A 224,753-nucleotide genomic window follows, 5' to 3' on the forward strand; every position below is an offset into this window, starting at 1 on the left:
GCGCTTGGGCGGCACCTGCGCGAGCCTCCCCGAAAACGTCGGTATCAATCCATGCCTGCGCTACCTTAACGCCTATGCGGCCTTCCCTGCGCCCTCTTGATTTAGAGGGTGGCGAGATCAAGCAAAGCTCGGGCGAAATGCGCCGCGAGGATGCGAAGGCGTGTCTGCGTGTTGAAGTGCATGTTGGGGAGCTGCAGTGCCGCCCCTTGCTCCGTCATTGCTTCGCTGCGCTCGCAATGACGAGGAAGAGAGTGCATGCGCTATATTCCATTCCGCTCTCGTGTCCCGGCTCTGCGCCGTAACGCTCGCGCGCTGCAGCTTGTCCGGGACACGAGAGAGCTGCATTGTCGCCCGCAATGACGGCCCGCCAGACGACGCCCAGCGTTGGCCAAATATTCGGCAATTCCGCCCGCGGCGCCGATGGACTTGCCCGCCGCAATCCGGTTCAATGGGGCCGGTTGAGTTTCCAGGCGACAATGATGTCGAGATATCTGCTGGTCCTGGTGCTGCTGGCTTCTCCGGTCGCCGCGCAAGTGAGGATGACGCCGAAGACCAATGCGGCGTATCCCGATCCCTGTGCCCCGATCGGGCGGACCGCGGATGGCACGCTGGTCTACTCCATGAAATGCGAGACCCTGCCGGCGCCATCCTCGCCGGCGCAAGCGGAACCACTTGCGTGAAGCTGTCGGGAATGCTCTTTGCTTGAAAGTTCCCCGTGGGGCCACCGGCCCCGATCCAGAGAGATGAGATGAGCAAACTCGTTATCCGCGCCGGCGATTTCACCTTCGATGCCCGCTTCGAGGAGCAAGCGGCGCCCAAGACCGTCGCCGCGTTCCGCAAGGCGCTGCCGTTCGAAAGCCATATCATCCATGTGCGCTGGAGCGGCGAGGCGGTCTGGATGCCGCTCGGCGATCTCGATTTCGGCGTGGGCTACGAGAACCATACCAGCTATCCCGCGCCCGGCCAGATCATCCTGTACCCGGGCGGCATCAGCGAAACCGAGATCCTGTTGGCCTATGGCGGCGTGCACTTTGCGAGCAAGATGGGCCAGCTCGCCGGCAACCATTTCATCACGCTGACGTCGGGCCTGGAGAATCTGGCGACGCTGGGCAAGAGCGTGCTGTGGAAGGGCGCCCTGCCGATCCGCTTCGAGGAAGTCTGAGTGACTGAGCCCCGCTACCCGCGCGATCTCCGCGGTTACGGCCGCAATCCGCCGCATCCGCAGTGGCCCGGCAACGCGCGGGTCGCGGTGCAGTTCGTCGTCAATTTCGAGGAGGGCGGCGAGAACAACATCCTGCACGGCGACCGCGCCTCGGAGGCGTTTCTGTCCGACGTGCTCGGCGCGCAGCCCTGGCCGGGCCAGCGCCATGCCAACATCGAATCCATGTTCGAATATGGCTCGCGCGCCGGCTTCTGGCGGCTGTGGCGGATGTTCAATGAGCGGAAGTGGCCGACCACGGTGTTCGGCGTCGCCACTGCGCTCAAGCGCAATCCCGAGATCGTCGCAGCGATGAAGGAGTCAGGCTGGGACATCGCCAGCCACAGCCTGAAATGGATCGAGCACAAGGACATGACCGAGGCGCAGGAGCGCGCCGAGATCGCGGAGTCCATTCGCGTCCACCTTGAGGCGACCGGCTCGCGGCCGCTGGGCTGGTACACCGGACGCTCCTCGATCAATACCAACCGGCTGTTGATGGAGGAGGGCGGCTTCCTCTATCTCTGCGACTCCTATGCCGATGATCTGCCCTATTGGGTCAGGGGCGCGAACGGCAAGCAGCTCATCATTCCCTATACGTTGGATGCCAACGACATGCGCTTCATCAACCCGCAGGGGTTTGCCGAAGGCGAGCAGTTCTTCACCTATCTGAAGGACGCCTTCGACGTGCTCTACGCCGAAGGCGAGACTGCGCCGAAGATGATGTCGGTGGGCCTGCACTGCCGCCTCGCCGGCCGGCCCGGCCGTGCGGCGGGCCTGATCCGCTTCCTCGACTATGTCGGCAAGCATGAGCGCGTCTGGGTGCCGACGCGGTTGCAGATCGCACAGCATTGGCACGACAAGCACGCCGATCTTGCCGCCGACGCATTCGAGATCGGGTGAGATGATGTCGCAGATCTCGCTCGCCGATCTCAACGCTGCAAGCACGGCTGACTTCGTTGCGGCGCTCGCCAATGTCGTCGAATACTCGCCGTGGATCGCCGAGCAGCTTGCGGCAAGGCGGCCGTTCGCCGGCATCAACCAGTTGCACGCCGCGCTGATGGCGGCGATCCAGGGTGCGGAGCCTGACATGCAGCTGGCGCTGATCCGGGCGCATCCCGATCTCGCCAACAAGACCCAGCTCGCCGCCGGCCTCACGGCGGAATCGACCGACGAGCAGAACAGCGCCGGGCTCGACCGGCTGTCGGAGGCCGAATATGCGGCGTTCGAGCGCGCCAACAATGCGTACCGCGACAAGTTCGGCTTCCCCTATATCGTCTGCGTGCGCCGTCACACCAAGGATTCCGTGCTGCGCGACTTCGAGGCGCGACTGCTCAATATCGCCAAGACCGAGACGCGGCGTGCGATCGAGGAGATCGGCCGCATCTCCGCGCTGCGGCTCGATCAGCTCGTCTCTGCCGACGACAAGCTGAAGGTGCACGGCCGGCTCTCGACGCATGTGCTGGACAACCACATTGGCAAGCCCGCGCCGGGCATCCCGGTGGAGCTCGTCGAGCTCTCCGCGCTCGGCGAAAACCGCATCATCGCGCGGACCGTCACCAATGCGGATGGTCGCACGGACCAGCCGTTGATCGGCGGCCGTCCATTGCCAATCGGCCGCTACGAGCTCCGCTTCAGCGTCGCCAAATATTATGCCGAGCGCAACGTGCCGCTGTCCGAGCCGCCGTTCCTCGACGAGATCCCGTTGCGCTTCGCCATCAGCGAGCCGGAAAATCACTACCACGTGCCGCTGCTGGTCACGCCCTGGAGCTATTCGACCTATCGCGGCAGCTAGCGGCCGAACTTCTCGTGCAGCGCCGGAAACAGCCGGTCCGGCTTGAACGGCGGCGCGGTGAAGCGAATGCCGGTGGCATCCGCAATCGCATTGCCGAGCGCCGCGGCGACCGGATTGTACGGGCTCTCGCTCATCGACTTGGCACCCAGCGGCCCGATCGTGTCGGACGTCTCGGCGAAGAACACCTCCGTGCGCGGAACGTCGGCGAAGGAGGGCAGGTGGTAGTCGCGGAATTTCGGGTTGACGACGCGGCCGTTCGCGTCGATCACCATCTCCTCGTAGAGCGCAGCACCAAGCGCCTGCGCCACGCCGCCTTCGACCTGACCGCGGCACTGCATGGGATTGGCGACGACGCCCGCGTCCGCGGCGTGCACGCTCTTGAGAATCCGGAGCTCGCCGGTGCCCTTGTTCACCGCGACGCGAAAGCCCTGCACGTTGAACCCGACCGAGCGCGGCGTGCCGCCGGAATTGCCGCTGCCTGTGAACGGCTGGCCGCGCTCGCGCGCGAGCTTCGCCAGCTCCTTAAAGGGCATGCGCCGTACGCCGCTGACGACGGCGTCCGCATCGAGCACGCAGATGTCCACGTCGCATAGCCACGCGCCGGCGGCGGCCGCCCTCAGCTCGGTCGCAAGCTGCACGGCTGCCGCATGCGTCGCCTTGCCCGCGACGAAGGTGCCGGCGCTGCCATAGGCGCCGGTGTCGTGGCCGCCATGGGCGGTGTCGGACTGTCGCAGGCGGATTCTCTCGACCGTGGTCGCCAGCGTGGTCGCGGCGATCTGGAGGTGCACGGTGCTGGTGCCGTTGCCGAACTCGGCGGTGCCGACGGTGAGGTCGAAGCCGCCATCGTCGTTGAGCGCGATCGTCGCGTCGGCGATGTGGCCTGCCGGTGGCACCGTGTCGATCATGGTCAGCGCAATGCCGTCACCGATCAGCCATTCCGGCGACAGCTCCGGCTGCGGGCCATCGGCCTGCATCGCGCGCTCGACGAGGCCGAGGCACTGGTCGAGCCCATAGGAGCCGTAGAGCACGTCGTGATAGTCGGACGGCGGCGGCGACAGCATAGGATCGCCGGGCTTGATGATATTGCGCCGGCGCATCTCGTAGGGACTGATGCCGAGCTGCCTGGCCAGCTCGTCGATCGCCGCTTCCACCGCGATCAGCGCCTGCGGCAGGCCATAGCCGCGAAACGCGCCCGCCGGCACCGTGTTGGTGTAGACGGCGGCGCCGTCGACCCGCTTGTTCGGGCAATTATACACGCTGATGGACTCGGCCAGAGCGTGGAACATCACGGGGCCGGCATGATTGCCGTAGGCGCCGGTGTTGGAGAGCACGTCGAGCTGGAGCGCAGTGAGCTTGCCGTCGGCATCGGCGCCCGCCTTGATGTGGACCCGCATCGGATGCCGCGTCGAGGTCGCGATGAACTGCTCCTCGCGGGTGAGCTCCAGCTTGACCGGCCGCCCGGTCCTGAGCGCAGCGAGCGCCAGAAGGTCCTCGACGAACATCTCCTGCTTGCCGCCAAAGCCGCCGCCGACGCGTTCGCAGAACACGCGGACCTTGTCCATCGGAAGCTGGAAGATGTCCGACAGCGCGCGCCGGGTCAGGAACGGCACCTGCGTCGAGGTGCGGACGTTAAGAATGCCCGCATCGTCGAGCCAGGCGAGCCCGCCGTGAGTCTCCAGCGCGGCATGCTGCACGCGGTGACTGTGGAAAGTGGCCTCGTAGGTAGCGGCGGAGGTAGCGAGCGCCGCCGCGACGTCGCCGAATTCGCCATGCGTTTCCGCGACCAGGTTGCGCTGGGCGTCCGCGACGCGGTTCGCGGTGGTGCGGTCAGGATGAATGACGGGCGCGCCCGGCGCCATCGCCTGCTCGGGATCGATCAATGCCGGCAGAATCTCGTAACTGACCTTCAGCCTGCGGCACGCCTCCTCGGCGGCAGTCTCGCTCTCGGCGACGACGGCGGCGACCTTCTGCCCGATGAAACGGACAATGTCATCGAGGATACGGGTGTCCTCAGGATCCATCCAGTCCCTCTCGTGCCGCGCAGTCGAGATCAGGACAGGCGGCGCATCCTCATGCGTCAGCACAGCGTGCACGCCGGGAACGCGAAGAGCGTCCGACCTGTCGATCGCGACGATCCTGGCGTGCGCATGAGGCGAGCGCAGCAGCTTGATATGCAGCAGGCCTTCGATTGCGGTGTCGAAGGTGTAGCGTGCCTTGCCGCGCACGACATCGGGGCCTGCGGGGGCCGCAAGGCTGCGGCCGAAGGCGGCGCCGGCCTCGACGCTCGCCTCGACATTGGTCGTGCCGAGGATCGCATCCTCGATCGAACGATAACCGGTGCAGCGGCAGATATTGCCCTTCAACGCGGTGCCGAGATCGGTGCGCTGCGCCTGGTTCAGCGAGGCGCAGGTCAGGATCATGCCGGCGGTGCAGAAGCCGCATTGAAAGGCCTGCGCATCGATGAAGGCTCGCTGCATCGGATGCGCGCCATGGTCGCTGCCAAGACCTTCGATCGTGGTCACGGTGCGGCCCTCGGCCCGGAACGCCGGGATCAGGCAACTGTGCACCGGCTCGCCATCCAGCAGTACGGTGCAGGCCCCGCAATCACCGGCATCGCAGCCCTTTTTCACGCCGAAATGGCCGAGCTCGCGCAGGAACGTGCGCAGGCACTGACCGGCCCGCGGCTCTTGCGCAAAAATCGTTCCGTTGACCTCGAAGCTCATGGCTGCGTTGCTCCCAGGAGTTCGCCGCGAATTTCCTCGGCGAGCCGCAGCGTCATATGCTTGCGCCAGAGTGGGGCGCCATGGATGTCAGCGTGGTACAGATCATCGGTGATCCCTTGCATGAGCGCGGTGCGCAGCGTGCTCGCGTCCGGAGCCTTGCGAAAGCGTAGCTGGATCGGCCGCACGGTCGACGCGGTGACTGTGAGGGTCAGCGTGTCATCGGCTTCGAGACTGCCGATCAGCAGCGCCGCCGAGCGGCCGACCGGCGCCAGCGAGATCTGGCGAAATGCTGTGCGGCGCTTCAGTGCGGCGGTTGGGATATCGATCTGCCGGAGCAGGTCGCCTGGCGTCAGCCGATTGCGCTGGTTGCCAGTGACGAATTCGGCGACGGGAAGCTTCTGTTCACCGCCGCTGGCCTTCCAGATGGTGCAGACGCCGTCGAGCGCTGATGTGAGCGAGATCATCGGTCCCGCCGGCAGCGACATGCAGAGATTGCCGCCGACGGTCGCGGTCTTCCAGATCTTGAACGAAGCAAGAAAGGCCCGGCAGCACTGGTTGATCAGCGGCGCCGCGAGCCAATCGGACGGACAGGTGAGTCCGTCGAGCTCCGCGATGGTGCAGGTGGCGGCGATCGAGAGGTGGCTCTCGGTGAGCGTCAGCGCCGGCCATTTCAGATCGGTGAGATCGATCAGTCGTGTCAGATGCGCTTGCGGCTCCGAGAATAGCCAAGTGCCGCCTGCGAGCCAAGCATCGCCTGCCGTCCAAACGGGCAGCTGCGCGCGCGTTTGCGGATGGGCGACGGCTGTGATGGTATTCAAGTCCATGGCTGCGCCAACGCTTCCGCCAGGTGAATCGTCCGAGAGAAGTGTTGCAAGACGGGAGCCAAGTGGCAACAACAAGTCGGAGCAGGGACGCAGTCGTCCTCCGCCTTGCAGGCCTGCCGTCAGCTTGTGTGAGGGGAGGCAGGATCATGAGTGACACAAGTTCGACCTGGATCAGGGATCCCCTGGCCATCCTCGCCGACGGTGCCGAGCGCGGCATCGTGGTGAAGGGCGGCCGAATCGTCGAGCTCGTGCCGGCCGGCGGTGTGCCCGCAACCGCTGATGTCGCGGTGTTCGACGCGGGCGAGCACGTCGTGCTGCCGGGTCTGATCAATACGCATCATCATTTCTACCAGACGCTGACGCGGGCGCTGCCGGCCGCGATGGACCGCGAGCTGTTCCCCTGGCTTCAGGCGCTCTATCCGGTGTGGGCGAGGCTGACGCCGGAAGCGCTCGAGCTCGGCGTCACCGCGGCGATGTCCGAGCTGCTGCTCTCCGGCTGCACCACCACGACGGATCACCACTATGTCTTCCCAGCCGGACTCGAAGACGCCGTCGATATCGAGGTGGCGGTGGCGAAGCGCCTCGGGTTAAGGGTGTTGCTCACGCGCGGCTCGATGAACCTGTCGCAGCGCGATGGCGGCCTGCCCCCTGATAGCGTGGTGCAGGACGAGGACACCATCCTGGCCGACAGCGCACGCGTGGTCGCAAAACATCACCAGCGCGGCGCGGACGCGATGGTGCAGATCGCGCTGGCACCCTGCTCACCCTTCTCGGTGACGACGTCGCTGATGCGCGCGACGGCCGATCTCGCCGACAAGCTCGACGTGCGCCTGCACACCCATCTCGCCGAGACCGAGGACGAGAACAGATTCTGCGAGCAGATGTATGGCTGCCGCCCGCTCGATTATCTCGAGCAATGCGGCTGGCTTAACGCGCGGACCTGGCTCGCCCACGGTATTTTTTTCAACGACGACGAGATCAAGCGCCTCGCCAAGGCGAAGACGACCATCAGCCATTGCGCGTGCAGCAACCAGCTGCTCGCGTCCGGCTGTTGCCCGGTGTGCGATATGGAAGAGGCCGGCGTCGGAATCGGCATCGGTGTCGACGGCTCGGCCTCCAACGACGGGTCAAATCTGATGCAGGAGGTGCGGGCCGCGTTCCTGCTGCAACGCGCGCGCTATGGCGTGACGAAGGTCAGCCACAAGGATGCGCTGCGCTGGGCCACCAAGGGCTCGGCGGCGTGCGTCGGCCGCCCGGAACTCGGCGAGATCGCCGTCGGCAAGGCGGCGGACCTCGCGCTGTTCAGGCTCGATGAGCTGCGCTTCTCCGGTCATGGCGATCCGCTGGCTGCGCTGGTGCTGTGCGGGGCGCATCGCGCCGACCGGGTGATGGTGGCCGGAAAATGGGCGGTGATCGACGGTGCGATCCCGGGCCTCGATGTGGCAGACCTCATCCGCCGCCACAGTTCCGCGGCGCGGGCCATGCAGGAGCGATAGTCGGGGCGGAATAGAAAGAGGGGGCAGCCACAAGTGCCGGGTGCTTCTGGCCACCCCCTCCGAACCTCCTCCGGGAGGAGCAGGTGATTTGGGCGATGCAAGAAGCGTGCTACTTGCCCGGCAGCTTGTCGTCGATGCCTTTCACGTAGAAATTCATGCCGAGGATCTGGCCGTCGTCGAGGCGATCGCCGCCCTTGCACTCGACCGGCTTGCCGTCCTGCCCAACGATCGGGCATTTGAACGGATGCAGCTTGCCCGCGGTGATTGCGGCCTGGGCATCCTCGGCCATCTTTTTCGCATCGTCAGGCATGTTGGTGTAGGGCGCCATCGCAAACATGTGGCTGTCGAGGCCGCCCCAGGTGTCCTCCGACTTCCAGGTGCCGGCGAGCTCGGCCTTGACGCGCTCGATGTAGTAGGGCCCCCAGGTGTCGAGGATCGAGGTCAGCTGGGTCTTGGGTCCGAACTTGATCATCTCGGAATCCTGGCCGAAGGCCAGCTTGCCGCGTTCGCTGGCGATCTGCATGGCGGCTGGCGAGTCCGTATGCTGCATGATGACGTCGGCGCCCTGGTCGATCAGCGCCTTGGCGGCGTCGGCCTCCTTGCCCGGGTCGAACCAGGTGTTGGCCCAGATGATCTTGACCTTGATGTTCGGGTTGATGGTCTGCGCCGCCAGCATCGTGGCGTTGATGCCGGAGACGACCTCCGGAATCGGGAACGAGCCGATATATCCGAGCACGCCCGACTTCGACATCTTGGCCGCGATCAGGCCTTGAATGTAGCGGCCCTGATACCATTTCGCCGAATAGGTCGACATGTTCGGGTTGCGCTTGTAACCCGTGGCGTGCTCGAAATGCACGTTCGGATATTTCTTGGCGACCTTCAGGGTTGAATCCATGTAGCCGAAGGACGTGGTGAAGATCAGCTTGTTGCCGGCGCGGACGAGCTGCTCGATCGAGCGCTCGGCGTCGGGACCTTCGGGCACGTTCTCGAGATAAGTGGTCTCGATCTTGTCGCCCAGTTCCTTCACCAGTGCCTGACGACCGAGGTCGTGCTGATAGGTCCAGCCGAGGTCACCGATCGGACCCACATAGATGAAGCCGACCTTCAGCTTGTCGGCGGCGGAGGTTGCACTGACGTTTCCGGCAAGAAAAAGCCCGGCAGCCAGCGCAAGAAGCGATTTCCTCATCATCGATCTCCAACATCAGGGGAAAACCACGATCTACAACGCGCGCGCCCCATCGCGCACGCCGTGGAGTGAGGTTCAGCGGTCGGGCACGAACACCGTGCCGAGCGCGGCCGGTGCGGTCGAGCCGCCCGTGCGCGCGCGGGAGAGCAGGACCAGTACGATGACGGTCGCGAGGTAAGGCAGCGCCGACATGAATTGCGAGGGAATGCCGACGCCCCAGCCCTGCGCATGCAATTGCAGGATCGTCACTGCACCGAAGAGATAGGCGCCGACTACGAGCCGGCCCGGTTGCCAGGACGAGAACACCACAAGCGCCAGCGCGATCCAGCCGCGGCCCGCGGTCATGCCCGGAATGAAAAACGGCGTATAGGCGAGCGGCAGATAGGCCCCCGCAAGACCCGCGCAGGCGCCGCCGAACATCACCGCGAAGGTGCGGATGCGCAGCACGGGATAGCCGAGTGCATGCGCGGAGACGTGATTGTCGCCGCAGGCGCGCAGGATCAATCCCGCCCGCGTGCGGTACAGGAACCACCACACGCCTGCGATCAGCGCGACCGAGAAATAGACGAAGCCGTCCTCGCCGAACAGCACGCGGCCGATCAGCGGAATGTCGGCCAGGACGGGAATATAGAGGTGCACGGCCGGCGTGATGCGCTCGCCGACGAAGCCGGCGCCGATCAGGCCGGAGAGCCCGATGCCGAAGATGGTCAGCGCGAGGCCTGTTGCAACCTGGTTGACCGCAAGCCCGAGAGCCATCAATGCAAAGATCAGTGACATCAGCGTACCCGCGATGATGCCGAACAGCGCGCCGATGAAGATCGATCCGGTCAGCCACGCGCCCGCAAAACCGCAGGCCGCGCCGACGATCATCATGCCCTCGACGCCGAGATTGAGGACGCCGGAACGCTCGGCCACGAGCTCGCCGGTCGCCGCAATCAGCAGCGGCGTCGACGCGGCGAGCACCGCGAGGATGATGGCCTCAACCAGCTCCACGGGTCACCTGTCGGTTCGGGAAGACCAGCTTGAAACGGTACAGGATCAGGGAATCGCAGGCGAGCACGTAGAACAGCAGAATGCCCTGAAACACCTTGGTGACGTCCAACGGAATCTTCATCGCGATCTGAGCCTGCTCGCCGCCGATAAAGGTCAATGCGAGGAAAAGGCCTGCAATGAGTATTCCAAGCGGGTTCAGGCGGCCGAGGAAAGCAACGATGATCGCGGTAAATCCGTAACCAGGCGAGATGCCGGGCTGGAGATGCCCGACCGGGCCTGCAACCTCGATGATTCCGGCGAGGCCCGCCAGTGCGCCTGATACCGCGAAGGTCAGAATGATCAGCTGATCGGCGTTGAAGCCGCCGAACCGCGCCGCACGGGGCGCAGCTCCAACCACGCGGATCTCAAAACCCTTGATGGTGCGCCCGAGCAGGATGACGGCCGCTGCGACGACGAGCAAGGCGATGATCGAGCCGAGATGCAGCCGGCCGCCTTCGATCAGCAGCGGCACCGTCGCCACTGGATCGAACTCGGCCGTGGTCGGGAAGTTGAAGCCGTGCGGATCGCGCCAGGGACCGCGCACGAGATAGTCGAGGAAGAGATCGGCGACATAGACCAGCATCAGGCTGGTCAGGATCTCGCTGGCGCCGAACTTGACCTTGCAGATCGCCGGGATCAGCGCATAGAGCGCGCCCGCTGAGGCGGCGAGGATGAGCATGGCCGGCAGCACCCAGGCGCCGGCGTCGGTGCCTTGCGTCTTCACCGCAATCCAGCTTCCGGCCACGGCGCCAATCAGGAATTGCCCCTCGGCGCCGATGTTCCAGGCATTGGCGAGATAGCAGAGCGACAGCCCGATCGCGATCATCACCAGCGGCGTCGCCTTCACCGCGATCTCCTGCAGCGAATAGCCGTCGGTCAAAGGCGCAATGAAATAGGCATGCAGGGCGAGCAGCGGATTCTTGCCCAGTATTGCGAACAGGATGACCATGGTCACGATCGTGAGGCCAATCGCGATCAGTGGGGACACCAGTGCGATCGTGCCAGAGCGCTCGGCGCGCTTCTCAAGCACCAGCTGCATGCGCGACCTCCTTCGGCTCCAGGCTGCTGCCGCCCATGAGAAGGCCGAGCTTTTCGCGACTTGCTTCGCTCGCTGCGAGCGGAGCCGACAGCTTGCCGTGGAACATCACGGCGATGCGGTCGGCGATCTCGGCGAGTTCGTCGAGGTCCTGGCTGGTGACGAGGACGGCGGCGCCTGCGGTTGCGAGGTCAAGTAACGCCTGACGGATGACGGCGGCGGCGCCGGCATCGACGCCCCAGGTGGGCTGGCTCACCACCAGCACCGCCGGATTGCGCAGGATCTCGCGTCCCACGATGAATTTCTGCAGATTGCCGCCGGAGAGGGAGGCTGCTTCCGGATCGCGTTTGGCCTTGCGGACGTCGAACGTCTCCGTCGCGCGGTCGACGGTCTTCAGCGTGGCCGCAGTATCGATGAAGCCGCGACGGACCATGCCGCTGGCGGCGTGCCCGGTGAGCAGGGCGTTCTCCGACAGCTTCATGCGCGGTGCGGTGCCGTGGCCGAGCCGCTCCTCGGGAACGAAGGCCGCGCCCAGCTTGCGCCGCTGGGTGATCGACAGATGGCCAGCGGCGATGCCTTCGATCACCACCGTTCCGGGGTCCTTCGAGAGGCGCTCGCCCGACAGCGCGGCGAACAATTCGTCCTGGCCGTTGCCGGCGACGCCGGCGATGCCGAGGATCTCGCCGCCCTTCAGCTCGAATGAGATATGCTCGAGCCGCACGCCATGCGCTTCGGCGGGGGCGAGCGAGAGATCGTTGACGACGAGCCGAGGCAGGGTGGTCTTGCGACCTGATGCGGCCTTCACTTCCTTGACCTCTCCGCCGACCATCATCCGCGCGAGCGAGGCGGCGGTTTCGAGCCGAGGGTTGCAGGTCTCGACCTTCCTGCCGCCGCGCAGGATCGTCGCGGTGTCGCAGAGCCGCTTCACCTCCTCCAGCTTGTGGCTGATATAGAGGATGGCACGGCCTTCGGCCTTGAGCCGCTCCAGCACGATGAAGAGCTGGTCGGCTTCCTGCGGGGTCAGCACCGCGGTGGGCTCGTCCAGGATCAGGAATTTCGGATCCTGCATCAAGGCGCGGACGATCTCGATGCGCTGGCGCTCGCCAACGGAGAGTTGCCAGACCTCGCGCTTGGGATCGAGCGGCAGACCGTAAGTCTTCGATACCTGCTCCAGCCGGGCCGACATGTCCTTGAAGGACTCCTTTCCGTCGAGGCCGAGCGCGACGTTCTCGGCAACCGTGAGATTGTCGAACAGCGAGAAATGCTGGAACACCATGCCGATGCCGCGGCTGCGTGCTTCCGAGGGACCGGACAGCACGATTCGTTGGCCCTGCCAGCGGATCTCGCCGGCGCTGGGCTGGATCAGCCCGTAGATGGCCTTGACCAGCGTCGACTTGCCGGCGCCGTTCTCGCCGAGCAGGGCGTGGATTTCCCTTGGCCAGATGTCGATGTCGATGGAATCGTTGGCAAGGAAATCACCATAGCGCTTGGTGAGGCCGATCGTCCTCAGGAGCGGGGACTCGCCGGAATTCTGGCCGTTGGGCGTCGGATCTAACATTCGCTGATGCGCTTGCATGGGGGAAGTGCCTCGATAGTGGGCCAGTTTGAACCGCGGCGTAAGATGAGAAAAAGCATCATCCCTTGCCCAGCGCTTCGGCAAGCGATGGTCCAGCGGGTGGTCATCGATGCTGAGCGACCAGCTCCGCGACCGGCACTCTGGTCAGTGCGAGCAATTGCGCCGGTGAGCGTTGCCTGTTGCAGATTTGTGACGGTTCAAGCCAAATTGGAACCCGCTGTGCAGACCTGAGACCATGTTGAGCAATGACGCTTCGGTCCGTCCATCGCTGAAGCGCAGCGGTCGCGGCAGCTGCTCCAATTCGGCATCGCATAGGGCGCGATTAGACAAACGGCGTCATCTCCTTTGGGATGTGCTGCTACTTCGTCCAAACGCCGTCGTGCAGCGCTTCAGCTTCATTTTCGAGCAGTGGGCCGACGACCTCCGTCGGCCGCTGGCCGCTGGCAAAGACCTCGCGGCATGGCAGGTCGAGGGTCGGGTTCTCCGGATGGTTGCCGGTGATGCCGCGCAGGCGAGGCTCGCTGAGGCCATAGACGACGCGGCCGATGCCGGCCCAGTAGATCGCGCCCGCACACATCGCGCAGGGTTCGGCTGACGAATAGAGCGTGGCTTTCGCCAGCACCTCGCGCGTGAGCGTGCGGCAGGCTTGGGTGGCCGCGAGACGTTCGGCATGCGCGGTGCCGTCATGATCCGGGAGGTAGCCGTTCTCGCTCTCGACGAGGACGTCGCCGTCGGCTGCGACAATGATGCAACCGAAGGGATGATTGCCATGGGTCAGCGAGCGGCGGGCGACCGCGAACGACAGGCGCAGGAAGTGTTCGTCACATTCGGACCCGCCGTCCATCGCTACCCCGCGGTCAATGCCCGCCATGCGCCGGGCCGACGAAGGTGAAGGTCGGCTTCGCTGGTCCGTGCTTCATACACAATTTGCCCTGGAACATCACCAGCGGCCGGTCGGGCGGTCGTCGACGAAGGCATTTTCCAGATAACCTATTGAAAAATATTGATTATGCGGCCCATCCAGATCCTGATAAGGAAAGGTGCCGGATGCAAATACAGGCGTTGGCCCGCCCGCGTGAATGGCCGGCGCGAGGCAGCCTGGCGCGTACGCGCATTCATGCTAATCACGCGCATGTTGGGGCCGGCGCCGGTGCGTGATTTGGCTGGCACCGAACTCGTAACGTTTGTTGCCAGGACAGCAGCTTCCGCGGTCCAGAGAAGAGGAAATTTATCGAGATGGGGGCCGTTAACGCCGTTCAAAACGCATCGCTCGGCGAAACGATCGTGCGTCGGATCAACGATCTGGCCGCGATCTCGGAAGGAGGTGACAACCTCACCCGCATCTATCTCACCAAGGAGCTGCGCGAGGCCGCGGACCTCATCCTGAGCTGGATGGGCGAAGCCGGCATGAGCGCGCGCATCGACGCGATCGGCAACGTCTGTGGTCGCTACGAAGGCGAACGGCCGGGCGCGCCCTGCCTGATGCTCGGCTCGCATTACGACACCGTGCGCGATGCCGGCAAATGGGATGGACCGCTGGGTGTGATCACGGCGATCTCTTGCGTCGCCGATCTCAACCGCCGCGGCAAGCGCCTGCCGTTTGCGATCGAGGTGATCGGCTTTGCCGACGAGGAGGGGGTGCGGTTCGCTTCGACCCTGCTCGGCAGCCGTGCGGTGGCCGGCACTTTTGACGAGAGCGTCCTGAATACGCGCGACAGCAATGGTGTGTCGATGCGCGAGGCGCTCGTGCAGTTCGGCCTCGATCCCGACCATATCGGCGCGGCCGCGCGGGCGCGCCGCGAGCTGCTTGCCTATCTCGAATTGCACATCGAGCAGGGGCCGGTGCTGGAAGCGCAGAACCTGCCCGTGGGCGTCGTCACCGCGATTGCCGGTGCGACGCGCCTTGCCGCGCGGCTGACCGGCATGGCCGGTCATGCCGGCACCGTGCCGATGGGGTTGCGTCGTGATGCGCTCGCCGGCGCGGCCGAATGCATCAATGCGATCGAGCAGTTTTGCCGCACCGACGAGGGCGGCCTGGTCGGCACCGTCGGCTACATCCAGGCGAGGCCCGGCGCGACCAACGTCATTCCGGGCGAAGTATCCTTCACAATCGACATGCGTGCGCCCACCGACATGCACCGCAAGCGCGCTGTGGCCGATATCGTCCGCCAGATCGAGGCGATCGCCAAGCGCCGGCAGCTGGCCCTTCAGCTCGACGTCACCCATGAGAACCGCACCGCGCCCTGCGCGCCGTGGCTCAAGGAGCAGATCGCGCAGGCGATCGAAACCGAAGGCTTTTCCGTGTTCGAGCTGCCGAGCGGGGCAGGACACGACGGCATGGCGATGATCGACATTGCCGATGTCGGCATGATCTTCGTCCGTTGCCGCGGCGGCATCAGCCATCACCCGGACGAGCATGTCGAGCTCGCCGATGCCGACGCCGGCGCGCGGGTGTTGCTCAGGGTCATCGAGAATTTTCAGACACGGGAGAGCCGCGCCGCAGCGAGCTGAACAGCCGGACGGCCGTTCGTCATCGGGGCGAGACACGAATCGATCACGCTTGGAATGGTGACCGGCCATCGCCGGGATCGCGAGACGCTAGGTGCACATGAACAGCGACATTCCCCGGCCGCCACATCGCGGAAACCGATTTTACCAGGGCATGGCTGCGGCCTTCGTCGCCAACGCGCTTCAGGCGGTCAATTTTCTCGGTGATCGGTTCCTGAGACAATCGCCCCATTCGTTGTCGGCCATCGAGGATCTCTATCGGCACTCGATGGACAGCGCGTTCTCGGCGACCGAGGCCTTCCTCGTCACGGGCGCGCCGCACGCCTCCGCCTATTATCCCCGTGACTTCGCCTGGTTCTATCCTGACGTGCTCGATCCTGAAACGATCATGGACTCGCAGGACGCGGTGCGGCGGGTGCGCCTGCTCGAGAAGAGCGTGCGGCTGCTGCTGGAGGCGGTCCGCGCCGACGTCGTCACCACGACCATCGTGCCGGCGGGACGCGGCCGGTATCTCGGCGTGAACTATTTCTCGCGGCCCTCGGATACGCTGCTCGGCATTCTCGCCGGTCTCCAGCAGATGATCTCTGCCGAGGAGAGGACGTCGTCCTATCTGGCGATGTCACAATGCGCGCACGCTGGCCGCTTGTTGCTGGCCGAATATGGCGGTGACCTGAAGCGGGCGATCCTCCAGCTCGCAAGCGAGCTCGAGTCGTTTGAAGCTGACGGCACCAGATATTTGCTGTGCGACGCCAGCGGTCCACGCTCCGCGGCAACGGATACCCGCGCCGAGCGCCGGCGTTTTGTCACCAACGCCTGCGTCTACACGACGTTTGTGTGGGGCGTGCGGCTCGGGATCGTAAGCGAGAACGAGCTGAAGCGGCTGCTCGGGCGCGACCTCGCGCAGTATAAGAGGGATCTGCTCCGCCTGTTCGGGAAGGACGGCTATGTCAGGCATTCCCTGGATGGGCCGGTGGGGCCGCCGGTGTCCCTGGTCGCGCTGGATTTCGTCAGCGTGCATCGCGGCTTTTGGGATATGAGCGATGCGAGCGAGCGCTCGCTGTTCGCGGCCACGACGGATCTGATCATCGCCGAGCCGCGGTTTCGCATCCCCAGCACGTTCCACTTCCTGGTGTCGGCGGATAATCCGCGCAACAAGATCATCCACAAGATCGCGGCGCCTGCCTATCAGGGGCGTTCGTCCTGGCCGACGTTCAATGTCGAATTTGCCGATCGTATGCTGGACTTTGATGAGGCCTCAGGGAGCGATACCTACCGGGCCTGCGCGCAAGGGATATTGAAGGATATTCGCACCGCGACCGAGGTCCACGGCGGCTATCAGGAGCTGATCTCGGAGCAGGGTCTGAAGTATCGCACCTGGGCCTATAAGGGCGCGGTGGCCCACTCCTGGTTTCCACGCTTCCTGTCGGTCTGGAGGAGGGCGTATGCCGCACCGCTCCTCCAGTGGAATGACTGATCCGCGCGCACTACCCCGCGGTCACGTCCACCAGCTCGCCGCCTTCGAGCACCTTGGCCGCCTTGGCGCGGTCGAGATCGCCTTCCCAGGCCGCGACCACAACCGTCGCGACGCAATTGCCGACGAGATTGCCGAGCGCGCGGGCCATGCCGATGAACCAGTCGACCGACAGCACCAGCACGAGGCCGATCGCGGGGATGCTCGGCACCGCGTTCAATGTCGCAGCCAGGATCACGATGGCCGAGCCCGGCACGCCATGTGCACCCTTTGACGTGATGAGCGAAACGCCGAGCACCAGCAGGAGATCACCGAAGGACAACGGCGTGTTGGTGGCCTGAGCGATGAAGACGACGGCAAGTGTGAGGTAGATCGAGAATGCGTCGAGGTTAAAGGAATAGCCGGTCGGAATGACCAGACCGACCACTGAATCCTTCACGCCCATGCGCTCCAGCTTCTTCATGATCTGGGGGAGCACCGCATCGGACGAGGCGGTGGCGAGCACGATGGTCAGCTCCTCGCGCAGGTAAGCGAGGAATTTGAGAATGTTGATCCCAGCGAGCGCCATCACCCCGCCAAGTACGCCGAGCACGAAGATGCCGACCGAGACGTAGAACAGCATCACCAGCGACACGAGTTGCTTCAGCGAGCCGACGCCATATTTCCCGACCGTGTAGGCGACCGCGCCGAGCACGCCAAGTGGCGCAACCCGAACAATGAGCCCCATGACGCGGAACAGCACGGTGGAGGCTGCGTCGATGACCGAGGTGACGAGCGCGCCCTTCTCGCCGCCGACCAGCGCAAGGCCGACGCCGAACAGCACCGCGAAGAACAGCACCTGGAGCACGTCGTTACGCGAGAGCGCATCGAAGGAGGTGGTCGGGATCACGTTCATCAGGAAGGCGCCGATGCCGCCGCCGGACAGCTTATGGGCGTTGTCGGCATAGGTGTTGAGCGCCTTGGCATCCAGCGTCGATGGATCGATGTTCATGCCGTGCCCGGGGCCGAAAATGTAGGCGAGCAGCAGGCCGACGACGAGCGCCACCGTCGTCATGACCTCGAAATAGACCAGCGCCTTGACGCCGACGCGGCCGACCTTCTTGAGGTCGCCGGCGCCGGCAATGCCGTGCACGACGACGCAGAAAACGATGGGCGCCACGATCATCGAGATCAGCTTCAGGAAGGCGTCGCTGAGAATCTTGAGCCCGATGGCAAAGTCCGGAACGGCCATCCCCAGGATGACGCCGAGCACCAGCGCAGCCAGGACCTGGACGAACAGCGAGGTGTAAAGCGGCTTCGGCTCGGCGGCGGGTGCCGCGGCGATGGTCGACATGGTGGGCTCCCCTGATTTGACGCGTCCTGAACGTCAAGAGGAGCAACAACCGTGCCAGATTGTCGCGGTGATCCGGAAAGAATCGCGGGCGTCATGTCCGGGACGCCCCGCGGCACCTCTTCGGCGGTGCGCCGCGAAGCCGGGACTCATCGCATCGCCGCCGAGAAGCCGCAGGACCCTCCGTCAGTCGTCGTGCTTTCGTGTCATGCCACAAGATCCAGCAGCCGGCATGATCCGCGCACGAGCACCTTGCGTCCCGTGGGGGTCATCGCCGGCACGCCGTCATTGACGACGACGAGGCCGAGCTTGACGAGGCTTTCGATCAGGTAGGCCTTCGAGAGGCGACCGCTCGACGTCGGATTGCGAAGTGTGCGCAGAGCTTCCCATTGGTCCGGCGAAAGATCGAAGTCGACGTCGTTGCTCATATTGCCTCAAGCGATAGTCCAGTCGCGCGCCCCTGTTAGCGGCGGCGCATGAAGACCATGCGACGACAATGAGTCGGGAATTCGGTACGCCGTTCAGAATGTCTCTTCACAAATTGCCGCACTTCATTGCGCCACAAGAGTTAAAACCGTTCGCGCACGAAGACCGTTCCGATTTTCGATCACTAATTGATGATCTGTGCTTGATGTTGCGGCGCGAACTGCCGCGGTGCACGGGAAGTATCGCTGTCCCATTCTGCGTCGCGATATTCACAGAAATCATGAGGCGAGAGGTTCAGGACTCTGTTACGTTGACTTACAGGCTTCACGCGGCAGGGGTGGAGTGCATGAACAGGCTGGTTGAAATTCGTAGTCAGGAATTTTTGTGCCGCGAGCGCGCAGCGCTCGATTCGGAGCGCCGGGTATTCTGGCTCGCACAGGCCCAGGAATGGGAGCAGCGCGCGCTCGACGAAATCGCCTATCACTTTCGGGAGTGCAATCTCGCGCAGGCCGAGCTGAACGCCGCTTGACGCCGGTGGCTATTGTTGCTCACTGATAAGTCGCCACGATATCGGACACAGCGCGCTCGAGCTGTTGCGCCGTGGCGCATTGGCGCACGACGCTGCAAAAGGTCGCGTAGCGCGGCATCTCGGAATCGCCAAAGCCCCAGGCGAGCCGCCCCTCGGGATTGAGCCAGACCAGTCGCTTCGAGCGGTCGGAGATCCGGCGCAAGATGTCGGCGCGCGGGTCGAGATTGTTGCTGCGGGCATCGCCGAGCACGATCACCGTGGTCTGCGGGGTCAGCGTGCTCATGAACTCCTTCTCGAAATCGACCAGCGAGGAGCCGTAGTCCGACGAGCCGAAGCCGACCTTGGACATGATCTCGGACATCGCCTCCTCCGGCGATTTCGATTCCAGGATCTCGCTGACCTCGATCAGGTGCGAGGAGAAGGCGAAGGAGCGGACATCGTCGACCACCTCGTGCAGCGAGTGGATCAGCAGCAGAAAGAAATCGGATACTTGCGCAACGGAGCCCGAGACGTCGCACAGCGCCACGATCTTCGGCCGGTCGCGATGCTTGCGCTTCCATGTCGTGAGGAAGGGCACGCCGCCCCAGGCCGCATTGCGGCGAAGCGTGCGGCGAACGTCGAGATGGCCGCGGCGCTGGCGCTTGCGCGGCTTCGAGTAGCGCTCGCGCAGCCGGCGCGCGATCTGGCGGATGAGAGCGCGCATCTCGGCGACTTGGCGCCGCTCGATGCGGGCAAGCGGCGCATTGCGCAGGATCTCGTTGCGGAGGTTTTCGGCCTCCTCGCGGGCATAGAGCGCAAGCCCCTGAGAGACCGTATCGCGCACGGCTTCGCGTAAGGCGTCGAGCGCGGCGCGTAGACGCTCGGCCAGTGCCGGGTTGGTCGCGGTCAGCTCGTCGAGATCGTCGCGCAGGCGCTGGAGGCCCATGGCATCGAGTATGCGGCTGGAGAAAATACCGCGCTGAGTGGAGTAGCGGATGTCGGACAGGGAGGCCGCCCCGGAGGCGCTGGCGATGGCGGCTGCGATAGCATTGCGGTCCTGCGACAGCAGCATCTGCGCGAGCGGCCCGAGTTCCTGCTGCTGCGAACTGCCGTCGGCATCGCTGGCTGCGCCGGAAGAGGGCGCTTGATCCGCTTCCTGCGACCTGTCCTGATCGACGCTCTCGGGCTGCTCCTGCCGCGGTTCCGGCTGGCTGAAGAACAGGTCAAAGCAGTCGCCGAGCGCGAGCTTCTCGTCCTGCGACTTGGCGAGCGTCAGCAGCAGCGCGTCGCGCAGGACGGCGCGGTCGGAGATGCCGACCTGTGCGACTGCTCGCATCGCATCGATGCTTTCGGCAGGCGAGACGTGAACGCCGACGCCGCGCGCCGCTCGAAAGAAACGATGGAGATTCTCGCGCATCGGCGTCAACCGAAGACGTTGGACCGTGCCGCCTTGGCAATGAAGGTCGTCACCTGTGGCGCTGCTGCCTCGATGTCGGCTTCGTATTTCAGAAGTACGTTGAGCGTGTCCTTGACGATCTCGGTGTCGAGCTCCGTGGCCTGGAGCAGCACAAGCACGCGTGCCCAGTCGATGGTCTCGCTGACCGACGGCAGCTTCTTCAGGTCCAGCGAGCGGATCTCGTGGATGAAGCCGACCATCTGCCGGCGCAGCGTCTGCGAGATGCCGGGCACGCGGCTCTCGACGATACGTTCTTCGAGCCGCTGCTCGGGGAAGCCGATATGCAGATGCAGGCAGCGCCGCTTCAGCGCGTCGCCGAGGTCGCGCTCGCTGTTGGAGGTGAGGATCACGGTCGGCGGCGTGATGGCTGAGACGGTTCCGAGCTCGGGGATCGTGACCTGGAAGTCGGACAGGATCTCCAACAGCAGCGATTCGAACTCCGCATCCGACTTGTCGATCTCGTCGATCAAGAGCACGCAGCCGCCCGGCTGCTCGAGCGCCTGGAGCAGCGGCCGCGGCTCGACGAACTCCTTGGAGAAGAATACGTCGCCGAAATCATGGAGCTGGCCGAGCGCGGTGTGCAGCGTCTGTGCGCCGCCGAGGACTTCGCCGAGCTTGTCCTTGAGGATCTGCGTGTAGAGAAGCTGCTTGGCGTACTTCCACTCATAGAGCGCCTTGGCCTCGTCGAGACCCTCATAGCATTGCAGCCGGATCATCTTCATGCCGCGCCAGGCCGCGATCGCCTTGGCGAGCTCGGTCTTGCCGACGCCCGCGGGGCCCTCGACCAGGATCGGCTTCTCGATCTGCTGCGACAAATAGACGGCGGTCGCGATCTGCCGGCTCGCGATATAGCCCTGCGCGGCGAGGCCGCTCCCCACTGCCTCGATCGACGTCGAGGCCTTCTGATCAGCCACGAAATGGCGCTCCCAAAGGTCTTGCTTTAAGGCTTGTTCTGCCTGCGTTCCCGGCAAAGAACAAGCCTCGTTTGGAAGCCATCAGATCCGCGTGAGCGGTGTTTTTTCCGTTCAGCGCAAATAGTTGAGCGGGTCGCTGGTCGCGATCAGTGCCGCAGCAGCTCCGGCTTGCGGATCGTCTGCCTGAGCTCGGCGCCGCAATCGGCGCATTCATAGACGAAGTCGATTTTGGCAAGGCTCCAATGCGGCTCGACCTCGCGCACATACATCGGCAGGAACCCCATACAGGTGGGGCAATTCACTGGCGCGATTTCGATGTCCTGATGATGCTGAACGTAAGCTGGCATCTCGGCTCTCCTTCGCAGGCGACCATCAAACCCCGCGTAAAGGCTACTGCCGGTTGCCCCGGAGCCCTCATCAACTCTTTCGAACAGAGGCGGAACGGCGGGTATTTGCCGTTTGCTGTGACATTCTTGTTACGGTTTCTATACTGTAACGGGCGGACCAAATGCCTATTTCACAGTCCGACCCAGTGTTCGGACTTTCACCTCAACGATAAGGGAGCAACGCCCATGACGCATGCCATTCGCTTTCACAAGACCGGCGGTCCGGAAGTCCTGGTCTGGGAGGAGGTCAGCGTCGGCAAGCCTGGACCCGGCGAAGCGCGCGTCCGCCACACCGCTGTCGGCCTCAATTTCGTCGACATCTACAACCGTTCCGGCCTTTATCCGGCGCAACTGCCGAGCGGGCTCGGCAGCGAGGCGGCCGGCGTCGTCGAAGAGGTCGGTCCTGGTGTGACCGATGTGAAGCCTGGCGATCGCGTCGCCTATGGCGCTTCGCCGCTCGGTGCCTATTCGGAGGCGCGGCTGATCCCCGCCGATCGTCTGCTGAAATTGCCCGATAGCGTCGACGACAAGACCGCGGCGGCGATGATGCTCAAGGGGCTCACCACGCAATATCTGATCCGGCAGACCTATCGGGTAAAGGCGGGCGATACCATCCTGCTTCATGCCGCAGCTGGCGGTGTCGGCCTGATCCTGAGCCAGTGGGCCAAGCATCTCGGCGCGACCGTGATCGGTACAGTCAGCAACGACGAGAAGGCGAAGCTCGCCAAGGCGCATGGCTGCGACCATGTGATCATCTATACCCGGGAGGATTTCGTGAAGCGGGTCGACGAGATCACCGGCGGCAAGAAGGTGCCGGTGGTTTACGATTCCGTCGGCAAGGACACGTTCCTGAAATCGCTGGATTGCCTCGCGCCGCTCGGCGTCGCCGCGCTGTTCGGCCAGTCCTCCGGCGCGGTGGAGCCGCTCAATCTCGGCCTGTTGGCCCAGAAGGGCTCGCTCTACGTCACGCGTCCGACGCTGTTCACCTACGCCGCCAAGCGCGAAAATCTGGTCGCGATGGCGAACGAACTGTTCGACGTCGTCAAATCCGGCGCGGTCAAGATCGAGGTGCACCAGACCTATCCGCTGAAGGACGCCGCTAAGGCGCATGCCGATCTCGCCGCGCGCAAGACCACGGGATCAACCGTTCTCCTGGTCTAATGCGCGGCCGGGCCGTGACGCAAACCGCCTGGTCTGCGTCACGGCCGTTCGTGCTTGCGCAGATCGCGGGCGTGATCAATGCGGATTGCCTGGAGGTCGACATCTTCGGGCGGGATTTGGGGCAGGGCGGCCTCGGTCAGGATGGCCTCGGTCACGTCCTCGACCGCATTCTCCACGATTTCGTGGATGAACGAGATGTTCTGGTATTCGCCCGAGGCGATGCGGGAGATGACCTCGCGCCTTGTGATTTCGGGATCGACGACCGCCTCGCGGCCCCGCCGCCCATAATCGATCATCACGACGAAATACTGCATAAAACGATCCTGCCGCGCCCCGTGGTCGGGAACGCGGCAGAGTATTTCCGAAAATCGTAACTCTGTCAATCGCGATTTCTATAAATCGGAAATCGCTGTGTGGTCCCCTACTTGCCCTTCTTGCGAGGGCGCGCCGATTTCGCACGCAGCCGCTCGAGCTGCCCCTTGGGCATGGACAGGCAGATCTCCCCCACCCAGTCGAGCTTGACGCCGACGATCGGCTTGGCATTGAAGCTCGTGAGATTGACGACGGAGGGGGATTTTCCCCGCTCGATGGTCTTCAGATAGCGCTCGCCGGTCTTGAGCCGGACCACCGCCTCTTCGCCATAGAAGCTCGACAGCGGATGGCGCTGGTCCTTGTAGACCACGATCACGTCGCCGCTTTCGTATTTGGGCAGCATCGAATCGCCCACGATCTCGAATGCGATCGTCTCTTCCATGATCGGGAAGGGCAATGCGATGTCGCCGAGACCTTCCGGGGGAACCTGTTCATAGTCCGGCTCGATCACCGCGCCGGCTCCGACGCGGCCCATGATCGGCGCGAGATTGAGCTCGAGATATTCCATGATCGGAATGATCTCCGAGGCCTTCACCAGGCGCTCGCCGCCGAGAATCTCCGAGACCGCGCCGGGTCGCACGCCCATGGCCGCCGCCAGGCCGCCCTTGCTCTTGCCCGTCTTCTCCAGGCCCCGCTCGATCATTGCAACGTCCAACATGGTGATTCCCTCGATTGCGCACCGTCTCGCCTCTTGTAATCCGAAATTCGGAATTGATGCAATTATGAATATCAGAATTGTTGCTTGACTTGTGGTTCGGAATAACGGAATCTGTGTTTCATCTCCCCGATCGTTCGTTGGTGGGAGGCGCATCACAGGACAGCAGCATGGAACCGGGCCATTGGCCGTCGGAGCACTCCGACGCGCTTCGCGACTATTTTCTCAAAGGCATGTCTTATGCGGAGATCGGAAGACAGATTAACGCAAGGTTTGGAACGGCTTACACGCGCAGCGCAGTGGTCGGCCGCGCCAAGCGGCTCGGGCTCGTCGTGCCGGAATGGATGACGAGTCCGTCGATCGTGCCGCCTTTGCCGGGTGAACCCGGCCTGCTTTCGCCGCGTCGGGCGGCGTTGCCGAACCTGAATCTGCCGCCGAAGTCCGCGATGAAGCCTGCGGCGCGGGTCAAGTTGCGTTGCGTCGGCGTCCAGCCGCGCCTGATCCAATTGGTCGAGCTCGAGCCGGCCGACTGCCGCTATCCCTATGGCGGCGACAAGGACGGAGAGGAGATCACCTTCTGCGGCCACCCGAGCCAGCCGGGCTCCAGTTATTGCACGCCGCATTCCCGCCTGACGCGCCGTTCCGAGGCTGCATCCGCCCGTGTCGCGGGCCCCGTCGTGCTGAAGTTGGTCTCGGCCGCCTGAAAGTGCAGCCGTCCGTTCAATCGTCAGACTTGCAAGGAGTACCCGAGTGGCTCGTGCCCGACGTAACAGGTCCTACAAATTGGCGCAGATCTACGACCGGCGGTCGCGGGAGGTGCCGTTCAACGCCGAGGTGGCGGAGGTCGAGGTGGACAATCCGCTCGCGCTCGATTCAGGCGAGAAGATCCTGGCCATCCGGTCGGTCCGCAGTGATCCGCTCGGCCGGCTGCACGCGCACCACCAGATCGACGAAGCGCAATACCGCGGTGGGCGCGCCTTCCAGAACGATTGGGAGCGGGCGGAGCGAGGCCCTCAGGCGGTGGATACGACCCGCGAATATGTCGATGGGACCGGCATGCGCGAGCCCGTTACCGAGAGCCAGCGTCAGGCGGTGCTGCGGCTGGACCGGGTCGAGCGCGAACTCGGCACCGACGGCGCAGCGCTGGTGCACGACGTGCTGGTGCTGGGTCTGACCATGGATCAGATCGGACAGCGTCGTGCCGTCCGTACGCAGCGATGGAAGGATTATTTTGCGCGGCGTTTCCGCGAATGCCTGGACCGGCTGGCGCTGATCTACGGCTTTGCGACGGAGACAGGGACACGGCGTGCGGACCGGGCCAGATGAATGCGGCACGCCTGCGGTTTCGGCCGCAGGCGCGTCTGTTTATCGCTTACGGATGAGGCACAATCTGATAGGGCGTGGTGTAGGGTTCGACACGGAGCGAGGCGTTGGCCAACAGCCCGATTTTGGCGGTCGGCGCCTGCTGCAATTCGCCGTTCGGGCCACGATGCACGTTGTATTGCCAGACGGTGAGATCGCCCTTCTGTGCCAGCGCGTGTGCAACGGCGCTCGCATCATTGCCGCCGAGCGCCTGAAGCTCCTCCGCCGACAATCCGACGACGATTTCGTCCTTGATGGTGACGATCTTGAACAGGTTCATCTTGGTCTCCTGGGCCCATGCGCCTTGTATCGAAAGGGTGAGAAGCGCGACCGCGGCGCCCTTGATGAGATCGCAGCGAGAAAGCATGCCGTCGTCCTTTTGGTGCTGACGCGCGCCCAAATCGAAGAGTCCTCAGCCATGGCGCCCGTATCTGCGTGGCTGTGCCGCATCGGCTTGGTCGCTCGCTCGCGGACGGCGGTTCACGGGAATCCTATCCAGACCGATGGATCCTGCCGCCAACAACTGCGCCAGGACCGGCTGCAGGATCGACTTTCATGCTGGCGATGCAGCCGCCGGAATTGGACTCAACAATTACGTGTATATACTGAAAAGATCGCCAATTCGTGCGCGCCAATGCGCATTCATATCGGAACAAGGCGAAACGCTCGCCGGTTGACGGCGATCAGGGGCTGTGTGCGTGATTGATGCCGCTTGTTGACGCAGGTGGGTGACGGCGGTCGATATTCCTGTTATCCGGAATCGCCGTGGCGCGATGCAGGCGAAGCATCGCTACACCCACGGTTGGGCTTGCCGGAAGGGTTGTTCCTTGGCATAGTTACAACCAGTTGGTTGAGGCCGCCGTTTGGAAGTAGTTCAGCGTGCCAACCCGGCGGGGCCTCCCGGCCGAGAGTTCGTCGCGATCGGTTCTGTTGCGGCGTTCGGTTCTCGAGTGGATCACGAAGGCCGATGCTTGTCATAGGTGCGAGATGAAAAACCTCAATTTCGCGGCTGAGCTGCATCTCAAGCTCGGTGTGCCTGCAAGCAGCACTGTCGAAAGCCTGCGCCTGCTCCGCGCATTCCTGAAGCTCGCGCCTCGACAGCGGTTCGAGGTTATCAAGCTGGTCGAAGATCTCGCCACCGAAGAAGCTCTTCCCGAGCACCCATTGTCCTGAGTCCGGCCGCGCGCCGACCTATGCCGTCTCTCTCCTTTTCCTGCCAGAGCCGGGTCTGCCGGCGTCGTTCCCCAGAGGCTGGCCGCTGGAAGGCGGTCCGGCAAGTGTGGTATTCAGTTGGGAAAAAGGGAGGATACGACCATGATTGAACCGAAGCTCGAAGTTCCAGCCGAACTGCGCGACTTGGCCGAGAAGACGATCGACCAGGCGGAAAAGGCATTCGGCATGTTTTTTGATGCCGCCACCAAATCGATGTCGTCCGTTCCGGGCGCCGGGACGGAGGTGTCGAAGCAGGCGCTGGCTTTCACCGAGCAGAACATGAAGTCGGCCTTCGAGCATGCGCGCAAGTTGGTGCATGCCACCGACCTCCAGGAAGCAATGCGAATCCAGTCCGATTTCCTGCGCAGTCAGTTCACCAGCGCGGGAGATCACATGCGGCAGATGACCGGCAGTCTCATGCAATCAGGCAAAGGCAAGTCCTGATTCTCGGTGTGTGTACAGCGTGCCCACAAATTGATCTTGTGTGGCGTCGATATCCGCGCTTCGATGCTGGCGCAGGTCCATGATGGGCCACCGAATGATCTCATTCGCCGTCCGTCGTCCTTTCTGCTGATCCCTGCCGGTCCTCCGGCAGGGATTTGCAGTTGTGGCAGGTCGTGATCGTCCGCCGGCTGTTAGAGCGCGATGGATCGGGGCCAATCGTCGTCGCGCTTCAGGCTATTGTCCGGAGCATAATCTTTTCGGAAAACCGCTGCACACCTTGCGCTAACGCGGCCCCTCGGGTCCTGATCATGCTCTAACGCAGCGAAGCGATGTAGGCCGCGATGTCGCCGGCTTCGGTCCGGCTCAACGGAAAATTCGGCATCTTCGGGTGCGGATCGAGCAGGAAGAAGGCGAGCCTTTCCGGACTGAAGTCCGGCCTGCGCGCAACGGATGCAAACGAGGGGACGTCGGCGCTCGCCTGGGTCTGCCCGTTCGCAACGACGTGGCAGCTGGCGCACCAGCGCCTGGCAAGGTCGGCACCGTGATCGGCATCAGCGGCGAGAGCGGACGACATGCCGACGCCAGAGACTAAGCCAAGCAGCAGGCAAATCCGTCTCACATGCCGGGGCATAGGGCATTCTTCCTGCATTCGCTTGCGGCTGCCGCGCTCATCCGCAGCACGATCCTGGAAACTGCGAGAGATCAATGCGGGCGACGATCGACCGCAACAGCCTGCGGGTCGAACGATAGAGATGCCGGACGAAAGCCGGCACTCTTGCGGCGGGCAGGCCAAGACCCTTCGGAACAAGGCCTTTCGGAACAAGACCTTTCGTATCAAGACTTTCGGTATAGTGCGACACGTGTCTCTCCGACGCCATGTAGCTTTTCTATCGTGCCGCTTTGGAGCCGCCTTGATCTGCCGCAAAGCGGTCCCGGCTAATAGTCGCCTGGGTTCATGATCATTGGGCTCTTCGTGTCCGCGGGCGCGAGCGCGCTGCTGGCGCTGTCACGCAGGAAGCGGTCGAGCGTCTCCTGGATCTTCTCCTTGACCGCGGCGGGACCGCGATCGCTCATCTCCGTGTGCTGTGCGCCGGTGTGGATGATATCGATACCGCGCGCCTTGGCCTCTTCCGGCGTCGGCAGCACGCCAGGATCTGTCACGAAGTGCGGGTCCTTCGAGCGGAACGACAGGATCTTCATGTGATCGCTGAGCACGAAAGGCACCCGCAGATTGTCGAGCGTGACTACCTTCGACACCAACTCCGGGTGCTGATGGGCGACGTACATGGAGACATCGCCGCCGTTGGAGTGGCCGACCAGGGTGATGTGGTCGTATTCGACGTTCTCCTGCCGTCTCTTCAGTTCGCCCAGCACAAACAGAATGTTAGCTTCGCAGCGGATGTAGACTTCACGCCGGCCGACATATCGCTGACCGGCATGGGTCATCAGCGGCGGATCGCTCGGCAAGTCTTGCTGGATGCTGGCAACCAGATAGCCTCGCGCGGCGAGCACGTTGGCGAGGAAGGAATATTCAGTCGCCTTGACGGTGTTGCCGTTGCTGATGATGGCGAGCGGGAGCTTCCAGAGGCCGAGATTGGCCTTGGTCTCATAGTCGCGCCGCACGGCGATCTCGACGGCGATCGGCCGCTGGCGCGAGGCGTCGAAGAGGGGCAAAGCCTCATGGCGGATCGCGAATTGGCTGACGACGAAATACTGCCCGACGCCGAGGACGCAGAGAAACGCCAGGATGGCAAACACCTTCTTCATGGTCTGTCTCAAATCACCTTTGACTGAACATGGTCATTGGGAACTCCCGGTCGAGCGATCGTGAACAGGTTACGGGATTAAATTTAGGCAAGTCTGTGAGCAAGGCCGCGAAAGGGCCGCGTCCCGGGTCGATCGCCCGAAGGGTAGGGCGGCTAGAGACAGCCGGCCTTGCCGCGTTCGGGGCAGACCCGGAACGCGCTCGACAGTGTGAAAAGGAGGCGTGGGCTGCGGCGCTCGTTGTCCGGCGCCCGGTAGCTCAAGGGGACCGCCACGCCGAGATCGGCCTGGAGATCGTATGGCAGGAAGAACCGCACACCGGCTCCGGCCGATGTCAGCGACAGTCCGTCGCTCAGGCGGTAACCGTCGTTCCAGACTGCGCCGGCGTCGCCGAAGACGTAGAGCTGATAGCCGGTCCAATAGCGGAAATTGAGCTTCTGATCGAAGCGCAGCTCGAGCGTGCCGGCAAGGCCGTTGTCGCCGCTGATCTCGGCTGCGCCATAGCCTCGGCCGAAGGCCGCGCCGCCAAGATAGAACTGCTGCGAGGTGAACAATGGCCGAGATGCGGCCTGGCCTGCAGCCGAGAGCCTGAGCGACCAGGCGTCGTTGAGCGTCTGGTAGCGCGTGAACCAGAAGTTCAGCACCGAGAAGTTCGACGAGGCGCCGTCGCGCGATAACAGATCATCGTCGAAATGCGATGCGCCAAAGATGTCGAGGCCCTGACGGTAGGTCAGCGTCGCAAGATTGGTGCCGCCGAAGCGATCCTGGAGCCGGTAGTCGGCGGTCAGGATGGCGGTCCTGATGTGGTCGTTGTACCAGGGGCCGTAGATGTCGTGCTCGGACACGTTGCTGAAGGTCCCCGCGACGGTAAGCGTCAGCCCCGAAGATTGCGACATGAAGGGCACAGTGCTTGCCCGCACCTCGAAAGCTTCGGTCGTGGTGATGTCGCTGTCGAGGCGGCGTGCGTCACCCGGCCGGACCGCGCTGTACAGGACGGAAGCGCCGAGGCGCACACCGTCGACGCCGACGGGCGCGTCATAGGACAGGCGTGCGAAGCCGAGCTCGCGGGGGTCGTTGGCAATGGTCGACAGGTTGACGGCCAGCGCGTCGCCGGGCGTGAGATATGAGTTGAACGCGCCGGTGGCGTAGGTTTGCCAGGGACCGACCGACGACGATCCGAGATTGTCCAGGCCGAACGAGGAGAAGACGTGCCAGGTCTTCAAATAGATGGTCAGGCGGAAGCGGCCGGTCGTACCGCCGATCTCCTCCAGCGCGGTGTCGGTGATCTGGACGCCCGGCCTGCCGTTGATCAGGAAGAGCAGGCGTTCGAGCGTTGCCAGCCGCGACGGTTGTTCGGCCAGAACCGGTCCGAGCATCGGCCTTACGCCGAACTGCTCGGCGCCGTCGCCTTTCAGCTCGGCCTGCACGATTGCGCCTTCGATAATCTGGATCCGGACGCGGCCGTCGGCAATGTCCTGCGGCGGCACGATGGCCCGGCTCAAGTGGAATCCGGCTTCGCGGTATAGGTCGCTGATCGCGCCGGCGATCGCGGCGAGATCCGCCTGCGAGACCTTCTTGGCGAGATAAGGCTGATAGACCGCGGCGATGCGATCGCGTGAGATGGCGTGAACTCCGATGAGGCTGATCTCGCGCAGCACGAACTGCGGCTTGGTATCGCCGCCTGTGTCGGGCCGTTCGACACTCGGCAGCTTGACCGGAGGCCGGTTCAGCGATTCCCGTTCGGTTTGGTTTTCGAAATATTTCTCGGGCTGGCGCGGATCGAAGCCCGGCTGGTTCGCCTGCTGCGCGAATGCCTGTGGAACTCCCGTGAAAATGGGGCCCAACAACACCAGCGCGGTAAGAAGATGCCGTTTCTCACCACGCGCAGCGAACCCGTCTCCGTAGTTTGACGGAGACTGTCCCACAGGGTGGTAAGGGTTCGTTAGCCGCATGATTTTTCATAGGTTTTTATGGTCAACGATTGGTTAATCCGGTCGATCGCCTCGCCGCTTCCCGCTAATCCTCTCTTGAGTGATTTCGGATAACCCCTCAGGCCCGGCTGTAAACGCGGACTGAGGATCATCATGTTCGGCAAAGTTGGAATGCGGCGCGCCTTGCTGGCAGTGCTGATCCTGGGAATGACCTCCACTGCATTCGCTGCAGATGACGGTGTCTGGTCTGTCAGCAAGTCCTCTGGTGAGGTCTGGCTTGCGACGAACGGCACCCAGCAGGTGTCGTTGAGCCAGGAAGGGACACTGAAACCGGGAGATACCATCCGCACCGGCCGCAACGGACGCGTCCTGCTTGTCCGCGGCGAGGAAACGATTCTGATCTCTCCCAATTCGGTCGTGGGCTTGCCGGCCGAGAAGAAGGACGGGCTCTCGACCACCATCATCCAGCAGGCGGGTTCGATCCTGCTCGAGGTCGAGAAGCGCAACGTCAAGCATTTCGAAGTCGAGACGCCCTATCTCGCCGCCGTGGTCAAAGGAACGCAATTCAGCGTTACGGTTGGGGCGGGCAGCACCAAGGTCGGTGTGCTCCGCGGCCAGGTCGAAGTCTCCGACTTCAGGACGGGTCAGATTGCCCAGCTTATGCCGGGACAAGCGGCCACCGTCTTTGAGCGCGGCAAGTCCGGTCTCAGCCTAAGCGGTGGCGGGACGTTCAATCCGATCGAGCACGGCAAGCCGCGCGCCCCGACGATCGAGCGTGTTCCCGTGCCGAAATCAGGCCTGTCGGCGCCGCGCAATGCGGCGAACGGCGCTGCAATCCATGCGCTCGGTCCGATCGACAGGGGGGCCAAGACGGCCGGCGCGCCGAAGCCATCGCATCAGGCGGCTGGAGGACAGCCCCACAAGGGCGGTGTCGTGCGAATCTCGAGCTCGCTTGGCGAGGTCAAGCTGAACGTCCACAAAGTCACGCGCGGGCTCGCCCATGACGCCGGCGCGCCTGGGCGCGTGCGTAATGCGAATGCCAGCGCCGGCACGGTCTGGGGCGATGCCAAGGGGAGTGCGACGACCCTGGTCGCCAACAGCTCCGATATGACCGCAGCTAACGCAGCCAGCAGTGCACCTGCGGCGAGCGCCACGTCGACGTCGTCAAGTGCGACAACCACCGTTGCGATCGCCGGCTCGGCGAGTGATGTGTCCGGCGGGAATTCGGGAAGCGGAAGCCACGGGACCGGAGCGACCGGCAATGGCAGCGGCGGCGCCGGCAATAACGGCAACAACGGAAACGGCAACAATGGTCACCACTATGGTTGGCATTGGGGCAGGGGCCATCGCTAGGACCGCCGATATAGGGGAGCACTTTGCGGCATGCGCCGCCAGTGCAGGGGAGCAAAGTGAAACGCTATCGGCCGCATATTCTGGTTGTGATCGCGCTTGCGATCGTCGTGTCCACGGGATGGCATAGCTCGCTTCGCAACGCGCTCACGGACCTGCGGTTCGCCTGGCAGTCGCATGAAGCCAGCGGCAATGTCGTCGTCGTGGCCATCGACGCGCCGTCGATCGACCAGATCGGGGTCTGGCCCTGGCCGCGCCGGCTGCACGCGGCGCTGCTGCGCAGGCTCGAGGCTGCGGGAGCGCAGGACGTAGCCTTCGATGTCGATTTCAGCACGCCGTCGGATCCGGCGTCTGACGAGGCTTTCGTCAATGCGCTCCGTGATGTCGGCGGCTCGACCATCCTTCCGTCCTTCAAGCAGCCGACGCCGAATGGTGGCCCGGCTCACGTCAACCGCCCCCTCAAGTCGTTCAGCAACCAGTCGTGGCCTGCTGTCGTCAACGTCGCAGTCGAATCCGACGGGCTCGTTCGCCGCTATCCGTTCGGCGAGAAGCTCGGCGACGCCTTCATGCCTTCGATGGCGGTGGTGCTGGCGGGACAGGACGCCAATCGCCGTCGGCCATTTCTGATCGATTTCAGCATTCGTGCCGCCTCCATTCCCGCCGTCTCCTACGTTGACGTGCTGCGCGGCGACGCCGCCACTCTCGGCAAGCTGAAAGACAAGAAGGTCATCATCGGTGCTACGGCGCTCGAGCTTGGCGACCGATTCAGTGTTCCCAACGGCGGGATCATCTCAGGACCGGTCCTCCAGGCGCTGGCCGCTGAATCGATCCTCCAGAACCGGATGCTGCGCTGGACGTCCGATATCGGCATGATCCTTGGCCTGGGCGCGGTCTGCGTGCTGATGATGTATTCGTGGCGCCGCTTCGCGCCGGGAATTCGCGTCGCGATCCTCATCGCGGCCGGGTTGGGCCTCGAATTGGTTGCGACCCTGGTGCAGGCGAGATGGCCCCTCGTCATCGACACATCGCTGTTTCACATCGCCATCATTGCCTATCTGACGGCAATTGCGCTGGATGAAATCGATTTTCGTAGTCTGCTCGGACGCATTGCCGAGAGCCGCTTTCATCGCATCGCGATGTCGCTCGGCGACGGGCTCGTCTGCACCGACGAGGATCACCGGATCACGGTCTGGAATCCCGGCGCGAGCGCGATCTTCGGCTATGTGCCGGCCGAGATCATCGGTCGCCCGTTCGAAACGCTATGCGCTTTGCCGGTGGACGGCGGTGCAAGGCCGTCCATGCACGACGCCGCGCGCCAGGCGCTACTGGTCCCGGGCGGGGCTGTCGTCGTCGAGTTCGAGGGCCGGCGCAAGAACGGGGAAACCTTCCCGGTCGAGGCGAGCTTCTCGGGCTGGCAGGGAACGGACGGCTTTCAATACGGAGCGATCCTGCGCGATATCTCGGTCCGCAAACGTGAAGCTGAACGTATTCAATATCTGGCCGAACACGACGCGCTGACTGGTCTTGCCAACCGGACCATGCTGCATGTGGGGCTCACCGATCTGATCAGTGCGGCGGAGCGGCGGTCTTCCGGTGTCGCACTGCTCGTGCTCGGGCTCGACGGCTTCCAAGAGATCAACGACATGCTCGGACACTCGGCCGGAGACCTCGTGCTGCGCGCGGTCACTGAGCGTCTGCGCAGCGAAGTCGATGGTGAGGCGATCGTCGCCCGGCTCAGCGGCGACGAGTTTGCCATCGCGATCGATTGCGCGGACGTCGGCGAGCCGATCGCAGCGTTTGCCGAGCGGATTGCGCAAGCGTTCGAAGCGCCGCTCGCAACGGACACGCGGCAGCACCGCGTCCGGATCAGCGTTGGCGTCGCCGTCTTTCCGGAAGGTGGGCAGAACGCTGACGATCTCCTGAGCAACGGCCATCTGGCGCTGAGCCGTGCGAAGGCGACCCGGCGCGGCAGCCACGTGATCTTCGAAAGCGCGATCAGACAGGAGCTCGAGAACCGGCTGACGCTGGAAAGCGAGCTGGCGCTTGCCGCGGACCGCGGCGAGTTCGAACTATTTTACCAGCCGCAGGTTCGTCTGATCGACGGCAGTCTGGTCGGAGCCGAAGCGCTCATCCGTTGGCGACATCCGGTGCGCGGCTATGTCTCGCCCGGAGAGTTCATGCCGGTGGTCAACACTTCGGCCCTGTCCGAGCGGATCGCGAACTGGGTGATGGAAACCGCCTGCCGTCAGGCGCGAGCCTGGGAATTGTCCGGCAACAACGTGCGCGTCGCGGTCAACCTCTCACCCTCGCAGCTTCAATCAGGCGATCTCGCGCATTCGGTTGCAGCACTGCTCGAAGCGACGGGGCTGACGCCATCGCTTCTCGAAATCGAAGTCACCGAAGACATCCTGCTCCATGACGAACGCCGCGTGCTCGCCATGTTCAAGCGGATTCAGGAGCTCGGCGTCCGAGTCGTGTTCGATGATTTCGGTACCGGTTATGCGAGCCTGAGCTACCTCAAGAAATTTCCGCTCGACGGGCTCAAGATCGACCGGTCGTTCGTATTTGGGCTGCTCGCGAATTCCGACGATGCTGCAATCGTCGGCTCGACAATCGGCCTCAGCAGGCAGCTCGGTCTCACGGTCGTGGCTGAAGGCATCGAGAACCGTGCAACTGCCGACCTCCTGGTCAGCATGGGATGCGAGGAAGGGCAGGGATATTTCTTCGGCCGCCCGATGCCTGCCGAGGCATTCGAAAAGCAGTTCCTGGCGGCCGAGCTCGACGCTGTCAGCGCTGCCTGAGCGAGGCGGCCTCGCTTCTACCGTCGCCGCGCGACCGCCACGCCAAAGAGGAAAGCGACGAACAGGCTGGCCAGCGGCGCTTCGCGCGTGATCGCCGCGACTGTCGCGAGAGCCCCGCCAGGCTTTCGCGATTCCTCGATTGTTGAGGTCAGGCGATCGACAGCTGCGTGCAGTCCTCCGGCGACTTCACCGATCGTGCGGGAGACGTCCGCCGCCGTATCGATGGCACGCTCGGCCATGCCGGGTTGGGAAGTGGATTGCGGTATCTCCGTGCTCAAGGCGCGACCTCCGGGCCTGACGATGGAGGCCGACACCTTTGGCTATCCGCGCGAGCGCTCGTTTGAACAGCGGGTCTGATGACCTTTGGCTATCCGCGACAGGCGCCGTGATTGACGGCGGGTGCCGGCCTTGGATGGGCAATTCAGCGCGCGGGATTTTGTTCCGGATGATATGTCGACCGGGACGGACCTTCTCCGGGAAACGACGGGTGCGAATCTCTGGTAGGCTGGGTCAACCTTGCTGATGTCAGGAGACAGCCGTGACCGATCGGACCATGACGGATCGAGCCCGGTGCATCGCCTTGCTCGGCGCTCCCATCGACATGGGGGCCTCGCAGCGCGGCACCTTGATGGGCCCTGCGGCGCTGCGTACCGCCGGCCTTGCGACACTGCTCGAGAGCTTGGATTTCGAGGTCGTCGACTATGGCGATCTTTCCGCCGCCGAAGTCCCGGACCTCACCGACAGCCCGCCCGAAAAAGCCAATCACTACCGCGAAATCCAGCGCTGGACGCGCGTTCTGAGCCGCAGAGGCTATGAGATCGCGACAACCGGTGCGCTGCCGATCTTCCTCGGCGGCGATCACACACTGTCGATGGGGTCGGTCAATGCGATGTCGCGTCATTGGCAGGAACGTGGACGCGAACTCTTCGTGCTCTGGCTCGATGCCCACGCCGACTACAACACGCCCGAGACGACGATCACCGCAAACATGCACGGCATGTCAGCCGCGTTCTTGTGCGGCGAGCCCGGGCTCGACGGTCTGCTCGGCGACGATCCGCGCGCTTCGATCGACCCGGACAGGCTGGATCTGTTCGGCGCGCGCTCGATCGACAAGCTCGAAAAGGAGTTGATGCGCTTGCGTCGGATCAGGATCGTTGACATGCGCCAGATCGACGAGTTCGGCGTCGCCGTCCTGATCCGGCGCGTCATCGAGCGGGTCAAGGCGAGCAATGGCGTGCTGCATGTCAGCTTCGACGTCGATTTCCTCGACCCCTGCGTGGCGCCGGGCGTCGGCACCACGGTGCCGGGTGGTGCCACCTATCGCGAGGCGCACCTGATCATGGAGTTATTGCACGATTCCGGCGTCGTAGGATCGGTCGACATCGTCGAGCTGAATCCTTTTCTGGACGAACGTGGCCGGACCGCGCGTACTGCAGTCGAGCTGATCGGCAGCCTATTCGGCCAGCAGATCGCCGACCGGCCGACGCCGAGCAACGCAATCGCTCCGGGCGAGTGAAGCGGCGGATGGCGTTTGTACGCTGAAGGCGCAGCGGAGACGTGTTCTTGACGTGGAACTCGGTTGCAGCAGCAGGAAAGTCCCTGTTGGCTTGGAACTTGCTTGATGGAAGCGGGGAACTTGATGGGGCGCGATCGAATTAACCTGCGATAGATAGCGGATCCTTCGATGACAAGTGGTCGTTTCGCGAGCTCCATCTCCACTGCCCTCCGTCACCCCGGCGTGATCGCGCTGATCGTCGCGGGTGTGACGATTGCGGCAATGCTGATCGTCGACCACGGACCCTGGAGCCGCGCCAAGACGCAGCCGGCCCATGTTGCGATGTATGCGACCACGGGAGAAGCGGCACGGGCCGCTGGCGCCACGGTGCTCCCGACCAAAGCGAAGTCGCCGATCGAGCCAGTGCGGCCGGGGCCCAAGACGTCCCCGACCGTCAATCCCGTGACGCCGTAGCGCTCTCAGCTGCTGCGGCCGTAGTTGAGGGACCCGCCGCTCGTCTTCGGCGGATCCGCTCGCGGAGATGGTGCGCGGCTCGCGTCAGCCCATCACCGACGCGCCGAGCAAAGCGAGGACGGCCAGCGCCATCAGCGCGGTGCCGAGCCAGCCCAGCGCGATCAGCCAGGAGCGGGCCCTGAAGCGGCCCATGATCGCGCGACTAGAGACGATCAACATCATCATCGCCATGATGGGAACGGCGACGATGCCGTTGAGCACCGCGCTCCACACCAGCATGTGGATCGAGTCGATCCCGGTGAAGCCGAGGCCGAAGCCGATGAGGGTTGCCGCGGCGATGATGGTGTAGAAGCCGGCCGCTTCGTCCGGCTTGGCCTCCAGCGTGGCACGCCAGCGGAAGATCTCTGCAACGCAATAAGCGGCCGAGCCCGCCAGCACCGGGATGGCAAGCAGGCCGGTGCCGATGATGCCGATCGCAAACAGGGCGAAGGTGAAATCCCCGGCGAGCGGCCGCAACGCTTCAGCCGCTTCCGTCGCCGAACTGATGTTGGTGACGCCGTTGGCGTGCAGGACCGACGCCGTGGTGAGAATGATGAAGAAGGCGATGCCGTTGGAGAGCAGCATGCCGGAGATGGTGTCGGCCCTGATGCGCGCGAGCTCCGGGCTGCCGCCGTGCTCGAGTTGGCGGAGCGGCTTGTCACGCCCGCCCTGGTTCATCTCCTCGACCTCCTGCGAAGCCTGCCAGAAGAACAGATAGGGGCTGATCGTGGTGCCGAGCACGGCGACCACCATCAGAAGATAATCGCCGCTGACATTTGCTTTCGGCCACACCGCGGCAAGCAGCGCCGTGCTCCAGGGAATCTTGACGGTGAAGGCGGTTGCGACATAGGCGAAGAGCGCAAGGGTGAGGAATTTCAGCACGGGCGAATAGCGGCGATAAGGCAGGAACACCTGGAGCAGGGTCGAGCCGGCCGCGAAGATCAGCGCGTGTTCGTGGTTCAGGCCGCCGATGACGAGCGAGAGCGCCTCGGCCATCGCGGCGATGTCGGCGGCGATGTTGAACGTGTTCGCGGTCACGAGCATGGCGACCAGTGCCAGAACCGCCCACCGCGGCGCGACCTGCATGACGTTGGCGGCGAGCCCTTTGCCGGTGACGCGACCGATCCGCGCGCTGACGAGCTGGATCGCGATCATGAACGGCGTGGTCAGAAACACGGTCCACAGCAGACCGTAGCCGAATTGCGCGCCGGCCTGCGAATAGGTGGCGATGCCCGACGGATCGTCGTCGGCAGCTCCGGTGACGAGGCCGGGTCCCAATCGTTGCAGCAGCGTCGGCGCGGCTTTCGTCGGGGTGGCGGCGCTGTCGCTCATGGAAGGGGGCCTCGAACGGGTGCAGGTGTCGTCTTACAAATGCGGATCAGAGAACCTAAGTTCCCGTTGCCAGGCAGGCCCCAATTTCTGATAATACTAAATCAGCTTGCTCCGTCGGGCAAAACAGGTGTAGATTGCCATCATCGAGCAATTCACGACGTTACGGCCGTTCACTGGGCTTCGCGCCCGGTGGCGGATGTGGATGCCGGATGGAGGTGTTGCGCCCGCGTCCTACTTGACGCTGACGAACATGCCCCAGGCGGCGGCCAGCGCCGCGCCGGTGAAGAGGACCACCGGATTGTCGCAGAACGTGCCGCCATAGCTGCACACGTTTGCTCCGAATTGGCCGAGCTCATGACGGCTCGCGGAATAGAACAGTCCCGACAGCACCAGCAATGCAGCGGCGACGTAGTACATTGAAGATCTCTCCAGCTTGCGCCCAGACGACATGTCCCAACATGACGCGAAGAGATTTCGTTTCGCCGAATCCGCTTTGCTGCATTTAAGATAAAGTTTGATCCGTCGGGCAAAACACTGGCAAAATGACATCATAGGCGAGCCGGCGTCATGATGACCGGCGCTCGACATCAAAAAGACCCCGCATCGCGGGGCCTTTTTCGTGTCGGAGCTTGTCGGGGTTGAGCACACGCCTCGGCAGGCGCCGTGCAGATCGCCCTGATGAAACACGCCTGAAACAGTGCTGAAACCAGATCGTCCTGAACTCCCCCGGGCCGAGCCTCGACCAACGGAGCGAACAGGAGAAACAATCATGATCCAGATCGGTTCGAAGGAAGAAGTCGCGCTGTTGCTGGCGCTGTTCGGCACCCATACCCAGCCGGTGAAGCGGCCGAAGCCGAAATCGCAGCAGAGCTGAGAGAACTCATGCCTGGCTTGGCCGAATGCCAGAGCCTGTTGCGGCTCCTGATCGCCAGGGGCGACCCCAAGGCGATCCCGCTCGCCAAGGGCGCCATCGATCAGTTTCTGAACACGGCGCCGGTGAGCGCCCGTGGGCGCGGCCTGCGCGTGCTCCAGCGCGACGCACTCGACCAGCACGATGTCGCGGTTGGCGTGCAGCGCTCGTTCGCCGAGACGGTGGACGCCTATATCGAGCGCAAGCTTGCGGAGGAGTAAGGGGCGTCGCGATCGCAGGTTACACGATCATTGACGCGTCAGTGTCGGGCGGGATGGCTCGGGCGGCCGAGACTGCTCGGACTCCAGCACGGCGATCTTGCGGTCGAGCTGCCAGACCTCGACCTTGCCCAGCCGCGTGAACTGCTTCGCAAAAGCCAGCGCGGAAGAATCGGACGGAGCCTCGAACGCTTCGGCGGAGCGGAAGATGCCATTCTCGCCGACGAGATAAGCGCGATATTGCTGCGTCATGTCGGCGCCCTCAGGCCGCGCGAGCGTAGCCACGCCTCGATCTGCATGGCCGTCTCGTCCTGACGCGCCTGGCGCAGCAGCATCTCGCGGCGGTGCCCCGGCGCCAGCGTGCGCGCTTCCGCGCGGCAGCGAGCGGCCTCGTCCGCAAGTCTTTCGTGCAAGGTTCTGGTCTGTTTGAAACGACGCCGTGTCAGCATGGCGCTGCTCCGTCGTTGGAGGTCGGGCGGGAGCGCAATTGGCGTTCTCATCACCGATGAATGCCAAGGGCCTTGCGGTGATGAATTAACCTTACGCGGCTTGCGGCGGAGAGTCTGTATCATTTGGTATGCCCGCAGATTAAATTTTCTGGTGTGATTTCAGCGCTTTGAGCCACTTACTCAACTTGAGTGCATCGTGAGACCTAAGTTCACTATTGAACCAAAGCGACCTCAGGTAGTTTGCATGACATCACCGGCCAAGGCTTTAAGTCCGTAGGCGTCGGTGGCTGAGAGACCGATCGTGCTCCCGCCTGCAAAGCAAAGGGAGCACCGGGATGCGAGTCTATCGGCCGTTGCCTGCCGATCATGAGCAGGCCGAATACATGCTGCGGATCGCGCGCGAATGCCGCGAGCTGTTGAAGCAACCGCCACCCGATACGTTTCTTGGGCGCAAGACGCAGGACGTGCCTCCGAAGGAGGAGGGCAGCGACGTCGGATGACGGGTGGCGATGCGCACGTGCTTCGAATGGCGTACGCCAGACAATGTGTCATATGTGACTGAACTTTGAAGGATGCGTGGAGGTCGGCGGGCCTCAGGGCATGTTGTTCGAAGACGCGTCGGATCTCCCTCTGATCGTGCGCCGAAGATCTTAAAGGGCGCTCTCTGCCGATCACCGCTGGTCCCGCTGCGGGGGTGGCGAGACGAGCGCAGAATGTTTTATTGACATTGTTCCCGATTTGTTCTAACCTCTCAAAGGTTCAACCTCTGAGCGAGACGTGCGTCTCGCCTGAAGCGTTCGGCGGGGCAGTTCATGAGTAACTCGTTTATTACTTTTGTCTTGTTGGACAGGCCGGTCACTCCCGACATGGCCGCCGTCGCCAAGATCCTTCGCGCGCGACATCCGGATTTGATGACGGAGCCGAACGATCCTGGCGAGCGACAGATCAAAGCAAGCTCGCCGCTCCTTCGCTGCGGCAACCAGCTTGTCGCCGTCATGCCGATGCCGTCCCCGATACCGGACGATGCCAGTCTGTGGAAGCGCGCTGCCACAATATGGCCGGAGGGCAAGGCGGTGGCCGCCCGGCATCGCGGTCACCTGGTCGTCTCGGCGCTGGCAACGAACGAGAGTCCTCTCGTCGCCGCGCGCGTCACCACCGCGGTGGTCGGTGCGTTGATCGCCGCCATGCCGGAATGTTGCGGCGTGGTTTGGGATGGCCGGGTGGCGCGACCGTCCGGCCTTTGGTTGGAAGAGTCGAGCCGCTCCTTTGCACCGTTTCCCAGCTATCCCTTTACACTGTGGGTCGACATTCTTCCCTTCCAGTCGGATAGGAAGATCGGTGCGATCACTGTCGGGTTGTCGACCTTCGTGGGACGCGAGATCGAGTTCGAGACCGCCAAGCTGACGCTGTCCGAACTGATCGACAAGGTGGCCGGGCTTTCGGTCTATCTGGTCGAGCACGGCAACGTGGTGAAGGATGGCGACACGATCGGTGCAAGCAGAACCGAGCGGATCGTGGTTCAGTATCGGAATTCCGAGGTGTTCAGTGGGTTGCCCGTGTTTTCATGCACGGATGACGTCGCAGACTCCTTTCAATGACTGCTCAGAACTTGCATGCCGCGTGGTGCGCCTCGCGAGCCCATCATTGACACGTCGGGCAAAACACTGGCAGGATGGCATCATCGAAAGATTTTAAGATCGAGCCCGCGGGATTCCGCGGGCTTTATTGTGGGCCGAGCGATAGGCAAGAGCGACAAACGATGCCCGTGTCAGGTATTGGAGGGCGAAAGAAAAAGGCGTCGAAGCTCTATAAGGTCGGACGGGATTTTAGGATTAGCACGTCGGCCGGTTGGAACATGGAAAATTTCGACGCCTTGGGCGTCGGCCCCGTGCTTGATTCACCACGAGGCAAGCGGAGCTTTCCTCCGCTCTTAGAAACGCCGCGGCTGCTGATCGCCAGATCTCTCGGGCGGCCGCCGGCCGACTGGGAGCCATTTCACGACTTTTGGCTCGTGTCCGATCGGATGAAGAACGTTCTCGAAACGGTGGACAGAGAGGGGGTTGCTTTTCTGAGATGCGAAACGCGGTCGCTGAGAGGGGAAGCACCGGTATATTGGCTTTGCGATATCGTCCGTGAGCTCGATGTCATCGACGAGGAGAAGTCGAATTTTAAAGTCCTGGACGATGGGACTGATTTCAGGCGGTACAGTCTCATGGCTTCGGATTCAAGCTACGTTTTTCGCGAAGAGGTTATCGGTGCGGCTCATGTCTTCCGAGCCCGCTTTTTGAACGAAGTTATTTGTGATCAAGCAATGAAGGACGCCTGTAAAGCTGCCGGCCTGAAAGGCCTGAGATTTGGAGATGCCTATAGCAACTGGGCTTAATCCTGACCGCTTTCTTGCACTGAGCTACGTCGAAACTCTCACGAGGCTCGATGATCTATCGACGCACGCGAAATCGTCCGCGTTCGAAGGTGCTTGCGCATTGTCGGCGCGGGGGATTCTCACGATCTTCGTGATGTAGCCCAAACCACTGCTGTCCCGAACTCTTCAGCCGACGCGGACGGCGGCGGCAGCTTCCTGCCACACGATTCCGGGCCCGCCTCCACCGATACGACCGCAAATACAGAGGCCGGCGTTCCTCGCTGGCCCTCCAACCAACATTCAAACCAGAAACGCCGGCTGCAATTCAGGAGCAGCTCGGATGCTTGCGCACGGCAGGAGCCGTAATTTCATGTTTCATAATCACCATATTCTACTTCAGCATCTCGCTGACCACCGGGTTATCCGCCTCTTACGTGGGCGGTTCGAAGTTGACGCAATTAGAAATCGTATGAATTTGCCCTCCAGGCAGGGGGTGGCAACCGATCTGAGTGCGAGCCCCCATACTGGTGGCCATCTGGGGGAGTATCTTCGGGGGTTCGGCGGCTATCTAAGGGAGGTAGAAAAATCTCCGAGGTACGCGGCGGCTCTCGCGGGTGACGCGCGTGAGCTTGATGAACTGGTTTCGGACGTGAACGCACTTGTGGCGGCTGCCAAGTACGCGCTGGCGAACGGTCATCTTTTTGCCAACACCCCTAAGGGGATGATGCCCGAAAACGCAAATGCGGTGAACAAGCAATGGTTCGAAAACTGGAGAAAATATGCCGCCGATAATCAGACGCAGATCCAGCAGATGCAGGAGACAGTGGATCAATATCTCGCCGCTGGTCACCCGGATGCGGCCTTGGCTTTTCCACTTCTCTCACCGACCAGCGGTCTCAGCATGGCAGAGAGGATCGAGATCCTGAAGCGTTTCCCGAAAGGCTCTCCGATCTCGCTGCAATTCACCAACGTTGGACCTGTCCCTAACCTGCCCGGTCTCGTTCCGCCGTTCGTCAATACTCGTTTGCCAGGCTTTATTCCTCCTTCGCTTGAGGGATTGAACGAACCGGAAGGATTTACGCCTGGCAATCCGCTTCTCACGTATGGATTGCCGGGATTCCCGGCGACCAATCCTCAAGGCTTTGGACAACTACCTCCTACTACTGGGGTGGCCGAGAATCCTTTAGTGCTCAAGTTTGACCCAGCAACCGGTTGGCCCCTTCCATTCTCCGAACGCTCACCGATATTGGACCCCGGCGCTCCGTCTCATGCAACGCCGCCCGCTGGCCTCTACATGGGAGCAGGACTTGCCGCAGCTGCGGTGTTGGCGCCACAATTCTTGCCGCTCTGGGCTCGGATAGGGGTTGCTGGGCTAGCTGCTAGCGCACCGACGCTAGCAACTGCTGGGACTGGCGACGGAGGAGTGTTCTCCACCGGAGCACCCAGATATGATCCATTCAATCGCGATCAGACGAGCAGCTATGTTGGCGGCTTAGATGCGGGCCCTTGGTCGAACGAAGATGCCAAAACGATCGCAACGCCCTTAGTGATGGACCACCGCGGAGATCAGGACGAGACCTCTGAGGGACCGGCTCGGCAGCCGCAAGCGCTTCAATCAGGAGTCTCGCGCTTAAGCGGATCAGTCGCGCCCGAAGATGTCCGGCGTCTCGCCCGTGTGAATGAGGCGAACGCGGGCAGCGTGTTCACGACGGGCAGTGCGCCAGTCCCGTATCTGCCGTCTACCGAATTCGACGAGCGGTTTGGCAGTTGGACGGCCGCTGGCGGCCAACAGCCGCAACCGAGCAAGCCGATCAGCGTGTTTGCGGACGAGCCGAGTTACCTCATTCCTCCACCCATCTTCGGAGTGGACGGCCCCGGCAATCCGCACAATGACGGTGAGGAATGGTTCTCGCGCTGGATACGGCCTTTGCTTCGGCCGGAATAAAGTTCGTGGCGGAGCGAGAACAGTCATTTGACACGTCGGGCAAAACACTGGCAGAATGGCATCATCGAAAGAGTTTGGTTCGGCCCGCGCGGCGTAATCCGCGGCGGGCTTTTTCATGTCACGCTTCGCGTGACGACAATCGCATTCAACACAGGGTTTGACACGTCGGGCAAAACACCGGCAGAATGACATCATCGAGACGAGTTTGGTTCGCCCGCGCGGAGACATCCGCCGCGGGTTTTTTCGTCTCGGTTACGAGATCGGACGGCGGCGGCGCATTACGGCCACGCACTCGCTTGATACGCGTTCATGGAGCGCCGATCGGCGCGCCGTCGTCCGAACCATTGCTGGCCGTGCACGCGCGAACGTGTCGGCCCGCGGCGCCGGGCTTGTTGCCCGCGCCGCTGCGGTCTCCGGGACCGGAGATAGGGTTCGCGCCCGAAACGATCGCGCCTCGTTGTGCGATCTGCCGCGCATTTTCTTCACAAGGAGAGAAGATGACCGCTTACCTGATATCGCTCGCCGTCGCGGGCCTCGTTGCCATCGTGCTGTGGGAGACGTTCTCGTGAGCGAGGACATCATCGAATGTGAGCCCGAGCGTGCACCAGTCCGCTTGCCCACGCGAGGGAAGACGTCGCGGGCGCGCACCCTGACCGAGATCCGCTCGCTTGCGCGCAGCCACAGCAGGACGGCCATCAGGGTGCTCGTCGGCATCATGCGCAGCGAGGACGCGACGCCGGCGGCGCGCGTCTCGGCCGCCAATGCGATCCTCGATCGCGGTTGGGGCAAGGCCGCCCAACCGGTGGAGAACGGCGAGGACGTGGCGCTGGAATTGATTGACCGGATCGAGCGCATCATCGTGCATCCGCGGAGCTCAAACAGCGGTGACGCCGTTCACGACGCTTGAGACAGCGGAGATCCCGATGTGCAATTGCGCCTCGATTGATCGTTGACCCGTCGGGCAAAACACTGGCAGAATGGCATCATCGAGAGAGGTTGGTGTTGCCCCGCGCGGACGCAATCCGGCGCGGGTTTTCGTCTTGATGCCTTCGGCAAATTGCTGGTCCGCTGCGGCGGCGAGGTACGGAGTGTCAGCCGAAGCGATCGCTGGCGGTTCGACCCAAGAGCTATGATACGGCCAGATCAGCTCTTCTTCTTGGAGTCGCTATACATCCGTTGCATCTCGTCCGGACAATAGGCCATGGGACCTCCGGGACGCCGAAATTTGCCGTCCTGGGTCTCGCGCACAAAGATCGTCTTCTCGTCGATCTTCTTCAGGAGAAAGACCTCCTTGTAGGAACGTTCTCCTCGGCGCGGGTTTTTCGTTTGTGACTTCGGCTCATTCCTGGTCTGCTTGCCGGCTCGGCTTGGGCACAGCACGTGGTCGCTGCAAGAACGGCGTCATTCATGAAATTCTGCACATTTGCGACCTTGAATTGTCGAAATCGTTTCTGATTCAATGAGGCCGTCCGACTTTTGAGGGGGCGCCCAATGTGGACGAAGGAGAACCGCGGTCACTGCGACCGCGGCCGACTGCACTATCCCAGCGATTTGACAATTGAGGAATGGACCTTGGTTGAGCCGCTGATTGCGCCGGCCACGGGCGGCGGCGGCAAGCGCACGGTCGATGCACGCAAGGTGGCTAACGGCCTGATGGGTGTGCGGATCACCGGTTGGCGCGTTGACAAAGCCACGATAGTTCCCTGTTCGGACAGCGCCGTCGCTTCTTACGATCAGTCAGCGGAGATGAGTCATGGACGTTGATCAATTCTTAGAAGCGATTCCTGCGACTAACAACGTCTCGACGGTCGCTTCTATCCTATGCGTACTTCCAACATACTTTCTTCGTCTTGAGCCTGCGACTTATAGGCTCGTCCTATCCGTAGGCATTGTTTTCGGACTCTCGATATTGGCATTCGCAATGACAACGGTCATCTGGCCGTTTGCGCCTCATTTTGACCGGTTCATTACAGTCTTCAGGTTCGTTGTTTTTTCGCCGTTCGTCATTGTGCTCATCGCGATACTTGCCTGCATCAAGCGCATAACCCGCGTTGGCTTATGGAGCACGGTTGTTCTGGCTTGCGTCATCCTCGATTGGGCCGGAATCGCCTTGTTTATGTTGGCTCTTTCGTAGTGCCGCCTCGGGTGACCTTAAATCTCATACCTAACGAAAGGATCAAGAGACCGCCATGCCCAGCAAGCTTCCGTCCTACACTCGAGACAAATTGGCTCTGGTCGGAAAGATGACGTCTCAGATCGCTGCTGCGGCGGCGAGGTACGGAGTACCCCCGAAGCGATCGCTGGCGCTTTGGCTCAAGAGCTATCTGACCAGACAACCTCCCTGACGAATTACGGAAAGAGGGTCGGCTCTGCGGCTGACGCGAATTCATTTCTTGCCTTGATGTTCCTCGCGGGGATGGCCAGGAATCCATTTCACCCCACGCAAGGTGCCTCGGATAGTATTCTGGATTGGTACGATCCGAATGCGATGACGGTCGGACAGGATCTTGAAAAAAAGCTCAGAAATCCTCTGCTCGTCGACTACGGCCCTGCTGGAATGAAATTCCAGAACGCCATTCGGGCAATTCTCAATAATCCGGATGATCCCGCCTTCGTGCCATATGTGAAGGATCTATACTCGGCCGGTGTCGCTTTGCAGAAGGGCAGCGACCAAGCTCTCATGGCGTCAACCATCGGCGCATATTTGCGTGAGGGCGTCCGAAATTATCAATCCAACATGAGCGTTAATGGCGATCTGACGACCGGGAGCGACGCCTGGAAACGTTTGGATCCATCGACCCGAAATGCATTGCTTGTTCAATTCTACAAGCAAGGACCGACACCGAAGCTCGCGCTGAAAAACGCAATGATCGCAGCGCAGAACGGCGTCCCCTATGTTCCCCGAGTAGGTGTGGACGGCGCCGGTGCAACATATCTGGCAAACGAAGCTGCGATCGTTCGAGCGTTGGCTGATGGGCCAGCCAGCTTTCCCGACCGCTGGAATGCGATCAACGACAGCGCGGGACTTGACTACCAGCGGTCTGTCAGGAATTCCGCAGATAGGATCACGAATCCCGCGCCTCGTGCTGGTGTGCAGCCATCAGTCGATCTCAACCCGGGTCCGCCCGCGTACATTCCGGAGTATCTGCGGTATCTGCAAGACGCGGATCGCGTGCCTCGAACCCGTCCCGAAGACGTGCGGATTCTGAGAAGGATGCCCGCCGGGGAATCGGATCGATCCGTCTTCAATTCGAGCGACGGCGCGCCGGTGCCTTTTGTCTCCCCCGACGAGTCGTTTCCGCTCTCGCCACAGAGCGACTTCGAGAGACGATTCGGATCGTGGCCGTCACCTGCCGGCGGCGTCCTTGCCGGTGTTTATCAAGCCCCTCAAAGCCCATCCGCTTCACCAGACACCGAAGACTGGTCCGCGATGTGGCGCAGGCGCACCGGCCAGCCCTAGGGCAAGCGAGCGCATCCATTGTCCATCCTGAAAATTCCGACGGCCAAGATCTTCGAGCCGCTGCTGAAACCCGCGCGCTACAAGGGCGTTTACGGCGGACGCGGCTCGGGGAAATCGCATTTCTTCGGCGAGCTGCTGGTCGAGACCTGCCAGGCCGAGCGTGGCACGCTCGCGGTCTGCATCCGCGAGGCGCAGCGGACGCTGGCGCAATCGTCGAAGCGTTTGATCGAAGGCAAGATCGCAAGTCTCGGGCTCGGCCACGGCTTCAAGCTGTTCAGCGACAAGATCGAGGCGCCCGGGGATGGGCTGATCATCTTCCGCGGGCTTCAGGATCACACGGCCGACTCGATCAAATCCCTGGAAGGGTTTCGCATCGCCTGGATCGACGAGGCGCAATCCTTGAGCGCGCGCAGCCTTGCCCTGCTGCGGCCGACGATCCGCGCAAAGGACTCCGAATTGTGGGCGAGCTGGAATCCGCGTCGCAAGAGCGATGCGATCGATGATTTTTTGCGTGGCCGCCGGCCGGACGGGGCCGTCGTCGTGAAGGCGAACTGGCGCGACAATCCCTGGTTTCCGGATGTGCTCGAGGAGGAGCGGTTGCTCGACCAGATACTCTATCCGGAGCGCTACGATCACATCTGGGAAGGCGAGTATGCACGTGCCTTCGAGGGCGCCTATTTTGCCTCGCTGCTCTCGGAAGCGCGCGCGCAGGGGCGGATCGGGAGAGTTGCCGCGGATCCGCTGCTGCCGCTGCGTGCCTTCATCGACATCGGTGGCGCGGGCGCCGCGGCGGATGCCTTCACGATCTGGATGGTGCAATGGGTCGGCAGCGAAATTCGCGTTCTCGACTACTACGAGAGCGTCGGCCAGGTGCTGGCATTTCACGTCAACTGGCTGCGCGCACGGGGCTATGACAATGCGATCCTCTATTTGCCGCATGACGGCATTGCCGCCAACAACATCACCGGCAAGCGCTATGAGGATCATCTGCGCGAGGCCGGTTTCGCGGTGGAGCCGCCGGTGAAGAACCAGGGGCCGGGCGCGGCAATGATGCGGATCGAAGCGCTGCGGCGGCTCGGCCCCCAGCTCTGGTTCAATGCGGAGACGACGGAGCCCGGCCGCGAAGCGCTCGGCTTCTATCACGAGCGCAAGGACGAGACGCGCAACATCGGCCTCGGCCCCGAGCACGACTGGTCGAGCCACGCCGCGGATGCGTTGGGCTTGATGGCGATCTGCTACGAGCAGCCGGGCAGGGTGGCCGCTTTCAACCGGCCGATCCGTTATGCCGAGCAGGGCTGGGTTTGAACGAGATGTGCGTTCAGCCTGAAGCCGCGGAGTTGACGATGTTCCTGTTATGTTCTAAGATGGAAGAACTCAACCGTTGCGTGAGTTCTGCGGTGTAGGCGTTTGGAGTTGGGAATGCTGGTTGCTGATCGGGTATGCGGTGGCGGCGAGCTGCTTTGCCGTTCCTTTCATTCAGCTGGATTCATGTCGAGCCATTCGCTTCGCCACCGTCACCCCGCGGCCGTGTTGCCGTCGCGACGCGGATGGTCGCACCGAATCGAGACGGGGCGCTGCGGGCTGGATCGGATCGCGATGTGCTTCCTGGCGCTGCTCGGGATTGCGGCCGTTCTTCACGGCATGTCGTTCTGACGACGGAAAGTTCGGCAAATGGAATACCTGCTGTACTGGCTCTTCTTTGAATTCATCGGGTGTTCGATCGCGCGAGTTGTCATTCCCGCGCTCTCATTTGGTCGGGTCTATGTGCATTCACCGAGTGTCGCTCCAGAGCGCTTCAACTGGCTCGGCTATCGCCGTGACGGCGCCGGTCGAGTGGTGATCGCGCGAGACGTTGCCGGTTTCATCGGTTTCATGATCATGGTCGTTGTATTTCTCGCCATCATCTTTGGCGCCCAACCATTCTGACACCGATCCCGCATTCGAAGGTGCTCGCAAAGGACCTTGACTACCGACAGGAGGCTGTATCGCGCCTCCGGCTTAACTTTGGAGATGACCATGTGGAATTATTTGGCGAGGGCAGGGATGACCGCTGCGGGACTTCGCTTCATCAGGGAGACGACCCGCAAGAGGTTTACGTCGAGCGCATCAAGAAGGATTTTCGAATCCCCGACTATTACGATGCCTGGCAGCTCTAAAATTCAAACCCCGCCTATTGGGCACGTTACTACAGTCCGCCGTCGAACTCGGTCGACGCAAAGGATGAACTGGTTCGCGACTCTGCGGCACAGGCTGGCGTTCCGAGCCGCAGGAATGTCTTTGAGTACGGTTATCCGGAGCCTGATTCCAGCTTCAGGCCTGCAGGCGGCCCCCCACCTGATCGAGCGTCTGGTGGTGATCCATCATTTGCCGGCCGCTTTGGCAATTGGACCACGTCTCGGGCCGGCACCGCGCCCGCTGCTGGCGAAGCTGATGACCCAGCGGCGAGAGCTGCAGGCTCCGTTCGCCTCGCCGATATCCGTCGTTTGACCCGGCTGCCTCCGACATAGCGCTGACGCAAGGCGGGGACAGTGTCGGGCCGGAAGACGTCGCCGCCGCGCAACAGGAGACGGATTACGTCAATCACGCCTTCATGCAGCAGAACGGCGGTTTCATGGCGCTCTATTCCTTCATCAAGGACGCGCTGCTGTCGAAGGCCGGCATCGTCAAGGTCTGGTGGGAGGAGCGGGAGGAGGAAAGTCGCGAGACCTATTACGATCTCACCGAGGACCAGTTCGCGCTGCTTGCTCAGGATGTCGCAGAATCGAACGGCGCGATGAAGATCGTCGCGCACAGCCTCGGTCGAAACCAACGCCTTTGAAGCAGAATTCACCTGGAGGATATGACGGTCATGAATGTACGAGGCATCTTGAGGCCGGCGGTGGGCATCTTCGTCGCCTTGTTTTGCTTCTCCACGAAGCCCTGCGTGGCTCAGGAGGAGATCAAGCTGACGAAGTCGATCACCATGCTGCCTGATCGACCGTCGGGCATCGCGATGGTCACCAAGTTCTGGAATCCGGAGGTCTTTCATAATTACTACTTCGTGCTGACCTTCCTCACTCCTGGTTCGCAACGCGGGTATTTCGACCGCGTGTTGGCATTTGAAGCTGCGGAGCCGGTCGAATTCAGGATCTGGGAAGGCGGAGATTGCAGCTTTGTCCAGACAATCGTGTTCCGTGTTCGATCAAAAAACGAGCCCAAGCTCGTTGTGGGCAGAGCCGCACGGACAGGGGAGTCGATCGTCAACGGGCAGGTGGTGAAGTCTTTGTCCGATCCAAGCGAGCAACGCATCCAGATCTTCGTTCCGAAGGAGGATGAGCTCGTCACGAATGTGCTCCTCTCAGCCGTGGCTGAGACCGTCACCAAGCAGAAGCTGTGCGAGGCCGAAGAGGTCCGGCAAGCGATCCGAGCCTTCGTGCGCGAGCAGATGGCGATGCTCACGTCGCAGCAATGAACTCTCTAGAGGTTTCGAATGACGAAGGCGGTATCAGCATCTCAAAACGGACTTACTCGGGTCTATACAAACGACGACGGTTCGGTCACGATTTTGCATGGTGGGGGCAGGAATTGGCGCAATAACAATCCCGGCAATATTAAGTACGGCAACAACGCCAAGGCGGCCGGAGCGATAGGACAGGACAATGAGGGCTTTGCGATCTTTCCCGACTATCAATCCGGCCTTCAGGGAATGCTGAATGTTCTCAAGAAGAAATACGGCAATTTCACCATCGGTCAGGCGATGCAACGCTATGCACCGCCGAGTGAAAACGACACCGACCGGTATACGGTATTTCTGAAAGAGAGAGTTGGCGTTCCTGACGGGACCTTGATCAAGGACCTGACACCCGACGAACTCAGCCGTCTTGTGAGCGGCATCCCCATCTACGAAGGATGGCGTGCTGGCACGATCACTGGCGCGGGCGCCAATATGAGAGGGCCAGCATCGCCGGCCATTGCGCAACGCGCCGCGAGGCACGCCAATTCATTTGAAAACGGGGTAAGGCCGTCCCTTACTTGGCGCAGACGCAGACCGTCGAGCCGGCATTTGACGCGACGAGTTGGCTGCGGCGTCTCGCTTCGCCCAACGTGCTGTCGCCGGACGCGGCCGTCGCATTGCCGGAGTGCCAAGCGCCGCGCCGCTTCCCTTTGTTGACGGAACGATGCGGGCTCAACAGGTGCTCGACAATGCGCTTCCCGCGCCAGGAGCCGCGCCCTGGGACCTTGCCGATCGCTTCGGACATTGGAGCGGGCTCGGTGGGGTATTGGGGCCGGCGAGCGCAAGCTATGCCTCCCTCCAGGGGGGATACGACACGCCGTCGCCTCCCGCCGCAAGCGCGCCGGCTCCGAACGCGCCCGAAGAGACCATCGTCGATGCGCCCGCCGTCCGTCGCAGCGATATTCGCCGGTTGACCCGGCGCGATGTTTCGAACGAGGCGGACGTGTTTGAGTCAGGCGCCCCGGCGGTGCCGTATCTGTCATACAGGTGAAGTCTAGCCAGCGGGCTATTGCGGTGAACGAGTTCTGACCAAAGGGTGTTTCATGGCAAAGATGTCGATTTCCGAAGTGAAGGCGATGCTCGCCTCCGAGAAAGCCAATGCGCTCGCCGCCATGTCGGCCGCGCGGCTCGCCGAGGAGCGGGCGGATGCGATGGACTATTACCTCGGCGACATGCGCAAGGACATGCCGGCGCAGGACGGCCGCTCACGCGCCGTGTCGACCGACGTCGCCGACACCATCGAGGGCCTGATGCCATCGCTGATGGACATCTTCGCCGGATCCGACGAGGTCGTGCGTTTCGAGCCGGTCGGCCCGGAGGACGTGGCTGCCGCGCAGCAGGAGACGGACTATGTCAACCACGTCTTCATGCAGCAGAACGGCGGCTTCATGGTGCTCTATTCCTTCATCAAGGACGCGCTGCTGTCGAAAGCCGGCATCGTCAAGGTCTGGTGGGAGGAGCGGGAGGAGGAAAGCCGCGAGACGTATTACGATCTCACCGACGACCAGTTCGCACTGCTCGCCCAGGATGCCGCGGAATCGAACGGCGCGATGAAGATCGTCGCGCACACGGTGCATGGCGGGACTGATCAGCGAGATACATCGCAGGCGGCGTCTTAGGGTTCACAGAGCCTGCTAATCCAGGGAGCGCCTGGCGTTTGCCTCTGAACCTGCGATCCGAACGTTGTCAACAATCGATGGAATCAAGGATGCCCGAAGACAAATATGCCGGCTATGGAAACGAAGCGGAGGACTGGGTCGCGCGCTGGATCCAACCGCTCCTGCGGCAGGAGTGAGTGGGGCGCAAATGGCGATCTTTGTGTTGCACCGCAGGCGGTTGCCGCGCTTCGTGCACTAGCCGCCCAGATGAGGTCGTGGTTGGAAGTGTATCGCGACCTATGATAGTGAGTTTACATGCGGTGGGCACTCAAGAGAGTAAGCATGCGACGGCAGTTTCGTTGGACCGCGATGGCGGCAGCGCTGGTGACGATGTGCATTGCCTGTTCGCCTGCGATGGCGATCGGCTATCTGTCTGGAGTTCTGAACAAGCCAGCTTATGTGGAGGCGCTGACGAAGTTGCTCGACGCCGCACCGAGCTGGACGCGGGAAATTCTCAAGAGGAACGGCGCTTATGTGAGTAGCGTGCGCACCACCGAGGACATTGCCGGAACCGGCTATGAGATGTTTAACATGTGTGTGCCTAGACCAACGTGCGACGACACCACAATTGTCGTCATGTTTGCGCCGAACGGCATGCAGGCGTGGGCCGGTCTGCGCGAAAAAGGGGGTGTGTCCTACCTCGGAGCTCCGAACGATGCGCAGCAGGCGGTGCTGAAACGAGCGCTCTATGTTCCCAAGCCTGCGCCGAAGGTCACCAGTCCTTATCTATTCGACGTGCTCAAGAAGCCGGCCTATGCACGATCATCGAAAAGTCTGCTCGATCACGCCGGCAAGCTGCCGAACTGGACCCGGGACGTTCTCGCCGGGAATGAAGTGTCTTACAATAGCAGCCCCGCCGAGCCGGCAGCCATCCATGGGACCACCTACGAGGTGTTCACCGTCTGCGTTAAGGAATATAGTTGCACCAACACCAAGCTGGTCGTCATGTTCGCGCCGAACGGCGCCCAGGTATGGGGTGTGGTCGTCCATGAAAGCGTCATGTCTTATCTCGGCGAACCGAGCGACGCGCAGCTGGCTGTGATGATGGGCGCACTTGAGGCACATGATGCCAAGTGGGGGGACCCCCGGTGGCAAGTGAAGTAAACCGGCCGCGGCGAATGATGACCGTCGGGAAGCGGCGCGTCTCGTTCTGGATTGATCGCTCCGTCGTCACCTGATGGTTGCCCAATGCTGACATGATTGCGACGTCGTGGGCGCGGGATGCCTGGGCGTTCGCGCCGATTGCGTACCAAACACGTGCAAACTTTGGAGTGAACAGCGGTCCTCGCGGGCCGCTGTTCTCATTTGTGGAGGCGAGATGGATATTCTCGACAAGATCATTTCAGCCGAGAGCAGCGGCAATCTGGATAAGGCGAACAAGCCGAACAAGACCTCGAGCGCGCTCGGGACGGCGTCACAGGTCAGCGGCGGCACGCTGCCGCTTCCTTCTTCGCGCCTCGCGCGATGGGACCGATCGATGAAGCATCACCGATCGTCCGAACTCTGCAGTCCCGCATGGGGAGGATTGGCCCGGTCAGCGGCCCGGCGGCAGCGCCAATTCGGCGGCGCGGCTGGTGCGCATCACCGAGCACTCTGTGCGGATGGGACTATGACGGCACAGGCCGGCCGAGTCTCTACCAGGTCGTCACCGATAGCGAGCAAAGCGAGATTTTACGCAAGGGTGGCAAGGAGTGCAGAGTAGGAGAACTAGGTCTCTCTTGATGATATTCTTTGTTTGTTCTATTGCTATCGTAGATCGTAACGCGATGCCCGCGCTCTTACGCCGCGTAGGGTGTTGAATGCTGTCAGCGGCGGCGTTCGCAGAGCGACGAGCGCATTGTCCCGAATTCTGTAGTTGATTTGATCGACCGCACTATCGAACAGGTTCAGCATGCGGCACACGCCGGCAAGTTCGCAGTGACCAACGGCCGCCCAGTACAGCAGGTATGAAATGGACTCGAGTCGCATATTGAAAGCTTCGACCCTGGCTTTGATCGTTTCGATCATCACGTTCTGCAGCTCTCGCGTTGGCGCCTTCGAGATGCCGACACCGGAGGATATGAAGCTCTGCGCGGCGGAATTGCAGTCGGAGAAGGGGGCGGCTCCAGTTGCCTGGTCGAGAAGGCCACTTCCGTCCGCCTATCGCCGCGCTTTCGGCCAATGGCTGTCGCGAAGCGAGACCGTTGAACTCTGGGTGGTTCACCGCAATTCGAATGGGTCGTCGACGATTGCCGCGCGTACCCTGTCCCATCAGCCAGACGAGAGAGGCTTTCTCGTCATGGTCGCGGACGGCAAGCGCGTCGCCAAGATCGACGGCGTCGCAGCGTATGATTTTGCGTTCTCGCCGCGGGAAACCAATGGTGTGACCGGTCTCTTCTTCTGCGACAAGAACGGCCCTTCGTTCGAATGGCGATGGGCAGGTGATGATTGGCGGGTGGACCGTGGTGATCTGCCGTCACCGGACGACAAGGAGAAAACCAAATGACCCAACTCCGCGGGAAGAATTTTCGTAACTACGCTGCCGCTCTGCGAGGCCGCGAATCGAGCGGGGACTATTCGATCATCAACAAGCATGGCTATGCGGGAGCATATCAGTTCGGAAGGTCGGCGTTGATCGATGCCGGCTTCATAGACCGGAAGGGGCAATGGACGCCCTACGCCGCCTCGCTGGGCGTCAACTCGCTCGAAACGTTCAGGAGCAATCCGGCCGCTCAGGATACGGCATTTCAGAATCTCGTCGAAAAGAACTGGGACTATCTACGCAGCCACATGCACTATGTTGGGCAGACCGTGGGTGGAATTCCCATCACAGTCTCCGGTCTGTTGGCGGGTGCCCATCTGGTCGGTGCGAGCCAAGTCAAACAATTCCTCGATTCGGGCGGTGTCACCGTCAAAAAAGACGGAAACGGGACTCCCGTTACGGAGTATTTGAAGAAATTCGCCGGGTACGACTTTGCGTTCGACACGGATCCCACAAGATTTGGAGGACTCGTCGGTGGGCAAGCCTTGGGGGCGGGCGATGGCGGATCCCCCAAGAGCTCCGACGTACGAGTTCTGCGGCGCGTCTACCAGGCTCCTGTGCGCGAGAGTCCGAGCGTTCCAAGTCCATCTTTTGAGGATCGCTGGGGCACCTTCGGTGACGATAGTTGGCGCAGGGACCGGCCGGCCCTGACCTATGGCCTCGGCCAGCGCTCCGATGAGGACCGCATGGTGTTGCCTCGTCCGGCCGAAGCTCCCGGAGCCGGCCCGGCGGCGCCGGCATTTCCGATCGATTTATTGGCGCGGTATGGATTAGTCGGCTCGAACGTGCCGCCCGATATAGCAAATGGTGGGTCGTTTCGATCGGCAAGGCCGAGCGTTGCGCGCGGCGACGCTCGACCAGAGGCCGGGTCTGGCACACAGTACCAGATAGGATCAATCGGAGCGCCTATCGTGCCCGCGATCAGGTTTGCAGATCCTCAGGGGCCGCTAGGTGCCGGTACCGGAGATCGGCAGTCAGTCGTTCGAGCTTCCCGACAGGGCGGAGACGGACAGCAAGCCGGGGGTCTGCTTGGCTTGATCCAGGACTACATGCGCAACAACGCGTACTAGCTCGAGTTGCTGCCCGGCATTGGGCGGCTGCATATCGAACTGAAGGTTCAATCAAACATGCCCGTTCCCTTGCTGGCCCCGGCGCCATCGGCGCCGATGGGGTCTCTCGTCACGCACGACGTCACCATCGTCACCACGCGCAAGCTCGCGCAGGCGCGGGTGATGGGGGTTCCGCCCGAAGAATTCGGCATCGAGCGCGGTGCGCGCAGCATCCGCGACTGCAATGCTTCCATGAGGCGGTGACCAGGACCGAAGCGCAGCTGATCGCGGCAGGTGCCGACCAGGTTGGGGCGTTGCGGCCGCATATGATGCGGCCGTAGAAATTCAAGCGCTTGAGGGACGAGCACCGCTTTCGTTCAGCAATCCCGGATCAAATCGCGGATATCCTTTCTCAGAGGTTCGTGTTGGTGCCTCCGCTTTCTCGCCGACGGAGTCCGACGGAGTGGTGGGCCTCTTCTTGTGAGACAAGAATGGCTCTGCGCGCGAGTGGGGCTGGACTGGAAGTGATTGGACAGTCGATCGCTGATCGTCCGAACCATGAGCAACCTTGACAGTGTTTGCGTTTTGTTCCATTCCTTATTCTAGGTCGTATCTATGAAGGCATGCGATTTAGACGTGATCAGTTCCGTCGTTATTGCCATTGCCGCGCGTCGCTTACGCGGTGAGGAGTTTGTCACACAATGCGCGTGATTGATCTCGGATGTCCCAGGTGATGAAGCGGTGCGCTCGCGTTTGCCTCGCCGTGTTGGCGATGGGGGTATCCAACCCTGTCTTCGGCGCCCAAAAATCCATCCAATGGGTGGACGGCGCCTTCTGCGAGTTCGAGACCAGGTTCGATCCGGCCAAGGATGACCAAGAGAGTCTGCAGAACACCATCAACGTGATCTTCGGCGACGACCAGTTCTATTCCTACATATCCTCCTTCACACCACCTGACGCGCCAGGTGGCGTGCGTCGGATGACTACGGCCGAACTCGAGCGGACGTGCAAGCTCGCGAAGGATAGGGCCGCCAGTCTTCCGGTCATCGCGCTTCCCGGGATCGAAGAGTTCAGAAGATTGAAGATCGAGGAATTGGAGGATCGTTGCTGGTTCTCCACTATCCTGAATCGCGCGGAAGCCGGTGAAACGGCCGCACTTCGCGAGTACACGCCGTCGGCAGACGCCTGTTCGGCATATATCGATGCGCTCGAGGGAAAAGCGGATCTTCGAGCCTTTTGGCGTAAAATGACCGACACTAAATGCCGCGCTTTCGTGGATCCTGAGAGATGCAGGATTGATGCTCAAAAAGGGCACAGCGATGCGGATGCTGACGAACAGAGAAAATCCGACGTGCTTGGATTCGGATGGAACAATTGCTCGACCCGTTATCTGAAGAAGAACGTGTGGGCCAAGAACTCCGAATTGATGCGAAAGGCGCTTGAGGTAAATTTCCGTCGGCGATTCAAGGTCAAGACGTTTCCCTGCGCCGACTAGCTGATCCCGGTCGCGGGTGACCGGGCTTCTCAAAGCTCAATACAATTCTGATTGCCGATCGGGTGCGGGCGTCGTCTGCCGCCTACATCGGCGCATGTCGTGATGGAGAATGCTGCGTGCCCAGTGATCCCGTAATTCAGAGCCTCATGGACATGATCGAGCCACCGGAAGACGGCCATCGGGCCGGCGGAACGAGCGATTTCGGTGCTGACAGGGACGTCGGCACGACGCCGCATGTGGGCGTCGACATGAACCGTGGGCGTGGCGTGCTGCCACACGGCAGTGTCGCGTCTCCTGTTTATGGCAAGGTCACGGAAGTTCACCCAGCTCTTGGCCGTATCGTCATCGAGGAGTGGGACCCGATCCGCAAGGAGCCCACGGGCTACTATGTCGAAATACTCCACACGCAGACGCAGAACGTAAAACCAAAGGATGAAGTCATACCGAGGCAGCAGATCGGCACGCAAGGCGACGTCGGAGCCCGAGGCGCCTTCCATGCGCATATCCAGGTTCTTCACGGGGCGGACAGAACACCGATCAACCCGCTGAGGCACCTGTTCGAGTACCACAATCCCGGCGAACCCGTGCCGCCGCTGCGTCAATTCCAGCCGGAGCGGTTGCCTCCGCGACTTCGAAATGCTCCGACCTCGCCGCCGGCCAACCAGGGGAGGCCAACGTCCGATCGCGCATCGGGCGTTTTGCCCGAACGTGCGACACCGTCACAGTTTTCGCCGAGCACAGCAATTCCGGGTGCAGAGGGGCCGACGTCGATTGGTGGTCCCGCGGGCCCGAGGCCGTTGTCGCCCGCCGCGCGCCCGCAATCTGCGGCGCCGCGTAGCGTTGCGCCGCCTGCCGATCCGGGATTGCCGCCGCTGCATTTCAAACCTGAGGCGCCGCGGAATTCTGGTCCGTTCACAGTGCCCGGACCATTCCGATCCGATGCCTCGGACCGACAAGATATCTCGCCGGCCACTTCGGGCCCCAGAACGCGGATCTCGGCGGCCTATCCAGGTTCGTCATCACTCCAGCAGCCGGCATTTCCGCTCAAAGCGCTATTTGCCTCCGACCGCGGTCGAGCGTTGGATCAATGGGCCTCGTCCTCATTTTCAAAGAGCGTGATTCCGCCACCGTCAGATATTTCAGTTGGACCGATCACCCCAGCAGGCCGATCTAATCCCGATCAGGCCTCTGCGGGTGGAATACTCGGCATGATCCAAGAATATCTGCGCAACAACGCTTACTAATTGGCGGTTCGATGCAGTTCAGCGCCGCACGCAACTGAGAGTCCAATCACACATGCCCATTCCCTTGCTAGCCCCGGCGCCATCGGCGCCGATGGGCTCTCTCGTCACGCACGACGTGACCATCGTCACCACGCGCAAGCTTGCGCAGGCGCGGGTGATGGGGGTGCCGCCCGAAGAATTCGGCATCGAGCGCGGTGCCCGCAGCATCCGCGACTGCAACTACTGCTTCCACGAGGTCGTGACCAAGACCGAGGCGCAGCTGATCGCGGAAGGCTTTGATGCCAGCCAGATCAGGGCCCTGCGGCCGCACACCGGCACGACTGAGATCGAGACGCTGGCGCGCGACACGGTGGAAGAGCATCTGTCCGCGACTGCCGGCGGCGGCAGCGCCAATTCGGCGGCGCGGCTGGTGCGCATCACCGAGCACTATGTGCGGATGGACTATGAGGGATCGGGTCGTCCCTGCCTCTACCAGGTCATCACCGGCGGTGACCAGGCCGAGATCCTGCGCAAGGACGGCAAGGATTGCATCACGCCGTTCGACGAGATGCCGTTTGCAGCGACCACGCCGGTGCCGGTGACCCATCGCTTCTTCGGGCGCTCGATCGCCGATCTGGTGATGCCTTTGCAGCGCGAGAAGACCGCGCTGAAGCGCGGCGCGCTCGACAACCTCTATCTGCACAACAATCCGCGCGTCGAAGTCGCCGAGCAGAATGCCGGACCCAACACGCTGGACGATCTGCTGGTGTCGCGGCCGGGCGGGGTGGTCCGCACCAAGACGGCGGGCGGGCTGAACTGGCAGGTGGTGCCCGACATCACCACGTCGATCTATCCGATGCTGCAATATCTCGATGCCGAACTCGAGATCCGCACCGGCCTCGGCAAGCAGACGCAGGGTATCGACGCTAACGCCCTGCAGAACCAGTCGGCGACCGCGGTCGCGCAGGTGTTTTCGGCCTCGCAGATGCGGATCAAGCTGATCGCGCGCATCATGGCCGAAGGCGTGCGCGACATCTTCGCGTTGCTGCACGGCACGATCCGCAAGCACGGCCAGCGTCAGGAGACGGTGCGGCTGCGTAACGCCTGGGTCGAGGTCAATCCGCGCAATTGGAAGACGCGGGACGACATGACCATCAATGTCGGCCTCGGCGCCGGCGGCAAGGCGCAGCAGTTCGCCCAGACCATGGCGATCGCCAACGTCCAGAAGGAGCTGCTTGCCGGCGGCAAGATCAACCTGGTCGGCGACCGCCAGCTCTACAATACAGCGGCCGAGCTGACGCGGATCATGGGGCACCGAAATCCCGACCAGTTCTTCAACGATCCCATGGCGGTCAATCCGCAGACCGGGCAGCTGCTGCATCCGCCGCCGGCACCGCCGCAGCCGCCGCCCGACTCGAAACTGCTGGCGCTGCAAGCGCGGCTCCAGGCCGACCAGCTTTCTGCCGCCCACAAGGCGCAGATGGAGCGCGAGAAGGCGCAGGCTGATGCGATCCACCAACAGGTGAAGATGCAGGCCGAGATCGAGATCGCGAAGATCAGGGCGGGTCTCGACGCCAAGATCGCGGTGCTCGATGCGCATCTGAAGGCGTTCGGCCACGAGCAGAAGCTCCAGCATGCGCAGGAGCAGCATCGGATGGACGTCGCGGAGGCCGCGCTTGATCTCGCCGCATCGGCGGCCCATCACGAGATGAAGAAGCGGCCGAAGGATGGGGAGGGAAGCAATGTCTGACGAGAGTGCCCTGGAGCGGGCGACGGCAAGGGCAGTCAGGGCTAAAGCATTGCTCGATGATAAAATCCTGAATGAGGCGTTCAATGCGCTCGAAAAGAGTTACATCGCGGCCTGGCGCGCTACCACCGTCGACGATGCCGCGGGGCGTGAGAAGCTCTTCCTCGCCATCAACATCGTCGGCAAGGTCCGGGATCACCTCGCGGGCGTCGTTGCCAACGGCCAGCTGGCGCGAGCGGAGCTGAAGGAGCTCGCGGAGACGGCGGAGCGTCGTAAGCGGTTCGGGATCATTTAGTTCTTGCAACCAAGGCGAGAGCGGTCAATAATGTTCTTTGTTTGTTCTTTAGCTGGGGTCGTTGTACAGATGGCCTCACCCAAGGCTTGAGTGATTGCATGCAGTTCTGCCCGACTGATCTTGATCTGCGTTCTTCGTTCTTTTTGGTTGTGCTGGGATTGCTTGTTACGGCCACTGTGTGCCGTGCCGAAGGGGCTTCGCCTGCACCGCCAGCCAAGCCTCCAGCCCTTCCGACCTTCGAGAAATTGCCGCATATGCCACTGCCGCAGGGCGAGTTCATCGCGTGGTGTGGGGAACGGGAGCGCTATCTGCTCGCGACGGATGGTCAGTATGTCGACGCATACGATGGAAGCACCAAGATCTCCGCCCCATCCCCTACGGGGTCCAGGTGGGTCCAATGCGGAGCGGATGGCCAGTACATCGTTTTTCCTGAGGAAGATGCCGGGCGTGTGAGGAAGTTCGAGCTCGAGACCGGCAAGAGCGCGATCCTGGCGACGTTCGACAGCCGGTCACGTCGCATCGGCATAGCATTCTCCCCGGACATGAAGACCGTGGCTTCGGACCAGCCGTTGCAATTGATGGCCGAAGCCGGACACTTGCGCACGATCAGCGTCCCCCCCGCGAAGTCTGGGCAACCGGTCTACAAAATCGTTTGGTCTCCCGACGCTTCGAAGTTCTTCGTGGCTTACTCCGATACAATCGATGTCCTGGACGCGCAGGGCAATGTGCTCAAAGGCGCCCTGGTCGCGTGGGACTACGAGAGCGGCGATCCCGCGTTCCCGTCATGCGCTAAATTTGCGATGGAAAAGACGCGAGATAGAGATTTCCGCCTGCAGCGCGGCTCCTGCCAGCCTTTGTCCGCCAACGAGGCTCAATGGCGGGAGTTCTTGATGGCCCAGACCGGGTTTTACAAGGAGCGCATGGTCGACCCGCACTTTGAGCCGCCGCCGGACAATCGCTATCTGCGAAAGGTCGTTAAGTCCCTCTATCCCGATACTCATGCCTATCACCATGTCGGGTGGACGTTGCACCCGAGGTACTTTGCGAACTTGTTCAAGACCAAGATTGCCTACGAAGCCTATCCCGAGGGCCAAGCCGAGGTCGACGAGATGGTCGCAAGGCTGCGCCTGGACATGAAGGTGATCTACGATCCGTAGCCAGACCGACAGAAATTAAGCAATTCTTCTATTGAAGAGGGCGCGCTCGCGCGATCAAAGATGAACCAGGCATCAGGCGACAACAATCTGCCAAATCCGATTTCGCCCCTGGTGATAGCTGGGCGGCCGTGGACCACGGGGCAGATTCCGTACCTGTCCGAAGCCTGGTACGGGTTCAGACACGCTGAGGTTCGAGCCGTGCTTTGCGTACGCTCGAAATCCCGCGCAGGGCGGTCAGGTGCGAACGAGTTCTGACCGAATGAGGCTCTTCGAAAATCATGAAAAGAACAGCACGAGAGATCTCAATTGAGCACTGATCAAGTGCATCCCACGGCCGATCCCTCTCAGGAAATCCGGCGCTCACCATGGTTCGCCTATGTCTTGGCCGGCGTTACCCTGCTGGGCTGGTTCGGCGGGCGTTTCCTGATGTTTCTGTTGCCCGACGCGTCCTACTGGCTGCTCTTGATCGGTGCAATTGGCGCGATCGTCGCGATGATCTGGCTGATCGCCTGCGCCTTTCTGCCAATGCCTCGGGCCGCACCTGTTCTCCTCGCTGCTCTGGTGATCATGATCCCACGGGGAATCTTCTCAAGCCGGAGTCTGAAGTCGCAAGAATGGAACAGGGCGTTCGACAAGGTTCGAGAGACTGAAGCGGCGATCTTGAGGTTTCATGGCGCCACACGGCTATCCGGCGATTTCTATCTCGCTAGTCTCTCATACTAGAGCGGCTTCCAAGGACATCCGGCCGGCGTTCCGTGAAGGCCGGTGACCATTACATCCTAGACTGCAAAACCGGCTCGGCCGGTTCTTGTCGAGTATCTCGCTGCACCGGAAGTTTAGATGCACGGACCTCTTACGTTTGGACGACTGAGTGAAGCTGTTTAGGCCCAGGTGACGAGCCACATGTCTATTCTTAACTTGAGAGGACTCGGCGTGATCGGCATTTTGCTCGCTCTGGCGAGCCTGCCAGCCTCGTCGCAAGAGGCCGAAACGAGAATCCTCGGCATCCATCTTGCCATGTCTCCCGAATTGTCGCTGTACGATCAGCATATCAATCAAGAAATATTGGATGCGCTTTTGCTCAATGCCCGCCGGCTTCCCGACGTCGCGCCGTGCGAATTGTCCCGGCCCTATCAAATCGACTACGTTTTTGGCGATTTCGCCGTGACTTTGCGGCACTTCAGTCCGGACATGCTTGTGAAATGTCTTCGTGGTGTGATCCGCTATGTCTTGCACGAAGACATAGCCGAGGTCGACTTTCTCGCGGCTCGCGCTTTACAGGCCCGGTTGGCACGAGAATATCTCACGCTTGACGCGAAAAACCCGCAACGAGCAGACCGAGTTGCGGAACGAATGGCGCTTCTCTCGATCTATCGAAAACATTCGCCGCTCCACCAGTTGCTTTCGGTTGATGCGAACGCAATAGCGATGCTCTCTTTCGATGAATTCTCTCTCTGGCTCGAGCGCAATCGCAAGGCGGGAAGATTTACCTTCCGCGGTCCAAAGAGGCTGCTGGAAGCACTCGATCTTCCCGTGCCCGACCCAATGGTCTTGCAGCCGATTACCTCGCTGGCATCACCTCGGATGCCTGCTGGTGTCTTGGCCGTTAATAGCGAGCCTGTCGGGATTGCTGCGCTGATCGCGTTGTTTTTGGGGCATGACGAGACGCTTTCTATCGATGAGAAGGCGAAGCGGCGATTTGCCTGTAACCAAAATGAACCATCGAAGCTGGGGGACAGCTACGATGCTATCGCGAGCGCATCTTGTCGTACTTACGACCATTTTGGCGATATCTGGTTCACGATGCCGCTCAGGAGGGCCGAGAGTGCGTCTTACTCGGAGTTTTGCCGGCAGGTGCTTGAGCTGAGCCGCGACGAAGACATTGCGACCGTTGCACGCTTTAGTCCGGACGGCTCGAAGGGCCTATATGTCCTAGTGCCGCCGGCTTGCAAGGCGACCGACTAATCTTCCAACGAAAGTGGATTTAAGTTCCGGCGGAGAACGCCGGATGAAAGGAATCATCTTGCCTATCGAGAGCTTCGACGTCACGGACGAAAATGGTGCGCGGGTAACTGGAACGGCGGAAGCGTATCGCGATCCCAAGGGAGAATTTTACAATCCGAACAGCTCGTACTATCAGCATCCGCGCTTTTCCAACCATAGCATCCAGTTTCTAAACGATAAGGATCTATGTCGCATCAATCGATCAGCGCTCAGCGAGGCGGTGCAGGAGGCTCTCCGAAACGCGTTGACCAATTTTGGGATTGATCGCCCGGACGCGGGGGCAGTCCAGTCGCGTGTCAATGATTCCATCACCGAGGCATTGCGGCAATGCGTTCCCATGAGCCAAACCGTACCTCCGGCCCCAACGCAGGAGCCTCCCTCGTCGATAGCCGATCTCCTCATCGACCGTATCCGGCGTCAGCAACAGCCGAACGCCAATAGACCCCAATCGTCCGTTTTCGATCCCCGAGCCGCGTCCCTGCCGTCCGTTCCCGCGGTCGCGCTTGCGCCGTCGGCATACGAGCTGTTAGAAACGATACCTCTCAAGACAAGTCGCTTATCCGGCGTTTGACGCGTGTACGGCCAAGCTGATACGGCGAAGGCCGCTGTCTCCCTCTCCTGGATTTTCCTGACACCGGCTGCCTGGCTCTCACATTGGGATGTGCCGGCAACGCTGTCTGAGCTCGTACCGCCAGCAGATAGTGATCGTCGGCTTCACATAGATTTCTCGACGTTTTCAATACGTCGATGCCGCCCTTGCGTGGATAGCGCAGGTTCCCGGCAGCTAAGGCTCGCCATATCGAACCGGAAATCCCTTCCGCGCCATCGGATCAGCGAGACTGCAACGTTGCACCTAGAAACACCTGTGCCTTTGCTGACCGCCGCGCATGGAACTCCTGCGCGTCACGCGACGCAACCGGCCTTCATCGGGAAACCCAGATGACTCTACCAACCTCAACCTTCGTTACCTACTCCGCGGTGGGCAACCGCGAAGACCTCAGCGACATGATCTATCGCATCGATCCCGTCGACACGCCGTTCATGAGCGGCGTCGACAAGGAGAAGGCGACCGCCGTTAATCACGAATGGCAGACGCAGGCTCTTGCCGCAGCCGACGGCGCCAACGCCCAGCTCGAAGGCGATGATCCCAACACCAACACCACCACGCCGACCGTGCGGCTCGGCAATCTCTGCCAGATCTCCTACAAGGTCGCGCGGGTCTCGGGCACGCAGCAGACGGTCGACCATGCTGGCCGCGATAACGAGCTTGCCTACCAGGAGATGCTGAAGGGTCTCGAGCTCAAGCGCGACCTCGAAACCATCCTGTGCGGCACCAACCAGGCCAAGGTGGTCGGCAACACCACCACGCCGCGCAAGACGGCGTCCGTCCTGTCCTGGATCGTGTCAGCCACCTCGAAGGGCACTGCCGGCGGCGCTGCGGACCCGGCGGTCGCCGACGGCACCGCCACGCGAACCGACGGCACCCAGCTCGCCTTCACCGAGGTGCGATTGAAGACCGTGCTCTCGTCGATCTGGACCAATGGCGGCAAGCCCGGCACCATCATGACCGGCGCCTTCAACAAGCAGGTGTTCTCGACCTTCACCGGCCGGTCCACCGCGATCGAGGAATCCAAGTCGAAGAAGATCGTCGCGTCCGTCGACGCGTACGAATCCGATTTCGGCAAGCTCAAGGTGGTCGCCAACCGCTTCCAGCGCCCGCGCGACGTGTTGGTGCTCGAGCTCGACAAATGGGCGGTCGCTTATCTCAACGGCCGCAACATGATCTCGATCCCGCTCGCCAAGACCGGTGATTCCGATCGCCGGCAGATCCTGGCCGAATACGCGCTGGTGTCCCGCAACGAGAAGGCCTCAGGCGGCGTGTTCGACAATACCACCTCCTGAGCGGCCACGATCATCATCCACCTCAACCTTGGGGCAGCCTTCGGGCTGCCCCTTCTTTTTGGAGAGCCAAGATGCCGCTTCCCGGCAATCGCACCCTCAATACCGCCGATCTCACCGCCTACACGCCGTCCTGCGGCGCGAGCCCCGTTGCCGCCTATGTCCGCGTTCCCTTTCGTTGCCGCGTGCTGAAAGTCGCCGGCATCCTGGGCGGCGCGATCACGACAGCCGACGGCACCATCACCGTCTCGGCCAATGCGGCAACGTTGGCGACGTTCACCGTGACACAGGCAGGATCCGCCGCGGGCCAGCTGTTCTCGGCTGTGCCGCCGTCGCCGGTCTACCTCAACGAGGATGACGTGATCGTGCTGACGCCCTCGGGCGCCTCCGGCGCGTCGATCCCCATGCATTACTCGATCTCCGTGAGGACCGCCTGACATGCCGCTCTTTCCCAAGCAAAACTCTTCGCGCGTCGGTCCTACCCAAACGGTCGCCTATGACAGCAGCGTCGGTGCAACCAATGCGTTCGGGCCACACACCTATCAAATCCGCCTCGTCGCCAATTCGGGCTGCTGCTACCGGATTGGCGATGGCGCACAGACTGCAACCATTTCGGACCCTTATCTGCCGGCGAACGTGGTCGAATACGTTACCGTGAGTCCCGGCCAGCGCATTGCAGCGTTGAAGGCCGCGACCAACGGCCTGGTCACGGCAACCGCCGGCACTCTGTGGGTGACGGAGCTGTCGTGATGGACGGTGTTCTCATCAAGCCCCATCTCGACAGAAACGGCCGTGAGCTGACGATCGAGCATGTCCAGGATGTGGCGCCGATCCTGGAATGGAACAGGCAGGCGCGTCAGGACGAGCAACGCGGTGACTGGGGGCGGCATGTCGCTCGCATCCCCAACGTCATCTACGTCCAATGGCTCAACGAGGAGCATGCGAGGGGCAACACCTCGCTGCGGCTGTTCACGCCCGAATTCGACGCGATCGTGCAGAAAAAGCTCGACGATCCCGAATGGGCCTATTTGCGAACCGACAGGCCGAGATTGCAGGCCGGCTGGTCAGCGGAGCTCACGTGACCCAGACTACTGATTACACATCGCTGCAAGGCGCAGTGATCGAATATCTCGCGCGCGATCAGGATACGACATTGATCGCGCGGATCCCAACCTTCATTCAACTCGCGGAAGCCAAGTTCAATCGCCAGCTCTTCGTGCGGCAGATGGAGCAGAGGGCCACGGCCCTAGTCGACCTCGGCTCGAACGAGCCGGAGTTCATTTCGTTGCCATCGGATTTTCAATCCATGCGTCGGGTCCGGCTGTCCAGCGTGACAGGAAAGCCCTGCCTCGAGTTCAAATCGGGGACGCAGATGGACGAATATCGCTTTGCGACCTCCGATGTCGCTGCGCGGCCGCGCTATTTCACGGTGTTCGGCGGCGAGCTCGAGCTGGCCCCGACGCCGGATGCGGCCTACACGATCGAAATGGTCTATCGGCGGAACGTTCCGTCACTCGCGGCGAACGGGAATAACTGGCTGCTGACCATGGCGCCCGATCTCTATCTCTATGCCGCCCTGCTGGAGTCCGCTCCGTACATCAAGGAGGACGCGCGAATCCAGACTTGGGGGCTCGGGTTCACGTCGGCGCTCGCCGACCTCAACAACCTCGGGCTGACATCGACCTTCAACGCCGGGCCGATGACGGTGCGCGTTTCCGGACAGATCATTTAGGAGGGCGACATGGCAAGTTTCAACAAGTTCTATTGCTTCGTGCAGGACGTCGCCGACGCGTTGCACGACATGAAGACGGGCACGGCGCAGGTCTACAAGGTCTATCTGACCAATACGCCACCGGTGGCGACGAATACGGTCTATAATACACCGGCAGATCTCACGACCGGCAACGGCTATACCGCGGGCGGCAACAGTATCGGTACGATTACCGGCGCGCAGACGACCGGCACATTCAAATTTGTGGGCGGCACCGATCCGGCCTGGACGGCCTCGGGTGGTTCGATCGGGCCGTTTCAATATGCGGTGCTCTACAATTCGACCTCGTCGACCAAGCCGCTGATCGGCTGGTGGGATTATGGCGTCGCCCTCACGCTCACCAACGGCAACACCTTCACGGTCGATCTCGACCAGACCAACGGCATTTTGACGATCACCTGACATGGCAGCTTTTCTTGATGTTTGCCGCTTCAATCCGTCCGCCGGCGGAACGGGCGATTGGACTTATACGTCGGCCGTCACCGGTTACCAGAGCCCGGCGGCGGCCGGCGTCGTCAACGGACGCCTCTACAAGTATCGGGCGGAAAGTGCTGACCTCAGCCAATGGGAGGTCGGTGAGGGCGCGTACAACACGTCAACCGGTGTCCTGGCGCGCACGACGGTGCTGTTCAATTCGTCGGGTACGACCGCCAAGATCAACTTCACGACGATACCCCTGGTCGCGGTTGTGGCCCTCAAGGAGGACCTCATCTCCATCGAGGAGAGCAACAGCTTCACGACGGCCCAACAGGCGCAGGCGCGAAGCAACATCGGCGTGACCGCGATCGGGGCCGCAAATGTCGGTCAGATTCCCGGAACGACGGGTACGACGCAGCCCGCCGCTGGCAACATCGGTGAGGTCATCACCATCGGCGCCGGAATTAGCCTTCCCGGATCCGGTGTCAGTGCCAACGTCGGAACCGCGAGTGTGTCGCCTGGCATCTACGACGTGACGATCGTTGGAACTTTCAGTGGTCCCGGTGCGACGACGTCGTCGGACTGGATTCTCGCGTTTGGCATCAGCAGCGCATCCGTCAGCGCGTCCCAGGCCATACAACTTCACGAGCGCATCGGCTCGGCATCACCCATGGGCGACATGTCGATTGTCATGACGTCGCCGTCGGTTCGGATCGCTGTGGCAAGCAGCACCACTTACTACCTCTGTGCTCAGGCCACATACTCCGGAGCCAGCGGCTACTCGGTCCAGGCGCAGGCCTACATTCGGCGCGCAAGCTAGGACAACGGACATGGTATATCATCCCAAGGATTTCGTGCTCGCGTTGACCAGCTTGCGTCCGGGTCTGGTGGCGAATATCGACTTCGAAGTGTCGGATCACGGTGAGGGGCCGTTCATCTCCCGCTGGGAACGCGCGGAAGTGGCTCAACCAACCGTGACGGAGATTGAGGCAGTTGATACGGACGCTCTGCTGCAGTCGCAGCTGACGTTCGTTGCGCGTGACATGCTGGCGCAGCTGACGCCGGACGACTATGCGAGGATACAGGCGGCGGTCACATCGAGCGCTGCGCTCGGCTTGTTGTGGGCGGCATTGCTTGGCCAAGGCGAAGCGCCGATCTGGGTCGGCTCCGATCGGTTCAAGCTGGGGTGGGCGGGCATGGCGACCGCACTGGGCAAGGAGCGTGCTTGCGCCGTGGCCTCGGCACTCGGCATTCCGGTGTAACCATGTCGCTTCTCGGATTTGATGCTGTCGGGCGCCATACGCTCGGGCAACTGCCGGCGTTTGGGTTGACCAATACGGTCCTGCAGACGGTCACGACCAATTACGTGGTTGTGGGGAAAAGCGCTGCGTTCCAGGCCAGGGAGACCGGCAGTGCGGCCGCGTTTGCGGTTTCGGGCAAAACGGCGATGTTCGGCAACGTGTTGTCTGCTGTAGCAGGCAGCTTCGGCACAACGGGAAATGCATCCGCCTTCGGGCGCGCGCTCGTGACAAGCTCTTCCGGCTATGCGGTGAGCGGGCTGCCTGCTTCGACCTCCACGAGAATGCCTTCCACCACCGGCACCTATCTGCTCTCGAGCAACGCCATGTCGGCGATCACGTCGATCGCCGCGGGCCCAGGCAGTTATGCCGTCAGTGGCTATCCCTCCGGTTTTTCCAGAGACTTCGAAGCGTGGTTTCCGCGACCGTTCGATTCTGACGCCTGGGCCGGTGTCGCAGCCAAAGCCGAAGGTTGGACTCCGAAGGATCCCGCCATCGCGTCCTGGACGTCGCAAGCGGAGCCGATTGCCCCGTGGACCCCAGCAACAATTCAACCCGAGTCATGGACGACTGAATAATCGGACGAGCAAACAATGCCACTCCTTGCCTACGGCGAATACCGCCCGGATGTCAGCGACTATGAAGGCCAGGCCTCGCGCAACATCCTCAATGTCATTCCGCGCGGCGACGGCTACGGGCCGTTTCCGTCCTTCTCCGCATACACGTCTGGGCTGCCGGCACCGTGCCGCGGCGCATTCTATGCGTTGAAGTCCGACGGCACAGTCGTCACCTTTGCCGGAACGGCCACCAAGCTCTACCGGCTCAACAACATCGACTTCACCTGGGTCGACGTCTCCAAGGGTGCCTCGTCCTATTCGGCGCTCTCCGCTGCGGCGCAATGGCAGTTTGCCCAGACCGGCAACTTCGTCTTTGCAACGCAGGCCAACGCAGTCCTGCAAGTCTTCGATCTCTCGTCGTCCACGGCCTTCGCCGACGCACTCGGTTCGCCGCCGCAGGCAGGCTATATCAGCGTGGTCGGCCGCTTCCTGGTGCTGTCAGGGCTGCTGTCGACGCCGTACCGGATCCAGTGGTCCGGGCTGAACAACTTCAACGCGGCGGACAGCTGGACCAGCGGGATCAAGTCGTCTGACTTCCAGGACTTTCCGGATGGCGGCATCGTTCGTGGCGTCGCCGGCGGCGAATCCGGCATCGTCTTCCAGGACCAGGCGATCCGACGAATGTCCTATGTACCGGGCTCGCCGATCATCTTCCAGATCGATCGCATCACGCAGGACAAGGGCCTCTACGCGCCGTACTCGATCATTCGCGCCGGCGAGCGCATCTTCTTCTATGCCGGCCAAGGTTTTCACAAGATCGAGCCCGGCGGCGTGCCGCAGCAGATCGGGCGCGAGAAGGTCGACCGCAGCTTCCTCGCCGATCTCGACAAGGGCAATCTCCAGCTCTTCATGGGCGCCGCCGACCCGCGCTCGACGCGCGTCTACTGGGCCTACAAATCGGTGTCGGGCACGGTCGGCACTTACGACAAGCTGCTCGGCTACGACTTCCTGCTTGACCGCTTCTTCCCGGTCGCGGTGACGGGCGAGTATCTGCTGGGCATCTCGCAAACCGGATTGACGCTGGAAAACCTCGACAGCATCTCGTCGTCGCTCGATGCGCTGACGCTGAGTCTCGATGCCTACGCTACGGCGGTACAGCCGGAAATCGCGCAGTTCTCGAACGCGCATGTGCTCGGCTTCTTCCGCGGCCCCAGTCTCGAGGCGACGCTGGAAAGTCCGGAGCAGGGCACAGATGAAAACCGCATCACCATCCGCGGCTTCCGCCCGGTGACCGATGCGGCAACGCTGTTCGGCTCGGTGTCCTGGCGCGATACGCCGGCTGCGGTGGCAACACCAGGTGCGGAAGTGCTGGTCAATGCCCGGACCGGTCGCTGCGATGTCCGGCGCGACACCCGCTATTCCCGCTTCAAGGTTCGCATCCCGGCCGCGACCAACTGGTCCTTCTGCGCCGGCGTCGTTCCCGATCTCACACCCAACGGCACGCTATGACGGCTTACGTACCCGGCATTACCGAGACCGACCTGAAGAAGATCGTGCTCGCGATCCAGCAGCTCGCGGCCGGCAGGTCGAATGCCGTCGGCAGCGTGACGCTGGCAACGGGCGCATCGAGCACGACGGTGACGACGGCGAACTGTGCCGTCAGCTCAGTGCCGATCCTGGTGCCGGCGTCAGCGAATGCGGCGGCGGAGGTCGGCAATGGGGCGATGTATGTGAGCGCGGTTACGAACGGCGCGTTCACGATCGCGCATCCGAATTCGGCAACGGAGGGGCGGGTGTTCTTGTGGGCGGTGGTGGGGTGAGGCGATCATCTCAAGAAAGGGAAACTTAGCGAAATGTCCGAAATGAGTTCACGTGATAACTACGGATCTGCTGTTCTTGATCGAGGAAAGACCTTAGAATTTCTCGAACGTTTGGCGCAATCGCCGCAACAGAATGCAGCGAGCCTTGACGATATTTTGGGGCAGGGGGCGGTAGCGTCGAACTACACGCCAGGCCGACCGATAAACAATCAACCCGGTTTTGATCCGAATTTCAGGCAGCTATCGCGGGCTCCGTCAGCCCAGGAGCAGAATATTGCGGGTTCACAACCAATCGGCAGTCGATCGGAGGCTCGCCTAGCAGATGCAGCAAACGACAACTACGCGAGGGATGCGCAGTGCACAACAGCATCTTACGATTGTCTAAGCCACAGTTGGGATGCAGATTATCCCGCCGCGTGCAGAAAAGCATACTTTCTATGTTTGGAGGCTGGTGGCACCGCGCAGCAGTTAGGAACGACCATCATGTTCAACTTTCCCGACTATGGACGAGTGATTTTGTACAGGGATGGGACCTCTCGGTACATTCCGTCGCCAAGCCCGCCCCGGCAATAGATGTATTTTGGAGCAGGCCGACTAATGACGGTAGCCCGCTCGTAGTAAGCACGGTCGCACTTTTTCTCGGTTTCGTGTATTGTGCTTCGCGGTCACGCGGGATCTCCAATGAGCTCTCAACATTCTGATATCGACGCGCCTCCGTTGGAGCCGATCGATGAGGTTATAGAGCACGAGCATTCAGATTTTCGCGCACGATGCCTGGCGCTCGTCGCTCCCTTCCTTTCGAAGGGCGATTGGGAAGCCAAGCGGGAGCTCGTCACGCGTAACCCAAAATGGGGACTGATATGGCGCGGCGATTACGCCATTGCGGATCTGGCGCCGCGGCTTGTCAACCGCTTCATGTGCTGGGAAGGCGAGGACGGACAGCTTCTCATTGAGATTGCGGTCGGCCAGCGGATTGCGCCGTTGCCGGCGACATCACCAGCCGATCCCAGCGATCGGACTACATGAAGCGGCTCATGGCCCGATCACCGCATCACGTCCCGTCGTCGCAGTCCCGGATGATGGTCTTCTTCGCAGTCCCCAACGTCTTCCGGACGTCGAGTAGCGAAAACGTCTCCTGGGTCTGGTACTTGGGGAATTCGACGACAAAGGATTTCTGTTTGCTCGTGGCCAGTGCCTTGACGAGCTCCCTGAAATCCCACTGGTTCTGTCGCCCGACAGCCTTGAACTGGCTTTCTTCGAGCAGGAACGGGTGGTTCTTGCCGTCGACGATGATCTGCGCGGTCACCATTTCTTTGGCCTGAGGCTTGATCCGCTCAACCGTGATGAACATGCCTGGCGTTTTGTCGTCGTCGCCGGCCGGACAATAGATGCTGAAGGTGGATCCGGCACTGTTCTCGATGTTCGCCTCCAGCGTGCCCTGGCCATAGCCAAGGGTCCAGCGGAAGTCGACGGCCAGAGCGGCCGTGCCGCTCAGCATCAAGGCGAACGCAACGGGTAGCAGCTTCATCTGTCACATCCTGCAGTGGTGGTCTGTTCAGCTATAGATGGATCGTCCGACATTGCAACTTCGCTTGCTCGCCTTGAGGGCGACGGGCTCCTTTTTCAGATCCCGTCATGGAGGTGAATATGGGTTTCCGCGATGATGATATGTTTGCTCCGCAGACATACGCCGGCTCTGGCGGCCTTCTCGGCAGACTGTCGGCGATCGCTGGACAGATGGGACCGAGAGCCATTCCGACCGCGACACGGCTGGACGTGCATGGTCCCGAGGCCTTCGGCAGCGCGGCAGGAGATCTGATCAGCCGAATCCGCCAGCTCCAACAGCTGCAGGCTGCCTATCGGCCAAGTGCAACGACGGCCTCGGGCCCGCTGACCAACCAGATCGTGCGCGCTGAAAGCGGGGGCAGGGCGAATGCTGCGAACGGTCTCTCGAGCGCCTTGGGTGCCGGACAATTTCTGCGCAAGACCTGGCTCGACATGCTGGCCAAGTACCGGCCGGACTTGACCGGGACGCCGCACGAGCTTGCGGAGCTGCGCAAGGACCCAAAGCTTTCGGCTGAGATGGTCGAGGCTTATGCCGCCGAGAATGCCAAAAGGCTTGTTCGGGCCGGACACGAGGCCTCTCCGGGCAACATCTATCTGGCGCATTTCGCAGGCCCATCGGGCGCGCTCAAGGTGCTCGGTGCTGACCCGGCAGCATCGGCAAGGTCCGTTCTTGGCGATGATGCAGTCACGGCCAATCCGTTCCTCGAGAAGATGACGATTGGAGACCTGAGATCATGGGCTGATCGGAAAATGCGGACGCAAACGTCCCCGCGTCCGCAGGTGCCTGTCTTTCCCAATCATGCTGCTCCGGTCTTCGGCGCGCCTGCATTTCCGGAGGGCCTCGTTGCTTCGTCGCAAGGTCCATTGCCGAACGTCTCGCCGGTATCCTCCCAGCTGCAGCCGGATGTCCCACAGCGGCCGAACGATCGCGGCCTCGTAACCAACGAGCCCACACAGCCTTGGTCGGTTCAGCCACCGATCTTCTTTCCGTTCTAAAATGTCGGGCACACACGTTCCCTGGCGCGATCCCTGCGCCGGCGGCACACAGCTCGTCTGCATCGATCCGGAGCATGTGCGTTCGATCTGGCCGCTGACGGCTCCTCTGCTCAAGCAGGCGATCGTCAAGACAGGCTTGTCGGCGTTCGCAACAATTGAGCGGGATATCCTTGACGGCACCGCGCTGCTTTGGGTCGCCTGGAATGGTTCGGTGATCGAGGCGGCTGCATCCACCAGCCTTCAGCAGACAGATGCCGGCAAGGTCTGCATCATCACGGCATGTGCGGGGACAGGTGTGAGGCGCTGGCTGCCGCTGATCGGCGGCATCGAGGCGTATGCGCAAGCGGAGGGATGTCGCTGCGTGCGCATTGTCGGGCGGAAGGGCTGGGCGCGCGTGCTGGAAGGATACGAACAGAGTTATGCGATCATCGACAAGTGCCTGCCCTAGCCGACGGCAGGTGGGTTGCTTGGCAGGTGCTCACCATCGCGTTCGGTCCTGGAATGCCCAAGGACAGATAACTCTATAGAGCTGCGCGACTTGGGGTTGTGATTGTTCGCGTTTTGTTCTATTGTGATCTTTGTGCGCTAGCTCAAGGTCGCAGATGCCATGCGTCGAACCTCATCCGGACGAACTTGACCTCCCTGGCAGGAAGGAGGAGTGGCGTTGCGTCCCAATGCTGCGCGAACACGTCGCGCGGCCTTGCTGGATTTCGCGCGGCGGGCTTGCGCTGTTCTGCATGTTGATCGCCGGCGGTGGCGCAAGCCACTCAGCGGCACAAGAGATTGACTTTACGCCTTACGCTCGAGCGGCTGACTATTGTCGCAGCGACGTCGCGCGGCCGATCGCGCTGTCGGAAGACAAGCGCGTGCTCTGTCTTGATGGAGCGGTCACATCCGACCTGAACGTTGCAGTCGCGGCAAATTTGGCGGATCGAGGCATTGCCGTCGTTCGCAGCCGTGGAGGCGACACTGCGAGCGCAGTTCGATTGGCGAACGCGCTCCGAGACCGCAATGCGGCCGTCGTAGTGCGGGATTTCTGCCTGTATGCCTGTGCCAGTTTCATCCTGCTGTCGTCGTCGGAAGCTTACGTCTTGGACGGCGCGTTGGTGGCGTGGGGGCTGTTTCAACGATATCCCGATGACGACTGCATAGGGTTTATCGAGGGCAAGGACCAGGCGGGTCCCTTCCTGACTTGGCTGAGCTGCTCGCCGGACTACCCTGACGAGAGGCCGAGGTCGTGGCTGTGGAACGAATTTTATCGCGATAGAATTGTCGACACCGTCTACACCGATCCGCCGGAGAGCAGGTTCATCCGACGCGAATTGATGAATTTGTATCGGTCGACGGGGCAGTATCCCCTCGTGCTGTGGACCTGGAACCCTCGCCATCATGCGAGTGCGATCAAGACCAAGCTGGTCTATCAGCACTATCCGGAGAGTCAGGAAGAGGTCGACGCAATCGCGAAGCGATTGGGCCTGAACCGCCGGGTGATCTACGACCCTTGATAGACGAGCAATCGACGAATTCTTGGTTTGGCGACGGACCCTCGACCGGGTGTCCGCGCCGCACGCCGACCAATAGACCGTTCACATGATTTTCATTCCGTGAGTGCAGAGATGGCGCCATCATTCAGAGATCCTTACGCACGTGTACCCAATTTCGGTGTCGAAGGCGCGATACCGAAGCCGCCCTGGTGGGCAGATGTCGACCGTTGGAGAATTGTCCCGCCAGCCTCTCCTCCGTGGTCGCCGCCGCCATCGGTCCCTCGCGACGATTCAGATCCCTTTGGTGCCCGGCCACAGATGCCGGCTCCGCTGCGGCCAAGGTCGGATAATGTGCAGCACCGCACCGACTCGGATTTGATCGATTGGCTGTTCAAAACGTACCGCACCCATCGAGAGGGACGGATAAAGCAACTTCCATGGCCGGACCAAGGCGGGGGTGCGCCGGACCCGTTTCTGGACTCGCGTCCGTGGCGCGCTATCGAGTCGCCCCCGGGCCATCTGCCCATGCCGTTTTATGCAGACCAGCTGGAAACGTTGCTGAAAATCCCGCTGAAAAACCTCAAAACTTCGACGAGAAGCGGGCCTCCAGAAGAGAAGGCCGTCCAACCGCCAATCTTCTTTCCGTTCGACTGACACATCGACGACCTGTCGATTTCATCGCCGCTCGCGTTCACGCGCAACGAACTCATACTCAAGGAAAACATCCTCCATGGGTGGACAATCCACTTCCACACAGACCGTGCAATCGCAGTCGGCGCCCTGGGCTGCAGCGCAGCCCGCGCTGCAAACGATGTTGGGCCAGATCAGCACTGGGCTCAACAACACCGGCCTGACGTCAGCGGAGACCTCTGCGCTCGACACGCTGAAGAACAACGCTGCGGCGGGCAATCCCTATGCGGGCCAGATCGCAGGCTATGCGCAGTCGTTGCTGAACGGCGGCGGCGCCACCGCACAGGCAGGCAATGTGCAGGATAATCTCGCATCCTATCGTGATCGGCTGACGCCATACGCAAACGGCAGCATGGTCGGCAACAATCCGGCGCTGATGGCCCAGCTTGCCCAGATCCAATCCGACGTCGGCGACTCCGTGAACTCGCAGTTTGCCGCCGCTGGCCGTGATTTCAGCGGCGCGAACTTGATGGCTTACGGGAGGGGCATCGCGGCGGCAGAGGCGCCGGTAATCGCCGCGCAATACAACCAGGACGTCGCGAACCAGCTTGCCGCCGCAGGGGCGCTCTACAACGCCGGCAACACGACAGCGAACACCCTGACGCAGCTGCAGCAGAGCGACCTCGTCAATCGCGGTCAGGGTGTCACAGCCGCGCAATCGGCACTCGATGCCCAGAACTACGGAGCCAACGCGATCTTGGCAGAGGAGGCGCAGCGTCGCGGCATTCCCGTGCAGGCGTTGAGCCTGCTCGCGCAGATCGGCGTGCCCATCGCGCAGCTTGGACAGCAGGGGAATAGCACGACGACGGGGACGCAGCAGAAATCTGGCGTGGACCAGTTCGCAACGATTGCGAGCGGTATCAGCGGCCTCGTCAAGGCCTTCAAGCCCCAAGGATTCTGAATATGACGATTCAAACCGACGCGGAGCTGACCGGTGGTGCCTTCGATCTTGCCAACGCAGGCTATACGCAAATGCCGGATCCGGAGCGGGAGGCGGAAAGCCAGTCGATCGATGGCGATCATGCGTCGCTGCGCGATGCGGCGGACCGGCTGTCCGATCAGCAGCCCAAGACCGCCGTCAGACGATATACTGACGGGGAGGGCAAGCCCGCTGCAGCAAACGAGGCCGTAACCCTCGCGCGCGCCGCGCGGGATTATGCGAGCGCCACCGCCGGCGACAGGCACGCCGCCGAGGAGGAGTCTTCGGAGGCGCTTGCGGAAAGGATCGATGCACTGCGTGCGGAAGTGACCGCCAATGATCCCGATGCGCCCGAATTCTACGGCTTCGAGCAACCTGAAGCCGGCGATAGGCGGGACGAGGACGTCGAAATAGCGTCGGACGCGGCCCAGGACCAAGGCAGTCGTTCGGCCGAGGCCAATCCCGACATCGAGCAGCTCATGCAGCACCCACAGGTGCGTTTGGCCCTCGAGGAAAAGGTCGGTGAGGTCGAGCGCGCCCGGCGAAGCTACGTCGAGGGCCTCGATGCGGCGATGCAGATCGCGCAGGTGAGCTTCGTCAGCCAGTTTCCAGAACTGGCTGCCCTTGCGCCGGAGCGGCTGCCGGAGGCCCTTGCGCAAATTGCGCAGCAGGATCCCGCAAAGCTGGCGCGCATCCAGGCGATCGTCGCGGGAAGCGAGCAACTGCGAGCCCGGCAGAGTGAAGAGATGCAGCGGACGGCAGCTGCCGCCCGGCGCAATTTTCAGAACTATGCAAAAGCCGAAGACACGCGGCTCGAAGCGATGCTGAAGGGAGAAACGAAGGACACCAGGCAGGCCGTCGCTCAGGAGATCATGTCCTCAGCCGTGGCAAGCGGAATCGAGCCGGAGGAAATGCAGCGCCTGTTCGACAGCGAGCCCTTGATGCGCAATGCGACGTTCCAGCGCATGATGTATGATGCCGGAAAATACCGGTTGATGATGAAGGCGAAGGATGCGGTTGCGGCTAAACCGATGCCGCCGGTGCAAAGGCCGGGCATGGCGTCGAGCCGAGGCGAACGTGATCAGCACGATCTCCGAGCGCTGAACGCGCGGCTTTCGAGCACGGGCGGTCTCAAGGACGCTGTTGCGCTTTATCGCGCGAAGACGGCCGTTCGACGATGAGGCGTGTATCACGCGCTTTCGCGTATCATAATAACGAATCGACCTTAGTCGGCTCGAAATAGAGACCTTTGCATACTGGATAGGTGCCAATGCTATCGAGACCTGTTTTGTCCCTCGTGATTGTCGCGACGAGCCTTCTTCTCTCGCTCGAGGCCTTTGCCGGTGACTACATCGTTTCGTATGCCTTCGACGGTACGACGAGGGCTGACGTTGCCGCCGGCGCGACGAGCGCGCTCAACGAATTCGGGAGCACGAAAGAATGTCAGTACGACAGGCATTGCACGATCAAGCTGACAAAATCGGATCTGACTATATCGCTCTACGTTGAGCGTCTAGGGGCCCATGAGGTGATGGTCTTCGCCGATGGGGGCCGCAGCCTCAGCGACGGTTGTTGCTATTTTTCGGGTGGCGATCGCCTGGTTAACAGGAAGCTTGCCGAGCCATTGCTTCGCCTTTGGATCTACGAAGGACAATCTCGCAAGGGAAACGAATACGTCCAAAATCTTCCCTTAGGTCTTCTGTATCTGCAGTTCTTGGATTTCAAATAGCTTCGGTACCCGGGCGCGCCGCCAGCCCGTTTTTTCCCCTTATTCGTCAGCCGAATCATTCTGCGATCGTTTGTTGATCGCGGGACGGTTTCGGCATGAGTCGACAGGAGTTCGTCATGGCCACCATCGAGCAACAGTATCTCCCGCCCCCGGATTACGAGACGACGATCGCGGAGGCAGACCGTCCGCGTATTTACGATGCCGTTCGTAAGCAACTGGGCGATCTCTTGGAAGGCGATCAGTCCTACTATCCGGATGGCGTCCAGAAAGATTGGCAGGCCCGGGCGGATGATCTGGACCGCTACATCAAGTCGTTCATGAGCTCGCAGGGGCGCGTCAATGATCCGGCGAATATCCTCGGAGATGTGGTCAGATATCTCCGCGCACACGCCGAACACTTCCGCGACAGAATGAAGGAAGTAGGGCCTTCCGATCCGATCGAGCTCCCGCCAGAGTTGTCGCCGACAACCCGAGACAGGAATGAACTGTACGTGGATCCAAATCCGTTTGCTCCTCCGATGAAGAACCCCCCGTTCCGCGCGAGGAATGGTCAATCTCGACCTCCTCCGATCGGCCCATAGGCGGGGCGAACAGGCCCGAGCGGCGCTTCGCGCCACCAATATTCTTCCCCTTCTAGAAGCCCCAGTCGTCTCACCGTACCCGATCAATCGAAGTCGCGGCAGGAAAGCACACCATGAGCGAAGAGAATCGAAACTTCATCGAGCGCGCGGAATCCATCACCGGCAATCTCTACGGCGAGCCGATGTCAGTGGAGCGGATCGCGGAGAATTTCGCGCTCTATGGACTGAAGAAGCGTGTGGCGGCGCTCGAGCGGTTCGATGCCGAACTGGGCGGCGACATCGATTCCAGCCCTCACAGCTTGCGAAAGCGTGTTCAGCTCGTCGATCTGCGCCGGCGCATGGGCAGCCTCCATGAGGCATTGCGCAAAGCGAAGCGATGATCCATCCACTGTTGACGGCGCTTGCGCAGGCGCGCCTCCGCGACGCCCCGATCTTCGTCAAATGGTGCGAATTGAACGGTGTGTCGTCCTGTCCGGCGGCGCCAGCATCGGTAGCGCGCTTTGTGACCGATTGTGCGTCGCTGGGTATGAGCCGACTGTGGCCCGCGGTGCAGGACATATCGCGGATGCACGTCGCGCTCGGCTTGGCGGATCCTACGCGCGGAGGCCCCGCGGCGAGCGCGATGAGTACGATTGCGGCCATTCCGCCGCCTCGGTCCTGGCCTGGACCGTTCAAGCAACGGTTCGCCGCACTACCTTACGACATCCAGGTTCATCTCGCCTCACACGAGGCACAGCGCGAACGCGCGCTCCGGCGCGCACAGAATGAAGCTGCCTCCGCCCGCCAGAAACTGGCGGCATTCGAGGCTGAAACGAAGGACGGAAAGACCAATGGCAACGAAGCACCAACGCGTGACCAGGATTGAAGATCGCATTGAGGAATTGCGAGCCGAGATCGACGGTATCATCGACGCGCGCGTGGCCCGGATCGCAGGCGAAAGCCCCGGCGTCCCCGCAGGCGTGATCCGCAACCTCCTGACGGCCCGGGCACCGTCCTGTCGCTGCGCGCAGTACATCGAGCTGTGCGGCCGAGAGACGAAAACGCCGGACTGACGGCAGCAACCACTCGAACCGGGCGATCGCGAGCCAGGCATCGCTCTTCACATCAGGGATACAGGATGACTCTCTACAAATGGTCTCAAACGGCGTCCGCCGACGCCACGGCAGATTCGACGATCAACTGGGCGGAGGGGCAATCCCCGGCCAGTGTCAACGACTCGGCCCGCGCGATGATGGCGGCGATTGCCAAGTACCGTGATGACGTCGCTGGGGCGATCGTGACGACAGGGTCCAGCACGGCCTATGCGGTCAATACTTATCAGGTGTTTCAGTCGCTCTCGCAGTTGAACGGTCAAGTGATCGCGTTCACGCCACATGCCACGAATGGTGCGACGGTGACGATCAATGTCGACGGTCTCGGTGCAAGGCCGCTTCGCTCGGCGCCCTCGGTCGAATTGCCGGCCGGCGTTCTGGTGCAGGGCACGCCTTATGCTGCGCTTTACAATTCGAGCGACGCAGCCTTTTACCTCCATGGCTTCTTCTCCAACCCATACACTGTCCCCATCGGGGCATGTATAGACTTCTTCGGAACGACGGCGCCGAACAGTTCGTTTGTGCTTGCCTATGGTCAGGCGATCTCGCGAACGACTTATTCAGCCCTGTTCGCGATATTCAGCACCACCTATGGCAGCGGAGACGGATCGACCACGTTCAACGTGCCAGACCTCCGTGGTCGAGTTGTGGCGGGCGCTGATGCTATGGGCGGGAGCGCTGCGGGACGCCTTACGGACGCTGTTGCTGGGATAGATTCCTTGGGCGATGCGGGTGGGGCTCAATCGCGCACGCTGGTGACAGCCAATCTGCCTCCTTATACACCCTCCGGCTCAATTGGCGGAACGGGTTTCAGCAACCAAACAAACGTTTTATTCTATAGCTCATCCATCACGCCGCCTGGCGGCGGCTCTACCACAGTGGCGCAACTACAAACGGGGCAAGTCTCGATTAACGGAAACCAGTATTCCTTTGTGGGTAACGCGCAGGGCGGTATGAGCACGCCGGTTGTGACCGTTCAGCCGACGATCGTAGCCAACAAGCTTCTCCGAATTATATAGGCGCGCAAAAACACTTTACGAGCGAGGTGAAGCGCCAGCGACGCCAAGAGCAAGGTAAGCCAATCTTTTCATCTCGCGACGACCACGAGTAACGGTGTCCAAGATCAAGCCAGACGAAGCAGACAGCATCGCCATAATCATGAGGCCCATGGAGAGAACCGCTGTCGGTAGCCTTGGAACCAGCCCGGTCTCTAAGAACGTCACAACGATTGGAATTGCCAAAACAACCGATACGGTCGCAAGCCCGGCCGCAACCCAGGCAAAGAAGTGGAGCGGTCTTTCCGACCGATAGAGCTTCAACATAGTGAGCAATATTCGCAGGCCATCCTGCCACGTATTGAGCTTGGAATAAGAACCCGTGGGCCTTTCGAAGTAGGGCGTTTCCATCTCCCCAATGGGAAGGGACAATTCGAGAGCATGAACTGACAATTCGGTTTCGATCTCGAAGCCGCTCGACAACGCCGGGAAAGACTTGACGAATCTGCGAGAAAACACCCGATAGCCGGACAGGACATCCCTGAAAGCCCTGCCGAAGATCAGCGCCAACAGCCCTGTCAGCATTCGATTCCCGGCTCGGTGGCCTCGCCGATATGCTTCCTCGGATTGATCGACGCGAACACCAACGACCATGTCTAGATGTTCTGCGATAAGCTTCCCAATGAGCCTAGGCGCACTAGACGCATCATAAGTCGCGTCACCATCGACCAGAATATAGATGTCAGCATCAATGTCGGCGAACATTCGACGGACCACATGCCCCTTACCCTGGCTTCTCTCGGTCCGTACGATGGCTCCGCAACTGCTGGCTATCTCAGCGGTGCGATCTACGCAGTTGTTTTCATAGACGTAGATATCTGCTCCAGGCAAAGCGTCTCTGAAATCTGTGATTACCTTGCCGATAGTTGATTCCTCATTGTGACAAGGAACTAAGACCGCAATCTTCATCTGCGCCAGGGTCATCGAGTTTCCTGTGAGCGGAAAGTCTCTCGTAACGGGCGCCTATATCGAGCTGTGAAGAGCTCTCGGGCGCTCGATACATTCCCCGCCATCAAGCCGGCGGCGATTACGATTCCTGCTGCAGCTGCGGCGCTCCTTGAGACAAATGTGGCGTGGATTTGACTGTGGTTGCTCAGTGCTTCGAACCAGACGATCGGAATCAACGCCGGCCAAACTTGGCCTAGCTCTGGCCGCTTGAGCGGTATGCGGAACAGTATCAGCAGGGGTACAAAGATTAGCATGCCCCAACTCAAGATGGCATTCGTGAATACCTTGGCTGTCGCTGCGAGTGGGAAATGTCGTACGCTTGCGTAGTCCCCGTTGATCCTGAACATCGCGGCATTAAGGACGTCGTTCCTGATGTCAAAAGTCGGCTCTACGAGGTAAGCGGCAACCCATTTTGATGTCCATGTTACGCCGTAAGCTGAAAACCACACCGCGACGCAAGCGATGGCGAGCTGATTGCCCCGTCCGAACGCTACAAGGAAAAACGCCAAGAGCATTGGCAACCACGGTGGGTTGACCAAGAAGTCAACGAAATTGAAAACAGAACCAAGGCCAGCCGTCGCAATGATCAAAGTTCGATCAGCGGATTTCTTTCGGAGCATCCAGGCGAATATCCCAGCGCCCCCGAGAATGATCGCAGTGCTAACCGTGTGAGGTGTGACGTGCCAGATGCGAACGAAGTCGGACAAGAATAGAACAGGGGCGCAGAGCCCTATGGTCGGCCACGTTCCGATGAGCCGATCTGCTTGAAGAACAAAGAAAATAGCTGCGCTAGCGAGGACAGCAAGATTTACGAACTTTAGAAGAAGTATCGGTAGGAGCGACGCCAGTGGCGCGCTGTAGATACGATATCCGTGCCAATATCTTGCGTAGCTTTGCCAATTAACGCTGCTAGGATTTTCGGCGGCCTGCTTGAGGTCGTCGCACGCGTGACGGTCGGATGCTGGCCTCGGTGCCATGATGCCATTCTCTATTGCGCTCGTGCTCGATTTCATGCCTTCGCCGAGCGCGTAGCAGTCCGTAAACCTATCGCCGCTGGCAATGAGTTGATTCCGGTGCGAGGCGTCGACCAAGACGCCAGAATCAAAGGCGCTCTTGATGTGCTGCCACGTCGTCTCCTTTGAGATGAAGTAGTCAAGGCTCGACATCGCAAAGAAATAGATCGGTTGCAGCAGCAATACAAATGCTGCCGCGATCGCTAGTGATCTTAGGTTCCGCAAATTCATTCTCCCTGCCGGGAGCCAACCTACATCAACCCACGGTAGCCGAAAAGGACCTACCAATGACGGACTTCGACGCCCTCACTCGGGCGAACCTACGGCGCTGGCAGGAAGCTAGGCCAACCCGGAAGCCCCTGAGCGACAGGGTCGCCAAGTCGCTGGTGGCTTCCAAGAAGCGCTATCAGACGGTAGAGGCCGGAACGGGCGTTCCGTGGGCGGTCATTGCTGTCATTCACGAGCGGGAATCGTCCCAGAATTGGGGGCGGTCACTGGCCCAGGGCGATCCCTGGGACAGGATCTCTATCCATGTTCCGGCAGGCCGGGGTCCGTTCGGATCCTGGGAAGAAGCGGCGATCGATGCGCTGCTCAACTGCCATCCGTTCTTGGGCAAGCGCAAGGATTGGTCTCTCGCCGGCGTTCTGATCGCGCTGGAGATGTACAACGGTCTTGGTTACGCCGGCAAGGGTGTTCCGAGCCCGTACCTGTGGGCGGGCACCAGTCAATACAAGTCCGGCAAGTACGTTCGTGACGGGGTCTATGATCCGGACCATGTCGACCAGCAGCTCGGATGCGTTGCGATGCTGCTCTCGATGATGGCGATCGATCCGACCATTACATTCACCGGCGCTAAGATCACTTCCTCGACGCCGCAGGAACCGCGCAGGACGCCTTCCATCGCCAACCCCTCCAAAGGCTCCATCGGCGCGTTCATTGCCCGCATTTTCAATGTCGTCACCAAGAGGAAGTCATGATCACCGCGTTCGACAAGGTTAAGGCCTGGTTCAAGGATTCCGTGACCATCCTCTGGGCCCGCATTCAGTACGTCCTGGGGGTGCTCGGCGCCGGTCTGATCGCGGCGTTCTCCGGCTACGATTTCACGCAGCTCACGAGCATGGACGCAAATTCTGCGTTCAAGATGCTTCTCGCGGTCGCGACTGCTGGCGTATTGACCGAGATTGCCCGGCGCCGGACGCTCTAAGATGTGGATGACCATCCTCAGCTTCTTGGGCGGTCCCGTCGTCAAGGGCCTGATCGACGCTTACCAGGCCAAGCTCAAGGCCGGCAATGTCGAGGCGAAGATCGCGGCAGATCTCGCTGCAAGCGAGATTGCCTCGCAAACGGCCGAGGCCAACGCGATCATGCGCTACCGCATCGCCGAGATCGGGCACTGGTACGAGCCTGACAAGCTGATGGGTTACTGCGTCGCTCTCTATTTCGCAAAGCTCCTGGTCTGGGACAAGGTTCTCGGATTGGGCTCGACGGATGCTCTGGCCGGATTTGCGGCGATCACGGCCAATCTCGTGGTCTCATTCTACTTCGCCAAGCGCGGCTTTGAGAATGTCGCGAGGATCATCAAGCGATGAAGATACCCGATGACGAGATCAAGGCCATCGTCGCCGAAACGCTGGCCGAGCAGCGCAGGCTCCAGCAGGAGAGCATCGATGCGATCGTATTGAAGGCGGTGGCGTCGGTGCTGGCCTCTTTTGGAATCGAGGATGACGACCGGAAGGAGCTGAGGGCTGATTTCCAGCACTTGCGGAGGTGGCGAAAGAGCGTGGAGCAGGCGCAGAGCTACACCTTTAAGGCGGTGATCACGGTGATTGCCACCGGTCTGATGGGGGCCGTCTGGCTCGGTGTCAAGGTCGTACTGGGCAAGTGAGCCTTAACGGCGGCGGTGACGTCGCCGCGCGCCCGATCAAGTTCTGCTGCCGCAATGAGCCAGCCCATGTACAGAATTCGTATCGTCGATGCGTCCGAGGATGACGTTGCCGACACCTTAGCCGATCTGCATCAACTCACGTTCTTCGATGCCGCGGCTATGCCCGAGTTCGACCTTGGCGTGTGGTGGCTGGCTTATCACGGCGAGGACGCAGTCGCCTTCGCCGGGGTTGTGCCGTCGACGCACGTCCGAAATGGCGGCTATTTCTCCAGGGTTGGCGTGTTGCAACGGCATTGGGGGCACGGCCTTCAGCGCAGATTGATGCGTGTGGTCGAGGCGAGGGGACGGCGCATCGGATGGGATAGCATCGTCTCTGATACGACGGACAACGCAGTATCTGCGAATAACTTCATCCAGGCGGGCTATCGGCTCTTCGAGCCCGAGACGCCTTGGGCCTGGGCTCATACGCTCTATTGGCGGAAGTGGCTTCATTGAGCAGGGTTTCCCACCGCACGGAACGCGCCCTTGATAGGGTAGAATGGCCAACACGAGACGTCACGTGACCTCGTATGCCTGAAATGTCCGAGGACCCGGCAGCCTGACGGCTGCCGGGTCCTTTTTGCGTATTGAAGCGATGCGGGCGAGGCACTTGCGAAGTCGGCGGCGCCGGGCTTTAAGTTTGCTCCTGCAAGGAATTCGGCGGCCATAAGCCGATGTAAGGGAGAGCGCTATCGATGCACGCCAAGCCTCAATTGCCGGTACGTTCGTCGCGAGGAACGGGAGGGCCGAGTGCGCTCGATGGTCTGCTGGTCGTCGATTTCACGCGCGTGGTCGCCGGTCCGGCCTGCACCCAGACGCTCGCCGATTATGGCGCGCACGTCATCAAGATTGAGAATCCCGATGGTGGCGACGACACGCGTGCCTATGAGCACGCCGAGATCGGCGGCGAAAGCGCCGCCTATCTCAGCCTGAACCGCAACAAGCGCGGCATTGCGCTCGACCTTGCCGTGCCGGAGGCCCGAGAGATCGCGCTGGATCTGATCCGCAAGGCAGATGTGGTCGTGGAGAATTTTTCGAGCGGGGTCATGAAGAAGTTCAGGCTCGACTATGAGTCGGTCGTGCCGCTCAACCCGCGGCTGGTCTATTGCTCGATCTCCGCCTACGGACGTACCGGACCGTTTGCCTCGCGGCCAGGCTTCGATCCCATCACGCAAGCGGAAAGCGGCTTCATGTCCCTCAACGGATTTGCCGACGGCCCGGCGGTTCGTACCGGCCCGCCCATCGTGGACATGGCGACGGGGATGTCTGCCTGCAATGCCATCCTGCTGGCGTTGCTTGCGCGCGACCGGCTCGGCCGTGGCCAACGGGTCGAAGTCGCCCTGTTCGACATCGCGATGGGGATGACCGGCTTCTACGGCATGGCCTACCTCATCAACGGCGAAAACCCCGGCCGGTTCGGCAATTCGCCCAGCGGGTCTCCCACTGTCGGCGTCTACGAAGCCTCTGACGGGCCGCTCTACATGGCATGCGCCAACGACCGGCTCTACCGCCGGCTCGTGGTCGAGGTGCTGAATCGGCCCGATCTCATCACCGATCCGCGGTTTGCCACGCGCAAAGCCCGTTCGGAGAACAAGGAGCTCTTGCGGGCAGCCATTGCAGAGGTCTTTGCAAGCGATACTCTGGAGAACTGGATGGCGAAGATGAAGCTGGCCAATATCCCGGTCGGCTATCTCCGGACGGTCGAGGAGGGCTTCAATGCGCCCGAAGCTCGCGAGCGCCATCGCCTGAACCGGATTCCGCACCCTACAGCGGAATGGGTGCCCAACATCGAGCCGCCGATCACTATGAGCCTAACAGGCGCGATCGACCCCGTTGCGGCACCCCTGTTGGGTGAGCATACCGAGGACGTCTTGCGCAATATCCTTGGTTACGACGAACGTCGGATCACAGAGTTTACCCAGAAAGGTGCTTTTGGCTCCGGCAAACCCTCGACGCCGATGTGAGCCTAAGGACGTGCCATGGCGCCGGGCATTGCGCAGCGTGCGGGGCGATGCTTCGCAATGCCGGCTGCATTGGCTTGATTTGGCGAAGGGGCGGTCGCATAAATATGTGAAATTGAGGGTCACGAATGGCGCCGGATCGAAAGCCGAGCATAGGGCGGTCCACCGGGCCGGAAGCCGGCGAAGGCGCCTTTGCGGCAATGATCGCGAAGGCCCGGGGCCTCCTGCCGCGACTACGTGAGCGGGCGGCGCGGACGGAGGAGCTGCGGCATCTCCCGTCGGAAACCGAGATGGATCTTCATGACGCCGGCCTGTTCCGGATGCTCCAGCCGGCCCGGATCGGCGGCGCCGAGCTCGACTATGTCGCTCTCGTCGATTGCGCCGAACTGCTCGGGCAGGCGGATGCGTCGGTAGCCTGGAATTTCGCCAATCTGGCGAGCCATCACTGGATGCTCGGCATGTTCGAGCAGAAGGCGCAGGATCTTGTCTGGGGTCGTAATCCGGACGCGCTGATCGCATCCTCGTTCATTTTCCCCGCCGGGCGCGCCACGCGGGTCGAGGGCGGATACCAGTTGCATGGCAGCTGGCCATTCTCCTCGGGCGTTGCCTCCTGCGAATGGAATATGCTTGCAAGTGTGGTCTACTCCGACGACGAGGCGGATGGCATCGAGTATCGAATCTTTCTGCTGCCGAAAGGCGATTACAAGGTGCTGGACACCTGGAATGTCGCCGGATTGCGCGGAACGGGGTCTTGCGACGTGGAGGTCAGGGACGCCTTCGTGGCTGACCATATGACTGTCGCTGTTGGGGACCTTGCCGGTGGCCCGACACCCGGAAGCAAGATCAATCCGAATCCGCTGTATGCGCTCCCCGTGTTCTCGCTATTCCCTTACGTCCTCTCCGGTGTCGCGCTGGGGAATGCGCGGGCATGTCTCGACGATTACACGGAGGTCGCGCGTCATCGCATTTCGACCTACAACCGCGCCAAGCTGAGCGATTTTCAAAGCACGCAGATCAAGATCGCGGAGGCCTCGGCCAAGATCGACGCCGCACGCCTGATCATGCGGTCCGCCTGCCTCGATGCCATGGAGGACGCACGGTGCGGCCATATCCCTGACATGGCGACCAAGACCAGATATCGGCGCGACGGATCTTTTTCGGTGAACTTGTGCACGGACGCGGTCTCGATGCTGTTTGCCGCGAGCGGCGCGCGCGGTCTGTTCACGAGCGGCGTGTTGCAGCGACAGTTCCGCGATGCGCACGCGATCAATTCGCATCTCGCATTCAACTTCGATGCGGCCGGGACCAACTATGGACGGGTGGCGCTGGGCCTGCCCTCCGAAAATCTCACGCTGTGAGGTCGGCCGATGAATGATCTGCCGAAGCAGCCCCGCGCGCCCGATCCCGCCAACGAGTTCGCGAGCGACAGCTCGCAGATCGATCCTCGCGACTTTCGCAACGCGCTCGGAACCTATGCAACGGGCGTGACGATCATCACGGCGGCAGCGCCTGACGGCAAGCCCTACGGACTGACGTGCAATTCGTTCGCCTCGGTCTCGCTGAATCCTCCGCTGGTTCTGTGGAGCCTCGTCGTCTATTCCTCGAGCCTGACCATCTTCCAGAACGCCAGCCATTTCAGCGTCAACGTTCTTGGCGCTTCGCAACAAGCACTTGCGAACAAATTCGCAAAATCCTCGGACGACAAGTTCACCGGCGTCGGCTGGACACCTGGCCTCGGCAACGCGCCAGTGCTCGCCGAGAGCGTCGCCAACTTTCAATGCCGCTCCGTGAATCGCTACTATGGTGGCGACCACGTGATCTTTCTCGGCGCGGTCGAGGCCTACACCTACAATGCGAAGGAGCCGCTGCTCTTCGCGAGAGGCGCGTTCGGTCGCTTCATGGCCGACGATGAGCGCAAGAAGGCGCCGTAACGCTCCTCAGGTCGCGCTAGACAGCGCGGCGCTCGGTCGCTGAAAGCTTGTAGATCTCCAACGCGTCCGCTTCCGCACCTCGCGCGGCCTTCGCCAGCCTGAAGAGCTGTCCGGCAAGCGAAGCCATCGGCACCGGTGTCGACGTCGCCTGCGCGACATCGGCAACCGTATCGAGGTCCTTGAGCATCGTGGCGATGTGACCAAGCGGCGGGGTGTGAATGCCCTTGACCATCCGTGGCACGAACAGCTGGAGCGGGATGGAATCCGCGAAGCCGCCGGCGAGCGCTTCGGGCAATCGGTTTGCATCAATTCCGGCGTTCACGGCAAGGCGCGTTGCTTCCGCGAGCACGGCCATCGCGCATCCGACGATCACCTGGTTACACAGTTTTGTGGTCTGGCCGGCGCCGATCGGGCCCATGTGAGTGAACCTGCGCGCCATGGTCAACACATAGGGCCGAACCCTCTCGATGTCGCCAGCTTCTCCGCCCGCCATGATGGCGAGCGTGCCTTCCTCGGCGCCCTTCGTGCCCCCGGACACCGGCGCATCGATCCAGGCTGCACCGTTCGCGTCTTTCAGTCGCGTCGCAAGATCGCGCGCCGCGTCGGGATGTATCGACGAGAAGTCGACGACAAGCTTGCCTGCGCCAGGCGCTGCTGCGAGACCTTCGGGCCCGAAGATCACCTCCTCGACCGCCGCCGCATCCGTCACGCACATGAAGACGATATCCGAGTTCACCAGGAGATCACGAGGCGTGACCGCGCGCTTGGCGCCGGCCTCGGCGAGCGGCGCCACCTTGCCCTCCGAGCGGTTCCAGACAGCGACTTGATAGCCGGCCTTGAGCAGGCGTCGGGTCATTGGCGTTCCCATGAGGCCCAGGCCGAGATAGCCGAGCTTCTCGGTGCCTTGCGGGTTTGCCTTGCTCTCATCAGCCATAGGTTGCCTCCTTCTGTCGCAATGTGACGCCGCTTTACCATACATTGCGCATGGCACGGCAAAACCGCCCAGCTCGCATGGCTTGCCTGATTGTTTGAACCATGAAACATTTGAGGCGGTCGGGTTGGGGGCGCCGGTCGGCGCCGGAGCAGCGGAGTGGCACGATGCGAACCGTTTCGAAGTGGGTCCTGGCTTTGGGGGCGGCAGCAGCCGCGAGCGCGGTGGCGAGCCCATCTTGGGGGCAGCAGACGATCCGCGTCGGTTGGACGATCCCAGCCGAGGAATCCAAGTACTGGATGATGCGTAGGCCGACCGAATTTCCCAATATCGGCAAGGCCTACAACATCGAATGGACCCAATTCCAGGGTACCGCGCCGATGACGCAGGCATTGGCGGCCGGTGCCCTCGATTGCGCCACGCAGGCGCCGTTGTCCCTTTCGAATGGCGTGGTCGGCGGCAATCTCAAGGCCTACATCGTGGCGCAGCATGTGTTCGAGAAGCCCGGCGGTTTCTCGGTCTACTGGGCCGTCAAGGATGACTCGCCCATCAAGACGATCGCGGATCTCAAGGGCAAGACGGTCGGCATTTCCGTGATCGGTGGCGGCACGCAGGGGCCGTTCAACCTGCTCTTGAAGCAGAATGGCGTCGATCCGGCCAAGGACATCAAGCTGGTCGAGGTCGGCTTTGCCGTTTCCGAGGACGCGCTGCGCCAAGGCCGCGTCGATGCGGTCAACATGAACCAGCCGTTTGCCGCGCGTGCGGAGGCGAAGGGCGGCACAAGGAAGCTGTTCTCGCTGTCCCAGGCCATGCCGAACATCGTGCACATCTTGGAAGCCTGCCGTGCCGATTTCGTCGACAAGAATCCAGAGCTGGTCAAAGCCTATGTCCGCGACATCACGTCCGGCATGAAGAAGGCGTTGGCCAACCGCGAGGAAACCTTGAAGGTGGTGTCCGAAGTGCTGAAGGCGCCTGTTCCGGTGCTCGAGACCTATCTGCTCAAGGACAACGATTTCGGCCGAGATCCAGGGGCCGCGCCGAACTTCCCGGCGATCCAGAAGATGTTGGACATCTATGCAGAGACAGGAATGCTGCCAAAGTTGGATGTAGCACAGTTCAAGCATCAGACGATCGTCGCTCCGCTGCAATAGGCGCGGGACGAATTCTCGAACGTAACATAGTGGCGTTCCGGATCGTCCGGGACGCTGCATGAAGAAGATGCACATATGAAGAAGCTGCGATCACGGGTCACCACGGACGGGCTCGACCGAGCCCCGCATCGTGCATTCATGCGCGCCATGGGGCTCGACGACGCTGCGATTGCCAAGCCGATGGTTGGCATCGTCAGCATGAAGGGCGAGCAGACACCCTGCAACATGACGCACGACTTCCAAGTGGCTGCGGCTAAGACCGGAGTCGAGGAGGCCGGCGGCACACCGCGTGAGTTCTCGACCGTCTCGGTATCCGACGGCATCAGCATGAACCACGAGGGAATGAAGTTCTCTCTGTTTTCGCGGGAGCTGATTGCCGATTCGATCGAAGCGGTCGTCCATGGGCTGGCCTATGATGCGCTGATCGGATACGGCGGATGCGATAAGACGCTTCCTGGCGTGATGATGGGCATGGTTCGCTGCAATGTGCCATCCATTTTCATCTATGGCGGCAGCTCGCTGCCGGGCCGCGTGGACGGGCGTACGCTGACGGTGCTCGACTCCTATGAGGCTGTCGGCAGCTTCATGACCGGCGAGATCGACGGCACAATGCTCGAGCGGATTGAGCGTGCCTGCCTGCCGACGATCGGCGCGTGCGCCGGCCAATTCACCGCGAACACCATGGGAATGGTCTCGGAGGCAATGGGGCTGACCATTCCCAACGTCTCGATGGTGCCCGGTGTCTATGCGGAGCGTGCGCAGATCTCGCGGCGTGCCGGCAGGCTGATCATGGAAATGCTGGAGCGCGATGGGCCACTGCCGCGCGACATCGTGACACGGAAATCGCTGGAGAACGGCGCAGCAATTGTTGCGGCGACGGGCGGCTCGACCAACGCCGCGCTGCACCTGCCTGCCCTCGCGAACGAAGCCGGCATCGCGTTCACTATCGACGACGTCGGCGAGGTCTTTGCCAGGACACCCCTGATCGGGAATCTGCGTCCCGGCGGCAAATACACGGCAAAGGATGTCTATGACATCGGCGGCGCGGCGGTTGTGATCCGTGAGCTGATCCAGAGCGGGCATATCGATGGCAGCTGCTTGTCCGTTACCGGCCGCACGCTTGCCGAAGAATATGGTGCGGCCAACGCGCCCGATGGAGAGGTTGTGCACGCGGCCCGCGCACCAATGATGCCTGACGGTGGCGTGGCAGTTCTGAAGGGCAACCTCTGCCCCGATGGTGCGGTGATCAAGGTCGCCGGTTTGAAGAGCCAGTTCTTCGAAGGCGTTGCTCGCGTTTTCGAGGATGAAGAAGCTTGCGTCACAGCGGTTCGTGACCGCAGCTACAAAGCGGGCGAGGTTCTCGTGATCCGCAACGAAGGGCCGGTCGGCGGTCCTGGCATGCGCGAAATGCTCGGCGTCACCGCACTGATCTACGGGCAGGGCATGGGCGAAAAAGTGGCTCTGATCACCGATGGCCGGTTCTCCGGCGCGACCCGCGGGATGTGCATCGGCTACGTGGCCCCCGAGGCATTTGTTGGCGGTCCGCTGGCGCTTGTTCGCGACGGTGACAGGATCCGGATTGATGCCGCAAACCGGCGGATGGATGTCCTGCTCGACGAGCAGGAGCTCTCCGCGCGGCGACGCGATTGGAAGCCGCGCCTGCCGCGCCACCGTGCTGGTGCGCTCGCAAAATATGCGCGACTGGTTGGGCAGGCGCCGGGCGGAGCCGTTACGCATGAAGGCCCGGCAGAATGGCCGTGGTTCGAATGACGCACCGCACCGGTGCCAAAAGGACGGCCTGTCTGGCAGGCTTCTTGCTAAGCTCGTGCCGCCGAATGTTCGTGCGAGCGAGACGGAAGACGGGATGACGGTGGTGCCTGCGAGACCGAGCGAATGGATGAGTCCGGTGACGTCACAAGAGCCGGCTTCTGTAATCATCGAGATCGACCGCGTCTCGCAGGTCTTTCAGACCTCGGCGCGCAAGGATCATTTGGCGCTTTCGGACATCTCGCTGACGATCGAGGAGGGCGCCTTCGTCTCTATCCTGGGTCCGTCCGGCTGCGGCAAGTCGACACTGCTCTATATCGTCGGCGGTTTTGTCAGCCCGACCGGCGGCATGGCGAAGATCAGGGGACATGCGATCACCGCGCCGGGGCCGGATCGCGGACCGGTGTTCCAGGAGTTTGCCCTGTTTCCCTGGAAGACCGTGCTGGGCAATGTGATGTATGGGCCACGCCAGCAAGGTATGCGCACCGCCGAGGCCGAAGCGCAGGGCCGGGCCCTGATCGAGATGGTCGGCCTCAAGGGCTTTGAGAATTTCTACCCCAAGGAATTGTCGGGTGGCATGAAGCAACGCGTGGCGCTTGCGCGCACGCTCGCCTACCATCCCGAAGTGCTGCTGATGGACGAGCCTTTCGGTGCGCTCGACGCGCACACCCGGACCCGCCTGCAGAACGATCTTCTGAACATCTGGGAGCGCGACCGCAAGACGGTGCTATTTGTCACTCATTCGGTTGACGAGGCCGTCTTCCTCTCGGACAAGGTCGTCATGATGTCGAAATCACCCGGGCGAATCCGGCAGGTCATCGACATCGATCTGCCGCGGCCGCGCCGCCGCAACGAGCTGCTGCTCGATCCGCGGTACCAGAAGTACGTCGTCGATATCGAGCGCATGTTCGATGAGAGCGACGAAGCCGGGGCGCCCACATGATGTCGCCGGCCGTCTTGACTAGGCGGGCTGCTCCGGTGCTGGCCTGCATCGGATTGCTGGCCGTGTGGCAGGTTGCCTCGCTCGCGCTGAAGAACGACAGCTTCCCCACGGCGGTCGAGGCGGTCCGGGCAATTCCGGACATTCTCGGCGACAAGGAATCCCTGACCAACATCCTCGCTTCGCTTCGTCGCATGGCGATCGGGTTCGGCGTGGCGGTGCTGGTTTCGATTCCGCTGGGCCTGTTGATGGGACGCAGCCGGGCCGTCGCGGCCTTCTTCAATCCACTGCTGATGGTGATTTATCCGGTGCCGAAAGCCGCCTTGATGCCGATTATCATGCTTTGGCTGGGCGTCGGCGACGTCACCAAGACACTGGTGATCTTCCTGGGCGTTAGCCTCCCCGTGATCTACCACAGCTTCGAGGGTGCCAAGGCCGTCGAAGAGAAGATGCTGTGGTCAGGTGCCGCGATGGGACTTTCCCCCGCACAACGCCTGGTGCGGATCGTGCTGCCCGCGGCGCTGCCGGAGATCCTGACGGGATGCCGCACCGGATTGGTGCTGGCGCTGATCACGATGATCACCAGTGAGATGATCGCCCGTCAGTCGGGCGCCGGCAACATCCTGTTCAATGCGCTCGACATGGGCCAGTACGATACCGTCTTTGCGATGATCATCATCGTGGGGGCGATGGGAATTTGCCTCGACGCGATTTTCGAAAGGGTTCGTGCCAGGCTCGTGCGCTGGTCCGAGCCGCAGTTCGACATGCCGCTGAGCTTCTCATGATGTCGCGCCTGCTCCCCTCTAACCTTGTTCTTGGGATCGCGCCGATCGCGCTGGTCATCGCCTTGTGGCAAGGCCTGGTGTCATTCGGCTTTGCGCCCGCGGTCTTGCTGCCGCCGCCGGGCTTCGTCTTCAGCCGGCTGCTTCAGCAGCTCGTGACATTGACGTTTCAGCAGGAAATCGCGGCAACGCTGATCCGCCTGTTTGCCGGGTTCGCGATTGCGGTCGTGCTTGGTGTGAGCATCGGTATCGCGGCTGCCGCCAGTCCTGTGATCAACGCCGTGGTTCGGCCGATCGTCCGTGTATTGGCCCCACTGCCCAAGGTTGCGCTCTATCCGGCGCTCCTGCTTTTGCTCGGGTTCGGTCACGGATCGAAGGTCACATTGGTAGCTGCGGACGCGCTCTTTCCCATTCTGCTCTCCACCTATTACGGTGCATCGACCGTCGAGCAGAAGCTGATCTGGTCGGCCATGGCAGCGGGAACGCCGCGCTACGAAATCCTCCTCAAGGTCGTGCTGCCGGCGGCGATGCCGTCGATCCTCACCGGGTGCCGGATCGGCCTTGTCATTTCCTGCATCGTGGTGTTTCTGGCCGAGATGATCACGTCGACGGACGGACTGGGGCACGCACTCGTGACGGCGGCCCGAACCTTCCAGGCCGTGGATATGTTCGTGCCGCTGATCACGATCTCGCTGCTGGGCTTGATCCTGAACGGCCTGCTGGGAGCCGTGCGATCGTACTTGCTCCGGGGCTTCCCCGAAGCGTAACTAACAAGAATCCTGAAGACCGGGAGAGAACCATGCTGGCTGATCGCATCGAGGCAAAATGGATCGACGCATTCTGCGAGATCTTTGACCGATGCGCGGTCAAGGCCGGCGATACCGCGGCGATCCTCTCGGAAACCCAGTCGCGCGCGTTGAACGTGCATCTCGCGGAGCTGGCCTTGCTGCGGATGGGGGCGCGGCCGTTTCATGTGGTGATGCCGACACCGCGTAACCGGCATGTCGTTCCGGTCCGCTCGACCGGGGCGAGCGAGGCGATCCAAAAGCTTGGTCCAGTCATCACGGCGCTTCAGCAGGCCGGCTTCGTGGTGGATTGCACCATCGAAGGACTGATGCACGCGGTGGAGACGCCGGAGATCCTCAAAGCCGGCGCGCGGATCCTGGTGATTTCCAACGAACATCCCGAGGCGCTGGAGCGGATGGTGCCGGATTCCGCGCTCGAGAAACGCGTTCGTGCCGCGGCCAAGATGTTGCGCGCGACCAAGCGGATGCGGGTGACCTCGAAGGCCGGCACGGCGCTCGATGTCGATATGGCCGGCGCGTCGACGGTCGGTGTGTGGGGCTGGACTGACAAGCCCGGCACGCTGGCGCATTGGCCCGGTGGAATCGTCGTCAGTTTCCCCAAGAGCGGGACCATCAACGGCACGCTGGTGATGGCGCCGGGCGACATTAATCTCACCTTCAAGCGCTACCTGACGTCGCCGGTGAAGATGACGTTGAAGGACGATTATGTCGTCGAGCTGGAAGGCGAGGGCACGGATGCTGCGATGATGCGTGCCTATCTCGCTGCCTGGGGAGACCGCGAAGCCTATGCCGTCTCGCATGTCGGCTTCGGCATGAATCCCGGCGCACGCTACGAGGCGTTGTCTATGTACGACCAGCGCGACACCAACGGCACCGAGATTCGGGCCGTCTCCGGAAATTTCCTGTTCTCGACCGGCGCGAACGAGTTCGCGGGGCGTTACACGGCGGGACATTTCGACTTGCCGATGATGGGAACGACGATCGAGCTCGACGGCGTTGCGGTGGTCCGGGAGGGTGTGCTCCAGGACGTCTTCGGCTAATTACGGTCGAGCACCGGGGGGCGCGCCAGTCCGAAGTGCCGGAGCAGGTCGACCATCGCCCGGAGGCGCTTGGCGCGATAGGCGTCGACGTCGAGCCCGGAATAGTCGAGAAAGCCTGCGCCCGTGCGCAGGCCGATCCGGCCTTCATGCATGTTGCGTGAAATGACGTCGGGCGCCCGATAGCGCTCGCTGCCGAGCGCGCCTTCCAGATACCTGCTTGCATAGTAGAGGATGTCGCCGCCGCCCCAGTCGATGAATTCGAGCAGTCCGAGCACGGCGTAGCGGAAGCCGAAGCCGTAGCGGATCGCCTTGTCGATCTCCTCAGCGCTCGCGACGCCTTCTTCGACCATGCGAGCGGCCTCATTCATCGCCAGCGCCTGGATGCGTGGAACGATGAACCCTGGAGTGGCGGCACAGACCACCGGCACCTTGCCGATACCTTCGAGCAGCGTCTTGACCTCTGCGACGATGGCAGGATCGGTTGATTTGCCGGGCGAGACTTCGACCAGAGGGATCAGATAGGCCGGATTGAGCCAATGCACGTTGAGGAAGCGGCGCGGGTTCACGATCGCGCCGGAGAGATCATCGACGAGAATGGTCGACGTCGTCGATGCGATGACTGTATCCGGACCGACCTGCTTTGAAGCCGCCCCGAGCACCTCCCGCTTGAGTTCGACGACCTCGGGAACGCCCTCGAAGACCATGCCGGCGCCGGATAGCGCTTCTTCGCTCTGGCTGGCTGGGACCACCGAGATCCGCGCGATGAGCGGATCGACATCCGCCTCGGTCAGCAGCCCCAGCTCCGACAAGCTGGCAAAGGTCTTCCTGACCTCGCCGAGTCCATCCGTCTCCAGCTTGGTGAACTCCGCCGCGGAACGCGTCTTGACGTCGATCATCGTGACGCTATGGCCTGCATAGGCAAACGCGACGGCGATGCCGCGGCCCATGCGGCCAGCCCCGAGACAGGCGATGTTGACGCGACTATTCATTGATCAGAATCCATTGCGGAGCAGCGTCTGCAATTCAGCCTTGCTGAGGTCGCCGAGCCCCAACGTCTGGAGCGTTCGGCCTCCGCGCGCAAAATCTTCGCCGCAGACTGCGCCACCGATCGACAGGAACGCTTTGGCGAGCGGCGTGGCCACGCCAGCCAAGCCGGCGACGGAAACCAGCAGCGACAGCCCGAGCCGCAGATCCTCACGCATGTAGCGGTGCTCGGTCAGCACGATCCGCTCTCGCCAGTCGCCGGAGTCGGTCAGACGGTCATGCGAACCGCGGCCATACATCCAGATCTCGCCCTCTCTCGCATAATGGTGAGCGAGCGGGAAATGCGGCGCGCCGTAGCCGAGCGCCTCGCGCACCGCGATCCGTTCGGCATCGAGCGCGTCGGTGACCCGCCGGATCGCGGCTTGCGTGCCTTCCTTGTGAATGTCCCAGCGTTCGAAATGTTCGATCGGGCCGGCATTCATCACGATCAACGGCGGATGGATGATCGGGCCTGCGTTCATCAGTGCGCCCGACAGCGCGTCTCCGCACGCCTCGATCGCGTCCGGGAAAGCGCGTCCGATCACTTCGAGGGCATGCGGCGCCTGATCAAGCGGAAACACGCCGACCGGGAGCCGCCTGGCGCGGATGGTGATCGCGACCTCGAACGGTCCGTGCTTGCGGGTCAGCCACGGAAGCGTGCCCGTTTCGGCAAAGCTGGCCTTTGCGTGGTTACCGGCGTCTCGCGCCGCCTGGGCGAAGATCATCGAGCCGAATGTCGCCGGCGGCAGAAACACGACCTGACCGTCCCCCAGGTGCGGCGCGAGCACACGGGCAATATCCGGCTGCGCGAAGGCGGGCGCGGGGCACAGGATCAGCTCCGTGCCGTTGACGGCCTCGGCGATGTCGGTCGTGACCAGCGCGAGCTTCACGTCGTGACGGCCGTTGTGATCCTTGACCAGGATGCGCGTTCCCGCGGCGCGCTGCGCCGCGACCTGATCGGCATCGCGGCGCCAAAGCCGCACCTCATGCCCCGACAGCGCAAAATCGCCCGCGGCCGCGAAAGAGCCGTTTCCCCCACCCAGAACTGCGATCTTCAAGATGCTTCTCCTTGCGCGCGGGACTGCGCATCAAGCTGCTTCAGCAGGAAATGCTGGACCTTGCCCAGCGCCGTTCGCGGCAGATCGGTGACGAAGACGATCTCGCGCGGAACCTTGTAGCGCGCGAGTTGCGCCTGAAGATGCGCCCTCAATTCGTCCGCTTCGAGCCGGCAGCCGGATCTCGCAATGACATAGGCGATCGGCACCTCGTCCCAGCGGGGGTCCGGCCGGCCGATCACCGCGCATTCGCTGACATCTGGATGTTCGAGCAGAACGCGCTCGACCTCGGCCGGGTAGACGTTTTCCCCGCCGGATATGATCATGTTCTTCTTGCGGTCGCGGACCCAGAAATAGCCGTCTGCATCGCACAGGCCGATATCGCCGGTGCGATACCAGCCGTCGTGCAACGCATCGCGCGTTGCAGCCTCGTTGCCCCAATATTCGAAGAACACGTTGGGACCGCGCACCACGATCTCGCCCGGCGTGCCCGCGGGCAATTCGTCGCCGGCCTGGTCGATCACCTTTGCCTCGCAGCACAGGCCGGCAAGGCCGGTCGATCCCGCGCGCGAAAGATCGCCGCCAAGCCGCGTGTAGACGGCGATCGGGCAGGTTTCCGTCGAGCCGTAGACCTGAAGCACGGGCACATCGCGCGCGACGCAACGCTCGATCAGGTGCGGAGGCACGATGGTCGAGCCGGTGGCGACGGCCCTGAGTGACGAAAGATCAGCGGTCGTCCAGGCGGGATGCTCGCTCACGGCCTGGAGGATCGCAGGCACCATCACCGTGAGTGTCGGTCGTTCCCGTTCGATGGCCGCAAGCGCGGCATCCGGCGTGAAGCGCGCATGGACCGTGACGGTCGCGCCCAGCTGCAGCGCCGGCGTGGTCTGGATGTTGAGGCCGCCGACGTGGAAGAATGGCAGCACGGTCAGCACGTGGTCGTCGGACGTCATGTTGTGCATGTGCTGGCTCATGACGCCGTTCCAGAACAGCGCCTCCTGGCGCAGCACCGCACCCTTTGGCCGTCCCGTCGTTCCTGACGTGTAGACGATGAGCAGCGGGCAGGAGAGGTCGGTGTGCGGGTTGCGGCCGCTGCCCTGGCTGCGGCTCAGCAGATCGTCGAATGTCGTGCCGCGAGGTGGCGTGAAGTCGAGGCCGACGACGGATGTCCCCGGCGCGGACTGCCCAAGCTCGTCGAGCACTCCGGAAAATGCCTGCTCGAGCACCAGGACCTTGGCGCCGGCATCACCGAGAATGAACAGCTGCTCGGCGACTGCCAGCCGCCAGTTCAGCGGCACCAGCATCGCGCCGAGCCGCGCGCACGCGTAGAGCAGAACCAGATAGTCCGGTCGGTTCAAGCTCAGAATCGCGACACGGTCGCCGCGGCCGACGCCGAGCGCCCGCTTCAAGGCCGTGGCCGTTTGCTCGATGCGCGCGGCGAATGCCGCGTAGCTCAGCCGCTTCCCTTCGAAGCCAATGGCTGTCTTGTCCGGCGCGAACGCCGCGTTGCGGTCGATCAGGCTACAGAGGTCCACGGTCAGTCGTCCGTTTCGCCGGCCTCGTACAGCGCTTCGCGCCCGATCCGGTCGAGGCAGAGCTCGGCGGTCCAGGGCAGCATCAGCGAGCCGCAGCGGCTGTCGCGATAGATCCGTTCCAGCGGCAGTGACTTGAGCATGGCCTGGCCGCCGCAGGTGCGGATCGCGAGCGCGGCGAGCTCATTGGCGCCCTCCATTACCGAGTATTGTGCTGCATAGGCGCGCAGAACCTGCTCCTTGCTCGGATTGGCGCGCGCTTCGGTCACAGCCTGAAACCAAATTGCCTTGATCTGCTCCAGCTTGATCTGCATCTGCGCGACCGCGATCTGCTTGGTCGGGTACATTCGCCGCTTGACCGGCGGCATGCCCGGAACCTCGCCGCGCAAGTAACGTACGGTGAAGTCGTAGGCGGCCTGCGCGAGGCCCATATAGGTCGGCGACAGCGTCAGGAACATGTGCGGCCAGCGCATCGCGGCCTGGAAATAGACGCCGCGCGGCATCAGCGCTGAATCTTCCGGCACGAACACGTCCTTGAACAGCAGCGTCCGCGAGACCGTGCCGCGCATGCCGAGCGGATCCCAGTCGCCGACGACCGAGACGCCTTCTGATTTGGCTGATATTGCAAGATAAAGCGTGTTGCGGCGCGAGGCCTTCTCGCCTTCCTCGATCTCGGTGCAGAGCACACCGTAATAATCGGCATGACCGGAGAGCGACGCAAAGATTTTCTTGCCGTTGACGATCCAGCCGCCTTCGACGGGCTTTGCCTCCGTCCCGAACGCAACGCCGCCCGCGGCTGCCGCACCGCCCTCGGAGAAAGGCTGCGAGTAAATTGCGCCATCCTCGACGATGCGCTTGTAGTGGATTGCACGCCGCTGCTCGTGCTCGGCGCGTGTCTCCGCATCCATGTCCAGGTCGTCGGCGAGCGGGCCTGACCACAAGGTCGAGCAAACGTGCATGTTCCAGGTCAGCGCGGTCGCGCCGCAATAGCGGCCGATCTCGGCGGCCGCCAAGGCATAGGTCTGGTAGTTCGCACCGAGGCCGCCGTGCTTCTTGGGGACGGCAATGCCGAGCAGGCCGACGCGATGCAGGTCGCGATAATTCTCAGTCGGGAAGGTCGCCTCGCGATCGTAGGCCGCGGCGCGTGCGGCGAACACGCTCTGGCCGATCTCGCGGGCGCGCGTGACGATGCCGGCCTGCTCGTCGCTCAAGCGGAATGCGGCAGGATCGAAGATCGGCGCATCCAGCGCGACCTTGTTGGTCGTGCCAATCGTCTTGGTGACTTGCATGGTCATCGCGCAGAAACCTTTACGCTTTGGTCGCGAGAGAGTTCAGAAACCAGCCGAGAGCTTCGTCAAAGGCACCGGGGCGTTCGAGATTGGCGAGATGGCCCACGCCGGCGAGCTCGACATATTCAGCTCCCGGAATAAAGGTCGCCGTCTTTGCCATCATCGGCGCAGGCGCGTTGTTGTCCTTTGAGCCGGACAGCAGCAGTGTGGGGACGGAAATATTCCCAAGCGTGCTGCGCTGATCGAAGCCGATCAGAGCCAGCATCATGGCGCGATAGCTGGCCTCGGGCACGCTCCCCATGCATTCGCGGGCAACCTCCATTCCGTTCGGATCGGGATCGTCGCCGACGAGTTCCTTCACCAGGGAGGGCGCGAGCGACTTCATCGTCTCCCCGCGATCGAGCGGCCCGAGCCGCGCCGAGATGAAAGACTTCTGCCAGTCGCCATCGGCCTTGCCAAAGGCGGGACTGGTCTGCGCCAGCACGACCGCGCGTGCGAGCTTGGGGAACTGCACCAGCCACTTCTGGACGATCATGCCGCCGATGGAATGGCCGATCAGAATAGGCCTGCTGGCACCGAGCTGCTCGATGAATTGTTGGAGCGCCTCCGCCAGGGCGGCGATGCTGACGCCGGCGAGCGGCGCCGATCCGCCATAGCCCGGCATATCCCATGCGATGGCGCGGAAGCGGTCGCTGAATGTGGCAAGCTGTCGCCGCCAGGCCCGCGCGGCGCCGCCGATGCCATGCAGGAAGATCAGAGGTGTCGCGCCCGGATCGCCCGCGGCTTCATAGGCGAAGCGTCCGTCCTTTGTTATCATTGGCACAGGCTGCGACACGCGACATCCTTTTGCTGGGCCCTTCGATGCTAACAGGCCTGTGGGGGATGGGAAGCGATAATTTTATACTTAAAGCAATTTTCGGGCCGCCTCTCGTGCGGCGTCATTCGCGGGGGCAAGCGCCGCTTTCGTTGCAAAAATTTGAAGGTTAAAATATATCGGAAGAACGACCACGAGATCCCTGGGAGCCAGCGCATGTCCGGATTACCGCACTCGCCGCACGCGCTGGTGACCGGTGGCGGCCGCGGCATCGGCCGTGCGATAGCTGCTTCTCTCGTCGGCGCTGGCGCGACCGTAACCGTGCTTGGCCGGAACGCGGCGGTACTCGAAGAGGCGGTCAATGCAGGTGCCGCGCACTTTGCGGCTGCCGCTGATGTCTCGAACGAAGCCTCGCTGAAGGCCGCCATTGCCGGGGCGAGTGCGCGCAGGCCGATCGATATCCTGATTGCCAACGCGGGCAGCGCTGAGTCGGCGCCATTCGCGAAATCGGACAGCGCTCTTTTCAGTCGCATGATCGATGTCAACTTGATGGGCGTTGTGCATGCCGTCCAGGCTGTCCTGCCGGGCATGAAGGATCGTCCCTATGGCCGTATCGTCGCGGTCGCGTCGACGGCCGGGCTCAAGGGCTATGCCTATGTCAGCGCGTACAGCGCAGCCAAGCACGCGGTCGTCGGCCTGGTACGTTCGCTTGCCCTCGAGATGGCTGGAAGCAACGTCACCGTGAATGCGGTGTGTCCCGGCTTCACCGACACCGATCTGGTCGCCGGCAGCATCGAAAACATCATGAAGAAGACGGGTCGAACCCGCGAGCAGGCGATTGCAGAGCTCGCGAAACATAATCCGCAAGGACGCCTGATCACGCCTCAGGAGGTCGCAGACGCGGTTCTCTGGCTGTGCGGCGAGGGCGCGAGCGCGATCACCGGGCAGGCGATCGCGGTTGCCGGCGGTGAAATCTAAGATGCGCAAGGCCCGGACCAAGAAAGCCAAGGAGATCGCATGAGCAGACCCGCCAATCCCGTCACCGTCCCGCTTGCGGATTACTCGCCGCAGCACTTCCTGCTGGCCGTGGTCGACGGCGTTGCCACCGTCACGCTCAACCGCCCCGAACGAAAGAATCCGCTGACGTTCGAGAGCTACCGTGAGCTGACCGATTTCTTCCGCGCCTGCGCCTTCGACGACGCGGTCAAATCCATCGTCGTCACCGGTGCCGGCGGCAATTTCTCGTCTGGCGGCGACGTGTTCGAGATCATCGGTCCGCTCGTGAAGATGGATACCAAGGGGCTGACCGCCTTCACGCGCATGACCGGAGAGCTCGTCAAGGCGATGCGGGCGTGCCCGCAGCCGATCGTGGCCGCGGTCGAGGGCATCTGCGCCGGGGCCGGGGCGATCATCGCCATGGCATCGGACATGCGCCTTGCGGCAAGCGGGGCCAAGGTGGCGTTCCTGTTCAACAAGGTGGGGCTGGCCGGCTGCGACATGGGCGCTTGCGCGATCCTGCCGCGCATCATCGGGCAGTCCCGCGCCTCCGAGCTGCTCTACACCGGCCGGTTCATGACTGCGGAAGAGGGCGAGCGCTGGGGCTTCTTCAGCCGCATCGTCACGCCGGAGCAGGTGCTGCCCCAGGCGCAAGTTCTGGCGAAGCAGATCGCGGAAGGACCGACCTTCGCCAACACCATGACCAAGCGGATGCTGGCCATGGAATGGGCGATGTCGGTGGAGGAGGCGATCGAGGCGGAGGCCGTTGCCCAAGCGCTGTGCATGACCACGGCGGATTTCGAGCGCGCCTTCGAGGCTTTCGCCAACAAGGTCAAGCCGGTCTTCAGGGGCGACTGAGCCGGCTGATATTATCCGCAGCCAAGCCAGCAACGGGGACTTGCGTGAAATTATTTTAGGCTTAAAATAGTTTCGTGGCCGTAGAAGTGGCGAGGCTCCCATGAAAGTCGCGATCATCGGTGGCGGACCTGCGGGTCTTTATGCGGCGATCCTGCTGAAGAAGCAGCGGCCAAACGCCGATATCGCCGTGTATGAGCGCAACCGCGCCGACGACACCTTCGGCTTCGGCGTGGTGTTCTCGGATGCGACGCTCGATAATTTCGAGAAGCACGATCTTCCGAGCTACCGCCGCATCACCCAGGAGTTCGCCTACTGGGACGACATCGCCGTGCATTTCCGCGGCACGGTGCATCGGGTCGGCGGCAACGGCTTTTGCGGCTGCTCGCGACGCAAGCTGCTTCTGATCCTTCAGGAGCGGGCCCGCGAGCTGGGCGTCATCTTGCATTTCGAGGTGGACATCGACGATGAATCCCGCTTCGCCGATGCCGATCTCATCCTCATCGCCGACGGCATCAACAGTCGTTTCCGCGAGAAATACGTCGATCATTTCCAGCCGGAGGTCGACGTCCGCTCCAACAAGTTCGCCTGGATGGGATCGACCAGGCCGCTCGATGCCTTCACCTTCATCTTCCAGGAAACCGAGTGGGGGCCGTTCATCGCCCATGCCTATCAGTACGAGGCCGGGCACTCGACCTGGATCTTCGAGACGGACCCTGAAACGTTCGAGCGGGCGGGACTGACGGGGCTGGACGAGGCTCAGTCCGCAGCGCGAATGGCGGACATCTTCGGCTGGTTCCTTGATGGGCACAAGCTGCTGACCAACCGCTCGATGTGGCGCAACTTCCCCATGATCCGCAGCAAGCGCTGGGTCAAGGACAACATGGTCCTGCTCGGCGACGCCAAGGCCAGCGCGCATTTCTCCATCGGCTCCGGCACGAAGCTCGCGATGGAGGACGCGATCGCGCTGGCCGAAGCCATGGAGCAGGCGCCCGGCATCGAGGCGGCGCTGGAGGTTTATGAGCACGGCCGTCGCGAGGAGGTCGAGAAGACGCAGCATGCCGCCGACGTCTCGCTGGTGTGGTTCGAGCACGTCGACCGCTTCTGGGATTTCGACCCGGTGCAGTTCGCCTTCGGCGTCATGACGCGCTCGAAGGCGATCACCTATGACAATCTGAAACTCCGCGCGCCGGATTTCGTGACGGAGGTCGACAAGTCGTTTGCCAGGCAGGTGCGCAGCAGCGGCTTCGATGTCGACACCGACCGGCCGTTGGTTCCGCTGTTCCAGCCGTTCCGGTTGCGTGAGATGAAGCTCGCCAATCGCGCGGTGGTGTCGCCGATGTGCATGTACTCGGCGCAGGAGGGAGTGCCGACGGACTTCCACCTCGTGCATTACGGCTCGCGCGCGATCGGCGGCGCCGGGCTGATCTTCACCGAGATGACCTGTGTCAGCCGCGACGCCCGGATCACGCCCGGCTGCGCCGGCCTGTGGAACGACGAGCAGGAGGCCGCATGGCGGCGCATCGTGGATTTCGTCCACGGCAATTCGGCCGCGAAGATCTGCCTCCAACTGGGCCACGCCGGCCGCAAGGGCGCAACCAAGTTGATGTGGGACGGCATGGACCGTCCCTTGGAGCAGGGCGGCTGGGACGTTTTCTCGGCATCGCCGCTGCCCTATTTCCCCGACAGCCAGGTGCCGCGCGAGCTCGATCGCGCCGGCATGAATGCGGTGAGAGACGCTTTCGTCGCGGCGGCCGAGCGTGGCGAGCGCTGCGGCTTCGACATGCTCGAATTGCACTGCGCCCACGGCTATCTGCTCGCAAGCTTCATCTCGCCGCTCACCAATACCCGTACGGACGAGTATGGCGGCTCGCTCGAGAACCGGCTGCGCTTCCCGCTCGAGGTCTTCGAGGCGCTGCGCGCGGTGTGGCCCTCGCACAAGCCGATGTCGGTGCGCATCTCCGCAACCGATTGGGCTGACGGCGGCATCATCGGCGACGACGCCGTCGCCGTCGCGCGCGCCTTCGCCGAGGCGGGTGTCGATCTCGTCGACGTCTCGACCGGCCAGACCGTGCGCGATGCGCAGCCGGTCTACGGGCGCATGTTCCAGACGCCCTTCTCCGACCAGGTCCGCAACGAGGCGCGCGTGGCCACCATGTGCGTCGGCAACATCACCACGGCGGACCAGGCCAACACCATCTTGGCTGCCGGCCGGGCGGATCTCGTCGCACTCGGCCGTCCCCATCTTGTCGACCCGTTCTTCACCATGAAGGCGGCGGCCTGGTACGGGGCAAACGATGCCTTCTGCCCTCCGCAATATCTGCCCGGCAAGGATCAAATTTTCCGGAACAGCGTGCGCGATCGGCAGGACCTCGAGGAGCTGAGAATTAAGGCTAAGCCCAAGACCCGGGCCGAGCTCAAGGCGGAGGCGACAAAGCCGCTTGCGGCGGAGTGACCGCCCGTGCGACGTTAACCCATTGCCTGTGTTTCGAGTGGAGTTAGGGCGATGAAGGCGATTATCGTCGGTGGCGGTATCGGTGGTCTCACCACGGCATTGATGTTCCGCTTGCGCGGCCTGGATTGCGAGATCTACGAGCAGGCCGACACCATTCGCGAGCTCGGCGTCGGCATCAACACGCTGCCGCATGCCATGCGCGAGTTGGCCGGGCTCGGCCTGTTGCAGAAGCTCGACGACGTCGCGATCCGCACCGATCAACTCTACTATCTCAACCGCCACGGCCAGGAGGTCTGGCGCGAAGCCCGCGGCATCGACGCTGGCCACGACGTGCCGCAGTTCTCGATCCACCGTGGCCGCCTTCAGGGCGTCATTCATCGCGCGGTCGAGGAACGGCTCGGGGCGGACGCAATTCACACCGGTTGCCGCCTCGGTGCCTTCACACAGGATGAGGGCGGCGTCACCGCCTACTTCTTCGATCGCGCCGGCGCGCACGTCCACACCGCGCGTGGCGATATCCTGATCGGTGCCGACGGCATCCATTCGCGCGTCCGCGAGACGCTGTTCCCGAACGAGGGGCCGCCGTGCTGGAATGGGCTGATGCTGTGGCGCGGCGCCCGCGACTGGCCGCTGTTCCTGACCGGCAAGTCCATGATCGTGGCTGGCGGTCTCAATGCCAAGGTGGTGATCTACCCGATCGCGGAAGGATCGAGCCCGGCAAGCCGGCTGACCAATTGGGCGGTGCTGGTGAAGGTCGGCGAGGGCAATGCCCCGCCGCCGCGGAAAGAAGACTGGTCACGGCCGGGCCGCCGTGAGGAGCTGATGCCGCATGTCGCGCGCTTCTCGGTTCCCTATATCGACGTGAAGAGCCTGATCTCGGCAACGCCCGAATTCTACGAATATCCGACCTGCGATCGCGATCCCTTGCCCTATTGGTCGTCGGGCAGAGTCACGCTGCTCGGCGACGCCGCGCATCCCATGTATCCGGTCGGATCGAACGGCGCCTCGCAGGCGATCCTCGACGCGCGCTGCCTGGCGGACGTGCTGGTGCGCGCCGAACACCCACGTCAGGCGTTGCTCGAGTACGAGAAGAAGCGTCTGCCGATGACGGCCGAGATCGTCCGCTCCAATCGGCGCGGCGGCCCCGAGGGCGTCATCGACGCCGTCGAGCAGCTCGCGCCCGACGGCTTCGACAATGTCGACAACGTCCTGAGCTATTCCCAGCGCGAAGCCATCGTGCGCGGCTATGCGACAAAGGCAGGCTTTGCCGCGGTGCCGGGTCTTGCCGCGGTGCGCGCTTAAGACAGGCTGCTAGCCGCCGGGCGGCGGCAGGAAGTGGATGTTGAACTCGGCGGCCATCGCCACCACGTCCTCGGGCTTCTGCTCCTTCATGTTATGGAGGCCCCAGAACAGGTCGAACAGCTTGCGGCTCGGCGAGACCCAGAACAGCACCTTCGCAGTCTGCTCCGACTTGTTGAAGATGCCGTGCGGCACGCCCATGCCGAGCCGGATCAGGTCGCCTGCGGTCGCCTGCGCCTCCGAATTGCCGAGCACGAAATCCAGCTTGCCCTCCAGCATGTAGAGGTATTCATCCTGGTCGGGATGGATGTGCGGGGGCACGAAGGTGCCCGGCGGCAGCGTCGCATGCCAGGAGAAGCTGTTCTCGGCGTAGCTCTTCGGTACATAGGTCTGGCCGAGGATGTTCCAGGAGATGCCCTGGATGCCCTCATTGGCCCGGGTGATGCCGGTGATTTCGCTCTTCATTGCAGTCCTCCCGTAACGCGGTACAGCTATTGTTTGAGCATGATCTTTTCGGAAAACCGCTGCGCACTTTTCCGGATCATGCCTCAGTTCGCCGCCTTGCAATCCTTGGCATGGCGGTCGCCGTAGTTCTCAAAGACCTTCTGCACGATCTCGGTCTGGAACTTGCCGTCCGGACGCTTGGCCACCTTGGTCAGGTAGAAATCCTGGATCGGATAGCCGTTGGTGTTGAACTTGAAGGTACCGCGCAGCGAGGTGAAGTCGGCCTTCTTCAAAGCGGCGGCGACCGCGTTCTTGTTGGAGAGGTCGCCCTTCACGGTCTTGATGGCGCTATCGATCAGCATCGCGGCATCGTAAGCCTGGAAGGCGTAGGTGCCGGGCACGACGTTATAGGAGGCCTCATAGGCGGCAACGAACTTCTTGTTTTGGGGATTGTCGAGATTGGGCGCCCAGTTCGCACCGCCGAACATGCCGACCGCCGCATCCTGCTGCGCCGGCAGGGTCGATTCATCCACCGTGAACGCCGAGAGCACCGGAATGGTGTCGGCGAGCCCGGCCTGCCGGTATTGCTTGACGAGATTGACGCCGAGGCCCCCCGGCATGAACGTGAACAGTGCATCGGGCTTCTGCGACGAGATCTTGGACAGCTCCGGCTGGAAATCCAGCGTGTTCAGCGGCATGTAGGATTCTTCTACGATCTCGCCCTTGTAGTCGAGCTTGAAGCCCACCACCGAATCCTTGCCGGCCTGATAGTTCGGGACCATCAGGTACATGCGCTTGTAGCCGCGATCCTGCGCGACCTTGCCGAGGATCTCGTGCACCTGATCGTTCTGATACGACGTCACAAAGAAGAACGGGTTGCAGTCCTTGCCGGCGAAGGTCGAGGGGCCGGCGTTGGGGCTGATCAGGAAGGTCTTCGATTCCGTGATGGGCCGGTGGATCGCTTGGAGGATGTTGGAGAAGATCGGGCCGACCACGAAGTCGACCTTCTCACGCTCAAGAAGGCCCTTGACCTTGGTCACTGCTGCATCCGGCTTGAGCTCGTCGTCGACGACGACGACCTCGACGTCGCGGCCGCCCATCTTGCTGCCGAGATCCTTCACTGCGAGCGTGAAGCCGTCGCGAACCTGCTGGCCAAGCGCGGCGGCAGGGCCCGACAGGGTCACGATCACACCCAGCTTGATTTTCTCCTGGGCGAGGGCAGGGGTCACCGCGGTGCCGAGCAGCATTGCCGCCGCGGCCAAGGTCATTTGCGTCTTCATCATCTATCCCTCGTGACGATTGGCTTGTGCTGCAAGCCACGTACTCCGATCCAAGCTTATGCCGATGGCGGCCGCCGCGGCAAGACGAGCTCGAGGTATCGCATCCTTGCGGGCAGCTGCGCATGCAAGCGGCGCGCCAATTATTTGAAGCCTAAAGAAATTGACGTGCGGTCGATTGTTGCAGCTTTGGACTTGCAGCCGGCTCGGATTTATTTGAAGCTCAAAACGTTGGGGAATCCGTGCCGGCGCCAATGCCGGCCGTGAGTGACTGCATCAACATGCTCGATTCCGAGACCAAGGCCGTCGAAACGCCGGAGGACCACGCCGAGGAGCTTCGGCTGTGGCTGCGCTTGTTGACCTGCACGACCCTGATCGAGGGCGAGGTGCGCGGCCGGCTGCGGCAGCGCTTCGATGTCACGCTGCCGCGTTTCGATCTGATGGCGCAGCTCGACAAGGCGCCTGACGGCATGACGCTGTCCGATGTCTCCAAGCGCATGATGGTGTCGAACGGCAATGTGACCGGCCTCGTGGAGCGGCTGGTGGACTCCGGTCATCTCGACCGGCGGACCTCGGAGACGGACCGCCGCGTCCAGGTGATCCGCCTCACGAAGCTCGGCCGGGCCGAGTTTCGCAGGATGGCTGCGGAGCACGAAACCTGGATCGCCGATCTCTTCGCTGACCTCTCGCCGAAGGACGTGCGCGAATTGATGCGCCTCCTGGCCAAGACCAAGGCCTCGGCGCAGAAATCGGCCGCGCGGCGCCGTCCATAAACCGGCTGGCCGAGCAGGCCGCAAATCCCCTTTGCCACAGGAAAAAGCACGGCATGCCCAAAATCCGCTATTGCGCCGAATTGTTTTAAGCCTAAAATGTTTTCCAGATCGTGCTGCCGGGTGCAATCCATGCTGAAAGGAGCGTGCGATGGCCAACGCCGCCAAGGTTCAAGTGTCGGGTTCGTGTGACGGCAATGCCGCGACGGCTCATGTCGATACGTTCGCGCGGCAGCATCTGCCGCCGCGCGAGCTCTGGCCCGAATTCATTTTCACGCGGCCGGAGCTGCGCTATCCCCCGCGACTGAACTGCGTCAGCTATTTCCTCGATCGCTGGGTCGAGCAGGGCCAGGGCGATGCACCTTGTGTCATCAGCCCCGGCGTCAGCTACACCTATCGCGAGCTGCAGGCGCTGGTGAACCGCATCGCCAACGTGCTGGTCGGGAAGCTTGGTCTGGTCCCCGGCGGCCGCGTGCTGTTGCGCTCTGCCAACAACCCCATGATGGTTGCGACCTATCTTGCGGTGATCAAGGCCGGCGGCATCGTGGTGGCGACGATGCCGCTGCTCCGCGCCAAGGAGCTGTCTTATCCGATCCAGAAAGCGGCGATCGCGCTGGCACTGTGCGACGGAAAGCTCGCCGACGAGATGGAGAAGGCGAAGGCAGCAGCGCCCGGTCTCGAGCGCGTCGCTTATTGGGGCAACGGCGCTTCCGATTCGCTCGAAGCGCTGATCGCGGATGCGAGCCCGGAGTTCGGGGCTCTCGATACCGCCGCCGATGACATCTGCCTGATCGCTTTCACGTCGGGCACGACTGGCGATCCCAAGGGCACCATGCATTTCCATCGCGACATGCTCGCGGTCTGCGACGGCTATGCGCGCAACATCTTGCGGGCCGAGCAGAAGGATCGCTTCATCGGCTCGGCGCCGCTCGCATTCACCTTCGGCTTCGGCGGCGTGTTGTTCCCGATGCATATCGGCGCCTCCTTCGTCGTGCTGGAGAAGACGACGCCGGACGACATTCTGAATGCGATCGAGCAGCACAAGACCACGGTCTGCTTCACGGCGCCGACCGCATACCGGGCCATGCTCGGCAAGCTCGCGGGCCGCAACATTGCTTCGCTCCGCAAATGCGTCTCCGCCGGCGAGACGCTGCCCAAGCCGACATTCGAAGCCTGGCTGAAGGCCACCGGCATCAAGCTGATGGACGGCATCGGTTCGACCGAACTGCTGCACATCTTCATCAGTGCGACCGAGGACGAGATCCGCCCCGGCGCCACCGGAAAGCCCGTGCCGGGCTATGAGGCCAAGATCGTCGATGACGAGGGCCGCGACGTGCCGCCCGGGACGATGGGGCGGCTCGCCGTGCGCGGGCCGACCGGCTGCCGCTATCTGGCCGACGAGCGGCAGCGGAAATACGTCCAGAACGGTTGGAACATCACCGGCGATACCTATCTGATGGATAGCGACGGCTATTTCTGGTACCAGTCGCGCTCCGACGACATGATCGTGTCGGCCGGCTACAACATCGCAGGGACCGATGTCGAAGCAGCGCTGCTCACGCATCCGGCGGTCGCCGAGTGCGGTGTGGTCGGCGCCCCGGACGAGGCGCGCGGCATGATCGTGAAGGCCTATGTCATAGCCGCGCCCGGCGTGACGCCTGACGCTCAGCTCGTGGCTGAGTTGCAGGAGCATGTCAAACGCGAGATCGCGCCGTACAAATATCCGCGCGCCATCGAGTTCGTGGTGCAATTGCCGAAGACCGAGACCGGCAAGCTGAAGCGCTTTGCCCTGCGGCAACTGGCGCAGGCCGCGACGACGTCCTCGGGCGTCGCTGCGGAATGAGAGAAGGATAGAGAATTGTCTGTGACGACGCCGAAATCCCCGCAACTGGCGGTGCTGCCGACAGCAGCCGAGGACGGAACGCGCATCAACGCGCAGATCCTCCAGCCGTCAGGCTGGCCGGTGCCGAAGGGCTATGCCAACGGCATGGCTGCCGAGGGGCGCATCGTCGTCACCGGTGGGGTGATCGGCTGGGACGCCGAAGAGCGTCTCGCCGACGGCTTCGTCGCGCAGGTGCGTCAGACCTTGAGCAACATCGCCGCGATCCTGGCCGAGGCCGGTGCCCGGCCCGAGCACCTCGTGCGCCTGACCTGGTACGTCGTCGACATGGACGAGTACCTGGCCAATCTGAAGGAGCTGGGCAGGGTCTACCGCGACGTCTTCGGGGCGCACTATCCTGCGATGGCGCTGGTTCAGGTCGTCCGCCTCGTGGAGAAGGCGGCGCGCGTCGAGATCGAAGCCACCGCCGTCATTCCTCGCTGAGCTCCGCCGCGCTCAGCTCGCCTCGATCAGCTCGCTTTGGCGAGCTCGTCGTCCTCGGGCGAGTTCAGATAGACGCCGGACACGGTGTCGACCCAGCACAGATGGTCGTGCACCTTCTTCACGCCCTCGACGTTCTCCGCTGCGACGATCGCGGCCTGCCGTGCGCGCTCCTCGGTGATGACGCCGCTGAGATGAACGATACCGTCGCGCACGATCACGTTCAGCCCGAACGGACACCAGTCGTTCTTCTCCATGGTGTCGATGATGCGGCTGCGAATGTGATCGTCATCCGCGGTCGGATCCGGCACCTCGCGGGCGAGCCCCGCCACCGCCTGCAACAGATTGGCGCGGGATACGATCCCGACGACCTTGTCGCCGCGCACGACCGGCAGCCGCTTCACGTTGTTCCGCTCCATGAGATCGACGATCTCCGCGAGCGCGGTATCCTCTGTGATGGTCACGGGCGAGTCGGTCATCACTTCCGAGACCTTGCGGCCGTGCTCGTGAACGAAGTCGCTCGCGGATGTGCCCGGACCAAGGATGAACCGCAGCCAGCGCCCGCGCTTGCGCCCGGTTCCGATTTCGCTGCGGCGGATGAAATCGCCTTCCGACACGACACCGACCAGCTTGCCGGTATTGTCGACCACCGTGAGACCGCTGACATGTCGCTTCAGCATGATATTTGCCGCTTCGACGATGCTGGTGTCGGGGGTGACCGAGATGACCGACCGGGTCATGATCTGGTGGGCGCGCATGGAAAACTCCGCTGGTTCTTTGAGATTTCGATGCACGGAACCTAGCTCGGGTACCAAGGTGCGGTTTGACTCAGGTCAATCGGGCGAACATGGTCGGTCCTGATTGAGCAATTGTGACCCGGCTCCGGATTTGATGCAGCTCAAGACGGATTTGGAGCCTCGCCATATCCTGTTGCCGACGTAGAATTGAGCCCGCAGGAATATGAGCTATGAGCGTCGTGCAGAAATTTCCACGGGCTGAAGAGCCGGCGGTGCAGGTTCTCTCCGCTGATCCCGTCGCGCGTCCCGAAGCCCCGCCGGCGAGCCCCGAAAGGCTCGAGCACACGCCGGTCGTTGCCGGTCCTCAGCCTGGATCGGAGCCCTATCCTTTTGACCGCGCCCTTCACGCGATGCTGGCGCGGTTCACCGGCGGGATCTCGCCGCTTGCCTTGTCGCTCGCCTGGCTCGATTGGGGTTCGCATCTCGCCGCGGCGCCGCAGCGCCAGGCGGAGATTTCCCGCATCGTTCTTCGCGATATCGGCCGGCTGGCGGAAGCCGCCGCGCACGCAGCGTCACCGGGGCAAAAGCCGTGGTCCGTGATCCAGCCGCAGGGGCGGGATCGCCGTTTCAGTGGACCGCAATGGGAGACCCCGCCGTTCAATCTGCTGGCGCAGGCATTCTTGCTCACAGAGAGCTGGTGGCGCGATGCCGCGACGGGCGTGCGCGGCGTGTCGCACGCAAATGAAGCCATCGTCGAGTTCTCGATGCGCCAGATGCTCGACATGCTGGCGCCGTCGAACTTCGCGGCAACCAATCCGAAGGTGCTGGAGAAGGCGTTCCAGAGCGGCGGGGAGAATTTCGTCTTCGGCTGGCAGAACTGGTGCAGCGACCTGATGCGCCTGCTCTCCAACGCGAAGCTGGCGGACGACGCGCAGTTCGTGGTCGGCAAGACGGTGGCGGTTTCACCCGGCAAGGTCGTCTACCGCAACGAGCTGATCGAGCTGATTCAGTACCATCCGACCACCGCGCAGGTGCGGCCCGAACCGATCCTGATCGTGCCGGCCTGGATCATGAAATATTACATCCTCGATCTCTCGCCGCAGAACTCGCTGGTCAAATATCTGACTGGCCAGGGTTTCACCGTGTTCGCGATTTCCTGGCGCAACCCGGATACGAGGGATCGGGATATCGCCTTCGATGATTATCGCAGGCTGGGCGTCATAGCGGCGCTGGACATGATCGGCCTGATCATGCCAGGTCGGAAGACCCACGCGCTCGGTTATTGTTTGGGCGGCACATTGCTGTCGATCGCTGCCGCCGCGATGGAGCGCGACGGCGACAACCGCCTCGGCACCGTCAATCTCCTTGCCGCCCAGACCGACTTCACCGAGGCGGGAGAGCTGACGCTCTTCGTCAACGAGAGCCAGGTGGCCTTTCTCGAAGACATGATGTGGCAGCGCGGCTATCTCGACACGACGCAGATGGCCGGTGCCTTCCAGCTGCTGCGCTCCAACGAACTGATCTGGTCGCGGCTGTCACACGACTATCTGATGGGCGAGAGTGCACCGCCGAGCGACCTGATGGCCTGGAACGCCGACGCCACGCGGCTGCCTTATCGCATGCACTCGGAGTATCTGCGCAAGCTGTTCCTCGACAACGATCTGGCGGGAGGGCGTTATCTCGTCGGAGGCAGGAGCATTTCGCTCTCGGATATTCACGCGCCGATGTTCGTGGTCGGCACGCTCGCCGATCACGTGGCGCCATGGCGATCCGTCTACAAGATCCACTATCAGGTCGATGCCGACGTGACGTTCCTGTTGACCAGCGGCGGTCACAATGCCGGTGTCGTAGCGCCTCCGGAGGAGCCCGGCCACAGCTATCAGGTGCTGACCAAGGCTGCTGATGCGCCCTATGTTGGTGCGGATGAATGGCTGAAGCGGGCTCCGCGGGTTGAAGGATCGTGGTGGCCGGAATGGACCAAATGGCTGGCGGCACGCTCCGGCGCCCCCTGCGATCCGCCGCAGATCGGACTTGGAGACGCCCTCGGCCTTCCGGATGCGCCGGGAGACTACGTCCACACCTAAGGCAGTGTGAAGCGGTTTTCCGAAAGGATTATGCTCAAACAATAAGCCGAGGCGCGATGACGATCATCCCAATCTCATCGCGCCTTAGACCTCCGGCTCGGAGCTCGGCGCGAGGTCCGAGGAGCGGAAGGGCTTGGCCTTGTCCAATTTCCGGTAGGCCACCGACGCCGTTCGCAGCAGCTTCTTTTGTCGCTTGCGATTGAGGAAGCGATTGCCGGCATCGAGGCCGCCGCCATTCAACGACGCTGCCAGCGCTTGTCCTCGTGCATCGTCGTTCAATTCCCCGAGCGACCGTTGCGCCTTGCGCAATTGCTTGAGGATGGACTTCTGCTTCGTCGCCGCCCCATCGGCGAACAGATCCGAAAGCGACTCGATCGAATAGGTCAGCCGCTTGTTGAGGAGCCGCAGCCTGTGACGTTTCCCGACATCGAGCCTCTTCAGCTTCCGGGCCTTCTTGAGCAGCGTCGTCTCCCACTCGGTCAGCCGCTCCATCGCGTGGTCGGCGAGCGTGCGCCGGCGCAATCGGATGGCTTCCTTGCTGCGCCGCGTCGACCAGGGACCGCTATCGATCCACGTCGAGGTCTGCTCGACCAGGCGGCGGTAGCGCGCCGATTGCAGCGCGCGCGCCAGCAGCCGGTGGCTCTCGGCCCGTTTCTCGTCCCAGTGCTGAAGCTCGGCGACCACGGCAAGCTCGTCGCCGCTCTCGGCGACGACCCGCTCGATTGCCACGTCGAGGTCCCGCACCATGCCGAGCTGGCCGTTCAGCCATTTCAGTTCGGTCCAGACCTTCGGCCGCAGGGCGTCGTCGACCATCGGCGAGAAGAAGCGGATGGCAGTTCGCAGATGCGTCAGTGCGATGCGGATCTGGTGCAGCGCGTCGGGATCGCCGCGGCAGGTGCCGTCGTGCTGAGCGAGCACGGCGTCGAGGTGACGGCGGGCGATGATCCGGAACGCCGTATCGCAGGCCATGCCGGGGCTGAGGCGGGCGGGCAGGGTGTTGCGCCGCGTCGCCGGCTTGGCATGCGTGGTCGCCGTCGAGCTCGTGGTGCGTCGCGACATTCTTGCCCGCATCAATCAGATTGCCCTGTTTGCCCCACAGCGATCGCGTCCCGGCAGTTCTGGAGCGTCTGCTCCGGTGTCCCGGATGCATCGATGGTCGCCCAGCCGACATGGCCGATACTATAGTGCTCTTGCAGCGCGGCAACCTCTTGCGTGGCATCCGATGCGTCTCCCCGGCGGCTTCCGATCCGCATCTGCCGGGTCGCGAGGTCTGCGACCAGGAACAGACCGTGCAGCGCCACATTGCACTCGCGCGCGAGCGCTGCGATCGCGTCGCGCTCGTCCTCGCGGGCGAATACGCCGTCGATGATCGCCGAATGGCCCTGCGCCAGCACCCGCCGGGCGTGCTGGGCCAGCGTGTCGTAGACGCGCGCCGTGACCTCCGGCGTATAGGCGGATGGCGGCAGGCGGTGCGTGTCCCCGACCCCGAACATTTGCTTGCGGGCGAGATCGCTGCGCAGCACGACGGCTCCGGGCTGCGGCGCGACGAGCGGGGCGAGCGCGTGCGCCAAGACAGTCTTTCCGGTGCCAGACAGTCCGCCGACCGCAATCAGACGCGGAGCAGGAGGGCGGATCAGCATCTGGGCGAGTTCGAAATAGCGCCGTGCCTGGTCAACAATACCGGGAGCATCGGAATGCGGCCGCTTTAGCCGTGCCAGGGCAACCTGGGCGCGGATCGCCGCCCGGATCGACATGAACAGCGGCAGGGCCGAGAGCGCGTCGAGATTGTCGGCCGGCGTCGTGGCGAGATAGCGGTTCAGGACCATGTTCGCCGCGCTTGGCTGATGGTGCTGCAACAGGTCCATCAACGTGAATGCGAGATCGTAGAGCACGTCGACCGTTGCCATCTGCGCATCGAACTCAATCGCATCGAACAGCACGGGCCGATCATCGATCAGAACGATGTTTGCGAGATGCAGATCGCCATGACAGCGGCGCACGAAGCCATGGCGGCCGCGCTCTGCGAGCAGGGGACGAATTCGTAGAAATGCCGCGTGCGAGGCCTTGCCGAGCTCTTCGATGTCTTCCGCGTTGAAATGTCCGCCGGCCCGCAGACCGTCAATGTTGCCGTCGATCAGGGCCGGGATGGAGGAGACCCATGCTTTTGCGTCGGCGCGTGTCGCCGCCGCGTGCGAAGCCGCGATCGCGTCGGCGGCGGCCGAGGCGAGCTTCGTGTCCAGCGGGCCGGCCTTGGCCAGATGATCCAGCGTCCTGCTTTCGTCGAAGCGCGACATATCGACCGCATACTCGATCGGCCGGCCGGCGCCGTCGACCTTCACCGATCCATCCGGCTCTTCCGTGATCGCCACGACGCGGTGATAGATCTGCGGTGCCAGCGGCCGGTTGATCCTGATCTCCTCCTCGCAGGCCGCCTTGCGCTTCTCGAGTGTCGAATAGTCGAGGAACGGAAACCGGACGGCGCGCTTGATCTTCAGCGCGCGCTTTGCGTCCAGGAACACCGAGGCTCCATGCGTGTCGATCCGCGTCACGCCGGGACGGTCGGTCAGCATCTGGAAGATGCGCTCCTGGGTCGTCGTTTCATCTTTCACCGAAGCGGGCATCCGAAGCACCATCAGGGCGTCAGCACGGCCGCGCCGAGAATCCGGCCGTTCCGCAGCATGGTCAGAACCTCGTTGGCCTGATCGAGCGGAAACGCTGTCGTCTCGGTGCGCACGCCGGCTTGCGGAGCGATCTTCAGAAAATCGAGGCCATCCTGCCGGGTCAGATTGGCGACCGAGACCAGCTGCCGTTCTTGCCAGAGCAACTCATACGGAAAACTTGGAATGTCGCTCATGTGGATGCCGGCGCATACGACGCGGCCGCCTTTGCGGACGGCGCGCAACGCGGCCGGGACGAGCTTGCCGGCCGGTGCGTAGATGATCGCGGCGTCGAGCGGCTCGTCGGGCATTTGGTCCGATGACCCGGCCCAGACCGCGCCGAGACGACGGGCAAGGTCTTGTGCCGCCGCGTCGCCGCGTCGCGTGAATGCATGGACGGATCGTCCCTGCCAAACCGCGACTTGCGCAATGATGTGGCCGGCCGCGCCAAAGCCATAGAGGCCGAGCCTGTCGGCGGGGCCGGCCAGGACCAGCGAGCGCCAGCCGATCAGCCCTGCGCACAGCAGAGGCGCAGTCTCCACGTCGCTGCCGGCTTCACCGAGCGGAAAGGCGTAGCGTGCGTCGGCGATGGTGTGGGTTGCGTAGCCGCCGTCGCGCGTGTAGCCGGTGAACAGCGGTGCGTCACAGAGATTTTCCATGCCCTCCCTGCAGAAGCGACACTTTCCGCAGGTGAAGCCGAGCCAGGGAATGCCGACCCGGTCACCGGGCGCATGTGTTGTCACATTCGGGCCTACGAGGTCGACGCGGCCGACGATCTCATGGCCAGGCACGATCGGATAGCGAATATCGGGCAGCTCGGCATCGACGAGATGAAGATCGGTCCGGCATACGCCGCAGGCGCTGATCTTCACCCGGATCTGACCCTCGCCCGGCATCGGGTCAGGCCGCTCCTCCGTCTGGAGCCGTGCTCGTGGGGCCGGCAACACCATCGCACGCATGAGTCTCTCCGGGGCGAACCGCTCCGATTGAGTTATTCATAGAATGACCGAGCGGCCAGTCCTTGACGTCGGTCAACGCCTGTTCCCGGGCGACCGGACGGAGCTTCCCCTGTCTTGACGAGGATCAAGCGTCTCGACGCGAGCCGGCCTATTGTGGTGGCTCAGGAGAATTCCGATGCCCATCAAGGACGTCTTTCTGCCCCTTGTCGGCCAGCCGCGCGGGCCGGCCTTGGCTGCGATCGAGAAATGCGTGGCTGTTGCCGCCGATCTCGGCGCCAGAATCACCGCGCTCGCGCTCGAGGAAGAAGATGCTTTCGAGCGGCCGAAGGTGATGCTGCCTTACGATCGCGATTCCGTGCAGGCCAGTCCTGGGGCCGGCGACATGCAACAGCTCCTGAATGCCTTCACCAATGCAGCATCCCAGGCCAACATTCGCGCCCAGAGCCGATCGGGTAAGGTGCCTGCGGATCAGATCCGGGCCGTCTTGGCCGAGCATGCCCGCTTCAGCGACCTCACGCTGGTTCCGGTGAAACCGCACGACAGTCGAACAGAGGGCATCGTCGAGGCCTTCTTGTTCGAATCCGGCCGGCCTCTTCTGCTCTGTCCCGAACATCTCGCGGACGAACTTCGGCCCGAATTCGAAAACGTCATGATTGCCTGGGATCACTCTGCGCGCGCCGCGCGTGCGGTCGGCGACGCGTTGCCCATTCTTCGGGCTGCCAGCTCGGTTCGCGTGGTGACCGTGACGGAGGCCAAGGCTGACGCGGTCATGCAATCCGGAACAGCTCTCGTCGATCATTTGAGGGAACACGGGGTCTATGCCTCGTTCGAAACGACGAAAGGCGGCGGCAGCTCGATCGGCAAGGTATTGGGAAGCTGGGCGAATTCCCATGGCATCGATGCGATCGTGATGGGCGCCTATCATCATTCGCGCCTGAACGAGATCGTATGGGGCGGTGTGACAAAGACCGTCATTGGCCAGCCACCCTGCTGGGTTATGATCTCACACTAGGCTCATTCTTCCGGCCTGATCGTCAACCATCGGAACCGCCGCTGACCCGGCGCATTTGCTTCCATGTCAGTCTATCGTCTGAACAACCTGCTGTCGCCGCGCTCGGTCGCGCTGGTCGGGGCGAGCGCCCGTCCGGCGTCGGTAGGACGTGCCGTCCTGGAGAACATTCGCAAGGCCGAATTCAAGGGGCAGTTTGGCCTCGTCAATCCGCGCCATGCCGAGATCGGCGGCATCCCGGCGGTCAAGAGCCTGGACAGGTTGGGCTTCGTGCCCGAGCTCGTGGTCATCACCGCCCCCGCGAGCGAGATTCCAGACATTGTCGACCAAGCCGGGCGTCGCGGGTCTGCGGGCGCGCTGATCGTCTCGGCTGGGCTCGGCCAGGGACCGGGATCGCTGCATGAGGCTACTAGCGCTGCTGCCCGCAAACACGGCATGCGGCTAATCGGGCCGAACTGCCTCGGCATCATGATGCCCGGCGTCAGCCTGAACGCCAGTTTCGCCGCGCACATGCCGGGAGCGGGCAACCTCGCACTGATCTCGCAATCGGGCGCAATTGCAGCCGGCATGGTCGATTGGGCCGCGCAGCGTGGCGTCGGCTTCTCCGGGATCGTCTCGATCGGCGATCAGATCGACGTCGATATTGCCGATCTGCTCGACCATTTCGCGATGGATCACAAGACCCGCGCGATCCTGCTCTATATCGAGGCCATCAAGGACGCGCGCAAGTTCATGTCGGCGGGGCGCGCCGCTGCGCGCGTGAAGCCCGTCGTCGTGGTGAAGTCCGGCCGCATGGCGCAGGGCGCAAAGGCGGCTGCCACGCACACCGGTGCGCTCGCCGGCGCCGACGCTGTCTACGACGCGGCGTTCCGCCGCGCGGGTGTCCTGCGGGTCTCCGATCTCCGTGAGCTGTTCGACTGTGCCGAGACACTCGGCCGCGTCGAATCGCCGACGGGAAAGCGTCTCGCCATCCTGACCAACGGTGGCGGCATCGGCGTCCTCGCTATCGATCGATTGGTCGAACTCGGAGGAATTCCGGCAACCATCTCGGCCGAGGCGCGCAAGAAGCTCGATGCGGCGCTGCCGCCGACCTGGTCCGGTGCAAATCCCGTCGATATCGTGGGCGACGCCGACGCCGCGCGCTACGCGGCAGCGCTGGAGGAATTGCTGGCCGATCGCGACAACGACGCAGTCCTCGTCCTCAACGTGCAAACGGCGATCGCCTCGGCCGCCGAGATCGCGACGACCGTGACGGAGCTCGTCGGCAAATATCGCGAGAAGCACCGCCGATGGGCGAAGCCCGTATTGGCGGCCTGGGTTGGAGCCGATCAGCACATCATTCAGGCGCTCTCCGGCGCCGGTGTACCGAACTATCCGACCGAGGACGATGCCGTGCGCGGCTTCATGCATCTGGTCCGGCACCGCGAAGTGGTGGAGGAGCTGAGCCAGGTGCCTCCCGCGATGCCCGACACCTTCGTTCCGGACGCCCAGGGGGCGAGAGAGATCGTCACCGCCGCGATCGCGGACGACCGACAGTGGCTCGAACCTGTCGAGATCAAGCACCTGCTCGAAGCCTACGACATCGCAATGGTGCCGACCTATGCGGCAACCGATGTCGAGCAGGCGGTGGCCCATGCGAACGATATCTTCGCACAGGGCGGCACCGTCGTGCTGAAGATCATGTCGCGCGACATCATCCACAAATCCGACGTCGGCGGCGTCGTGCTCAATCTGACGACCCCGGAGGCCGTGCGCGCGGCGGCCACAGACATTCTCGCACGAGCGAGAAAGCTGCGGCCCGAGGCCCGCATCGGCGGCGTCATCGTCCAGGCCATGGTCGTCAAGGCAAAGGCCCGCGAGCTGATCCTGGGCCTCGCCGACGATCCGACCTTCGGCACGGTGGTCGTTTTCGGCCGCGGCGGGACGGCGGTGGAGATCATCAACGACAAGGCGCTTGCGCTGCCGCCGCTCGATCTGCAACTGGCCCGCGATCTGATCGACCGCACGCGTGTGTCACGGCTGCTAAAAGCCTACCGTGATGTGCCGGCGGTCAAGCAGGACGCCGTCGCCATGGTGCTGGTCAAGCTGGCGCAGATGGCGGCCGACATTCCCGAGATCCGCGAATTCGACATCAATCCGCTGCTGGCGGACGAAACCGGCGTGACCGCGGTGGATGCCCGCGTCGCGGTCGGGCCGCCGCAGCGGAAGTTCGCCGGCTCCGGCCCGGCCAATTTCGCCGTTCGCGCCTATCCGTCGCAATGGGAGCGGCGCCTCAAGCTCAAGGACGACTGGCGCATCTTCGTGCGGCCCATGCGCCCCGAAGACGAGCCGACCATCCACGAATTCCTGCGTCACGTCACGCCGCACGACCTTCGCCTGCGCTTCTTCGCACCGATGAAGGAGTTCACCCACGAGTTCATCGCACGCCTGACCCAGCTCGACTATGCACGCGCGATGGCGTTCATCGCATTCGACGAGGCCACCGGCGAAATGGTCGGCGTCGTCCGGCTCCATTCGGACTCGATCTACGAGAGAGGCGAATACGCGATCCTGCTGCGCTCCGATCTCAAGGGCAGGGGGCTCGGCTGGACCCTCATGCAGCTGATCATCGACTACGCGCGGTCGGAAGGGTTGAAGACCATATCGGGCGACGTGCTGCAGGAGAACACCGTGATGCTCGACATGTGCCGGCAGCTCGGCTTCGAGGTCAAGCCGGACCCGGCCGAGCCTGACATTTGCGACGTCAGGCTAACGCTCTGAACTTGCATCGGCGGACGTCTTGGCCGTCGTCCGCAAATTCTTGATGATGATCGCGATCAGCGGCACCAGCACCGGCACGATCGTGCTGAGCGGATGATGCACTGCGCCTGACACCTGGGCCTGGAGCGCACGTGCCTCCAGTTGGAGGGCTTCGATGGAGGCGTCGTGAATTTCGTTGGCGAGCTCGATGTCACGACCCGACGGAGCGCGGCCGGCGATCAGGAAGAGAGCGGCCGCGATGACAAAATTGACGGCGCCGAGAATGGCCGCCGCGGCAATTGCGCTCCAGATCTGCACCAGCGCGAAATAGGCGGACAGTTCCAGCATCAGGAGCCCGAACGCTGCGATCAGCGCCGCGAACGCGCGCAGGCCGAGGCCGATCAGCAAATGGCGCAGCCTGATATCCGCGATGATCCTGTCGGTGCGCCACAGCACGCGCAGATGTTTGACGATGTTCTCGGTACTCACCTAGTGTCTCCTCAGCATGAAGCCGACGACGACGCCCAGCGCGAAGGCGGAGGCGAGCGATGTGATCGGACGCTCCGCGACGAGGCCCTGGAGCTGCTCCTGCTCTTGTTCGACGGTCTCGCCGAGCTCGGTGAGCGCGGCCCTGATCTGATCGGCGAGCGCCTCGGCGCGATCTTTCGAGCTCTCGAAAATCTCCTCGCCGGCGGTGCTCAACAAGCGTGTGACGTCAACCTTCAGCGCCCGCAATTCTTCGCTCATCCTGTCGCTGTCGAACATGGATTTGGTGTCCTCATTGAATCGGGTTGAGCCTAAGACCCGCCCGCGCGACCGCGCTTGATTTGCGTCAAGAGGCCGGGGCGTGTTCGGGGTCTTGAGACAGGTCAAACCGGCCGCCACATGCTGGCCTAGAAATACCGGCTGAATGGGGACCGATTGTCCCGATGAGGTGGAAGTGTGAACCACGAACCGCTGCTGCGCGCGACGCCGTCCGGCGACGAGCTGAAATTGCGCCCTGAAGGGCCCTGGACCGCCGCGAACGTGGTGACGCTCGAGACGTTGTCCCGGTCGGTCGGGGCCGACGTCGATCGCTCGCGCGTCGTGACCCTGGACATGTCGGGCATCAGCGCGCTCGACACGCTCGGCGCCTGGGTCCTGGAGAAGCTGTCGCGCAGGGCCGCATCGTCAGGCAGATCGGCCGAATTCGTCGGCGTCGCCGACCATTTCAGCGGGCTGATGGACGAGGTGCGCCAGGTCAACCGCCACACACCGGCCCCGGCGGCTGCGCTCAATCCGGTTCTGGCGAGGCTGGGCGATCTCGGCAAGTCCACGGTCGGGGCGCGGGAAGACATCACGATCTTCCTCCAGATGCTCGGCGCATTGTTCATGGCCGTGATCGGGGTGCTGCGCCGGCCGCCTTCGCTGCGGCTGACGTCGCTGGTGTATCAGCTCTACCGCATCGGGTGGCAGGCCATCCCCATCGTCACGCTGATCACCTTCCTGATCGGCGCCATCATCGCGCAGCAGGGGTTTTTCCACTTCCGCAGATTCGGTGCGGAATCGTATACAGTCGACATGGTCGGCATCCTGGTGCTGCGTGAGCTTGGCGTGCTGATCGTCGCCATCATGGTCGCGGGACGGTCGGGAAGCGCCTACACCGCCGAGCTCGGCTCGATGAAGATGCGCGAGGAGATCGACGCGCTCTCGACCATGGGGCTCGATCCCGTCGACGTCCTGATCCTGCCGCGCGTTGCGGCCCTGGTCATTGCGCTGCCGATCCTCACCTTCATCGGGTCGATTGCCGCACTCTATGGCGGCGGCCTCGTGGCCCAGTTCTATGGCGACATGGGGCCGGCGATCTACATCGCGCGGCTGCACGAGGCCATTACCGTCACCCATTTCGAGGTGGGCATCCTGAAGGCGCCGTTCATGGCGCTGGTGATCGGGATCGTGGCTTGCAGCGAGGGATTGCGCGTCAAGGGCAGCGCGGAGTCGCTTGGGCGGCAGACCACGACGTCGGTCGTGAAGTCGATTTTCCTGGTGATCGTGCTCGACGGCCTGTTCGCTGTCTTCTTTGCCTCGATCGGAATGTGACGATGGAGGAACCGCTGGACGAGTTCGCGATTCGCGTCCGTGACCTCGTGGTCGGCTTCGGTCGTCAGACCGTGCTCGACCATCTGTCGCTGGACGTCCGCCGGGGCGAGATCCTCGGGCTGGTGGGGGCGTCCGGCGGCGGCAAGTCGGTCTTGATGCGGACCATCATCGGCCTCATCCCGCGCCGGAGCGGGACCATCGAAGTCATGGGGCAAGCTTCCAATGGCCACGGCGGAGGCGCAGCCACGGCATGGGGCATCCTGTTCCAGCAGGGCGCGCTGTTCTCCTCGCTGACGGTCCGTCAGAACGTCCAGTTTCCGCTGCGTGAAAATCTCGTCCTGTCGCAGGAGCTGATGGACGAGATGGCGATCGCCAAGCTCGAAATGGTCGGCCTGCGCGCCGAGGACGCCGACAAATATCCGGCGGAGCTGTCCGGCGGGATGACCAAGCGCGTGGCGCTGGCGCGCGCGCTCGCGCTCGATCCGCCGATCCTGTTCCTGGACGAGCCGACCTCGGGTCTCGATCCGATCGCCGCCGGCGATTTCGATGCGCTGATCAAGACGCTGCAAAAGACCCTGGAGCTCACCGTGTTCATGGTGACCCATGACCTTGCGAGCCTCACCACGGTCTGCGACCGCGTCGCCGCGCTCGCCGACGGCAAGATCGTGGCCATCGGCCCGATGCGCGAATTGCTGCAATCCGAGCATCCCTGGGTGCGCGCCTATTTCCACGGCAAGCGCTCGCAGATGCTGCAACACGAGATGAGATGAGAGATGGAAACCCGCGCTCCCTACGTGCTGATCGGCAGTTTCGTGCTGGCCGCGATCGTCGCGGTGTTCGGCTTCGTCTATTGGCTGAACAACACCGGCGGCATCGGGCCGCGTACGAACTACCACGTGCAATTCCAGGGGCCGGTGCCCGGCCTCCTGGTCGGCGCCGGCGTGCTGTTCAACGGCATTCGCGTCGGAGAGGTGACCCAGCTCGGACTCGTGCCGGACAACCCGCGCTTCGTCAATGCGACGATCTCGGTTGCCACGGCGACGCCGGTCCGTGCCGACACCAAGGTCGGCCTCGAATTCCAGGGCCTGACCGGCGTGCCTGTGGTGACGTTGGAGGGCGGCGTGATCGTCGCCAAGTCCGGCGAGCTCCCGACCTTGATCGCGGAGGCCGGCGCCGGCCAGAGCATGACGCAGGCGGCGCGCGATGCGCTGCGGCGGGTCGACACGGTGCTTCAGGACAATTCCGGCCCGCTGAAAGACACCATTGCGAATTTCAAGACCTTCTCCGACGGGCTCGCGCGCAACACCGGCAAGCTCGACGGCATTCTGGCGGGCCTCGAGAAGATGACCGGCGGCGGCGCGCCCGCGCAGAAGGTCACCTACGACCTGCGCACACCGCAGAATCTCGGGCCGGCCGGCAAGATGCTGTCCGCATCGCTGGCGATTCCCGAGCCGACCGCGGTCGCAATGCTGCAGACCCAGCGCATGCTGTTCGCGCCCAGCGGAGACAGGCCGGGCTTTGCCGATTTCCTCTGGGCTGACAGCATTCCGAAATTGGTGCAGGCACGCCTGATCGACAGCTTCGAGAACTACGACATCGCCCACGCGCCGCTGCGCACGAGCGATCTCGGGCAGGCGGATTACCAGCTCCTGATCGACATCAGGCGCTTTCGGGTCGCGACGGAAGGCGAGACTCGGGCCGAGATCGGACTGTCGGCGCGGATCGTCGACAAGAACGGCAAGGTGATCGCCTCGCGCCTCGTCGAGACCAGCGAGAAGCTCGACAAGGTCGAACCGGCCGCTTCAGTCGCCGCCTTCGATGCGGCCTTCGCGCGCATCGTGAAGGAGCTGATCGGGTGGACCGTGCAGGCGGTGTGAGGCCAATTATTCCAGCGTTTTCAGGTAGGACAGCAGGTCGTGGATCTGGTCCGGGCTGAGCTCGAAGACCGGCATGTCGTCATGGCCGGTGTAGATGCCCTCGGCCAGCGCCTCGCCAAGGCTGTCGATCGGATAGCGCCGATGCAGAGTGCGCAGCGGAGGCGCGGTCTCGAGCGGACTCTTGGAGGCGCGGTCGATCGCGTGACAGCGTGCGCAATTGGCCCGGGCAAAAGCCTTGCCGCGTTGTTCCGCCGTCGGAGCCGCCAGCGCAGGCGTGATCAGAAGCAGCCCAATCAGGCCGCGACGCAGTGCGCTTTGCAGCATGGAAAAGTGATCCCGTCGAAACTGTGGAGGCAGAATAAGACGCGGATGCCACCCAAATTTGATCTGAGTCAATCGGCTGTGGCGCAGTGCAGTAAAATGCAGCCGCGCGGTGGACTCGGCTTGGTGTCGGGGGGCAGCCGGCGCGAGGAGCGGTGGATGAAGGCTTCCGTGGTCATGATTGAGCCGAACGGGCATTTTTGCGACGATTGTGCCGTACGCGGGGCTGCGGTCTGTTCGTCGCTGGATACGGCCGAGCTCAGGGAATTCGAGCATCTCGGACGCCGCGTCCATTTTGGCTCGGGCGAGACCGTGTTCTCCGAGGAGGATATCACGACCTCGTTCTACAACGTCCTCGAAGGCGTCATGCGGCTGTACAAGCTGCTGCCCGACGGCCGGCGGCAGATCGTCGGCTTTGCCTTGCCCGGTGACTTCCTGGGGATGAATCTGTCCGGCCGTCACAACTTTTCGGCCGATGCAATCGGCGCGGTGACCGTGTGCCAATTCGCAAAAGCGCCCTTCAGCCGTTTCATCGAAGACCGGCCGCAGCTGCTCAGGCGGATCAATGAGCTGGCCATTCGCGAGTTGAGCCAGGCTCGCGACCATATGGTCCTGCTCGGCCGACGCTCGGCCGACGAGAAGGTTGCGACCTTTCTGCTCGGCTGGCGTGAGCGGCTGGTCACGCTCAAGGCCCTGTCCGACACGGTACCGCTTCCGATGAGCCGCCAGGACATCGCCGACTATCTCGGCCTGACCATCGAAACCGTGAGCCGCACCTTCACCAAGCTGGAGCGTCAGGGGGTGATCGAGATCATTCACGGCGGCATCAGCCTGCTCGATCCAGCCCGCGTCGAGGCCATGGCCGCAGCCTGACATCCTGTCCACAACGCCCTCGGCAATTTGATCCCGATCAATGACGCCAGCCGTGCGTCGCAAAATAATGCCGCAAACAATCCGGGAGGAACATGATGCCTGCTGATGCGTTGCTGGTGACCATTGTCGTCGTCGCGATTTTCGTCGCATTCGCCGCAGTTTTGGCTTGGGCGGATCGGCAAACGAGCACGGGCCGGCTCGATCCTGACTCCAAGCGCTGAAGCCCTCAGATCTTAGTGCGCGTCCGGCGCGCCGAAACCGACGCTTGGGCACTGGTCCTCGGCAGCGCCTCAACGCAATCGCGGTTTGCGCTACCCGCAACTCTGCATCAACGGAGACGCATCGGCGCATCCTTCGGATGCGAACTTCCGACATTACCGGCCTTTTCGTGGCATTTGCCTCAAATCGCGCGCGTGCTTTACGGTTGAAAAGCCTGATAACGTTGACTACGCAGGAACCCAGTGCCTCGTAGTCTTAGGAGCCCCGCGGCGTGCCTCAGGACAAGACCGGCGACCCCCGACAGTCGGCGGGCAACAAACTATCGGTCCTGCGCAAGCACCCGATCTTCGCGGATCTGGAGCCGGAGGCGCTCGATCAGCTCTGCCGCTACGCCAAGCACACCACGGTCAAGCGCGGCGCAACGATCGCCGCCAAGGGCGATCCCGGCAACAATCTGTTCGCGGTGATCGCGGGGACAGTGAAGATTTCCTCTTCGTCGCCCGATGGACGGAACGCCATCCTCAATCTGATCGGTCCGGGAGAAATTTTCGGCGAGATCGCGGTGCTCGACGGCGCTCCCAGGTCGGCGGATGCGACCGCCAACACCAATTGCGAGCTCTACGTCATCGATCGCCGGGACTTCCTGCCCTTCGTGAAGAGCCAGCCGGCGCTGGCGATGAAATTCATCGAGCTGCTGTGCGCGCGTCTGCGCTGGACCAGTCAGCAGGTCGAGCAGGTGATCCTGCAGAATCTGCCGGGCCGGCTTGCCAGTGCGCTGCTCGGTCTCACCGAAGAGCGCAAGCTCGATTCCGGCAGCGGCACGCTCGCCATCACGCAGCAGGAGATCAGCGAGATGGTCGGAATGACGCGCGAGAGCATCAACAAGCAATTGCGTGCCTGGGCCGGCCGTAACTGGGTCCGTCTCGAGCACGGCGCCATCGTCGTGCTGGATATCGACGCGCTGCGCGAGCTCGCCGAGAGCGGCCTCGACGGCGAGTGACGCTCCTGACCTACTTGTCGATGATGGCGACCGCGCGGGTCCAGCCCGCGGAGGCGCGCTCGATCTTCACCGGGAAGCACGAGATCGTGAATCCGGTCGAAGGCAGCTGGTCGAGATTGTGCAGCTTCTCGAGATGGCAATAGCCGATGTGCCGTCCTGCTTTATGGCCCTCCCAGATCAGGCCGGCATTTTTCGTTTCGGCATATTTCTTCGCGGTGTAGACGAACGGCGCATCCCAGCTCCAGCCATCGGTGCCGGTCAGCCGCACGCCGCGTTCGAGCAGGTACATGGTGGCTTCATAGCCCATGCCGCAGCCGGAATTGACGTAGTCGGCCTTGCCGAATCTTGCGCCGGCGCTGGTGTTGACGACGACGATCTCCAGCGGCGACAGCGTGTGTCCGATGCGCTTCAGCTCGTTCTCGACATCCTCGGCACTCGCCACGTAGCCGTCGGGCAGATGCCGGAAGTCGAGCTTCACGCCGGGCTGGAAGCACCATTCCAGCGGTACCTCGTCGATGGTCCATGACCGCTCGCCGCGGTTCATGGTCGGATGGAAGTGCCAGGGCGCATCGAGATGGGTGCCATTGTGGGTGGATAGTGAGACCTGCTCGACCGCCCAGCCCTGGCCGTCCGGAAGGTCTTCCGCCCTGAGGCCGTCGAAGAACTGCAGCATGCGCGGCAGGCCCTGCTGGTGATCGATATGCTGGATCGTCGGGTGATTGCCCGGCGGATCGGCGGTCACGTCGTTTCTGAGCGGGACCGAGATATCGACCAGCTTCCGCGGCATGGGCATTCCCTCGAGATGATCCGGAGTTTCTAGCCATCTTGAGGGGCCGCCATCGGAAGCGTCAAGTCACGTGCCGGCGACGTCAACCCGGTCCGCCCTCCCCATGAATTGCGCCAGTTCGATCGATGCAACTCTTGCATCGATCGATGCCGGATTTGGCTTGGACAGAGAATGCCGCCCGCCCTAGGGACGACATTGGCGCTTGACTTCACACCTGGAGTGGAGCGACCCAAGGCGGCCTGCAGCCGGCCCGACAACGATATAATCAATCCAATCGACCAGGAGGAAAGCCCAGATGAAGATGCTCACCGGTATCATCGCAGCCGTTGCACTGGCGGTCTCAGCGCCCCTGGCGACCGCACGCGATTTCCGCTCAGCCGACGTTCACCCCGCCGATTATCCGACCGTCGAGGCGGTCAAGTTCATGGGCAAGCAACTCGCTGCGGCGAGCGGCGGCAAGCTCGGCGTGAAGGTGTTTCCGAATGGCGCCCTGGGCTCGGAGAAGGACACGATCGAGCAGCTCAAGATCGGCGCGCTCGACATGATGCGGATCAACGCATCGCCGCTGAACAATTTCGTGCCGGAGACCATCGCGTTGTGCCTGCCCTTCGTCTTCCGGGATACGCAGCACATGCGCACCGTCCTCGACGGGCCGATCGGCGATGAGATCCTGGCAGCCATGGAACCCGCAGGCCTGGTCGGCCTTGCCTATTACGACAGCGGCGCACGATCGATCTACACCGTCAAGGCACCGGTCAAGTCGCTCGCCGACCTCAAAGGCCTGAAGATCCGCGTCCAGCAGTCCGACCTGTGGGTCGGCATGATCCAGAGCCTCGGGGCCAACCCGACGCCGATGCCCTATGGCGAGGTCTATACTGCGCTCAAGACCGGCCTCGTGGACGCTGCCGAGAACAACTGGCCGTCGTACGAATCCTCGCGTCACTTCGAGGCCGCCAAGTTCTACAACATCACCGAGCACTCCCTCGCGCCCGAAGTTCTCGTGATCTCGAAGAAGGTCTGGGACACGCTGAGCAAGGAGGACCAGGCGATGGTCCGCAAGGCGGCCAAGGAATCGGTGCCCGTCATGCGCAAGCTCTGGGACGAGCGTGAGCAGGCCGCCCGCAAGACCGTCGAGGCCGCCGGCGTTCAGGTCGTCACGATCGCCAACAAGGCGGAATTCGTCGATGCGATGAAGCCGGTGTACCAGAAGTTCGCCGGCGACGAGAAGCTGCAGAGCCTCGTCAAGCGCATCCAGGACACGAAGTAAGACACGGCGGGGACTGGGTCCGGCGTCGCTGCGAGGTGACACCGGCCCTGGCAAGGAGGCGCGGGATGACAGACCCACACGTCGCAAGCCACGAGCAGGGGCCCGTAGCGACACGCCCGTCCACCGGCCTGCTGTCGCGGATCAATGCTCCCGTCGCTCGCCTTGGCATGTACCTGTCGGTGACCGGCCTGCTCGTCATCGTCGCCATCGTTTTCTACCAGGTGTTCGGACGCTACGTGCTCAACTCCAGCCCGACCTGGACGGAGAACCTGGCGCTGGTCCTCATCCTCTATGTCACGCTGATCGGTGCCGCCGTCGGCGTGCGCGATGCCGGGCACATCGGCATGGACAGTCTGCTGGTCATGCTTCCCGATCATTTGCGGGAGAAGATCGAGATCGCGATCCACATTCTGGTGGCCGTGTTCGGCATCGCCATGGCCTATAACGGCTGGATCCTCGGGGCATCGGTCGGCACCGTGAAGATCCCCAACCTCGGCCTTCCCGAGGTCATCCGCTATGTGCCGCTGATCGCCTCCGGCATCCTGATCGTCTCGTTTTCCGTCGAGCACATCATTGCTCTCGTGCGCGGCGAAGAGGTCGTCCCCTCATGGAACTGATCATCCTCGGCGCCACCTTCTTCGGCTTTCTGATCCTCGGCGTGCCGGTCGCCTTCGCGATCGGCCTGTCGGCGATCTGCACCATCCTCTACGAAGGACTGCCGGTCGCAGTCATCTTCCAGCAGATGATGTCGGGGATGAACATCTTCTCCTTCCTCGCCATTCCGTTCTTCGTCTTCAGCGGTGAGCTGATGCTGCATGGCGGCGTCGCCGACAAGATCGTGCAGCTCGCCAAGAACCTCGTCGGACACATCCGCGGCGGTCTCGGCATGTCGAACGTGGTCGCCTGCACGCTGTTCGGCGGCGTCTCGGGCTCGCCCGTGGCCGACGTGTCGGCGATGGGCGCGGTGATGATCCCGATGATGAAGAAGGAAGGTTTCGACACCGACTATGCCGTCAACGTCACCACCCATGCCTCGCTGGTCGGAGCCTTGATGCCGACCAGCCACAACATGATCATCTATGCGCTGGCTGCCGGCGGCAAGGTCTCGATCGGCGCGCTGATCGCCGCCGGTCTCCTGCCGGCGCTGGTGCTGATGGTGTGCATGCTGGTCGCCGCCTATGCGGTCGCGGTGAAACGCGGCTATCCGGCCGGCAAGTTTCCGGGCTGGGCCGAGGTGTTCCGCTCGCTCGCGGCCGCGTTGCCGGGTCTTCTGATCGTCGGCATCATCCTGGCGGGCATCCTCTCCGGCGTCTTCACGGCGACTGAATCGGCGGCCGTCGCCGTCACCTACACGATCCTGCTGACTTTCTTCATCTACCGCACCATGACCTTGCAGAACTTCCTGCGGGCCGCGGCCAAGGCGGTGAAGACGACGGGCGTGGTGCTGCTGCTGATCGGCGTCTCCACCATGTTCCAGTACCTGATGGGGCTTTACGAAGTCGCCGACTTCGCTGGCGACCTCATGAACAAGGTCTCGACGCAACCCTGGATGATCTTCCTGCTCATCAACATCATCCTGTTCGTGCTCGGCACGTTCATGGACATGGCGGCGACCATCCTGATCTGCACCCCGATCTTCCTGCCGATCGCGATGACGGCGGGCATGGATCCGGTGCAGTTCGGCATGCTGATGCTGATCAACTGCGCCCTCGGGCTGAACACGCCGCCGGTCGGAACGACGCAGTTCGTGGGCTGCGCCATCGGCGGCATCTCGGTCGGTGCGGTGATGCGCACCATCCTGCCGTTTTATGCTGCGCTGATCGCAGCACTGATGTTCGTGACCTACGTCCCTGCATTCTCGCTGTGGCTGCCGCGCCTCTTGATGGGCTACAAGGGATAGCAGCACCAGGGAGACACTATCAGTGACGGACTATCGCAAGCTCTTCGATCTCACCGGCAAGACCGCAGTCGTTCTCGGCGCCGCATCCGGCATCGGCAAGTCGTCGGCCGAGGCGCTTGCGGATCTCGGCGCCCGCGTCGTCTGCGCCGATCGCGCGTTAGATGCGGCGGAAGCGACCGCCGCCGGCATTCGCGACAAGGGCGGCTGGGCGGAAGCAGCGAGCTGCGACGCCGCAAGCGCTGCGGACGTCAATGCGCTCGCCAAAACCGTCATGCAGAAATTTCCGCGGCTCGACATCGCGGTGACCACGCCCGGGCTCAACATCCGCAAGACCATCCTCGACTACACCGAGGAGGATCTCGACCGCGTCCTCAACCTCAATGTCAAGGGCACGGTCTGGTTCTTCCAGGCCTTCGGCCGCATCATGGTCGCGCAGAAGGGCGGCAGCATCATCGCCTGCTCCTCGGTGCGCGCGGTGACCATCGAGCCGGGCCTCGGCATCTACGGATCGACCAAGGCGGCGATTGGCCTCTTGGTGAAGGGCTTTGCCTCCGAGGTCGGCCATGCCGGCGTGCGCGTCAACGCGATCGCGCCCAGCATCGCCGAGACCGCGCTGACCGGCCCGTTCAAGCAGCGCCCCGACATCTACAATCTCTATGCCGGCCACACCGTGTTCAATCGCTGGAGCAGCGCCGACGAGGTCGCCACCGCCGTGGCCTATCTCGCCTCGGATGCGGCAAGCTATGTCAGCGGCAGCACGCTTTTCGTCGATGGGGGCTGGACGGCCGTCGACGGCCCGCCGACCGGTCTCACCCAGTTGCACAAATAGCGCAGGCGTAGCTCGGATTGCACCTGCACGTAACGGCCAGCTGCCGGGCCTCCTTCGCGGTCGCAGCAGGAACCTGCGGCGCGTGCGCTTTTAGCAAATCGCATGGGCCCTTGCCGGATAAATGCCCTCGGCTGACAGGTATTTTGGTGTTACGAACGAGGACATGAACCAGCACGCCAAGATCGAAATCCGCCATTCGACCTGTCCGCATGATTGCCCCTCGGCCTGTGCCCTTGACGTCGAGGTGGTCGAGGGCCGCAGCATCGGCCGCGTCCGCGGCTCGAAGAAGCAGACCTACACGGCCGGCGTCGTCTGCGCCAAGGTCGCCCGCTACGCCGAGCGCATCCATCATCCCGAACGGCTGATGTATCCGATGCGCCGAACGGGTGCGAAGGGCTCCGGGCAGTTCGCGCGTATCTCGTGGGACGAGGCGCTGGACGAGATCGCGGTGCGCTTCAATCAGGCCGAGCGCGAGTTCGGCGCGGAATCGGTCTGGCCCTATTACTACGCGGGCACCATGGGGCTCGTGATGCGCGACGGCCTCAACCGTCTCACCCATGTGAAGAAATATTCGCGGTTCTATCAAACCATCTGCGCCAACGTCGCGCGCATCGGTTTCGCGATCGGCACCGGCAAGATCGCCGGCGTCGATCCGCGCGAGATGGCGCTGTCCGATCTCGTCGTGATCTGGGGCACCAACCCCGTCAACACCCAGGTCAACGTGATGACGCACGCCTCTCGTGCCCGCAAGGAGCGCGGCGCGAAGATCGCCGCGGTCGATATCTACGACAATGAGACCATGAAGCAGGCTGACATCAAGATCATCCTGCGCCCCGGCACCGACGGCGCCTTCGCCTGCGGCGTCATGCATGTCCTGTTCCGCGACGGCTATGCCGACCGCGCCTACATGGACGAGTACACGGACTGCCCGGCCGAACTGGAAGCGCATCTGAAGACACGCACCCCGGAATGGGCGTCCGCGATCTCAGGCGTGCCGGTGGCGGAAATAGAAGCCTTTGCGAAAGCGGTTGGTGAGACCAAGCGCTCCTTCTTCCGCTTTGGCTACGGCTTTACGCGCAGTCGTAATGGCGCCACGCAGATGCACGCGGCAAATTGCATTCCTGCGGTGACCGGCGCCTGGCAGCATGAAGGCGGCGGCGCCTTCTTCAACAATTACGCGCTGTGGCACTTCAATGAATCCATCATCGAGGGCCAGGACGCCATCGACAAGTCGACGCGCGCGCTCGACCAGTCGCAGATCGGACGCATCCTCACCGGCGATGCCGAAGCTCTGCAGGGCAAGGGCCCGGTCAAGGCGATGCTGATCCAGAACACCAACCCGATGACGGTCGCGCCGGAGCAGGCGCTGGTGCGCCAGGGCTTTGCGCGCGAGGATCTGTTCGTCGCCGTGCATGAGCAGTTCATGACCGAGACGGCGCAAATGGCCGACATCGTGCTGCCGGCGACCATGTTCATGGAGCATGACGACCTCTATTACGGCGGCGGCCATCAGCACATCTCGGTCGGGCCCAAGCTGATCGACCCGCCCGGCGAATGCCGCTCCAACCACGAGGTGTTGCAAGCGCTGGCGCCGCGGCTCGGCGCCAGGCATCCGGGCTTCGAGATGACGCCGCGCGAATTGATCGATGCGACGCTGAAGCTCAGCAACCACGGCGACATCGCCGGCCTCGAAGCCGACATCTGGCGCGATCTGCAGCCGGATTTCCGCACCTCGCATTATCTCGACGGCTTTGCCCATGCCGACAAGAAGTTCCACTTCCGGGCCGATTGGGCGCACCCGCCGTTCGGCGTGACGATGGGCGATTTCGACAAGATGCCTGATCTGCCGGACCATTGGGCGGTGATCGAGCACGCCGACCTGGCCCATCCGTTCCGGCTCGCCACCAGCCCGTCGCGCAGCTTCCTCAACACCACCTTTAACGAGACGCCGTCCTCGCAGGCGCGCGAGGGCAGGGCCAGCGTGATGATCCATCCCCTGGACGCGGCCGCGCTCGGCATCGCCGATGGCGACGCCGTGACGCTCGGCAACGGCCGCGGCGAGACCACACTGGTCGCAACGCTGTTCGAGGGCGTGCGGCGCGGCGTGCTGATCGCCGAATCCGTTCACCCGAACAAGGGCCATATCGGCGGCCGCGGCATCAACACGCTGACGGGTGCGGACACCATCGCCCCGATCGGCGGCGCCGCGTTCCACGACAACAAGGTCTGGATCAGGAAAGCGATCGCAGGTTGAAGCGCACGCTGATCGTCCTGCATGTTGTGTCGAGACGCTAAAGCCGCGCCGCGCCGCAGTTTGCGCTTGCACCTCTCGCCCGAGCTGCCGCAAATGGCGGCAAACGGGAGCTAAGGAAGCGAGCGTGCCATGACCGATATCACAGCTGTCATCACCGAGAAGCGCGGACAGGCGTTCTGGATCACCATCAACCGGCCGGAGAAGCGCAACGCGCTGAACGGCGACGTGATCGCCGGCATCACACGCGGCTATCGCGACGCGCATGACGACAAGGACGTCCGCGTCATCGTGCTGACGGGCGCGGGCGACAAGGCGTTCTGCGCGGGCGCGGACCTGCAGAACTCCGGCGCGGCGTTCGCGATGGATCATTCCAAGCCGAATGTCGACTATGCCGATCTGCTGCGCCTGTCGCAGAACGCGACCAAGCCGGCGATTGCGCGCCTCAATGGCGTCTGCATGGCCGGCGGCATGGGCCTTTTGTGCATGACCGACATGGCGGTTGCCGCCGACCACGTCGTCTTCGGCCTGCCGGAGGTGAAGGTGGGCGTGTTCCCTATGCAGGTGCTGAGCCTGCTGCAGAGAATTGCGCCGCCCCGTCTCGTCAACGAATGGGCGCTCACCGGTGAGCCGTTCGACGCCAGGGCCGCTCAGGCCGCGGGCCTCCTGAATTACGTCGTGCCCACCGCTGAGCTCGACACCAAGGTCGACTGGCTGATCGGCCGCATCGTCGACAAATCCCCGACCGCGATCCGCCGCGGCAAATACGCCATGCGCGCGATCGCGTCGATGTCGTTCGACGAGAGCATCGCCTACACCGAAAGCCAGATCGCGCTGCTCGCGATGACCGAGGACGCCAAGGAAGGGCTGAAGGCGTTCAGCGAGAAGCGGAAGCCGGTCTGGACGGGACGGTGAGGGGGGCGGCGACTGCTCTTAGTTCGTAGGGTGGGTTAGCCCCGGGCTGCGCGAAGCGCAGTCCCTTGGCGTAACCCACCACGTCTGTTTCCACGGAAGTAGAAGAGGTGGGTTACGCCCTGCGGGCCGCGCTTCGCGCGTCCGCAGTGCTAACCCACCCTACGGCACCTTACCCCGCATTCGCCTTCAGCCCCGCCGCCTGGATGCCCGCGACCGCGCAGGCCTCGTCATTGTCGGATGTGTCGCCGGAGACGCCAACGGCGCCGAGCAGGGTGCTGCCGTCCATGATCAGCACGCCGCCGGGGACCGGGACCAGCGCGCCCTTGGCGATCGTGTTCACGGCGTCGATGAAATAGGCCTGCTCCTGCGCGCGTTGGAACAGGGCGCGTGAGCCCATGCCCATGGCGAGCGCGCCATAGGCCTTGCCGTGCGCGATCTCGGCGCGCATCAGGCTGGTGCCGTCTTGCGCGGCCGCGAGCTTGAGCACTCCGCGGGCATCGAGAATGGTCACGACCAGCGGCTTCAGCTTCAGCTCGGTGGATTTTGCGAAGGCGGCGTCGAGGATCTTGCGGGCGATGTCGAGGGTCAATTCAGCCATGGCTTGGTTCCTTGGTGGCGGGAGTGGCGTTTGAATGGGTGGCGCGATCGAGGCTCATCGCCAGCACGCGCGCGACGTGAAGCGCCTCGCGTTGTGCGCCGTCATGAATCTGGTGCCGGCATGAGGTGCCGTCGGCGACGACAAGTGTATTTGGATCCGCGCGCCGCACAGCCGGCAGCAGCGACAGCTCGGCCATCTCGATCGAGGCATCATATGTGTCCGCGCCATAGCCGAAGGCGCCGGCCATGCCGCAGCAGCTGGACTCGATGGTCTCGACCTTCAGGCCGGGGACGAGGCGCAGCACCTGCTCGACCGGCTTGAAGGCGCCGAAGGATTTTTGATGGCAATGGCCGTGCACCACGACCTTCTCAGTGACGTTGCCGAGCGGCAGTTGCAGCCGGCCCGCCTCGGCTTCACGCACCAGAAACTCCTCGAAGGTCAGCGCATGTGCGCCGACGGCCTTGGCGTCCTTGTCCTTGCGCAGCGAAGCCAGCTCGTCGCGCAGTGTCAGGAGGCAGCTCGGCTCGAGGCCGACGATCGGCACACCGCGCGCGGCGAAGGGCGCGAAGGCGGCCACGAGCCGGTCCAGCTCGGATTTCGCTTCGTCGACGAGACCTGCGGACAGGAACGTGCGGCCACAGCACAGCGGACGGCCGCCGCTCACGGGCTTCGGCAGATGGACGCGATAGCCTCCGGCCGCGAGCACGCGGAGCGCAGCGTCGAGGTTCTCGCGCTCATAGATGCGATTAAAAGTATCAGTGAACAGCACGACCTCGCGACCGTCCGCAGGTCCCATGCTGTCGGCTGGCGGCACGAACACATCGCTGCGGAAGGCGGGGAGCGCCCGGCGCGCGCTGATGCCGGCAACGCGCTCGAACAGTTTTCGCAACAGCGGACTGCGGTTGCGCAAATTCGCGATTGGCGCGAAGCGCGAGGCGAGGCCGGCATAGCGCGGCAGGTACCCGACCAGGCGGTCGCGCAGCGTCAGGCCGTGGCTGGCAGCGCGCGCGGCGAGCACCTCGATCTTCATCTTGGCCATGTCGACCCCAACAGGGCATTCGTGGCGGCAGGCCTTGCAGGAGACGCAGAGCTTGAGGGTCTCCATCATCTCGTCGGAGGCGAGTGCATTGGCGCCGAGCTGGCCGGAGATCGCGAGCCGCAAGGTGTTCGCACGCCCTCGCGTGACGTCCTTCTCATTGCGCGTCGCGCGATAGGACGGGCACATCACGCCGCCCTCGAGCTTGCGGCAGGCGCCGTTGTTGTTGCACATCTCGACCGCGCCCTGGAAACCGCCGCCGGCGCCGGGATAAGCCGACCAGTCGAATTTTGTCTTGAGCTCCGCGACGCGATATTCCGGCTTGAAGCGGAACAGCGAGCGGTCGTCCATCTTCGGCGCATCGACGATCTTGCCGGGATTGAGGACGCCGTCGGGGTCGAAGCGCTGCTTCACCTCCCTGAAGTCGGCGACGAGGCGCTCGCCGAACATAGTTTCGTGGAATTCGGAGCGCACCAGGCCGTCGCCGTGCTCGCCGGAATGCGAGCCCTTGTACTCGCGCACCAGCGCGAACGCCTCTTCGGCGATGGCCCGCATCGCCTTGACGTCCTTCTCCAGCTTCAGGTTCAGCACTGGGCGCACATGCAGGCAGCCCTCCGAGGCATGCGCGTACATCGTGCCGCTGGTGCCGTGCTTGGCGAACACTTCGTTCAGCCGCGCGGTGTAGTCGGCCAGATGCGGCAGCGGCACGGCGCAGTCCTCGACGAAGGAGACCGGCTTGCCCTCCTGCTTCATCGACATCATGACGTTGAGGCCGGCGGCGCGGAAATCGGCGATGCCGCTCTGCAGCGCCGGCTCGGTGATCTCCACCACGCCGCCCCATTTGCGCGTGTCGTTATTCCAGCCGAAGCCGAGATCGCCCATCAGCTCGGTGAGCTGCTTGAGACGGACGAGATTGTCGGCCTGATCTTCTTCGGCGAACTCGACCACCAGCACGGCATCCGGATCGCCCTTGATCGCGGCGGAGATGATGGGGCGGAACATCGCGATGTCGCGGCCGAGCGCGATCATGGTGCGGTCGACCAGCTCGACCGCGATCGGCTTGAGCTTGACCAGGTGCTGGGCCGCATCCATCGCCTCGTAGAAGCTGCCGAAATGGCAGACGCCGAGCGCCTTGTTGCGGATCACGGGCCACAGCTTCAGCTCGACCTTGGTGGTGAAGGCGAGGGTGCCTTCCGAGCCGACCAAGAGATGCGCCATGTTGTTCGGCGCGTTGCGCGGCACCAGCGCATCGAGATTGTAGCCGCCGACGCGGCGCTGCACCTTGGGGAAGCGCGCCGCAATCTCGTCGGCCTCGCGGGTGCCGAGATCGAGCATGTCGCGGAACAGGGCGCGGGTGCTGTCGCTCACCTCGGCGTCGGAGAGGTCGCGCGACACCTCGCCGAAGCGGCTCAGCGTGCCGTCGGCGAGCGATGCCTCCATCGACAGCGTATTGTCGCGCATGGTGCCGTAGCGCAGGCTGCGGCCGCCGCAGGAATTGTTGCCGGCCATGCCGCCGATGGTGGCGCGGGAGGCCGTGGAGACGTCGACCGGAAACCACAGGCCGTGCTTCTTCAGCTGCCGGTTGAGGTCGTCGAGCACGATGCCGGGCTCGACCACGCAGGTGCGGCCTTCGACATCGAGCGAGAGGATCCGGCTCAGGTGCTTGGAGAGATCGACCACGAGGCCGTCATTGACGGTCTGGCCGCATTGCGAGGTGCCGCCGCCGCGCGGGGTGACCTTCACCCCCTCGTCGCGGGCAATCGCCAGCGCCCTCAAGGCCTCGTCCATGGTCTTCGGGACCACCACGCCGGCCGGCATGATCTGGTAGAACGAGGCGTCGGTGGCGTAGCGGCCACGGCTGAAGGGGTCGAACAGGACGTCGCCGGTCAATTCCGACCGCAGGCGCCGTTCGAGCGAGGAGGCGTTTGTCATCCCTGATCCCGGACTGACACAGTAAGGTTCAGCCTTGCTGAGTTATTCATTATGGTTCCTGACCGATTATATTGTGAATGCAAAATGAGCAAGCCGGACGCCCTCAGGGCGAGGCCGGCGCATCCTCTCGGGGCTCGGTCAGGTGCTCGATCGCCGCCGTCCGCTTGTTGCGCAGGTGCTGGAACAGGATGTCGCTGAGCTCGCTTGCGGCGCGGCGGCGCAGTGCATCGAGGATGGCCTCATGCTCGCGCATGGCTTCCGCCCAGCGCTGCCGTTTGCGGGCGAAATTGGCGGAGTAGCGGACGCGGCGAATGCGGCCGGCAAAGTTGGCGTAGGCGGTCTTCAGCGTCTCGTTGCGCGCGGCCGCGACGATGCTCTCGTGGATGCGCTGATTGGTCTGGAAATAGCCGTGCATGTCGCGATGCAGATAATGGCCGTACATCTCGTAATGCAGCTGCTCGATCGCGGTGATCTCCGCGTCCGTAATGGCCTCGCAGGCGAGGCGGCCGGCCAGGCTTTCCAGTCCGGCCATGACGTCGAACAGCTCTTCCAGGTCGCGTTGGCCGAGCTGACGCACCCGCGCGCCGCGGTTGGGCAAGAGCTCGATCAGCCCCTCGGCGGCGAGCACCTTCAACGCCTCGCGTAAGGGCGTGCGGGAGATGCCGAGCATCTCGCAGAGCTGCCGCTCGGGAACGCGCCCGCCCTCGGGAATGTTGCCCTCAACCACGTAGTCGCGCAGCCGCAGCAGGATCTCGCCATGTAGCGAGGCCTCGTGACGGTTTTCCTGGCGGTCGCCGCCATTGCCGGTTGGCGGGGTGATCGGAGCCCCGGTGTCGGGAATCGTGGCTTTCATTTGGAGTACAGTAGTTTGGCCCTTTGGTCGCGTCGACATCCACAATCGAATACCAGATTTCGATTGAATGGACAAAAAATGAATGCAAAATAGCCGACGGAGCCGGCCGTAACCCGCCGACAGGGAGGTTTTCATGCATCAGGGACGCCATTTCCTTCAGATTCCGGGCCCGAGCCCGGTCCCCGAGCGCGTCCTGCGCGCGATGGATATGCCTGTCATTGATCACCGCAGCGCCGAATTCGGCGAGCTCGGCCGCGCCGTGCTCGAGGGCAGCCAGAAGATCTTCCAGACCACGGGGCCGGTGGTGATCTTCCCTTCATCGGGGACCGGCGCCTGGGAAGCTGCGATCGTCAACACGCTGTCGCCGGGCGACAAGGTGCTGATGGTCGAGACCGGCCATTTCGCCACCATGTGGCGGCAGATGGCGGGGCGCTTCGGCGTCGAGGTCGATTTCGTCCCGGGCGACTGGCGCCGCGGCGCCGATCCGGCGGTGATCGAGGCGAAGCTCGCTGAGGATACCGCGCGCGCGATCAAGGCGGTGATGGTCGTGCACAACGAGACCTCGACCGGCGCGACCAGCCGCATCGCGGAGATCCGCGCCGCGATCGACCGCACGGGCCACCCCGCGCTTCTGATGGTCGACACCATCTCCTCGCTCGGCTCGGTCGACTACCGCCACGACGAGTGGAAAGTCGACGTCAGCGTCAGCTGCTCGCAGAAGGGTTTCATGCTGCCGCCCGGCCTCGGCTTCAACGCGATCTCGGAGAAGGCGCTGGCGGTCTCCAAGACCAACAAGATGCCGCGCTCCTATTTCGACTGGGAGGAGATGCTCAAGCCCAATGCCAAGGGCTTCTTCCCCTATACGCCCGCGACCAATCTGCTCTACGGCCTGCGCGAGGCGATCGCGATGCTGCTCGAAGAGGGGCTCGACAATGTTTTTGCGCGGCATCAGCGCCTGGCGGCCGCGACGCGGGCCGCCGTCAACCATTGGGGTCTCGAAGTGCTCTGCCAGGAGCCCTCGGAGTTCTCGCCGGTGCTCACCGCGGTGCTGATGCCGCCGGGGCATGATGCCGATCAGTTCCGGAAAGTGGTGCTCGACAATTACAACATGTCGCTCGGCTCGGGCCTGTCGAAGGTCGCCGGAAAAGTCTTCCGCATCGGCCATCTCGGCGAATGCAATGCGCTCACTTTGCTCGGCGCGCTCACCGGCGTCGAGATGGGCCTGTCGGTCGCCGGCGTGCCGCATCGCTCCGGCGGTGTCGACGTCGCGATGAAGCTCCTGGAGCAACGCCCGCAGGGCAATGCCTCGCCGCATCTGAAGATCGTCGGCACGTAAGGGTGGTCGCGACGCGCGGCGGTGGAGGGGGGCAGGCCGGCCGTTTTGCGCGGACGGCCCCTTTTGGAGGAGAGGACAAGCCGGCCAAATGGTGCTATTCGGCGCCCACCAAAACCAAGGCTAGACCGGGAAGGACGCCGATGACCGTGCATACTGGAAGGCATTTCTTACAGATTCCAGGACCGACCAACGTGCCCGATCGGGTGCTGCGGGCGATGGACATGCCGACGCTGGACCATCGCGGTCCGGAGTTCGCCGAGCTCGGTTTTGCCGTCCTCGCTGCGATGCAGCGCGTGTTCCGCACCAAGCAGCCCGTGATCATCTTCCCCTCGTCCGGCACCGGCGCCTGGGAAGCGGCGATGGTCAATGTGTTTGCGCCCGGCGACAAGGTCTTGATGTGCGAAACCGGCCAGTTCGCCGTGCTCTGGCGCGGCATCGCCGACAAGTTCAAGCTCGACGTCGACTTCATCCCGAGCGACTGGCGCCATGGCGCCGATCTCGCCGAGATCGAGAAGCGCCTTGCCGCCGACAAGCAGCACGCCATCAAGGCGGTCTGCGTCGTCCACAACGAGACCTCGACCGGCTGCGTGACGCCGCCGCTCGAAGTGCGCAAGATCCTCGACCGCACGAAGCATCCGGCGCTGCTGATGGTCGACACCATCTCCGGCCTCGGCTCGATGGAATATGAGCACGACGCCTGGGGCATCGACGTCTCGGTCGCAGGCTCACAGAAGGGCCTGATGCTGCCGCCGGGTCTCGGCTTCAACGCCGTCTCGGAGAAGGCGCTCGCGGTCGCCAAGGCCAATCCGGGCATGCGCTCCTACTGGGACTGGCAGGAGGTCATCAGCTTCAACAAGCTCGGCACCTTCCCCTACACGCCCGCGACCAACCTGCTCTACGGCCTGCGCGAAGCGGTCAAGATGCTGGAGGAGGAGGGGCTGGAGAACGTCTGGTCCCGCCACAAGCGCCACAGCGCGGCGACGCGGGCGGCGGTCAAGGTCTGGGGCCTGGAGACGCAGTGTGCCGATCCCGCCGCGCATTCGCCGGCGCTGACCGGCGTGCGCGTGCCCGAGGGCTTTGATGCCGACGCCTTCCGCAAGGTGGTGCTGGAAAACTTCGACATGTCGCTCGGCACCGGCCTGAACAAGGTCAAGGGCAAAGTGTTCCGCATCGGCCATATCGGCCATTTCAACGATCTGATGCTGATGGGCACGCTCGCCGGCGTCGAGATGGGTCTTGATCTTGCAAAGATCCCGCACCGGAGCGGCGGCGTATTGGCGGCCATGGACGTCCTCAAGGGACGCGACGTGGTGCCGATGACCAAGGCTCAGGTGGCTTGAACTAACTTAGAAAGTGAGCGCGCGATGAACGCACCGACGACTACTAGCGAAGACCTGCTCTACTCCGTCACGGACGGCATCGCGCGGATCACCTTCAACCGCCCGCAGGCGCGCAACGCCATGACCTTCGCCATGTATGACCGCATGGCGGAGATCTGCCAGGAGATCAACGCCGACCGCTCGATCAAGGCGCTGATCCTGACCGGCGCCGGCGACAAGGCGTTCGCCTCCGGCACCGACATCTCGCAATTTCGCGCCTTCAAGACCGCGCAGGACGCGCTCGACTACGAGGCACGGATCGACCGCGTGCTCGGCACGCTCGAGCAGTGCCGCGTGCCGGTGATCGCGGCCATCGCCGGGGCCTGCACCGGCGGCGGTGCCGGCATTGCGGCCTGCTGCGATCTCCGCATCGGCACCGAGACGACGCGGATGGGCTTTCCGATCGCGCGCACGCTCGGCAACTGCCTGTCGATGTCGAATATCAGCCGCGTCGTCGCGCTGGTCGGTCCCGCCCGCACCAAGGATATGATCTTCAAGGCGCGCCTCGTCGAGGCGCAGGAGGCGCTCGCCCTCGGCCTGCTCAACGAGATCGTGCCCGACGTCGAGACGCTGCAGCGCCGCGCCGACGAGACCGCGAAGCTCGTCGCCAGCCACGCGCCGCTGACGCTGGAAGCGACCAAGGAGGCGGTGCGCCGCATCCGCCGCACGCTGTCGCGCGAGGAGGGCGAGGACCTGATCCTGAAAGCCTATATGAGCGAAGATTTCCGCGAGGGCATGGATGCCTTCCTCAACAAACGGGCGCCCGTCTGGAAGGGCAAGTAAACTCATGCGCAATCGGCGTCGTCAGTCGAAAGTCATAGGCGCCGATTTGCCGGGCTGCTTGCACTCGTCAGCTTTAGTCCGCACTATGCAGGGATAGAATTCTTCCGCACTACAACTCAAAAAAACATCAGGGGACGAAACTCGTGCGAATTCCAGTGAAAGCCCTCGGCGCTGCGACGGCGCTGTTGTTGAGCACGCCGGCCTTCGCCGGCTGGGAACCGGCAAAACCCGTCGAGATCGTGGTGGCGGCGGGCGCGGGTGGCGCCTCCGATCAGATGGCGCGGATGATGCAGGCCGCGATCCAGAAGAACAATCTGATGAAGCAGCCGATGGTCGTCTCGCTCAAGGGCGGTGCCTCGGGCGCGGAAGCGCTGATGTACATGAAATCCAGCGAGGGCGACCCGAACAAGGTGCTGATCGCCTATTCGCTGATCTACATGCTGCCGCTGTCGGCAAAGATCCCGTTCAACTGGCGTGAGCTGACGCCGGTCTCTGTGGTCGCGCTCGACCAGTTCGTGCTCTGGGACAACAGCGCAGGCCCCAAGACGGTGAAGGAATTCGTCGTGGCCGCGAAGGCCGCGAGCTCGCCGTTCAAGATGGGCGGCACCGGCTCCAAGCGCGAGGACCACGTGCTCACGGTGTTCCTCGAGCAGAAGACCGGCGCGAAATTCTCCTATCTGCCCTACAAGTCCGGCGGCGAGGCCGCGACCCAGCTGGTCGGCAACCACACCGAAGCTAACGTCAACAACCCATCCGAAAATCTCGAAGTCTGGCGCGCCGGCCAGGTGCGTCCGCTCTGCGTCTTCGACAAGGAGCGCATCTCCTACACCGGCAAGGTGACGGACACCCAGTCCTGGGCCGACATCCCGACCTGCAAGGAGGAGGGCGTCGACGTGCAGTATCGGATGTTGCGCGCGATGTTCCTGCCCGGCAAGGTCACGGCTGAGCAGCAGGCGTTCTATGCCGATCTGTTCCACAAGGTGACGCAGACCGCGGAATACAAGGACTACATGGAGAAGCAGGCGCTGAAGCCGATCTTCCTCACCGGCAAGGACATGGTGCAATTCCTCGAGGAGGACGATGCGCTGAACAAGTCGCTGATGACGGAAGCCGGTTTCGTCGCGAAGTAGCTGTCCCTTTTTTCTCCCTCTCCCCGTTCTTACGGGGAGAGGGGGAATTGGCCGCACTCCGTCCCTAGCAGAGCATGTCCCAAACCGATATCGAAATCGTCGTCGAGGATCCCACCGCGCCCGAAGACGACTCGCCCTCCGTCGTCTCTTCCGGCACGATCGAGATCGTCGTTTGCCTCCTGCTGCTCGCGCTCGCCATCACGCTCGGCTACGACAATTGGCGCACCGGCGCGTCCTGGGATGCGACCGGGCCCGAGCCCGGCTATTTCCCGTTTTATCTTTCCGTCATCCTCGGCGGCGGCAGCCTCTACGGCCTGATCGTGGCGCTGCTTGCGCGTCGCTCCTCGCGCGAGACCTTCGTCACGCGCGCGCAAGGCCGCCGCGTGATGGCGGTGTTCGTGCCGACGCTGCTGTTCTGCCTGGTGACGCAGGTCCTCGGCCTCTATGTCGCGAGCTTCCTCCTGATCGCGGGCTTCATGCGCCTCGTCGGCAGGATCGCGCTGTGGAAGTCGCTGCTCACCGCTTTCGTGTTCACGGCGATCATGTTCGTCACCTTCGACATCGCCTTCGACGTCATCATGCCGAAAGGGCCGCTCGAAGCGGCCCTCGGCCGCTAGGCGGGCCCGCGCGATGGAAGCTTTCGGTCTCCTGCTCCACGGCTTTGCCGTCCTGCTGACGTGGAAGACGCTCGTGCTGATGATGGTCGGGCTGGTGCTCGGCATCTTCGTCGGCGTGCTGCCCGGGCTCGGCGGTCCCAATGGCGTTGCGATCCTGTTGCCGCTCACCTTCACGATGGACCCGACCTCGGCGATCGTGATGCTGTCCTGCATCTATTGGGGCGCGCTGTTCGGCGGTGCCATCACCTCGATCCTGTTCAACATCCCGGGCGAGGCCTGGTCGGTCGCGACCACCTTCGACGGCTATCCGATGGCGCAGCAGGGCAGGGCGGCGGAGGCGCTGACTGCGGCGTTCACCTCCTCCTTCATCGGCTCGCTGGTCGCGGTGCTGCTGATCACCTTTCTTGCGCCGATGATCTCGTCCTTCGCGCTGAAGTTCGGCCCGCCCGAGTTCTTCGCGGTCTATCTCTTGACCTTCTGCTCCTTTGTCGGCCTCGGGCGCGAAGCCAAGCACAAGACGGTCATCTCGATGTCGCTGGGCCTGCTGCTCGCCGGCATCGGCATGGACACGGTGTCTGGCAATCTGCGCATGACCTTCGGCTCGCCGGAGCTGCTCCGCGGCATCAACTTCCTGGTCGCCGTCATCGGCCTGTTCGGCATCAGCGAGATCCTGCTGACGATGGAGGAACGGCTGGCGCTGCGCGGACACGCGGCGGGCATCTCGCTGCGCGTCGTGCTCGGCGTCTGGAAGGACCTGCCGAAATACTGGGTGACGCTGCTGCGCTCCTCCTTCATCGGCTGCTGGCTTGGCATCACCCCGGGCGGCGCGATCGCGGCGTCCTTCATGGGCTACAATCTGGCAAAACGCTTCGCCAAGGAGCCCGGAAGTTTCGGCAAGGGCCGCATCGAGGGCGTGTTCGCGCCGGAGACGGCGGCGCACGCCTCCGGCACCTCGGCGCTGCTGCCGATGCTGGCGCTCGGCATTCCCGGCTCGGGCACCGCGGCGATCCTGCTCGGCGGCCTGATGGTGTGGGGGCTCAATCCGGGGCCGCTGCTGTTCGTCGAGCACAAGGACTTCGTCTGGGGCCTGATCGCCTCGATGTATCTCGGCAACGTCGTCGGCCTCGTGCTGGTGCTGACGACGGTGCCGATCTTCGCCTCGATCCTGCGCGTGCCGTTTGCCGCGGTGGCGCCGATGATCGTGGTGTCCTGCGCGATCGGCGCCTACGCGATCCAGAACGCGATGTTCGATATCTGGCTGATGCTCGGCTTCGGCGTCGTCGGCTACGTCTTCAAGAAGATCGGCATTCCGCTGGCGCCGTTCACCCTCGCGCTCGTGCTCGGCAACCGTGCCGAGGATGCCTTTCGCCTGTCGATGATCGGCTCGGGCGGCACCTTGAAGGTGTTCTGGTCGAACGGCTTGGTCGGCTCGATCACGACACTGGCCATCGTGCTGCTGTTCTGGCCCGTGATCGACGGCCTGCTCGGCCGTATCGGCAGGAAGGCGGCGGGGCAAAACGGCGACGCAACGAAAAGTTGAATTCTATCAGTGCCTTGGTTTTAATGTGTCGTCACAGTCCGGTCGCTGACGCCCTGTGATTGTTTCCAGATGTTGCTGTTGCGCGACAGCCTGGGCTGGGCTTGGCGCTTATGCTTCCCGTAGATTTCTTTCCTTTTCACGGGGCATTGCAATGAAACAGGTTGTGATGGGAATTGTGGCGGCATAGCTGGTCGCGAGCAGCGCACTGGCCGCTGATCTGGCATCGAAACCCTACGTGAAGGCCCCGGCCGTCGTCGATCCGGTCTGGAGTTGGACGGGCTTCTATGCCGGATTGAACGCCGGGTACAGCTGGGGGAGGGCGGAGACGACCGTGGCGCGGATCGCACTGCCGTTCCCGGCCATACAATTCAGCTCGTTCGGCCAGAATGTCGACGGTTGGCTGGCCGGCGGACAGCTGGGCTACAATTGGCAGGTCGATCCGAAATGGGTCGTCGGCCTCGAGGGCGACATTCAGGCCACCGGCGAGCGGTCGTCGCGCACGGTGACAACGACCACCGCGCGCTACGGTTCGAATATCGTCGGTCTCCCAATCGGCACCGACTTCAACTCCATTGCGACGCTCACCGCAAATCTTTCCTACGACCTGCAGTGGTTCGCGACCTTCCGCGGGCGCGTCGGTATCCTCTCGGATCCGCAGACTCTTTGGTACGCGACCGGTGGTCTCGCCGTAGGCGAGTTCAAATATTCGTCCGCGACCACCATTGGAATCCAGGTCTTCGGACCGGGCCTCGGCGGCACGACCCCGCTCGGCGGTTTCAGCTTTCCGATCGGGCCGGGCGCAACCAGCACCGATACCCGGGTTGGCTGGACGGTGGGCGCGGGCGTCGAACGCAAGTTCACCCGCAATTGGTCGGCCAAGCTCGAATATCTCTACATGGATTTCGGCAGCAAGACCTACTTCGCGGGAACCGCCAACCAGGCGGACGTGAGCTTCCACGATCACGTGCTGCGCGCCGGCTTCAACTATGCGTTCACTCCGACGCCCGTGGTCGCGAAATACTGAGCTGTCCCAGCACAAACTGCCTTCAATGCCCGGCAATCCTGCCGGGCATTGTCGTTTCCGGCCTGAAGCGCGATGAGATTTGGATGAATCGTCATCGCGCTTTGGGTTGTCGTTTACGCATGATCTTTTCGGAAAACCGGTTCGCACTTTTCCGGATCATGCTGTAGGTCACACCACCTTGGCGTCCCTGAGCCCCGCAATCTCGTCGGCGCCGAAGCCGAACTCCTTCAGCACCTCGTCGGTCTGCTCGCCGAATTCCGGCGGCCGCGCCACCATCTTGCTCGGCGTGCGCGACAGCGTCACGGGCTGGCCGACCAGGCGGATGTGGCGGTCCTCGTCGTTCGGCACGTCCTGCGCGATGCCGAGATGCTTGACCTGCGCGTCCTCGAACATCTGGTCGATCGCATAGATCGGCCCGCAGGGCACGCCGGCCTCGTTCAGCTCGCGGACCCAGGTCTCGGTCGACTTCGTCACGGTGCGCTTCTCGATCTCGGCGTTGAGCGCATCGCGGTTCCTGGAGCGGGCAGGGGCGGTCGCATAGTCGGGATGGGCATAGAGCTCCGGTGCGCCGATCGCCTGGGCGCAGCGCTCCCAGATCCGTCCGCCCGTGGTGGCGATGTTGATGTAGCCGTCGGAGGTCTTGAACACGCCGGTCGGAATGCTGGTCGGATGGTTGTTGCCGGCCTGCTTGGCGACCTCCTTCTCCATCAGCCAGCGCGCGGCCTGGAAGTCGAGCATGAAGATCTGGGCCTGCAGCAGCGAGGTCTGCACCCACTGGCCCTTGCCCGAGACCTCGCGCTCGAGCAGCGCGGTGAGGATGCCCATGGCGCAGAACAGACCCGCCGTGAGGTCGGCGACGGGAATGCCGACCCGCATCGGTCCTTCGCCCGGCGCCCCGGTGATCGACATCAGCCCGCCCATGCCTTGCGCGATCTGATCGAAGCCCGGCCGCTTGTGGTAGGGGCCGTCCTGGCCGAAGCCGGAGATGCTGCCATAGACGATGCGCGGGTTGATCGCGGCGAGGCTGTCATAGTCGATGCCGAGCTTCTTCTTCACGTCGGGCCGGAAATTCTCGACCACGACGTCGGCCTTGGCGGCGAGGCGCTTGAACACGGCGAGCCCGCGCTCGTCCTTCAGGTTCAGCGTCATCGCCCGCTTGTTGCGGTGCAAATTCTGGAAGTCGGAACCGCGCCGCGGCCCACCCGGCTGCTCGCCGCCGGCATCCTCGGTCAGCGCGTCGATCTTGACGACGTTGGCGCCCCAGTCCGCGAGCTGCCGCACGCAGGTCGGCCCGGAGCGGACACGGGTCAGATCGAGCACGGTGAAGCGCGACAGGGCTTCCGAGGCATGCGGAAAGGGCATCGTGAAAGGCTCCGGGACAGATTGCGGGCCTACCATAGTGCCGAAAGATCACGCGACAAGCCCGGCCCGGCGCCGATGCCGCCTGCCGAAATGCCATGCCTGACGCGGTGCCCGAGAGATCAGCGCGACAGGCGCTTCAATTCCGCGCGCGCCTGCTCGGCCAGTGGATCATCGCCGTGGCGCGCAATGAAGAGCTCGAATGCCTGCCGCGTTCCTTGCCGCCGCGCGGCTTCGTATTCCTCTGCCACCGCAACGGCAGGATCGCGAGCCATTGGCATGGAGGACGCGCGTCCCGCCTCGCCGCCGTCCTTGTCGCCGTCGTCCGCTCTGGCTTTCCCGACCATGACTGGCTGTTCTCCGATGGATAGACGATCCGGCCCCGAGACCACCGCGAGGACGCCGATCATAGCGGCCGCAAAGGAACCAGGTTTCATGAGTTCCCCTTTGGAGATCATCTCAAGCAGGTGGAGCCGCGCCCCGTCTCCAGGGCTCGGTATGACTACGGAGTGTGATGGCTAACAGGATATTAGGGAAGAGTGCCAGGCACCGTCGCCAAATTTAAGCCAAACGTTTACCTCTGAAGCTAGAATCACGTGCCTTCGCCCCGAATCGCGCGATGGGCAGCTCCGGAGAGTCCATTGGCCACCGCCGTCATTGTCAGTGCCACCAACAACGCCGAGATCGACGGGCTGCTGTCGGGCTACAAATGGTCCGGTGCGATCACCTACAGTTTTCCCGACGCACCCGGCGATTATTCCAATCCCTATTACGGCGGCAGCAGCGAGCCGACCACTTCGGGCTTTGCCTCGGCGCCCACGCAGATACAGACGGCGATCAACTACGCGATCGGATTGATCGTCGGCTACACCAACGCCGACATCCAATATGCGGGCACGAACGGCGCCGACATCATGGTCGCGCAGTCGCCTGCGGCCAATCCGACCGCCTATGCCTACTATCCCTGGAACTACGCGCCCGGCGGCGACATCTGGTTCGGCACCAAGTACAACTTCTCGCTGGCCAAGCTCGGCAATTATTACTTCACCACCGCGCTGCACGAGCTCGGCCACGCGCTCGGCCTCAAGCACAGCCAGGAGACCGGCGGCCCCGCCAACGTCGCCGTGCCGAGCGCGCATGACGACAGCGAATACACCGTCATGAGCTATCGCAGCTATGTCGGCGCTTCGACCACGGACGGCTACACCAACGAAGCGTACGGATATTCGCAGACCTACATGGCCAACGATATCCTCGCGCTCCAGACGATGTACGGCGCGGACTACACGACCCAGAGCAGTAACACCGTCTACACCTGGAATCCGATCACGGGGCAGGAGTTCATCAACGGCGTCGGGCAGCTCGCACCGGGCGGTGGCGTCGGCGGCTCGGCCAATCGCATCTACGAGACCATCTGGGATGGCGGCGGCGTCGATACCTACGATCTGTCGAACTACACGACGAACCTGAGCATCAACCTCAATCCCGGTGCTTCATCGGTGTTCTCCTCCGTGCAGCTGGCCTATCTCGGTGAGGGCCACTACGCATCGGGCAACGTCTACAACGCCTATCTCTATAATGGCGACGCGCGCTCCTACATCGACAACGCCACCGGCGGGTCCGGCAACGACACGATCATCGGCAACGCCATCGCCAACACGCTGAACGGCGCCGGCGGCAACGATACGATCACCGGCGGTGCGGGCAACGACACCATCGATGGCGGCTCAGGCACGGATACGGCAGTCTATTCGAGCAGCCAAGCCAATTACGCGATTTCATACAATGCGGCGACGCAGACGTTTACGTTGGTCGATCAGCGCAGCGGTTCACCTGACGGCACCGATACCGTCGCCGGCGTCGAGTACTTCCAATTTGGGGATGGCACGGTGGCCAGCTCCAGCCTCGTTTCGAGAACGATCGAGGCGTTGGGATCGACCAGCGTGTTCCAGTCCGGCGGCAACTACTATCTGAACAACATCTCGACCGGCACCGGCCCAACGCTGAAATATGCAGGCAGTGCGGTGAACACGGCCAATTACACCACGTGGTCGGTCATTGCGGCCGAGCAGGTGTCCGGTGGCGGCTACGACGTGGTCTGGAAGGATTCGTCGAACGGACATTACTCGGTCTGGAGCACGGACAGCACCGGCAACTTCGTGACGACGCTGGTCGCGGCTCCCGAAGTCCTGGGGAGCGATCCGACCCTGAAAGCACTGGAGCCGACGCTCCAGCAGGATCTCAATGGCGATGGTGCGATTGGTATACCCGCGGGCAGCCTTGTCACGATCGAAGCGTTCGGATCGACCAGCGTGGTGGTGTCCGGCGGCAACTATTATCTGACCAACATCTCGACCGGCATCGGACCTGCGCTACAATACCAAGGCAGTGTGGTGAACACGGCCAACTACACCACGTGGTCCGTCATTGCGGCCGAGCAGGTGTCCGGTGGCGGCTACGACGTGGTCTGGAAGGATTCGTCGAACGGACATTACTCGGTCTGGAGCACGGACAGCACCGGCAACTTCGTAACGACGCTGGCCGCGGCTCCCGAAGTCCTGGGGAGCGATCCGACCCTGAAAGCACTGGAGCCGACGCTCCAGCAGGATCTCAATGGCGATGGCACGATCGGGGTGCCGATCGCCAGCCCCGTCACGATCGAGGCGTTCGGATCGACCAGTGTGGTGGTGTCCGGCGGCAATTATTATCTGGACAATATCTCGACCGGCACCGGACCTACGCTGAAATACCAAGGCAATGTGGTGAACACGGCCAACTACACCACGTGGTCCGTCATTGCGGCCGAGCAGGTGTCCGGCGGCGGCTACGACGTCGTCTGGAAGAATTCGGCGAACGCACATTACTCGGTCTGGAGCACGGACAGCACCGGCAACTTCGTGACGACACTGGCCGCGGCTCCCGAAGTCCTGGGGAGCGATCCGACCCTGAAAGCACTGGAGCCGACGCTCCAGCAGGATCTCAATGGCGATGGCACCGTCGGTGCTGCGCCGTTCGCGACCGTCCCGCTCGATAGCTTCGACTTCAATTTTGGTAGCGCCGGATTCGGGTCCAGTTCGTCTGAGCCGCCGGACACGATGCCCGCGCCAGCCGATCTGCAGATGGCATCAGGGCAGGGGACGATCGCTCCGGTGCCGGGGAGCCACGACACGGCGGTCGTCGACTTTCTGACCGATTTTCTGCACAACCTGCAGGATCACGGCTTTCTGCTGCGCTGATCGAGAGGCGTCGCCTCGGGTCAACGCAGCCTTGGGGGTTTGTCTGGATCAGGCGATATCGAGCGAGTGCTTGAAATAGGCGATGGTCTCCTTCAGCCCGTCCTCGAGCGCAACCTTCGGCTCCCAGTTCAGCACTGCCTTCGCCTTGGCGAGGTCGGGCTGGCGCTGACGCGGGTCGTCCTGCGGCAGCGGCTTGAACTCGAGCTTGGAGCGCGAGCCCGTGAGCTTGATGACCTTCTCGGCGAGCTCGCGGATCGTGAACTCGGAATTGTTGCCGATGTTGATCGGGCCGGTGATGTCTTCGCTCGTCACCATCAGCCGCATGATGGCCTCGACGAGGTCGTCGACATAGCAGAACGAGCGGGTCTGCCCGCCGTCGCCGAACACGCTGATCGGCTCGCCCTTCAGCGCCTGGACGATGAAGGACGACACCACGCGACCGTCATTTGGCTGCATGCGCGGGCCGTAGGTGTTGAAGATGCGCGCGACCTTGATCGGCAGGCCGTGCTGGCGCCAGTAGTCGAAGAACAGCGTCTCGGCGCAGCGTTTGCCCTCGTCGTAGCAGGAACGGATGCCGATCGGGTTGACGTTGCCCCAGTAGTCCTCGGTCTGCGGATGGATCAGCGGATCGCCATAGACCTCGCTGGTCGAAGCCTGGAAGATGCGCGCCTTGAGCCGCTTGGCGAGCCCCAGCATGTTGATGGCGCCGTGCACCGAGGTCTTGGTGGTCTGCACTGGATCGCGCTGGTAGTGGATCGGCGAGGCCGGGCAGGCCAGGTTGAAGATCGCGTCGACCTCGATGTAGAGCGGGAAGGTGACGTCGTGCCGGACCGCCTCGAACAGCGGATTTGCGATCAGATGGGCGATGTTGCGCCGGCTGCCGGTGAAGTAATTGTCCGCCGACACCACCTCGGCGCCGGCATCGAGCAGGCGCTCGCAGAGGTGCGATCCGATAAAGCCGGCGCCTCCGGTTACGAGGACGCGGCTGTTCTTGTAGCTTTCAAACGGCATGATCGGTTCCAGATTGTCGGCGGCGGGAGCGGGCTGAGTGGTATCGGCAATGGCCGGACTCGCCAATAGCGAAAATGGGTTGGATAGAGGTATTTAACTACCGCTACTGTGCATGGGGTTGTTTTCGCATTTTTTTGCCGGGGCGCCCGGCGATCAGTCTAGAACTCCCGCCGCTTCAACCACGCCCGTGCCCCCCAATGGGCGAAGCACCAGGCCGATCGGGCCAGGGAGAGGTGCTCGACATTGCGGTAGATCTGCCAGACCCATTTGGCCGAGCGCATCGGGCGGCTCGAGACCGAGGAACCCCTGACGCGGTACCGCGCCAGATCCTCATTGAGGCCGTATGCGGTATGGCCGCGCTTCAGGATCGAGAGCCACAGGCAGAAATCGTCATAGCCCTCGTTCTTCATCGCGATGGGGCCGGCGATCTCGCGGTCGACCACCGCGGTCAGCGTCGCGATCGCGGTGTTCTTCAGGAGCTGCCCGTAGCTGAGCGAGGCCGGCACCTCGATCAGCCGTCCGGTGACCGTGTTGGTCTCGTTGATGCGGCGGAAAGCGGTGTAGCTGAGGGCGGCTTGCTTTGCCTTCGCAAAGGCCAGCTGCCGCTCCAGCTTTTCGGGCAGCCACAGATCGTCGCTGTCGAGGAAGGCGAGATAGCGGCCCTGCGCCTGGTCGATCGCGGCCTGACGCGCCAGCGCCGGCCCGCCATTCTTGGCCTGCCGGATCAGCTTGACGCGCGGATCGCGCTCGCCGATGTCAGCGATGATTCCCGGCGTCCCGTCGGTCGAGCAGTCATCTGCGATCAAAAGCTCCCAATCGCCAAATGTCTGGCTCTGTACCGAGCGGATCGTCTCCCCGATCAGGCCTTCGACGTTCCAGGATGGGGTGATGATCGAGACGAGCGGCATATCGGATCCGTTCAATTCACATGGGCCGGCTCGGCGATCGCGGCACGCAAGGAGGCCGCAAACGTATCGAGCAGTTTGGCATCGCTGACATAGAGCTCGCCCGGATAGGACCTGCGCCAGGCCGCTTCGAAATAGGGTGCGCCCTTGGCCGGATCGAACGGTCCGGCGGAGAGCGCCTCGCGCAACCGTGCGGGTACATCGGCCAGACGATCGACCGCATAGACCAGCGGACAGGAGCGGTAGAACGCGTCGCCCATCACCACGACCGGCTTGCCGAGCAGCAACGCTTCGGCGCCCGACTTGCTGTTGACGGAGATGATGGCAGCGGCGCGATCGAGCACGGTGTAATTGTTGGTCTGCGGCGGCAACAGCACGAAATTGTCGAACCGGCGGGCGAGCTCGAACAGGCGGGCGGCCGAGATTGCGCCGATCTGGGCGGGATGCTCCTTCACCACGAGCACATGCGAATCCGGGATCGTACGCAGCAGGAAGTCGACGGTCGCGACCTGGTCGAGATAGTCCGGCGAGCGCAGCGTCAGCGCCATGTCTGCCGGAACGTGGAACGGATAGTAGACGAAGGGCGTTTCGGGGATCGGCTTGTAGAGCTTGCGCAGCCGCGTCGCGTTGAGCGCCATCGCGGCGTGCACCTGGGCATGGCGCAGATTGTGCCCGAACTCCTGGTGCTTGCCGAGCGCGAACTGGTCCCAGAGCTTCTCGACGAGACGGTTGGCGTTGCGCAAATTGACGACCTTCTTGAAGGCTGCCGAATAGTGATGCTGGTCCTTCTTGGGAATGACAATCGCCCGCTGCGTCAGCGTGTCATCGAGATAGGCGCGTACCTCTGATGACACCGTGTCCGCCGGCGTCGGCATCACGTCGGGCGCTCGAAGCGTGTCGGGCGTGAAATACATGCGGCCACGAAAGAACGACGGCTCGATGAACCAGTTGCGGATGCTGCGGCGCCTCGCGGCGTAGAAGCTCGCGATCACCGAGAGAAAGCCGCCGAGCTCTTGCACCAGCTCGGCGCGCTTGCCTTGCTTCTCCAGCCGATCGAGCACCGTCTCCATCGCATTGGCATAGATCATGAAACGCCGGCGCAAGGCGGCAGTATCGCGGATGCCGAAGGTGAAGCGCTCATGGCTGAACAGGAAGTTGGTCCCGTCCAGTCCGTAGGCGGCGACGCGGGCATCGAAGGCCTTGCGATCGTCGGGCGACGGGCCGGCCTTGAGACCCTCGCGGTACATGTTCGTGACCGGAACGCCCTCGGCGGTCGACATCTCTGCGCTGCGATCGTCGAAGGCAAGCAGCTCGACGTCATGGCCTGCCGCGCGCAACCGCTGCGCAACCGGAATCCAGAACCGGGTCTGGTATTCGGCCAGCGTGGTGATGAGAATGGTCTTTGCGGATGTTGTCATGGCTCTATTGGGCGTGTTCGATCGCAATGCTTGCCAGCGGCAAGCCCGTCATCGCGCAATGCGCGCGCCTTGCCGTAAACTGCGACGGGCTCGCCTGATCATGAGCGGCGATGCGCTGAAGCAGGGGCTGGACGATGGACGGTGCGATCCGCTTGTCGCGCCGGGCCGGATTGAACCGGCTGCGAAGCCGCTCGGTGACCGCCGAGCCGAGCGCGGCGCTGGCGGCGCCCTTGACGATCTGGCCGACACTCGGCTTGTCGCGCGTGCCTTTCACCGTCGCAAACAGCGAGATGTAGGGCTGGCGCGAGACCTTTGCGCTGGTCAGGACATCGGCGACGCGTTCGGCGGCCTGCCCGTCGTTCAGATGAAAGAAGGCCTCGATATCGGCGGCATGAACGCTGGCGAAATCGAAGGCCTGGGTCTCGCGCTCGATGTGGTCGATCGCGCCGAGCAGCTCTTCGAACGAAGTGACCGGCCGGCTCACGCGCGCGGGCAGCGCGGCGTGGCCGGCGGTCGTCGGCGTGTTCAGGTACTCGAGCTGGAGCGGGAGCTTCCCGAGCAGGACCGATTCCACAGCCGTTCCGCAATTGAGATGAACGACGGCGGCTGCATTGCGGATGCGGTCGAGCACGCTGCCGGTGCCGTCGATCAGGACGTTGGCGCGGCGCGCGAGCGCATTGCGATAGACGTCCTCGCTCTCGAAGGGATGCGGCCGCACGAGAATGTTGCGGTCGGGCCTTGCGGCGGCGAGCCGGTCGATCTCGGCAAGATAGTTCGCGAAGACCTGCTTCAGGTCCGCGATGAAGCGATCGACATAGGCGCCGTCCCAGCCGGCCCGCACCATTGCTTCGCGCTCGCCGCCCGGCTTGCCGGTGAAGCGTGAATTGACGAGCGGAAAGTTGGCGTTGACGAGCAGATAGCCGCGCGGCTCGCCGTCGAGCAGCGCGCGCCAGCGTGGCGCGGCGAAATCGAAGCGCGGGCAGCCGGTGAGATGAAGTTGCTCCGGCTTCATGGTTCCGGCTGCGAGGAAGGCGTCGTGCAGCCGGCTGCCCCAGAAGAAATAGCCCGTCAGGATGTCGGCGTAGCCGCTGCCCTTGATGTGGGCCGCCATTGCCGGTGGCGAGTTGCCGCCCTTCTCGGCAAGCACGCCGCCCTCGGTATCGAGCACGTATAGCGCGAGGCCAGCTCTGGCAAAGCTGCGCATCAGGTCGAGATTCACGGGACGTGCGTAGTTGACGACCAATGCGTCCAGCCCGAGTCGCGGGACATCGACGGCCTGCTCGTACATCGGCACCAGCATGACGGATACGCCACGCCGCGCGAGCTGATAACCGAGCATGACTGCGCCCGGCAGGTCACGCTTGGGGTGATCGACCACCAGGCCTATACGCACCGTTTACGTCTCCTCGTGTCGACCAAGGCGGTCATCGATCTCCCGAACATGCTGGTGCAGGTTAACAAGCTAGGTCGACGCCCAGCCAAAGCGATGGCCCAGTTCCGCGAAGATCGCCCGCTGGCGGTCCTCCAGAACGAGAAAATACTGTATGGCCCAGCTCGCCACGCAGAACGAGGCGATCGCAAGCCCAAGCCCCCAGAAGCTGTCGATGGCCAAATGGTCTGCAAGTTCGAGTAGCAGCAGGCCCAAGACCACGAGAATGACGGCTTGGGCGAGAAGTGCTCTAAGGAGGCGGTAGGAGTCAAGCTGCAACCCGCGGCTCACGACCCCGATCTGCAACGGTAGAATGACGGCGTTCCCCACCACTTGGCCAAGGATCAGCGCTCGTTCGTCGAACAGGTGCAGCGTCGCAACCGCCACCGCGGCCCACACCGCCAGTTGATAGATCATGAGCCGGTTCAGGCGCGACTGCACGTCCGTGCGGGTCAGAAACATGACGTTGCCGAAGGCGAGGTACTGAGCACAGATCGGCACCACGAAGCTCAGGCCCATCCAGAAGGCATAGGGAGCCATCTGCGGTCCGATCCATGCCTGCATGATCTCGCGCGACAGCATGGCGGCCGCCATCAGTGGCGGCACAGTGAACATGGGCAGGATGATGAGGCCGAATTCACCGAGGCGCTGGAACGCCGCAGCGTTGCCGCGCTCGTCCAGGCGGCTTGCCACCGGCAGCAAGGCGGACGTCAGGAGACCGACGACGATCTTGGACACTCGGGGCAGCCGGACCAGGGTATCGTACACGCCGACACCCTTGGGGCCGAACAAGAGGCCGACCAGGAAGGGCTGAATCGGCAGCGCCAGGCCGCCCGTCAGCTTGCCCTGCGCGAACAGCGCGCAGCGGTGGAACAGCTCGCGCCGGATCGGTGCGTCCCACATCGCGAGCCTGACCTTGCGCACGACCGCGACGAAGGCCGCGGTGAACACCAGGCATGCGCGCATCAAGGTGCTGGCGAGATAGATATAGGCCACCAGCTCGAACGAGGCTGTGGAGTTGGCCGCCCAGATCGTACAGGCAACATAGACGATCGTGGAGGTCACCTCAGCCAGCCGCAGGACATTGTAGCGCTCAAAGCCCTTGACGATGCCTTCCCAGACAAGCGCGGGGATCAGCACCAGGTTGGCAAGCGCGGTGTAGCGCAAGATTTGCGAAAACCTGTCGGCGTGCGCGGTATCGACGCGGAGCGCGATGGTCAGATAGGGCGCGCTGATCCAGATCGTGACCGCGAGCAGCCCTGCGAGGACAGCGGCCATCACGGTGAGAAGCGCGAGTTGCTGGCCTGCAACGCGCCAATTGCGATGCTCGCGCGCGCGCGCGACCGCTTGCGTCGTGACTTCGGAGAGGCCGAGGTCGAGCAGCCCCATCATGCCGCTCGGCAGCAGGATGCGGGCCAGCACGATGAGGCCGAATTCGGTTACGCCCCAGGTGCGGATGATGACCGGAATGACAATCAGGCCGAGCACGGCCGCTATTCCGAACGCCGCGCTGGAAATCACCGTGTTCCGGATCAACTGCTTCAACATGGTATGGCCCGGCTCACCACGCGCTCAGGCCGCCATCGACCGCGATGTTCTGGCCGGTGACGTAGGACGCCGCATCGGAGACCAGGAACAGCATGGTCCCGACCATCTCGTCGGCACGGGCCATGCGGCCAAGCGGAATGCGGGCGGCGTAACGCTGCTTGAAGGTCTCGTTCTGCCCGCTCTCGACCCCGCCCGGGGTGAGCGTATTGACGCGAACGCCCTTCGCCGCCCAGTAGGTCGCGAGGTGCTTGGTCAGGCCGATGACGCCGGCCTTTGAAGCGGTGTAGACCGCAGGCGTGTTGATGGCGCGGCCGAGATATTCCGAGCCTTCGTAGATGCGCTGGTCGGGGGCCATCAGCCCGTAGATCGAGGCGGTCTGCACGATGGCGCCGTAGCCGCGTTCGGCCATCCGGCCGCCGAAGACCTGCGCGACGGTGAACATGCCGTCGAGATTGACCGCCATGATCTCCCGCCAGGTGTCCTGCGAGAATTTCTCGACGGGCGCAAAGAAGGCGTCGACGTCGCGGGTCTTGCTCGCAGCGTTGTTGAGCAGGATCGAGACCGGTCCGAGGTCGGCTTCGATCGCATCGGCCGTGGCGCGCACCGCATCGGGATTGGTGATATCGCAACCGTAGCCTTTGGCGCGGACGGCATGGCGTGAGGCGACGTCGGCGGCCGCCGCATCAGTTGCGGCCTGGTCGAGATCGACGATCGCGACATTGGCGCCGAACTCGGCAAGCCCCTCGGCAAATCGACGTCCAAGGATGCCGCACCCGCCGGTGACGACGGCAGTACGCCCGGTCAGATCGAACAGAGCCTTGAAGCTCGTGGTCATCGCTTGCGCCTCCTCAGGCCGGCAGCCGCTGGCGGAGCAACAGCTCCACCAACGTAAAATCGAGATCGGAATCGATGTCGATCGAACGCTCTTCCGGCATTTCGAACAGACGCGTGTCCGGATAGAACACCGCGGGCTGCTCCAGGAATGGCGCGACGCGCCAGACATAGATCGACGCGTTCATGTCGAAGCAGCGCGGCGCATCCTGCCGTCGCGTGACCGGAGGATTGGCGGATTTGGACAGGCCAACGCTGCCATCGGTGCGCTGCTCGACGAGGTTGAAATAGGGCGAGCGCCGCGCCGGCGCCCCGGTAATGACATTGCGGGCGCCGCTCTCGCGCAGCAGTGTCACCGCGCCGATGATGTCGGAGGCGAGCCGGAGCGGGGAGGTGACGTCGAGATCGACGAAGATCTCCGGCGTCGTGCCGGTTTGCGCCATGGCCTGCTCGAGACAATGACGGATCGCCGGCAGCTTCGGCGCGGTATCGGTCGCCATCTCGTCCGGACGCTTGACCGCGATGTCGGCGCCGGCCTTCAGCGCCGCCTCGAGCAGGGCGTCCGAATCGCTGCTGAAGGCGATCGCATCGAACAGGCCGGTCTCGCGCGCCTGCGCGACGCTCCAGGCGAGCACGGGCTTGCCGAGGAGATCGCGCGCATTCTTGCCGACCACCCCCTTCGAGCCGCCTCGTGCGCAGATGGTGCAGACAAGGCTCATGGCGATACCCAGGTCTTGCTGCGCAGCGCGCGCTCGCTGGCGTCGATCAGGTGCATGACGCCAAGGGCCTCCGGCAGCGAGCAGGCCGGGCTCGCGCCACGCATCGCCGCGACATGCATGTCGCGGTAGCTCTGGTCGCGTTCGCTGGGGATCTCGGTTGCCATGCCGTTGACGGTGAGACGGCCGCCGACGAGATCGGCCTCGATGGTGTCGTCGTCGACATTGATGCGAATGCGGCGGACGCCCTGACGGTCGAGATAGTCCATGTGGACGTGGACCGATGGTGCCCGCTGCATATCGAGCAGCAGGTCGAGGTGGTCGTCGACGTCGATGTCGCGGGCGCCGGAGGCGCCGCCGAGCGCTGCGACGCGATGCCATGGGCCGAACAACCACAAGAGGTAGTCCAGTTCGTGGCTGAGATCCCGCAGCACGCCGCCCCCGGCATCGGCCGTGGCGGATGCGGTTGTGCGGTGATCGCGGTCCGGCCGCCAGTCCCTGATGTCCTGGCCGACATAGGCGTCGACCGTGATCACGTCTCGCCCGCGCAGTCTTTCGGCCAGCGCCGTCATCACGGGGTGAAAGCGCAGATTGTATCCGACGCTGACATGGGCAAACGGATATTTCGGGGGTGATGCAGGTGTTGCGAATAGCGGCTTTTCGACCAGGACTTTGCCCTGGAAGCCGGTCTGCGCGAGCTCTTGCAGATTATCCGCATGGCGCGCCGTCTCGGTGGCGATCACCACGTAGTCCGGATGCGCCGCCGCGAGGGCCTGCGCGATCGATCCGTAATCGCCGCCTTCGCGCCGGCTGACCGTCGCGACCCGAAGGCCGAGCTCGCGCAGGACGCGCGCATGCCTCGTGCCGATCGAGCCGAGGCCAACCACGACGGCGGTTGTCGTGGTCACGTGAAGACCTCGTGAAACTCTGCGTGCGCCTGCTCGAAATCCTCCAGGCGGCCGATGTCGAGCCAGTATTCGCGAATCGGATAGACCGCGACGCGTCCCTTGTCGGCGATCACGCGCTCGAGCACGGTTGGCATATCGATGCTGACGCCGGGCGTGACATGGCGGAAGACGGAGCTTCCAATCACATAGATGCCGGCACTGACGAACCAGCTCTCGGTCGGCTTCTCGCGAATGGTCTGGAGAAAGCCCTCCGACGTGGAGACCACGCCGTAGGGGACGTGCACCTTGTGCTCACGAACGGCCATCGTCGCTTCCGCCGGCGTTCCGTTGTGGAAGTCGAGAAGCGCCCCGTAGTTGATCGTGGTCAGGATGTCGCCATTGGTGACGATCGTCGGCAGATCCGGCGGCGTCGAAAACAGCCCGAGCGCGCCGGCGGTACCCAGGCGTTCGGTCTCGTGCACGTACTGGATGTTGGCACCGAAGGCGGCACCATCGGCGAAGTGGTCTTTGATCGTCTGGGCCTTGTAGTTGACCGAAATGAAGATGTTGCCAAAACCCTGCTGCACGACGTTACGGACGATCGTCTCGAGCAGTGGCCGGCCGCCGACATTGAGCATCGGCTTCGGCACCTCGCGCGTCAGCGCGCCCAGGCGCTCGCCGAGGCCGCCGGCCATGATCAGCACAGGGTTCGGATAATGAGGCGGTTCGAGCAACTCATCGAGCGTCTCGACCACGATGAGATGGCCGCCCTCGTCGACAAGGGGGAGCTGCTTGATCGACCTCTGCCGCATCAGTTGCAGGCGATCCTCGCGCGGCAACGTCGCAGGGGCCGACACCGGCGTCCGGTTCATGACGTCGGTCGCAAGTCCGGTGAGGGGGATGCCGCGCAGCAGTCCGCGCCTGACGTCGCCGTCGGTGACCACGCCGAGCAGGCGGTTCTGGTCGTCGAGCACCAGCGCAATCTGGATGCTTCCGCTCTCGATCGCGGCAATGGCCTCGCCCACGGTCGCCTGGGTACCGACGACGGCTTTGCGCCAGGATTTCATGGCAATCTGCCTCGTATACGCCAGATATTTGGGAGCGGCCCACGGCTGAGCCTGCTATATCGCGGCTGCGAGAGGCGGCGTCAACCCCGCCGGGGGCCCCGGCGTTGACCTTGTTAATACACGTGTTTTCCGGTCAGGCTTGGCGGTTTGAAGTACCGCGGCCCGGTCGCTAAGATTGGCCTGTGCAGGGGAATCGCGATGGACGATCTGATCATCATCGGCGGAGGCGAACACGCCTTCATGGTCTACGAGGCGGCGCTCCTGTCGGGCCAGTTTAACGTCGTCGGTTTCCTCGATCGCCAGCCGGGAACGCTGGGCGATGCGCGCTATCTCGGAACCGATGATGTTGCGCCGAACTATCCGGATGCCGCCTTCGTGGTCGGGGTCGGAACGATGCAGGCGGGGCCCGCGCGCCGGCAGATGATCGGCCGGCTGCAGTTCAAGCGCTGGGCGTCGGTCATTCATCCGCGCGCGTTCGTCTCGCCGTCGGCGACGATCGGTGCGGGCAGCGTCATCATGCCGGGTGCGATCGTCAATGCACGCAGCATGATCGGCCATCACTGCATCGTCAATTCCGGCGCGGTCGTCGAGCACGATGTGCGGGTCGGGCACTGCACGCATCTGTCTCCCGGAACCGTGGTCGGCGGCGGTGCAGAAATCGGCGACAGCTGCTTTGTGGGGCTCGGCAGCCGCGTCCGCGATCACATTTCCATTGGCAACGATACGCTGGTGGCGATGGGCTCCGTCGTCACGGGTTCATGGCCGCCCGGGTCCGTGCTGCGCGGGGTTCCTGCAAAGCCTCGTCGCTAAACCGGATCGTCCGGCTCGAGCGCCCGCGGCGCCGCCGTTCCGATCAGGGACCAATACTCGATCGGCGGCCGCCCGGCGCCCGGCCGCTTGGCCGTGATATCGGCCGGGCCGATGATCTCGCCGGCCCTCAGCGCGCGCGCCGCCACGATGCTCTTGCGCGCCACCGGGACGTTCCTGATCTCGGATTCCTTCGGCGTCTTCACCCCATCGCCGAGCGCGCCCTCGACATTGCGGATGGCGCTGACCATGCGCTTGAAATCGTCCGGCTCGAGTGAGGCCGCGTGGTCGGGACCGGGGGCATTGCGATCGAGCGTCAGGTGCTTTTCGACGATGGCCGCGCCGAGCGCGACTGCGGCGACCGAGATCTCGAATCCGTCGGTGTGATCGGAATAGCCGACCGGAAGCTGGAAGGCCGATCGCATCGTCGTCATTGCGGCGAGGTTCACATCGGCGACGGGGCAGGGATATTCGGTCGTGCAATGCAGCAGGCTGACGTGCCGCGCAAGCGCGGCGCGCGCCGCCGGATCGCGCCATGCCGCGCGGAACGAGGCGATGCCGGCAGGATCGTTGCGCTGCGCGTAGCCATGGGCCAACACGCCCAGCGCTTCCTCGACCTCGCTGAGCGTCGCCATGCCCGTCGACAGGATCAGCGTCGCACCGGCTCGCGCTGCCGCGTGCAGCAGCGGTGCATTGGTGAGATCGCCCGATCCGATCTTGATGCGCGGCAGCTTGAGTGACAGCAGAAAGCCGAGCGAAGCGTCATCGAACGGCGTCGACAGGAATTCGATGCCGCGTTCGGCGGCGCGCGCGATCAGCGTGTGATGAGCGGCCTGCGGCAGCTCGAGCCGCTCCAGCATGGCCAGCTGGCCCTCGGCGGCATCGGTGGTGCGCTGCTGATAATCGGCCTTCTTCGCCGCTCCGCCCGCCAGCGCCTTCGCATTGAAGGTCTGGAACTTGACGATGTCGGCACCGGCATCGGCTGCCGCATCGACGAGGGCCAGTGCCTTGTCCAGGCTGCCATCGTGATTGACGCCGGCTTCCGCGATGATCAGCGTGTGCGTCGTCATGGCCGCGCTCCGCTTGCGGGAAGTTCGTAGAAGCCCTTTTTCAGGAGCTGCCCGAAGTCCGGGATGCCGGCAATGACGTCAGCAAATCGCCGGCTGGACTCGCCGTCGCCATAGGGATTGACGGTGTCCTTGCGGCCGCGCTGAAGTGCTTGCGAGATCGCCGCACCGATCGCACCGCGTTCGGGCGTGGCATGAAACACCGAGTCTGCGCGCTCGCGCCCTTTCTGACGGTCGCCGATATCCACCGTGGGAACGCCGAATGACGGCGCCTCGAGGATGCCGCTCGACGAGTTGCCGATCACGACGTCCACCTGGTTCATCAGGCTGAGATAGCGGAGCTGTCCGAGCGAGGCGACCGCGATCGTGTTCGGCCGGCTTGCCGCGAAGGCCTTGGTCCGGTCATTCAGCGCGCGCCCCTCGGCATCGGCGTTGGCGAGCGTGAAGATGAGATGGAAGGCAGGATCGAGCATCGACAGCGCTGCGAACAATTCGTCCAGCTCGGCCACCGACCGCCCGGCCTCGACCGTGACGGGGTGGAACGTGATGAGCGCGTTGCGCTCGCCGAGCGGCATCCCGAGGGCGCGGCCGATGCTGTCGCGGTCCATCAGATCGAGATGCTTGATGGCGTCGATGCCGACCGACCCGATGGTGTGAATGCGGGAGGGATGCTCGCCAAGCTGGATCAACCGTCGCGTCGAGCCCTGATTGCTGGTGAAATGCAGATGCGACATCTTGCTGATGGCGTGGCGCGTGGATTCGTCGACCGCGCCTTCGGTGACGTCGCCGCCGAACAGATGCGCCATCGGCAGTCGCACGAACATCGCGGCCTGCGCGGCCGCGAACATCTCGAAGCGGTCGCCGAGCACGACGACGAGATCTGGTTGCAACCGCGTGAAGGCGTCGGCAAAGCCGATCACGCCGAGTCCGACCGATTTGGCGACGCCGGCGCCGGTGTCGCTGCTCAGCAGCGTCTCGATGCGCTCGTCGACCTCAAACCCCTCCTCGCGGATGGCGTTGAAGGTGTAGCCGAACTCCGGCGCGAGATGCATGCCGGTGGCGATGAGCTGAAGCGTCAGGCCGGGTGTCTGCCGGATTGCGCGCATCGGCCAGACCAGCAGGCCGAAATCGGCCCGGCTGCCGGTGACGAAGCAGACCTTGCGCGCGCCACTACTCATCGCGGGGCCTGATGCTGGCGCTGCTGGGCAGGTTGATCAGCCGGCGTTCGATGGATTCCGCGGTGGAAAGATCGCCGCGGGGATTTTCCGCAAACATCGGCAGCCTGTGCATCAAGGTCCAGGCCGGGCGCGCGCCGAAGCCGGCGTCGTTGAGAGCGGCGAGGAGCTCGTCGCGACGGTTGGCATTTGCCTCGTCGAGCAGGATCGCATTCAGCCAGTAATTGCTCGTGGTGTCTTTCGGCTCGTGCGAGAAGTGGACGCCGGGAACATCGGCAAAGGCGCGCTGGTAGGCTGCAGCTAACTTCCGCTTGCTTGCCAGGAAGCCGTCGAGCTGCTCGAGCTGGGCACAACCGAGCGCTGCGTTCAAGTTCGGCAGGCGATAGTTGAAGCCGATCTCGTCGTGCACGAAGGCCCATTTGTGCGGCAGTTTTGCCGTCGTCGTCAGGTGCTTGGCGCGGCGTCCCAGCTCCTCGTCATTGGTGAGGATGGCGCCGCCGCCGCCGGTGGTGACGATCTTGTTGCCGTTGAAGCTCAGCGCCGCGAGCCGCGCCTGCGATCCGACGGCGTGGCCCTTGTAGGTCGAGCCGAGCGATTCCGCGGCATCCTCCACCAGCGCAATGCCCCAGTCGCTTGCGATTGCGGCGATCTCGTCGAGCTCGACGGGATGCCCGAACGTGTGCATCGGCGAGATCGCGGCGATGCGGCGCCCGGTCTCGCGATTGATCGTGCCCTTTGGCGTTCGCTCCGCAATTGCCTCGAGCCGCGCGGCGAGAGCGCGCGGGTCCATGCCGAGCGTCGTGAGCGAACTGTCGATGAAATGCGGCACCGCCCCGCAATAGGCGATCGCGTTGGTGGTCGCGATGAAGGTCAGCGCCGGCGACATCACCTCGTCGCCGGGCTCGACACCGGCGAGCCTGAAGCAGGCGTGCAACGCTGCCGTGCCGTTGACGACGGCGACCGCGCGTCTTGCGCCCGTCACCTCTTCCAGCATCCGCTCGAAGCGGTCGACGAACGGGCCGACCGAGGAGACGAAGGTGCTCTTGATGCATTCTTCCAGATAGGCGATCTCGTTTCCGGCAAACACCGGCTCGTGCAGGCCGAGGATGCCGTTGGGCGTGCCCGCGGCGCGCCGGACGGCATCGACCACGGCCTTCGGATCGAACGTGCGCGTGGAGATGTCGGATCTGGTCGCGGTCGTTCCCACCGTTGCCTCAGACATTGTAGACGTCCGCCTTGTAGCGGCTGAGATTGACGGGATTGGTGAACCAGTTCACCGTCTTCACGATGCCGCGGCGCATGCCTTCAAGGCCGCCGAATTCCGGCGCCCAGCCGAGCTGCTGGCGTGCCTTGGAATTGTCGGCCCAGAGCCGCTCGACCTCGCTGTTGGCCGGACGCAGGCGCGCCTCGTCGGTCTCGATCTCGATCTTCACGCCCATCACGTCGGCGATCATCTCGACGGTCGCCCCGACCGAGATCTCGAAGCCGCTGCCGAGATTGATGGTCTGGCCGACGCATTGCTCGGCCGGCGCGATGAGGCCCGCGATCAGGCCACGCGCTGTATCGGTGACGAACGAGAAGTCGCGGGTCGGGCTGACGGCGCCGAGACGGATCTTGCGCTTGCCGGTCGCGATCTGGCTGATGATGGTAGGGATCACCGCGCGCGCCGACTGCCGCGGGCCGAAGGTGTTGAACGGGCGGATCACGACGACCGGCATGTCGAAAGAGGCCTGGAACGACAGCGCCATCTGGTCGGATGCGATCTTCGAGGCCGAGTAGGGCGATTGGCCAACCAGCGGATGGCTCTCCTTGATCGGCACGGTCTGCGCCGTGCCGTAGACCTCGCTGGTCGAGGTCTGCACGAAGCGCCGCACGCCGGCCATGCGCGCCGCCTGGAGAACGTTCACGGTGCCGCGCACATTGGTCTCGACGTAGGAATCGGGTGCGACATAGGAGAAGGGGATCGCGATCAGCGCCGCCAAATGCAGCACGTCGGTGCAGCCGCTGGCGGCCGCGATCATGAAATGCGGATCGCGGATGTCACCGGCGACGACCTCCACGGACTTCATGATGTCGGCGGGAACCGTGTCCAGCCAGCCCCAGGAGTTGAAGGAATTGTAGTAGACGATCGCCTTGACGCGGGCCCCGGCCTTCACCAGCTCCTCGACGACATGCGAACCGATGAAGCCGTCGCTGCCGGTAACGAGGACGCGGGCGTCCCTCAGATCTGTCATGCCGGACCCCAGAAGGCGATTAAGCCAGTGTTCGCAACAAGATGGCGCTATAGCACACTGGCGGTTGCGTGCAACAGAGCAGCGCGCCCTAGCTGCCAAATCCCGGGGGATGCAGCAGTTTTTGTGACGCGCGCCTAGGTTTGGCCGACCGGGATGAGGTGTTGTCTCACGAACCTCTCCAGATTGCCGCCCTCGAACAAATGGCCAGGGAGACCAGCGGCCCGGGCTGCCTCGAGGTCGCTCGGCTTGTCTCCGATCACCATGCTGCGCGTCATGTCGACCGGAAAACGCTGCGTAAGGTCGGTGATCATGCCCGGCGCCGGCTTGCGCCGGTCGCTGATGCGGCAATAGCGTGCGACGGTTCCATCGGGGTGATCGGGGCAATATTCAAATGCATCCACATGCGCACCGATCCGCGCCATCTGATCCGCCATCCAGCGATGCAGCGCGACCACGTGATGCTCCTCGTAGTAGCCGCGTGCGACGCCGGACTGGTTGGTGATGACGAAAGCGAAATAACCGGCGTCATTGACCGCCTTCACGGCCTCGCGCGCGCCTTCGATCCATTCGAGCTTGTGGGTCTCGAAGGTGTATCCTGAATCATGGTTGAGCACGCCGTCCCGATCGAAAAACACCGCCGGTCGCCGCAGCTTGTCTCGCAATTCGCGGTCGGCGCGCGCGAAATCATCGGGGATGCCGATGTCGATGAAGTAGCCGCGATAGGCCGTTCCGCGCAGCGCGCCGGACTTGGCAAGGCCGGGGAATACATCCTGCTCGAGCGAGGCGGGGAGGGTCTTGATGTCGTGGAGAACGGACTTGTCGACCACGTAGATGCCGGCATTGACCGGTCCGGTGGCGCCCGCACCCGGCGCGATGAAGTCACGAACAATGTCACCGTCGAGGACAACGCGCCCATAGCGATCCCCGACGACGCCGTCGCGCAATGCCACGTGGACGCGCCCGCCGCGCGCGCGGGCGATGAGATCGAGCAGGTTGAAATCGAACAGCGAATCTCCGTTGAGGAGGAGGAAGCGGTCGTGCAGCAGGTCACGCGCATGCACGAGCGCACCGCCGGTACCGAGCGGCTCCGTCTCGCGCGACACCAGGATCTTTGCCCGGCCCCTGGCTGCGGCGGCATAATGGCTCTCGACGATGTCGGCCTTGTGACCGGCGAGCAACAGGATCTCATCGAAGACGTGATAGCGGGCGAGTTCATCGATCAGCGTGTCGAGAAACGGCCGGCCGCCGATCTCGAGCATCGGCTTCGGCACGGATTTGGTGCGTTCGCCAAGGCGGGTGCCGAGCCCACCGACGAGGATGACGGCCTGCCTCAGCATGACAATCTGTCTCTAGGCGCATCAGTGGAACTAGGCGCATCAGTGGAAGGTGAACAGCACAAATTCTGTCTCAATGCTCTCGGCTGCTCGACCAACGGAACTTTCTCCCGGCCGCGATCGGCGCCGGATCAAGCCTTGGAGGAAGCAACGCCACTGACCGGCGTCCTATACCACAGCATGCAAAATCGCGCTGCTCGCCTCGACGGGGCCGTATGCAGTGGTTGTGCTTAGCAGCGACCGGAAGCAACGAGCAAGGGAAAACTCCACCACCACTTCGTAGATCGCCCGGGGTCTGAAGCCGCCCGCCAAACTCCACCATTGCCGATCGGAGAGTGCTTGGCTATGGGGCAATTGATGAACCATAGATCGCCCAGTATGATGTCTGCGGGTGCGCCCTATCCGCATTCTGGACTTCCCATTCATATCCTGTCGGGGACGAGAGTACATGCCGATGGTTGAGCGTACGCTGCAGGCTGCGGTTCTTTCCCGGCTTGCGAGGTGGACAGACGTCGCTATCCGGACGGTACGGAGGCATTGGGTTCTTTCGATCGTGATCGGCGCGATGCTGTTAGCTGCTCTGGGGTCTCTGGGCGTCGGCCGAAAGGTGGAGTCCTGGACTGCGACCGCGACGGTTGCAATCGGTACGTTGCCGAGCGTCGAAGGCATCCTCGGGCAGCCTGGGCCGCCCGTCGAGCGGGTCGAGAGTGCCCGTGATCTGGTGGTCAGGATCGGGGAGAGCCAGTTTCAAGACAATGTTCTGGCCGATGCTCGGAAAGCGCTCCACGATCCACACGGAGCGTTCGCCGGCGCCTCCTTGCGGGGGATCGTCATAGACGATACCGCCATCCGCCTGGAGGCGAGTTCCGCCTCCAAGGAGGAGGCGTTGACCCTCCTTCAACAAACCGTCCTTGCGATCCAGGCTGCCCATCAGAAACGGTTCGAGCCGAGAATGGAATTGTTGCGTTCGGTTCTCGCTAGTCTACAGGATGCAAGGGGCCGCCTGGGCGATTCGCTCAAAAAGGGCGATATGTACGTGACGGCGTCCCGGCCGGATGGAACGCCTGCCGGCCTTACATTGATGGCGAGCCCTGGCGGTTCAGTCGATGGTATTCTCAATGTCGATACACGCATTGCGTTGCTGGCCTATATCGAGCGCACCACGAGGATGACGGGTCCGCAGAATGGATACTCTCCTGCGACGCAGGGGCCGAGGGAGGTCAATCTCGTGCAAAGGGCCATCCTCGCGGGGCTAGGCATAGTTCTCTTCATTGGCCTTCTGACTTTCCTCCTGAAGCGATCCGCCCGGGTCGGATAGAACTGCGATGGCCCTTCTTGCCGGAGTGTCCATACTTCTCTTCATTGCTTGGCTGGGGCTCTTCAGGCCGACGATCTTCGTTTGTCTCGCCTTTCTGCTATTTACCTTCGCATGGCGGACGGTCTCGTCGTTGTATATCGACCTTGCGGGGCCGGTCTTTTCATCCCAGCTTCAGATGTTCGTTGGTCCCGGCGTCATGACGGTGTTCCAATCGACCGCATACTTCCTGACGCTTCTTCCTTTTCTGTGGGTCTTCAATGCGCAAGCGCTGCATGATTGGGCGCGGACCGCTCCCACTCCCGAACTGACGGCGAGCCGAGCTCAACTGACGCTCTCGGACGCCACGTTCTACGCATCCGTGCTCTTCTTGATCCTGCTTTTCGGCGCCCTGATCCACGGCGGCGTCATTCCACTGTTCGCCAAGATCGAACGTTGGACCTTCAACGAGCAGGCCAACATCCTCCATCGCTTCGTGATCGAGCGCGGCGACATGATCTGCTTCTGGTGGGGAACCATGTTCGCCGCGGAACGGCTGCGACGCCAGAGATATGATTACCGTTTCCTCTGCTTGCTCGCCGCCCTCATCTTTTACATGTTTCTCGCAGGCGGGCGATTTTCGCCCTTCTACCGGTATTGTGCATTCTTCGTCATACCTTTCTCGGCCGTTTTGCTGGTGCAGGCCCGAGATCTCGGAGCCGGAAGTTTGTTCAGCTTGATGCCCCGCATCGCGGATCGGCGCATGGTACTCGCCGGCACCGGCGTCATGGCGGCGACGGTCGCGATGATCGTATTCGCACTCTATTGGAACTTGACGAAGGTCAGAGGGTTCGAGGGCGAGGCCGCACGGGGAGCGTTTGTAGAGCGCGCCCTCGTGCAGCCGTCGGAGATCGGATGGGCATCCTACCAGCGCGTTCTGGTCAACGGAGTTTGGGATGCACGCCATGCCTTCGATGCCCTGTTCGAGCGCCCCATCGTTGCGGGGCGCAACACCACGCCGCAGTTCCTGATGTCCGCGACGATAGGCGAGCCTCGCACGACGGAGCACATTACGGGTGGCTTTCAATTCGCTGGCGGATTTCCTGAGATCTTCTTCGAACTGCTCGGTCCGTATTTGAGCTGGTTTTTTCTGCTGGGGGCGGCCTGGATCGCCGCCCTCATTTCCGCAATCATGGTTCGCTCAATCGTTGCCGAGCGATACCTGACTGCGGTTTTGTCGTTCTACGTGCTGTATGGCTTCTACGTGATGTACATCGGCGGCATGCTGAACTTCGGGGCGACGCCGACATATTGGATCAAGATTGCCGCTCTCTTGGCCGCGATCGTTCTGGAGGAGCGCTGGCAGAAGTTGGGCCGCCCCATCCTTCCCTGGGTGCTGGCCGAGAGAACTCGTTTGTTTCGCCGTTCCGCAGTGTCCAACTGAGTCTCGGGAAAACCCAGCAGGCAAGCATTCCGGCGAACGCGAAGCTCGAATCTGCCCAGTAGGTCGCCGGAGTGCTTTTTCCGCCAGCTCGCAGACACCAGATGGGGCCCCTCCAGAGCCATCGTGCTAGTGGCGGCGTCGTCCGATTAGGTGCCCTGCCATTCCCGGTTGATTCCACGGTCGGCGGAGCGTAAACAGACCTCGAATTACGTCGACGTTTTAGCATGCGGGCCGGAACATCGCGTATGATCTGTCGAATGCTCCCGGTCGGTTTGGTCTGTGCCGGTCCATCGCTTTCCCGCCGAGTCCTGTCGAATGTCCAGTGACCTGCAGATCGCAGAAGCTGTCGCGAGGGGCTATCCTCCCGCCGTTCTCTACCTGCGCAATGACGAAATCGTCACAACGGAAGTCTGCGCGTTCAACTACTTCGCGGTCTTCATGAAGGATCATCCCGATGTGGATGCCCATGTCTGGTTCTTCGATGGAGTGGGCAAGCCGGCGGGGTATTTCCACCGTGAACTCGGCGTCAACGGACAGCTGCAATTGCAGACTTCGGAGCTTTGCCCGAGCGTGTCGGGAACGGTCGCGATGGCGCTGATACCGAAACACGAGACCAAGCTTCGCCCTGGCCGGAAGGTGACCACTGGGTATTACGCACAATATTTCTCGCAGCATGGTGCAGTGACATTGTCGCACGAGCGCGAGCCGGTCGCGGCCGCACCGTTCCCAACCTCCGCCTGGATGCAGTCCTATCTCACGCGCTTCGTCAAGGAATCCGGTGTGGTGTTGGTGAATTCCTGCATGGCACCCGAAGGCGTCTCGGTCGGGACGGCTCGCCTCATGGCCCTGGACGGCACCGCGTTGGGCGAGCGTACGATTCCGGAAATCGCGCCGATGGGCGCCTTGCGCATCAGCACGCTGGACCTTTTTCCGGAGGCTGAAAGATTGATCGGCGCGAGCGAGGGATTCGCCTTGGAGTTCAAAGGCACTAACATCGCCAGCCCGTTCAGCTACTATCAATTTGCCAACGGCAAGTTCAGCTTGCATCATTTTTAGGGGCTGTGTCCGTGACCCGTTTCCCGTCGAGGCCCTGGAAGCCGCACGAGCCGCGCTTCATGTTCCCGACCTTTGCCGGCGTCGAGTCGCGCATGGGTTTCTCGATTCCCGCCTGGTATCGCCCGGTCGACATCAGGTATCTCCGCAGCCTCGTCGCCGGGAGCTTGCGCAAGAACTTTCGCGAGACGGTCAAGGACCTCGTTCCGGAGCTTGCCAGCCTGGTCGCCTCGGGCTTCAGCAAGAAGCTGCGATTCAAACTCCACATTCTGTCGCGGGACGGCGACTATCGAGCGACCTACGAGTTTCCGGATAACTATTCGCCCGGCTCCTCCGTGGAGATCGAGCTGTCGCGTCTTTTCGCCTCGCTCAAGCTGCCGCAGGACGACTATCTCGTCATTGCCGTGATGTCGCGCGGTCGCATGGACGGCTTTCGCTCTTCGCCTGCCAGCTATTCGATGACCTACATCGATCAGGACAACGTCGCGATCTACCGTACCGGCGCATTTGCCCGGCCCTTGAACGAGGGCAGGCTCAAGGCGCATGTCGGTTTCACCGGAATCAATCCGAAGATCATTGCGACCGGCGACATCGTCAGCTCTCTGATGCTGATCAATCACTCCTCAGATCCCGACTATGCTCATGCTGCCCGGCCGACGTCCAAGCTGATCCGCGAGGACGGCGAGCAGATCGAAGGTGATTTCGGTGAAATCCCGCCGCTCGGCGCGCGCGAGATGTCGGTCGTCGACATGTTCGGCAGCCGCGTGTTCGACTTTCTCAAGCCGTTCGGCGGACGAGGGACGACGGTCACCACCTGCACGGGGGTCACACTCGCGAGCCTGCATCTGCAACGTACCAACGACAACCGGCGGACGCTGCTCGGCATCGAGCACTCGCGCCCCGCGCACATGAACCTCGCCGGTATCTTGCAGCACTAACTAACTAAAGCATGATCCGGCAAAGTGCGAAGCGGTTTTCCGGAAGGGTCATGCCAAGCAATTGGCTGAGGGATACCATTCACCCCTGATCTCTTTTCGATTTGGGACAATTGCACGATCATCGACACGTCGTGCACGGCAGGTCTGGTCGATCACGAGCGGTCGCGCCGCGGCTACCAGACGCTCCGTCCGCCGTCCACCACCAGGTTCTGTCCTGTCATGTAGCTCGAGGCATCCGAGCACAGGAATTGCACGGCGGCGCGGTACTCGTCGACATCGGCCATGCGGCCCATCGGGATCAGGCGCGTCAGTCGTTCGACGAAGGCGGGATCCTGGTTGTTGAACACGCCGCCGGGCGAGATCGCATTGACGCGGACGCCGTGATCGGCCCAGTACGTGGCCAGATATTTCGTCAGCCCGATCAACCCGTGCTTGATCACGGAGTAAGTCACCGGCTTCACCGGCTGTTCCTCCTCGCGCGTCACCTGCGGCTGGCGGTAGAGCCGCTGGTCCGGTGCGATCACGCCGAGATCGGAGGCGATGTTGAGGATCACGCCGCGGCCACGCGAGGCCATCGCGCCGCCGAACACCTGCGCGCACAGCATCGCGCCGGTCAGGCCTACGGCGATCTCGGTCTGCCATTGCGGCACCGGAAACGCCTCGAAGCGGGAGGAATGCATCACGCCGGGTGCGGAGGTCACCTTGGGGTCGATCGCCGCGTTGTTGACGAGGATGTCGACGGAGAGGCCGCGGCCGGAAAGTTGCTCATTTGCAGCGCGCACCGAATCAAGTGTGGTGACGTCGATCGCAAGCGCGATCAGGTCGGCGGACGGCGCGTTCTGCTTGAGCGCGGCAACGGCTGCTTCGGCCTGCGCAAGCCCGACGTCTGTGACGACGACGCGCGCACCGGCCTCGGAAAGCGCGGCCACATGCTGTCGCCCGAGCAGGCCGCCAGCGCCGGTCACGAGAGCAGTGCGGCCGGTCAGGTCATAGCGTGAGGACGGGCTTGCCATCGGGAGCTCCTGTTCAGCTGCGCAATTGGCCGCCGTCGGCGACGATGACGCTGCCGGTGATGAATGCCGCGCGCGGCGAGGCGAGGAATGCGACGAGGTCGGCGACCTCTTCCGGCTTGCCCAGCCGGCGCAGCGCCACCTCCCGCGCAAGCATGTCTTCGACCGCGGCCTTGTTCTCGGCGAGCTTGCGCGCCCAGGTGCCGTCGGCGGCGAGGATGTTGCCAGGCGCGACCGCATTGATGCGGATGCCCTCGAGCGCCAGCGGCCGTGCCAGCCCGCGCACGGTCGCGTTCAGCGCCGCCTTCGCGGCATAGTAGGTCACGGGAGCCCCAAGCGCCGCCATGCCCGCAATCGAGGAGATGCAGACGATGGACCGGTCGCCGCTGCCGCGCGCCATCAGCGGCCGGCTCGCCTCGATCATGTTGGTCGTGGCGAAGAGGTTGAGGTCCATCACCCGCGACCATTCCGCCGCGGTTTCCTGCCCGGGCGGTACGGAGGCGCCGCTGCCGACGTTGCAGATGAGAATGTCGAGGTGCCCCCACTGCTGCTCGATGTCGTGGATCAGTGCCGCGGCGGCGGCCGGATCGGTGACGTCGGCGATATGGATCGAGTTCTGTCCGCCGACGGTCGCGCGCGCCGCGTTCAGCCCATCCGAGCCGCGTGCAGCCAGCGCGACCTTCGCTCCCTCCGCGGCAAGTGCAGCGGCAATGGCAAGGCCGATGCCGCGGCTGGCGCCGGTGACGAGAGCGACGCGGCCTTCCAGCTCGAGCCTCATCGCGCCGCGTCCTCGATCCAGCCGGCCGTCATGTCACGATACCGGGCGAGCGCGCCGGCATGGTCGCCATCGGCGGCGCGTGCGGTTTGCAGGATGTACTGTCCCCTGTAGCCGGAGCGCTCGATCAGCCGGATCGTCTTGGCGAGATCAGCGTTGCCGGTGCCGAGCGGCACGGTGGTGCCGCCGCGGACGCGGTCTTTCACATGCACATTGAGAATGCGGGGCGCATAGGCCTCAATCTCTTCGGCGCTGTCATAGCCGAGCGAGGCGCTGTTGCCGCTGTCGTAGTTGATGCCGAAGACGTCTGCCGGAAACGCCTCCATGAAGCGGGCGAGATCGCGCGGCGGCAGATCGGATTCGAAGACTATCTTGACGTTGTGTCTGACAAGCTGTTCGCGGCGGGCGATCAGCACCCGCTTGAGCGTGTCGCTCTCGCTCTCGCGCTCGATCTTGCCGTTGTCGACCAGGGGGATCACGATGAACCCGATGCCGATCCGGCTGCAGGCGGCAATCAGGAGATCGAGATCGTTGACGAGAGCATCGCGCACGACGGCATCGACCTTCCAGAACGGAGCCTGCATGAAGCAGTCGCCGGTCAGGCTCGGGATGCGCACGCCGTTCTCGCGCGCCAGCGTCAGAATCTCCTGTTGTCCCGGCTCGGTCGTCAGCGGGTTCTCGCGCAGCCGTTCCTGATCGATGGTCCATTCCATCCGCGTCAGGCCGAGCGCCTTGGCGCGGGGAAATTCCTCGCGCCATTCATCCCACGGGAACGCCTGGATCTTGCCGTCGACCAGTGCCGACAGGCGTCCCTGCATGAAACCGATGCGTTCTAGCGTTGCGGTCACGATGTGCTATCCGAGCTGATGGCGAGGCCCTTGGCGGTCCAGCCGCCATCGACGAAGATTTCCTGGCCGGTCACATAGGCGGAGGCTTCCGACACCAGAAAAACGGCGGCGCCCACCATGTCGGCGGGCTGTCCCCAGCGGCCGAGCAGGGTGTGGCGACGTCTCGCCTCGTGCATGACGGGATCGGCATAACTCTTCGCGGTCATCTCGGTCGCGACGTAACCCGGCGCAAGCGCGTTGACGCGGATGCCGTCGGGTGCGTAGTCGGCGGCGAGTGCGCGCGTCAGCCCGGCAAGACCCGCCTTCGCCGCCACGTAGCCGGGATTGCCGGGAAAGCCGCGGACAGAATTGATGCTGGTGACGTTGACGATCGCCGCCGAGCCCGCATTCTTCAGGAGTGGATAGGCGGCGAGGATAGTGGCGTAGACGCCGGTGAGGTCGGTTGCGACCGTGGCGCGGAAGCGTGCGAGCTCGCTTTCGCTGCTTTGAGCGGGAAGACTGATGCCGGCGGCATTCACGAGTGCGTCGATACGATCGCCTCTTGCCGCGATGGTGCGGAACGCGCTTTCGATCGCGCCGTCGTCGGAGAGATCGCAGGCAATCGCCATGACGCCCTGCGGAGCGGTCCCAGACCGGCTCAGGCCGAACACCGTGGCTCCCGCTTCCTGTAGGCCGCTCGCAATCGCGGCGCCAATACCGCGCGAGGCGCCGGTGACGACCGCGATCTTGCCTGCGAGAGAGAAGGCGCTGAGATCAGGCATAGCCGTAACTGCGCATGATGGCGGCGCAGAGCTTGACGTCCTCGGGACGGTCGATCTGGAACATCTTGTGACGTTCCATCACGTGGAAGCCGATCTTGCCGCCGAGACGATTGTTCTGCTCGCGCAGGAGGGATGGGATCAGGACGTAGAACGAGCCGTTCTCGAGGTAGCGCTTCTCGATCTGCTGCCGCATGCGGCGGTTGCGATAGTCGTAGTTGATCGGCTCCGGGCCGCTCGCGCCGATCCGCCAGTTGAAGTAATCCTCGACCTCGCAGACCGAGAGCAGGCTGTCGAGATGGTCGCGATCGAAGGTCGCAAGCGCGTTCTCGATGTCGCCGGGCTCGCGGATCGGCGATGTTGCCTGAAGCGCGACGATGCGCTCGAATCGTCCCATGCGCGCCTCGGTCGCATCAAGGGCATGCAGCCAGGCGGATTCGGAGGAGGCAAGGTCGCCCGAAATGTCGTCCGGACGCCGCACGCCGACGGCTCCGGCGGCCTCGGCCGCGGCGAGGATATTGTCGCTGTCCGACGAGACCGCCACCACGTCGACGCCGCGTGCGGCGCGTGCCTGCTCGACCGTCCAGGCGATCAGGGGCTTGCCGCAGAGATCGAGCAGGTTCTTGTGCGGGATGCCCTTGGAGCCGCCGCGCGCGGCGATCACGGCCAGCGTCTTGCGCGCCATCAGATGTGCCCCTCGAGGCGCTCGAGTGCGGTCCAGAAGCCTTCGCCCATGTTCTTGTGGCCCTGCCATATTTCGGGAATGAACGACGCCGTCGGCGCATGCTTGCGCAGCACCTGTCCGATCTCGTCGAAATCGATCTCGCCTTCGCCGATCTGGAGACCTTCGCCGTCGAGGCCCTTGGCGTCGCCGAAATGCAGATGGGCGGTGTGCGGCCCGAGCTGGGCGAGGCCTTGCGCGAAGTCGAAGCCGAAATGATTGGCCGCGAGCTTGGTGTGGGAGATATCGACGCACATCCGCAAGCCATGCTTGGCGCAGAACGCGGCCGACTCTTCCGGGAAGATGAAGATGTTCTGGTGACGCTGGCCGCCGAAATGCCACGGGAACGGCGCCATGGTCTGCGGCGTCAGCTCGACGCCGTCCATGTCGAGCTCGGTCAAGCTCTGCGCAAAGATGCGATAGCGCTCGGCTTTCTCCTCCGGCGGCAGCGGTGCGTCCATGGTGAAGCCGCCGATATTGGCGACGATGGGCGGGCGCTTGGTCTTCGGGAAGAACTTCTTCAGGCCGCGGGTGATGTCGATCACCGCCTGCGTCTGCTCCAGCGAATAGCGCCTCAAGGCCTCGTCGGGGGTTGCGAGGTCCATCAGCTTGGAGCCGGCAAACAGTTCCGGGGCATGTACGACGAAGCCGAGATCATAGGTGCCGGACAGATAGGCCGCCGGATCGCGCTCCATGTCGCTGTAGCTGAGATGGAATTCGATGATGTCGGGCTCGCAGATCTCCAGGAAGCGCGCGGTATCGTGATAACGCACCGGCACACCCCAGGGCCGGTCGAAACGGTAGCGCCGTGCCTTCGCGGCGCCTTCGTCGAGGTCGCTCTGGAAGAAATAGTCGTCGGCCGCCATCGTCCGCGTCAGCTTGCGGCCGAGCAGCGCCGGCATCTTCAGCGGGGACAGGCCTTGTCCGGGGCTCTTCACGGCGATGTCGGTCTCGGAGATCAATGTACCGGCCGGCAGGTCGCGCGCGGCCACCAGGCTCTTGGCGAGGTTTTCGCGGTTGATCAGCTCACCCTGGCTCAGCGCGCGTTCCGCGAGCTTCTCGCCGCGCGCCGCCTCGACCTCACGAATGCCGGAGACGAGTGCCTTGAATTCCTCGGGCTCGAGGCTGGCGGCATGGTCCGGACCTTCCATCTCGCGGTCGAGGGTGATGTGGCGTTCGATGATCACCGCGCCGAGCGCGACAGCGGCCGTCGAGACGGCGATGCCGCGCTCATGCCCGGAATAGCCGACGACCGGATGGATCTCGCGCAGCGTCTCCATGAAACGCAAATGGATGTTGTGGAGCGCTGCCGGATAGGTGCTCTGGCAGTGCAGGAGCACGTAGCTGGCATTGCGGTCGTCGAGGAATTTCGCCGCGGCCTTGATCTCGTCCGTCGTGCTCATGCCGGTCGAGACGATCAGCGTCTTGCCGGTGGCGGCGAGGCGAGCGAGCAGCGGCAGGTTGGTGAGGTCGGCCGAGGCGACCTTGTAGGCCTGCACGCCGAAGCCTTCGAGCACGGCGACGCTCTTCGCGTCCCAGGGCGTGCAGAGGTACTCGATACCCTTGGCTGTGCAGTACTCTGCGATCTTCTTCTGCTGCGCCGTCGGCAGCTCGAAGCGGCGCAGAAGATCGAGCGTATATTCGACAGCGAGGTCGTCGTCCTTCCCGGACAGGCTCGAGGCGCGATAGACCTCGTCGAGCTTGCGCATCTGGAATTTGGCGCAATCTGCTCCGGCCGCGACCGCGGCATCGACCAGCGCAATGGCGCGGTCGAAGTCGCCATTATGGTTGTTGCCGATTTCGGCGATGACGTAGCAGGGTTCGCCGTCGCCCAGGAGGCGGTTGCCGATGCGGACCGGAGCAGGCTGTTTGGGCGATGTCATCAACATTCTCGTCTCATATGCGTCAGGCGAGTCGGGCGGGAACGCGCGACTTCCACGTTCGCAGCCCGTTCTCTTCGAACATGATGCGCGAGCAGCGATGCCCCTGCTGTTCCAGCGCCGCGATGAGCTGGTAGCGCTCGAAAGGACGTACGAAGAACAGGAAGTAACCGCCGCCGCCGGCGCCCAGGAGCTTGCCGCCGACCGCACCGTGCTGCTTGGCGAAATCATAGATCGCGTCGATCGCCTCCGACGAGATCTTCGAGCTCAGCTTCCGTTTGGCGTGCCAGGCCTCGTCGATCAGCCGGCCGCATTCCAGGAGCTGGCCGCGCAGCAGATGCCGCCTTATGTCGCGCGTCACTTCCTTCTGCTTGGCAGCCGCGGCGACGGCGTCGCTGGTCTCGTGCTGAGCCTTCTGGTCGCGGTGAATGGCACCGGAATCGCGGCCGGAGCCGGCGTAGCAGAGCACGAGGCTCTCCTCGAGCTCGGCGATGATGTTGGGATCGAGGCGAAGCGGCACGATGGTGTTCTGGTCGGAGAAGAACTCCATGTGATTGAAGCCGCCGAACACGGTGGCGTACTGATCCTGCCAGCCCCCGGGAATGTTGAGCATCAGCCGCTCGGCCTGGAAGGCCATTTCCGCGATCTCGTGGCGGTCCCACTGATCCCCGCGGAATTCGTTGAAGCAACCGATGATCGCGGACGAGACCACCGCGGAGCCGCCGAGGCCGGAACCGACCGGGAAGTCGGCGGACACCTCGAGCTCGAAGCCGTAAGTCGGCTTGATCAGGCGCACGACCGACTTGATCAGCGCGAGATCTCCGCCTGTTCCGAGCTCTGCGAGATTGTCGGCCTCGACCGTGCGGCGGAAGTCGTGCGAGTAGATCCGGATGCTGGGATCGCTCCGGCGCCGCAGCGTCGCGTGAGCGTACATCTTGATCGTGGCGCTGATGACCGCGCCTCCGTCATTCGCCACGAAGTAGTGGGTCAGATCGGTGCCTCCGCCGGAGAAGCTGATCCGCACCGGCGAGCGGGCTCGCGCGAACACCTCGCTCTCTTCGGACAGGTTGAACAGCTCGCGGCTGAACACGTCGACCAGCCGTCCCTCGCCGTCGAGGATCGGCACCACGTGCACGCGCTGGTCGAGCAGCTTCAGGATCTGCTCGCGCGGTCCGCCGGTCGGCGCCCAGACGAAGTTGCGATTGATGCAGGACGCAACCCGGTCCTGGATCGTGATGCCGGTCAGCATGCGCCTGCGGATGTCACCGTCCGTCACGGCGCCGACGATTCGTCCGCTCGCGTCCTGCGCGAACAGGATGCCGAGCATGTTCGCATTCAGGCGCCGGAAGGCTTCCTCAATGGTCTCGGTCTCGGCGATGGTGACGAGGGTTCGTTCAAGCACGTTTTTGGGGTCCAGAAGGGGCCAATTCCAGGCCATATTGTAGCAGCGGTTGGTAATACGGGAGCCGCGGGGACGATGCAAGGTTCCTGCGCCCCCGGGGCATTGCGCGAAAACGGCACTTGTCAAGCGCTTCGATCGCACGGTGGCCGCTTTACATTGGCCGCGGCCTTTATAGAAGCTTCCGCAACGGGTCCACACGAAATGGTCGATTGGAATCAGCTCGGGGATCAAATACGGGCATCACGACGTGCGCGGTGCTGCTGCGCGACGGCGAGGTGATCGCAGCCGGAGGAATGCGCTTCACGCATCAAGGCGTCCATGCGGACAGCAACCCGCTGTACAGTCGCCTGATCTATGCATTCGCGAAAGCGACCTCGCTGCCGAAGTCGGTTGAAGTTACCGCTCGTCCGCGATCACCTTGCCGTCGTTCGGCAGCGCGCCGGGGCCGACCAGCTCGACCGTGCCGCCGAGTTTCGTCACGGCGCGCAGAGTGCCGGCGATCTCTTCGCGTAGCGCTTCGCTCGCGGCTGTCGTTTCCGCCTTCAACGTCATTGCGTCGGTTTCGCCTTGGCGCGTCACGACGAGGCGTAGTCTTCCGAGCGCAGAATGGCGCTTGCCGATCTCGGCGACCTGCTCGGGCCGGACGAACATGCCCTTGATCTTGGTGGTCTGGTCGGCGCGGCCCATCCAACCCTTGATGCGCATATTGGTGCGCCCGCATGGACTCGTGCCGGGCAAGGCTGCGGTGAGGTCGCCGAGCGCGAGCCGGATCCAGGGATGGTGCGGGTCGAGCGAAGTCACGACGATCTCGCCGACGTCGCCCGGCGCTACCGGATCCCCGGTGCCGGGCTTGACGATCTCCAGGATCAGGTCCTCGTTCACGACCATGCCTTCGCGCGCCTCGGTCTCGAACGCGATGAGGCCGAGATCGGCGGTGCCGAAGGCCTGGTAGGCGTCGATGCCGCGGGCCTTGATCTCGGCCTGGAGCGAGGGCGGGAACGCGGCGCCCGAAACCAGCCCGCGCTTGATCGAGGAGATGTCACGGCCGGCGCTTGCCGCGGCATCGAGCAGGATCTTCAGGAAGTCCGGCGTGCCGCTATAGCCGACTGGCCGGTAGGCCTCGATCAGCTCGAATTGCTGTTCTGTATTGCCGGGGCCGGCCGGGATCACCGCGCAGCCGAGCGCGCGCGCCGACGCATCGAAGATGAAACCTCCGGGGGTGAGATGGTAGCTGAAGGTATTGAGGACGATGTCGTCGGGACGGAACCCGGCTGCGAAAAGCGCCCTTGCGCCGCGCCAGGGATCAGCCTGCCGCCCTTCCGGCTCGAAGATCGGGCCGGGGGAGGTGAAGAGGCGGGCGAACGAGCCAGGCGCCCCCGCCACGAACCCTCCGAAGGGCGCCGAGGCCTTGTGCAGGGCGGGCAGTTCCGATTTGCGCAACACCGGCAGGCCCGCCAGAGCCGCCCTGGAGGTCACGGCGGCGGGATCAACCCCTTTGAGCCGCTCGGCATAGGCAGGGGCGGCCATGGCGGCTCGCAGCACCTCCGGGAGGCGGGCGAACAGGTCGGCCTCGCGCGCGGCCTGCTCACGCGTCTCGCGGGCGTCGAAATGGGCGGTCATGGCTGTACTTTCCGTGTTGGCATCCGTTGCGCGCCGCCACCGTCATGGCTATCAGACCGCCATTGGCTAGGCTTGAAGGGGACCCGATGGCGGACGAAGGAATCATTGCGGCGGACGAGGCGTCGAGCGTCGTCGCGCGCCTGAAGCGCCGCATGATCGACGAGGCGCTGCCGCTGTGGTCGACGGTCGGCTGGGATCACGCCGCAGGCGGCTTCATCGACAGGCTGCACCGCGATGGCGCGGCGGATGCGGCCGCGCCCCGGCGCGTGTTTGTGCAGGCCCGCCAGATCTGGTGCTATGCCAAGGCCGCACAGATGGGTTGGTATCCCGAGGGGCGTGCCATCGCGCTGAAGGGGCTGGAGCATCTGCTGGCCAGAGCGAAGGCGCCCGACGGCCGGCCCGGCTACGTGCACCGGCTGACGCCGGACGGATCGGTGCTGGATGCCCGGCGCGATGCCTATGATCATGCCTTCATCCTGTTTGCTCTCGCCAGCGTCTATGCGCTCGACCAGGATGCGCAGGTCCGCGCCGAGATCGACGCGCTGCTCGCCTTCCTCGACGGCCATCTGCGCTCGCCGCATGGCGGCGTTCACGAAGGCCTTCCGGTTTCGCTGCCGCGCCGGCAGAATCCGCACATGCATCTGTTCGAGGCGATGATCGCGTGCTTCGAGGCGACCCACGATCTGTCGTTCCAGAACCGTGCCGGAGAATTCTTCGCACTGTTCCTGGCCAATCTCTACGACAAGCAGAAGGGCATCCTGACCGAGTATTTCGAGGAGGACTGGTCGAAGATCGAGCCGGTCAGTGTCGAGCCGGGCCACCAGGCGGAATGGGTCTGGCTGCTGAAGGGATTTGAGCGCATCACGGGTTGTCCGACAGGGCAGCGGCGCGCCGAGCTGCTGGCGACCGCGCTGCGCTACCGCGACGAGGCGACGGGCTGCCTGATCGACGAAGGGGACGACGTCGGCAACATCCGCCGCAGCACGCGCCGGCTGTGGCCGCAGACCGAGATCGCGAAGGCGTGGATCGCGCAAGCCGAGTCCGGCGAGGCGGGTGCGGCGGATGAGGCGCGCGCGGCACTGGTGCGGCTCGAACGGCATTATCTCAGCCATCCCGTGAAGGGCGGCTGGTACGACCAGTTCGATCGCGACGGCAAATCGCTGATCGACACCATTCCTGCCTCGTCGTTCTATCATGTTCTCTGCGCGGTCACGGAAGCGGAGCAGGTGCTGGGCTAGGTTCTTTGTGGATCACAGCCAGCGCTTGCGCCGCTTGAAGCTCTTGAGATTTTTGAAGCTCTTGCGCTGGTCGCCGGCGCCGCCGAGGTAGAATTCCTTGACGTCCTCGTTGTCGCGCAATTCGTCCGCGGTGCCGTCGAGCACGACCTTGCCCTGTTCCATGATATAGCCGTGGCTCGCCACCGACAGCGCGGCGCGCGCATTCTGCTCGACCAGCAAGATAGTGACGCCGAGATCACGGTTGATCTTCTGGATGATGGAGAACACCTCCTTCACCAGCAGTGGCGACAGGCCCATCGACGGCTCGTCCATCAGGATCATCTTCGGGCGCGCCATCAGCGCGCGGCCGATCGCGAGCATCTGCTGCTCGCCGCCGGAGAGATAGCCGGCAAGGCCGGTGCGCTCCTTCAGGCGCGGGAAATAGTTGAAGACCATGTCGAGATCGGCATCGACCTCGCGGTCCCTACGGGTGAAGGCGCCGAGCTTGAGGTTCTCCAGCGACGTCATGTCGGCGACGATGCGCCGGCCCTCCATCACCTGGAAGATGCCGCGGCGGACGATCTTGTCGGGATCGATGCCGTTGATGCGCTCGCCCTCGAACAGGATCTCGCCGCGCGTCACCTCGCCGTCCTCGGTCTTGAGCAACCCGGAGATCGCCTTCAGCGTCGTCGACTTGCCGGCGCCGTTGGCCCCCAGCAGTGCCACGATCGCGCCCTTGGGCACGTCGAGGCTGAGGCCGCGCAGCACCAGGATGACGTCGTCATAGACGACCTCGATGTTGCGCACGCCGAGGAGGGGCGGTGCGGGGACGATGCTGGGAGAGGGACGAACGGATTCAGCGGTCTCTATCATGCTTTGTTACTCCGCTGTCGTCGCCCGGCTTGACCGGGCGACCCAGTATTCCAGAGACGCCTGAGATTCACGGAGAAGCCGCGGCGTACTGGATCCCCCGCTCCAGTGCGCAATGCGCACGAGGCGGGGGATGACAGTTGTGTTGGGGGAAACGGCGTGGCTCACCACCCCAGCCATTCCGGCTTGCGCGGCAGCTCGACCGTCTTGACCTTCTCGAGCTTGATCGTGCCCTTGGCCATGAGGTCGTTGAGGTCGCCGTCGGTCGCGCCCGACACCTTGGTGCGATAGAGATCGACCTTGAGCGTGCCGCGATGGTCCTTGCCGGTCCAGGTTGAGGGATTGCAGACGCCGTCCATGCCGGCCGGCACCCAGTCCTTCTTCTGGTAGAAGCCCTTGGCGACGTTCTCGCCGGTGGCGCCGCCGTTCTTGGCGGCCCAGTCGAGCGCTTCCCTGGTGTAGAGCGCGCTACAGACGCCGGCGATGTAGTGCACCGGGCGATAGGCCTTGCCGCTCGCATCCGACATCTTCGAGATTTCCATCACCGTCTTCATGCCCGGCGCGTTGCCGCCCCAGGTCACCGCCGTGCGCAGGGGGAACACGACTCCGTCGGCCGCGTCGGCCGCTGTCTTGGCGGCATTCTCGTCCATGCCCCAGACATTGCCGAGGAACTGCACGTCCACGCCGGCGGCCTTGCAGGCCTTCAGCACTGAGATGTTGGAGGCAGCGGTGTTGCCGAGATAGGCGTAGTTGGCGCCGGAGCTCTTCAGGCTGAGGCACTGCGCGGAGTAGTCGCCGGGCGTCAGCGCGAACACGATCGGCGGCAGCACTTCGAAGCCGAGCTCGTTGGCGATCGCCTCGCCGGCCGCCTTCGGCGCATTCGGATAGGGATGATTGCCGCCCATATGGACGAATTTGGGCTTGCCGCTCTTGCCCTTGGCCTTCCAATCCTCGGCGGCCCAGGTCACCAATGCGCGCATCGCATCCGAGTAGCTGGGGCCGTAGAAGAAGTTGTAGGGGGCGGGCTTGGCCTTTCCGCTCACGCCTTCCGGATCGGTCAGCGCCGCCGCGTAGGAGGCGGAGACGTAGGGAATCTTGTCCTGTGCGACGAAGCCGGTCAGCGCTTCGGTGTCCGCGGTGCCCCAGCCCATGATCGCGGCAACCTTCTCGCCACCAGACCATTTCTTGTAGAGCGCGATCGCGCGCGGCACCTGGTAGCCGTAGTCGTTGCTGTCGAGATTGACCTGCTTGCCGCCGATACCGCCGTTCTTGTTGATCCAGGCAAACGTGTCGGCCACGGCTTGGCCATAAGGCGTGCCGACGTCCGAGGTCGCACCGGAATAGTCGGCGAGATGGCCAACCGCGATCTGCGCCTGCGCGCTGGCCGCAAAGCCTGCGATCGCAAACGCGAGGGAAGCGGTGCTCAAAAGGGATTTTGTCTTCATGGGTTGGTTCCTCCTGTTATCGTTAAAGTGAAGTCGCCCGCGCTCAATGCGAGAACGGGTAGAGTTTCCAGTAGGCCTTGATCTGTCGCCAGCGATGCGCGAGCCCGTCCGGCTCGAACATCAGAAACGCGATGATGATGAGCCCGATCGAGATCTCGCGCAGGAAGGTGATGTTGGTGTTGAGCGACAGCGCCTTGTCGATCGCGCCGCCCTTCAAATGCAGGCTGATCCATTCCATCGACTCCGGCAGCAGCACGACGAAGGCGGTGCCCATCAGCGTGCCCATGATCGAGCCGGTGCCGCCGATGATGATCATGGCGAGGAACAGGATCGAGCGCTCGATGCCGAAGCCTTCCTGCGACACGACGAGTTGGTAGTGCGCATAGAGCGCGCCTGCAATGCCGGCGAAGAAGGCGGCAAGGCCGAACGACAATGTGCGGTACTTGGTGAGGTTGATGCCCATGATCTCGGCGGAGAGATAATGGTCGCGGATCGCCACCAGCGCGCGGCCGTCGCGCGTGCGCATCAGGTTGGTGACGAGGATGTAGCTCAAGAGCACATAAGCCAGCACGACGTAGAAATACTGCTTGTCGCCGCGTAGCGTGTAGCCGAAGATCGAGAACGGCTCGGCGCTCGCCGGCACCGAGCCGCCGGAGAACCATTCGGCGCGCGAGAAGAAGTCGAGCAGGATGTATTGCGCGGCCAGCGTCGCGATGACGAGGTAGAGGCCCTTCAGCCGCGCTGCCGGGATACCGAAGATCAGCCCGACCAGCGCGGTGACGACGCCCGCGAGCGGGATCGCGAAGAACACCGGGATCGGCGCGTTATTCGAGATATAGGCCGAGGTGAAGGCGCCGAGCAGGAAGAAGGCGGCGTGTCCGATCGAGATCTGGCCGGTGAAGCCGACCAGGATGTTGAGGCCGAGTGCCGCGATCGAGAAGATGCCGATCTGGATCAGGATGCTGAGCCAGTAGCCGCTGAAGAATTGCGGCGCCAGGCAGAGGAGCAGCACGCCCGCAATCGCGAAGTTGCGGCTGGTGGTGGTCGGGAAGATCGTGGTGTCGGCCGCGTAGGAGGTGCGGAAATCACCAGCGGGGATGAGGGCAGGGCCGGCCATGGGTCAGATCCGCTCGATGTCGTGGGTGCCGAACAGGCCGTAGGGCTTGATCATCAGCACGATGATGAGGACGTAGAACGGCGCGATCTCGTAGAGATTGCCCCAGTGCAGATACTCGCTGTCGACATATTGGGCGACGTTCTCGAGCAGCCCGATGATGATGCCGCCGAGCACGGCGCCGCCGACGGAATCAAGCCCGCCGAGGATCGCCGCTGGAAACACCTTGATGCCGTAGGCGGCAAGGCCCGAGGAGACGCCGTTGACGACCGCGACGACGACGCCGGCGACGGCCGACACCGTCGCCGAGATCGCCCAGGCCATCGCGAACACGCTCTTGACGGAAATGCCGAGCGACTGCGCGACCTGCTGGTTGAACGCGGTGGCACGCATCGCAAGACCGTACTTCGAAGCGCGGAAGAACCAGGCCATGCCGATCATCATCGCGACCGAGACGACGAGGCTCATCACATAGACGGTCTGGATCTGGAGGCCGAACAGGCTGACCGACTGGCTCTCGAACACGCGCGGGAACGGCTGCGGGTTGACGCCGAACATCCATTTCAGGGTGGCCTGGAGCACGGTCGAGAGGCCGATCGTCACCATGATCACCGAGATGATCGGCTCGCCGATCATCGGCCGCAGGATCAGGACCTGGACCGCGATGCCGAACACGAACATGAACACCAGGGTGATCGGCATGCCGATCCAGAACGGGACCTGGTATTTCGCCAGCAGCGCCCAGCACACCCAGGCGCCGACCAGCAGCAATTCCCCTTGAGCGAAATTGACGACCTGCGTCGCCTTGTAGATCAGCACGAACGACATCGCGACCACGCCATAGAGCGTACCGACCACGAGGCCGTTGACCAGGAGCTGGATGAGGAAGGCGGTGTTCATGCAGTGATGCTCGCTGATAAATCCGGCGCGCTCTTCCCCTCTCCCCTTGTGGGAGAGGGTGGCTTCGCGAAGCGAAGCCGGGTGAGGGGTTGTCTCGGCAGGGAAGGTGCAGAGAGAGGACCCCTCACCCGGGTGAGGGTGGGGCGAGCTGCGGAGATGTCCTCTCCCACAAGGGGAGAGGGCGCATCGACGGGCAGCGCGCGCTTGGCTGGACGCAGGTTCACTCCGCAGCCTCCGCCATGTGCCCTTGTCCGCCCAGATCCACCACGCGCAGCGTCGTGCGTACCCTCTGCGTGGTGCCGTCCTGGAAGCGGATCACGGTGTCGACGGGGATGTCGGCATCGCCGCGGTAGATCGCGTCGATGATGCCTTCGTACTTCTCGTTGATGACGCCGCGGCGCACCTTTCTCGTGCGGGTGAGCTCGCCGTCGTCCGCATCGAGCTCCTTGTAGAGCAACAGGAAGCGCGCGATGCGCTGGGCCGGCGGCAGCGTGGCGTTGACGGTCTCGACCTCCTTCTGCAGCAGTGCGTAGACTTCAGGCCGTGAGGCGAGATCGCTGTAGGTCGTGAAGGAGAGGCGGTTCTTCTCCGCCCATTTCGAGATGATGGAATAGCGGATGCAGATCATTGCGGCGAGCGCGTCGCGGCCGGCGCCAAGCACCACGGCTTCCGCGATATAGGGCGAGAATTTCAGCTTGTTCTCGATGAATTGCGGCGAGAAGCGTTCGCCGCGCGATGTCTCGGCGAGATCCTTGATGCGATCGATGACGACGAGCTGCTGGTTCGCGTTGAAATAGCCGGCGTCGCCCGACAGCATCCAGCCGTCCCGGATGTCGGCGACGCTGGCCTCGGGGTTCTTGTAGTACCCCAGGAACATGTTCGGGTGCCGCACCACGATCTCGCCGACGCCGTGGACGTCGGCATTGTCGATGCGGATCTCGACGCTGTCGGCCATCGGCACGCCGGTGGTGTCAGGATCGACCTTGCCCTCGGGATGCAGCGTGTAGGCGCCCAAAAGCTCGGTCTGGCCGTAAAGCGTGCGCAGCGGCACGCCCATGGCCTGGAAGAACTTGAAGGTATCAGGCCCCAGCGCCGCGCCGCCGGTGGCGGCCGAGCGCAGGCGGGTGAAGCCGAGGCGGTCGCGCAGCGCGCGGAACAGGATCGCATCGGCAAAGCCGGAGCGCTTGCCCTGCTCGAGCGCGGCAAGGCCGCTCTTCATGCCGACATCGAACAGGCGCTGCTTGAAGGGCGTCGCATCCATCACCTTGGCGCGGACGTCGGCGGCGATCGATTCCCAGACGCGGGGCGCGAACAGCACGAAGGTCGGTGCGATCTCGCGCAGATCGTTCATCATCGTGTCGGGCTCTTCGACGAAGTTGATCTTCATCCGGCACAAGAGGCCTTTGCCGAGCACGTAGACCTGCTCCATGATCCACGGCAGCGGCAGCACCGAGACGTATTCGTCGTCGGGCCCCTTCGGATCGAAGGCGAGATAGGTGGCGCAATGGCCGAGCACGCGGCCGGCGGCGAGCATCGCGAGCTTCGGATGCGAGGTGGTGCCCGACGTCGTGCAGAGGATCGCAACGTCCTCGCCCTTGGTCGCATCGACGAGCCTGTCATAAAGCTCCGGCTCGCGCGCTGCGCGGGCGCGGCCGAGCTCGGCGAACTTCTCCGCCGACATCAGCCTGGGATCGTCATATTTCCGCATGCCGCGCGGATCGGAATAGATGATGTGCTTCAGCTTCGGCACGCGCTCGGCAAGGGTGAGCAGCTTGTCGACCTGCTCCTCGTCCTCGGCGAAGACCAGCTGGGCCTCGCCATAGTTGAGGAGATAGGAGGCCTCCTCGTCCAGCACGTCGCGATAGAGCCCGAGGCTCAGTCCGCCGATCGCGTGGGTTGCGACCTCCGCCGCGACCCAGTCCGGCCGGTTGTCGCCGATGATGCCGATGACATCACCGCGACCAAGACCGAGTTCGACCAGGCCGAGCGCGAAATCGCGCACCCGTGTCTGGTAGTCGTTCCAGGTGAAGATGCGCCAGAGCCCGAGATCCTTCTCGCGCAGCGCGATCTCGTTGCCGTGCTCCCTGGCATTGAGCCGGAGCATCTTCGGATAGGTGTCGGCCTGCGCGACGCGGCCTGCATAATCCATCATGCCGCGCTCTCCTGCGCCGGAGAAGCATCGTCGGGATCGACCAGCACCTCGTCTTCTTCGCCGAGATAGGCACGCTTGACGTGGGGATCGGCGAGCACCGTTGCCGGATCGCCCTCGGCGATCTTCTTGCCGAAATCCAGCACCATGACGCGATGGGAGATGTCCATCACCACACCCATGTCGTGCTCGATCATCACCACCGTCATCCCGAACTCCTCGTTGAGGTCGACGATGTAGCGGGCCATGTCCTCCTTCTCCTCGAAGTTCATGCCGGCCATCGGCTCGTCGAGGAGAATGAGGCGCGGCTCCAGTGCCATGGCGCGGGCGAGCTCCACGCGCTTGCGCAGGCCGTAAGAGAGAGTGCCGGCGGTCGCCTTGCGCACCGACTGCAGGTCGAGGAAGTCGATGATCTCCTCGACCTTGCGACGGTGCTCGAGCTCCTCCTTGCGCGCGCCGGTGAGCCAGTACAGGGAGCCCGTGAGGAAATTGTTCTTCAAGAGGTGATGGCGGCCGACCATGATGTTGTCGAGCACGCTCATGTGGTGGAACAGTGCCAGGTTCTGGAAGGTGCGGCCGATGCCCAGCGAGGCGCGGGCGTTCGGTGTCAGGGCGGTGATGTCGCGGTCCTGATAGAACAGCTGGCCTTCGGTCGGCTTGTAGCGACCGGAAATACAGTTCACGATCGAGGTCTTGCCGGCGCCGTTGGGGCCAATGATCGAGAACAGCTCGCCCTCCCTGATGGCGAAGCTGACATCGGTCAGCGCACGGACGCCGCCGAATCGCAAGGACACGCCGCGCACTTCGAGACTGGTAGCCACCAAACGAATCCCTCCCGGTCATGGCGCTCTTTAGCGGCGCTCTTCGTCCGTTCCTGTCGGGCGATCCTAGTACGGCGGCGGCGGTGAGGCCATGCAGCAGATGGTCTCGACCGGAGCCGCACCGCTCTCGCTCCCGTTTGGGATCAAAAGCCGCATCGCCCGAGGTGGTCCTCAATAGGGGAAAGCGCTATTTTGAAATGTCTTCCGGCTGACAATTCTGCGACAAAGTTTTCGGGCGGCGGTGGCTTTCATCTTTGGTCGAATGGCGGTCGAAACCATCATGTTGCAATGCAGCAGAAGGCGGAGTGACGAAACGGTGCGGCTGGCCGCGAGATCATGATTTCAGAAGATCATCTGAAGCGCGTCGCCGCCTGGTCGCGCGAGCTCACACAAGTGGAGATCGAGGTGGCGCGTGCCGGAATCACGGAGCGGTCCTACGGCACCGGCGAGACCGTGTTCATGCGCGGCGATATTTTTGCCTATTGGGCCGGCATGGTGAGCGGCCTTGCCCGTATGGGCGGGGTTTCGCGCGACGGCAAGGAGACCAGCCTTGCCGGACTGACGGCAGGGGCCTGGTTCGGTGAGGGCAGCGTGCTCAAGAACGAGCCGCGCCGTTATGACGTGGTCGCGCTGCGCGACAGCCGCGTCGCGCTGATGGAACGCAGCGCCTTCATGTGGCTGTTCGAGAACAGCGTCGGCTTCAACCGCTTTCTGGTGCGCCAGCTCAATGAACGGCTCGGCCAGTTCATCGGCATGCTCGAGGTCAACCGGACGCTCGATGCCACCGCGCGCCTCGCCCGCAGCATCGCCTCGCTGTTCAACCCGATCCTCTATCCGGAATCGACCGCGCATCTGGAGATCACCCAGGAGGAGATCGGTGCGCTGTCCGGCATGTCCCGCCAGAACGCCAACCGGGCGCTGAACCGGCTGGAGAAAGAGGGGCTGCTGCGGCTGGAATATGGCGGCGTCACCATCCTCAATGTCGAGCGGCTGCGCGGCTACGGGGATTAGACTAGAGCGTTTTCGAGCGAAGTGGACACCGGTTCGCGTCAAGAAAACGCGTCAAAACGAGAATCTAGAGCTCCGTTCCGATTCTTCGGAACGGAGTTCTAGCGCGCGTTGGCGGGCGCGTGCACCGGCCAGAGGTCGGCGCGCCAGCGCACTGCGATCGCCATCATCGCGAGGAACCCGGCGACGGCATAGAGCGAACCCGTCGCCGAATAGCCGATGATGTCGATCAGGCTGCCGGCCGCGAGAAGTCCGATAGGCAAGCCATAGATCACCATCATGCGCACCCCCATGACGCGGCCTCGCAGATGCGCGCTCGCGGTGCGCATCAGGATGACGGCAGCCGAGATCATCGACATGCTCTGGGCGATGCCGGCGAGAACGAGGCAGGCCATCGCCACCGGCAAGGTCCTGACCTCGACGAACACCAGCAGCATGGCGTACCAGGCCAGCGTCGCGCCGATCAGGAGCCGGGCAATGCGTATGCCAGCGACGAGGCTGAGCGTAATGGAGCCGATAAGCGAGCCGACGGCGAAGCTCGCCGAGAGATAACCGAGGCCGGTCTGGTCGGTATGAAAGATCTCCCGCGCGATGTAGGGCAACAATCCGCCCGTGAAGGGAAATGCGGTGAGATTGGCCAGGAAGGCGACGCACAGCGCCGCGCGCATTCCCGGGCCATTCCAGGCATAGACGATGCCTTCCTTCAGATCGCCCAGCAATCTCGAAACGGCGTGGCTGTTCGCCGGGAGATCGCTCGTGGTGATGGACCTTTTCGGCCGTGTCAGACAAAGCATCAGAAGCGCAGCCACGAGGTAGAGACCGGCGATCGCCACATACACGAGGCCAATTCCAAGCACGGCGAACAGCCCGGCGCCCGTCAATGCTCCGGCGATGCGGGCGCTGTCCTGGGTCGTGCGCGCAACGCTGATGGCCCCCACCAATTGCTTGGGCGGCATGATCTCGGCAAGCAGCGCACCCCGGACGCCGAGATCGGATGGACGAATCAGGCCCATGATCGCGACGATGACCATGACGCTCGGCGGCGACAGGTGGCCCGTCAGCGCCAGGACCATGATGGTCGACGAGAGCACCGTATAGGCAAGGCGCATCGCAACCAGGAGATCGCGATGACCCATGCGGTCGCCGATCATGCCGAACACGGGCGCGACCAGTGTTCCGACGAACTGGAGTGAAGCGAGCACGGTGAGCAGCAGCACCGAGCCGGTCTCGACAATGATGTACCAGCCGAGCACCAGCGTCTCGACCTCGAAGGCCCAGGAGGTGAGCAGGTCGGACGGCCATTGGAAGCGATAGTTGCGGATGCGGAATGGCGCGAGCGCCGAAGGTCGTATGGTGGCGCTCACGACGCGATGACGCGTGTCACGGCGATTCCCTTGCCCTTGTCGTTTCTTCTTGCGGTCGCGCAACCTAGCGCTGGCGATGCTTGTGTCAATCGCAGCCGCCGCAGGTCGCCCCCGCGCTCGGCTCTTACCTCGCCGCGGCTCTCGGCTTCCGCTCCGCCAGCGCCTCGGCCATCGCCGAGATCAGCGGACGCATGAAATACGCGTCCTCCGCCGGCGAGACGTCCGTGCGCAGACCGTGCGCGGCGAGCTCACCGGAGACCGCCGGCCCCACCGAGGCGATCAACGTCCGTTCGAGGCCTGCACGCAGTTTCGCTTCGCTGCCATGTGCTTTCGCGGCCTCGATCAGGCGGCGGACCTGGCCGAGATTGGTGAGCGCGACGGAATCGATCCGCCCCGAGGCCATGTCGTCGATGGCAGCGATGATGTTCGCATCCGCTGCCTTGGAATCGTAGACATAGGGCAGCACGGTATCGACGGCGGCGCCTTGCGCGGCCAGCGCGCCGGTCAGCGCGCCGTGATCCTTGTCTGGATAGAGCTGGAGACCGAGGCGTCGTCCCTTCAGGTCGAGCTTGGCCAGCATCTCGATCACGCCTTCGGTGGTCGGCTTCTCCGTGGTCTGCTGCGCCTCGAGACCGATCTCGCGCAGCGCCTTGCCCGGCTTCGGGCCGCGGGTGAATTTGCGCGCTTTGGCGAGCGCCGCGACAAGGGCGGCGTCGAGCCCGCGGGTGCGGGCGAGCTTCATGATGCGACGCAGGCCTTCGCCCGTCATCAGCACGAGATCGTCGAAGGGCTTGTCGATGGCACGGCGAATCCAGGCCTCGACTGGAGCCGGGTCCGGCGCATCATGAATGGTGAACATCGGGCATTGCACGACCTCGGCGCCTTGCTCGGCCAGAAGCTTGGAGAACTGCGCCTCCTCACGCGTTTCCAGGATCAGGATGCGGTAGCCGTTCAAGCGGTCGGCCATGGGGATGCTCCGGTGAGAATTCGCAATTGTCTGTTCATCCTGACTCCGCGGTTGGGATTGGCGCAAGGGCGGGGTCGGTGCTAGAGCAGGGCGCAAATCGCTGGATCGTTCCGCTGCACAAACCTTCATCAAGAGCCAAGCCTTGCCCGACCATCAATATGTTCTGACCCTGTCCTGCCCGGATCGCCCCGGCATCGTCTCGGCGGTGTCGACGTTTCTTGCTCATAACGGACAGAACATCCTCGACGCCCAGCAGTTCGACGACGTCGAGACCGAGAAGTTCTTCATGCGGGTGGTGTTCACAGCGGCCGATCTTGCCGTGGAACTGTCGGCGCTCCAGACCGGCTTTGCGGCGATCGCCGAGCGTTTCGGCATGGAGTGGCAGATGCGCGACCGGGCTGCGCATCGCAAGGTGATGCTGCTGGTGTCGAAATCCGACCACTGCCTGGTCGACATCCTCTATCGCTGGCGCATCGGCGAATTGCCGATGATTCCGACTGCGATCGTCTCCAACCACCCGCGCGAGGTCTATGCCGGGCTCGATTTCGGCGGCATCCCGTTCCACCACCTGCCTGTCACCAAGGAGACCAAGCGCGAGCAGGAGGCGCAGATCATGGACCTCGTCGGCGAGACGAAGACCGATCTGGTCGTGCTCGCCCGCTACATGCAGATCCTGTCCGACGATCTCTCGGCGAAGCTGTCGGGGCGCTGCATCAACATCCACCACTCGTTCCTGCCGGGCTTCAAGGGCGCAAAACCCTATCACCAGGCCCATGAGCGCGGGGTCAAGCTGATCGGCGCCACCGCGCATTACGTCACGCGCGACCTCGACGAGGGCCCGATCATCGACCAGGACGTCGAGCGCATCAGCCATCGCGACACGCCGGAAGATCTGGTCCGCAAGGGCCGCGACATCGAGCGCCGCGTGCTGGCACGAGCCATCCGCTACCATCTCGACGACCGTGTCATCCTCAATGGCCGCAAGACCGTGGTGTTTGTGGACTAGCGAATAGTGAGTGGCGAATGGCGAGTGGCCCGGGAGGGCGCCTATTCGCTATTCCCTATTCGCCATTCGCTTCCTCAACGCACCGCGCCAGCCGACGTCGTCCCCGTCGCGCCCTTCTGGGCCTGCTCTTCCTTCTCGCGATCGGCCGCCGGCAGCAGTCGCTTGCGTTCGCGTTCTTTCATGTAGGCATCGTATTGCGGTGTGCCGGGTCGCGGCGGAGCATCGGCGGGCAGGCCGCCGGCCCATTGCGGGACATAGTCGCCCATGCCGGCGGAGAGTTTTTCGTTGACCGTCCCGCAGCCTGCAAGGTTGGGAGCGAGCAGGGCGACTGCGGCAGCGATCGAAAGAGAACGGGAGCGCATGGACATCTTCTAAGTCGTGCCCGATCGGGGCCCGGATGGAGTGGCGCCGGATAGGCGTCGGCGGCGAACCATAGCTCTCAATATCTAAAATTGGCCTATTCGAGGGTGGGCAATGCTGTATACATGGAAGGTATTATAATAAGCCAATTTGGCCCTTGAAGGGCTGGCTCTAGTTGGTACGGTATACATCGCGTATTTCTCGTTCGATATGAATCACCGAGTGGCCTCGCGCGAAGCGTTTGAGATGTCGAGATTCTGCAAATGAGAGGCGGAATCCTCCATCCACGGCGGTCGTGCGGCCTTCTTAAGTGGCGCATCGACAAGCCATCGCCGACCGGCCGGGCGCCACGGGGGCTTTTTCGTTGACAAGACCATATTCTTTGTACAATCGTACAAATCTCTCCCTGCCGTCGTTGAGGCAGATCACGCGGCTTGCGCCGAATGGTCGCCCAACGTCCGATTGACAACGGGGTTGCAGAGGACGCCATGTGGCCGCACGGCATGGCTTGTCCGAGAGTGAAGCGCGGCAAGGACCGGGCACTCGGTCCGGCTCACAAGAGGTCAGGAATGAAGGGGAGGGACATCTGATGTTCGAACGCAGGATTTTTTCACGCACCGCTGCCGTTGCCGCCATCGCAGGCCTTGCCGGCCTCGCGCCCGCCAAGGCCGCAGACAGCGTCAAGGTCGGTCTGATCCTGCCGATGACCGGCGGGCAGGCCTCGACCGGCAAGCAGATCGAGAACGCGATCAAGCTCTACATGCAGCAGAAGGGCGACACCGTCGCCGGCAAGAAGGTCGAGATCATCCTCAAGGATGATGCCGCGATCCCGGATAAGACCAAGACCGCCGCGCAGGAGCTGATCGTCAACGACAAGGTCAACTTCATCGCCGGCTTCGGCGTGACGCCGGCAGCTCTCGCCGCCGCGCCGCTCGCAACGCAAGCCAAGATCCCGGAAGTCGTGATGGCGGCGGGTACCTCCATCATCACCGAGCGCTCGCCCTATATCGTGCGCACCAGCTTCACGCTGGCGCAGTCCTCGACCATCATCGGCGACTGGGCGGTGAAGAACGGCATCAAGAAGGTGGCGACGCTGACCTCGGACTACGCGCCGGGCAATGACGCGCTGAACTTCTTCAAGCAGCATTTCACCGCGGGCGGCGGCGAGGTGGTCGAAGAGGTCAAGACGCCCTTGCAGAACCCCGACTTCGCGCCGTTTCTCCAGCGCATGAAGGACGCCAAGCCCGACGCCATCTTCGTGTTCGTGCCGGCGGGGCAAGGCGGCAACTTCGTGAAGCAATATGCCGAGCGCGGTCTCGACAAGGCCGGCATCAAGGTGATCGGGCCGGGCGACGTCACCGACGACGACCTGCTCAACAACATGGGTGACGCCGTGCTCGGCACGGTCACCGCGCACCTCTATTCCGCGGCGCATCCGTCCGCGATGAACAAGGATTTCGTCGCCGCCTACAAGAAGGCGTTCGGCAACCGTCCGGGCTTCATGGCCGTGGGCGGCTATGACGGCATCCACCTGATCTACGAGGCGCTGAAGAAGACCGGTGGCGACACCAACGGCGACAAGCTGATCGAAGCCATGAAGGGCCAGAAGTGGGAAAGCCCGCGCGGCCCGATCTCGATCGACCCCGAGACCCGCGACATCGTGCAGAACATCTACATCCGCAAGGTCGAGAAGGTCGACGGCGAGCTCTACAATGTCGAGTTCGCGACCTTCGAGGCCGTCAAGGATCTCGGCAAGACCAAGAAGTGACGCGCGCAAGCGCGTCATCCCGGGGCTCTCCTCACCTCTCCCGCTTGCGGGAGAGGTTGGCGCAGAGCGCCGGGTGAGGGTTCTCTCCTCATCGGGAGTCTCCCAGTGGAAAGACCCTCTCCCCAACCCTCTCCCGCAAGCGGGAGAGGGAGTGCAGCACGGCCCTTGGCCACACTTGAGATGATCTTCGACCTTCGATGACCGCAATCCTCACCAACCTGTTCGATGGCGTCGCCTACGGCATGCTGCTGTTCGTGCTCGCCTGCGGGCTCGCGGTCACGCTCGGCCTGATGAACTTCGTCAATCTCGCCCACGGCGCCTTCGCCATGGCCGGCGGCTATGTCTGCATGGTGCTGGTCAACCGGATGGGCTGGCCGTTTTTCGCTGCGCTGCCGCTTGCCTTCGTTTCGTCGGCCGCAATTGGCATTGCGCTCGAGCGCACGCTTTACCGTCATCTCTACACGCGCAGCCATCTCGACCAGGTGCTGTTCACGATCGGCCTGAGCTTCATGTCGGTCGCGGCCGTCGACTACATCCAGGGCTCCTCGCGCGTCTTCATCAATTTGCCCGCCGCGCTCCAGGGCCAGTTCGACCTGTTCGGCGTCGGCATCGGCCGCTACCGCCTGATGATCATCGTGATCTGCGGCCTGCTCACCATCGGCCTGCAGATGGTGCTGGCGAAGACGCGCTTCGGCAGCCGACTGCGCGCTGCGGTCGACGACCCCCGCGCCGCCAGTGGCCTCGGCATCAACGTGCCGCAGGTGTTCGCCTTCACCTTTGCCTTCGGCTGCGGGCTCGCCGGCCTCGGCGGCGCGCTGAGCGCCGAGATCCTTGGGCTCGATCCGTATTTCCCGCTGAAGTTCATGATCTACTTCCTGATCGTGGTCACCGTCGGCGGCTCCTCCTCGATAACAGGTCCGTTCCTGGCCTCGCTCCTGCTCGGCATCGGCGACGTCGCCGGCAAATATTACGTGCCGAAGATGGGCCCCTTCGTGATCTACACCATGATGATCGTGATCCTGATCTGGCGCCCGAACGGCCTGTTCGGCCGTACGGCCGCGCGTTGAGTTCGCCGATGAGCGCTGCTTCCGATGTCGGTTATCACGCCCAGCGCCAGGCGCGCTGGCACTATGGCGAAATCGCCTTCTGGCTGATCGTGCTGGCCTGCGGTTTCGTATTTCCGTCGCGCTATCTGATCATGACCGATATCCTGCGGCTGGCGCTGTTCACGATGTCGCTCGATCTCATCCTCGGCTATGCCGGCATCGTCTCGCTCGGCCACGCCGCCTTCTTCGGGGTCGGTGCCTATGCCGCGGGGCTGCTTGCCTTGCACGGCATCGTCACCGAGCCCGTGCTGGCACTGGTCGTCGCAGGGCTCGCCGCGATGGTGCTCGGTTTCGCCACCAGCTTCCTGGTGATCCGCGGTGTCGACCTGACCCGGCTGATGGTGACGCTCGGCATTGCGCTGCTGCTGGAAGCGCTCGCCGAACGCTTCTCCAACATCACCGGCGGCACCGACGGTCTGCAAGGCATCGAGATGCAGCCGATCTTCGGCGAGATCCCGTTCGACATGTTCGGCAAGGCCGGGTTCTTCTATTCGCTGGCCGTGCTGTTCGTGCTGTTCCTGTTCGCCCGCCGCGTCGTGCACTCGCCATTCGGCCTGTCGCTGCGCGCCATCAAGAACAACCCGCTGCGCGCAGCCGCCATCGGCATTCCCGTCAACCGCCGCCTGATCGCGATCTACACGCTGGCTGCGTTCTATGCCGGCATCGCGGGCGCGCTGTTCACCCAGACCACCGCGATCGCCTCGCTCGACGTGTTCGCCTTCGAGCGTTCGGCCGATCTGATGCTGGTGCTCGTGATCGGCGGCACCGGCTATCTCTATGGCGGGCTGATCGGCGCGGTGGTGTTCCGCATGCTGCAGGAATTGTTCTCCACCATCACGCCGCAATACTGGCAGTTCTGGATCGGTCTCGTGCTGGTCGTGATCGTGCTGGTCGGCCGCCAGCGTCTGCATCGCTGGGTGCTCTATGTGCCGAACCTGATCATCAGGCAGGTTGCGGGACGTAAAGCCGTCGTCGCCGTGCCGGAGAGCGACGCATGACCATCGCGCTCGAAACCCGGAATCTCGAAAAGCAGTTCGGCGGCCTGCGCGTCACCCGCGATCTCTCCCTCAGAATCGAGCAGGGCGCCCGCCATGCGCTGATCGGGCCCAACGGCGCCGGCAAGACCACCGTCATCAACCAGCTCACCGGTGTGCTGAAGCCGAACTCGGGCCGCATCCTGCTCGAAGGCCAGGACATCACCGACCTGCCCGTGCACAAGCGCGTGCTGCGCGGCCTGTCGCGCACCTTCCAGATCAACCAGCTCTATCCCGACCTGACCCCGCTCGAGACCATCGGCCTTGCGGTCTCAGAGCGCCTCGGCCATGGCGGCGACTGGTGGCGGCGGATGGGGACGCGCAGCGACGTCAACGGCGAGATCGCCGAGCTGCTGACGCGCTTCCATCTGCTCGACGTCATGAACGAAGAGACCGTGACGCTTCCTTACGGCAAGCAGCGCCTGCTCGAGATCGCGGTCGCGATCGCCGCCAAGCCGCGCGTGCTGCTGCTGGACGAGCCCGCCGCCGGCGTGCCCGAGAGCGAGCGCCATGACATTCTCGCCGTGGTCGGCGCGCTGCCGCGCGACGTCACGGTGCTGCTGATCGAGCACGACATGGACCTCGTCTTCTCCTTCGCCGACCGCATCTCGGTGCTGGTCTCCGGCGCGCTGCTGACCGAGGGCCCGCCCGAACAGGTCGCGCGCGATCCGCAGGTGAAGGCGGTCTATCTCGGCGAGGAGGCGGTCAATGTCTGACCTCCTCGCAATCGATGCACTTCGCGCCGGCTATGGCGAGGCCGTGGTGCTGCCAAAGATGTCGCTTCGTCTCGCCGAAGGGCAGGTGCTGGCGCTGCTCGGCCGCAACGGCACTGGCAAGACCACGCTGATCAACTCCATCGTCGGCGTCACCCGCCGCTTTTCCGGCACGGTCGTGCTCGCCGGCACCGACGTCACCGCCTTGCGGCCCGACCAGCGGGCGCGCGCCGGCATCGGCTGGGTGCCGCAGGAGCGCAACATCTTCCGCTCGCTTACGGTGGAAGAGAACATGACCGCGGTGGCGCAACCCGGCCCCTGGACGGTCGAGAAGGTCTACGAGATGTTCCCGCGGCTGAAGGAGCGGCGGAGCAATTTCGGCAACCAGCTCTCCGGCGGCGAGCAGCAGATGCTGGCGATCGGCCGCGCACTGACCCTCAACCCGAAGGTCCTGCTGCTGGACGAGCCGACCGAGGGCCTTGCCCCCATCATCGTCGAGGAGCTGCTCAAGGCGATCGGGACCATCACCCGGGCAGGGGGCATCTGCTCCATCATCGTCGAGCAGAATGCGCAAAAGATTCTGGGGCTCGCCGACCGCGTTGTGATATTGGAGCGCGGAACGATCGTCCACGACGCCCCGAGCGCCGCGCTGAAGGCCGACCCGTCCGTCCTGGAGCGCCACCTCGGCGTCGCAGGTGCGGCCGCACACTGATCCTTGCTACTCCCCGCTTGCGGGGAGTGGGAGTACAACGAGCGCCGACTGAAATTTCGGGAGAAACAAGAATGCAGCGAACCAAAGCCCCCTTCCGCGCCGACGAGGTCGGCAGCCTCCTGCGTCCCGCCAAGATCAAGGAAGCCCGTACCCGGCTCGAGAAGGGCGAGATCTCGGCCGACGACCTGCGCAAGATCGAGGACATGGAGATCGAGAAGGTCGTGCACAAGCAGGCCTCGATCGGGCTGAAGCTTGCGACCGACGGCGAATTCCGCCGCTCCTGGTGGCATTTCGACTTCCTGGCCAAGCTCACCGGCTGCGAGCTGTTCCACCCCGACACGGGCATCCAGTTCACGGGCGTGCAGACCCGTCACGATGCGGTCCGCGTGATCGGCAAGCTCGACTTTCCCGATAACCATCCGATGCTGGATCACTTCCGCTTCCTGAAGAAGGTCGCCGACCAGGCCCACGTCACCGCCAAGATGACGATCCCGTCGCCGGCGGTGCTCCACTTCCGCGGCGGCCGCAAGTCGATCTCCAAGGACGTCTATCCCGATCTCGATGCCTTCTACGAAGATCTCGGCAGGACCTATCGCAAGGCCGTGAAGGCGTTCTACGACGCCGGCTGCCGCTATCTCCAGTTCGACGATACCGTCTGGGCCTATCTCTGCTCGCAGGACGAATTGCAGAAGGCGCGCGAGCGCGGCGACAATCCGGACGGGCTGCAGCAGATCTATGCCCGCATCATCAACTACGCGCTGGCCGAGAAGCCCGCCGACATGGTGGTGACGACGCATGTCTGCCGCGGCAATTTCCGCTCGACCTGGATCTCCTCGGGCGGCTACGAGCCGGTGGCCGAGACACTGCTCGCCGGCACCAATTACGACGGTTACTTCCTGGAGTACGACAGCGACCGCGCCGGCGGCTTCGAGCCGCTGCGGTTCCTGCCCAAGGGCAACAAGGTCGTCGTGGTCGGCGTCATCACCTCGAAGTTCGGCGAGCTCGAGAAGAAGGACGACATCAAGCGCCGCCTGCAAGAAGCCGCCAAGTTCGCTGCCTTGGAGCAGCTCGCACTGTCCCCGCAATGCGGCTTCGCCTCGACCGAAGAGGGCAACATCCTCTCCGAGGAGGAGCAGTGGGCCAAGCTGAGCCTTGCGGTGGAGATCGCGAAGGAAGTGTGGGGCCAGTAAGGCTCCGCAGCTAAGTCCCAGGCGTGTGCCGGACGCGCTGCATCGCTCTTGCGTTGCTGCGCAGAGCCGGGACCCATGCTGCTCGACTTGCTCTCGGAGATATGGGCCCCGGCTCTGCAGCGCACCGCTGAACCGGACGATGCTTCGCATCGCCGGGGAAGCGCTGCGCTGCGTCCGGGGCGCGAGAGCATCTCACCTCTCCGCCAGATAGACCTCGCCCAGCAGCGGCGAGTTCGACCACGGCACCTGATTGTCTTCGTGGCCGACACCAACCTCAGCCCGCACCCGCCTCAACATCTCCTGCGCCTCCACGCCCGGCGTGCCGGCGCTGGACATATGCGCTATTCCCCGAGTGGGCAGAATTTGCTAAGACACGGAACCCAACCTGCCTGCCCACTGTGTCCCACCCTATGAAGAACGACGAAATCCTGAGCCAGATCACCGAGTTCTGCCGCAAGGCGGACATGGCGGAATCGACCTTCGGCCGGCGCGCGGTGAATGATGGGAAGCTGGTGCATCGCCTGCGCGAGGGGAAGCGCATCACCATCGACACGCTGGAGCGGATCCAGGCCTATATGGCCGCATCGATGGCCGGCGGCGTGCCGCCGCCGCGGGGACTTCAGGTGCCGCCGGAAAAGCGCGATCCGCGCGGCAATTTCCGCTTCTTCGAGAACCGCCAGAAATACCTGCTGTTCGTCCACACCTGCAGCGAAAAGCGGGTGATCGCGGACAGGGTTGCCTTGGAGCTGAGCTCCATCCATCCGCGCCCGCCGGCCCTGCGCATGTTCGACGCCGGCGTCGGCGACGGCACAGTGCTGGCGCGGGTGCTGCGGGCGACGCATCAGCGCTTTCCACACATACCCTTCTATGTCGCGGGCAAGGAGCTCAGCCTCGAGGACCTGCGCCTGACCTTGGAGAAGGTGCCGGACCGCATTTTCGAGCATCCGGCGTCGGTGTTCGTCTTCACTAACATGTTCTACGCGGAGGCGCCCTGGCTCACGCCGGCATCCCCTGCGGCGGCGGCTGCCACGGTCTGGCACGAGGTGCCGCTCCGCGGCGCTTCATCGGGCGAATTCGAGCAGCAGATCGTGGAGCTGAGGCCGTTTTTGGAGCAGAACTGGCGCGCTGCGATCAGCCCACGCACGGCCATGCCGCTCTACGAGCGGCCCGTCGTCCTCGTGCTCTATCGCGAGGACCACAGGTTCCTGCTCGATTCGACCATTCCGCGGCCGGGCCAGACCGAGGCCAATTTCGACCTCGTCATCGCATCCCAGCCCTACCGGGCCCTGTCCTCGGTCAATTTCCGGGCCAAGCGGATCATTGCACCCCTGGCGCGGGCGCTTCGGCCGGGCGGCAGGCTGATCGGAATCCACTCCCACGGGCAGGATCCGGGCATGGAAATGATCCAGGCGATCTGGCCTGGAGAAAATCCTTTCTCAGTCAGCCGTCATGAGCTACTGCGTGCAGTTAAGTATGAACTTGGATCGGTGGGCCGCGACTTAAATTTTAATGCCTACGCGGATAACCGTTCGATCTTCAGGTATGATATGGAAGCGCTGCCCAACGAGGTCACCGGCACCATCGGAACCTCGACGGCCTTTGCAGCGTGGAATGCGGCGGTGTATGTCGCTCAGATTGAGGACGACCGATTGACAGAAACGACTCAAAACGGCCGCACTCTGGATGCCGCCAGGGACGTGCTGCGAAAGTACAATGGGCTCTGGTTTCTCGACGAATCCTACGTCATCTCGCGTCGGCGTGATTGACATCACCATAACGTAAACATCGCAAACGCCCGCCGGCTAGCGGCGGAACCAAGGGGTTACTGATGCGCGCGTCCTATCTCTTCACCAGCGAGTCCGTGTCCGAGGGCCATCCGGACAAGGTCTGTGACCGGATCTCCGATGAGATCGTCGATCTGTTCTATCGTGAAGGGCCGAAGGCCGGCATCGATCCCTGGCAGATCCGCGCCGCCTGCGAGACGCTCGCGACCACCAACAAGGTGGTGATCGCCGGTGAGACCCGCGGTCCGAAGTCGGTGGACAACGAGCAGATCGAGAGCGTCGTGCGCGGCGCGATCAAGGACATCGGCTACGAGCAGGAAGGCTTCCACTGGAAGACCTGCGACATCGAGATCCTCTTGCATCCGCAGTCGGCCGACATCGCCCAGGGCGTCGATGCGCTGCAGCCGGGCGAGGTCAAGGAAGAGGGCGCGGGCGACCAGGGCATCATGTTCGGCTACGCCACCAACGAGACTCCGGATTTGATGCCGGCGCCGATCTTCTATGCTCACAAGATCCTGCGCCTGATTTCCGAGGCCCGTCACTCCGGCAAGGAGAAGGTGCTCGGTCCGGATTCCAAGAGCCAGGTCACCGTGCAGTACGAGAACGGCAAGCCGGTCGGCGTGCGCGAGATCGTGGTTTCGCACCAGCACCTGATCGAGGACCTCACCTCCAAGCAGGTGCGCGACATCGTCGAGCCGTATGTGCGCGAGGCGCTGCCGAAAGACTGGATCACGCCGAAGACGATCTGGCACATCAACCCGACCGGCAAGTTCTACATCGGCGGCCCCGACGGCGACTCCGGCCTGACCGGCCGCAAGATCATCGTCGACACCTATGGCGGAGCGGCCCCGCATGGCGGCGGCGCTTTCTCCGGCAAGGACCCGACCAAGGTCGACCGCTCCGCGGCCTATGCTGCGCGCTACGTCGCCAAGAACATCGTTGCGGCCGGTCTTGCCGACCGCTGCACGCTGCAGCTCGCTTACGCCATCGGCGTGGCACGCCCGCTGTCGATCTACATCGACACCCACGGCACCGGTAAAGTGCCGGAGGAGCAGCTCGAGAAGGCGGCGGCACAGGCGATGGATCTCACGCCCCGCGGCATCCGCACCCATCTCGATCTCAATCGCCCGATCTACGCGCGCACTGCGGCCTACGGCCATTTCGGCCGCACGCCTGACAATGAGGGCGGCTTCTCCTGGGAGAAGACCGACCTCGTCGAGCAGCTCAAGCGCGCGCTCTAGTTCTCTTGCGTCGTTCCGGGGCGCCGCGACAGCGGCGTACCCGGAATCTCGAACCTTACGGATTCCGGGATCGCTCGTTTCACGAGTGCCCCGGAATGACGAACCAAACAGACAGGAACCCCCAATGAACGCGAAGCCCGGCTTCACCGATTACATCGTCAAGGACATTTCGCTCGCCGATTTCGGCCGCAAGGAGCTCTCGCTGGCCGAGACCGAGATGCCCGGCCTGATGGCCACCCGCGAGGAGTTCGGCCCGAAGCAGCCGCTGAAGGGCGCGCGCATCGCCGGCTCGCTGCACATGACGATCCAGACCGGCGTGCTGATCGAGACGCTGGCAGCACTCGGCGCCGACATTCGCTGGGTCTCCTGCAACATCTATTCGACGCAGGATCACGCTGCCGCCGCGATCGCGGCCGCCGGCATTCCCGTCTTCGCCGTCAAGGGCGAGACGCTGACCGAGTACTGGGACTACACCGCAAAGCTGTTCGACTGGCACGGCGGCGGTCACCCGAACATGATTCTCGACGACGGCGGCGACGCCACCATGTATGTCCATCTCGGTCTGCGCGCCGAGAACGGCGACGCCGCCTTCCTCGACAAGCCCGGCTCCGAGGAAGAGGAAGTCTTCTTTGCGCTTCTGAAGAAGCAGCTCAAGGAAAAGCCGAAGGGCTACTTCGCCGGGATCGCCAAGAGCATCAAGGGCGTTTCCGAAGAGACCACCACCGGCGTGCATCGTCTCTATGACATGCAGAAGGCGGGCACGCTGCTGTGGCCGGCCATCAACGTCAACGACAGCGTCACCAAGTCGAAGTTCGACAACCTCTATGGCTGCCGTGAATCGCTGGTCGACGGCATCCGCCGCGGCACCGACGTGATGCTGTCGGGCAAGGTCGCGATGGTCGCGGGCTTCGGCGACGTCGGCAAGGGCTCGGCCGCCTCGCTGCGCCAGGCCGGCTGCCGCGTCATGGTCTCCGAAGTCGATCCGATCTGCGCGCTGCAGGCCGCGATGGAAGGCTACGAGGTCGTGACCATGGAAGACGCCGCGCCCCGCGCCGACATCTTCGTCACCGCGACCGGCAACAAGGACATCATCACGATCGAGCACATGCGCGCGATGAAGGATCGCGCCATCGTCTGCAACATCGGTCACTTCGACAACGAGATCCAGATCGCGTCTCTGCGCAACCTGAAATGGACCAACATCAAGCCGCAGGTCGACGAGATCGAATTCCCCGACAAGCACCGCATCATCATGCTGTCGGAGGGGCGCCTCGTGAACCTCGGCAATGCGATGGGCCACCCGTCCTTCGTGATGTCGGCGTCCTTCACCAACCAGACGCTGGCGCAGATCGAGTTGTTCGCCAACAACAAGGACGGCAAGTACGAGAAGAAGGTCTACGTGCTGCCGAAGACGCTCGACGAAAAGGTCGCGCGCCTGCACCTCGCCAAGATCGGGGTCAAGCTCACCGAGCTGCGCAAGGACCAGGCCGACTACATCGGCGTGAAGCAGGAAGGCCCGTACAAGAGCGACCACTACCGCTACTGAGCCACCGGTTCGACCGACCATCGATGCGAAACCCCGGAGCGATCCGGGGTTTTGTCATTTCGGCGCATGGAATTCGACTCGCTTTGCAGTTGTGGCACGGCCGATTGCCAATTGACGGCCAGCAGCGGGGGGCGGACAATCCCTCCTGGCGGAGGAAACCATGCAACAAGAACATTTCGACGTGCTGATCGTCGGCGCCGGCCTGTCCGGGATCGGTGCCGGCTATCATTTGCAGACCAGGTGTCCGGCCAAGAGCTACGTCATCCTCGAGGGGCGCGACTGCATCGGCGGCACCTGGGACCTGTTCCGCTATCCCGGCATCCGCTCCGACAGCGACATGTTCACTCTCGGCTATTCGTTCAAGCCGTGGACCGATCCGAAGGCGATCGCCGACGGGCCGCAAATCCTGAACTATGTGCGCGAGACCGCAACCGAGAACGGCATCGACAAGCACATCCGCTATCGTCATCGCGTCAAGCGCGCGGCGTGGTCGGCACCCGACGCGCGCTGGACGGTGGAAGCCGAACGCATCTCGGGTGAGGGCGCAACCGAGCTCGTGCGCTTCACTTGCAATTTCCTATTCATGTGCTCGGGCTATTATAAATACGAGGCGGGCTATACGCCGGAGTTCAAGGGCGTGGCGGATTTCGCCGGCCGCATCGTGCATCCGCAGAGGTGGACCGAGGACATCGAGTACGCGGGCAAACGCGTCGTCGTGATCGGCTCCGGCGCCACCGCGGTGACGCTGGTGCCGGAGCTAGCCAAGAAGGCGGCGCAGGTCACCATGCTGCAGCGCTCGCCGACCTATGTGGTGTCGCGTCCGGCCCAGGATCCCGTGGCCAACAAATTGCGCCGCAATCTGCCGACGCGCCTTGCCTATCATCTGATCCGCTGGCGCAACGTGATGTGGGGGATGTTCTTCTTCCAGCTCAGCCGGCGCCGGCCGGCCAAGGTGAAGGATCTCATTCTCAAAGGCGTGAGAGTCGCGCTCGGGCCCGACTACGATGTCGCCACCCATTTCACGCCGCGCTACAATCCCTGGGACCAGCGGCTATGCCTCGTTCCCGACGGCGATCTGTTCAAGGCGATCCGCGAGCAGCGCGCCTCCGTCGTCACCAGCGAGATCGACACGTTTACCCGCGACGGCATCCGCCTCAAGGACGGCCGCGAGCTTGCCGCGGACGTCATCGTGACGGCGACCGGGCTGGTGCTCCAGGTCGCCGGCGGCCTCGAGGTCAGTGTCGACGGCCGCACTGTCGATTTCGCGAGTACGCTGACCTACAAGGGCATGATGTATGCCGACGTGCCGAACATGGCCTCTGCCTTCGGCTACACCAACGCGTCCTGGACGCTGAAATGCGATCTCACCTGCGAATATGTCTGCCGGCTCATCAACTACATGGACCGGCATAATTTCCGCCAGTGCATGCCGCACAATGACGACCCGGACGTCACCCTTCAGCCCTCGCTCGATTTCACCTCGGGCTACGTGCAGCGCTCGATTGCGAAGATGCCGAAACAGGGCTCAAAGCGGCCCTGGCGGCTGTACCAGAACTATGCGCTCGACATCGTCTCCTTGCGCTTCGGTCGGATCGACGACGGCGTGATGCAGTATTCCTGATCTCCGTATGTTGCCGGAGGAACCCGCCGATCGCTTGAGGCGAACCGCGACTTGAAGTAGTGTTGTTGCGTCGCATGCAATTTACTTCCGACAGCGCTTGAGTTCCGCGTCGCTGGGTATTGATGGGAGCGCGGGACGTGCACGTGCTTGCTCTGGTCACGCAAAAAGGCGGAAGCGGCAAGAGTACGCTGGCCGTTGGGCTTGCGGTGGCCGCGATGGAACGCGAAGAGCGCGTCGCTCTCATTGAGGCGGACGCGCAGGGCACCATCTCGAGATGGAAGGAGCGCCGCGAGAATTGCTTTCCCCGTGTCGAGTGCGTTGCGGATCCGGCGGAGATCGAGCCGGTGCTGTCTCGGCTCCAGGCTGAAGGGATTGGGCTCGCGATCATCGACACGGCCGCCACGAATAACGCCTTGGCGCTCCGCGCCATCAGCAATGCCGACCTCTGTCTCATTCCGGCGCGTCCGAGCCCGGCCGATATCGAAGCTGCCATCCCTACGCTGTTGGCCATTCGCAGGGGTAACCGCCGGTTTGCCTTCATCCTCAATCAGACACCTACACGGGGGTGCCGGCTGAGTGAAGCTGCCACGTCGCTCAACTCGCTTGGCGTGCTTGCGCTCCCCTTCATTGGACAGCGCAACGACCACCAGGATGCGCTGGGGGTAGGCCTGGGCGTCACCGAGTTTGCACCGGAGGGAAAAGCCTCGGACGAGATCGTTGGGCTTTGGCGGTGGATTTCGGAACACATCTTCACGGAGTCGAATCATCATGGGCAAGGCGCAGTCGAGACAGCCTGCTGATGGCGTACGCGCCAGACGTCGGTCGCTGGTGGATCTGACCGCGGTCGTGAGCCGTACCATCGACGAGAGTCTTTTGGAGACGCCGCCGAATCCGGTCGCCATCCCAGGGGGCGATGGACACCGGAGCGAGCGGGCAGCCAAGAGGCCTGCCCGAAAGGCACCGGCTCGAAAGATGCCTGCGGAAACGACCATTCCCGCGGCAATCGACAGCGCCGGGACCTGCCCGTCTACCAAAGTGGAGTTGCCTTCGACGCAAAGTGCCGGCAACACCTCCGCTCTTGCCGTGGAGATCGCCAGAGAGATGCAGGCGCGTGCTCTCGAGGCAATGAAGTTAGGCGTGCATACAGCGTTCGAATATACGAAGGATATCGCCAGGCCGGAAGGTGACGTCCTGGACGGCGCTGCCGCCGAGTGCCACGCTGTCGTGCTCGAATTGATGAAGGTGAATGCAGGCGCGACGCTGCAGTATACGCGCGAGTTGAGCCGCGTGAGAACGCTCTCGCAGTGGATCGAGTTGTCGAGTTCACATGCGCGAAAGCAGTTTGAGTTGGTGCGACAGCAGGCCGAATTGCTGAAATCGTTGACACACAATGCGAGAACGTCCGGCGCCGAATAGCGCGCATCGGAATCAGGTATCGCCGACAGTGGGGCGGGCGGTACGCACTGGTGCCGGTGTTGTCTTGCGTGTTCGGCCAGCGGGCTGAACCGGTCACGCTGCCCGGGCGGTTAATGCCAGATTAACCAGTCGGTCCTAGCCTGTCTCGGCCGGGGTTACTCGCAAGGCCGAGGTGAGCCCAATGGAAGCCCAGAAGATCGCGGTCGACGCCGTCGTCGCGCTGACCGATTGCGACCGCAACGCCGTTATCGCCTTCATCCGCCGGCTCTATCTCGCCGGCGTCACCGATCCGAAACGCCTGACCTTCAAGGGGCTGCAGGCGCTGTCGCGGGCCTGATTCGGGCGGTTTCGGCCCTTTCGGCCCCAAGGTTCCCGAGCGCTCTCCCCAGCGTGACTGCAACCCATCGGTGAATATCTTGTCGGTCGGGCCGGGCGGGAGTAGATGACGTCCCCGGCTGGGTCACTTGGGAACTGGGGAATGCTGAAACAGCTTTTTGCGCCGCAACTTGTCATTCTTTATGTGCTGGCGGCCTCGACGATTTACGTTCACTTCCGCGGCAAGCAGCGGCTGCGCTTCGCGCGCCAGCTCGGCGATCACTCGACCTATCTCGCGCCCTATAACGTGCTGATGTATGCGGGCTCGGCCGTGCCGAACAAGCCGGTGATCTCCGTCGATCAGTTCCCCGAGCTGAAGCCCCTCAGCGAGAATTGGGAGACCATCCGCGATGAGGCGGTGCGCCTGTTCGACGAAGGCTTCATACGTGCGGCCGCGAAGAACAACGATTGGGGCTTCTATTCCTTCTTCAAGAGCGGCTGGAAGCGCTTTTACCTGAAATGGTACGACGACTTCCTGCCCTCGGCGCGCACGCTGTGTCCGAAGACGGTGGAGCTCTTGAACTCGATTCCGAGCGTGCACGGTGCGATGTTCGCGATGCTGCCGCCGGGCGGCAAGCTGGGCGCGCATCGCGATCCCTTCGCTGGCTCGCTGCGCTATCATCTCGGCCTCGTCACGCCGAACTCGAGCAAGTGCCGGATTCTCGTCGACGGCGTCGAATGCGTCTGGCGCGACGGCGAGGCCTTCATGTTCGACGAGACCTTCATCCACAGCGCCGAGAACGCAACCGACGTCAACCGCATCATCCTGTTCTGCGACGTCGAGCGCCCGATGAAGTTCGGCTTCATGACCGCGATCAACCGCTGGGTCAGCCATCACATCGTCAAGGCGTCGGCGACCCAGAACGTCGACGGCGAGAATGTCGGCGTGCTCAACAAGCTGTTCGGCAAACTGTACGAGATCCATCTCGCCAGCCGCAAGGTCAAGGAGTGGAACCGCAACGTCTACTACACGCTGAAGTATTCGCTGACGGCGCTGATCCTCGGCCTCATCGTGCTGTCGGCGTTGCGGTGAATGATCCCGCCAATGGCCTCCTTGCCGATTGCCAACGCGGAGATCACGCAGTTCTTCCGCAACTGGCTCGAGACCTTCGCGGGTTATGTCCGCGAGGTCGACTACGCTTCGGCGCGGCCGCTTTTCCACCCCGGGGTGCTCGCCTTCGGCACCCACAACGACGTCATCCCCGGCCTCGATCAATGGGTCTCGACGCAATGGAATAACGTCTGGCCGAAGACGACGGATTTTCATTTCGTGCTCGATCAGACCTCCGTTCTGGCGTCCGCCGATGGCGCGATGGCGACTGTGATCGCGCCGTGGACGAGCACGGGCTATCACCCCGATGGTAGCGCGTTTCCCCGGCCGGGCCGGGCGACGATGGTGTTTTCAAGAGACGGCGATGGATGGCTGTGCGTGCATTCGCACATGTCGCTCAACCGCGGTGTGCCGCAGGCGAGCCATGCCAATCGGCCGGTGAAGGCCTGGTAGATACGATCGGAATAGAAAAGGCCCCGGACATGTCCGGGGCCTTTCGATTTCGAGATGTTCTGCAGCCTATTCCGGCTGGCCGATGCTCACCTTCAACGTGCCGACGCCGTCGACGCCGCATTCGAGCTTGTCGCCGGGTTGGAGCTGCGACACGCCGGCGGGCGTGCCCGTCATGATGATGTCGCCGGCGGCGAGCTTCACCTGCTGCGAGAGCTGCCAGATGATCTCGGGCACGTTCCAGATCAGTTCGGTGAGGTCGCCCTTCTGCGCCTCCTTGCCGTTGACCGTCAGCCAGATCTTGCCCTTGGCGGGATGGCCGATCTTCGAGGCCGGCTGCACCGCGGAGCAGGGCGCCGAATAATCGAACGACTTGCCGACCTCCCATGGGCGCTCCTTCTTGCGCGAGGCGATCTGGAGATCGCGCCGGGTGAGGTCGATGCCGACGGCGTAGCCGTAAACGTGGTCCAGCGCCTTGTCGGCGGGGATGTTGAGGCCGCCGCTCTTCATCGCGACGATCAGCTCGACCTCGTGATGCAAATCCTTGGTCAGCGGCGGATAGGGGATGGTGGCGCCATCGGGCACCAGCATGTCGGCGTGCTTGGCGAAGAAGAACGGCGGGGCGCGCTCGTCATTGCCCATCTCGCGGATGTGCTCGAGATAGTTGCGGCCGACGCACCAGATGCGGCGCACCGGATAACGGCCGCTCTCGCCGACGACGGGAAGCGAAGCCTGGGGCGGAAGCGGGATGACGTAGGAGGCGGCGTTCATGTAAGGTCTCGCGGCTCTTGAGGTTGATGAGGAACTCTATGCGGTTGCGCTGATCGGCGCCAGAGCGCCGGAATCGTGGTGCTGCAACCGGAAGAACGAGGCGTAGCGGCCGCCGCGGCGGAGCAGCTCGTCATGCCGGCCCTGCTCGACGATCTCGCCGCCTTCGACCACCAGGATGCTGTCTGCGTGCATGATGGTGTGCAGGCGGTGCGCGATCACGATGGTGGTGCGGTTCTGGCACAGATGCTCGATCGCCTCCTGCACCTGCCGCTCGGATTCGGAATCGAGCGCGGCGGTGGCTTCGTCCAAGAGGATGACCGGCGCGTTCTTGAGCAGCGCGCGCGCGACCGCAATGCGCTGGCGCTGGCCGCCGGAGAGCTGCGTGCCGTGCTCGCCAACGGGCGTGTCGTAGCCGAGCGGAAAGCCCATGATGAAATCATGCGCGCAGGCGGCTTTCGCCGCCTCGATGATCTCGGCCTCGCTCGCGCCCGGCTTGCCGAAGGCGATGTTGCTGCGGATGGTGTCGCGGAACAGATAGACGTCCTGGCCGACATAGGCGGTCTGCGCCCGCAGCGATTTGCGCGAGACCGAGGAGATCGACTGGCCGTCGATGACGATGTCGCCTTGCGTCACCTCGTAGAAGCGCAAGAGCAGTCCCAGCACGGTCGACTTGCCGCCGCCGGAGGGGCCGACCAGCGCGGTGACCTTGCCGGGCTCGGCCACGAAGCTCATGCGGTTGAGCACGGTCTCATTGGCGCGATAGGAGAAGCTGACGTCGCGGAGCTCGATGCGAGCGTCGGAGAGCTGCAGCGCCGGCTTGTCGTCGTCGGACTGCTCGCTCGCCGGGCTGTCGACGACTTCGAGCAGCATGCGCGCACCGACCAGCTGGCTGTTGAGGTCGATGTTGAGCCGCGCCAGCCGCTTGGCGGGCTCGGTCGCCATCAGGAATGCGGTCATGAAAGAGAAGAACGCGCCCGGCGTGGCGTTGAGGGCGACCACGGCGTAGCCGCCATACATCAGGCAGCCGGCGACGGCGAAACCGCCGAGCATCTCCATCAGCGGGTTGGAGCGGTTGGCGACGCGGGCCATCTTGTTGGCGTTGCGCTCGACGATCGCGATGTTCTCGTCGATGCGCTTCTGCATGGTCTCTTCGAGCGTGAAGGCCTTGACGGTACGGATGCCCTGCAGCGATTCCTGCATCGTCTCCATGATGTCGGCGGTGCCGGTGAACTGGTTGAAGGCGAGGCCCTTGATGCGCTTGACCAGCTTGCGCAGCACCAGCATCGCCGGCGGCACCGCGACGAGGCCGATGAACGACATCAGCGGATCCTGCCATACCATCACCCCGATCATGGCGAGCAACATCAACAGGTCGCGCCCGATCGCGTTGACCAGCATGTTGAGGACGTCGGTGATGGATTTCGCGCCGGCCGTCAGGCGCGCCAGGAACTCGGACGAATGCCGCTCGGAGAAGAAGCCGACGCTTTCGCGCATCAGTTTTGCGAACAGCTGGCGCTGGTTGGTGGCGAGGATCGCGTTGCTGATCTTGGTCAGGATCACCATGTGGCCGTAGGTCGCCACGCCCTTGATGAACAGCAGCACGACCGTCAGCCCTGAGAACATCGCGATGCCCGGGATGTTCTTGTCGACATAGGCCTGATTGATGACCTGGCCGAGCACATAGGTTGCGCATGCGGTCGCGCCGGCGGCGAGTGCCATCAGCGCGAAGGCAACGAGGTAGCGCCGCCAGTAGACGATCCCCTGTTCCGTGACGAGGCGGCGAATCAGGACCGCTGCCGCATAGGGGTCGTCGGTGATTTTCTTTGGAAACTGGGCCATCCGGTGTCCATTGACGGCGCAGGACAAAGCCTGCCCGCGCGTCAGGGATCGATGGGCCTCTGTGCCCGCTCAAGCCGGGTTTTTCAAGCCCAATTAAGGGCTTGCGCTTGGGATGATTCTAGGCCGAGGCGGCGTGGCGGAGCTCGCCGTGGCGCTCGCGGAACAGCTTGTCCTCCCAGGCCAGCGCATGGGCTGCGATGGTCTCGAGGTCCTCGTATTGCGGCCGCCAGTCGAGCAGGCCGCGGATGCGGCTGGTGTCGGCGACCATGGTCATGATGTCGCCGGGCCGGCGCGGGGCGTATTGCACGGCGAAGCTGCGGCCCGAAACCCGGCGCACCGCGTCGATGGTCTCCAGCACCGAATAGCCGCGGCCATAGCCGCAGTTCAGCGTGGTCGAGGCGCCGCCATTGCGCAAATAGGCCAGCGCCGAGCGATGCGCCTGCGACAGGTCCGTGACGTGGATGAAGTCGCGGATGCAGCTGCCGTCCGGGGTCGGGTAGTCGGTGCCGAACACGTCGATCTTGGCGCGCTGGCCGGTCGCCGCTTCCACCGCGATCTTGAGCAGATGTGTGGCGCCGACGGTGGCTAGCCCGATGCGCGCCTGCGGATCGGCGCCGGCGACGTTGAAATAGCGCAATGTCACGTACTGCATGCCGTAGGCGGCGGCGACGTCGTGCAGCATGATCTCGGTCATCAGCTTCGACGAGCCGTAAGGCGACAGCGGCCGTGTCGGTGCGTGCTCGGGCACCGGCACCTGGTCCGGATTGCCGTAGACCGCGGCGGTCGAGGAAAAGATGAAGCGGCCAATGCCGCGCTTGACCGCCACGTTGAGCAGGTTGCGTGCGGTCGTGAAGTTGTTGCGGTAGTAGCCGAGCGGATCGCGCATCGAGTCCGGCACGACGACCGAGCCTGCGAAATGGATGATGCTCTCGATGTCGTGCTGGGCGATCACGCCCTCGAGCAGGTTTTCATCGCCCGCATCGCCGATGAACAGCGGCACGCCTTCGGGCAGATAGGCGGAGAAGCCGGTCGAGAGATCGTCGATCACGACGACATCCTCGCCGGCTTCCGCCAGCGCCAGGACCGTGTGACTTCCGATATAGCCGGCGCCGCCGGTGACTAGCACAGTCATGATCTCACCCGTCTGCGATCAACGCACCAAGCTAGCGCTTGCGTGGTGAAGAGGGGGTATCGGCGCGGCTGAACTGGTCACTATGCTTAATGTTGCGTATAGGGACTTTGCGAAATGGAGCGTGTCGTGGCGAATTCCCAGGGCGATCTCGAAGTGATCGTGCCAAATCTGCACAGGCGCTATTCCGGGGTCACCGCGACCAACCGGATGGTGGCGCCGCGGCTGGCAAAACTGTATCGCGCCGCCTGGTTCGGCTCGGACGCGCCGGAAGGGATCGCGCGGCTGAGCGTTGCCGATTTTCTGAAGCTGTGGCGCCGCAAGCGGCTCGTGATCTGGCATGCGCGCCGCAACAACGAGATGATCGCGGGCGTCGTGCTGCGCGCGCTTGGCTGGCCGCTGAAACTCGTGTTCACCTCGGCGGCGCAGCGGCATCACAGCTGGATCACGCGCTGGCTGATCCGGCGCATGGACGCGGTCATCGCGACATCGGATCTCTCGGCCTCGTTCCTGAAGGTGAAGGCGACGGTGATCCCGCACGGCGTCGACACCGACGTCTACGCGCCGCCGATCGATCGCGCTGCGGCCTTTGCCGAAAGCGGCCTGCCGGGCCGCTACGCCATCGGCTGCTTCGGCCGCGTGCGCGCGCAGAAGGGCACTGATGTATTCGTCGACGCGATGTGCCGGCTGCTGCCGCGCTATCCCGATTTCACCGCCGTCATCGTCGGGCAGGTCACGCCCGAGCAGACGCCCTTTGCCAATGATCTGAAGAAGCGCATCGAAGCCGCCAACCTGCAATCGCGCATCGTCATAACAGGCGAGCTGCCGATCGAAGCGGTGCAGCGCTGGTATCAGCGGCTGACGATCTACGCCTTCACCTCGCGCAACGAAGGTTTTGGCCTGACGCTGATCGAGGCGATGGCGGCCGGCAGTGCGCTCGTCGCCGCACGCGCCGGTGCGGCCGAGCTCGTGGTGGAGAATGGCGTCACCGGCGTGCTGATCCCGACGGGTGATGCCGACGCGCTCGCTGCGGCGCTGGAGCCGCTGATGCGCGATGGGGCTGCTGCGACAGTGATGGGCGAGCAGGGGCGGGCGCGGGTGCTCGAACGGTTCAGCCTCGATGCCGAAGCGGCGCGGATCGGCGAGGTCTATCGGCCGCTGCTCTGACGCGGTTTTCGCCAGTCGCAAACAAAAATCGCGAAAACAACCCCATGCACAGTAGGCGAGATCAGCAAAATCAATGACTTGGCGGGTGTTGACCCTTTGCGGATTTTTCGAATCGAGTTTTGACTCGTCGGGCAAAACAGCTGTAGACAGGTATCCTCCAAAAACCATCGAGGACGGAATAGACGCGGAGACTGTGTGATGATGGACGTCAGGCCTCTCCATAACGAACAGGATTACGATTGGGCCATCCGCGAAGTGTCCCGTTACTTCGAGGTCGAGCCGACACCCGGTATGCCTGACGGTGATCGCTTCGAAGTCTTGTCTTCACTCATCAAGGAATACGAAGACAATCACTTCGCAACCACCCACGGCGATCCAATCGACGTGCTCCATTTCGCAATCGAGTCCATGGGGCGGTCGCAGGCAGAACTCGCCGCTCTGATTGGACGCAATCGGGCGTCCGAAATCTTGAATCGCGTCCGTCCACTGACGCTGGAGATGATCCGGACCATTAGCAGGGAATGGAACATTCCGATTGGTGCTCTGACAGCGCAATATGAGCTGGGGCGTGCATCAGCATAGTTGTATAGGCGAACCTGACGCCGACCTCTCTCGCACCAGGCGTAGAGCCGTGCTCGCAGCTGGTGGCTAGACGGGCGCCCCCGCCTCCCCCAGCACCCGCTGCGCAATCCCCACCACTTCCGCGGCCGCAATGTCCCGCATGCAGCGGTGGTCGTTCATCTTGCAGATCGTGCTCTGGCAGGGCTGGCAGGACAGCACGCTCTTGTCCTGAACCACGGTGGCTGCGAGGCCGTTGAGGGGGGCCCAGAGGTAGGGGCTGGTGGGGCCGAAGATGCCCATGGTGGGTGTGCCGAGCGCGGCTGCGATGTGCATCAGGCCGGAATCGTTGGAGATCGCAACGCCCGCCGCGGCCATGGCCAGCACGCCGTTGCGCAGATCGTTGCCGGTGAGGTCACGCACCCCGGTGCCGGCGGCGGCGACGATCTCTTGGGCGAGGCCCTTTTCGGCGGGGCCACCGACCACCCAGACCTCGAGGCCGCGCTCGACCAGCAGGCGGGCGGCCTCGGGATAATAGGTCCAGCGCTTTGAGACGCCGACCGAGCCGGGGGCGAGCGCCACCGCGGCGCCGGCGCTGAGGCCATTGGCCTGGCGCCAGCGGGCGATCTCCTCGGCCGGGACGCGCAATTGCGGCACCGGCCATTCCGGAGGCAGGGGGGCGCCGTCGGGCTGGGCCAGGGCGGCGTTCTTGTCGATGAAGCGGGGCAGTTTCTTCTCGCCCCAGCGCCAGCGGTTGAGCAGGCCGAACCGGAACTCGCCGACGAAGCCGACCCGTTCGGGGATACCGGCCAGCGCCGGCGCGATGGCTGCCTTCCAGGTCCGGGGCAGCACCAGGGCGGTGCCGTAGTTCCGTTCCCGAAGGAGTTTCGCCAGGCCGAGCTGCCGGCCCACGGCCAGCCGGCTGCGCGGCAGGTCCCAGACGATCCCCTGCCGGACGCCGGGCATGTAATCCACCAGCGGGGCGCACAGGGATGTGGTGAGCAGGTCGACCGGCCGGTTGGGCCAGCGCTCCTTCAGGACCCGCACGACGGTGTGATTCCGCACGAAATCGCCGATCCACATGTAGGGAATGATCAGGATCGGGCGCGTGTCGCTCCGGTCTGCATCCCCACCAAGTTGCGAATCAATATTCATTAGTTATTGGAACCGAAGACGTGCTGATGTTGGCGGTTCGGTAGCCGCTCCGGACCGGCAGGTAAAGCCGGCAGAAGCGCAATCCCAAAACCGCTTACACTTTGGCGGATCATGCGCTACGGCAGGACCGGGCACTAAGAAAATCGGGCAGGTAGGTGGAATGTTGCTGGTGACCGGCGGGGCCGGTTTTATCGGATCGAATGTCGTGGCTGCGCTGAACGAGGCCGGCCGCAGCGACGTCGTGGTCTGCGACCTGCTCGGCACCGAGGGTAAGTGGCGCAACCTCGCCAAGCGGCAGCTTGTGGATATCGTTCCCCCGGCCGAGCTGGTGGACTGGCTGAAGGGCCGCAAGTTAGAGGCCATGATCCATCTCGGGGCGATTTCCGCGACCACGGCGACCGACGGCGACCTCGTCATCGAGACCAATTTCCGCCTGTCGATGCGCCTGCTGGACTGGTGCACGATGAACGCGGTGCCGTTCATCTATGCATCCTCGGCGGCGACCTATGGCGACGGCGAGGCCGGCTTCGGTGACGACGCTTCGCTACCGGCACTGAAGAAATTGCGGCCGATGAATCTCTACGGCTGGAGCAAGCACATGTTCGATCTCGCGGTCGCCGCGCGCGTGGCGAACGGCGATCCGCTGCCGCCGCAATGGGCCGGGCTGAAATTCTTCAACGTGTTCGGCCCCAACGAATACCACAAGGGCTCGATGATGAGCGTGCTGGCGCGGCGCTTCGACGACGTGAGGGCAGGCCGCGTCGTGCAGCTGTTCAAGTCGCATCGCGAAGGCATCGAAGACGGCGACCAGCGCCGCGATTTCATCTATGTCGACGACGTCGTGCGCGTCATCATGTGGCTGCTGGCGACGCCGTCGGTGTCCGGCCTGTTCAACGTCGGCACCGGCAAGGCGCGCAGCTTCAAGGACCTCATGCTGGCCGCCTATGCCGCGCTCGGCACCAGGCCGAACATCGAATACATCGACATGCCCGAGCAGATCCGCGACAGCTACCAGTATTTCACCCAGAGCGAGGTCGATCGTCTGCTCCGCGCCGGCTATAACGGCGGCTTCACGACGCTCGAGGACGCGGTGAAGGCCTATGTCGGGGATTATCTCGACCGGCCCGATCGCTTTCGCTGAGGCCTTTGGACCATGCCGACGCCCATTCTCGATTTCGATGCCCTCGCGCAAGCCATCTCAGGCCGCACGGTGCTGTGCATCGGCGATATCATGCTGGACGAGTTCGTCTATGGCGAGGTGTCGCGGATCTCGCCGGAAGCGCCGGCGCCTGTCATCGCCGCCCAGCGCAGCGAGCTCCACATCGGTGGCGCCGGCAACGTCGCGCGCAATGTCGCTTCGCTCGGCGCGCGCTGCATCTTCGTCGGTCTCGTCGGCGAGGACGAGGCCGGTGCACGGCTCAAGGCGGCGCTCAATGAGCAAGCTGCAATCGAAAGCATGCTGGTGTGCGACCCATCGCGGCCGACCACGCGAAAAGTCCGGTTCGTCTCCGAGCATTTTTCCACGCACATGCTGCGCGCGGATTGGGAGCAGGCGCTGCCTGCGTCCGACGACGTCGAAACGAAATTGATCGACGCGATCCTGCCGCAGATCGTGCGCGCCGACATCGTGCTGCTGTCCGACTACGCCAAGGGCGTGCTGACGGCGCGCGTGATCCGCCACACCATCGATGCCGCGCGAAGGCTCGGCAAGCCCGTGATCGTCGATCCCAAGAGCCTGAACTGGGCGATCTATCGCGGCGCCACGCTGCTCACGCCCAACCGCAAGGAATTTTCGGAAGCGACTCGCAGCCGCGCCGAGACGGTGCAGAGCATCGTCGAGGCCAGCGAGGACGTGATGCGGTTCGCCGATTGCGAGGCGATCCTGGTCACGCAGGGCGAGCACGGCATGACGCTGGTGCCGCGGGGTGGCGAGGCCGTTCACGTTCCAGCGTTCCCGGTGAAGGTGCGCGACGTCTCCGGCGCCGGTGACACCGTCGCCGCCGCGCTCGCGGTATCGCTTGCGGCCGGCGCGGACTGGGATACGGCGCTGCGCGTGGCCAATGCCGCCGCCGCCGTCGCCGTCGGCAAGCAAGGCACCGCCAGCGTCAGCGCAGCCGAGCTGCGACGTAAGATCCTGCCGCATGCCACTCTCGTAGCCGAGGAGAAGATCGTGCTCGATCCGGCTGCGCTCGATGCCCAACTCGCCGACTGGAGGAGGCAGGGCCACCGCGTCGGCTTCACCAATGGCTGTTTCGACATCCTCCATCCCGGTCACGTCAAGGTGCTGACCGCGGCGCGCGCCGCCTGTGACCGCCTGATCGTGGGGCTCAACAGCGACGCCTCGGTGCGGCGGCTGAAGGGCGCCGATCGTCCGGTGCAGGACGAGCGCGCGCGTGCCGAAGTGCTCGCCGCGCTGGAAGCCGTCGATCTCGTCGTCATCTTCGCGGAAGACACGCCGATCGACCTGATCACCAGGATCAAGCCCGGCGTGCTGGTGAAGGGCGGTGACTACACCCGCGAGCAGGTCGTCGGCCACGAGGTGGTCGAGGCCGCGGGCGGGGTCGTCGTGCTGGTCGACATTCTCCAGGGCTTCAGCACGACGGCCCTGGTGCATCGCGCGCGGGGAGGGAGCAAGTGACTGCTCAAGTGACAGGTCAGGTGACGACGCTGGCCCGGGAGACGACCGGCCAGATGCTGGCGCGCCGCTTGCGAAGCCCGGCAGCCTGGAGCGAGACGGTCGACCTGTTCGCCATCCTGACCGCGGCCTCGCTGCCCTGGTCGACCTCGCTTGCCGGGATCTTCAACGCGCTGATGCTGCTCTGCATGGTGCCGTTCCTCGACGTCCGCGCGTTCCTGCAATCGCTGAAGCGCCCGATCTGCATCGCGCCGATCGCGCTGGTCCTGCTCGCGATGGTGGGGACACTCTGGTCGGATGCGGCCTGGGGGGCGCGCTTCTATGCGGTCAATCCGACCGTCAAGCTGCTCGTGCTGCCGGTCCTGCTCTATCATTTCGAGCGCTCGCCGCGTGGACGCTGGATCTTCGTCGCCTTCCTGGTGTCCTGCGCGCTGCTGTCGGTGATGTCCTGGCTGGTCGCGCTCTACCCGGACCTCGCGCTCAAGAACGATCCGCCCGAGCGCGGCATCTTCGTCAAGAACTACATCGACCAGAGCCAGGAATTCGCGCTGTGCGCGGTCGCGCTCGCCTATCCGGTCGTGATGCTGCTGCGTGAGAAGCGCTACTGGCTCGCCGGGCTGCTCACCGCGCTGGCGCTCAGCTTCTTCGTCAACATGGCTTTCGTGGTGGTGTCGCGCACTGCCCTCGTCACCGTTCCGATCATGTTCGGCGTATTCGCGCTGCTTCACCTCAAATGGCGCAGTATCGCATTCATCTCCGCCGCTTTGCTCGTCGGCGCCGTTCTCGCCTGGCAGGCCTCGCCGCAATTGCGCCATACCGCCGAGAGGTTCTCCGACGACTACACGCGTTACATGGAAAGGGGCGAGCCGACCTCGGCGGGCCTGCGGCTCGAATTCTGGCGAAAGTCGCTCGGCTTCTTCGCGGAGGCGCCGATCGTGGGGCACGGCACCGGCTCGACGCGTGGATTGTTCGAACGCGCCGCGACGCCCGCCGGCCAGTATCAGGCATCCGCCGAGGTGATCGGCAATCCGCACAACCAGACGCTCAACGTTGCCGTGCAATGGGGCGCGATCGGTATCGCCATTCTCTACGCGATCTGGATATTGCACCTGCGGTTGTTTCGTGGCGACGGGCTTGCCGAATGGATCGGGCTCCTGGTCGTGGTGCAGAACGTCTTCACCTCGCTGTTCAATTCCCATCTGTTCGACTTCCATGAGGGCTGGATGTACGTCATCGGCGTCGGCGTCGCCGGCGGAATGGTGATCCGGGCACAACAGGCCGAGGCGAAGATGAGGGAAACCGGTTTCTAAACGGCCGCGCGACTGGCAAGTCTGGTC

Annotated in this window: 225 protein-coding genes; 141 read left to right on the forward strand and 84 right to left on the reverse strand. The window is 63.3% G+C overall.

What is annotated here, in order from left to right; all coding sequences use genetic code 11:
* The first annotated feature begins 479 nt into the window (after positions 1–479).
* The 4 genes from JQ566_RS20895 (at position 480) to uraD (ending at position 2,990) form a co-directional block, all read left to right on the forward strand.
* Positions 480–680, forward strand: coding sequence for a hypothetical protein (locus JQ566_RS20895; protein WP_434057829.1), 201 nt, complete (start codon positions 480–482; stop codon positions 678–680).
* Positions 681–748: 68 nt separating this feature from the next.
* Positions 749–1,162 carry a DUF3830 family protein gene (locus tag JQ566_RS20900; RefSeq protein ID WP_025037689.1) on the forward strand — a complete coding sequence of 138 codons (414 nt, stop codon included), beginning with the start codon at positions 749–751 and terminating at the stop codon, positions 1,160–1,162.
* Positions 1,163–2,098, forward strand: a complete 936-nt coding sequence (puuE, locus tag JQ566_RS20905; protein ID WP_212375078.1) for an allantoinase PuuE — start codon at positions 1,163–1,165, stop codon at positions 2,096–2,098.
* A 4-nt stretch (positions 2,099–2,102) separates the two neighbouring features.
* Positions 2,103–2,990, forward strand: a complete 888-nt coding sequence (gene uraD / locus JQ566_RS20910) for a 2-oxo-4-hydroxy-4-carboxy-5-ureidoimidazoline decarboxylase (protein WP_212375441.1) — start codon at positions 2,103–2,105, stop codon at positions 2,988–2,990.
* Here uraD and JQ566_RS20915 read toward each other — a convergent pair.
* Entirely contained in the window at positions 2,987–5,713 is a 2,727-nt protein-coding gene (locus JQ566_RS20915) for a molybdopterin-dependent oxidoreductase (protein WP_212375080.1), read from the reverse strand. The genes uraD and JQ566_RS20915 overlap by 4 nt on opposite strands.
* Positions 5,710–6,537: an FAD binding domain-containing protein gene (locus JQ566_RS20920; RefSeq protein ID WP_212375082.1), complete on the reverse strand. Its 828-nt coding sequence runs from the start codon at positions 6,535–6,537 to the stop codon at positions 5,710–5,712. Before JQ566_RS20920 ends, JQ566_RS20915 begins: the two co-directional genes overlap by 4 nt.
* A gap of 146 nt (positions 6,538–6,683) precedes the next feature.
* Between JQ566_RS20920 and JQ566_RS20925 the strand changes: the two genes are divergently transcribed.
* Entirely contained in the window at positions 6,684–8,033 is a 1,350-nt protein-coding gene (locus tag JQ566_RS20925) for an 8-oxoguanine deaminase (RefSeq protein WP_212375084.1), read from the forward strand.
* 109 nt (positions 8,034–8,142) lie between these two features.
* Here JQ566_RS20925 and JQ566_RS20930 read toward each other — a convergent pair whose 3' ends face one another.
* The 5 genes from JQ566_RS20930 to JQ566_RS20950 form a co-directional block, all read right to left on the reverse strand.
* A complete protein-coding gene (locus JQ566_RS20930; protein ID WP_212375443.1) occupies positions 8,143–9,219 on the reverse strand; it encodes a BMP family ABC transporter substrate-binding protein in 1,077 nt (358 codons plus the stop codon).
* A gap of 75 nt (positions 9,220–9,294) precedes the next feature.
* Positions 9,295–10,212, reverse strand: a complete 918-nt coding sequence (locus JQ566_RS20935) for an ABC transporter permease (RefSeq protein WP_212375086.1) — start codon at positions 10,210–10,212, stop codon at positions 9,295–9,297.
* Positions 10,199–11,290: an ABC transporter permease gene (locus tag JQ566_RS20940; RefSeq protein WP_212375088.1), complete on the reverse strand. Its 1,092-nt coding sequence runs from the start codon at positions 11,288–11,290 to the stop codon at positions 10,199–10,201. Before JQ566_RS20940 ends, JQ566_RS20935 begins: the two co-directional genes overlap by 14 nt.
* Positions 11,274–12,845 carry an ABC transporter ATP-binding protein gene (locus tag JQ566_RS20945; protein ID WP_212375090.1) on the reverse strand — a complete coding sequence of 524 codons (1,572 nt, stop codon included), beginning with the start codon at positions 12,843–12,845 and terminating at the stop codon, positions 11,274–11,276. Before JQ566_RS20945 ends, JQ566_RS20940 begins: the two co-directional genes overlap by 17 nt.
* Positions 12,846–13,221: 376 nt before the next feature.
* Positions 13,222–13,707 (reverse strand): nucleoside deaminase, encoded by a 486-nt coding sequence (locus tag JQ566_RS20950; RefSeq protein ID WP_212375445.1) that lies wholly within the window; start codon positions 13,705–13,707, stop codon positions 13,222–13,224.
* Positions 13,708–14,099: 392 nt separating this feature from the next.
* Here JQ566_RS20950 and JQ566_RS20955 point away from each other — a divergent pair, with 392 nt between their 5' ends.
* A complete protein-coding gene (locus tag JQ566_RS20955) occupies positions 14,100–15,374 on the forward strand; it encodes an allantoate amidohydrolase (protein WP_212375091.1) in 1,275 nt (424 codons plus the stop codon).
* A gap of 97 nt (positions 15,375–15,471) precedes the next feature.
* The gene (locus JQ566_RS20960) at positions 15,472–16,845 is read left to right on the forward strand and encodes a hypothetical protein (protein ID WP_212375447.1); all 1,374 of its coding nucleotides are present in this window, start codon (positions 15,472–15,474) and stop codon (positions 16,843–16,845) included.
* A 10-nt stretch (positions 16,846–16,855) separates the two neighbouring features.
* Here the strand turns inward: JQ566_RS20960 and JQ566_RS20965 are convergent, their stop codons facing one another.
* Positions 16,856–18,175 carry a dicarboxylate/amino acid:cation symporter gene (locus JQ566_RS20965; protein WP_212375093.1) on the reverse strand — a complete coding sequence of 440 codons (1,320 nt, stop codon included), beginning with the start codon at positions 18,173–18,175 and terminating at the stop codon, positions 16,856–16,858.
* A gap of 203 nt (positions 18,176–18,378) precedes the next feature.
* Complete coding sequence (locus JQ566_RS20970) at positions 18,379–18,600, reverse strand: hypothetical protein (protein ID WP_212375095.1); 222 nt, start codon at positions 18,598–18,600, stop codon at positions 18,379–18,381.
* 344 nt (positions 18,601–18,944) lie between these two features.
* Between JQ566_RS20970 and JQ566_RS20975 the strand changes: the two genes are divergently transcribed.
* Positions 18,945–19,127, forward strand: a complete 183-nt coding sequence (locus JQ566_RS20975) for a hypothetical protein (RefSeq protein ID WP_212375097.1) — start codon at positions 18,945–18,947, stop codon at positions 19,125–19,127.
* 19 nt (positions 19,128–19,146) lie between these two features.
* On the opposite strand, the gene JQ566_RS20980 is transcribed toward JQ566_RS20975, so the two are convergent.
* The 3 genes from JQ566_RS20980 to JQ566_RS20990 all read right to left on the reverse strand — a co-directional run bounded on the left by JQ566_RS20980 (position 19,147) and on the right by JQ566_RS20990 (position 21,823).
* A complete protein-coding gene (locus JQ566_RS20980) occupies positions 19,147–20,523 on the reverse strand; it encodes a vWA domain-containing protein (protein ID WP_212375099.1) in 1,377 nt (458 codons plus the stop codon).
* A 5-nt stretch (positions 20,524–20,528) separates the two neighbouring features.
* The gene (locus JQ566_RS20985; RefSeq protein ID WP_212375100.1) at positions 20,529–21,476 is read right to left on the reverse strand and encodes an AAA family ATPase; all 948 of its coding nucleotides are present in this window, start codon (positions 21,474–21,476) and stop codon (positions 20,529–20,531) included.
* Between the two features lie 146 nt (positions 21,477–21,622).
* A complete protein-coding gene (locus JQ566_RS20990; RefSeq protein WP_212375101.1) occupies positions 21,623–21,823 on the reverse strand; it encodes a hypothetical protein in 201 nt (66 codons plus the stop codon).
* Positions 21,824–22,048: 225 nt separating this feature from the next.
* On the opposite strand from JQ566_RS20990, the gene JQ566_RS20995 reads away from it, so the two are divergent.
* Positions 22,049–23,023: a quinone oxidoreductase family protein gene (locus JQ566_RS20995; protein WP_212375102.1), complete on the forward strand. Its 975-nt coding sequence runs from the start codon at positions 22,049–22,051 to the stop codon at positions 23,021–23,023.
* 38 nt (positions 23,024–23,061) lie between these two features.
* Here the strand turns inward: JQ566_RS20995 and JQ566_RS21000 are convergent, their stop codons facing one another.
* Both JQ566_RS21000 and JQ566_RS21005 read right to left on the reverse strand, forming a co-directional pair.
* Positions 23,062–23,337, reverse strand: coding sequence for a hypothetical protein (locus JQ566_RS21000; protein WP_212375103.1), 276 nt, complete (start codon positions 23,335–23,337; stop codon positions 23,062–23,064).
* Positions 23,338–23,444: 107 nt separating this feature from the next.
* Positions 23,445–24,053, reverse strand: a complete 609-nt coding sequence (locus JQ566_RS21005) for a S24 family peptidase (RefSeq protein WP_027545883.1) — start codon at positions 24,051–24,053, stop codon at positions 23,445–23,447.
* A 167-nt stretch (positions 24,054–24,220) separates the two neighbouring features.
* On the opposite strand from JQ566_RS21005, the gene JQ566_RS21010 reads away from it, so the two are divergent.
* The gene (locus tag JQ566_RS21010) at positions 24,221–24,754 is read left to right on the forward strand and encodes a GcrA family cell cycle regulator (protein ID WP_212375104.1); all 534 of its coding nucleotides are present in this window, start codon (positions 24,221–24,223) and stop codon (positions 24,752–24,754) included.
* Between the two features lie 46 nt (positions 24,755–24,800).
* Positions 24,801–25,376, forward strand: coding sequence for a hypothetical protein (locus tag JQ566_RS21015; protein WP_212375105.1), 576 nt, complete (start codon positions 24,801–24,803; stop codon positions 25,374–25,376).
* 46 nt (positions 25,377–25,422) lie between these two features.
* On the opposite strand, the gene JQ566_RS21020 is transcribed toward JQ566_RS21015, so the two are convergent.
* Complete coding sequence (locus JQ566_RS21020) at positions 25,423–25,779, reverse strand: hypothetical protein (protein ID WP_100232835.1); 357 nt, start codon at positions 25,777–25,779, stop codon at positions 25,423–25,425.
* A gap of 620 nt (positions 25,780–26,399) precedes the next feature.
* On the opposite strand from JQ566_RS21020, the gene JQ566_RS21025 reads away from it, so the two are divergent.
* A complete protein-coding gene (locus tag JQ566_RS21025; RefSeq protein WP_025037658.1) occupies positions 26,400–26,585 on the forward strand; it encodes a hypothetical protein in 186 nt (61 codons plus the stop codon).
* Positions 26,586–26,726: 141 nt separating this feature from the next.
* Positions 26,727–27,068: a phasin gene (locus JQ566_RS21030; RefSeq protein ID WP_212375106.1), complete on the forward strand. Its 342-nt coding sequence runs from the start codon at positions 26,727–26,729 to the stop codon at positions 27,066–27,068.
* 313 nt (positions 27,069–27,381) lie between these two features.
* Here the strand turns inward: JQ566_RS21030 and JQ566_RS21035 are convergent, their stop codons facing one another.
* The 3 genes from JQ566_RS21035 to JQ566_RS21045 form a co-directional block, all read right to left on the reverse strand.
* Positions 27,382–27,699: a c-type cytochrome gene (locus JQ566_RS21035; protein ID WP_212375107.1), complete on the reverse strand. Its 318-nt coding sequence runs from the start codon at positions 27,697–27,699 to the stop codon at positions 27,382–27,384.
* Between the two features lie 305 nt (positions 27,700–28,004).
* A complete protein-coding gene (locus tag JQ566_RS21040; protein WP_212375108.1) occupies positions 28,005–28,835 on the reverse strand; it encodes an alpha/beta fold hydrolase in 831 nt (276 codons plus the stop codon).
* Positions 28,836–28,987: 152 nt separating this feature from the next.
* Positions 28,988–30,784: a ShlB/FhaC/HecB family hemolysin secretion/activation protein gene (locus JQ566_RS21045; protein WP_212375109.1), complete on the reverse strand. Its 1,797-nt coding sequence runs from the start codon at positions 30,782–30,784 to the stop codon at positions 28,988–28,990.
* Between the two features lie 132 nt (positions 30,785–30,916).
* Between JQ566_RS21045 and JQ566_RS21050 the strand changes: the two genes are divergently transcribed.
* Both JQ566_RS21050 and JQ566_RS21055 read left to right on the forward strand, forming a co-directional pair.
* Positions 30,917–32,116 carry a FecR family protein gene (locus JQ566_RS21050; RefSeq protein WP_212375110.1) on the forward strand — a complete coding sequence of 400 codons (1,200 nt, stop codon included), beginning with the start codon at positions 30,917–30,919 and terminating at the stop codon, positions 32,114–32,116.
* 56 nt (positions 32,117–32,172) lie between these two features.
* Positions 32,173–34,914, forward strand: a complete 2,742-nt coding sequence (locus tag JQ566_RS21055; RefSeq protein WP_212375111.1) for an EAL domain-containing protein — start codon at positions 32,173–32,175, stop codon at positions 34,912–34,914.
* 17 nt (positions 34,915–34,931) lie between these two features.
* Here JQ566_RS21055 and JQ566_RS21060 read toward each other — a convergent pair whose 3' ends face one another.
* The gene (locus JQ566_RS21060) at positions 34,932–35,192 is read right to left on the reverse strand and encodes a hypothetical protein (RefSeq protein WP_212375112.1); all 261 of its coding nucleotides are present in this window, start codon (positions 35,190–35,192) and stop codon (positions 34,932–34,934) included.
* A 260-nt stretch (positions 35,193–35,452) separates the two neighbouring features.
* Here JQ566_RS21060 and rocF point away from each other — a divergent pair, with 260 nt between their 5' ends.
* A complete protein-coding gene (gene rocF, locus JQ566_RS21065; RefSeq protein WP_212375113.1) occupies positions 35,453–36,430 on the forward strand; it encodes an arginase in 978 nt (325 codons plus the stop codon).
* Between the two features lie 168 nt (positions 36,431–36,598).
* Complete coding sequence (locus tag JQ566_RS21070; RefSeq protein ID WP_212375114.1) at positions 36,599–36,883, forward strand: hypothetical protein; 285 nt, start codon at positions 36,599–36,601, stop codon at positions 36,881–36,883.
* Between the two features lie 84 nt (positions 36,884–36,967).
* Here JQ566_RS21070 and JQ566_RS21075 read toward each other — a convergent pair whose 3' ends face one another.
* Both JQ566_RS21075 and JQ566_RS21080 read right to left on the reverse strand, forming a co-directional pair.
* Entirely contained in the window at positions 36,968–38,254 is a 1,287-nt protein-coding gene (locus JQ566_RS21075) for an NRAMP family divalent metal transporter (RefSeq protein ID WP_212375115.1), read from the reverse strand.
* Positions 38,255–38,485: 231 nt separating this feature from the next.
* The gene (locus tag JQ566_RS21080; protein ID WP_212375116.1) at positions 38,486–38,671 is read right to left on the reverse strand and encodes a hypothetical protein; all 186 of its coding nucleotides are present in this window, start codon (positions 38,669–38,671) and stop codon (positions 38,486–38,488) included.
* Between the two features lie 465 nt (positions 38,672–39,136).
* Between JQ566_RS21080 and JQ566_RS21085 the strand changes: the two genes are divergently transcribed.
* Positions 39,137–39,385: a hypothetical protein gene (locus tag JQ566_RS21085; RefSeq protein ID WP_212375118.1), complete on the forward strand. Its 249-nt coding sequence runs from the start codon at positions 39,137–39,139 to the stop codon at positions 39,383–39,385.
* A gap of 27 nt (positions 39,386–39,412) precedes the next feature.
* On the opposite strand, the gene JQ566_RS21090 is transcribed toward JQ566_RS21085, so the two are convergent.
* On the reverse strand, positions 39,413–39,634 hold the full coding sequence (locus JQ566_RS21090) for a hypothetical protein (protein ID WP_212375120.1): 222 nt from the start codon (positions 39,632–39,634) through the stop codon (positions 39,413–39,415).
* Positions 39,631–39,831 (reverse strand): hypothetical protein, encoded by a 201-nt coding sequence (locus JQ566_RS21095; RefSeq protein WP_212375122.1) that lies wholly within the window; start codon positions 39,829–39,831, stop codon positions 39,631–39,633. Before JQ566_RS21095 ends, JQ566_RS21090 begins: the two co-directional genes overlap by 4 nt.
* Positions 39,832–40,166: 335 nt before the next feature.
* Between JQ566_RS21095 and JQ566_RS21100 the strand changes: the two genes are divergently transcribed.
* The 17 genes from JQ566_RS21100 to JQ566_RS21180 all read left to right on the forward strand — a co-directional run bounded on the left by JQ566_RS21100 (position 40,167) and on the right by JQ566_RS21180 (position 53,853).
* Positions 40,167–40,331 carry a hypothetical protein gene (locus JQ566_RS21100; RefSeq protein WP_212375123.1) on the forward strand — a complete coding sequence of 55 codons (165 nt, stop codon included), beginning with the start codon at positions 40,167–40,169 and terminating at the stop codon, positions 40,329–40,331.
* A gap of 312 nt (positions 40,332–40,643) precedes the next feature.
* Positions 40,644–41,429: a DUF4261 domain-containing protein gene (locus JQ566_RS21105; RefSeq protein WP_212375125.1), complete on the forward strand. Its 786-nt coding sequence runs from the start codon at positions 40,644–40,646 to the stop codon at positions 41,427–41,429.
* 257 nt (positions 41,430–41,686) lie between these two features.
* On the forward strand, positions 41,687–42,214 hold the full coding sequence (locus tag JQ566_RS21110) for an imm11 family protein (RefSeq protein ID WP_249139665.1): 528 nt from the start codon (positions 41,687–41,689) through the stop codon (positions 42,212–42,214).
* A gap of 319 nt (positions 42,215–42,533) precedes the next feature.
* Positions 42,534–44,138 (forward strand): hypothetical protein, encoded by a 1,605-nt coding sequence (locus JQ566_RS21115; protein WP_212375129.1) that lies wholly within the window; start codon positions 42,534–42,536, stop codon positions 44,136–44,138.
* A 565-nt stretch (positions 44,139–44,703) separates the two neighbouring features.
* Complete coding sequence (locus tag JQ566_RS21120) at positions 44,704–45,045, forward strand: hypothetical protein (protein WP_434057830.1); 342 nt, start codon at positions 44,704–44,706, stop codon at positions 45,043–45,045.
* A 584-nt stretch (positions 45,046–45,629) separates the two neighbouring features.
* Positions 45,630–45,902, forward strand: coding sequence for a hypothetical protein (locus JQ566_RS21125; RefSeq protein ID WP_212375131.1), 273 nt, complete (start codon positions 45,630–45,632; stop codon positions 45,900–45,902).
* Positions 45,892–46,272 carry a hypothetical protein gene (locus JQ566_RS21130; protein WP_212375133.1) on the forward strand — a complete coding sequence of 127 codons (381 nt, stop codon included), beginning with the start codon at positions 45,892–45,894 and terminating at the stop codon, positions 46,270–46,272. Before JQ566_RS21125 ends, JQ566_RS21130 begins: the two co-directional genes overlap by 11 nt.
* A gap of 354 nt (positions 46,273–46,626) precedes the next feature.
* Complete coding sequence (locus JQ566_RS21135; RefSeq protein ID WP_212375135.1) at positions 46,627–47,598, forward strand: hypothetical protein; 972 nt, start codon at positions 46,627–46,629, stop codon at positions 47,596–47,598.
* 18 nt (positions 47,599–47,616) lie between these two features.
* On the forward strand, positions 47,617–48,903 hold the full coding sequence (locus JQ566_RS21140; protein ID WP_212375137.1) for a PBSX family phage terminase large subunit: 1,287 nt from the start codon (positions 47,617–47,619) through the stop codon (positions 48,901–48,903).
* Positions 48,904–49,017: 114 nt separating this feature from the next.
* Positions 49,018–49,251 (forward strand): hypothetical protein, encoded by a 234-nt coding sequence (locus JQ566_RS21145; RefSeq protein ID WP_212375139.1) that lies wholly within the window; start codon positions 49,018–49,020, stop codon positions 49,249–49,251.
* Between the two features lie 18 nt (positions 49,252–49,269).
* Positions 49,270–49,524: a hypothetical protein gene (locus tag JQ566_RS21150; RefSeq protein ID WP_212375141.1), complete on the forward strand. Its 255-nt coding sequence runs from the start codon at positions 49,270–49,272 to the stop codon at positions 49,522–49,524.
* 345 nt (positions 49,525–49,869) lie between these two features.
* Positions 49,870–50,085 (forward strand): hypothetical protein, encoded by a 216-nt coding sequence (locus JQ566_RS21155; protein WP_212375142.1) that lies wholly within the window; start codon positions 49,870–49,872, stop codon positions 50,083–50,085.
* Between the two features lie 22 nt (positions 50,086–50,107).
* Positions 50,108–50,416 carry a portal protein gene (locus tag JQ566_RS21160; protein ID WP_434057832.1) on the forward strand — a complete coding sequence of 103 codons (309 nt, stop codon included), beginning with the start codon at positions 50,108–50,110 and terminating at the stop codon, positions 50,414–50,416.
* Between the two features lie 21 nt (positions 50,417–50,437).
* Positions 50,438–51,049, forward strand: coding sequence for a hypothetical protein (locus tag JQ566_RS21165; RefSeq protein WP_212375144.1), 612 nt, complete (start codon positions 50,438–50,440; stop codon positions 51,047–51,049).
* A gap of 18 nt (positions 51,050–51,067) precedes the next feature.
* A complete protein-coding gene (locus JQ566_RS21170) occupies positions 51,068–51,748 on the forward strand; it encodes a hypothetical protein (protein WP_212375146.1) in 681 nt (226 codons plus the stop codon).
* A 386-nt stretch (positions 51,749–52,134) separates the two neighbouring features.
* A complete protein-coding gene (locus JQ566_RS21175) occupies positions 52,135–52,710 on the forward strand; it encodes a portal protein (RefSeq protein WP_212375147.1) in 576 nt (191 codons plus the stop codon).
* Between the two features lie 321 nt (positions 52,711–53,031).
* Positions 53,032–53,853: an Ivy family c-type lysozyme inhibitor gene (locus JQ566_RS21180; RefSeq protein WP_212375149.1), complete on the forward strand. Its 822-nt coding sequence runs from the start codon at positions 53,032–53,034 to the stop codon at positions 53,851–53,853.
* Between the two features lie 642 nt (positions 53,854–54,495).
* Here JQ566_RS21180 and JQ566_RS21185 read toward each other — a convergent pair.
* Positions 54,496–54,756, reverse strand: coding sequence for a hypothetical protein (locus JQ566_RS21185; protein ID WP_212375151.1), 261 nt, complete (start codon positions 54,754–54,756; stop codon positions 54,496–54,498).
* Between JQ566_RS21185 and JQ566_RS21190 the strand changes: the two genes are divergently transcribed.
* From JQ566_RS21190 to JQ566_RS21300, 23 genes are all read left to right on the forward strand, one after another.
* Complete coding sequence (locus JQ566_RS21190; RefSeq protein ID WP_212375153.1) at positions 54,740–55,234, forward strand: hypothetical protein; 495 nt, start codon at positions 54,740–54,742, stop codon at positions 55,232–55,234. The genes JQ566_RS21185 and JQ566_RS21190 overlap by 17 nt on opposite strands.
* Positions 55,231–56,340 carry a hypothetical protein gene (locus JQ566_RS21195; protein ID WP_212375155.1) on the forward strand — a complete coding sequence of 370 codons (1,110 nt, stop codon included), beginning with the start codon at positions 55,231–55,233 and terminating at the stop codon, positions 56,338–56,340. Before JQ566_RS21190 ends, JQ566_RS21195 begins: the two co-directional genes overlap by 4 nt.
* A 57-nt stretch (positions 56,341–56,397) precedes the next feature.
* The gene (locus JQ566_RS21200; RefSeq protein ID WP_249139673.1) at positions 56,398–56,583 is read left to right on the forward strand and encodes a hypothetical protein; all 186 of its coding nucleotides are present in this window, start codon (positions 56,398–56,400) and stop codon (positions 56,581–56,583) included.
* A gap of 457 nt (positions 56,584–57,040) precedes the next feature.
* On the forward strand, positions 57,041–57,814 hold the full coding sequence (locus JQ566_RS21205) for a hypothetical protein (RefSeq protein ID WP_212375156.1): 774 nt from the start codon (positions 57,041–57,043) through the stop codon (positions 57,812–57,814).
* 116 nt (positions 57,815–57,930) lie between these two features.
* Positions 57,931–59,058, forward strand: coding sequence for a M23 family metallopeptidase (locus JQ566_RS21210; protein WP_212375158.1), 1,128 nt, complete (start codon positions 57,931–57,933; stop codon positions 59,056–59,058).
* Positions 59,036–60,787 (forward strand): portal protein, encoded by a 1,752-nt coding sequence (locus JQ566_RS21215; RefSeq protein WP_479683930.1) that lies wholly within the window; start codon positions 59,036–59,038, stop codon positions 60,785–60,787. Before JQ566_RS21210 ends, JQ566_RS21215 begins: the two co-directional genes overlap by 23 nt.
* Positions 60,780–61,079 (forward strand): hypothetical protein, encoded by a 300-nt coding sequence (locus JQ566_RS21220; protein WP_212375162.1) that lies wholly within the window; start codon positions 60,780–60,782, stop codon positions 61,077–61,079. The genes JQ566_RS21215 and JQ566_RS21220 overlap by 8 nt, the downstream gene beginning before the upstream one ends.
* A gap of 98 nt (positions 61,080–61,177) precedes the next feature.
* Complete coding sequence (locus tag JQ566_RS21225; protein WP_212375164.1) at positions 61,178–62,236, forward strand: WD40 repeat domain-containing protein; 1,059 nt, start codon at positions 61,178–61,180, stop codon at positions 62,234–62,236.
* Positions 62,237–62,542: 306 nt separating this feature from the next.
* A complete protein-coding gene (locus JQ566_RS21230) occupies positions 62,543–62,959 on the forward strand; it encodes a hypothetical protein (RefSeq protein WP_212375166.1) in 417 nt (138 codons plus the stop codon).
* Positions 62,960–63,139: 180 nt separating this feature from the next.
* Positions 63,140–64,201, forward strand: a complete 1,062-nt coding sequence (locus JQ566_RS21235; RefSeq protein WP_212375168.1) for a hypothetical protein — start codon at positions 63,140–63,142, stop codon at positions 64,199–64,201.
* Between the two features lie 43 nt (positions 64,202–64,244).
* Entirely contained in the window at positions 64,245–64,811 is a 567-nt protein-coding gene (locus tag JQ566_RS21240; protein ID WP_212375170.1) for a hypothetical protein, read from the forward strand.
* 368 nt (positions 64,812–65,179) lie between these two features.
* Complete coding sequence (locus JQ566_RS21245; protein WP_212375172.1) at positions 65,180–66,142, forward strand: DUF5309 domain-containing protein; 963 nt, start codon at positions 65,180–65,182, stop codon at positions 66,140–66,142.
* A gap of 71 nt (positions 66,143–66,213) precedes the next feature.
* Positions 66,214–66,576 carry a hypothetical protein gene (locus JQ566_RS21250; RefSeq protein WP_212375174.1) on the forward strand — a complete coding sequence of 121 codons (363 nt, stop codon included), beginning with the start codon at positions 66,214–66,216 and terminating at the stop codon, positions 66,574–66,576.
* A gap of 1 nt (position 66,577) precedes the next feature.
* The gene (locus JQ566_RS21255) at positions 66,578–66,889 is read left to right on the forward strand and encodes a hypothetical protein (RefSeq protein ID WP_212375176.1); all 312 of its coding nucleotides are present in this window, start codon (positions 66,578–66,580) and stop codon (positions 66,887–66,889) included.
* Positions 66,889–67,221 carry a hypothetical protein gene (locus JQ566_RS21260; protein WP_212375178.1) on the forward strand — a complete coding sequence of 111 codons (333 nt, stop codon included), beginning with the start codon at positions 66,889–66,891 and terminating at the stop codon, positions 67,219–67,221. The genes JQ566_RS21255 and JQ566_RS21260 overlap by 1 nt, the downstream gene beginning before the upstream one ends.
* Complete coding sequence (locus JQ566_RS21265; RefSeq protein ID WP_212375179.1) at positions 67,218–67,871, forward strand: phage adaptor protein; 654 nt, start codon at positions 67,218–67,220, stop codon at positions 67,869–67,871. Before JQ566_RS21260 ends, JQ566_RS21265 begins: the two co-directional genes overlap by 4 nt.
* 9 nt (positions 67,872–67,880) lie before the next feature.
* A complete protein-coding gene (locus JQ566_RS21270) occupies positions 67,881–68,312 on the forward strand; it encodes a hypothetical protein (protein ID WP_212375181.1) in 432 nt (143 codons plus the stop codon).
* Between the two features lies 1 nt (position 68,313).
* Positions 68,314–69,147 carry a hypothetical protein gene (locus tag JQ566_RS34645; RefSeq protein ID WP_249139676.1) on the forward strand — a complete coding sequence of 278 codons (834 nt, stop codon included), beginning with the start codon at positions 68,314–68,316 and terminating at the stop codon, positions 69,145–69,147.
* Between the two features lie 10 nt (positions 69,148–69,157).
* Positions 69,158–69,589: an XkdW family protein gene (locus JQ566_RS21280; RefSeq protein WP_212375183.1), complete on the forward strand. Its 432-nt coding sequence runs from the start codon at positions 69,158–69,160 to the stop codon at positions 69,587–69,589.
* Between the two features lie 2 nt (positions 69,590–69,591).
* Positions 69,592–70,203, forward strand: a complete 612-nt coding sequence (locus tag JQ566_RS21285; protein ID WP_212375185.1) for a hypothetical protein — start codon at positions 69,592–69,594, stop codon at positions 70,201–70,203.
* Positions 70,204–70,218: 15 nt separating this feature from the next.
* A complete protein-coding gene (locus JQ566_RS21290) occupies positions 70,219–71,691 on the forward strand; it encodes a hypothetical protein (RefSeq protein WP_212375187.1) in 1,473 nt (490 codons plus the stop codon).
* The gene (locus tag JQ566_RS21295; protein WP_212375189.1) at positions 71,688–72,002 is read left to right on the forward strand and encodes a hypothetical protein; all 315 of its coding nucleotides are present in this window, start codon (positions 71,688–71,690) and stop codon (positions 72,000–72,002) included. The genes JQ566_RS21290 and JQ566_RS21295 overlap by 4 nt, the downstream gene beginning before the upstream one ends.
* A gap of 681 nt (positions 72,003–72,683) precedes the next feature.
* Positions 72,684–73,028: a hypothetical protein gene (locus JQ566_RS21300; RefSeq protein WP_212375191.1), complete on the forward strand. Its 345-nt coding sequence runs from the start codon at positions 72,684–72,686 to the stop codon at positions 73,026–73,028.
* Positions 73,029–73,053: 25 nt separating this feature from the next.
* On the opposite strand, the gene JQ566_RS21305 is transcribed toward JQ566_RS21300, so the two are convergent.
* Positions 73,054–73,530, reverse strand: a complete 477-nt coding sequence (locus JQ566_RS21305; RefSeq protein ID WP_212375193.1) for a hypothetical protein — start codon at positions 73,528–73,530, stop codon at positions 73,054–73,056.
* A 209-nt stretch (positions 73,531–73,739) separates the two neighbouring features.
* Between JQ566_RS21305 and JQ566_RS21310 the strand changes: the two genes are divergently transcribed.
* The 11 genes from JQ566_RS21310 to JQ566_RS21360 all read left to right on the forward strand — a co-directional run bounded on the left by JQ566_RS21310 (position 73,740) and on the right by JQ566_RS21360 (position 82,077).
* Positions 73,740–74,564, forward strand: coding sequence for a lysozyme family protein (locus tag JQ566_RS21310; protein WP_212375195.1), 825 nt, complete (start codon positions 73,740–73,742; stop codon positions 74,562–74,564).
* A gap of 76 nt (positions 74,565–74,640) precedes the next feature.
* Positions 74,641–75,012, forward strand: a complete 372-nt coding sequence (locus tag JQ566_RS21315; protein ID WP_349643342.1) for a hypothetical protein — start codon at positions 74,641–74,643, stop codon at positions 75,010–75,012.
* A gap of 226 nt (positions 75,013–75,238) precedes the next feature.
* The gene (locus JQ566_RS21320) at positions 75,239–76,069 is read left to right on the forward strand and encodes a hypothetical protein (protein ID WP_212375199.1); all 831 of its coding nucleotides are present in this window, start codon (positions 75,239–75,241) and stop codon (positions 76,067–76,069) included.
* A gap of 709 nt (positions 76,070–76,778) precedes the next feature.
* Positions 76,779–77,639 carry a tail fiber domain-containing protein gene (locus JQ566_RS21325; protein WP_212375201.1) on the forward strand — a complete coding sequence of 287 codons (861 nt, stop codon included), beginning with the start codon at positions 76,779–76,781 and terminating at the stop codon, positions 77,637–77,639.
* A 2-nt stretch (positions 77,640–77,641) separates the two neighbouring features.
* Positions 77,642–78,838: a hypothetical protein gene (locus JQ566_RS21330; RefSeq protein WP_212375203.1), complete on the forward strand. Its 1,197-nt coding sequence runs from the start codon at positions 77,642–77,644 to the stop codon at positions 78,836–78,838.
* A 107-nt stretch (positions 78,839–78,945) separates the two neighbouring features.
* The gene (locus tag JQ566_RS21335; protein WP_212375205.1) at positions 78,946–79,386 is read left to right on the forward strand and encodes a hypothetical protein; all 441 of its coding nucleotides are present in this window, start codon (positions 78,946–78,948) and stop codon (positions 79,384–79,386) included.
* Positions 79,387–79,502: 116 nt separating this feature from the next.
* Complete coding sequence (locus JQ566_RS21340) at positions 79,503–79,967, forward strand: hypothetical protein (RefSeq protein ID WP_212375207.1); 465 nt, start codon at positions 79,503–79,505, stop codon at positions 79,965–79,967.
* A gap of 113 nt (positions 79,968–80,080) precedes the next feature.
* The gene (locus JQ566_RS21345) at positions 80,081–80,347 is read left to right on the forward strand and encodes a hypothetical protein (RefSeq protein ID WP_212375209.1); all 267 of its coding nucleotides are present in this window, start codon (positions 80,081–80,083) and stop codon (positions 80,345–80,347) included.
* Entirely contained in the window at positions 80,344–80,832 is a 489-nt protein-coding gene (locus JQ566_RS21350) for a hypothetical protein (RefSeq protein ID WP_212375210.1), read from the forward strand. Before JQ566_RS21345 ends, JQ566_RS21350 begins: the two co-directional genes overlap by 4 nt.
* Complete coding sequence (locus JQ566_RS21355) at positions 80,798–81,019, forward strand: hypothetical protein (protein ID WP_212375212.1); 222 nt, start codon at positions 80,798–80,800, stop codon at positions 81,017–81,019. Before JQ566_RS21350 ends, JQ566_RS21355 begins: the two co-directional genes overlap by 35 nt.
* A gap of 65 nt (positions 81,020–81,084) precedes the next feature.
* A complete protein-coding gene (locus JQ566_RS21360) occupies positions 81,085–82,077 on the forward strand; it encodes a tail fiber protein (protein WP_212375214.1) in 993 nt (330 codons plus the stop codon).
* A 15-nt stretch (positions 82,078–82,092) separates the two neighbouring features.
* Here the strand turns inward: JQ566_RS21360 and JQ566_RS21365 are convergent, their stop codons facing one another.
* Positions 82,093–83,037, reverse strand: coding sequence for a glycosyltransferase family 2 protein (locus tag JQ566_RS21365; protein WP_212375216.1), 945 nt, complete (start codon positions 83,035–83,037; stop codon positions 82,093–82,095).
* Positions 83,034–84,305: a hypothetical protein gene (locus tag JQ566_RS21370; protein ID WP_212375217.1), complete on the reverse strand. Its 1,272-nt coding sequence runs from the start codon at positions 84,303–84,305 to the stop codon at positions 83,034–83,036. The genes JQ566_RS21365 and JQ566_RS21370 overlap by 4 nt, the downstream gene beginning before the upstream one ends.
* A 56-nt stretch (positions 84,306–84,361) precedes the next feature.
* Between JQ566_RS21370 and JQ566_RS21375 the strand changes: the two genes are divergently transcribed.
* From JQ566_RS21375 to JQ566_RS21410, 8 genes are all read left to right on the forward strand, one after another.
* Complete coding sequence (locus JQ566_RS21375; RefSeq protein ID WP_212375219.1) at positions 84,362–85,051, forward strand: hypothetical protein; 690 nt, start codon at positions 84,362–84,364, stop codon at positions 85,049–85,051.
* Entirely contained in the window at positions 85,048–85,278 is a 231-nt protein-coding gene (locus tag JQ566_RS21380; RefSeq protein WP_212375221.1) for a hypothetical protein, read from the forward strand. Before JQ566_RS21375 ends, JQ566_RS21380 begins: the two co-directional genes overlap by 4 nt.
* Position 85,279: 1 nt before the next feature.
* The gene (locus JQ566_RS21385; RefSeq protein WP_212375223.1) at positions 85,280–85,663 is read left to right on the forward strand and encodes a hypothetical protein; all 384 of its coding nucleotides are present in this window, start codon (positions 85,280–85,282) and stop codon (positions 85,661–85,663) included.
* Positions 85,660–85,959 carry a hypothetical protein gene (locus JQ566_RS21390; protein ID WP_212375225.1) on the forward strand — a complete coding sequence of 100 codons (300 nt, stop codon included), beginning with the start codon at positions 85,660–85,662 and terminating at the stop codon, positions 85,957–85,959. The genes JQ566_RS21385 and JQ566_RS21390 overlap by 4 nt, the downstream gene beginning before the upstream one ends.
* Positions 85,960–86,025: 66 nt before the next feature.
* Positions 86,026–86,454, forward strand: coding sequence for a GNAT family N-acetyltransferase (locus JQ566_RS21395; RefSeq protein WP_212375227.1), 429 nt, complete (start codon positions 86,026–86,028; stop codon positions 86,452–86,454).
* A gap of 239 nt (positions 86,455–86,693) precedes the next feature.
* Positions 86,694–87,962 (forward strand): CaiB/BaiF CoA transferase family protein, encoded by a 1,269-nt coding sequence (locus tag JQ566_RS21400; RefSeq protein WP_212375229.1) that lies wholly within the window; start codon positions 86,694–86,696, stop codon positions 87,960–87,962.
* A gap of 125 nt (positions 87,963–88,087) precedes the next feature.
* A complete protein-coding gene (locus JQ566_RS21405; RefSeq protein ID WP_212375231.1) occupies positions 88,088–89,317 on the forward strand; it encodes an acyl-CoA dehydrogenase family protein in 1,230 nt (409 codons plus the stop codon).
* A gap of 9 nt (positions 89,318–89,326) precedes the next feature.
* Entirely contained in the window at positions 89,327–89,890 is a 564-nt protein-coding gene (locus JQ566_RS21410) for a flavin reductase family protein (protein WP_212375233.1), read from the forward strand.
* 16 nt (positions 89,891–89,906) lie between these two features.
* On the opposite strand, the gene JQ566_RS21415 is transcribed toward JQ566_RS21410, so the two are convergent.
* Positions 89,907–90,824: an NAD(P)-dependent oxidoreductase gene (locus JQ566_RS21415; protein ID WP_212375235.1), complete on the reverse strand. Its 918-nt coding sequence runs from the start codon at positions 90,822–90,824 to the stop codon at positions 89,907–89,909.
* 164 nt (positions 90,825–90,988) lie between these two features.
* Between JQ566_RS21415 and JQ566_RS21420 the strand changes: the two genes are divergently transcribed.
* From JQ566_RS21420 to JQ566_RS21445, 6 genes are all read left to right on the forward strand, one after another.
* Positions 90,989–91,972, forward strand: a complete 984-nt coding sequence (locus JQ566_RS21420; protein ID WP_212375237.1) for an ABC transporter substrate-binding protein — start codon at positions 90,989–90,991, stop codon at positions 91,970–91,972.
* Between the two features lie 75 nt (positions 91,973–92,047).
* Entirely contained in the window at positions 92,048–93,742 is a 1,695-nt protein-coding gene (gene ilvD, locus JQ566_RS21425; RefSeq protein ID WP_212375239.1) for a dihydroxy-acid dehydratase, read from the forward strand.
* 94 nt (positions 93,743–93,836) lie between these two features.
* Entirely contained in the window at positions 93,837–94,682 is an 846-nt protein-coding gene (locus JQ566_RS21430) for an ABC transporter ATP-binding protein (protein WP_212375451.1), read from the forward strand.
* A complete protein-coding gene (locus tag JQ566_RS21435) occupies positions 94,679–95,464 on the forward strand; it encodes an ABC transporter permease (protein WP_212375240.1) in 786 nt (261 codons plus the stop codon). The genes JQ566_RS21430 and JQ566_RS21435 overlap by 4 nt, the downstream gene beginning before the upstream one ends.
* Positions 95,461–96,228, forward strand: a complete 768-nt coding sequence (locus JQ566_RS21440) for an ABC transporter permease (RefSeq protein WP_212375242.1) — start codon at positions 95,461–95,463, stop codon at positions 96,226–96,228. Before JQ566_RS21435 ends, JQ566_RS21440 begins: the two co-directional genes overlap by 4 nt.
* Positions 96,229–96,260: 32 nt before the next feature.
* On the forward strand, positions 96,261–97,307 hold the full coding sequence (locus tag JQ566_RS21445; RefSeq protein ID WP_212375244.1) for a 2,5-dihydroxypyridine 5,6-dioxygenase NicX family protein: 1,047 nt from the start codon (positions 96,261–96,263) through the stop codon (positions 97,305–97,307).
* On the opposite strand, the gene JQ566_RS21450 is transcribed toward JQ566_RS21445, so the two are convergent.
* Genes JQ566_RS21450 through JQ566_RS21470 form a run of 5 tightly spaced genes read right to left on the reverse strand, consistent with a single transcriptional unit; the run spans position 97,304 to position 103,023 of the window.
* Complete coding sequence (locus JQ566_RS21450; RefSeq protein WP_212375246.1) at positions 97,304–98,296, reverse strand: 3-hydroxybutyryl-CoA dehydrogenase; 993 nt, start codon at positions 98,294–98,296, stop codon at positions 97,304–97,306. The two genes, JQ566_RS21445 and JQ566_RS21450, sit on opposite strands and share 4 nt — an antisense overlap.
* A gap of 3 nt (positions 98,297–98,299) precedes the next feature.
* On the reverse strand, positions 98,300–99,388 hold the full coding sequence (locus JQ566_RS21455) for an NAD/NADP-dependent octopine/nopaline dehydrogenase family protein (RefSeq protein ID WP_212375248.1): 1,089 nt from the start codon (positions 99,386–99,388) through the stop codon (positions 98,300–98,302).
* Entirely contained in the window at positions 99,385–100,920 is a 1,536-nt protein-coding gene (locus JQ566_RS21460) for a class I adenylate-forming enzyme family protein (protein ID WP_212375250.1), read from the reverse strand. The genes JQ566_RS21455 and JQ566_RS21460 overlap by 4 nt, the downstream gene beginning before the upstream one ends.
* A gap of 2 nt (positions 100,921–100,922) precedes the next feature.
* Entirely contained in the window at positions 100,923–102,212 is a 1,290-nt protein-coding gene (locus JQ566_RS21465) for an acyl-CoA dehydrogenase family protein (protein ID WP_212375252.1), read from the reverse strand.
* Positions 102,213–102,225: 13 nt separating this feature from the next.
* Positions 102,226–103,023: an alpha/beta fold hydrolase gene (locus JQ566_RS21470; protein ID WP_249139678.1), complete on the reverse strand. Its 798-nt coding sequence runs from the start codon at positions 103,021–103,023 to the stop codon at positions 102,226–102,228.
* Between the two features lie 213 nt (positions 103,024–103,236).
* On the opposite strand from JQ566_RS21470, the gene JQ566_RS21475 reads away from it, so the two are divergent.
* From JQ566_RS21475 to JQ566_RS21490, 4 genes are all read left to right on the forward strand, one after another.
* The gene (locus JQ566_RS21475) at positions 103,237–103,998 is read left to right on the forward strand and encodes an SDR family NAD(P)-dependent oxidoreductase (protein WP_212375453.1); all 762 of its coding nucleotides are present in this window, start codon (positions 103,237–103,239) and stop codon (positions 103,996–103,998) included.
* Positions 103,999–104,037: 39 nt separating this feature from the next.
* Positions 104,038–104,874, forward strand: a complete 837-nt coding sequence (locus JQ566_RS21480; RefSeq protein WP_212375255.1) for an enoyl-CoA hydratase family protein — start codon at positions 104,038–104,040, stop codon at positions 104,872–104,874.
* A 100-nt stretch (positions 104,875–104,974) separates the two neighbouring features.
* Positions 104,975–107,326 carry a bifunctional salicylyl-CoA 5-hydroxylase/oxidoreductase gene (locus tag JQ566_RS21485; RefSeq protein WP_212375257.1) on the forward strand — a complete coding sequence of 784 codons (2,352 nt, stop codon included), beginning with the start codon at positions 104,975–104,977 and terminating at the stop codon, positions 107,324–107,326.
* Between the two features lie 51 nt (positions 107,327–107,377).
* On the forward strand, positions 107,378–108,628 hold the full coding sequence (locus JQ566_RS21490; RefSeq protein WP_212375259.1) for a flavin-dependent oxidoreductase: 1,251 nt from the start codon (positions 107,378–107,380) through the stop codon (positions 108,626–108,628).
* Between the two features lie 9 nt (positions 108,629–108,637).
* Here JQ566_RS21490 and JQ566_RS21495 read toward each other — a convergent pair whose 3' ends face one another.
* Together JQ566_RS21495 and JQ566_RS21500 are read right to left on the reverse strand one after the other, a co-directional pair.
* Positions 108,638–109,090: a cupin domain-containing protein gene (locus JQ566_RS21495; protein WP_212375261.1), complete on the reverse strand. Its 453-nt coding sequence runs from the start codon at positions 109,088–109,090 to the stop codon at positions 108,638–108,640.
* A gap of 83 nt (positions 109,091–109,173) precedes the next feature.
* Positions 109,174–110,349, reverse strand: a complete 1,176-nt coding sequence (locus JQ566_RS21500; protein ID WP_212375455.1) for an ABC transporter substrate-binding protein — start codon at positions 110,347–110,349, stop codon at positions 109,174–109,176.
* Positions 110,350–110,600: 251 nt separating this feature from the next.
* On the opposite strand from JQ566_RS21500, the gene JQ566_RS21505 reads away from it, so the two are divergent.
* The 3 genes from JQ566_RS21505 to JQ566_RS21515 all read left to right on the forward strand — a co-directional run bounded on the left by JQ566_RS21505 (position 110,601) and on the right by JQ566_RS21515 (position 113,439).
* The gene (locus JQ566_RS21505) at positions 110,601–111,119 is read left to right on the forward strand and encodes a MarR family winged helix-turn-helix transcriptional regulator (RefSeq protein ID WP_167406849.1); all 519 of its coding nucleotides are present in this window, start codon (positions 110,601–110,603) and stop codon (positions 111,117–111,119) included.
* A 148-nt stretch (positions 111,120–111,267) separates the two neighbouring features.
* A complete protein-coding gene (locus JQ566_RS21510) occupies positions 111,268–112,959 on the forward strand; it encodes a benzoate-CoA ligase family protein (RefSeq protein WP_212375263.1) in 1,692 nt (563 codons plus the stop codon).
* A 21-nt stretch (positions 112,960–112,980) separates the two neighbouring features.
* Positions 112,981–113,439: a RidA family protein gene (locus JQ566_RS21515; protein ID WP_434057834.1), complete on the forward strand. Its 459-nt coding sequence runs from the start codon at positions 112,981–112,983 to the stop codon at positions 113,437–113,439.
* A 26-nt stretch (positions 113,440–113,465) separates the two neighbouring features.
* Here JQ566_RS21515 and JQ566_RS21520 read toward each other — a convergent pair whose 3' ends face one another.
* Positions 113,466–114,194: a CBS domain-containing protein gene (locus JQ566_RS21520; protein WP_212375267.1), complete on the reverse strand. Its 729-nt coding sequence runs from the start codon at positions 114,192–114,194 to the stop codon at positions 113,466–113,468.
* A 209-nt stretch (positions 114,195–114,403) separates the two neighbouring features.
* Between JQ566_RS21520 and JQ566_RS21525 the strand changes: the two genes are divergently transcribed.
* Positions 114,404–116,257 (forward strand): PHA/PHB synthase family protein, encoded by a 1,854-nt coding sequence (locus JQ566_RS21525; protein ID WP_212375269.1) that lies wholly within the window; start codon positions 114,404–114,406, stop codon positions 116,255–116,257.
* Positions 116,258–116,341: 84 nt separating this feature from the next.
* Here JQ566_RS21525 and JQ566_RS21530 read toward each other — a convergent pair whose 3' ends face one another.
* From JQ566_RS21530 to JQ566_RS21540, 3 genes are read right to left on the reverse strand one after another with little or no spacing between them, the layout of a single operon-like run.
* Positions 116,342–117,316: a CHAD domain-containing protein gene (locus tag JQ566_RS21530; RefSeq protein WP_212375271.1), complete on the reverse strand. Its 975-nt coding sequence runs from the start codon at positions 117,314–117,316 to the stop codon at positions 116,342–116,344.
* Between the two features lie 11 nt (positions 117,317–117,327).
* Complete coding sequence (locus JQ566_RS21535; RefSeq protein WP_434057831.1) at positions 117,328–118,878, reverse strand: bifunctional aminoglycoside phosphotransferase/ATP-binding protein; 1,551 nt, start codon at positions 118,876–118,878, stop codon at positions 117,328–117,330.
* An 11-nt stretch (positions 118,879–118,889) separates the two neighbouring features.
* Positions 118,890–119,873 carry a zinc-dependent alcohol dehydrogenase family protein gene (locus JQ566_RS21540; protein WP_212375275.1) on the reverse strand — a complete coding sequence of 328 codons (984 nt, stop codon included), beginning with the start codon at positions 119,871–119,873 and terminating at the stop codon, positions 118,890–118,892.
* Between the two features lie 175 nt (positions 119,874–120,048).
* Between JQ566_RS21540 and JQ566_RS21545 the strand changes: the two genes are divergently transcribed.
* Both JQ566_RS21545 and JQ566_RS21550 read left to right on the forward strand, forming a co-directional pair.
* Positions 120,049–120,885, forward strand: coding sequence for a universal stress protein (locus JQ566_RS21545; RefSeq protein ID WP_212375277.1), 837 nt, complete (start codon positions 120,049–120,051; stop codon positions 120,883–120,885).
* 63 nt (positions 120,886–120,948) lie between these two features.
* The gene (locus tag JQ566_RS21550) at positions 120,949–123,642 is read left to right on the forward strand and encodes a bifunctional acetate--CoA ligase family protein/GNAT family N-acetyltransferase (protein ID WP_212375279.1); all 2,694 of its coding nucleotides are present in this window, start codon (positions 120,949–120,951) and stop codon (positions 123,640–123,642) included.
* On the opposite strand, the gene JQ566_RS21555 is transcribed toward JQ566_RS21550, so the two are convergent.
* Both JQ566_RS21555 and JQ566_RS21560 read right to left on the reverse strand, forming a co-directional pair.
* Positions 123,631–124,110, reverse strand: a complete 480-nt coding sequence (locus tag JQ566_RS21555) for a phage holin family protein (protein WP_212375281.1) — start codon at positions 124,108–124,110, stop codon at positions 123,631–123,633. The two genes, JQ566_RS21550 and JQ566_RS21555, sit on opposite strands and share 12 nt — an antisense overlap.
* Positions 124,111–124,386, reverse strand: coding sequence for a hypothetical protein (locus JQ566_RS21560; protein ID WP_212375282.1), 276 nt, complete (start codon positions 124,384–124,386; stop codon positions 124,111–124,113). It abuts the gene before it with no gap.
* Between the two features lie 177 nt (positions 124,387–124,563).
* Between JQ566_RS21560 and JQ566_RS21565 the strand changes: the two genes are divergently transcribed.
* From JQ566_RS21565 to JQ566_RS21575, 3 genes are read left to right on the forward strand one after another with little or no spacing between them, the layout of a single operon-like run.
* Positions 124,564–125,700: an ABC transporter permease gene (locus tag JQ566_RS21565; RefSeq protein WP_212375284.1), complete on the forward strand. Its 1,137-nt coding sequence runs from the start codon at positions 124,564–124,566 to the stop codon at positions 125,698–125,700.
* 2 nt (positions 125,701–125,702) lie between these two features.
* Positions 125,703–126,470, forward strand: coding sequence for an ABC transporter ATP-binding protein (locus tag JQ566_RS21570; protein WP_212375286.1), 768 nt, complete (start codon positions 125,703–125,705; stop codon positions 126,468–126,470).
* A 3-nt stretch (positions 126,471–126,473) separates the two neighbouring features.
* Positions 126,474–127,577: an ABC-type transport auxiliary lipoprotein family protein gene (locus JQ566_RS21575; RefSeq protein ID WP_212375288.1), complete on the forward strand. Its 1,104-nt coding sequence runs from the start codon at positions 126,474–126,476 to the stop codon at positions 127,575–127,577.
* Positions 127,578–127,583: 6 nt separating this feature from the next.
* Here the strand turns inward: JQ566_RS21575 and JQ566_RS21580 are convergent, their stop codons facing one another.
* The gene (locus tag JQ566_RS21580; protein ID WP_212375289.1) at positions 127,584–127,901 is read right to left on the reverse strand and encodes a c-type cytochrome; all 318 of its coding nucleotides are present in this window, start codon (positions 127,899–127,901) and stop codon (positions 127,584–127,586) included.
* A 156-nt stretch (positions 127,902–128,057) separates the two neighbouring features.
* On the opposite strand from JQ566_RS21580, the gene JQ566_RS21585 reads away from it, so the two are divergent.
* The 3 genes from JQ566_RS21585 to JQ566_RS21590 all read left to right on the forward strand — a co-directional run bounded on the left by JQ566_RS21585 (position 128,058) and on the right by JQ566_RS21590 (position 129,990).
* On the forward strand, positions 128,058–128,771 hold the full coding sequence (locus tag JQ566_RS21585) for a helix-turn-helix domain-containing protein (RefSeq protein ID WP_212375457.1): 714 nt from the start codon (positions 128,058–128,060) through the stop codon (positions 128,769–128,771).
* A gap of 92 nt (positions 128,772–128,863) precedes the next feature.
* Positions 128,864–128,992, forward strand: coding sequence for a hypothetical protein (locus JQ566_RS34885; RefSeq protein ID WP_283814366.1), 129 nt, complete (start codon positions 128,864–128,866; stop codon positions 128,990–128,992).
* A gap of 269 nt (positions 128,993–129,261) precedes the next feature.
* Positions 129,262–129,990 carry a Crp/Fnr family transcriptional regulator gene (locus JQ566_RS21590; protein WP_212375291.1) on the forward strand — a complete coding sequence of 243 codons (729 nt, stop codon included), beginning with the start codon at positions 129,262–129,264 and terminating at the stop codon, positions 129,988–129,990.
* 10 nt (positions 129,991–130,000) lie between these two features.
* Here JQ566_RS21590 and JQ566_RS21595 read toward each other — a convergent pair whose 3' ends face one another.
* Positions 130,001–130,777 carry a cyclase family protein gene (locus tag JQ566_RS21595; protein WP_212375293.1) on the reverse strand — a complete coding sequence of 259 codons (777 nt, stop codon included), beginning with the start codon at positions 130,775–130,777 and terminating at the stop codon, positions 130,001–130,003.
* A 295-nt stretch (positions 130,778–131,072) separates the two neighbouring features.
* Between JQ566_RS21595 and JQ566_RS21600 the strand changes: the two genes are divergently transcribed.
* From JQ566_RS21600 to JQ566_RS21625, 6 genes are all read left to right on the forward strand, one after another.
* Positions 131,073–132,044, forward strand: a complete 972-nt coding sequence (locus JQ566_RS21600; RefSeq protein ID WP_212375294.1) for a TRAP transporter substrate-binding protein — start codon at positions 131,073–131,075, stop codon at positions 132,042–132,044.
* 65 nt (positions 132,045–132,109) lie between these two features.
* Entirely contained in the window at positions 132,110–132,661 is a 552-nt protein-coding gene (locus JQ566_RS21605; RefSeq protein ID WP_212375296.1) for a TRAP transporter small permease, read from the forward strand.
* Positions 132,652–133,944: a TRAP transporter large permease gene (locus JQ566_RS21610; RefSeq protein ID WP_212375298.1), complete on the forward strand. Its 1,293-nt coding sequence runs from the start codon at positions 132,652–132,654 to the stop codon at positions 133,942–133,944. Before JQ566_RS21605 ends, JQ566_RS21610 begins: the two co-directional genes overlap by 10 nt.
* Before the next feature lie 22 nt (positions 133,945–133,966).
* Entirely contained in the window at positions 133,967–134,773 is an 807-nt protein-coding gene (locus JQ566_RS21615; RefSeq protein WP_212375300.1) for an SDR family NAD(P)-dependent oxidoreductase, read from the forward strand.
* 163 nt (positions 134,774–134,936) lie between these two features.
* A complete protein-coding gene (locus JQ566_RS21620) occupies positions 134,937–137,027 on the forward strand; it encodes a molybdopterin oxidoreductase family protein (protein WP_212375302.1) in 2,091 nt (696 codons plus the stop codon).
* Positions 137,028–137,156: 129 nt separating this feature from the next.
* Positions 137,157–137,939, forward strand: coding sequence for an enoyl-CoA hydratase/isomerase family protein (locus tag JQ566_RS21625; RefSeq protein WP_212375304.1), 783 nt, complete (start codon positions 137,157–137,159; stop codon positions 137,937–137,939).
* A 169-nt stretch (positions 137,940–138,108) separates the two neighbouring features.
* Here the strand turns inward: JQ566_RS21625 and JQ566_RS21630 are convergent, their stop codons facing one another.
* From JQ566_RS21630 to JQ566_RS21640, 3 genes are all read right to left on the reverse strand, one after another.
* The gene (locus tag JQ566_RS21630) at positions 138,109–138,537 is read right to left on the reverse strand and encodes a GlcG/HbpS family heme-binding protein (protein ID WP_212375306.1); all 429 of its coding nucleotides are present in this window, start codon (positions 138,535–138,537) and stop codon (positions 138,109–138,111) included.
* The gene (locus tag JQ566_RS21635; RefSeq protein ID WP_212375308.1) at positions 138,530–141,505 is read right to left on the reverse strand and encodes an FAD-binding and (Fe-S)-binding domain-containing protein; all 2,976 of its coding nucleotides are present in this window, start codon (positions 141,503–141,505) and stop codon (positions 138,530–138,532) included. The genes JQ566_RS21630 and JQ566_RS21635 overlap by 8 nt, the downstream gene beginning before the upstream one ends.
* 103 nt (positions 141,506–141,608) lie before the next feature.
* Positions 141,609–142,358 (reverse strand): GntR family transcriptional regulator, encoded by a 750-nt coding sequence (locus JQ566_RS21640; RefSeq protein ID WP_212375310.1) that lies wholly within the window; start codon positions 142,356–142,358, stop codon positions 141,609–141,611.
* Between the two features lie 133 nt (positions 142,359–142,491).
* Between JQ566_RS21640 and JQ566_RS21645 the strand changes: the two genes are divergently transcribed.
* The 7 genes from JQ566_RS21645 to JQ566_RS21675 all read left to right on the forward strand — a co-directional run bounded on the left by JQ566_RS21645 (position 142,492) and on the right by JQ566_RS21675 (position 150,167).
* Positions 142,492–143,694, forward strand: a complete 1,203-nt coding sequence (locus JQ566_RS21645) for a pyridoxal-phosphate-dependent aminotransferase family protein (RefSeq protein ID WP_212375312.1) — start codon at positions 142,492–142,494, stop codon at positions 143,692–143,694.
* A gap of 140 nt (positions 143,695–143,834) precedes the next feature.
* The gene (locus JQ566_RS21650) at positions 143,835–145,034 is read left to right on the forward strand and encodes a pyridoxal-phosphate-dependent aminotransferase family protein (RefSeq protein ID WP_212375313.1); all 1,200 of its coding nucleotides are present in this window, start codon (positions 143,835–143,837) and stop codon (positions 145,032–145,034) included.
* A 24-nt stretch (positions 145,035–145,058) separates the two neighbouring features.
* Complete coding sequence (locus JQ566_RS21655) at positions 145,059–145,856, forward strand: enoyl-CoA hydratase/isomerase family protein (protein WP_212375315.1); 798 nt, start codon at positions 145,059–145,061, stop codon at positions 145,854–145,856.
* A gap of 155 nt (positions 145,857–146,011) precedes the next feature.
* The gene (locus tag JQ566_RS21660; protein ID WP_349643343.1) at positions 146,012–146,986 is read left to right on the forward strand and encodes a Bug family tripartite tricarboxylate transporter substrate binding protein; all 975 of its coding nucleotides are present in this window, start codon (positions 146,012–146,014) and stop codon (positions 146,984–146,986) included.
* Between the two features lie 74 nt (positions 146,987–147,060).
* A complete protein-coding gene (locus tag JQ566_RS21665) occupies positions 147,061–147,603 on the forward strand; it encodes a tripartite tricarboxylate transporter TctB family protein (RefSeq protein WP_212375319.1) in 543 nt (180 codons plus the stop codon).
* Positions 147,604–147,616: 13 nt separating this feature from the next.
* Entirely contained in the window at positions 147,617–149,143 is a 1,527-nt protein-coding gene (locus JQ566_RS21670; protein WP_212375321.1) for a tripartite tricarboxylate transporter permease, read from the forward strand.
* A gap of 235 nt (positions 149,144–149,378) precedes the next feature.
* Positions 149,379–150,167 (forward strand): outer membrane protein, encoded by a 789-nt coding sequence (locus tag JQ566_RS21675; protein ID WP_349643344.1) that lies wholly within the window; start codon positions 149,379–149,381, stop codon positions 150,165–150,167.
* A 168-nt stretch (positions 150,168–150,335) separates the two neighbouring features.
* On the opposite strand, the gene JQ566_RS21680 is transcribed toward JQ566_RS21675, so the two are convergent.
* Positions 150,336–151,529, reverse strand: a complete 1,194-nt coding sequence (locus JQ566_RS21680) for a CaiB/BaiF CoA transferase family protein (RefSeq protein WP_212375323.1) — start codon at positions 151,527–151,529, stop codon at positions 150,336–150,338.
* Positions 151,530–151,648: 119 nt separating this feature from the next.
* Positions 151,649–151,984, reverse strand: coding sequence for a hypothetical protein (locus JQ566_RS21685; RefSeq protein ID WP_249139681.1), 336 nt, complete (start codon positions 151,982–151,984; stop codon positions 151,649–151,651).
* Positions 151,985–152,167: 183 nt separating this feature from the next.
* Here JQ566_RS21685 and JQ566_RS21690 point away from each other — a divergent pair, with 183 nt between their 5' ends.
* Complete coding sequence (locus tag JQ566_RS21690) at positions 152,168–154,762, forward strand: M10 family metallopeptidase C-terminal domain-containing protein (RefSeq protein WP_212375325.1); 2,595 nt, start codon at positions 152,168–152,170, stop codon at positions 154,760–154,762.
* Positions 154,763–154,810: 48 nt separating this feature from the next.
* Here JQ566_RS21690 and JQ566_RS21695 read toward each other — a convergent pair whose 3' ends face one another.
* The 9 genes from JQ566_RS21695 to JQ566_RS21735 form a co-directional block, all read right to left on the reverse strand.
* The gene (locus tag JQ566_RS21695; protein ID WP_212375327.1) at positions 154,811–155,773 is read right to left on the reverse strand and encodes a UDP-glucuronic acid decarboxylase family protein; all 963 of its coding nucleotides are present in this window, start codon (positions 155,771–155,773) and stop codon (positions 154,811–154,813) included.
* A gap of 158 nt (positions 155,774–155,931) precedes the next feature.
* Entirely contained in the window at positions 155,932–156,681 is a 750-nt protein-coding gene (locus JQ566_RS21700) for a glycosyltransferase family 2 protein (protein ID WP_212375329.1), read from the reverse strand.
* 11 nt (positions 156,682–156,692) lie between these two features.
* Positions 156,693–158,096 carry a capsular polysaccharide export protein, LipB/KpsS family gene (locus JQ566_RS21705; RefSeq protein WP_212375331.1) on the reverse strand — a complete coding sequence of 468 codons (1,404 nt, stop codon included), beginning with the start codon at positions 158,094–158,096 and terminating at the stop codon, positions 156,693–156,695.
* A gap of 4 nt (positions 158,097–158,100) precedes the next feature.
* Positions 158,101–159,489: a surface carbohydrate biosynthesis protein gene (locus JQ566_RS21710; RefSeq protein ID WP_212375333.1), complete on the reverse strand. Its 1,389-nt coding sequence runs from the start codon at positions 159,487–159,489 to the stop codon at positions 158,101–158,103.
* A 69-nt stretch (positions 159,490–159,558) separates the two neighbouring features.
* On the reverse strand, positions 159,559–161,073 hold the full coding sequence (locus tag JQ566_RS21715; RefSeq protein WP_212375335.1) for an MATE family efflux transporter: 1,515 nt from the start codon (positions 161,071–161,073) through the stop codon (positions 159,559–159,561).
* Positions 161,074–161,086: 13 nt separating this feature from the next.
* On the reverse strand, positions 161,087–161,908 hold the full coding sequence (locus tag JQ566_RS21720) for an SDR family oxidoreductase (protein WP_212375337.1): 822 nt from the start codon (positions 161,906–161,908) through the stop codon (positions 161,087–161,089).
* Between the two features lie 13 nt (positions 161,909–161,921).
* Entirely contained in the window at positions 161,922–162,623 is a 702-nt protein-coding gene (locus JQ566_RS21725; protein ID WP_212375339.1) for an acylneuraminate cytidylyltransferase family protein, read from the reverse strand.
* Positions 162,620–163,528 carry a Gfo/Idh/MocA family protein gene (locus JQ566_RS21730; RefSeq protein ID WP_212375341.1) on the reverse strand — a complete coding sequence of 303 codons (909 nt, stop codon included), beginning with the start codon at positions 163,526–163,528 and terminating at the stop codon, positions 162,620–162,622. The genes JQ566_RS21725 and JQ566_RS21730 overlap by 4 nt, the downstream gene beginning before the upstream one ends.
* A complete protein-coding gene (locus JQ566_RS21735; RefSeq protein ID WP_212375343.1) occupies positions 163,525–164,574 on the reverse strand; it encodes a nucleotidyltransferase family protein in 1,050 nt (349 codons plus the stop codon). Before JQ566_RS21735 ends, JQ566_RS21730 begins: the two co-directional genes overlap by 4 nt.
* Positions 164,575–164,772: 198 nt before the next feature.
* Between JQ566_RS21735 and JQ566_RS21740 the strand changes: the two genes are divergently transcribed.
* Entirely contained in the window at positions 164,773–165,384 is a 612-nt protein-coding gene (locus tag JQ566_RS21740; protein WP_212375345.1) for an acetyltransferase, read from the forward strand.
* Here JQ566_RS21740 and neuB read toward each other — a convergent pair.
* The 5 genes from neuB to JQ566_RS21765 all read right to left on the reverse strand — a co-directional run bounded on the left by neuB (position 165,381) and on the right by JQ566_RS21765 (position 171,194).
* Complete coding sequence (gene neuB, locus JQ566_RS21745; protein ID WP_212375347.1) at positions 165,381–166,451, reverse strand: N-acetylneuraminate synthase; 1,071 nt, start codon at positions 166,449–166,451, stop codon at positions 165,381–165,383. The two genes, JQ566_RS21740 and neuB, sit on opposite strands and share 4 nt — an antisense overlap.
* Positions 166,448–167,626, reverse strand: coding sequence for a UDP-N-acetylglucosamine 2-epimerase (gene neuC, locus JQ566_RS21750; RefSeq protein WP_212375349.1), 1,179 nt, complete (start codon positions 167,624–167,626; stop codon positions 166,448–166,450). The genes neuB and neuC overlap by 4 nt, the downstream gene beginning before the upstream one ends.
* On the reverse strand, positions 167,619–168,845 hold the full coding sequence (locus tag JQ566_RS21755; protein ID WP_212375351.1) for a LegC family aminotransferase: 1,227 nt from the start codon (positions 168,843–168,845) through the stop codon (positions 167,619–167,621). The genes neuC and JQ566_RS21755 overlap by 8 nt, the downstream gene beginning before the upstream one ends.
* Positions 168,838–169,857, reverse strand: a complete 1,020-nt coding sequence (locus JQ566_RS21760) for an NAD-dependent 4,6-dehydratase LegB (protein ID WP_212375353.1) — start codon at positions 169,855–169,857, stop codon at positions 168,838–168,840. Before JQ566_RS21760 ends, JQ566_RS21755 begins: the two co-directional genes overlap by 8 nt.
* 134 nt (positions 169,858–169,991) lie before the next feature.
* Positions 169,992–171,194 (reverse strand): HAD-IIIA family hydrolase, encoded by a 1,203-nt coding sequence (locus JQ566_RS21765; RefSeq protein ID WP_212375355.1) that lies wholly within the window; start codon positions 171,192–171,194, stop codon positions 169,992–169,994.
* A gap of 445 nt (positions 171,195–171,639) precedes the next feature.
* On the opposite strand from JQ566_RS21765, the gene JQ566_RS21770 reads away from it, so the two are divergent.
* From JQ566_RS21770 to JQ566_RS21785, 4 genes are all read left to right on the forward strand, one after another.
* Entirely contained in the window at positions 171,640–172,509 is an 870-nt protein-coding gene (locus JQ566_RS21770) for a hypothetical protein (protein WP_212375357.1), read from the forward strand.
* A gap of 7 nt (positions 172,510–172,516) precedes the next feature.
* Entirely contained in the window at positions 172,517–173,929 is a 1,413-nt protein-coding gene (locus tag JQ566_RS21775) for a DUF6418 domain-containing protein (protein WP_212375358.1), read from the forward strand.
* A gap of 315 nt (positions 173,930–174,244) precedes the next feature.
* A complete protein-coding gene (locus tag JQ566_RS21780; protein ID WP_212375360.1) occupies positions 174,245–174,985 on the forward strand; it encodes a hypothetical protein in 741 nt (246 codons plus the stop codon).
* Between the two features lie 11 nt (positions 174,986–174,996).
* Entirely contained in the window at positions 174,997–175,920 is a 924-nt protein-coding gene (locus JQ566_RS21785; protein WP_349643345.1) for a hypothetical protein, read from the forward strand.
* Positions 175,921–176,093: 173 nt separating this feature from the next.
* Here JQ566_RS21785 and JQ566_RS21790 read toward each other — a convergent pair whose 3' ends face one another.
* From JQ566_RS21790 to JQ566_RS21825, 8 genes are all read right to left on the reverse strand, one after another.
* The gene (locus tag JQ566_RS21790; protein WP_212375362.1) at positions 176,094–176,933 is read right to left on the reverse strand and encodes an SDR family oxidoreductase; all 840 of its coding nucleotides are present in this window, start codon (positions 176,931–176,933) and stop codon (positions 176,094–176,096) included.
* 13 nt (positions 176,934–176,946) lie between these two features.
* Positions 176,947–177,708 (reverse strand): SDR family NAD(P)-dependent oxidoreductase, encoded by a 762-nt coding sequence (locus tag JQ566_RS21795; RefSeq protein WP_212375364.1) that lies wholly within the window; start codon positions 177,706–177,708, stop codon positions 176,947–176,949.
* Complete coding sequence (locus tag JQ566_RS21800) at positions 177,705–178,553, reverse strand: sugar phosphate isomerase/epimerase family protein (RefSeq protein WP_349643346.1); 849 nt, start codon at positions 178,551–178,553, stop codon at positions 177,705–177,707. The genes JQ566_RS21795 and JQ566_RS21800 overlap by 4 nt, the downstream gene beginning before the upstream one ends.
* Positions 178,550–179,314, reverse strand: coding sequence for an SDR family oxidoreductase (locus tag JQ566_RS21805; protein WP_212375366.1), 765 nt, complete (start codon positions 179,312–179,314; stop codon positions 178,550–178,552). The genes JQ566_RS21800 and JQ566_RS21805 overlap by 4 nt, the downstream gene beginning before the upstream one ends.
* Positions 179,307–179,996 carry an acylneuraminate cytidylyltransferase family protein gene (locus JQ566_RS21810; RefSeq protein WP_212375368.1) on the reverse strand — a complete coding sequence of 230 codons (690 nt, stop codon included), beginning with the start codon at positions 179,994–179,996 and terminating at the stop codon, positions 179,307–179,309. The genes JQ566_RS21805 and JQ566_RS21810 overlap by 8 nt, the downstream gene beginning before the upstream one ends.
* The gene (locus JQ566_RS21815; protein ID WP_249139684.1) at positions 179,996–181,915 is read right to left on the reverse strand and encodes an N-acetylneuraminate synthase family protein; all 1,920 of its coding nucleotides are present in this window, start codon (positions 181,913–181,915) and stop codon (positions 179,996–179,998) included. The genes JQ566_RS21810 and JQ566_RS21815 overlap by 1 nt, the downstream gene beginning before the upstream one ends.
* A 22-nt stretch (positions 181,916–181,937) precedes the next feature.
* Positions 181,938–183,314: a GHMP family kinase ATP-binding protein gene (locus tag JQ566_RS21820; protein ID WP_124163467.1), complete on the reverse strand. Its 1,377-nt coding sequence runs from the start codon at positions 183,312–183,314 to the stop codon at positions 181,938–181,940.
* A gap of 396 nt (positions 183,315–183,710) precedes the next feature.
* Positions 183,711–184,934 carry a phenylacetate--CoA ligase family protein gene (locus JQ566_RS21825; protein ID WP_212375372.1) on the reverse strand — a complete coding sequence of 408 codons (1,224 nt, stop codon included), beginning with the start codon at positions 184,932–184,934 and terminating at the stop codon, positions 183,711–183,713.
* A gap of 86 nt (positions 184,935–185,020) precedes the next feature.
* Here JQ566_RS21825 and JQ566_RS21830 point away from each other — a divergent pair, with 86 nt between their 5' ends.
* The gene (locus JQ566_RS21830) at positions 185,021–186,172 is read left to right on the forward strand and encodes an AGE family epimerase/isomerase (RefSeq protein ID WP_212375374.1); all 1,152 of its coding nucleotides are present in this window, start codon (positions 185,021–185,023) and stop codon (positions 186,170–186,172) included.
* A gap of 12 nt (positions 186,173–186,184) precedes the next feature.
* Here JQ566_RS21830 and JQ566_RS21835 read toward each other — a convergent pair whose 3' ends face one another.
* The 6 genes from JQ566_RS21835 to JQ566_RS21860 form a co-directional block, all read right to left on the reverse strand.
* Positions 186,185–187,024 (reverse strand): ABC transporter ATP-binding protein, encoded by an 840-nt coding sequence (locus JQ566_RS21835; RefSeq protein WP_212375376.1) that lies wholly within the window; start codon positions 187,022–187,024, stop codon positions 186,185–186,187.
* A gap of 161 nt (positions 187,025–187,185) precedes the next feature.
* Complete coding sequence (locus JQ566_RS21840; RefSeq protein ID WP_212375378.1) at positions 187,186–188,466, reverse strand: ABC transporter substrate-binding protein; 1,281 nt, start codon at positions 188,464–188,466, stop codon at positions 187,186–187,188.
* A gap of 43 nt (positions 188,467–188,509) precedes the next feature.
* Positions 188,510–189,583, reverse strand: a complete 1,074-nt coding sequence (locus JQ566_RS21845) for a branched-chain amino acid ABC transporter permease (RefSeq protein WP_212375380.1) — start codon at positions 189,581–189,583, stop codon at positions 188,510–188,512.
* Positions 189,584–189,586: 3 nt separating this feature from the next.
* Positions 189,587–190,480 (reverse strand): branched-chain amino acid ABC transporter permease, encoded by an 894-nt coding sequence (locus JQ566_RS21850; protein WP_018643253.1) that lies wholly within the window; start codon positions 190,478–190,480, stop codon positions 189,587–189,589.
* 220 nt (positions 190,481–190,700) lie between these two features.
* Entirely contained in the window at positions 190,701–192,632 is a 1,932-nt protein-coding gene (locus JQ566_RS21855; RefSeq protein ID WP_212375382.1) for a long-chain fatty acid--CoA ligase, read from the reverse strand.
* On the reverse strand, positions 192,629–193,450 hold the full coding sequence (locus tag JQ566_RS21860) for an ABC transporter ATP-binding protein (RefSeq protein ID WP_212375384.1): 822 nt from the start codon (positions 193,448–193,450) through the stop codon (positions 192,629–192,631). The genes JQ566_RS21855 and JQ566_RS21860 overlap by 4 nt, the downstream gene beginning before the upstream one ends.
* Before the next feature lie 336 nt (positions 193,451–193,786).
* On the opposite strand from JQ566_RS21860, the gene JQ566_RS21865 reads away from it, so the two are divergent.
* Entirely contained in the window at positions 193,787–194,461 is a 675-nt protein-coding gene (locus JQ566_RS21865; RefSeq protein WP_212375386.1) for a Crp/Fnr family transcriptional regulator, read from the forward strand.
* A gap of 98 nt (positions 194,462–194,559) precedes the next feature.
* Here JQ566_RS21865 and JQ566_RS21870 read toward each other — a convergent pair whose 3' ends face one another.
* Entirely contained in the window at positions 194,560–195,822 is a 1,263-nt protein-coding gene (locus JQ566_RS21870; protein WP_212375388.1) for an MFS transporter, read from the reverse strand.
* A gap of 124 nt (positions 195,823–195,946) precedes the next feature.
* On the reverse strand, positions 195,947–196,789 hold the full coding sequence (locus JQ566_RS21875) for a uroporphyrinogen-III synthase (RefSeq protein ID WP_212375390.1): 843 nt from the start codon (positions 196,787–196,789) through the stop codon (positions 195,947–195,949).
* A gap of 142 nt (positions 196,790–196,931) precedes the next feature.
* Here JQ566_RS21875 and purU point away from each other — a divergent pair, with 142 nt between their 5' ends.
* Positions 196,932–197,795, forward strand: a complete 864-nt coding sequence (gene purU / locus JQ566_RS21880; RefSeq protein ID WP_212375392.1) for a formyltetrahydrofolate deformylase — start codon at positions 196,932–196,934, stop codon at positions 197,793–197,795.
* A 74-nt stretch (positions 197,796–197,869) separates the two neighbouring features.
* Here purU and JQ566_RS21885 read toward each other — a convergent pair whose 3' ends face one another.
* A complete protein-coding gene (locus JQ566_RS21885; protein ID WP_212375393.1) occupies positions 197,870–198,163 on the reverse strand; it encodes a hypothetical protein in 294 nt (97 codons plus the stop codon).
* 581 nt (positions 198,164–198,744) lie between these two features.
* Between JQ566_RS21885 and JQ566_RS21890 the strand changes: the two genes are divergently transcribed.
* The 6 genes from JQ566_RS21890 (at position 198,745) to JQ566_RS21915 (ending at position 204,678) form a co-directional block, all read left to right on the forward strand.
* A complete protein-coding gene (locus JQ566_RS21890) occupies positions 198,745–199,923 on the forward strand; it encodes an ABC transporter substrate-binding protein (RefSeq protein WP_212375395.1) in 1,179 nt (392 codons plus the stop codon).
* 197 nt (positions 199,924–200,120) lie between these two features.
* Complete coding sequence (locus JQ566_RS21895) at positions 200,121–200,990, forward strand: branched-chain amino acid ABC transporter permease (protein WP_212375397.1); 870 nt, start codon at positions 200,121–200,123, stop codon at positions 200,988–200,990.
* An 8-nt stretch (positions 200,991–200,998) separates the two neighbouring features.
* Complete coding sequence (locus JQ566_RS21900; protein ID WP_212375399.1) at positions 200,999–202,027, forward strand: branched-chain amino acid ABC transporter permease; 1,029 nt, start codon at positions 200,999–201,001, stop codon at positions 202,025–202,027.
* On the forward strand, positions 202,024–202,779 hold the full coding sequence (locus tag JQ566_RS21905) for an ABC transporter ATP-binding protein (protein ID WP_212375401.1): 756 nt from the start codon (positions 202,024–202,026) through the stop codon (positions 202,777–202,779). The genes JQ566_RS21900 and JQ566_RS21905 overlap by 4 nt, the downstream gene beginning before the upstream one ends.
* Positions 202,772–203,488 carry an ABC transporter ATP-binding protein gene (locus tag JQ566_RS21910; RefSeq protein WP_212375403.1) on the forward strand — a complete coding sequence of 239 codons (717 nt, stop codon included), beginning with the start codon at positions 202,772–202,774 and terminating at the stop codon, positions 203,486–203,488. Before JQ566_RS21905 ends, JQ566_RS21910 begins: the two co-directional genes overlap by 8 nt.
* A gap of 71 nt (positions 203,489–203,559) precedes the next feature.
* A complete protein-coding gene (locus JQ566_RS21915) occupies positions 203,560–204,678 on the forward strand; it encodes a cobalamin-independent methionine synthase II family protein (RefSeq protein WP_212375405.1) in 1,119 nt (372 codons plus the stop codon).
* A 192-nt stretch (positions 204,679–204,870) separates the two neighbouring features.
* Here the strand turns inward: JQ566_RS21915 and JQ566_RS21920 are convergent, their stop codons facing one another.
* Positions 204,871–205,014 carry a hypothetical protein gene (locus JQ566_RS21920; RefSeq protein WP_212375470.1) on the reverse strand — a complete coding sequence of 48 codons (144 nt, stop codon included), beginning with the start codon at positions 205,012–205,014 and terminating at the stop codon, positions 204,871–204,873.
* Positions 205,015–205,088: 74 nt separating this feature from the next.
* Between JQ566_RS21920 and JQ566_RS21925 the strand changes: the two genes are divergently transcribed.
* From JQ566_RS21925 to JQ566_RS21965, 9 genes are all read left to right on the forward strand, one after another.
* On the forward strand, positions 205,089–206,444 hold the full coding sequence (locus JQ566_RS21925; RefSeq protein WP_212375407.1) for a hypothetical protein: 1,356 nt from the start codon (positions 205,089–205,091) through the stop codon (positions 206,442–206,444).
* Between the two features lie 62 nt (positions 206,445–206,506).
* Entirely contained in the window at positions 206,507–207,703 is a 1,197-nt protein-coding gene (metK, locus tag JQ566_RS21930) for a methionine adenosyltransferase (RefSeq protein ID WP_212375409.1), read from the forward strand.
* A 124-nt stretch (positions 207,704–207,827) separates the two neighbouring features.
* Complete coding sequence (gene ahcY / locus JQ566_RS21935; protein ID WP_212375410.1) at positions 207,828–209,249, forward strand: adenosylhomocysteinase; 1,422 nt, start codon at positions 207,828–207,830, stop codon at positions 209,247–209,249.
* A 160-nt stretch (positions 209,250–209,409) separates the two neighbouring features.
* A complete protein-coding gene (locus tag JQ566_RS21940) occupies positions 209,410–210,870 on the forward strand; it encodes a flavin-containing monooxygenase (protein WP_212375412.1) in 1,461 nt (486 codons plus the stop codon).
* Between the two features lie 143 nt (positions 210,871–211,013).
* Positions 211,014–211,670, forward strand: a complete 657-nt coding sequence (locus JQ566_RS21945) for a nucleotide-binding protein (protein WP_349643347.1) — start codon at positions 211,014–211,016, stop codon at positions 211,668–211,670.
* Positions 211,639–212,286, forward strand: coding sequence for a hypothetical protein (locus JQ566_RS21950; protein ID WP_249139689.1), 648 nt, complete (start codon positions 211,639–211,641; stop codon positions 212,284–212,286). The genes JQ566_RS21945 and JQ566_RS21950 overlap by 32 nt, the downstream gene beginning before the upstream one ends.
* A gap of 181 nt (positions 212,287–212,467) precedes the next feature.
* Positions 212,468–212,623: a hypothetical protein gene (locus tag JQ566_RS21955; protein ID WP_167406967.1), complete on the forward strand. Its 156-nt coding sequence runs from the start codon at positions 212,468–212,470 to the stop codon at positions 212,621–212,623.
* A gap of 141 nt (positions 212,624–212,764) precedes the next feature.
* Complete coding sequence (locus tag JQ566_RS21960) at positions 212,765–213,694, forward strand: aspartyl/asparaginyl beta-hydroxylase domain-containing protein (RefSeq protein WP_212375416.1); 930 nt, start codon at positions 212,765–212,767, stop codon at positions 213,692–213,694.
* 12 nt (positions 213,695–213,706) lie between these two features.
* Entirely contained in the window at positions 213,707–214,165 is a 459-nt protein-coding gene (locus tag JQ566_RS21965) for a YybH family protein (RefSeq protein ID WP_212375418.1), read from the forward strand.
* A 66-nt stretch (positions 214,166–214,231) separates the two neighbouring features.
* Here JQ566_RS21965 and JQ566_RS21970 read toward each other — a convergent pair whose 3' ends face one another.
* From JQ566_RS21970 to galE, 3 genes are all read right to left on the reverse strand, one after another.
* A complete protein-coding gene (locus tag JQ566_RS21970) occupies positions 214,232–214,933 on the reverse strand; it encodes a fumarylacetoacetate hydrolase family protein (protein WP_212375420.1) in 702 nt (233 codons plus the stop codon).
* A 36-nt stretch (positions 214,934–214,969) separates the two neighbouring features.
* Complete coding sequence (locus JQ566_RS21975; RefSeq protein ID WP_212375422.1) at positions 214,970–216,772, reverse strand: ABC transporter ATP-binding protein; 1,803 nt, start codon at positions 216,770–216,772, stop codon at positions 214,970–214,972.
* Between the two features lie 118 nt (positions 216,773–216,890).
* Positions 216,891–217,904 carry a UDP-glucose 4-epimerase GalE gene (galE, locus tag JQ566_RS21980; protein WP_212375424.1) on the reverse strand — a complete coding sequence of 338 codons (1,014 nt, stop codon included), beginning with the start codon at positions 217,902–217,904 and terminating at the stop codon, positions 216,891–216,893.
* Between the two features lie 126 nt (positions 217,905–218,030).
* Between galE and JQ566_RS21985 the strand changes: the two genes are divergently transcribed.
* Positions 218,031–219,068, forward strand: coding sequence for a glycosyltransferase family 4 protein (locus JQ566_RS21985; RefSeq protein WP_212375426.1), 1,038 nt, complete (start codon positions 218,031–218,033; stop codon positions 219,066–219,068).
* A gap of 198 nt (positions 219,069–219,266) precedes the next feature.
* A complete protein-coding gene (locus JQ566_RS21990; protein ID WP_349643348.1) occupies positions 219,267–219,650 on the forward strand; it encodes a helix-turn-helix domain-containing protein in 384 nt (127 codons plus the stop codon).
* Between the two features lie 66 nt (positions 219,651–219,716).
* On the opposite strand, the gene waaF is transcribed toward JQ566_RS21990, so the two are convergent.
* Positions 219,717–220,781, reverse strand: a complete 1,065-nt coding sequence (gene waaF, locus JQ566_RS21995; protein ID WP_212375428.1) for a lipopolysaccharide heptosyltransferase II — start codon at positions 220,779–220,781, stop codon at positions 219,717–219,719.
* A gap of 160 nt (positions 220,782–220,941) precedes the next feature.
* On the opposite strand from waaF, the gene rfaD reads away from it, so the two are divergent.
* From rfaD to JQ566_RS22010, 3 genes are read left to right on the forward strand one after another with little or no spacing between them, the layout of a single operon-like run.
* A complete protein-coding gene (gene rfaD / locus JQ566_RS22000) occupies positions 220,942–221,922 on the forward strand; it encodes an ADP-glyceromanno-heptose 6-epimerase (protein ID WP_212375429.1) in 981 nt (326 codons plus the stop codon).
* Between the two features lie 12 nt (positions 221,923–221,934).
* Positions 221,935–223,419: a D-glycero-beta-D-manno-heptose-7-phosphate kinase gene (gene rfaE1 / locus JQ566_RS22005; protein ID WP_212375430.1), complete on the forward strand. Its 1,485-nt coding sequence runs from the start codon at positions 221,935–221,937 to the stop codon at positions 223,417–223,419.
* A gap of 20 nt (positions 223,420–223,439) precedes the next feature.
* Positions 223,440–224,726 carry an O-antigen ligase family protein gene (locus JQ566_RS22010; RefSeq protein ID WP_212375468.1) on the forward strand — a complete coding sequence of 429 codons (1,287 nt, stop codon included), beginning with the start codon at positions 223,440–223,442 and terminating at the stop codon, positions 224,724–224,726.
* The last annotated feature ends 27 nt before the right edge of the window (positions 224,727–224,753 follow it).

The organism is Bradyrhizobium sp. SZCCT0231, from assembly GCF_018130245.1.
In the GTDB taxonomy this organism is placed as follows: domain Bacteria; phylum Pseudomonadota; class Alphaproteobacteria; order Rhizobiales; family Xanthobacteraceae; genus Bradyrhizobium; species Bradyrhizobium japonicum_F.

What these genes read in the sequence shown, in the direction of transcription:
- JQ566_RS20895 (WP_434057829.1), top strand. Translation starts at nt 480, where the DNA reads ATGTCGAGATATCTGCTGGTCCTGGTGCTGCTGGCTTCTCCGGTCGCC.
- JQ566_RS20900 (WP_025037689.1), top strand. Translation starts at nt 749, where the DNA reads ATGAGCAAACTCGTTATCCGCGCCGGCGATTTCACCTTCGATGCCCGC.
- uraD (WP_212375441.1), top strand. Translation starts at nt 2,103, where the DNA reads ATGTCGCAGATCTCGCTCGCCGATCTCAACGCTGCAAGCACGGCTGAC.
- JQ566_RS20915 (WP_212375080.1), bottom strand. Translation starts at nt 5,713, where the DNA reads ATGAGCTTCGAGGTCAACGGAACGATTTTTGCGCAAGAGCCGCGGGCC.
- JQ566_RS20920 (WP_212375082.1), bottom strand. Translation starts at nt 6,537, where the DNA reads ATGGACTTGAATACCATCACAGCCGTCGCCCATCCGCAAACGCGCGCG.
- JQ566_RS20925 (WP_212375084.1), top strand. Translation starts at nt 6,684, where the DNA reads ATGAGTGACACAAGTTCGACCTGGATCAGGGATCCCCTGGCCATCCTC.
- JQ566_RS20930 (WP_212375443.1), bottom strand. Translation starts at nt 9,219, where the DNA reads ATGAGGAAATCGCTTCTTGCGCTGGCTGCCGGGCTTTTTCTTGCCGGA.
- JQ566_RS20940 (WP_212375088.1), bottom strand. Translation starts at nt 11,290, where the DNA reads ATGCAGCTGGTGCTTGAGAAGCGCGCCGAGCGCTCTGGCACGATCGCA.
- JQ566_RS20945 (WP_212375090.1), bottom strand. Translation starts at nt 12,845, where the DNA reads ATGTTAGATCCGACGCCCAACGGCCAGAATTCCGGCGAGTCCCCGCTC.
- JQ566_RS20950 (WP_212375445.1), bottom strand. Translation starts at nt 13,707, where the DNA reads ATGGACGGCGGGTCCGAATGTGACGAACACTTCCTGCGCCTGTCGTTC.
- JQ566_RS20955 (WP_212375091.1), top strand. Translation starts at nt 14,100, where the DNA reads ATGGGGGCCGTTAACGCCGTTCAAAACGCATCGCTCGGCGAAACGATC.
- JQ566_RS20960 (WP_212375447.1), top strand. Translation starts at nt 15,472, where the DNA reads ATGAACAGCGACATTCCCCGGCCGCCACATCGCGGAAACCGATTTTAC.
- JQ566_RS20965 (WP_212375093.1), bottom strand. Translation starts at nt 18,175, where the DNA reads ATGTCGACCATCGCCGCGGCACCCGCCGCCGAGCCGAAGCCGCTTTAC.
- JQ566_RS20970 (WP_212375095.1), bottom strand. Translation starts at nt 18,600, where the DNA reads ATGAGCAACGACGTCGACTTCGATCTTTCGCCGGACCAATGGGAAGCT.
- JQ566_RS20975 (WP_212375097.1), top strand. Translation starts at nt 18,945, where the DNA reads ATGAACAGGCTGGTTGAAATTCGTAGTCAGGAATTTTTGTGCCGCGAG.
- JQ566_RS20980 (WP_212375099.1), bottom strand. Translation starts at nt 20,523, where the DNA reads ATGCGCGAGAATCTCCATCGTTTCTTTCGAGCGGCGCGCGGCGTCGGC.
- JQ566_RS20990 (WP_212375101.1), bottom strand. Translation starts at nt 21,823, where the DNA reads ATGCCAGCTTACGTTCAGCATCATCAGGACATCGAAATCGCGCCAGTG.
- JQ566_RS20995 (WP_212375102.1), top strand. Translation starts at nt 22,049, where the DNA reads ATGACGCATGCCATTCGCTTTCACAAGACCGGCGGTCCGGAAGTCCTG.
- JQ566_RS21000 (WP_212375103.1), bottom strand. Translation starts at nt 23,337, where the DNA reads ATGCAGTATTTCGTCGTGATGATCGATTATGGGCGGCGGGGCCGCGAG.
- JQ566_RS21005 (WP_027545883.1), bottom strand. Translation starts at nt 24,053, where the DNA reads ATGTTGGACGTTGCAATGATCGAGCGGGGCCTGGAGAAGACGGGCAAG.
- JQ566_RS21010 (WP_212375104.1), top strand. Translation starts at nt 24,221, where the DNA reads ATGGAACCGGGCCATTGGCCGTCGGAGCACTCCGACGCGCTTCGCGAC.
- JQ566_RS21020 (WP_100232835.1), bottom strand. Translation starts at nt 25,779, where the DNA reads ATGCTTTCTCGCTGCGATCTCATCAAGGGCGCCGCGGTCGCGCTTCTC.
- JQ566_RS21025 (WP_025037658.1), top strand. Translation starts at nt 26,400, where the DNA reads ATGAAAAACCTCAATTTCGCGGCTGAGCTGCATCTCAAGCTCGGTGTG.
- JQ566_RS21030 (WP_212375106.1), top strand. Translation starts at nt 26,727, where the DNA reads ATGATTGAACCGAAGCTCGAAGTTCCAGCCGAACTGCGCGACTTGGCC.
- JQ566_RS21035 (WP_212375107.1), bottom strand. Translation starts at nt 27,699, where the DNA reads ATGCCCCGGCATGTGAGACGGATTTGCCTGCTGCTTGGCTTAGTCTCT.
- JQ566_RS21040 (WP_212375108.1), bottom strand. Translation starts at nt 28,835, where the DNA reads ATGAAGAAGGTGTTTGCCATCCTGGCGTTTCTCTGCGTCCTCGGCGTC.
- JQ566_RS21045 (WP_212375109.1), bottom strand. Translation starts at nt 30,784, where the DNA reads ATGCGGCTAACGAACCCTTACCACCCTGTGGGACAGTCTCCGTCAAAC.
- JQ566_RS21050 (WP_212375110.1), top strand. Translation starts at nt 30,917, where the DNA reads ATGTTCGGCAAAGTTGGAATGCGGCGCGCCTTGCTGGCAGTGCTGATC.
- JQ566_RS21070 (WP_212375114.1), top strand. Translation starts at nt 36,599, where the DNA reads ATGACAAGTGGTCGTTTCGCGAGCTCCATCTCCACTGCCCTCCGTCAC.
- JQ566_RS21075 (WP_212375115.1), bottom strand. Translation starts at nt 38,254, where the DNA reads ATGAGCGACAGCGCCGCCACCCCGACGAAAGCCGCGCCGACGCTGCTG.
- JQ566_RS21080 (WP_212375116.1), bottom strand. Translation starts at nt 38,671, where the DNA reads ATGTACTACGTCGCCGCTGCATTGCTGGTGCTGTCGGGACTGTTCTAT.
- JQ566_RS21085 (WP_212375118.1), top strand. Translation starts at nt 39,137, where the DNA reads ATGCCTGGCTTGGCCGAATGCCAGAGCCTGTTGCGGCTCCTGATCGCC.
- JQ566_RS21090 (WP_212375120.1), bottom strand. Translation starts at nt 39,634, where the DNA reads ATGACGCAGCAATATCGCGCTTATCTCGTCGGCGAGAATGGCATCTTC.
- JQ566_RS21095 (WP_212375122.1), bottom strand. Translation starts at nt 39,831, where the DNA reads ATGCTGACACGGCGTCGTTTCAAACAGACCAGAACCTTGCACGAAAGA.
- JQ566_RS21100 (WP_212375123.1), top strand. Translation starts at nt 40,167, where the DNA reads ATGCGAGTCTATCGGCCGTTGCCTGCCGATCATGAGCAGGCCGAATAC.
- JQ566_RS21105 (WP_212375125.1), top strand. Translation starts at nt 40,644, where the DNA reads ATGAGTAACTCGTTTATTACTTTTGTCTTGTTGGACAGGCCGGTCACT.
- JQ566_RS21110 (WP_249139665.1), top strand. Translation starts at nt 41,687, where the DNA reads ATGGAAAATTTCGACGCCTTGGGCGTCGGCCCCGTGCTTGATTCACCA.
- JQ566_RS21115 (WP_212375129.1), top strand. Translation starts at nt 42,534, where the DNA reads ATGCTTGCGCACGGCAGGAGCCGTAATTTCATGTTTCATAATCACCAT.
- JQ566_RS21125 (WP_212375131.1), top strand. Translation starts at nt 45,630, where the DNA reads ATGTGGACGAAGGAGAACCGCGGTCACTGCGACCGCGGCCGACTGCAC.
- JQ566_RS21130 (WP_212375133.1), top strand. Translation starts at nt 45,892, where the DNA reads ATGGACGTTGATCAATTCTTAGAAGCGATTCCTGCGACTAACAACGTC.
- JQ566_RS21135 (WP_212375135.1), top strand. Translation starts at nt 46,627, where the DNA reads ATGACGGTCGGACAGGATCTTGAAAAAAAGCTCAGAAATCCTCTGCTC.
- JQ566_RS21145 (WP_212375139.1), top strand. Translation starts at nt 49,018, where the DNA reads ATGCTGGTTGCTGATCGGGTATGCGGTGGCGGCGAGCTGCTTTGCCGT.
- JQ566_RS21150 (WP_212375141.1), top strand. Translation starts at nt 49,270, where the DNA reads ATGGAATACCTGCTGTACTGGCTCTTCTTTGAATTCATCGGGTGTTCG.
- JQ566_RS21155 (WP_212375142.1), top strand. Translation starts at nt 49,870, where the DNA reads ATGTCTTTGAGTACGGTTATCCGGAGCCTGATTCCAGCTTCAGGCCTG.
- JQ566_RS21165 (WP_212375144.1), top strand. Translation starts at nt 50,438, where the DNA reads ATGACGGTCATGAATGTACGAGGCATCTTGAGGCCGGCGGTGGGCATC.
- JQ566_RS21170 (WP_212375146.1), top strand. Translation starts at nt 51,068, where the DNA reads ATGACGAAGGCGGTATCAGCATCTCAAAACGGACTTACTCGGGTCTAT.
- JQ566_RS21175 (WP_212375147.1), top strand. Translation starts at nt 52,135, where the DNA reads ATGGCAAAGATGTCGATTTCCGAAGTGAAGGCGATGCTCGCCTCCGAG.
- JQ566_RS21180 (WP_212375149.1), top strand. Translation starts at nt 53,032, where the DNA reads ATGCGACGGCAGTTTCGTTGGACCGCGATGGCGGCAGCGCTGGTGACG.
- JQ566_RS21185 (WP_212375151.1), bottom strand. Translation starts at nt 54,756, where the DNA reads ATGATCGAAACGATCAAAGCCAGGGTCGAAGCTTTCAATATGCGACTC.
- JQ566_RS21195 (WP_212375155.1), top strand. Translation starts at nt 55,231, where the DNA reads ATGACCCAACTCCGCGGGAAGAATTTTCGTAACTACGCTGCCGCTCTG.
- JQ566_RS21200 (WP_249139673.1), top strand. Translation starts at nt 56,398, where the DNA reads ATGCCCGTTCCCTTGCTGGCCCCGGCGCCATCGGCGCCGATGGGGTCT.
- JQ566_RS21205 (WP_212375156.1), top strand. Translation starts at nt 57,041, where the DNA reads ATGTCCCAGGTGATGAAGCGGTGCGCTCGCGTTTGCCTCGCCGTGTTG.
- JQ566_RS21220 (WP_212375162.1), top strand. Translation starts at nt 60,780, where the DNA reads ATGTCTGACGAGAGTGCCCTGGAGCGGGCGACGGCAAGGGCAGTCAGG.
- JQ566_RS21225 (WP_212375164.1), top strand. Translation starts at nt 61,178, where the DNA reads ATGCAGTTCTGCCCGACTGATCTTGATCTGCGTTCTTCGTTCTTTTTG.
- JQ566_RS21235 (WP_212375168.1), top strand. Translation starts at nt 63,140, where the DNA reads ATGTCTATTCTTAACTTGAGAGGACTCGGCGTGATCGGCATTTTGCTC.
- JQ566_RS21240 (WP_212375170.1), top strand. Translation starts at nt 64,245, where the DNA reads ATGAAAGGAATCATCTTGCCTATCGAGAGCTTCGACGTCACGGACGAA.
- JQ566_RS21245 (WP_212375172.1), top strand. Translation starts at nt 65,180, where the DNA reads ATGACTCTACCAACCTCAACCTTCGTTACCTACTCCGCGGTGGGCAAC.
- JQ566_RS21250 (WP_212375174.1), top strand. Translation starts at nt 66,214, where the DNA reads ATGCCGCTTCCCGGCAATCGCACCCTCAATACCGCCGATCTCACCGCC.
- JQ566_RS21255 (WP_212375176.1), top strand. Translation starts at nt 66,578, where the DNA reads ATGCCGCTCTTTCCCAAGCAAAACTCTTCGCGCGTCGGTCCTACCCAA.
- JQ566_RS21260 (WP_212375178.1), top strand. Translation starts at nt 66,889, where the DNA reads ATGGACGGTGTTCTCATCAAGCCCCATCTCGACAGAAACGGCCGTGAG.
- JQ566_RS21270 (WP_212375181.1), top strand. Translation starts at nt 67,881, where the DNA reads ATGGCAAGTTTCAACAAGTTCTATTGCTTCGTGCAGGACGTCGCCGAC.
- JQ566_RS34645 (WP_249139676.1), top strand. Translation starts at nt 68,314, where the DNA reads ATGGCAGCTTTTCTTGATGTTTGCCGCTTCAATCCGTCCGCCGGCGGA.
- JQ566_RS21280 (WP_212375183.1), top strand. Translation starts at nt 69,158, where the DNA reads ATGGTATATCATCCCAAGGATTTCGTGCTCGCGTTGACCAGCTTGCGT.
- JQ566_RS21285 (WP_212375185.1), top strand. Translation starts at nt 69,592, where the DNA reads ATGTCGCTTCTCGGATTTGATGCTGTCGGGCGCCATACGCTCGGGCAA.
- JQ566_RS21290 (WP_212375187.1), top strand. Translation starts at nt 70,219, where the DNA reads ATGCCACTCCTTGCCTACGGCGAATACCGCCCGGATGTCAGCGACTAT.
- JQ566_RS21295 (WP_212375189.1), top strand. Translation starts at nt 71,688, where the DNA reads ATGACGGCTTACGTACCCGGCATTACCGAGACCGACCTGAAGAAGATC.
- JQ566_RS21300 (WP_212375191.1), top strand. Translation starts at nt 72,684, where the DNA reads ATGAGCTCTCAACATTCTGATATCGACGCGCCTCCGTTGGAGCCGATC.
- JQ566_RS21305 (WP_212375193.1), bottom strand. Translation starts at nt 73,530, where the DNA reads ATGAAGCTGCTACCCGTTGCGTTCGCCTTGATGCTGAGCGGCACGGCC.
- JQ566_RS21310 (WP_212375195.1), top strand. Translation starts at nt 73,740, where the DNA reads ATGGGACCGAGAGCCATTCCGACCGCGACACGGCTGGACGTGCATGGT.
- JQ566_RS21320 (WP_212375199.1), top strand. Translation starts at nt 75,239, where the DNA reads ATGCTGCGCGAACACGTCGCGCGGCCTTGCTGGATTTCGCGCGGCGGG.
- JQ566_RS21325 (WP_212375201.1), top strand. Translation starts at nt 76,779, where the DNA reads ATGGGTGGACAATCCACTTCCACACAGACCGTGCAATCGCAGTCGGCG.
- JQ566_RS21330 (WP_212375203.1), top strand. Translation starts at nt 77,642, where the DNA reads ATGACGATTCAAACCGACGCGGAGCTGACCGGTGGTGCCTTCGATCTT.
- JQ566_RS21340 (WP_212375207.1), top strand. Translation starts at nt 79,503, where the DNA reads ATGGCCACCATCGAGCAACAGTATCTCCCGCCCCCGGATTACGAGACG.
- JQ566_RS21345 (WP_212375209.1), top strand. Translation starts at nt 80,081, where the DNA reads ATGAGCGAAGAGAATCGAAACTTCATCGAGCGCGCGGAATCCATCACC.
- JQ566_RS21350 (WP_212375210.1), top strand. Translation starts at nt 80,344, where the DNA reads ATGATCCATCCACTGTTGACGGCGCTTGCGCAGGCGCGCCTCCGCGAC.
- JQ566_RS21355 (WP_212375212.1), top strand. Translation starts at nt 80,798, where the DNA reads ATGGCAACGAAGCACCAACGCGTGACCAGGATTGAAGATCGCATTGAG.
- JQ566_RS21360 (WP_212375214.1), top strand. Translation starts at nt 81,085, where the DNA reads ATGACTCTCTACAAATGGTCTCAAACGGCGTCCGCCGACGCCACGGCA.
- JQ566_RS21365 (WP_212375216.1), bottom strand. Translation starts at nt 83,037, where the DNA reads ATGACCCTGGCGCAGATGAAGATTGCGGTCTTAGTTCCTTGTCACAAT.
- JQ566_RS21370 (WP_212375217.1), bottom strand. Translation starts at nt 84,305, where the DNA reads ATGAATTTGCGGAACCTAAGATCACTAGCGATCGCGGCAGCATTTGTA.
- JQ566_RS21375 (WP_212375219.1), top strand. Translation starts at nt 84,362, where the DNA reads ATGACGGACTTCGACGCCCTCACTCGGGCGAACCTACGGCGCTGGCAG.
- JQ566_RS21380 (WP_212375221.1), top strand. Translation starts at nt 85,048, where the DNA reads ATGATCACCGCGTTCGACAAGGTTAAGGCCTGGTTCAAGGATTCCGTG.
- JQ566_RS21385 (WP_212375223.1), top strand. Translation starts at nt 85,280, where the DNA reads ATGTGGATGACCATCCTCAGCTTCTTGGGCGGTCCCGTCGTCAAGGGC.
- JQ566_RS21390 (WP_212375225.1), top strand. Translation starts at nt 85,660, where the DNA reads ATGAAGATACCCGATGACGAGATCAAGGCCATCGTCGCCGAAACGCTG.
- JQ566_RS21395 (WP_212375227.1), top strand. Translation starts at nt 86,026, where the DNA reads ATGTACAGAATTCGTATCGTCGATGCGTCCGAGGATGACGTTGCCGAC.
- JQ566_RS21400 (WP_212375229.1), top strand. Translation starts at nt 86,694, where the DNA reads ATGCACGCCAAGCCTCAATTGCCGGTACGTTCGTCGCGAGGAACGGGA.
- JQ566_RS21405 (WP_212375231.1), top strand. Translation starts at nt 88,088, where the DNA reads ATGGCGCCGGATCGAAAGCCGAGCATAGGGCGGTCCACCGGGCCGGAA.
- JQ566_RS21410 (WP_212375233.1), top strand. Translation starts at nt 89,327, where the DNA reads ATGAATGATCTGCCGAAGCAGCCCCGCGCGCCCGATCCCGCCAACGAG.
- JQ566_RS21415 (WP_212375235.1), bottom strand. Translation starts at nt 90,824, where the DNA reads ATGGCTGATGAGAGCAAGGCAAACCCGCAAGGCACCGAGAAGCTCGGC.
- JQ566_RS21420 (WP_212375237.1), top strand. Translation starts at nt 90,989, where the DNA reads ATGCGAACCGTTTCGAAGTGGGTCCTGGCTTTGGGGGCGGCAGCAGCC.
- ilvD (WP_212375239.1), top strand. Translation starts at nt 92,048, where the DNA reads ATGAAGAAGCTGCGATCACGGGTCACCACGGACGGGCTCGACCGAGCC.
- JQ566_RS21430 (WP_212375451.1), top strand. Translation starts at nt 93,837, where the DNA reads ATGACGGTGGTGCCTGCGAGACCGAGCGAATGGATGAGTCCGGTGACG.
- JQ566_RS21435 (WP_212375240.1), top strand. Translation starts at nt 94,679, where the DNA reads ATGATGTCGCCGGCCGTCTTGACTAGGCGGGCTGCTCCGGTGCTGGCC.
- JQ566_RS21440 (WP_212375242.1), top strand. Translation starts at nt 95,461, where the DNA reads ATGATGTCGCGCCTGCTCCCCTCTAACCTTGTTCTTGGGATCGCGCCG.
- JQ566_RS21445 (WP_212375244.1), top strand. Translation starts at nt 96,261, where the DNA reads ATGCTGGCTGATCGCATCGAGGCAAAATGGATCGACGCATTCTGCGAG.
- JQ566_RS21450 (WP_212375246.1), bottom strand. Translation starts at nt 98,296, where the DNA reads ATGAATAGTCGCGTCAACATCGCCTGTCTCGGGGCTGGCCGCATGGGC.
- JQ566_RS21465 (WP_212375252.1), bottom strand. Translation starts at nt 102,212, where the DNA reads ATGACCATGCAAGTCACCAAGACGATTGGCACGACCAACAAGGTCGCG.
- JQ566_RS21470 (WP_249139678.1), bottom strand. Translation starts at nt 103,023, where the DNA reads ATGATAACAAAGGACGGACGCTTCGCCTATGAAGCCGCGGGCGATCCG.
- JQ566_RS21475 (WP_212375453.1), top strand. Translation starts at nt 103,237, where the DNA reads ATGTCCGGATTACCGCACTCGCCGCACGCGCTGGTGACCGGTGGCGGC.
- JQ566_RS21480 (WP_212375255.1), top strand. Translation starts at nt 104,038, where the DNA reads ATGAGCAGACCCGCCAATCCCGTCACCGTCCCGCTTGCGGATTACTCG.
- JQ566_RS21485 (WP_212375257.1), top strand. Translation starts at nt 104,975, where the DNA reads ATGAAAGTCGCGATCATCGGTGGCGGACCTGCGGGTCTTTATGCGGCG.
- JQ566_RS21490 (WP_212375259.1), top strand. Translation starts at nt 107,378, where the DNA reads ATGAAGGCGATTATCGTCGGTGGCGGTATCGGTGGTCTCACCACGGCA.
- JQ566_RS21495 (WP_212375261.1), bottom strand. Translation starts at nt 109,090, where the DNA reads ATGAAGAGCGAAATCACCGGCATCACCCGGGCCAATGAGGGCATCCAG.
- JQ566_RS21500 (WP_212375455.1), bottom strand. Translation starts at nt 110,349, where the DNA reads ATGAAGACGCAAATGACCTTGGCCGCGGCGGCAATGCTGCTCGGCACC.
- JQ566_RS21505 (WP_167406849.1), top strand. Translation starts at nt 110,601, where the DNA reads ATGCCGGCCGTGAGTGACTGCATCAACATGCTCGATTCCGAGACCAAG.
- JQ566_RS21510 (WP_212375263.1), top strand. Translation starts at nt 111,268, where the DNA reads ATGGCCAACGCCGCCAAGGTTCAAGTGTCGGGTTCGTGTGACGGCAAT.
- JQ566_RS21520 (WP_212375267.1), bottom strand. Translation starts at nt 114,194, where the DNA reads ATGCGCGCCCACCAGATCATGACCCGGTCGGTCATCTCGGTCACCCCC.
- JQ566_RS21525 (WP_212375269.1), top strand. Translation starts at nt 114,404, where the DNA reads ATGAGCGTCGTGCAGAAATTTCCACGGGCTGAAGAGCCGGCGGTGCAG.
- JQ566_RS21530 (WP_212375271.1), bottom strand. Translation starts at nt 117,316, where the DNA reads ATGTCGCGACGCACCACGAGCTCGACGGCGACCACGCATGCCAAGCCG.
- JQ566_RS21535 (WP_434057831.1), bottom strand. Translation starts at nt 118,878, where the DNA reads ATGCCCGCTTCGGTGAAAGATGAAACGACGACCCAGGAGCGCATCTTC.
- JQ566_RS21540 (WP_212375275.1), bottom strand. Translation starts at nt 119,873, where the DNA reads ATGCGTGCGATGGTGTTGCCGGCCCCACGAGCACGGCTCCAGACGGAG.
- JQ566_RS21545 (WP_212375277.1), top strand. Translation starts at nt 120,049, where the DNA reads ATGCCCATCAAGGACGTCTTTCTGCCCCTTGTCGGCCAGCCGCGCGGG.
- JQ566_RS21550 (WP_212375279.1), top strand. Translation starts at nt 120,949, where the DNA reads ATGTCAGTCTATCGTCTGAACAACCTGCTGTCGCCGCGCTCGGTCGCG.
- JQ566_RS21560 (WP_212375282.1), bottom strand. Translation starts at nt 124,386, where the DNA reads ATGTTCGACAGCGACAGGATGAGCGAAGAATTGCGGGCGCTGAAGGTT.
- JQ566_RS21570 (WP_212375286.1), top strand. Translation starts at nt 125,703, where the DNA reads ATGGAGGAACCGCTGGACGAGTTCGCGATTCGCGTCCGTGACCTCGTG.
- JQ566_RS21575 (WP_212375288.1), top strand. Translation starts at nt 126,474, where the DNA reads ATGGAAACCCGCGCTCCCTACGTGCTGATCGGCAGTTTCGTGCTGGCC.
- JQ566_RS21580 (WP_212375289.1), bottom strand. Translation starts at nt 127,901, where the DNA reads ATGCTGCAAAGCGCACTGCGTCGCGGCCTGATTGGGCTGCTTCTGATC.
- JQ566_RS21585 (WP_212375457.1), top strand. Translation starts at nt 128,058, where the DNA reads ATGAAGGCTTCCGTGGTCATGATTGAGCCGAACGGGCATTTTTGCGAC.
- JQ566_RS34885 (WP_283814366.1), top strand. Translation starts at nt 128,864, where the DNA reads ATGATGCCTGCTGATGCGTTGCTGGTGACCATTGTCGTCGTCGCGATT.
- JQ566_RS21595 (WP_212375293.1), bottom strand. Translation starts at nt 130,777, where the DNA reads ATGCCGCGGAAGCTGGTCGATATCTCGGTCCCGCTCAGAAACGACGTG.
- JQ566_RS21600 (WP_212375294.1), top strand. Translation starts at nt 131,073, where the DNA reads ATGAAGATGCTCACCGGTATCATCGCAGCCGTTGCACTGGCGGTCTCA.
- JQ566_RS21605 (WP_212375296.1), top strand. Translation starts at nt 132,110, where the DNA reads ATGACAGACCCACACGTCGCAAGCCACGAGCAGGGGCCCGTAGCGACA.
- JQ566_RS21610 (WP_212375298.1), top strand. Translation starts at nt 132,652, where the DNA reads ATGGAACTGATCATCCTCGGCGCCACCTTCTTCGGCTTTCTGATCCTC.
- JQ566_RS21620 (WP_212375302.1), top strand. Translation starts at nt 134,937, where the DNA reads ATGAACCAGCACGCCAAGATCGAAATCCGCCATTCGACCTGTCCGCAT.
- JQ566_RS21625 (WP_212375304.1), top strand. Translation starts at nt 137,157, where the DNA reads ATGACCGATATCACAGCTGTCATCACCGAGAAGCGCGGACAGGCGTTC.
- JQ566_RS21630 (WP_212375306.1), bottom strand. Translation starts at nt 138,537, where the DNA reads ATGGCTGAATTGACCCTCGACATCGCCCGCAAGATCCTCGACGCCGCC.
- JQ566_RS21635 (WP_212375308.1), bottom strand. Translation starts at nt 141,505, where the DNA reads ATGACAAACGCCTCCTCGCTCGAACGGCGCCTGCGGTCGGAATTGACC.
- JQ566_RS21640 (WP_212375310.1), bottom strand. Translation starts at nt 142,358, where the DNA reads ATGAAAGCCACGATTCCCGACACCGGGGCTCCGATCACCCCGCCAACC.
- JQ566_RS21645 (WP_212375312.1), top strand. Translation starts at nt 142,492, where the DNA reads ATGCATCAGGGACGCCATTTCCTTCAGATTCCGGGCCCGAGCCCGGTC.
- JQ566_RS21650 (WP_212375313.1), top strand. Translation starts at nt 143,835, where the DNA reads ATGACCGTGCATACTGGAAGGCATTTCTTACAGATTCCAGGACCGACC.
- JQ566_RS21655 (WP_212375315.1), top strand. Translation starts at nt 145,059, where the DNA reads ATGAACGCACCGACGACTACTAGCGAAGACCTGCTCTACTCCGTCACG.
- JQ566_RS21665 (WP_212375319.1), top strand. Translation starts at nt 147,061, where the DNA reads ATGTCCCAAACCGATATCGAAATCGTCGTCGAGGATCCCACCGCGCCC.
- JQ566_RS21670 (WP_212375321.1), top strand. Translation starts at nt 147,617, where the DNA reads ATGGAAGCTTTCGGTCTCCTGCTCCACGGCTTTGCCGTCCTGCTGACG.
- JQ566_RS21680 (WP_212375323.1), bottom strand. Translation starts at nt 151,529, where the DNA reads ATGCCCTTTCCGCATGCCTCGGAAGCCCTGTCGCGCTTCACCGTGCTC.
- JQ566_RS21685 (WP_249139681.1), bottom strand. Translation starts at nt 151,984, where the DNA reads ATGATCTCCAAAGGGGAACTCATGAAACCTGGTTCCTTTGCGGCCGCT.
- JQ566_RS21695 (WP_212375327.1), bottom strand. Translation starts at nt 155,773, where the DNA reads ATGCCGTTTGAAAGCTACAAGAACAGCCGCGTCCTCGTAACCGGAGGC.
- JQ566_RS21700 (WP_212375329.1), bottom strand. Translation starts at nt 156,681, where the DNA reads ATGCCGCTCGTCTCGATCATCACCCCATCCTGGAACGTCGAAGGCCTG.
- JQ566_RS21705 (WP_212375331.1), bottom strand. Translation starts at nt 158,096, where the DNA reads ATGACAACATCCGCAAAGACCATTCTCATCACCACGCTGGCCGAATAC.
- JQ566_RS21715 (WP_212375335.1), bottom strand. Translation starts at nt 161,073, where the DNA reads ATGTTGAAGCAGTTGATCCGGAACACGGTGATTTCCAGCGCGGCGTTC.
- JQ566_RS21720 (WP_212375337.1), bottom strand. Translation starts at nt 161,908, where the DNA reads ATGACCACGAGCTTCAAGGCTCTGTTCGATCTGACCGGGCGTACTGCC.
- JQ566_RS21725 (WP_212375339.1), bottom strand. Translation starts at nt 162,623, where the DNA reads ATGAGCCTTGTCTGCACCATCTGCGCACGAGGCGGCTCGAAGGGGGTG.
- JQ566_RS21735 (WP_212375343.1), bottom strand. Translation starts at nt 164,574, where the DNA reads ATGAAATCCTGGCGCAAAGCCGTCGTCGGTACCCAGGCGACCGTGGGC.
- JQ566_RS21740 (WP_212375345.1), top strand. Translation starts at nt 164,773, where the DNA reads ATGGACGATCTGATCATCATCGGCGGAGGCGAACACGCCTTCATGGTC.
- neuB (WP_212375347.1), bottom strand. Translation starts at nt 166,451, where the DNA reads ATGACGACGCACACGCTGATCATCGCGGAAGCCGGCGTCAATCACGAT.
- neuC (WP_212375349.1), bottom strand. Translation starts at nt 167,626, where the DNA reads ATGAGTAGTGGCGCGCGCAAGGTCTGCTTCGTCACCGGCAGCCGGGCC.
- JQ566_RS21755 (WP_212375351.1), bottom strand. Translation starts at nt 168,845, where the DNA reads ATGTCTGAGGCAACGGTGGGAACGACCGCGACCAGATCCGACATCTCC.
- JQ566_RS21760 (WP_212375353.1), bottom strand. Translation starts at nt 169,857, where the DNA reads ATGACAGATCTGAGGGACGCCCGCGTCCTCGTTACCGGCAGCGACGGC.
- JQ566_RS21765 (WP_212375355.1), bottom strand. Translation starts at nt 171,194, where the DNA reads ATGCTGAGGCAGGCCGTCATCCTCGTCGGTGGGCTCGGCACCCGCCTT.
- JQ566_RS21770 (WP_212375357.1), top strand. Translation starts at nt 171,640, where the DNA reads ATGCCGATGGTTGAGCGTACGCTGCAGGCTGCGGTTCTTTCCCGGCTT.
- JQ566_RS21775 (WP_212375358.1), top strand. Translation starts at nt 172,517, where the DNA reads ATGGCCCTTCTTGCCGGAGTGTCCATACTTCTCTTCATTGCTTGGCTG.
- JQ566_RS21780 (WP_212375360.1), top strand. Translation starts at nt 174,245, where the DNA reads ATGTCCAGTGACCTGCAGATCGCAGAAGCTGTCGCGAGGGGCTATCCT.
- JQ566_RS21790 (WP_212375362.1), bottom strand. Translation starts at nt 176,933, where the DNA reads ATGGCAAGCCCGTCCTCACGCTATGACCTGACCGGCCGCACTGCTCTC.
- JQ566_RS21795 (WP_212375364.1), bottom strand. Translation starts at nt 177,708, where the DNA reads ATGAGGCTCGAGCTGGAAGGCCGCGTCGCTCTCGTCACCGGCGCCAGC.
- JQ566_RS21805 (WP_212375366.1), bottom strand. Translation starts at nt 179,314, where the DNA reads ATGCCTGATCTCAGCGCCTTCTCTCTCGCAGGCAAGATCGCGGTCGTC.
- JQ566_RS21810 (WP_212375368.1), bottom strand. Translation starts at nt 179,996, where the DNA reads ATGGCGCGCAAGACGCTGGCCGTGATCGCCGCGCGCGGCGGCTCCAAG.
- JQ566_RS21815 (WP_249139684.1), bottom strand. Translation starts at nt 181,915, where the DNA reads ATGACATCGCCCAAACAGCCTGCTCCGGTCCGCATCGGCAACCGCCTC.
- JQ566_RS21825 (WP_212375372.1), bottom strand. Translation starts at nt 184,934, where the DNA reads ATGACCGCCCATTTCGACGCCCGCGAGACGCGTGAGCAGGCCGCGCGC.
- JQ566_RS21830 (WP_212375374.1), top strand. Translation starts at nt 185,021, where the DNA reads ATGGCGGACGAAGGAATCATTGCGGCGGACGAGGCGTCGAGCGTCGTC.
- JQ566_RS21835 (WP_212375376.1), bottom strand. Translation starts at nt 187,024, where the DNA reads ATGATAGAGACCGCTGAATCCGTTCGTCCCTCTCCCAGCATCGTCCCC.
- JQ566_RS21840 (WP_212375378.1), bottom strand. Translation starts at nt 188,466, where the DNA reads ATGAAGACAAAATCCCTTTTGAGCACCGCTTCCCTCGCGTTTGCGATC.
- JQ566_RS21845 (WP_212375380.1), bottom strand. Translation starts at nt 189,583, where the DNA reads ATGGCCGGCCCTGCCCTCATCCCCGCTGGTGATTTCCGCACCTCCTAC.
- JQ566_RS21850 (WP_018643253.1), bottom strand. Translation starts at nt 190,480, where the DNA reads ATGAACACCGCCTTCCTCATCCAGCTCCTGGTCAACGGCCTCGTGGTC.
- JQ566_RS21855 (WP_212375382.1), bottom strand. Translation starts at nt 192,632, where the DNA reads ATGATGGATTATGCAGGCCGCGTCGCGCAGGCCGACACCTATCCGAAG.
- JQ566_RS21865 (WP_212375386.1), top strand. Translation starts at nt 193,787, where the DNA reads ATGATTTCAGAAGATCATCTGAAGCGCGTCGCCGCCTGGTCGCGCGAG.
- JQ566_RS21875 (WP_212375390.1), bottom strand. Translation starts at nt 196,789, where the DNA reads ATGGCCGACCGCTTGAACGGCTACCGCATCCTGATCCTGGAAACGCGT.
- JQ566_RS21885 (WP_212375393.1), bottom strand. Translation starts at nt 198,163, where the DNA reads ATGTCCATGCGCTCCCGTTCTCTTTCGATCGCTGCCGCAGTCGCCCTG.
- JQ566_RS21890 (WP_212375395.1), top strand. Translation starts at nt 198,745, where the DNA reads ATGTTCGAACGCAGGATTTTTTCACGCACCGCTGCCGTTGCCGCCATC.
- JQ566_RS21895 (WP_212375397.1), top strand. Translation starts at nt 200,121, where the DNA reads ATGACCGCAATCCTCACCAACCTGTTCGATGGCGTCGCCTACGGCATG.
- JQ566_RS21900 (WP_212375399.1), top strand. Translation starts at nt 200,999, where the DNA reads ATGAGCGCTGCTTCCGATGTCGGTTATCACGCCCAGCGCCAGGCGCGC.
- JQ566_RS21905 (WP_212375401.1), top strand. Translation starts at nt 202,024, where the DNA reads ATGACCATCGCGCTCGAAACCCGGAATCTCGAAAAGCAGTTCGGCGGC.
- JQ566_RS21910 (WP_212375403.1), top strand. Translation starts at nt 202,772, where the DNA reads ATGTCTGACCTCCTCGCAATCGATGCACTTCGCGCCGGCTATGGCGAG.
- JQ566_RS21915 (WP_212375405.1), top strand. Translation starts at nt 203,560, where the DNA reads ATGCAGCGAACCAAAGCCCCCTTCCGCGCCGACGAGGTCGGCAGCCTC.
- JQ566_RS21920 (WP_212375470.1), bottom strand. Translation starts at nt 205,014, where the DNA reads ATGTCCAGCGCCGGCACGCCGGGCGTGGAGGCGCAGGAGATGTTGAGG.
- JQ566_RS21925 (WP_212375407.1), top strand. Translation starts at nt 205,089, where the DNA reads ATGAAGAACGACGAAATCCTGAGCCAGATCACCGAGTTCTGCCGCAAG.
- metK (WP_212375409.1), top strand. Translation starts at nt 206,507, where the DNA reads ATGCGCGCGTCCTATCTCTTCACCAGCGAGTCCGTGTCCGAGGGCCAT.
- ahcY (WP_212375410.1), top strand. Translation starts at nt 207,828, where the DNA reads ATGAACGCGAAGCCCGGCTTCACCGATTACATCGTCAAGGACATTTCG.
- JQ566_RS21940 (WP_212375412.1), top strand. Translation starts at nt 209,410, where the DNA reads ATGCAACAAGAACATTTCGACGTGCTGATCGTCGGCGCCGGCCTGTCC.
- JQ566_RS21950 (WP_249139689.1), top strand. Translation starts at nt 211,639, where the DNA reads ATGGGCAAGGCGCAGTCGAGACAGCCTGCTGATGGCGTACGCGCCAGA.
- JQ566_RS21955 (WP_167406967.1), top strand. Translation starts at nt 212,468, where the DNA reads ATGGAAGCCCAGAAGATCGCGGTCGACGCCGTCGTCGCGCTGACCGAT.
- JQ566_RS21960 (WP_212375416.1), top strand. Translation starts at nt 212,765, where the DNA reads ATGCTGAAACAGCTTTTTGCGCCGCAACTTGTCATTCTTTATGTGCTG.
- JQ566_RS21965 (WP_212375418.1), top strand. Translation starts at nt 213,707, where the DNA reads ATGGCCTCCTTGCCGATTGCCAACGCGGAGATCACGCAGTTCTTCCGC.
- JQ566_RS21970 (WP_212375420.1), bottom strand. Translation starts at nt 214,933, where the DNA reads ATGAACGCCGCCTCCTACGTCATCCCGCTTCCGCCCCAGGCTTCGCTT.
- JQ566_RS21975 (WP_212375422.1), bottom strand. Translation starts at nt 216,772, where the DNA reads ATGGCCCAGTTTCCAAAGAAAATCACCGACGACCCCTATGCGGCAGCG.
- galE (WP_212375424.1), bottom strand. Translation starts at nt 217,904, where the DNA reads ATGACTGTGCTAGTCACCGGCGGCGCCGGCTATATCGGAAGTCACACG.
- JQ566_RS21990 (WP_349643348.1), top strand. Translation starts at nt 219,267, where the DNA reads ATGATGGACGTCAGGCCTCTCCATAACGAACAGGATTACGATTGGGCC.
- waaF (WP_212375428.1), bottom strand. Translation starts at nt 220,781, where the DNA reads ATGAATATTGATTCGCAACTTGGTGGGGATGCAGACCGGAGCGACACG.
- rfaD (WP_212375429.1), top strand. Translation starts at nt 220,942, where the DNA reads ATGTTGCTGGTGACCGGCGGGGCCGGTTTTATCGGATCGAATGTCGTG.
- rfaE1 (WP_212375430.1), top strand. Translation starts at nt 221,935, where the DNA reads ATGCCGACGCCCATTCTCGATTTCGATGCCCTCGCGCAAGCCATCTCA.